Source organism: Paenibacillus faecalis (assembly GCF_900289175.1).
GTDB classification, from domain to species: Bacteria; Bacillota; Bacilli; order Paenibacillales; family Paenibacillaceae; genus Paenibacillus_AQ; species Paenibacillus_AQ faecalis.
Genome location: NZ_LT985747.1, coordinates 2,570,624 through 2,801,309, shown reverse-complemented (window position 1 = coordinate 2,801,309; position 230,686 = coordinate 2,570,624). Strand labels below are relative to the sequence as shown.

Genomic DNA, 230,686 nt, shown 5'->3' with positions numbered 1-230,686 from the left:
AAGCAGAGAGCGGAATTTTTCAGAAATGGATCAAGAGCCCGAAGGGTTGGAAATGTATTGGGTGTGAACGATATGTTCAATTTTCCGAAACACATATCCAGGCAGAGGAATCAACGGTTGCGATGGATGAGCGTCTAGCATTTCATGATAAGGGACTTCTAGGCAGAATACTGCAGATGATCATCTGGTCCAAATTCGAGAAAATACGCCTGTTTCATCCGTTCCTTGGCGATGATCCATTTTTTACTGAAGAAGAGATGGAGATTATTTCGTGTTATTTTGTTCCTACTTATCTAAGTCCTGTTCCTTTGAAAGAAAGAGGGAAAGATTTCAAAACACTTGAAATGGCTATTCCTCTTTATCAGGAGCGAATATCTGCACCTGCCCTGGTACTAAAGACAGAGGGCATCAACGTTGCGGGAAACTGGATGACGGGTGTTGATCTAAGCTGCCAAGGATTTTCGGGTCTTCGTCCCTATTTAAAAGTGCCCAAAGGTGGACGTACTTATATGAAAGCTTTAATCACTTAAAGACAAACAAGTCGGCTTTATAATTAACAGAAGCGCTTTTCATCCTTATTTAAGGGGGGAAGGCGTTTTTTAATATTGTTTTTCAAAAAAATTGATAAAATATACAAATTTGGTGTGAAATGAATCACAAAAACAATGTCATGATCCGTATATAATTACCTTGTAATAGTTTTAATGGAAATAAATGAAATGATTGGTTATTGCTTTAGTCAAATCACGGGCAGAGCTTGCTTACGGTGAAAATAAGCGGGTTGGATAGGCCTTAAGGAGGAAGCGATCATGACGGAAAATAAAAAAGAGAAGCTGGTCGTTATAGGCAATGGCATGGCAGGGATAAGTACAGTAGAGCAAATCATTAAACTAGGCGGCGCTTATGATATTACCGTATTTGGCAGTGAGCCGCATCCCAATTATAACCGGATTATGCTGTCATACGTTTTGGAAGGTAGTAAAACGCTTCATGATATCGTGCTGAATGACTTGGATTGGTATAAAGAAAATGACATTACACTATACACGGGAACAACAGTCACCAGAATCGATGGAGAAAACAAGCTGGTTATATCAGAGAACGGTCTTGCTGTTTCATATGATCGCGTTATTATCGCGACAGGATCGATTCCGTTTATGTTACCCATACCTGGAAGTGACCAAGAAGGAGTAGTAGGTTTTCGGGATATTGCAGATTGTTGTCAAATGCTTGAGGCTGCCCGGAAACACAAGAAAGCTGCAGTCATCGGTGGTGGACTGTTAGGGCTTGAAGCGGCCAAGGGACTTGTGAACCTGGGGATGGACGTTACGGTTGTTCATTTGATGAATGACTTGATGGAACGTCAGCTTGACAGCAGCGCCTCGGCTATGCTGAAAAGCGAGCTGGAGCGGCAAGGGATCAAGTTTGCTATGGGTAAACAGACGACAGAGATACTTGGTGGTGAACAGGTTACGGGGTTACGTTTTGATGATGGTACAGAACTGGAAGCTGGTTTTGTAGTAATGGCCGTTGGGATTAAACCGAACATAGCCGTAGCCAAAGCAAGCGGGATTCAAGTGAATCGAGGTATTATAGTCAACGATTATATGCAGACTTCGATGGAAAATGTGTATGCCGTTGGAGAATGCAATGAGCATCGGGGTGTATGCTATGGTCTTGTCGCTCCGTTGTTTGAGCAGGGGATGGTGCTTGCCAAACATCTATGCGGAGCAGCTACAGCGCCGTATGAAGGCTCTATCGTATCAACCAAGCTGAAAATCAGCGGTGTTGATGTTTTCTCTGCCGGTGAATTTATTGAATCTTCGGAACATACGGTGATTGCATCCAAGGATGAATGGAAAAAAACTTATAAAAAAATACTGCTGAAAAACAACGTTATTGTCGGTGCTGTTTTATTTGGTGATGTGACTGAATCGGCAGCTTTGCAAAAGCTCATCAAACAAGAAGCGCGTATGACAGATGAGATCTATCATACGATCATGGGAACAGGCTGCGGAGGGGAAGTCTCAAAAGGAATCGCTGTTGAAAAAATGGATGATGCAGAAATTGTGTGCGGCTGTAACGGGGTTACCAAGAAAAACATTGTGGATGCGATAACTGTTCAGGGTCTAAACACGGTAGACGACATTAAGGCATGTACAGGAGCGACCCGATCTTGCGGAGGATGCAAGCCTGCTGTTGAACAGATTTTGCAATATGTGCTTGGCGATGGCTTTCAAAGTGCAGCGAAGCTAGGAATATGCAGCTGTACTATTCTCACCCGGGATGAGATTGTAGCAGAAATTCGCAGCAAAGGTCTGAGAACAATCAGAGAAGTTATGAATGTTTTGGGGTGGAACCAGCCTGAAGGCTGCTCAAAATGCCGCCCTGCCATCAACTATTATCTCGGGATGATTTATCCGGAAACCTATAAGGATGAGAAGGAATCACGTTTCGTCAATGAGCGCATGAACGCCAATATCCAGAAAGACGGGACATATACAGTCGTTCCCCGGATGTACGGCGGAGTGACAACACCGGAAGATTTGAAGCGGATTGCAGATGTATCGCTTAAATATGATGTGAAGGTTGTTAAAGTGACCGGGGGACAGCGCTTGGATCTAATCGGTGTAAAGAAGGAAGATTTGCCGAAGGTTTGGGAAGAGCTTGATATGCCATCGGGTTATGCTTATGCCAAATCACTTCGTACGGTCAAAACATGTGTGGGCTCGACATTTTGCCGGTTTGGTACAAAGGATTCCATGGGGATCGGAGCGGAGCTTGAGAAAAAGTTTGAGCGACTGGACCTGCCAGCCAAATTTAAAATGGCCGTGAATGGATGCCCGCGAAACTGTGCCGAGTCGTGTACGAAGGATATCGGTATTGTCGGAAACGATGGAGGATGGGAAGTATTCATTGGCGGCAACGGCGGGATCAAGGCGCGGATTGCGGATTCCTTTTGCAAGGTGAAAACAGATAGTGAGCTGTTTGAGATATGCGGTGCGATAATTCAGCATTATCGGGAAACAGGAAATTACTTGGAAAGAACTTCGGAATGGGTGGAACGAATAGGACTTGAGAACATCAAGAAGACCATTCTGGAAGACCATGAAGAGCGGAAAGCGTTAGTCCAGAGAATAGAGGCAGCCTTACGGCAGGTGAAGGAGCCTTGGAAACAAGTACTGAACGATAAAAAAGTACTTGCAGCGATGTATCAAGAAAGTAGACCTACTTCTGTTTAAATAATGAGGATATAAGGAGAATCATAACATGACAATGATCGGTGAGTATGTTGATGTTGGTCATAGAGATGAATTTATGCTGAGAATCGGAAAAGTGATCGTTATCAAAAATGAAGAGATTGCTGTTTTTCGCACATCGGATGGCCGGTTATTTGCTCTGGAAAATAAAAGCCCTCATCCCAAAGGCGGACCTTTGGCTGAAGGGATTGTCTCCGGTCATTATATATATGATCCGCTATATGACTGGAGGATTGATCTGGAGAGCGGTGAAGTCCAGGCCCCGGATCACGGGCAGGTTCGAACCTATCCGGTACGGTTGAATGGAGAGAAGGTACAGATCGCTGTGTAGAGAATAGCAGCTATTTTAATTTCCATGGGAGGAAGCCTTATGTTCACACAGGGAGTGGAGAGCATCATTGAGGGCGCGGTGAAAAAGAAAGAGCAGATGAATGCAAGTGTGCTCCGATGCTTCATTTCAGCTATGCTGGCGGGTGCTTATGTCGGAATCGGGATTGTGCTCATCATAAAGTTGGGAGCTCCATTTGCGGCGGCATCTTCGCCATTTCAAACATTGGTGATGGGAGCTTCCTTCGGCATTGCGCTGACACTAGTTGTGTTTGCCGGAGCGGAGCTGTTCACAGGCAACAACATGTTTTTCACTATGAGTACTTTAGCTGGTCGAACATCGCTTGGAGATACACTGAAAAACTGGGTGATCGTGTTCTTTGGGAATCTGGCAGGAGCTGTGCTGCTCAGTCTGCTTGTTTGGGGTTCCGGCTTGTTTAAGGCCATTTCATCAGAGCATGTTCTCTTTTCAATAGCAACCAACAAAATGAACGCGCCTTTTATGGAATTGTTTTTCCGCGGAATTTTGTGTAATTGGCTCGTCTGCCTTGCCTTATGGATGGGGAACCGGGCGAAAGAGGAAACCGCAAAGCTGATTCTCATCTGGTGGTGTCTGTTTGCCTTTATTGCAACGGGCTACGAACATAGTGTGGCCAATATGACTCTATTATCTTTAGCTGCGATGCTGCCTGAACATCCGGAGACGGTTTCACTTGCCGGGTGGGTCAACAATATGATCCCGGTTACACTTGGCAACATCATTGGAGGAAGTTTGTTCGTAGGTATGGCCTACTGGTTTATATCCCCGGTTACAGGAAAAAAGACGACAAAGCGTGTGAAAAACAAGGATTTTTCCCATTAACGATTAAAGACGCCTGATTTTACGTCAGGCGTCTTACAAGTTTCTTGCGATATTTTGGCAAGAGATTAAATACGACAGATCTCAGCAGGACATAACTCGCAGTGGCAGATTTCCTGCAATGCAGTCAAGTCTTTGATGAGAATCATTCCACTTACATATTCCACAAATTTCTTTTTGCGAAGATCGCTTAACATTCGGTTTACGCTCTCGCGCGTTGCACCGATCATATTGGATAAGTCTGTATGCGTGATTTTCTTATTAATTAAGATCGAATTGTCCTGCTGAACTTCGCCATACGTATTGCTAAGGCGGATCAGCGTTGAGGTAAGTGCGCCTGGCTTGCCATACATCATCAGATCTCTGAACTTGGTTTGTGTAATTCGGTGGTGAATCCCCATCCATTTCATGAAATCGATGGCGAAATCACAGTGCTGGCAGATGAGAATTTCCAGATCCTTATACTCAATAACACCAACTTCGCTTTCTTCAAGCACTTCAGCGGAGAAGCTGTGCTTAGTGCTGAAGAATGGATCGGCCTGACCAACCATGTCACCAGCTTGGTACATATATAGAATAAGTTCTTTACCTTCATCCGTCGATTTGGTTAATTTAATGCGTCCGCGTTTAACATAGTAAAGTTTATCGGAAAAGTCGCCTTCCCAGAATAGATGGGAACCTTCTGGTATCACACGATCCTTCATACTAACGAGCAGACGGTTGAGGTTTTGCTCTGAAAAACAGCTGGTATTTCCTTGGGCCTCCATGACATCATCCATTGTTCTCATGTCGCTATCCCCTAACTCCCTAATATTTTCTGTTAAATTTAAATTAATTATAACGTGAATAGATTCACTTGTGGGGCGAAAAAGGGCGATAAAAGTGGCGAATTTTCAAACATTGTGATTATTTTCACTTTTAATAGGCAAAATGAAGTGTAAGATTGCACAGACATCTTGAAAAACTGGAAAAGAAAGCGCTTTGAATCACTTTCTGAAAAACTTTTTTAAGTTTGTGAAAAAATTCACTATCTTTTTAGGAAGGCCTGTGATATGATCGAGTTGTAGAGAGATATTAAACATTTTTTTACAGGAGGATGAGGGAGATGGCCACTAAAAATGAAGCCGCTCAGGTGAAACAGCAAACAGCAGGTGACTACATTCAAAGCTTAATCGACAAGGCGAACAAAGCAAGAGAACAATTTGTTGCAATGACTCAGGAACAAATCGACGAGATCGTTAAAGCTATGGCACTTGCTGGGATGGATAAACATATGCACCTGGCCAAGCTGGCTGTACAGGAAACAGGTCGTGGAGTATACGAGGACAAAATTATCAAGAACATGTTTGCTACCGAGTATATTCATAACAGCATCAAATACAATAAAACGGTTGGTGTTATTGAGGATAACCCTTATGACAGCTTCCAGAAGATTGCTGAACCTGTAGGCATCATCATGGGGATTACCCCGGTTACGAATCCGACATCAACGACGATTTTCAAGGCACTCATTGCCATCAAAACGAAAAACCCGATTATTTTTGGTTTCCATCCTTCTGCACAAGCTTGCAGCAGTGAAGCAGCGAAGATTTTGCTGGATGCTGCAGTTAAACTGGGTGCTCCAGAGAACTGTATTCAATGGATCGAAGAACCGTCCATGGAAAAAACAAATACATTGATGAACCATCCTGACGTAGCTTGCATCTTGGCAACAGGCGGATCAGCAATGGTAAAAGCGGCATATAGCTGCGGTAAGCCGGCTCTTGGAGTGGGACCTGGTAACGTACCTTGCTTTATTGAAAGATCGGCTGACCTTGATCAAGCGGTCAATGACCTTATTCTTTCCAAGACGTTTGACAACGGCATGATCTGTGCGTCAGAACAGGCTGTTATTATAGAAGAAGCTATTTTTGAACAAGTAAAGAAAAAAATGATCGCGAGCGGTTGCTATTTCGTCAACAAAGAGGAAGCAGCCAAACTTACAGCTGGGGCAATTGTTGCTGACAAATGTGCAGTAAATCCTGCAATCGTTGGTCAGTCTGCAGTGAAAATCGCTGAAACTTGCGGTATTAAAGTTCCGGAAGGAACCAAAATCCTGGTAGCTGAGCTTGAAGGCGTGGGGACAAAATTCCCGCTTTCTGCCGAGAAGCTAAGCCCGGTTCTGGCTTGCTACAAAGTGAAGACAGCTGAGCAGGGAATCGATCGTGCTGCTGAAGTCGTTGCTTTTGGCGGTATGGGACACTCGTCCGTCATTCATTCCCATAACGAAGAGATCATCAGAAAGTTCTCGGATCGTATGCAAACTTGCCGGATTCTGGTGAACCAGCCTTCCTCGCAGGGGGGGATCGGTGATATCTACAATACGAACTTGCCGTCCCTGACTTTGGGCTGTGGATCGTATGGCCGCAACTCGACATCTTCGAACGTGAGCGCCGTCAATCTCATCAACGTGAAAAGGGTGAACCGTCGTACCGTGAATATGCAGTGGTTCAAAGTACCGAGCAAGATTTATTTTGAAAAAGGATCAACTCAATACCTTGCGAAAATGCCGGATATTACGCGTGTAGCTATTATTACCGACCCCATGATGGTGAAACTCGGTTACGTGGAGCGGGTTGAGCATTATCTCCGCCAGCGTCAGGTTCCGGTTGCCATCGAAGTATTCTCTGAAGTTGAACCGGACCCATCGACAACTACAGTTCAGCGTGGTGCTGAGATGATGAAGAGATTCCAACCGGACTGCATCATTGCTCTGGGCGGTGGATCTCCAATGGACGCTGCAAAAGGAATGTGGCTGTTCTATGAGTATCCGGAAACCGACTTTAATAACCTGAAGCAAAAATTTATGGATATCCGCAAGCGGATTTTCAAATTCCCAAGATTGGGACAAAAAGCGAAGTTTGTTGCGATTCCGACAACATCGGGTACAGGTTCGGAAGTAACTTCCTTTACAGTAATCACGGATAAAGAACAAGGCAATACTAAATACCCTCTGGCTGATTATGAATTGACGCCTGATGTGGCAATCATCGATCCAGAGTATGTATACAGCTTGCCTAGAACAGCGGTTGCTGATACAGGTATGGACGTTCTTACTCACGCTATTGAGTCTTATGTATCCGTTATGGCGAACGACTTTACGGATGGTATTGCGATTAAAGCGATTCAGCTTGTATTCCAGTATCTTGAGAAATCCGCATTGACCGGCGATCCGTTGGCTCGCGAAAAAATGCATAATGCTTCGACTTTGGCAGGTATGGCTTTTGCTAACGCATTCCTTGGTATTAACCACAGCCTTGCTCATAAATGGGGCGGTCAATACCATACGGCACACGGACGTACGAATGCGATTCTGCTGCCGCACGTTATCCGTTACAATGCGAAGAAGCCGACAAAGTTTTCCTCGTGGCCTAAATACCGTCACTTCGTAGCAGATGAGAAATATGCGGAAATTGCCCGTATCCTTGGCCTGCCGGCTCGTACAACCGAAGAGGGTGTGAACAGCTTGATCAAAGCGATTCGTGACCTGAACAAAAAACTCGGTATTGAGGAGTCTTTCCAACAACTCGGGTTCGATCCAGCTGATTTCGAGAGCCGTGTGGATTACTTGGCAGACCGTGCATTTGAAGACCAATGTACAACGGCGAATCCAAAGCTGCCTCTTGTAACAGAGCTTGCAGAAGTGTATCGCAACGCGTTCTACGGACGTTTTGACAACTAGTACAAATAAGTAAAATATGGTGAATCAGCGTGACAAATATCACTTCGATTGTGATGTTTGTCACAGCTGTTTTCAGAAAACGGGACTAAAATTGTAATTGTAGAAACAATCTCAGATGCAAATAATTACAGTCTTTTCGGCAAGGAAAGAGGCCGGTATTTCACATCCTTGATTGTGAAATATGTCACATTAAAAATCTGGGATGAGGGACATGAGAAGATAGAATAATAAACTCATGCCTCGACAACAGAACATGGAGGGATTAAAAATGTCGGTGATTGAAAAAGAAGTTAAAGACATGCAGTCCGGTTGGAGAGGGTTCAAAACAGGTAAATGGACAAGAGCGGTAGATGTTAATGATTTTATTGCTTTAAACATTGATCCTTATTATGGTAAAGAAGATTTCCTGGTTGGCCCAACAGAGAATACGAAAGCACTATGGGATATCGTATCGGATTTGTCGAAAAAGGAACGAGATGCCGGCGGTGTGCTGGACGTGGACGTAAACACTCCTTCCACCATTGTTTCGCACAAGCCTGGTTACTTGGATAAAGATAAAGAGCAGGTTGTCGGGGTGCAAACCGATGAGCCATTCAAACGTTCCATTCAGCCGTTTGGCGGTATCCGGATGATGATTGATGCTTGTAACGCTTATGGCTTTGAGCTTCCGCAAGGCATCGTAGATATGTTCACAAACATTCGCAAAACCCATAACCAAGGGGTATTTGATGCTTACACTCCAGAGATGAGAGCTGCACGCAGAGCCGGTATTATTACAGGTCTGCCAGACGCTTACGGTCGTGGACGCATTATCGGCGACTATCGTCGGGTTGCTCTTTACGGTATTGATTTCCTCATTAAAGATAAAATGAACGAGCTTGCAAGCCTCGAAGTTGACGTGATTGATGAGGATGTTATTCGTCTTCGCGAGGAACTGTCTGAGCAAATCCGCGCATTGAAAGAATTAAAACAAATGGCGGAAATGCACGGCTTTGATATTTCCAAACCAGCAACAACTGCCAAGGAAGCATTCCAATGGGTGTATTTTGGTTACCTTGCAGCGATTAAAGAGCAAAACGGTGCCGCTATGTCTCTTGGACGTGTATCTTCCTTCTTGGATGTTTACATTCAGCGCGATCTGGAAGAAGGTACACTAACCGAAGAAACAGCACAGGAACTGGTTGACCATTTCGTTATGAAACTCCGTATCGTTAAGTTCCTGCGTACACCTGATTATAACGAGCTGTTCAGCGGTGACCCTACTTGGGTAACTGAGTCCATCGGTGGTATGTCTATGAATGGCGAAACACGTGTAACCAAGAACAGTTTCCGCTTCTTGCATACACTGTACAATCTTGGACCTGCCCCAGAACCAAACCTGACAGTATTGTGGTCTGAAAAGCTGCCTGAAGGCTTTAAGAAATATTGTGCAAAAGTATCTATCGAAACAAGCTCCATCCAGTATGAGAACGACGATTTGATGCGTCCGATCTACGGAGATGACTATGGTATTGCTTGCTGCGTATCCGCTATGCGTATCGGTAAACAAATGCAGTTCTTCGGAGCTCGTGCTAACCTGGCTAAAGCGCTGTTGTATGCAATCAACGGTGGCCGTGATGAAAAATCCGGTGTTCAAGTTGGACCTGAGTTCCCTGCGATCACTTCAGACGTTCTTGATTACGAAGAAGTAATGAAACGCTTCAAGCCGATGATGGAATGGCTTGCGAAGCTGTACATGAACACGCTGAACATCATTCACTATATGCATGACAAATACTCTTATGAGCGTATTGAGATGGCGCTGCATGACCGTGATATTCTGCGTACGATGGCATGCGGTATCGCAGGCTTGTCGGTAGCTGCGGACTCCTTGAGTGCTATCAAATATGCTAAAGTGAAGCCGATCCGCAATGAGGAAGGCATCGCAGTTGACTTTGAAATCGATGGCGAGTATCCATGCTACGGAAACAATGACGACCGTGTTGACAGCATTGCTGTTGATCTCGTTGAGACTTTCATGAGCATGATTCGCAAGCATAAAGCTTACCGTAACGCACTGCCAACTCAGTCCGTATTGACGATTACGTCAAACGTTGTTTATGGTAAGAAAACAGGTACGACTCCAGACGGACGTAAAGCAGGTGAGCCGTTTGCACCAGGTGCTAACCCAATGCATGGACGCGACAAAAAAGGTGCGCTCGCTTCCTTGAGCTCCGTTGCAAAACTGCCTTATGAGCACAGCCTGGATGGTATTTCGAATACCTTCTCCATCGTGCCAAAAGCACTGGGTAAAGATGCTGATACTCGTAAGAATAACCTTGTATCCATGATGGATGGTTATTTTGGCAGCAAAGCACATCACCTGAACGTAAACGTATTTGATCGCGAACAATTGATCGATGCAATGGAACACCCAGAAAACTATCCGCAATTGACCATTCGCGTATCGGGTTATGCTGTTAACTTCATTAAACTGACTCGTGAGCAACAATTGGATGTTATTAATCGTACTTTCCATGGCGCGATGTAAGACAGTCGGATTATAATAAGTCATGAATCAGGTTTTGTTTATGACAAGGCGGATACAGAAAGGGTGACATCAGTATGATTAAAGGCCATGTACACTCCGTAGAAACGTTCGGTACGGTGGACGGTCCGGGTATCCGCTTTATACTCTTCATGCAGGGATGCTTGCTAAAGTGCCAGTACTGTCATAATCCGGACACGTGGGCTTTGAATGAAGGGAAGACCATGTCGGTTGATGAGGTGCTCTCTGAAATTGAACCGTATCTTCATTATTATCGTTCTTCGGGCGGAGGACTCACCGTTTCAGGTGGAGAACCGACTTTGCAGTTCCCGTTCGTCACTCAGGTGTTCAAGGAGGCGAAGCGTCGCTGGAACCTTCATACGACACTGGACACGAACGGTTACAATGAACCGGAGAAGATTCGTGAACTGCTTGATCATACCGATCTGGTAATGCTCGATCTGAAGCACATTAATGATGAGAAGCATATCAAGCTCACGGGCAAATCCAATGAGCGCACGTTGAAGATGGCTCGCTGGCTTTCCGATAACGGTCGAAGCATGTGGATCAGACATGTATACGTACCGGGAATTCACGAGCAGGAGGAAGATTTGCTAGAGCTCGGACGATTTATCGGCACCTTAAATGGTGTAGAGAAGTTTGAAATCCTTCCGTATCACCAGATGGGTGTGTATAAATGGGAGGAGCTTGGTAAAGATTATCCCCTGGAAGGCGTTCCATCTCCGACAGAAGAGGAAGTAGCTCGGGCATACCGTTTGATTGAAGAAGGCAGAAAACAGACACAAACGGTCTAATATTTATACATGACATGTTTTTGATGTCACATATAGGGAACTGTCCTATAAGCAGAAGTTTTGCTTTAGGCCAGTTCCTTTTTCTTTGCCTTATACTTCCTGTAACTCAGTTAAAACGATATCATTTACAACCTTATACTGGATGGTCAAGGGTTTTATACATATTAGAGGATTTTATCCCTTCTTAATAACATTATCGGTCTTACTTAATATGAAATCGCTTTCTATAATAAGTATATAGCTACATAATATTTTATTATTTGGGAGGGTCAAGCAATCATGAAGAAAAAGAGCCTTGCATTGCTGATGTCACTGCTTCTCGTTTCTTCAGCAATCGTATCTGGTTGTGGGGGAGGCAAAGAGCCGGCTGAAGGCAACGAGGGGACGCCGGAAACAAGTAACGAACCGTTCGAAATTACGATTCGTCATACTCAAGTCGGTGATTCCAAAAAATTCAGATTGGCTTTGCTCGAAGATGTAGTAGAAAAGACGGAAGCAGCTGTGCCAGGGCTTAAAATTAACCTGGATGCTGTGGACTCCGAAGTTAACCGTAAGGAGAAGTTGAGAGGGGAGATGGCCTCCGGAAAACCGCCTGAAATTTTCGATGTATTTGGCAGTCCGGATGCAGGCGTGTATGCCAAAGAAGGTTTGATGCTGGATCTTACTCCAATTGTTGAAGAGCTAGGTATTAAAGATAAATTCAATACACTGGACCCGTTCACACATGATGGAAAAATTTACGGTCTGCCTATTGGCGTTTCCATTGAAGGGTTTTTCTACAATAAAGAATATTTTGAGCAAAAAGGCCTGAAGGTTCCAAATACGCTGGCTGAACTGGAACAGATCGCGGAAACCATCAAGGCTGATGGGAAAATACCGTTTGCCCAGGCTTCCAAAGACGCATGGATTCCTTTAATGACCACCAATAACCTGTGGAGTTATTATGCGGACCCGAAAATTACTTACGGATTTAAAACCGGCGAGACCAAATGGACGGACCCGAAAATGGTTGAAGCTGTAAAGAAACATCAGGAATGGGTTCAAAAAGAATACTACAAAAAAGGTGAACTCGGATTAGAATATGCGGATATGAGAAATCAGATTATTTCTGGTGAAGCGATCATGATGATGGACGGCTCCTGGGCGACAAGTGTGTTCAGGGACCCGGAACAAGCTGGTGATATGGTAGGCAAGATCGGATTCTTTAACTTTCCTCCGCTTAACGAAGGCGATCCAATCGTCGCCATGCAGGATGCCAACAACGGTTATGGGTTCTCTGCTTCCGTTCAGGACGATCCTCGTAAAATGCAGGCTGTTAAAGAGTTTATCAAGCACATGTGGACAGATGAAATGCAGCTTCGCGGGTTGAAGGAAGACGGAGTGCTTCCTGCCATGAAGATGGAGATTGAAACGATGAACTCCACTTCAGATGAAGAGATCATGCAGGATGTTTTCAAGTCTCTGAACGAAATCGATCAATCCTTCCCAGCCTATGATGCTTTAGTTCAAGCTAGTGTCAACACGGCACTTACCCTTGGAATTCAGCAGGTCATCGGTGGAGATATCGAACCGGAGAAGATGCTTGAGAACGTACAGGCTGCACAAGATGCAGCTAACGCTTCCGAAGCGCAATAAAAATACCACAGTTTAGACGATAAGGGCGCCATCCGCTAGAAATTTGGGGGTGCCCTTTCCTCTAAGCATAGTCACAAATACGGAGGTTACCATGAACAAAGCGCTGAGAAATCCTCTGATTTACATTCTGTTTGTTTTGCCAGCATTCATACTATTCCTAGCTTTTTTTATTTACCCGATCTACACGGCGATCGATAACAGCTTTACAGACTGGAACGGTATTTCTAAAACATCGAACTATATCGGTTTTGATAACTATACGAGAGCTTTTGAAGATTTAGCATTTTGGAAATCGGTTAGAAACAACGTGTACTTCATATTGTTTTCATGTTTTATCCAAGTTCCGATTATTATTATCTTTTCACTGCTTATTGCCAATGTAAAAAAGCTGAAGGGGTTATATAAAACAGCTGTGTTTGCTCCGTCCATCATGTCTACAGCTGTAATCGGTATTTTGTGGGGATTCATCTACAACCCGGATTTCGGTTTAATGAATGAGTTTCTAGGATTGTTTGGAGTGGACCCGATCTACTGGCTGTCTGACAAGAAATGGGCCATGATTGCCATTTTGATAACGAACGCTTGGCAATGGACCGGATTTTATATCGTGATGGTACTTGCCGCGATTATTTCGATACCTAAAGAATTGGATGAAGCAGCAGCCATAGACGGTGCGACCGGATTTCAGCGGGCCCGCAAAATTACGCTGCCGCTGATCATGCCGATTATTTCGGTCGTGATCATGCTGTCCATCGCAGGAGCGATGAAAGCAGCAGATATCGTGCTTGTTATGACCAAAGGCGGTCCTGCAGGTTCTACAGATGTAATGGCAACTTATATGATTCGATATGCGATTACAAGCTTCCAGCATGGCTTCGGCAATACGATTGCCGTATTGATCTTTGTATTTACTATAATCGTAACCGTCGCCTACCAGCTTCTGATTGCCAGACGGACGGAAAGGATTGAGTACTGATGAGAGCAGTTAAAAAACTAACACCACATATTTTTCTAATGGCTTACTTGCTTGTCATATTGTATCCTTTTCTGTTCGTTCTATTTTCTTCAGTGAAAACAGATAACCAGGCGATCGCATCAAATCCGTTCGGATTACCGGAAATGTTCACGCTGGATAACTATGTGAATGCTTGGGTCAATGCAAAAATCAGCACCTATTTCTTTAACAGTTTATATATAGGCGTGCTTGCGGCATGTTTATCGATTCTGTTTGCGGCGATGCTGGCTTTTGCCGTGACGCGCATGAGATATAAACGCATCAGCGCTATTATTTTTCAGCTCGTTTTGCTCGGCATGCTTATCCCAAACAACTCGCTTCTTCTTCCGATTTATGGAATTATGCAAAAGCTCGATATTTTAAACACACATATGGCACTTATTTTACCTTATGTGGCCAATGCCATACCGTTTTCCGTTATCATTCTTGCGGCTTTTATGCGCTCTATACCGGGAGAAATTGAAGAGGCAGCTGTTATGGATGGATTGAGATCAGGGGGGTTGTTTGCTAAGATTGTATTACCTCTAACAGTTCCTGCCATCGTTACTGTGTTCATTATTAATTTTCTCGGCAACTGGAACGAGTTCCTGTTGGCCAACTACTTTTTATCCAACGATGAGCTGAGAACATTGCCTGTAGGTATGGTCGGATTCCGGGATGCTTACAATACGAACTACGCTCAGATGTCAGCTGGAATTGTATTTAGTGTCCTGCCTGTCCTTATTATTTATGCTATTCTACAAGAGAAGATTATCGAGGGTGTTACCGCTGGCAGTGTTAAAGGATAACATTAAGATGAAATAGGGGATAGGGTATGAACCTGAGGAGCAAGTTGTTTACGGCATTTTTGGGACTCATCATCATTCCTTTGCTTGTACTGGGTTTATTTACCTTCTTCGTCACTTATAATTCTATCGAGAAAAAATACAGTCAACAAGCGGAGTATTCATTAAAAGCGATCAGCTATAGCATTCTGAATGTATTTGATGAGATAGAAAACGTAACCGATACGGGAATCGTATCGTCGGTTTTTATAACTGCTTTGAAATCCGATGATCCCGGTTCCCAGGATTACATTGCCAATTCAAATCAGCTCAATTTGAATGCGAGTCAGCGGAACTTTCGCAACATGCTGTATAATCACCCGGCGATCAGCTATGCGTTTTTGTACAATATGGACAAAAAATCAAGTCATGTTCCGATCTTTACCAAAGAAAATTTCGGCACACTTCCGTTTGAGGAATTTAAGAAAACTCCTTTGTATGAAGAAGTTATTGAGTTAAACGGCGTCCCGAAATGGATCGGTCCGAATGAATATCCTGAGTTTACAGGGACCGAACAAGTTTTCACTCAAATTCGTCTTGTAAAGAACATGGAGACATTTCGAAAAGAAGGGATTCTTGTCGTTCAAATTAAGCGGCTTGAATTTGATCGGATTTTTCGGAATTTAACACTGCCTAACAATTTGCAAGATACATCATTTTTGCTGGTCAACGATGAAGGGCTCATCCTGCTTGATCCCAAAGAACAAAGTGATGGGGACAATATAAGCGCTCTCATGGAAGATCAGATTGATTATAGTTTGGAATATCAGAGCTTTAAATCAGAATTTGATGGCGAAGAAAGCATCGTTTCCATTCATAAACTGGAAGGCCATCCTTGGAGTCTCGTTTCTGTGACGAATTGGGATACTCTTTCCAGGGAGATTACCTCATTTGCCAAATGGTTTATCGTCATTCTTGGTCTCTGTCTTGTTACTGCAATTGTATTCAATAAATTTTTTATGAACCGGATTACGGGCACGATTGCGATTATTGTTCGCTTTATGCGGCGTGTCGAGGACGGAGATTTTAGCGCAAGAGTGGAAGAGAAGGGCGAAGATGAGTTGCTTCTTCTATCAAGGGGTTTTAACGACCTTATGGACCGGATCAACATGCTGTTTGCTCAAATTCGTAACGAGCAGCGTTTGAAGACCGAAGCACATATGCGGGTGCTGCAGGCTCAGATTAAACCGCATTTCCTATTTAATACGCTGGAGTCGATCAATGTCCTTGCTGTACAAAATGAGGGCCGAAAGGTGAGCGAGATGGTTTATCGTTTGGCCAGTATTTTACGGATCAGCATTCAGGACAGGGAAGAAATCACATTGGAAGAAGAAATCAAGCATCTAAAGAGCTATTTGGAGATTCAAAAATTCCGTTTTGAAGATATATTTGATTATGAGATTGACATTCCTAAAGAGCTGTTATCCTGTCGAATCATCAAACTGACGCTTCAGCCTTTAGTAGAAAACAGCATCCAACATGGTTTTGAAGGTATTGATTATAAAGGTAAGATCACGATCAAAGCCTGGAGTGAGCGAGGTAACCTGATCATACATGTTGAGGATAACGGGCTGGGAATGACTTCCGAGCAGCTCTCGATGTTTGAGTATATGGTACCAGAGGAGGAAGAACTGTCGCAGTCATCAGCGGAAGACCTGAAAGTAAATCATGAACGTCGCGGACTTGGGCTTCGCAGTGTTGCCGATCGGATTCGAATCCAGTATGGAGAGGTTTACGGCCTGTTCATATGCTCAAGTCAGCCTGGAGGAACGATAATACATTGTGTCATACCTAATTACGGCGGGGGGGAAGGACATGATAAAGGTTCTACTAGTGGATGATGAAGCACCTATTTTGAACAATCTCAACAAGGTCATCCCATGGAAAGACATGGGGATGGAAGTAGTTGGACTGGCTCGAAGCGGCATGGATGCTCTGGAGATTGCGAAGGAGCACGATCCGGATCTTGTTCTATCTGATATCCGTATGCCGCTAATGGATGGTTTAACCTTTATTACAAAGCTGCGGGAAAATGGAAGCACGGCAGAAATCTTCTTGCTGACAGGCTATCAGGAGTTTGAGTATGCAAGGGAGGCCATTAAACTTCGGGTGAAGGATTACATAAGTAAACCGATACACTATTTTGAGCTGGAAGAGCGCATTCGTGAGATCGGAGAGGAAATCCGTAAAAAGCAGTTAAAAGAGAAATATTTAAAAACGGTTTCTCTGATCGAAAGTGAGCCAGACCCTGATACGGTTAAGAAAACTCCGGAACAGCTGATGACTTCCGCTTTGGATTATATCAATACCAATTTGGGAGCCGACTTAGGCATTGAGGAATTATCGGATTATCTTGGAATCAGCTCCAGTTATTTTTGCTTGTTGTTTAAAAATCATGTCGGCTTTACGTTTGTTGAGTATTTGACGAAGCAGCGGATGGAGGCTGCCAAGTTCCTTCTGACGAACAGTGATAAAAATATCGCCCAGATCGGAGCGTTTGTCGGTTATCATGAGCGGCGTTACTTCACGAAAGTATTCCAGAAATCGACGGGGATGACCCCATCGGAGTTCCGTGAAGTATGTGGAAGCACTTCAGTGATATAGATTGTTATTAGTATTATTTAAAATTATTTGGAAGGCAGGTTGTGTACTATGGATTGGAAGGTATCAAGTTTATCTTTGGAACAAAAAATCGGACAGATGTTTATATGCGGATTTGATTCACTTACACCTAATGACCACGCCAAAAAACTCATTCATGATTATCATGTCGGCGGTATTGTATATTTCCGAAGAAATGTGCAAACTCTGCCGCAGCTTTCCAAGCTTTCCTCATCACTGCAGGAATTAGCAGCATCCAGCGGTCAACCATCCCTGCTGGTGGCGATTGACCAGGAAGGTGGTATGGTAGCCAGAATCGACCATGAGGGGATCAGCCGAATTCCGGGTAATATGGCCCTTGGAGCAACCGGAAATCAGGACTATACCTATCAGGTTGAAAAAATTGGCGCCAAAGAGCTTCGGGCACTAGGAATCAATATGAACTTTGCTCCCTGTCTTGATATTAATAACAATCCGTTAAACCCTGTCATTGGAGTTCGTTCATTTGGAGAAGATCCAGAGGCCGTAGCTACTCATGGTTTAGCCGCTATTAAAGCTTATCAGGAAGAAGGGGTATCCGCGACAGCTAAACATTTTCCGGGTCATGGCGATACGAGTGTGGATTCTCATTTAGGATTGGCTGCTGTTCCGCATGACCGGGCTCGTTTGGAGCAGGTGGAGCTATACCCGTTCAAGAAAGCGATAGAAAATGAAGTTGACGCAATCATGACTGCACATGTGAGCTTCCCGGCCATTGAACCGGGCGGCATACCAGCAACGCTGTCGCATGCAGTGCTCACAGGCTTGCTTCGGGAAGAAATGCGTTTTCACGGTCTGATCATTACCGATTGCTTGGAGATGCATGCGATTTCAAAAGAATTCGGTATCCCAGAGGGGGCGGTCCGCTCCATCGAAGCTGGAGCAGACTGCGTATTGGTCAGTCATACGCTGAAGGATCAGGAAGCGGCTATCCGGGCTGTTATAGACGCGGTACGCAGCGGACGGATTTCGGAGGAACGAATCGATGCTTCGGTTGAACGCATATTGACGCTTAAGATGAGAAACGCTCATACAGCAATCAACCTGCCAGCAGCCGATATCGCTTCTATAAGCCAAGAGGCGAAAGGGTTGTTGTCTGAAATCGCAGGTAAGGGGATTACGCTCGTTCGTGAGAGCAATCAACTGCCGTTACAACAGGATGAATCCTTACTGGTGTTTTGGCCGGAGCTGCTGCGTGCCACTCAGGTAGATGAAGCCTGGAGCCGCTCATACACACTAGGTGATGCCGTTAAGGCCCGTGGTAAGCAAGTGGAGGAGATTCGGGTTGGCATGGAGCTGTCGGATGAAGAAGTGGAGCGTGCAGTTCAGGGGGCGAAAGGTTATCGGCAAATCGTGGTTGCAACCTATACATCGGAGAGCAAACTTCCGGAAGGGCAGCGAAAACTGGTTGAAAAGTTAGGGCAGCTGGAAGGAGTTAAATTGATTGTAGCTTCCACACGCAACCCTTACGATTTGAATGATCTTCCTGATATTTCAACCTATCTGTGCTGTTATGAAAATACGCCGCATTATATGGATGCTTTGGCAGGGGTGTTATATGGCGAAGTAGAGCCGGAAGGCCGTCTTCCAGTAAGCCTGAATGACAAGCACTTGTTAGGTACAAAGGCATAATTTATTTCTATAGACTTATATATTTAAGAGGCCTTGGTTTCCTGTTTATGCAGAAAAAATCCAAGGCTTTCTTTTTTTTGCCCCTAAAATAGAAACTTTTACCGAAGCGTGGCGTCTAATAGTATGTCTGTTTAGAAAGCAAGAATCAAAAATATCCAGGAGTAAAGGAGCAGAGAATGAATTTTAAGAGAATGTCGATCATCACAGCACTTGCAGTAGCGCAAGCGTCTACGGTCATGCCTGTAAGTGCGCAGTCTTCTGCTATCGTAGTGCCCGGACAAGTTGTGGTCCAACCCGAGGCAGAGAATAGCGGAAATGTAGAACAGCAGCAATCTCAAGAAATGGTACAACCAAGCGAATCCGCCTCTGAGCCTGCAGCAAACCAGTTGTTGACGCCAGGCAATACATCCTCAGAAGAAGAATCTTCATCAGAGAAGAACGCTGAACCAGACTTAGACCCGAGCCTTAAGGACCCTGCTTCATCTGAGAATCAAGCAAGCGGAAAGACCGATGAGATGAAGTCTCAATCGGACTCGACACGTGAGTCTGCAACTGAAGAGCAAGAAAAGGACAATGATGTCGAGCAGGAGAAGCCGGAGGATCAACAATCTGCTCCTACCCATCTACTTCAATCAAGCGCTGTATCAACTTCTTCCAGTAATGAACTTGTTCTGATGATGAACAGTGCTAATATGTACCATAATGGCAAGCATTATAAGGCTGCTCAGCCGATGGCTGTCAAGAAGGGCGTGTCTTATGTTTCGATCCGTGCGATGGTTGAACGTGTAGGTTTGGAATTTTCATATAATAATACGACCAAAGAGACCATTGTTATAAAAGACGGAAATGAACTGCGTTTTAAAGCGGACAGCAGCACCTATAAAGTAAACGGGGAGTCCCGGAAAATGAAGGGAGCTGCCTATAATTATAAAGGTACGTTCATGGTTCCTCTTACTGCAATTACACAAGCCCTGGATATTCCTTATAAAGTAAACCAGGCGGAGAAGAAAGTCATATTGGATCTGTCTGGAATAAGCAACAGCGATCATGGAAGTGATCCTGAGGAAGGAAGTACGGCTCCCCAACCGCCGATCAACCAAGAGCCTGGTCTTGTTTTAATGATGAACAGCGCTGATATGTATCATAATGGCAAATACTATAAGGCCGCTCAGCCGATGGCTGTGAAGAATGGCGTGTCCTATGTTGCCATCCGTTCTCTGGTCGATCGCATCGGTCTCCAGCTAACTTATAATAGCAAAACGAAAGAAACGATCATTATGCGCGGAGCTGATGAACTGAGGTTTAAGACAGACAGCAAGTATTATACGGTTAATGGAGTTAAGACTGCTATGAAGGGTGCTGCGTATCAGACCAACAATACGTTTATGGTTCCGCTGACATCCATTACACAAGCGCTGGGTATTCCATATAGAGTGGATAATAAGAACAAACGTATCATTTTAAATTTGGGAACCAAGCCGGTCGCTTCGTTTACGGTAACGAATGATAAAATTTTTGCAGGAGAGACAACGGTTAAATATAAGACGAATGCATATTCCCCAACTGGACTTCAAATTGTGAACGAGCGATGGGAAGGTCGGGAGGAAATCTTTTCAGAACCGGGTATTCATACAATTACTTATTATGTACAGGATTCAAGCGGAGAATGGAGTGATCCGTATTCCGTAACCATTGAGGTAATGGTCCCGAACGAGCCACCTGTCGCGATGTTTACAACGGATAAAGAAGAATACAAAATGGGTGAGAAAATCACTTATATCGATCAGAGCACCGATGATGAGAATGCGATTGTAAATCGGGACTGGGATAATAATGCATTGGCATTTTTTACACCTGGACCCGTAAAGGTCGGTTTAACGGTAACGGACAAGCATGGTGCGAAGAGCTATTATGAGAAAACGATCATCATTACGGGGGAAACCTTGTACAGCCGGGAGGAGTTTTACCAACTGTTCGCCCCGGTCGGTGAGGAATATTACTTTGACGGCTCTAAAGTACCTTCCATGAATCTGATTCCGATTAACAGAACCTCTGACTCGCGTACACTGATTCGTAGCAACAGCCCGGAAACAGTGTATACTGAAGGCGTTGTATATCGTGAGACGGTAGAGGGAGACGTAAGGTTTATGATCCATCATCTCAATGCGACAGGCAGAAAAGTGAAGATGCATGTTGTAGCTACGAACAAAAGTTCATCGACGGCAACGTTAACAACAGAGCATGTCGGATTCGGGGGTCCAAGCAACATTCCGACCGCTACCGGTAAAGCGGCCGTTCAGCGATACTTAGAATCCATCCAGAGCGGTGAGGATTATGAGCTGACAAGACTCAAGCCTGGTGAAAGTAAAGTGATATTGAAAGATCTGAGCGCCCAAGCGATTCAAAATGGACAGGTTGTTACTATGTTTGCCGATCTTTATTCCGATGCACCGATTCAATATGATATCGTATTGATTGAGCAAAGCAAAGATCCGATTCATAAGCTGCCTTATTTGAGACTTCATCCGACTGACGGAGTCCACAACCGAGGGACATATGAAGATTCAACCATCTATATAGAATCGAACGAGCTGATTGGCAGTACACCTGGTCGTTTGGCGATCGGAGACAAAACACATGATCCGAATTTGATAGGTTACGACGGGATTACCGGATACGAAACGACCAATGCAGGTAATTTCGGTGTCCTGTATCACATTAAGTTGAACCGTGTGGCTCCGAATACGTTGATCTCCTTAAATCCGCGCGGAGGTAAATATATGGGCGTTGTTATGGTTAACGGGCACATTATTGGTGCGCCAAGCATCGGCGCATCAACCGCACCTAATGAGGCAACGATCTTATATCGGACAGGAAAATATGAGCAGTCTATAGAGATTGTGTTTACAGCCGCACCAGGCAGCAGTTTGCCGATTAACTTTCTGTTCACACCGCTGCCGGAGCTAAAAACGAATTAAACGTCAATTCCAATTCCATAATACGATAGCAGTGTCCCCCGGGTTTCTTGCAACAGCAGAAGCCTGGGGGTTTTTTAGTTTAAAGTTCAAAAAGGTTCAGGTTCATATGATCTGGGGCTAGCTTTGTTTGACGAGGCGGTTTTTTTCATGCATTATTAGAAGAAGATAATAAGACATATCAGGAGGCTAACTGCGTATGCTGACGACGGAACAGATCATAGACGGTATGTCCGAGAACGGGCTGCGCATCACCGATCAGCGCAAGACGCTTGCCAAATTGTTTGGAGAGCATCAGGGGTATTTAACGGCCAAGGATGTATATGAATATATGGGCAAGAAATACAGCGGTCTCAGCTTTGATACGGTGTACCGCAATTTAAGGGTGTTGTACGAGCTTGGTGTGCTGGAGCAGGTTGTGTTTGAAGAGGGAATTAAATTTAGAGCGCGCTGCAGTGAAGATCATCATCACCATCATATGATCTGCTTGCAGTGTCAGATGACTTATCCGATCAAATTCTGTCCGATGCAGGTAACGGATGGACCGAAGGATTTTCAGGTGGTTCAGCATAAATTCGAGGTATTCGGATATTGTAAAGACTGTGCGAATGATGATTCGGTTATGAAGAAGTCCTCTTTGTTACAGAATCATGCATCATGCGGCGAAGGGAAGCTGGCCGGGCACGATGAGTAAGTTGACAGCAGGGCGTGTTGTTCAGGTTCCGATCCATTTCTATCGTAAATTTATATCGCCTTTAAAGCCTGCTACGTGCCGATTTTATCCGACCTGCTCTGCCTATGCTCTTGAAGCTATCGAAGTCCATGGAGCATTGAAGGGCTCGTGGCTGGCTGCCAAACGAATAGCCCGCTGCCATCCTTTCCATGCGGGTGGTATAGATCTGGTCCCCCCTCGGAAAGGTTCTTCAAAGACGATGGAGACTTTAGAGAAGGAATAGCGGCCTTGACACCTTAGAGTTCGTTGATTATATTGATGTTATATCATGATTTCCGAGGAAGAGATAAGTACGAGAGGCAAGCCTTGTACAGAGAGCCGGGGGAGCTGCAAACCGGTCTGGGCGAATTTCGGAAAATGGTCTTGGAGGAACTGCTTTTGAGCGATCCAGTAATTTTCTGGCGTAAGGAAGCGGCGTGATCCAGCGTTAATGGACGGTTATCTTTATTGAAAGATGACCGGGTGAGCCTGTGATCCGTAAGGATGCAGGGAAATTGGGTGGTAACACGTGAGAACAACTCTCGTCCCATAAGGGGCGAGGGTTTTTTTGTATTTTAAAAAAGGATGGGATGAACTATGGCAGAAAAGAAGACGTTTTACATTACGACCCCAATCTATTATCCGAGCGATAAGCTTCATATTGGTCATGCTTATACGACTGTAGCAGGCGATGCTCTTGCACGCTATAAACGGCTCCAAGGATATGACGTTCGTTATTTGACCGGTACCGATGAGCACGGTCAGAAGATTGAGCGTAAAGCGGCGGAGGCAGGCAAGACACCTCAACAGTTTGTGGATGACATTGTGGCGGGAATCAAGGATTTATGGAAGAAGCTCGACATTTCGAACGAGGATTTTATCCGGACGACGGAAGAGCGTCACACCCCTGTTGTTCAAGATGTTTTTGAGCGTTTGCTTGAGCAGGGTGATATTTATAAAGGCGATTACGAGGGATGGTACTGTACACCTTGTGAATCTTTTTTCCTGGAGCGTCAGCTTGTAAACGGAAATTGCCCGGACTGCGGCAGACCGGTAGAACTGGTCAAGGAGGAAAGCTACTTCCTCCGGATGAGCAAATACGTAGACCGCCTCATTCAGTACTATGAAGAAAACCCTGATTTCATTCAGCCGATTTCTCGTAAGAATGAAATGATTAACAACTTTATCAAACCGGGACTTGAGGATCTGGCCGTTTCACGTACTACTTATGAGTGGGGAGTTAAGGTGAAAAGCGATCCGAAGCATGTCATTTATGTATGGATCGATGCGCTTTTGAACTATATTACCGCGCTTGGATATGGGACGGAGGACAGCTCTCTGTATGACAAATATTGGCCGGCTGATGTGCATCTAATGAGTAAAGAGATCGTCCGTTTCCATACGATTTATTGGCCGATTATTCTGATGGCGCTGGATTTACCGTTGCCGAAAAAAGTGTTTGCCCACGGCTGGCTCTTGATGAAAGACGGCAAAATGTCGAAGTCCAAAGGGAATGTTGTAGACCCGGTTACGATGATCGATCGGTACGGGCTCGATGCGCTTCGTTACTACTTGCTGCGCGAGGTTCCATTTGGTGCGGACGGTACTTTTACTCCTGAGAGCTTTGTAGAGCGCGTGAACTCTGATTTGGCCAACGACCTCGGTAACTTGTTGAATCGTACCGTGGCGATGGTTTACAAATATTTTGACGGTGAAGTGCCTGCTTTTAAAGCTGGGGTAACTTCCTTTGACGCTGCGATCGAAGAAGCGGCAAAAGAAGTTTATGATAAGGTCGAGGAAGCTATGGAAAAGTTGGAATTATCCGTAGCGCTGACAGCAATTGGCCAGTTTGTGAGCCGCAGCAATAAGTATATCGATGAAACACAGCCTTGGGTATTGGCTAAGGATGATAGCAAGCGTAAGGAGCTTGCCTCAGTTATGAGTCATTTGGTGGAGTCTTTGCGAGTGATTTCAATTCTGTTGCAGCCGTTTCTTACTCGTACACCGCGCAAAATCTGGGAACAACTCGGAATTCAAGAAGGCGAGCTGACTGCTTGGGAAAGCGGACGAACGCTTGGAATGATTCCGGCGGGAACGAAGCTTGTAAAAGGGGAACCGATCTTCCCGCGTCTGGATGTCGAGCAGGAAGTTGCTTACATTGTAGAAGCGATGACTGGAGGGGCCAAAGCTTGCGAAGAGCCGGCAAAATCTCAACAGACCGCAGAGCCGGATGAGGTGCTTGAGCACAAAGAAGAGATCGGCATTGAAGACTTTTCTAAGGTGGAGCTGCGTGTTGCCCAGGTCATTTCGGCTGAGCCGGTAAAAAAGGCAGACAAGTTGCTTAAACTTCAACTTGATCTCGGTTATGAGCAGCGCCAGGTCGTATCCGGTATTGCGAAATTTTACAAGCCGGAAGAACTTGTTGGCCGCAAAGTCATCTGTGTCGTTAACCTGAAGCCGGTCAAGTTAAGAGGGGAGCTGTCACAGGGAATGGTTTTAGCGGCTTCGAAAGGAAACACTCTCACGCTGGCAACGGTACCGGATCATATGCCAAACGGAGCCGTGGTTAAATAAAATAAAAATTTATGGATGATCGTTAAAAAAGGTCGAGTTAGGGGATGCTTTTTCCACCCAATACTCGGCCTTTAGTTTTCTTTACTGCAAACCTTTTAATAGTAATTTTTACGATTAGGTTGACAGAATCTTTTAAATACTCTTATAATCTTAATAGTAATTTTTACGATTTAACATAGGATCGGGAGTGTACAAAAAAGATGAAACATAGGACAGCTACATGCTATGTTATTGTGATGCTGGTATTTTTATTCGTTCTTGTTGGCTGCGGGAGCAAATCAGAAGGGATCGTTGAAGGCAAAATCAATGTCGTTACGACGATTTATCCGATTTATGAATTTACGAAAGAGATCGGTGGGGATGAAGTTAATGTCATCAGCCTGCTTTCTGCCGGTGTAGAACCGCATGATTGGACTCCGAAGAGTCAAGATATCGTGAACACGTCGAAGGCGCAGTTGTTTTTGTATAACGGTGCTGGCCTAGAAAGCTGGGTTCCAGGCTTTTTAAAAGGGCTTGATCAGGATTCTCAGGTAAAGCCTGTGGAAGTTAGCAAGGGCATTCAGCTGATTGCTTCTGATGGCGATGATGGTCATCATCATGGAGATGGAGAAAATCATCATGTAGATCCGCATACGTGGGTCAGTCCGAAGTCGGCTTTAATTATGGCTAAGAACATTCGAGACAGCCTTGTAGAGATTGATCCGAATCATGCTGAAGGATATGAGCAGCGGTATGCTGGACTGAAGCAAAAGCTAGAGAAGCTGGACGAGACGTTTACGGAACAATTGTCTGGTCTGCCTAAACATGAAATTGTTGTGTCACATCAGGCGTTTGGCTATTTGACGAGAGACTACAATCTTGAACAGCACGCTATTATGGGGTTATCTCCAGATGCTGAACCGAGAGCTCAAGATCTGGTGAAACTAAAAAAATTAATTGAAGAAAAAGGAATTCGATATATTTTCTTTGAAGAGTTGGTTTCAGACAAGCTTGCGAAAACATTGGCCTCGGAAACCGGCGCAGAAACGCTCGTACTTAATCCTATAGAAGGGTTAACGAAGCAGCAGCAGGAAAATGGAGACAATTACTTTACCTTGATGGAGAAAAATTTGCAAAATTTAATCAAAGCTTTACAATAAAAGGGATGTACAAAACATACTGTAGTGCTAGACAAAATAAGATATGGAAAGGCGGCCAAGGTATGATGCTGGCAGCTCAGGATTGCCATCAAACGATTGTACAATTGAAAGATATATCATTTTCTTATCGGGAACAGCAGGTGATTAAAAACCTTGATTTTGCCGTCAAAGAACGTGACTTTGTTGGTATCGTAGGTTCTAACGGAGCGGGTAAAACGACTTTGCTACGAATGATCGTTGGGCTTTTGCCTGCCGCAGAAGGCAGTGTTGAGCTGTTCGGGCAACCGATACGTAAATTCCGGGATTGGGAGCGTATAGGGTATGTTCCGCAGAAGAACGCTTTTAATCCTTTGTTTCCTGCTACCGTTCGCGAGGTTATTATGTCGGGATTATATAACAGAAAAAATATGTTTCGCCGGATTGGACGAAAGCAGCAGCAAAAATGCGATGACGCGCTTGAAGTGATGCGGATTCAGGACATTGCTGACAAACGTATAGGCCAATTGTCCGGGGGTCAACAGCAGCGCGTATTTCTTGCCAGAGCGCTCATTAATCGTCCGGATCTTCTTATTTTGGATGAGCCCACTATCGGTATAGATGCTGAAACCCAGGCGAACTTTTTTGAATTGATTACGCATATGCACGCCCATCATAACATGACCTTTTTAATGGTTACGCACGATTTGGACATGGTCAAGGATTATTTAGGGGATTCACCTGTTCAGCGCAACGGTAAAATACAGTTTTTCGTTCGACATTCCCATGAAATCGAGAACTGTAAAGAGCAGGATTTACAGCATACACTTATCTAAATCTATTTATGTAAAGCACAAGAAGGAGACGTTAGTATTGCTTGACATCATACAAAGTGATTTTTTTCAGCGGGCGCTTCTAGGCGGCGTCTTGATTGGGCTAACAGCACCGCTTATCGGTATCTTTCTGGTGCTGAGAAGATTGTCCATGATTGGAGATACATTGTCCCATGTTACAATCGCGGGAGTGGCACTTGGCTTTTTGATCGAGGTATATCCGCTGGCTGTAGGACTCGTTTTTGCTGTTGTGGCTTCATTTGCAATCGAGAAACTCAGAAAGGCTTACAAAAGCTATGCGGAGTTGTCCATTGCTATTATCATGTCCGGAGGAATTGCGCTAGCCTCCCTCTTTTTCACACTGGGAATGGGGTATAATACCGATGTAATGAGCTATTTATTCGGCAGCATATATACACTCGATGCGATGGATCTTTTCATGGTTGGCGGGGTTACACTCATTGTGGTTGTAGTCGTAGGCTTGTTATTTAAGGAATTATTTCTGTTAAGCTTTGAAGAAGATGCTGCGAGCGTCAGCGGTCTTCCTGTCAGTTTGATGAATATGGTCATTACGATACTCACGGCACTGGTTGTAAGTACAGCGATTAAAATTGTAGGGGCACTGCTTGTATCTGCGCTTCTGACGATTCCGGTTGCGATCAGTCTTCTAGTTGCGAAAAGCTTTCGTACTTCCATTATATTGTCAGTCATTATATCGGAAATTGCGGTCATTGCGGGTCTTATATTAGCTGGAGTATTCAATTTGGCACCAGGGGCGACGATTGTTCTGCTTTTGATCGCACTACTTGCTTGTACCCTGGTCGGTAAAAAGGGGTTCGCAACCTGAAGGGGATGAAAATGAATGGATGATATTAGTATTTGGATAGCGTTCGCGGCAGGGTTTGCTTCGTTCATATCACCATGCTGCCTGCCTCTATACCCGTCCTATTTGTCAATTATTACGGGGATGTCCGTGAATGATCTGAAAACGGAACAGAACCGCAAGGAAGTTCGCAGGCGTACGATGACGCATACGTTAGCGTTCATTCTTGGGTTCTCCGCTGTTTATTATACACTCGGCTGGGGAGCTGGGAAATTCGGTGAAATTTTTGTAGAGTATCAGGACCTGATTCGGCAGCTTTCCGCACTTCTTATTATATTGATGGGTCTTATGCTGTTAGGCATTTTTCAACCGAAGTTTTTAATGAAGGATCGTAAGTTTGAATTTAAATCAAAGCCGACTGGTTACATAGGAACCTTTCTGTTTGGAATCGGTTTTGCCGCAGGGTGGTCTCCCTGCGTTGGGCCGATCTTGATGGCTATTATCGCGATGGCTGCAACAGACCCAAGTACATGGTTTCCGCTTATTACTTCATATTCGCTCGGTTTTGCTGTACCGTTTTTCATTCTTGCTTTTTTTATCGGATCGACAAAGTGGATTCTCAAATATTCTGGAATCTTGATGAAAGTCGGCGGTGTGTTGATGATTTTGATGGGGATTTTGCTGTTTACAAACCAGATGTTCAAAATAACGATTTGGCTGCAATCCATCACACCTGAATGGTTAAAATTTTAAGTAAAATAATCGATGTTCGCTTTAGGAAAATACTCGAAAATCCGCTCTGTAATAAATTCACGCAGGGCGGTTTGCTGTTCATTGGGATAAACGTATTTGAATTTGCCGTATTTTCCCCACTTTTGCTTTCGCTTTTCGATATCCATCTCCAGCTTGGTCTTTGGGTAGCGCTTCTCTATTATATTCTTGGCGGTTTTGGTAAAACGGTGCTGGATCATCTCAAATGTTAAACCGTCCGTTACATCTGATGGAAGTGTCTTGGCCAGACGTTCTAGAAGCTCGCCATAGCCCTTTTCCCAGCCGTCATACCAGATGATAGGAGCGATGATAAAACCGAGAGGATAGCCGGCTTGAGCGACTTTAGCAGCTGCTTCGATCCTTTCTTCGAACCTTGAGGTTGCAGGCTCGAATTGCTTAATAACATAGTCTGAGTTAATGCTGAAGCGAATGCGGGTATGGTTATTATGTTTTAAGTGAAGCAGAGGTTCGACATGATGAAATTTAGTTACAAATCTCAAGCGACCAAACTCCTCATTGGCCATAAACTGAATTAGTTCGGCAAGCGAACCTGTTATATGCTCAAGTCCAACGGGATCGGATGTACATGCTGCTTCAAAGGTTGTAATTTCAGGCGCTCTTTCTTCAATATATTCTTTGGCTTTACTTAGGATTTGTTCCGTATTTACATAAACTCGAACGTAGGGCTTTGCGCCCAAGGTCGTTTGCAAATAACAATAATGGCAATGTCCCATGCAGCCTGTTGAGATGGGAATAGCATAATCGGCGGATGGCTTCGACTGATCAAAGTCGAGAGTCTTTCGAACACCAACAACTAGCGTTTTTTTGGCAATTCGATATTTTTCTTGCTCGGTTTCACCGGGTAAATTCGTAATTCGGTTATGCGAAGTGGTCATTCGGTGCTCAATCCCTTTGGCAACAACATAGTCCATAATTTGCTTGCCTTTCGAAAATTCCAGTGCTTTGGGTTCAAAATAAACGAGGTTTGGGGTAAACGGGCGTGTGCTTTTTATAGTACGTTTGGGAGATGCTGTTTGTTCGGTCATGGCTTTCGCTTTCCTTTCGCTAAGGAGTACGTTTATTGTGCTCAGGTTCAGGTCGTTTCAACCTTGCCAATAATGAGTAGAGCACGGAGCAGGACTTGCCAAGAGCTCTCTGAAACATGTATCATTACATGTGCAGGTAAAAGGAAACTGAAGACACGTATTATTTAGAAAAGAGGGAAAGAGATGCCGACACCCAGCATGGAGGATTATTTGGAGCGCATCTACAAGCTTATTGATGAGAAAGGATATGCGCGCGTTTCGGATATTGCCGAAGGCTTGGAGGTTCACCCCTCATCCGTCACGAAAATGATTCAAAAGCTTGATAAGGATGAATATTTAATTTACGAAAAATATCGTGGTCTTGTACTCACGAGCAAAGGTAAGAAGATGGGGAAACGGCTAATGGCCCGACATCAGCTGCTTGAGGAGTTCCTCGGTATGATCGGTGTTCAGGAAGAGAACATTTACAGGGATGTTGAAGGGATCGAGCATCATCTAAGCTGGGATTCTATCACATGTATTGAAACGCTGGTTGAATTTTTTAAACGTGATGAAAGCCGTCTACAGGAGCTGCGTGACATCCACAACGAACTCGCCAGCGATTCGTAATAGGGCATCTGTCGCTGGTGACAGATGCTTTTTTTTTGGAATATAAGAAAGCATACACTTCATATTGTATACTAGTTTATATTTCTCAAAGAAATGCCGTCGCTATATGAAACAGGACAAAGCAAGTTTTTTCTTTTTTGATTTTGTTTTACCTGCAAATCTATCATTGCTGGAGGATTTATGGTATGAAATTTCGAAAATGGTTGTTGGTGCTGCTCTTGTCGTTATTATGTCTTCCGTCTATGGTTCCTGCTGCGCAGGCTAAAAGTTCAGGCATCAGCATCCTTTTGGATGGACAAAGGCTGCACAGCGATGTTTCTCCATACATATTGCCCAGGGTGAACGTCACCATGGTTCCGACCCGCGTGATTAGCGAAGGATTAGGCGCTAAGCTGTCCTGGGATCAGAAATCTAAAACAGTAACGGTGAGTAAAGGCGGCGTGGAGCTTGCTATGACTTCAGGACATACCTCTGCTCTTGTGAACGGTTCAACCGTTCCGCTCTCTGCTTCCGTTCAGATTAAAAATAACAGAGTGATGGTGCCGCTCCGTTTCATAAGTGAGCATTTGGGATTGACTGTGAAGTGGAATCAAGCGGCTCAGCAAATTTCATTAACCAGCACTCAAGTGATTTCACCGGTATATCCGGAAATGCCCGTACCGGGTGAGAAAGAAATACGCGGGGCTTGGATATCTACCGTTTACAATTTGGACTGGCCTACAACAAAAAATAATATGGCAAAGCAGCAGAGTGAATTTATAGCGCTTTTGGATACGCTCCAGGACGCAGGAATCAATGCGGTGTTCGTTCAGGTCCGGCCGGAAGGTGACGCGCTTTATCCATCCGAGCTTGTTCCCTGGTCGAAAGTGTTGACAGGCAAGCAGGGAACAGATCCCGGCTATGATCCTTTAGCATTTATGGTAGAAGAAACCCATCGCAGGGGAATGGAATTCCATGCCTGGTTTAACCCATTCAGAGCGAACTCAAGCACGTCAACAGCTGAACTGGCTCCTAACCATGTCGCATTGACTCATCCTGAATGGATGATCAAAGTAAACAATCAGCTGATGATTAATCCGGGCATACCGGAAGCACGTCAGCACATCATTGATACCATTATGGAAGTGGTTAACGGATATGATATTGACGGTATTCATTTGGATGATTACTTCTATCCTTCCAACACGACAATAAATGATACTGCAACATACAAAGCCTACAATGACGGGACCTACAAAAACATCCAAGACTGGCGCCGCGGCAACATTAATACATTTGTAGAGGCTCTTGGAAACAGTATCGACCGGGCCAAGCCTTCTGTAGATTTTGGTATCAGCCCATTCGGGGTATGGCGGAATAAAGCAGCTGATCCGACAGGTTCAGATACGAAAGCAGGTGTAACTGCCTATGACAGTATGTACGCAGATACACGTACCTGGATTCATGAAGGCTGGATAGATTATATCGCTCCGCAAATTTATTGGAGCATGAATTTTGCAGCTGCTGATTATGACAAGCTGGTCGATTGGTGGGTAAGTGAAGTGGAAGGTACAGATGTGGATCTTCTGATCGGCCATGCCGCGTATAAAGTTGGCGATCCGAATCAGGAGAAAAGCTGGCAAACGGCTTCGGAAATCATTAACCAGCTGAAATATAATGAACAATACAGTGAAATTGACGGAAGCATCTTTTTTAGAGCAGACCATCTTATAAGCAACCCATTAGGACTACTTGATCAATTGAAATTATATTATCAATCATAATGTGCAAGTCTTAGGAATGAAAAATCCCTCGCTCACATAAATAGTCAATAGACTATATGAGCGGGGGATTTGCTTATGCATATCAATGCCGTTTTTGAAGGCGGTGGGGTTAGAGGAATATCTTTGGCGGGAGCTGTTAAAGCGGCCGAACTTTCCGGAATCGAGTTCAGTAGGGTGGCAGGTACATCTTCCGGCTCTATTGTTGCAGCTCTTTTGGCGGCAGGTTATACAGCTGATGAAATGAAAGTCATTATCGAAGCTACATCGTTTCAATCCCTATTGAAACGAGCCTCTATTTTTAACACCAAAGTCATAGGTCCTGCACTTAGAGTACTTATCAAAAAAGGCTTGTATTCGGGTGAGGCGTTGGAAAACTGGATAAGGCGAATATTGCTGGACAAAGGAATATTTACGTTTTCCGATATTCCCGCTGGCAAGCTGTACATTGTAGCGTCGGATATTACTAACGGCAAACTTCTGGTGCTTCCGGATGATTTGCGGCATTACGGGATTAACCCGTCAACCTTTCCGGTAGCGAAGGCTGTTAGGATGAGCTGCAGCATCCCTTATTTTTTTGATCCAGTTATTCTAAGACTAATTGGAGCCCCTGCAAGGGGGAAGTCTTTCAGTGAGCAGTTTGTCTATGTTGTTGACGGCGGTTTGCTGAGCAACTTTCCGCTATGGTTATTTGATCGTCATTCCAAAGGAGGGCCGGAACCCCTTCCGGTCGTCGGCTTTCAAATGGTCGGCAAAAACCGATATGAACCTCATCGGATCAATGGCCCTTTCACCATGCTGACAGCTATGTTTGAGACGATGCTATCCGCTCATGATGAGCGTTATATCGAGCAACGTAATCGGGATCGCACCATTAAAATTCCAACGCTTGGCATCGGCACCACCCATTTCAATCTTTCAACAGAAGAGAGCATGAAGCTGTATGAATCGGGCTTGAAGGCGGGAACAGAATTTTTCTCTTCATGGCGGCCCAAGTACAAAAAAATTTGAGTTGACAGCGTTTAAAAAACACCGTCATCTATCCCTTCTCACTTAAAAACCGTCCGGTTTAGCGTGTTTACGCTGCCGGACGGTTTCTTCTAATGATATTTAGGCATGTCATCTGGCGGATCATTCTTTCCTTTCTGACCATCAATGACCTGAAAAGGATAGTTTTTTCGTTTCGATGAAGGGCTGCCTCTGCGTGTTGCGTTCTTTCTGCCGGCTAATTTGGCCGCTGTCTTCTTGGAAGGCTTGATTGTTGGCCCCCGATGCTTGTTAAAACGAGCAGGCGGGAACTTATAGAGCAGGTACACAATTCCTACAACAGCTAAGGGAATGAAAACCCATGGTGAGAACAGATTTAACACCAATCCGAATGCGGCGAGTGCAATCATTATCCAAAATACAATCAGCTGGATACTCAGCCTTTTCATGGATTACTCATCCTTTCGCGGGATCTAAAACACTTCCTGTCAACGGCTGCTGAACGGTTACTTTCTCATATTGGGCATCCAGCTCACGCATCCGGTTAAAGGAGGCTATGGATACTTCAACTTGATCGTCTGTCGGTTCTTTCGTTGTCAACAGTTGGAGCCAAAGTCCGGGGTATCCAAGATAACGGAGGACCGGAACGTCTCTTAAAGAATTTGTGAGCTTCAGAAATTCAAAGGATACCCCCAGTACAACGGGGAGTAAAACAATCCGCTGAATGACACGCTCTGTCATGGTATCCCAAGGAACTACAGAATAAACAACAACGCCGAGCACGATCGTCAGCATCATAAAGCTGCTGCCGCAGCGATAGTGAAGCCGGGAGTGCTTTTGAACATTCTCAACAGTTAAATCATCTCCAGACTCAAAGGCAGTTATCACTTTATGTTCGGCGCCATGGTACTGGAACAGCCGCTTGATAACAGGAGTCAATGTGATAGCCCAGAGATAGGCGAGTAACAGTATAAGTTTAATGACACCTTCCACCAGATTATGAAGGATATAATGATCAAATGAGTCACCAAACAAAAAATCTTCTACAAATACAGGTACAAGCGTAAACAACAGTTTACCAAAAATAAAGGAGAGCACGCTGACGGCAGCAACGCCGATGATCATGCTTAAACTCCAGCCTGAATCTTCTTTCTCCTTTTGTTGTTGACGTTCTTCCGGCTCAACAGTGTCATCAGCATAAGCATCGGCTGAAAAATTGAGATGTTTCGAGCCTTTGATGCTTGAATCTATAAGACTGACGATGCCGCGAAGCAAAGGAACTTTACGGAGCTTGATAATCCAGGACTTGTCTTCACGTGGCACCTCTAAATACTCAATTTCATTGTTTTTTCTCCGAACAGCTGTAACATTTACATGCTTGCCGCCGAACATAACGCCTTCGATAACGGCTTGACCACCATAGCTAACCGGAGTTGACTTTTGGGACAAACATTTCACCTTCCTGTCTGATATCAAAAACTTTAACACTATTGTAACGAATTTTTGAAGTAATTTCTAGTTGGATTAGCTGTCCGTGAACAGAGCATAATAAATATGTAAAAAATGAAGTTTCAGGCTTACAGAGGAGATGTTACTGTTGAAAGGAGCTTTTGCCTAAAATGAATAAGCCGCACAACATCTTAGAGCGGGATCGTACCAATCGTTTTGTCTTTGCGCTGGAGCTTGGCTTTTATGCAGGTTTTATATGGGGGGCTGTTCGCTGGTTATTTTACAGCTTTCACTTTAGTTCTGTCGTTCCAGGATTTTTGCTCGAGCCGTTTTTCAAACATTCTTTTTTGAAAAGCGCAGCTGGTCAGGTGGCTGGATGGCTTTCATTTATTGCCCTCTCTATTATCGCATCACTCATTTATGTGTATCTTCTTCGGAAAGCGAAAGGGCCTTGGCCTGGCATCGTTTATGGTGTTGTATGGTGGGTTGTGCTGTTCATTGTACTTGAACCGATTCTCCACCTGGCTTTGCCGATTAAACGCCTAACGTGGGATACGAACATATCCGAGATTTGCCTATTTTTACTATGGGGACTGTTTATAGGATATACAATCGCACAAGAGTTTACAGACGAAAGGCACCGCGAGCCGCAGAAGGTTGGTAACTGAACCAAAAAACCTTCTCAAGAAGATGCAGCCTATGGTAAAATAGCATTTGGCTATTTGACGCGAAAAGGTGGGAAACCCTTTGAAATCCGTATGGGTGATTAACGGTCCGAACTTGAACCTGCTGGGAGTTCGTGAACCCGGAGTCTATGGTTCGCAAGGCCTTCAGAATATTGAGGATGCTTTACGCAAGCAGGCGGAGTCCGCCGGAATTGAAATCACCTTCTTTCAATCGAATCATGAAGGTGCAATTATCGATCGGATTCACGAGGCGATGGGGCAGGCTGACGGGATTTTGTTGAATCCGGGAGCGCTGACACATTACAGCTATGCGGTTCGTGATGCAATCAGCTCTGTGAACATACCTACTGTGGAAGTGCATTTATCGAACATTCACGCCAGAGAGTCTTTCCGCCATATTTCGGTTATTGCTCCGGTATGCGTAGGACAGATTTCTGGTTTTGGAGCCAACAGCTATGCGCTTGGCTTCATGGCATTGATGAACGTCCTGGAACGCCCTCATTCGTAAAACGAAGGAGCGGTCTTGAACAGGGATGGCTTGGGGTGTTTTTGTTTTTTCTTAGGAGAGGAGACGAAAAGTAATGGCTAACAAACGGGTTGAACGGTTGCGTGAGAGGCTGCATGATTTAGGTTTGTCAGCAATGCTGGTTGCAAGTCCAATCAACCGGCGCTATTTAACTGGCTTTACCGGTTCAGCGGGGTATGTGCTTATTACCAGCGAACAATCTTTTTTACTGACAGATTTTCGTTACATGACGCAGGCTCCTGAGCAGGCTACTGGCTTTCAAGTTGTAGAGCATGGAGCCAATGTGATGGATACTGTGAAAGAACTGCTTGCTAACGAAGGGATTGCATCGCTCGGCTTTGAACAGGAGCATGTTACATACGCAGCTTTTTCCACTTATACTAAAAAGTTAGAGCCTGTTCATCTGGTGCCGGTATCTGGTCTTGTAGAGCAGCTGCGCATCATAAAGGACGATGAGGAAATAAAGGTGATGCAACGTGCTGCAGATCTTGCAGATGCAACCTTTAGCCACATTTTAAGTATTGTGGAGACAGGAAAGACCGAGCGGGAAATCGATCTTCAGATGGAAATGTTTATGCGTAGCCATGGCGCGACCTCTTCATCGTTCGATACGATTGTTGCTTCTGGTCCGCGATCAGCTTTGCCTCATGGCGTTGCCAGCGATCGTGTCATTGAAGGCAATGAATTCATCACGTTTGATTTCGGAGCGCTTCTGGATGGATATTGTTCCGATCTGACGAGAACGATCGCATTAGGATCACCAGACCCTAAACTGAAAGAGATTTATAACATCGTTCTGGAAGCTCAGCTTCACACACTGGATCATATTAAGCCAGGTATGACAGGACGGGAGGCAGATGCTTTGGCCCGTGACGTAATAACTAAATACGGTTATGGCGAATATTTTGGTCACAGTACGGGTCATGGACTTGGGATGGAGGTTCATGAATCTCCGCGTCTGTCCAAATTGAGCGATGATGTGTTAGAGCCGGGAATGGTTGTAACGGTAGAGCCGGGAATTTATTTGCCGGGTCTGGGCGGTGTTCGCATTGAGGATGATATTGTGATCACCGAAACGGGTATTCATATCTTGACAAGCTCAAGTAAAGAATACACCGTGCTATAAAGAGAACATAACGATTTTTAAATGAATGTAACTTACTTTAGGAGGGAATCACATGATTTCAGTCAACGATTTTAAAACAGGATTAACGGTAGAAGTAGATAATGAAATCTTTACCGTTTTGGATTTCCAACACGTTAAACCAGGGAAAGGAGCAGCTTTTGTTCGCTCCAAGCTGAAAAATCTTCGAAATGGAAATATCGTTGAGAAAACGTTCCGTGCAGGTGAGACGGTTTCCCGAGCTCTGATTGAGAACCGCGGTGTGCAATATTTGTATGCAAGCGGCCAGGAACATGTGTTTATGGACAATGAAACATATGATCAGTTCAGCTTGACCAGCGAGCAGCTGGAATGGGAACTGAAATTTCTTAAAGAGAACATGAACGTTCATATCATCAGTTACCAAGGTGAAATTTTGGGTATTAACCTGCCGAACAGCGTTGAGCTGCAGGTTGTTGAAACCGAACCGGGTATTAAAGGTAACACGGCTACAGGTGCTACGAAAAATGCCAAATTGGAAACTGGACTGAATGTACAAGTCCCTCTCTTTATTAACGAAGGAGATATGCTGCTTATCGATACTCGTGAAGGAAAATATCAATCACGCGCCTAATTGAATCAGTATGTGACTTTGGCGATTGAGGCTGTCCTGACAGTTGAGTTTTTCACTGTTGGGACAGCCTTTTAAACATATTAGGAAAGATAAGAACATAGGTTTACAAAAAAAATGTCGGATTTTCTGAAATCTTCACTGAAAATTGTTGACGTAACCAAGCACTTTCGTATTATACTGATTTAAAGCGAGAAACCAACAGATACATATTGAAGAGAGTGGGGAGTGAAGGTAGCGTTGTCACTGTATGTAATGAAATTCGGAGGTAGTTCTGTCGGGGATACGGAACGGATGCAGCGCGTCGCCCGAAGAATCGTAGAGAAGCAAGATGAAGGTCATCAGTGTGTCGTTGTCGTCTCGGCAATGGGAGATACGACAGATGAACTGATTGACCAGTCCAAATTGTTAAATCCTAATCCTCCTGCACGTGAGATGGATATGCTAATGACGACAGGGGAGCAAATATCAATGTCCCTGTTGTCGATGGCCATTCACAGTCTGGGACGTGAGGCGGTATCCTATACGGGATGGCAGGCCGGTTTTCAAACCGATCCGGTGCATGGGAAAGCTAGAATAGCAAATATTGCGCCAGATCGGGTTAAGGAAGCTTTGAAGAATGGGAAGATTGTTATTGTGGCAGGCTTTCAGGGCATGTCGGAAGATGGAGAGATCACGACACTTGGACGTGGGGGTTCAGATACAACCGCCGTCGCACTTGCTGCGGCTATTCAAGCAGATGTATGTGAGATTTATACTGACGTTGACGGTATTTATTCCACCGATCCTCGTGTTGTAAAATGTGCACGCAAGCTAAATGAAATTTCCTATGATGAAATGCTGGAGCTCGCAAATCTGGGAGCTGCTGTACTGCACCCGCGCGCTGTAGAGTATGCGAAGCATAACCGGGTTCAGCTTGTTGTCAGATCCAGCTTTAATTATAACGAGGGAACGGTTGTTAAGGAGGAAGCTAGCATGGAGCAAGGAGTAGTGGTCAGCGGTATCGCATATGATAAAAACGTTGCGAGAATCAGTGTTTTGGGAGTAGGCGATTTTCCGGGCGTTCTGGCGAAGATGTTCGGAGAACTTGCCAAGCAGGGAATCGACGTTGATATTATCGTACAAAGTGGCGTGTTGAACGGAACAGCCGATTTCTCCTTTACGGTAGCTCTCGGGGATCGCGAACGTGCCCTTTCGGTTATCGAAGGAATTCGGGATGATCTCCCGTATCGTGAAGTTACATTTGAAGATCATTTGGTCAAAGTGTCCATTGTGGGAGCGGGTATGGTCAGTCATCCCGGTGTTGCGGCCAAAATGTTTGACGTGATTTCCCAAGAAGGCATCAGCATCAAGATGGTCAGCACATCTGAAATCAAGGTGTCATGTGTCATTGACGGCTCCAATCTGCACAACGTCATTCGTGCTCTTCACACGGCTTACGGTCTGGATACGGAGGAGCAAGCATCGGTTGGCGGTCCTCAGGAGCGCAGATAAACAGCATAAACTAGCATTATTTAGTCCCGGTCTTTCATAGGTCGGGATTTTTGCTGTTTCTTTCTTTTTCTATCGAATGTGAAAAAAGTAGAGATAAATCAAGAGAACAGAGCATACTTTTATCACATAACATCATCACGCTAAAAGGAGGTTTCAACATGTTGGACAAGTTTGTTGCCGGTATGGCATCCTTGCGGATATTCTCCGGCAGTCTGGAGATTATAGCGGCGCTCATTATGCTTCGATTAAACCAGGTTGATAAGGCGCTCGCAGTCAATTCGGCATTGGCCCTTACCGGACCGCTTATTCTAATCTTGACGACCACCATCGGTCTTGTTGGTATGGCCGACAGATTGTCCTGGGACAAGATCGGATGGATTTCGTGCGGCGTGGCTCTTCTTTTATTCGGGATATTAAAAAAATGATAGATTCGCTGCATAAATACGGAGTACAAGCATACACATGATGTAAGAAGTGCTTCAAGAAAAGGACTACTTGGGGGAAGGCAAAATGTCAATAAATTGGTTAGAACTGTTTCCCGAGAACGTAAAGCAGCTTCTGCTAAGACTGCCTAAAAACATGATGGAAGGCTTGGAAGAAGTCCGAATTCGGGAAGGCCGTCCATTGGAAATTAACATGGGTGGCAAGTTCCACTTCGTAAGTCGAAGCGGCGATCTTGTTATGAGATCCGAAAAAGCGTACAAGCCGACCCGGGAGGACGGACACAGACTTTTGGATCTGATAAGCAACCATTCCCTGTACACGATGGAAGAAGAGCTCAGAAAAGGATTTATTACCATCCCCGGTGGTCATCGAATTGGTCTTACCGGGCGAACGGTGCTTAGCGGTGGAAAAGTTGAACATATCCGGGATATTAGCGGATTTAACGTCCGAATCGCCAAAGAAATAAAGGGAGCCGCTGATGAAATCTTACCTTACTTGCTGGACACCAAGAAAAAGAAAGTGCTGCACACGCTCATTCTATCTCCTCCGCAACATGGAAAAACGACGCTAATTCGGGATATTGCAAGACAGATCAGTTCCGGCACTTGGGGGAAATCGAATATTCGCTGGCCCGGTATGAAAGTAGGCATTGTGGACGAACGTTCTGAAATCGCTGGTTGTCAGCGCGGTGTGCCGGGGTTTGATGTCGGTCCGAGAACAGACGTAATGGACGCTTGTCCAAAGGCTGAGGGGATGATGATGCTGCTTCGCTCCATGTCACCGGACGTATTGATTGTGGACGAGATCGGGCGGCCTGAAGATGCGGAGGCGCTCACCGAGGCACTCCACGCCGGGGTTAGTGTCATTGCTACGGCGCATGGATCATCGGTTCAGGATATGAGAGGCCGGCCTGCACTGGCTGGACTTGTCAATCACCGAATGTTTGAGATGTACGTTATGTTAGCACGTAACGGTGATACAAGATCGTTCCGAATTCAGGACGGTGGACAGCGGACGCTCCAGACTGCGGGAGGTAGCTGTCAGGGCGGTGATGACATTGCTTAAAATGCTTGGGGCGGTCATCATACTGGTGGCCGGAACGTTAGCCGGTTTTTATCAAGCTCAGCAGTTTGCAGCCAGACCGAGACAAATCCGTGAACTGATCTTGGCCCTGCAGCGTCTTGAGACGGAGATCAGCTATGGTTTTACCCCGCTCCCAGAAGCTCTTCACCGGATCGGCAGCGGTCTGCGTGAGCCGCTGAAATCACTGTTTACGGCCGGGGCGCAGTACATGAGTCCGCAGTATGGTTTATCTGCTGAAGACAGCATACGAAAAGCATTGAACACGTATTGGAAACGAACCAGCATGAAATCCGCCGAAAGAGAAGCGTTGGAGCAGCTAAGCAGTGTGCTTGGCACCAGCGACAGGCAGGACCAGATGAAGCATATTGCACTTGCCGCAAGCCAGCTCAAACATGAGGAAGCAGCGGCTAGAGAGGACCAGGCCAAGTATGAAAAAATGAGCAAAAGCTTGGGACTGCTTGTTGGAGCATTGGTCGTCATTTTGATCTTTTAGCGAGGTGCCAGGGAATGAACATTGAAGTGAATGCCATTTTCCAAATTGCCGGAATCGGCATTATCATAGCCATGATTCATACCGTGCTGAAACAGATGGGAAAAGAGGATATGGCTCACTGGGTTACGCTCATCGGGTTTGTTGTTGTCCTGTTCATGGTCGTCCGGCTGCTGGATGATCTGCTTCAGGAAATTAAAACGATATTTCTCTTCCAGTAGGTGGGGCTATGGAAATCATACAGGTGGTGGGACTCGGCTTAATAGCCACTATACTCATTCTTGTCATCAAGGAACAGAAGCCGATCTTTGCCTTTTTGTTAGCCGTTACCGCCAGTGTCATGATTTTTCTCTTCCTTATCGGCAAAATTGGAGTTGTCATTCGGATGCTGGAAGATCTCGCTGAGAGCTCAGGGGTTCAAGTAATCTATCTGAAAACAGTTCTGAAAATTATTGGAATAGCTTATATAGCCGAAATGGGTGCACAGGTCGTAAGGGATGCTGGTCAAGAATCGATTGCTTCCAAAATAGAAATGGCAGGAAAAGTGCTTATTCTTGTGCTCGCCGTGCCGATCATCAGCATCATCATCGAGACGGTTCTGAAGCTCCTCCCGGCGTAAGAAAGCAGGGGTATTATGGAACAACGCAGACATCATCATATGAAGTCCCTGATTCGCCTGCTGCTGCTTCTGCTCCTATTGTTCATCGGTACGTATTCGTCAGTAAGTGCCGATTCGCCTGCTGATCAATGGGTGGAGCAGCAAACGAAAGAGCTTCCCACTGATCAGGTTGAGGAGTATTGGGACCAACTGATGAAGGATTACGGCGGTTTTTTTCCGGAAAGTCAGACCCCGTCTTTTATGGATATGCTGTTGCCCGGAGGCGAGGGATTAAGTATGAAGGGTGTATTTTCTGGAATCATCAGCTTTATGTGGCATGAAGTGCTGTACAATGGCAAGCTGCTGGCTACCATCGTCATGCTGAGCATTTTAAGTATGATCCTGGAAAATCTGCAAACCGCTTTTGAAAAAAGTACGATTTCCCGGGTTGCATATACGATCTGTTATATGGTTGTCCTTGTTATTGCCGTCAACAGTTTCAATGTTGCAATCGGTTATGCCAAGGAGGCAATCGATCGAATGATTGAATTTATGATGGCGATGCTGCCGCTTTTGTTTGCACTGCTTGCTTCGATGGGGAACATCGTTACTGTTTCGATAGCGCACCCCCTTGTTATTTTCATGGTACATACCGTTGGAACGCTAATTAGCACGGTTGTTTTTCCACTATTGTTCTTCTCTGCCATATTGTATCTGGTCAGTTCTCTATCCGATAAGTACAAGCTGACCCAGCTCGGCAACCTGCTTCGGGGAATTGGAATGGGGGTTCTTGGAGTTCTGTTGACCGTATTCCTCGGGGTGATTTCGGTGCAGGGAATTACAAGCTCTGTTACTGACGGTGTAGCGGTCCGTACCGCCAAGTATGTGACCGGAAACTTTGTGCCGGTGGTCGGAAAAATGTTTGCAGATGCTACCGACACCGTGATCTCGGCTTCGCTTCTTGTGAAAAATTCAATTGGACTTGCGGGCGTTATCATTATTTTGTTTCTTTGTGCATTTCCAGCGATCAAAATTTTGGTCCTGGCGCTTATATATAACATCGCTGCCGCTGTAATGCAGCCGCTTGGGGATACTCCGATTGCCACCTGCCTGCAGACGATCGGCAAAACGATGCTGTATGTGTTTGCTGCTTTGGCAGCGGTTAGCATCATGTTTTTTCTGGCAATTACGATCATTCTCACAACCGCTAACATCACGGTCATGATGAGGTAGGGCGAGGAAAGGGGAGAGGCGGATGGAATGGCTGAGCGGCTGGCTGAAAAGCGTAATTATGGTCGTCATGTTTGCCGCCTTCATCGATCTGATTCTGCCCAGCAAGACGATGCAGCGGTATGTCAGGCTGGTGCTGAGCATGTTGATTATGCTGGCATTGCTTTCCCCGATCATCAGCCTTCTGACAGAATCACCGGAAAAACAGCTGGCCCTTGAACTGGAACAAATCGAGAGCAGCAAGGATATCCCAAAGGAGGCGGAGCTCGAGCATATTTTGGCACAGGCTGAACAATTGAAGAACGTTCAACAGCAGCAAAGTCTGCAGTGGGCGGGAGAAGAGATAGCACGGCAAATGAAGGATCAAATTATGACCGAGACCGGGGAAGCGGTTGAGGAAGTCGAGGTGGTTCTAACAGCTTCAAGGGAAGGTTCTGCAAATAGTGCGGTTATCACCTCGGTCGAAGTTCGTTTAAAGGGAGCGGATCACGGTGAAGCTGAGGAGAAGATTGCGGAAGAAGAACCAGGGGGTGTAGAGCCGGTGGATGCAGTTCGAATCGATGTAAAGCTGGACTATAACGGTTCTGATCAACATAAAACGAGGGACGAAGCTCTAGAGGTTGACGCCGAAATGGAGGCTAGAACAGCTTCTGTAAGGGAGCTCTTACAGAAACGCTGGGATTTGAAGACCGACCAGATATCCATATATTCAAGCGAAAGTGAAGCGGAGTCCAAATTGTAACGGAGGTGAGCCTGTTGGGGAGATGGTTGAAAAAGGTGGAGCAATGGCTAGGTGGGGGCCTTGAAGGAACCAAAAAAATGCAAACCTTTCGTTGGCTGATCATACTTGGACTGGTCGGAGTCGCCATCATGCTTTTCAACTCTTTTGTACATGTGAAAAAGCTTGATAATGAGAACATCGGCAGGGAACCGCCGCCGGATCAGGCGGCAGCAACCTCTGTTCATCCTCCAACTGGAAGTGGAAGCAGTGAATTTGGAAGCATCGAGAAAGAGTTTGAGGACAGGACGAAAGAGATTCTTGAGCAGGTTGTTGGCGTTGGCTCTGTAGATGTAATGGTAACCGTAGAATCGACAGAAGAAATTATCGTACAGCGGAATGTTAAGGACACCCAGGAGCTTACAGAAGAAGATGATGGCAATGGCGGCAAAAGACATGTAACAAGTTATACCCGTGACGGTCAAATCGTCACCTACGATTCTTCCGGTGATCAGACCCCCATCGTGACGAAAAAAGTAAAGCCTCAAGTTCGAGGTGTACTCGTCGTTGCAAAAGGTGCGGAAAATGAAACCGTGCGAAATTTGATTGTGGATGCCGTTCAAAGAGGACTTAATGTACCGAGCTACAAAATATCGGTTGTTCCCCGAAAGCAGGAATAGAAAAAAGTAGCGAGCCGATCGTTATTCAAGCAGTTATCCAAAGGAGGAAATATTGTAAATGAATAACAAACGACAAACAATCTGGTTAGTTTCCATGCTGAGTCTTATGGTCATTCTTTCAGCCTACTATCTATTTACGGAGGAATCCGGTCCATCAGCTCCTCCGGTAGCTGAGAGCACACAAGTTAACAATGAAAATACGCCAGAAGGTACACCTGAAAAAATAGATGAACTCGTACTGAACGAAAATACTCCCGAAGGCAGCGTAGATGACTCGGGAGCTAGCGAAGAAACCGGTATAGACGCCAGCGAAAGCAATAGTGAAGCGGATAAACAAGGTGAAGCTGCCGATAACAAGGAACAGGATAAAGCACCGGATGCTAAAGTGGAGGAGTCCACTACAGAAGAAGGAAAAGAGAATGAGGCTAAATCTGAGGAATCGGCAAAAGCGAAGGATACTGCCAAAACCGAGGAAGAGGTGCTTGAGGAGGTTGCAGCTCAGGCCAATTCAGCAGCCAGTAAGCTGGAGTCTTATCAGCTTGAGCGTTCTAACAAAAATATGAAGCTGCACGAAGAGTTAATGGCGAAGCTCGGCAATCAGAGCAATTCGGCAGAAGAGACTGCAAAGCTTGCGGATCAATTGAATAAGTTGGAAGACAAAGAAACCATTATTCAGAGCATAGAGGAGGAGCTGCAGCAGCACTTCGAGAATGCGATTGTCAAAGAGGAGAAGGACCGATATAATGTTGTAGTTTTAAGTGATCAGCTGAATGCCAAACAGGCTGCAGGAATCGTTGACACGGTGATGAAGGAATTAAAAGTGGGTCAAGACAAAGTGAGCGTTCAATACGTTACTCCATAATTCGATGCATAATAACGCGAAAGTTGTCCCTTTAAATCGAAAAAAATGAAAGAGTCCGGGGATTCTCTTGGGCTCTTTCCATTTCTTTGGATTGTGATATAATACTCTAAGCTATTAACTGACTGTCCGAAATAGGGCTTCCAAGAAAGTGAAGGAGTGAGAGTCGAATATGTTTAAATTAAGCGAGATTAAGGAATTGATCAAGCTTGTGGATCAAACCTCTGTACAGGAGCTGGAAATCGAGAATGAAGGCGCGCGTTTATCCATCAAGAAGCCTGGTGTTGCCGAGGCTGTAAATCTTCAACCCGGACCTCAGGCATTTATACCTGCGCCTCAAGTGATGCATCAGCATATTCAGCCGACTGCAGCGGTAAGCCAGCCAGCCCCGGCAAGCGGAGAATCTTCCGCTCAGGATGCAGAGACCAGTGGGCTGCATACAATTACATCACCGATGGTAGGAACCTTTTACCGTGCTCCTTCCCCTGAAGCTCCGCCGTTTGTAAGCCCTGGTGATCAAGTGAACGAGAAAACAACGGTTTGTATTATCGAGGCTATGAAGCTTATGAATGAGCTTGAAGCCGAGATCAAAGGGGAAATTGTAAAAGTTATTGCTGAAAACGGGCAGCTGGTGGAATTCGGACAGCCTTTATTTCTGGTGAGACCGGAGTGAATTCCATACTCGCCGAAAATATAAGCTATTTGAGTCCGAAGGAGGTTACTTGCATGACATTTCAGAAAGTGCTGATCGCGAACCGAGGAGAAATCGCCGTTCGTATTATAAGGGCCTGCCATGAGCTGGGGATATCTACGGTGGCTGTTTATTCAGAGCCTGACCGTGATTCTCTGCATGTTCGTCTTGCCGATGAAGCTTATTGTATTGGTCCAACCCTTTCCAAAGACAGCTATTTGAACTTTACCAATATTATGAGCGTTGCTACGTTAGCTGAATGTGATGCAATTCACCCAGGATACGGATTTCTTGCAGAAAATCCTGATTTTGCCGAGATTTGTGAATCATGCAGTATTACTTTCATCGGACCATCTGCAGATGCAATTACCAAAATGGGAGACAAGGCCATTGCCAAGCAGACGATGAAAGACGCCGGGGTACCTGTCATACCGGGCTCAGACGGTCTTATTGAAGATCTGAATGACGCTGTTATGCTTGCGAGAGATATCGGTTACCCTATTATTATTAAAGCAACTGCTGGCGGCGGCGGTAAAGGAATCCGGATCGCTGAAGATGAGGAATCGCTGATCAAGCAGATTACGACAGCACAGCAGGAAGCACAGAAAGCTTTTGGTAACGCCGGTGTATATCTTGAGAAGTTTTTGACCGGAATGAAACATGTTGAAATTCAAGTTATTGCCGACAAATATGGCAATGCGGTTCACTTGGGAGAGCGCGATTGCTCTGTACAGCGTCGACGCCAAAAGCTGGTGGAAGAAGCGCCGTGTCCAATACTGACCGAAGATGTGCGTACACGTATGGGAGAAGCAGCGGTTCGTGCAGCCAAAGCGGTTAACTATTCAGGAGCTGGTACGCTTGAATTTTTACTTGGGCCGGATGGACAGTTTTATTTCATGGAGATGAATACACGAATCCAGGTTGAGCATCCGGTTACCGAAATGGTTACCGGAGTTGATTTGATCAAGGAAATGATATCTGTGGCCGAAGGTCTTCCGTTATCTTTTACACAGGAAGAGATTATGATCAACGGTTGGTCGATTGAATGTCGTATTAATGCGGAGAATCCGGACAAGGATTTCATGCCTGCGCCCGGAACGATCCAGTTCTACCTGCCACCGGGGGGACCCGGAGTTCGTGTTGACAGTGCAGCATATCCCGGCTATACGATCTCACCTTATTATGATTCCATGATTGCGAAGCTTATCGTTTGGGCGCCAACCCGTGAGGAAGCGATCGCTAAAATGAAGCGTGCCTTAACGGAATTTGAGATTGAAGGAATTCATACGACGATTCCGTTTCATCAGAAACTACTCAGTCATCCCGTCTTTTTGAAGGGAGACTTTGATATTAAATTTTTGGAAGAACATAAACTTTAATGTGTTTTATGTTGTTTGTCATCGGCATGGTCAGATGATATAGTATGTGTAATAAGATGCGCATGCCTTGATTTTAACCATGCATCCGCGAACTTATCTTGAAAGGTGTGTTGAGACATGGTAGATTCATTGCCGACGGAATTTGAGCGTACAGAGATTGGACAGATTCAAATTGCCCCGGAAGTTATTGAAGTCATTGCTGGACTTGCAACCGTTGAGGTGAAAGGTGTTGCAGGAATGAGCGGCGGATTCGCAAACGGAATCGTCGAACTGCTCGGAGGCAAAAATTTGTCCAAAGGAGTAACCGTCGAAGTAGGTCAGCGTGAAGCAGCGGTTGATGTCTCGGTTATCGTAGAATACGGTCATCGCCTTCCGGAAGTAGCTGGAGAAATCCAGCGTAATGTGAAGCGTTCGATTGAGAATATGACCGGTTTGACAGTCGTAGAAGTCAACGTACATATTCATGATGTTCACTTCGCGAAGACTTCCGAAAAGATCGAAGAGATTGATGTCGTTCAGCGAGTGAAATAACGAAACCCCCTAACCCCCGACAGACATGTCGAGGGTTTCATCTAATTCTAAGGAGGCTGTTTTCGTTCGTGGCTAAAATTGTGGACAGACTCTTGCTGTTTTTGTACAGCTTGAGTATTGGAGTGATCACTGTAGTTGCCATCCTCCTCTTGAGTGGTGCTATACCCTACGATCTAACATATGATCAGGAACAGCAGCTCTTTTTGGCAGGGATTATTGTGGCATCGGTTTTATTCCTGATAAGCATTCGTTTTTTCTATATCTCGATTCGCCGCGACCGTACGGAGACGAATTCGATAGACCAGCGAACCGAATTTGGAGATATTCAGATCTCGATCGAGACCATTGAAAATTTATGTCTGAAAGCGGCCTCTAGAGTGCGTGGCGTGAAAGACTTAAAATCTCGTATCAAGGTGTCCCAGGCTGGATTAGAGATTGCTATTCGTGCAGTTGTAGATGGCGAGGAGTCCATTCCTGCGCTAACGACAGATGTTCAGAAGCAGGTACATGATTTTGTAGAAGATACCACGGGGATTCCCGTTTCAAGCGTATCAGTCTATATAGCAAACGTGGTTCAGGCACCGAGCTTCAAGAGCCGCGTAGAATAGAGGTGAATTTCCCAAAATGCCATGGAAACAATTGTGGGAGAGTCACGGCGGGCGAATACTTGGTGTAATCAGCGGTATTATATGCGGCCTGATCTATTTATTATCCGGTTTTTGGGATATGCTGTTCTTTGCATTAGTGGTTTTTATCGGCTACACCTTCGGTAAACGAAGAGACTTGCGACAGGGCTCCTTGTTTCATTGGCAAGAGTGGGGGCGCTGGCTGTCTGAGCGTTGGCGGCCGTTTAAATGAAACCCTGTGATATGCTTTCTCCGGAAAAAATAGCCGAGACATACTGTATCTCGCCCGTTTTTGCGGAGAGAGCCGCTCACAGGTTTTTTTGTGCTGATTTGCTGAAAAAAATGAATCATTGTTTATACTATACCCAAATTAGAATTTCAGGCTAGGTCCACAGGAGGAACATAATGAAAAGACGTGTATTAAGAGAGATTGCCGTTCAGAGCCTTTATCAGATGGAAATGAACGAGGTGGACAGCGCAGAGGCCGTATCCATGATCCTTTCCGAAGCGGCAGAGGAGAACGAAACAGAGCGGGTAATTGGCGATGAGGTCAAAGTTAGAGAAACCGTTCTGCAGCTTGTTAACGGTTTATGGACAGCAAGAGAGAAAATCGATTCGGTATTGAGTCAGTACTTGAAAGGCTGGCAGATCAGTCGATTGTCACGTGTGGACCGTCAGGTTTTACGTTTGGCTGTGTATGAGCTGGCCTTCCGTGAAGATGTTCCCGGAAAAGTGGCGGTAAATGAAGCGATTGAACTTGCCAAACATTTCGGTACAGAGGAGTCGGGGAAATTCGTAAATGGCGTTCTTGGCCGCATGCTTCAGGATCTGGATGAAGTTAAAGCGAAGCTTCAGCAGTCTTGAGTTTAAGTCTAAATACTGAACATTTATATACAGAAATGAATTACGGAACAAATGGTCAGAGGGTGTACATCAGAGAGTTGTATATTTGAAAGGGTAATTATTTTCAGGCGTAGGGGAGAGGTTGAAATGACAGCAAACATCATTAATGGCAAATCGATATCCGAAGACATTCGAGGAAACATTGCAGAAGAAGTCCAAAGGCTAGCAAAGAAAGGATTCTGTCCCGGATTGGCAGTTGTGCTTGTCGGGGAGGACCCTGCTTCTCAAGTTTATGTTCGTAACAAAGAAAAAGCATGTCACGACCTGGGATTTTACTCCGAAGTACATCGAATTCCTGAGTCTTCCAGCGAGGAGGAGGTTTTGGCTTTAGTGGACAAGCTTAATCGCCAGGATAACATCCACGGTATACTTGTCCAGCTTCCTCTACCGAAGGATATTGATGAAAAAGCTGTGCTTAATGCCATAGCAGTTGAAAAAGACGTGGATGGTTTTCACCCGATCAATGTGGGCAATCTTGTCATTGGCGATGATAGTTTGCTACCTTGTACACCGGCGGGCGTTATTGAATTGATTCGACGAACCGGAATTGATATGGCCGGAAAGCATGCCGTTGTGATCGGACGATCCAACATTGTCGGCAAACCGGTATCTCTGCTTTTACAGCGAGAGAATGCTACGGTAACAATGTGTCATTCCCGTACGAGCAATATGAAAGAATTGACCCAAATGGCTGATATTCTCGTTGTTGCCATCGGCAGAGCCAAAATGATTGATGCAAGCTATATTAAACCGGGATCTGTCGTCATCGATGTAGGAATGAACCGGTTAGACAACGGAAAGCTGGCCGGGGATGTTGATTATGACAGCGCCAAAGAAGTTGCAGGCTATATAACGCCGGTACCGGGCGGGGTCGGACCTATGACAATTACGATGTTAATGAAAAATACGCTGCTCGCCTCCAAGCGGCTAGGTGGATTGGATTAAGATGAAGTCTGTAGATGAGCACCATATTTTATCCGTCAAGGATTTAAACCGATATATCCGGATGAAAATGGAGGGGGACTCCCGGTTGTCGGACGTATGGATACGGGGTGAAATATCAAACTTTACTCATCATTCAAGCGGACATATGTACTTTACGCTAAAAGATGACGGCAGCCGCATTCGCGCAATTATGTTTGCCGCTCATAATCGGAGACTGCCGTTTATCCCGAAAGAAGGGACACGTGTTATCGCGCGCGGGAATGTATCTGTATATGAACGTGATGGTCAGTATCAGTTTTACGCCGTGCAGATGCAGCCCGACGGTATTGGCAGTTTGTACCTTGCTTATGAGCAGCTGAAGCAAAAACTGGAGGGAGAAGGATTATTTGCAGCCGAGCGCAAGCGGCCGCTTCCTCTGTTTCCGCGTACGGTGGGCGTTATAACGTCACCGACGGGTGCTGCTGTTCGAGATATTATCATTACAATCCGTAGACGATATTCTCAGGCCCGTGTTGTTTTATACCCGGTATTAGTGCAAGGCAAGAGCGCTGCTCCTTCCATCGTTAAGGGAATTCGAGCGATGAATGCGATGAAAGAAGCGGATGTGCTGATCGTAGGACGCGGCGGAGGGTCGCTTGAGGAGTTGTGGGCTTTTAACGAAGAGATGGTGGCTCGGGCTGTATATGAATCTGAAATCCCGGTTATATCGGCTGTAGGGCATGAGACGGATTTTACGATTGTCGATTTTGTCTCCGACCTTCGTGCTGCAACTCCAACGGCAGCCGCCGAACTTGCCGTACCGAATGCCTTCGAAGTTAAAGCGCGTCTTCATCAGCTAGAGAGGCAGTTGCAGCAGGGATTACAGCAACGACTTACCCGAAGCAGGGAACGACTGGCAGCCTTGCAGCGCTCGCCTGTATTGGTCTATCCAAGAAGAAATTTGCTACAGCATGCAGAGCGGTTAGACATGCTGAAATTGCGAATTCAGGGAACCATTCAAACAAAGGTATCACAAAGTCGCCAGAGGCAGGCTGTGCTGAAGCAAGGCTTGATTCGCTTTAATCCACAGGTACAGGTGGAAGCAGCATCCCGCAGGTGGGATGGAAACCACCGTCAGTTGACGGCAGCAATTCAGTCGCTTATGCGGAAGAAAGTCCAACATCTCCAGTCCGAGATTAGACATTTGGATGCGCTTAGTCCGCTTAAGGTCATGTCGAGAGGGTACAGTCTAGTTTACGACGAGCAGGAGCGCAAACTGATCAAATCATTAAATGATGTGCAGCCAGGTGATTTGGTTAATGTAAAGGTAAGTGATGGTAGGTTGCAGTGTCAGGTATGGGGAATGAAGGAGGATAACGATCGTGACGAAAGAAACGGAAATGAGCTTTGAAGAAGCGATGACTCAGTTGGAAGCTATCGTCAGTCAATTGGAAGACGGCGACGTGCCATTGGAAAAGGCTATTGACTTATATCAGAAAGGGATGCGATTGTCCCAGATGTGCAGTCAGAAGCTTGAGCAGGTTGAGCAAAAAATTGAGATGATTGTAGAAGAGGCAGGGGAGCTGAAACGTCGCCCTTTCGGAAATATGCTTGATGAAACGGGGGAGAGTAGTGAATAACGATCGTCCTTTGGATTACTATATGAGAGAGATCAGCGATCTGGTCTCAACCGCATTGGCCTCAGTATTGCCAGAGCACTGGAATGTACCTTCAAGTTTAAAAGAAGCAATGAACTACTCGTTGATGGCCGGGGGAAAACGGCTGCGTCCGCTGCTTGTTATCGCCGCATGTGAAGCAGGCGGTGGAAGCCGGGAGGCAGCTCTTCCGGTGGCGTGCGCCGTTGAGATGGTACATACGTATTCTTTGGTGCATGATGATCTGCCTGCAATGGATAACGATGATTTTCGGCGCGGCAAACCGACTAGCCATAAGGTGTTTGGGGAAGCAGCAGCGATATTGGCCGGTGATGCATTGTTGACCCATGCATTTTACAGTATCATTCAAACGAGCCGCAAGCACGGGATTCCTGCTGAGAGAGTCTTATCGATCGTGGAGGATTTGGCTGAGTATGCAGGCCCTCGTGGTATGGTTGGAGGACAGGTCGCCGACATGGAAGGTGAGCAAGGTATAACAAGCCTTGAACAGCTGAAATATATTCATCATCACAAGACGAGCGATTTGATTATGTTTTCTCTGATTGCCGGTGGAAGAATAGCCGGAGTTACAGAGGAGCAGCTGAACGCGCTACGAACTTATGGATACAATATCGGTCTTGCTTTTCAGATTCAGGACGACATTCTTGATTTGACAGGCGATGAAGCCAAGCTGGGGAAAAAAACGCAGAGTGATGTAAAACAGCAAAAAGTAACATATCCTTATTTTATCGGCTTGGAGGCCTCTAAAGAGGAGATAGAGCGGTTGACATCGGAGGCCAAGACGGTAATTGCGGATGCCGGATTCGTAAATCCGCAACGGTTGTTCGAAATTGCAGATTTTCTCAAGTCTCGCGATCACTGATGTAGGCGATTTCGTGCAAGAGGTTTCTTTGTGATATAATGTCTCATGTATAAACTGACGATCCATTTTTTTGGGCATCTTAACGAATTGAAAAATAAACTTTAACAAGGAAAGCGGGGAGATTTTCGTGCTGCTTCCGAACATTAAACAACCAGAACAATTAAAAAATCTATCTGTTGACGAATTAGCTGATCTTGCAGGAGAAATCCGCCAGTTTTTAATTGAAAAGCTATCGGTAACCGGTGGACATCTCGCATCCAATTTGGGAGTGGTTGAGCTCACGCTGGCCTTGCATTATTGTTTCGAGAGTCCTCGGGACAAATTCATATTCGACGTGGGTCACCAAGCATATGTTCATAAAATTTTGACAGGTCGAATGGACAAATTTGATACCCTGCGAAAACATAAAGGACTATGCGGTTTTGTTAAACGTGCTGAAAGCGAACACGATGTTTGGGAAGCCGGACACAGCAGCACCTCCTTATCCGCAGCGATGGGAATGGCGATGGCTCGTGATTTGAAAGGTGACGATAACCGTGTTATCGCTATGATTGGAGACGGTGCGCTAACCGGCGGTATGGCTTTTGAAGCATTGAATCATATCGGTCACGAACAGAAGAAGCTGATGGTCGTGCTGAACGATAATGAGATGTCGATAGCACCTAACGTAGGCGCTATGCACAATTATTTGAGCAATATCCGTTCTGATCGTCATTATTTGCGAGCTAAAGATGAGGTCGAGAGCCTGTTAAAGAAAATTCCGGCTATCGGTGACAGGCTTGCCAAGACGGCTGAGAAGCTGAAGGACAGTCTGAAATATATGATGGTGCCAGGTGTTTTGTTTGAAGAGCTTGGCTTTACTTACCTAGGTCCCGTTGACGGGCATGATTTGGGTAAGCTTATTGAAACCTTGCGTCAAGCTGACAATGTTGATGGCCCTGTTCTGATTCATGCAGTAACAACGAAAGGGAAGGGTTACCGGCCTGCCGAATCCGACTCTCATAAGTGGCACGGGATTTCTCCTTACAAAATAGAATCGGGGCAAGTACTAAAGGCTGTTGGCAATCCAATGTATACGGAAGTGTTCGGCAAAACCTTGGTTGAGCTTGGAGAGCAAGACGAGCGGATTATAGCTGTCACCCCGGCGATGCCAGGTGGTTCAGGATTGATTCCGTTCAGCAAGCAGTTTCCAGACCGTATGATCGATGTGGGAATTGCTGAGCAACATGCTGCGACCATGTGTGCGGCACTTGCCATGGAAGGAATGAAGCCGATCTATGCGGTGTATTCCACTTTCATGCAGCGTGCCTATGATCAGATCGTCCATGACATATGCCGCCATAATGCCAATGTTATATTTGCCATTGACCGTGCCGGCTTTGTCGGACCGGATGGAGAAACCCATCAAGGTGTATATGATATTGCATTTATGCGACATATCCCTAACATTGTATTAATGATGCCGAAGGACGAGAACGAATTGCGTCATATGATGAAGACGGCGCTTGAATATAATGATGGCCCGATTGCATATCGTTATCCTCGAATTAATGGAAGAGGTGTGCCTTTGGATGCCGAGCTTGTCCCTATTCCAATCGGAAAATGGGAAATGGTTCGCTCCGGTGAAGGCTGTGCAATTCTGGCAATTGGTCCGATGGTTCAGGTGGCTGAAGAAGCAGCAGATATGCTGAAGCGTGAAGGAATTCAGGTTCAGGTTGTCAATGCTCGTTTCCTCAAGCCTCTGGATGAGGAGATGCTCAGTAAACTCGCTGCCTCAAAGACGGCGATGATTGTCTTGGAGGAAGCGTCTCAAGCTGGAAGTCTTGGTAGCGCCGTGCTCGAATATTTTGCTTCTGAGGGGATTCATGATGCGGTTGTATCTCTGATGGGCATTGAGGATCGTTTTATCGAGCATGGAAGCATTAAAGACCAGCGAACGGAGGTAGGTTTAACTACGGAAGCCGTATGTGCTGAAGTTCGAGGGTTAATCTCTGCCAGCTCAACGACGGCAGGCAGAAGAAGCTTTTCGTCCTAATGACAGGTCAGGAGACAAAGATGGATTCAACACAAAAAGAACGAATTGACGTCTTGCTGGTAGAGCAGGGCTATTATGAAAGTCGGGAGAAGGCAAAGGCAGCCATCATGGCGGGGCTTGTATATTCCGGGAGCGAACGTATTGAAAAAGCAGGTATGAAAATACCAAGATCATCCGACATTAAAGTAAAAGGTGCAGTTCATCCTTATGTTAGCCGTGGCGGCTTGAAGCTTGAAAAGGCACTGAATACGTTTGGTATTGATATGAAGGGACGAACCATGCTGGATATCGGCTCATCAACCGGTGGTTTTACGGATTGTGCGCTGCAGCATGGAGCAACATATGTATATGCTATAGATGTCGGTTATAATCAGCTGGATTGGTCGCTACGAAATGATGAGCGAGTCTGCGTAATGGAGCGGACCAACTTCAGGTATATGACATCAAATGATCTGAAGGGGCCGATTCCTGATTTTGCAAGCATAGATGTATCCTTTATTTCGCTGCGAATTATTTTACCAGCGCTTGTGCCGCTCTTGAGAAAGCCAGCAGACGTCGCTGCATTAATAAAGCCGCAGTTTGAGGCGGGGCGCGATAAGGTTGGTAAATCCGGGGTTGTAAGAGACCCTAAGGTGCATCGAGAAGTTCTGGTTCAAGTGCTTACCTTTGCTCATCAATTGGGATTTGAGTTAAAAGGACTTACCTTCTCCCCTATAACCGGAGGCGAAGGAAATATTGAATTTTTAGCTCACTGGCAGATCATGCCGGAGCGTGAAGCCCAAACGGAAGAACCGGGGGATGTTTCACAACCTATTCCGGAACAGTTGGGTCAATGGATCGACAGCGTTGTGCAGCAGGCGACTCATACATTTACGGGAAACTCATCTAAATGATGAGTTTCTTTTGCTGAAAAAAAGGAGTTGCTCCATTCTTCCGCGAATAAAGGTTCGAGGTGAGAATGGATGAATGAACGTTATGATGGGCTACTTATGGTATTGATCGGGATCATTGTAATCCTGTTGTTGGTATGGCGGCTCAACCGCTGGCTTACATCGCCGGCATCAAGTCAGCTTCCTGGCGTACCCATCAATGAGGTTATACCTGATCACCCTGCAATTGAGCTGATTGAACAGGAAGGGTATGAAGTTATCGGGGGAAAGGTAAAAGTCAACCTGACCTTTGATACGGATGAAATGCCGGTTTACAGTCGTTTGTTTATTGATTACGTGGTGACAGATGATAGCGGTGACTTATATCTTGTCAAGTTGTCCCGAGAACGTAAACCTTTGGATTGGACAGGGAGCGGGATCAGGGACGGGCTTATGCCATTTATGTTATTGTATCCGGAATGTGCTGGACTGCTGTACATCGACATGAACGAAAACACTATTCGGCGAATAACGATGGATTGGTCGGACGAAGAATGGATTGGAAGCGACTAGCTGAATGAAAATCGGGGGGCTTTACAAATGAAGGGACAAAGACATATTAAAATCAGGGATATTATTACGCATCAGGAAATCGAAACTCAAGATGAGTTGGTAGAGGCACTGAGATCTGAAGGATTTCAAGTGACGCAAGCGACTGTATCCAGAGATATCAAGGAATTGCTCCTTATTAAAGTGCCTATGGATGATGGCCGGTACAAATACTCCATGCCAACAGACCAGCGCTATAATCCGGTTCAAAAATTAAAGCGCGCGCTTGTTGACAATTTTGTGCATATCGATCGTACAGGTAATCTGGTTGTCATAAAGTGCTTGCCAGGTACGGCCAATTCCATTGCCGTTTTATTGGACAATATGGAATGGTCACATCTTTTAGGTACCATATGCGGAGATGATACGATGTTATTGATCTGTCGCACTGAGGAAGATAGCGAGATGGTCGTATCACAAATCAAAGGATATATTTCTTGAATAATGATCATGGATCAGATTCGGGTCGGAGGTGCAATATATGTTAGTGACCTTATCTATTCGAAACCTGGCGGTTGTGGAAGCGGTAGATGTTCAGTTCTTTCCGGGATTTCATGTTTTAACCGGTGAAACAGGAGCCGGTAAATCGATCATAATAGATGCACTGGGACTTATAGCAGGTGGGCGCGGCTCGGCGGATCTGGTTCGGTATGGCTGCGATAAATCTGAAATTGAAGCTCTGTTCGACCTTTCCGAAGCGCACCCTGTCTGGAGTGCTTTGAAAAAGCTTGGTATTAAGGGGAGCCCTGAAGAGCATTTGCTCATTCGAAGGGAATTGACTTCACAAGGAAAAAGTACATCGCGTATAAACGGGCAGCTGGTAAACCTTAGTATGCTGCGTGAAATTGGTGAACAGCTGATTAATATACATGGTCAGCATGAGCATCAGAGTTTGTTGCGTTCTGATAAGCATCTTAGTCTGCTCGATACTTATGGGGAAAGTTTGATTCATCCGATTAAACAGAAATATCAGGAAAAATACAGCCAGTTCATCAAAGTTGAAAAGGAACTGAATGATTTGCAAGAATCCAGTCAAAAAGCGTATCAAATGCTGGATATGTATCGCTTTCAGCTGGAGGAGATCGCTGCTGCTGAACTTCAGCCGGGGGAAGATGAGTCATTATCTGAAGAGCGAATCAAGCTGGCACACAGCGAGAAGATGATGGATTCTGTAGGCAGCGCATATGAGCTTCTGTACGGAGCGCAAGGCCTTGAAGCGATTAACCGTGCATTAACACGTATAGATGATGTGTCCCGTTTTGATGAGAAAGGGCTAAAGCCTTTGACTGAACAACTTCAGTCCGCATATTACCAGCTGGAGGATGTCGTATTTCAATTACGTGACTATAGGGATCAGATCGAATTCAATCCGGAGCGGCTGAATGAGATTGAACAACGTTTAAATATGATTTCCGGTTTGCGTAGAAAATATGGGGATAATGTAGAGCAAATACTGGCATACTACAAACGCATTGAGCAGGAAGTGGACTTGCTTGAAAATAAAGAAGAGCATATTGAAACTTTAACCAGCCGTAGAGATGAGCTGCTTAAGGAATTGTTGGAGTTAGGAAAAGAACTTAGCGAAGCGAGAAAACAATGTGCTTCTGATCTAGCCAGACAAGTTGAGCAGGAACTTAAAGATCTGCAGATGGGACGAACGACGCTTGAAGTGCGAATGGACTTGCAGGATGATTCGAACGGTTATGAATATGAGGGAAGGCGTATTCGTTTAGGTAAACAGGGAATCGATACGGCAGAATTTCTTATTTCTCCAAATCCCGGTGAACCGCTAAGACCTTTAGCCAAAATTGCTTCTGGCGGTGAGCTTTCAAGAATTATGCTCGCGATGAAAAGCATTTTTGCAAGACATGATAAAATTCCTGTCCTTATATTTGACGAAGTGGATACCGGTGTCAGCGGTCGTGCGGCACAATCGATTGCTGAGAAGCTGTACATACTGGCTAAAACATGTCAGGTATTCTCGATTACCCATCTTCCGCAGGTCGCTTGCATGGCAGATCATCAATACTTAATTGAGAAGAAGTTGGATGAAGGAAGGACGATGACACAGGTTGAGTCATTGAACGAAGAAGGCCGTGTCATGGAGCTTGCCCGTATGCTTGGCGGCGTTGAAATTACGGAAAAAACGCTTCATCATGCCCAAGAGATGCTCAATTTGGCGAAAGCGCAAAAAGCGTCCAAAAGCGCATCGGGTCAATGATTGACAGTTATAAAAGACTGAAGGCAGGGTTAACTTAAAGGTACGCAATTGGCGACCAACCTTTTCGTCAAGCGAAAGAAGAAAAAGGGAGCGTGACAGCCATTGAACCCTAACCTCAGGAGAAAATTTCTCGGTTTTATTCTTGCTTTCTTTCTTTGTTTCGTTGGAACTGAACCTGTTCAGTCTTTAGCGGTATTGCCAGATGAAATTCGTTTGATTACAGGGCAGCAAGGAAAGCTGAACCTTGCTATGCCGGTACAGGCTCAGGCTTCTGTTGATCGTCCGGATGTATTGCAAATCAACGGATCAAACCGGTCATCGCTTAATGTTTCGCTTAATCAGCCATTAAAGCTGAACCCTCTGCAAAGCGGCAAGGCAGAAATCACATTGAAATTATTCGGGAAAATTCCTCTTAAGACAGTACATGTTAATGTGATGCCTGAAATTAAAGTGTATCCAGGTGGGCAAACGATTGGGGTTAAAGTGAAATCTGCCGGTATTTTGGTTGTAGGTCATCACCTTGTGCATTCCAACGGAATAAAATCATCACCTGGAGAAATGGCAGGACTTAAATTGGGCGATTTGTTAACTGAGATGGATGGAATTGCATTGGATGATGTAACAAAAGTTGCAAAAATCGTTGAAAAAGCCGGTGTTTCGAAAAAACCATTGGACATTACGTTTAAACGTAATAACAAGGAAATGAAGACAAAACTCACTCCTGCTTATGATGATGAAGATCAATCCTGGCGCCTTGGTCTATATATTCGTGATTCTGCTGCAGGTGTAGGAACATTGACATTTTATGCACCTCACCAAAAGATTTATGGAGCTTTAGGACATGTCATCACAGATATGAATACCCAAACTCCGATTGAAGTCGGAAGCGGGCAAATCATGCAGTCCAATGTTACTTCAATTTCACGCAGTGAAGAAGGGGAGCCTGGTGAGAAGCGTGCTCATTTTTTGAAAGATGGACGAGTACTGGGTAATGTGGAGCGAAATACTCACTTTGGGATTTTTGGGAAAATGGACAAAATGCCAAGTCAAAGTCTATATCCAGAGCCGATTCCTGTGGCCTTAGCGAATGAAGTAAAGGCTGGTCCTGCTGAAATTTTGACCGTTGTAGAAGGACAGCAAATCGAGCGGTTTAAAATCGAGATCATTCATGTTTCACGACAGGATTCTCCCGCGACTAAGGGAATGGTGCTGCGAATAACCGATCCAAGACTCCTTAAGAAAACAGGCGGAATCGTACAAGGGATGAGCGGAAGCCCGATTGTACAAGACGGAAAACTAATCGGAGCGGTTACGCACGTCTTCGTGAATGATCCCAAATCAGGTTATGGGTGTTTTATTGAATGGATGCTTCAGGACTCAGGAGTTCTTCCTTCAACTCAAGACAAAGCTAAAAATCTTAAGGCAGGCTGATGCCTTAAGATTTTTTGTCGTATTAAGACGAAATAAGAAATAATTTGAAACAAAACATTCATTATAAAACAACTTGGAAAAAAAATAAAGAAAAATAATTTTCGACAGAAGGAATTTTAATGACTATGTCGAAAACTTTACTTACGAGAAATCAAAATAAAGTAACTGATATGATAAAGGAGGAGCACGAATTGCAAAAAATCGAGGTACTATTGGCAGACGACAACCGTGAGTTTACAAACCTGCTTGGAGAATACATTTCAGATCAGCAAGATATGATCGTAACCGGCGTTGCTTACAATGGTGAGGAAGTTCTCAGTATGATCGAGGAAACCGGCAAAGTTCCTGATGTTTTAATTCTTGATATTATTATGCCTCATTTGGATGGCCTCGGCGTTCTTGAACGGCTGCGCGATATGAATTTATCACCACAACCGAAGGTCATTATGCTCACAGCATTCGGTCAAGAAAACATCACTCAGCGTGCCGTGCAGTTAGGTGCTTCTTACTATATTTTAAAACCATTTGATATGGAAGTGCTGGCCAGCCGAATTCGTCAGCTGGTAGGAGTACCTAACAGTATGTCCGCGAGTTCGTCGTTTAGCAGCCTGAAATCCAATGTTGTTCCTATGGGTAAAGGCAAGAATCTGGATGCAAATATTACATCCATCATTCATGAAATTGGCGTTCCTGCTCATATTAAAGGTTACCAATATTTACGGGAAGCCATTACGATGGTATATAACAACATTGAGATTTTGGGTTCTATTACAAAAACGTTGTATCCGGCTATTGCTGAGAAATTCAAGACAACGCCTTCACGTGTGGAACGTGCGATCCGACATGCGATCGAAGTCGCCTGGACGCGCGGTAATATCGACTCGATCAGTCATCTGTTTGGTTATACGATCAATATTAGTAAATCTAAACCAACGAACTCTGAATTCATAGCTATGGTAGCTGACAAGCTGAGGATTGAACATAAGGTGTCTTGAAATGCTGGTGCTACGCGGAAAGATAACGGTGAGTAAAGCAGGCCGTTCCTGAAGGTTAATTGGACTCATCGCAGATTCCTTTGAACTATTGCGCATGAATGTTCATCAACTTTCCGCAAGCGCCAACATTTTCGGCAGAAATTGATCAGACGTTACATTTTACAGACATAATCATTCAAATACGTCACTTTGCAAATTCATTTTTGCAGGAGTGGCGTTTTTCGTTGTATCAATTTTTTATTTGACGTCGAAAATAAAAGGAATTCAAGCTGAGGGTGAAGAAAAGGTTATATGGGCATCTGAGCCAGAGAATTCTTTAACATGATGAACATGAATCAGGGGGGATAATTCTATGAAAAAAGTTTTAGTGCTGGGAGGCACTCGTTTCTTCGGAAAAAGATTGGTTGCGAACCTGATCGACAGCGGAGCTGAGGTGACCTTATTAACAAGAGGAAACAATAAGGATGATTTCGGTGATAATGTCAAACGACTTGTAGCCGACCGAAAGGACCCTGAAAGTTTAAGCCGGGCCATTGGGAATGCTGAGTTTGATGTAGTTTATGATAACATTTGTTACACCCCGGAAGAAGCAGATCACGCGGCACAGCTTTTTGCTGGTCGAATCGATCATTATGTTCTGACCTCAACACTTTCGGTTTATGATTTTGCAGATCATCCACTTAAGGAAGAAGATTTTGACCCATACCTTTATCAAGCTGTTCCAAGCGAAAGCGGGGAATATAATTATAAAGAAGGAAAGCGTCAAGCCGAAGCGGTTCTCTTTAGCCGCCATGATCTAAACGTCACAGCTGTACGCTTCCCAATCGTTCTGGGGATAGATGATTACACCAAGAGGCTTCTATTCCATATTGAGCATGCTTTGAGAGGGGAAGCTATCGGACTGCCTGCGCCGGAAGCTCTCATCTCCTTTATCCATGCGGAAGAAGCAGCTCAATTTCTGCAATGGGCAGGGGAAGTTAAATTTGAGGGGCCTGTTAATGCTTGTTCCAACGGGGCCATATCTGTGCCGGAGATTATGGACATGATCAAGGCTGAGACAGGCAAGACAGCGCCATTACAGCTCTCTGCTGAGGCAGAGCATATGTCGCCGTTCGGAATACCGGGAGATTGGACCATGGATAACAGCTTGGCTGCGGAGGCCGGATTTACGTTTTGGAATTTAAAAGAATGGATGCCTGAATTGATCGCAGAGTACGTCAAAGGCTTGCATATAGAGTAATATAGATAGAGGCTATAAGTTTGTTCTGGAAAGGAAGTTCACAGCATGAATGATACCGTCTTAAATCTGGCGAACCAAGCTAAACGTTTGGAGGAAAAAGGTCAATTAAGCAGTGAAGCTGCGCTGCTTGTAAAGCAGCTGTTGGAGGAGTTGGAATCTGTCAATCGCCAAAACTTGAATCTCCGTAAAGCCGCATTGAAACAATCCAAACAGGCAAGAATGTCCAGTAAATTAAGGGATGCTTTAATGGAATAATTTATGAAGCTACATAAAAATAAACACCGGGTATGGACCAATATCCCCGGTGTTTATTATTCTCCCCATATAAAGCCGTTTTACGGGCGGATTGTAGCTTTTAACGGGAGCGTGTAGCAGCATCGGGCCGAGGCCGTTTTTGCTTGAATCGTGGACCTACGTAGTTGCGCTTGCGATCCCGGTACAATATCCATCCTCCCAAAAAACTGATGCCTAGGACAAACAGGAGCAGACCACCGCCAAAATGAAGCCACTGGAACGAAGGATTTATGATCTGATCGTTGCCATGTGCGGATATATAGTCGAAGACGGTGTCTTTCATCATTAAAAAGCCCTTCATCGCCATAAAGCCTGGTATGACTAAAATAATGATTGCGATGAATCGGGAAATCATTAGTTTCATAGGCGATTCCTTCCCTCGACAGGATATGTAAAATTATACTTCTTATCTTACCTTTTTCCATCGTTTATGTCTATTTCGTAAATTGGGCCAAATTTGTAATACGAAAAAAAGAGAGTACAATAAAAAAAGAAATGAAGTACATATACGGAGGTGCGTCAGTGGCAATTACATGTGATGTAGCGATTCTCGGTGGAGGCACCGGTGGTTATGTGGCAGCTATTCGGGCTGCACAGCTTGGGAAGGACGTAGTGATCATTGAGCAAGACAAGCTTGGAGGAACATGTCTGCATCGGGGCTGTATTCCGAGCAAAGCTTTGCTGCGTAGTGCAGAAGTGTTTGCGGAAATGAAGGAAAGCGAAAACTATGGAATTGAAGTAGATGGGGTAAGACTGTCCTTTGCGAAAGTTCAAAAGAGAAAAGAAGACATCGTGGAGAAGCTTCATCAAGGAGTACAGTATTTAATGCGAAAAAATAAAATTCGTGTTATTTACGGTAAGGGTCGGGTAATCGGTCCTTCAATATTTTCTCCCCGTAGCGGCGCGGTAGCTGTTGAATTCAAGGATGGAGAGATGGAGACGATCGTCCCTACTCACCTCATGATTGCAACAGGCTCTCGTCCCCGTCAAATCAAAGGGCTGGAGCCAGATGGAAAATTTGTGATGACTAGCGACCATGCATTGCAGATGGAAGAGCTCCCTAGTTCCATCATAATTGTTGGCGGTGGAGTAATCGGTATGGAGTGGGCATCCATGCTAAATGATTTTGGCGTAGAGGTTACGGTCGTAGAGTCATCTAATCAACTGCTGCCTGCCGAAGATGAGGAGATCGGCAAGGAAATGTATAAGCTTTTATCGGCGAGAGGCATTAAGATCATGACGGGAGCTGAGCTTCTAATCGATACGTGTGAAATAAAAGAAAACCAGATCATGATCGGTGTTCGCCATCGTGATAAAGAGCATCTGCTAACAGCAGACAAGCTGCTGGTGTCCGTAGGCCGTGAAGGGAATGTAGAAAACATCGGTCTTGAGAATACGGATGTGCGAATCGATAAGGGTCTTATTATAGTCAATGAATTTATGCAAACTACCGAGCCGCATATTTACGCAATTGGAGATATTATCGGGGGAATGCAGCTAGCTCATGCGGCAAGCCATGAAGGGATGACGGCTGTTCATCATTTAGCGGGTGAGAAGCATCTATCCTATCGTCAAGAGTGGATTCCTCGCTGTATCTATACAAGACCAGAAGCGGCCAGCGTCGGATTAACCGAGAAACAGGCGCTGAAACGCGGGCATGAAATTAAGGTCGGCAAATTTCCTTTTCAGGCTAATGGAAAAGCGCTCGTGCACGGAATGAAAGACGGATTTGTGAAAGTTATTGCTGATAAAGCGACGAATGATCTGTTGGGAGTACATATGATCGGTCCGCATGTGACGGAGCTTATTGGTGAGGCGGCGCTTGCTCAGGTATTGGATGCGACGCCATGGGAAATCGGTTCTTCGGTTCATGCACATCCAACATTGTCTGAAATCATCGGTGAAGCTATGCTTGCTGTTGACGGGAGATCTACCGGCATATGAAGAGGAGATTTTCTCGATAAGCAATCCCGCATTTCCTTTTACGGAAAAAGGGATTATAATAGCATTAAGCCAAGTCTTAGTACCAGGTTTTAATACTAGATCTGAGAAGTGGATAATACACTGTTATAACGATAAATGGACTTGTGTATTAGATGGCTGGTGTGATGACTAAGGAGGGATCTCCATGAAAGAACAGAAAAGGATGACTGCAAACAGCAGGCATGAACAGCTTGGATTGACAGATGGACAAGTACTGGACATGTACAAATATATGATGCTGGCCCGTAAGTTTGATGAGCGGAATTTGCTTCTTCAGCGGGCGGGGAAAATCAATTTTCACGTTTCTGGGGTTGGACAGGAAGCTTGTCAGGTGGCCGCTGCTTTCGCTCTGGATCGTGAAAAGGATTATTTTCTTCCCTATTACCGTGACTATGGATTTGTGCTTGCGGTTGGGATGACAGCGCGGGACCTGATGCTTTCCGCTTTCGCCAAGGCGGAAGACCCTAACAGCGGGGGCCGTCAAATGCCAGGGCATTTCGGCAGCAAAAGGCTTCGAATCGTAACAGGATCGAGCCCGGTCACTACTCAGGTTCCTCATGCTGTCGGTTTTGCTTTAGCTGCAAAAATGCAGAAAAAAGACTTTGTATCTTTTGTTACGTTTGGGGAAGGTTCTAGCAATCAGGGAGATTTTCATGAAGGGTGTAACTTTGCCGGGGTCAATAAGCTTCCGGTCATTATCATGTGTGAAAATAATCAGTATGCAATCTCAATCCCCGCACACAAGCAGCTTGGCGGGAAGGTTAGCGACCGTGCGCTTGGCTATGGCTTTCCAGGTGTTCGTGTAGACGGTAACGATGCGCTTGAAGTGTATGCGGCTGTTAAGGAAGCGCGGGATAGAGCTATACGCGGTGAAGGACCAACCTTGATTGAGGCGATGATGTACCGCTTGTCACCTCACTCTACATCGGATAACGATTTGGCGTATCGGACGAAAGAAGAGGTTGAAGAGAACTGGAAGAACGAAGGGGTAGCCCGTTTTAAAGCATATTTAATCGAAGCCGGATTGTGGGATGAAAATAAAGAGCAGGACTTGATCGCGCAGGTAAACCTGGAAATTAAAGAAGCGACAGAATATGCGGACCAGGCTCCTTTTCCGAAGCCGGAAGATACGCTGCGTTATGTATACGCCGAGAATGAAGGAGGACGATAGAAATGGCCGTTATGGAATATATCGATGCTATTCGCCTCGCCATGAAGGAAGAAATGGAGCGGGATGAGAACGTATTCGTTCTTGGTGAGGATGTCGGCGTAAAAGGCGGCGTGTTTACGACAACGAAGGGGCTAATGGAGCAGTTCGGAGAAATGCGGGTGATGGATACACCGCTTTCTGAATCGGCTATAGCCGGTGTAGCCATCGGCGCAGCTATGTATGGCATGAAGCCGATCGCTGAAATGCAGTATTCCGATTTTATGCTGCCTGCAACCAATCAGATCATTAGTGAGGCGGCAAAAATCCGCTATCGCTCCAACAATGACTGGAGTTGTCCTGTCGTTATCCGTGCTCCGATCGGCGGGGGCATCTTTGGTGGTCTTTATCATTCCCAATGTCCCGAGTCTGTATTCTTTGGGACACCTGGTCTTAAGATCGTAGCTCCATTTACAGCTTACGATGCGAAAGGGCTGCTGAAGGCGGCTGTACGTGATCCGGACCCGGTGCTTTTTTTCGAGAACAAAAAATGTTACAAGCTCATTAAAGGTGACGTTCCTGAAGAGGATTACACGGTTCCGATCGGCAAAGCGAATCTGTTGAGAACAGGTACCGACATTACGGTTATCGGCTACAGCCAGCCGTTGCATTTTGTCATGCAGGCTGCAGAGGAACTTGAACGGGAAGAGGGAATCACCACACACGTTCTGGACCTTAGAACACTACAGCCGCTTGACCAGGAGGCTATTATAGAGGCCGCCCGTACGACCGGAAAAGTGTTGATTGTACATGAGGATAACAAAACCGGAGGCGTTGGGGCTGAAGTTGCTGCCATTGTTGCAGAGCACTGCTTGTATGAGCTGGACGCTCCGATTATGCGATTGTGCGCACCGGATGTACCTGCGATGCCGATCAGTCCTCCAATGGAGAAATTTTATATGCTGAACAAGGACAAAGTGAAAGAATCCATGCGTCAACTGGCGCTCTATTAAGATACAAGGAGTTGTGAGCATGTCGGAAAACGGGAAAATGATGGATGTGGCGATGCCGCAGCTGGCGGAGTCGCTCGTTTCCGCTACGATTGGAAAGTGGTTGAAAAAGCCGGGAGACCGCATTGAACAATATGAACCAATCTGTGAAGTGATGACTGATAAGGTAAATGCAGAAATACCGTCAACGATGGACGGAATCATGGGTGAAATTTTGGCAGAGGAAGGTCAGACCGTTAGTGTTGGTGAAATGATCTGCCGTATTTTAACCGCTGAAAGCGACACAGTCGAAATAACATCACCAGCGCAGTCCCGGCCAGCATCCAGACAAAGCGCTGCTGAGGTCGATCATTCGATGCGTGCGCGTTATTCTCCGGCTGTACAAAGTTTGGCAGCAGAACATCACATTGACCTTAACCAAGTTAAAGGAACCGGTATGGGAGGCCGAATTACGCGGAAAGATGTCTTGTTGTTCATTGAACAAGGAAAAAATGAAAGGACTGCCCGCAGCAAACCGGAGGAAGCACCAGTTCAACATCAGACACCTGTTCAGGCACCGGATCATCATTCGACCGTTTCTCCTTCACAATTCACAGGGATGTTTCAATCTCAAGGGGAGTCCAGTCCACCGCTTGGAACAGCTATCCCTAATGTACGGCATTCGGGTCTTCACTTGACCGAGTCCCCAAAAATTCCAACGATCGAAGTCGAAGGAGTAGGGCACGGAAGAAACGATTATTTTATTGACGTAACGCCAATTCGCAACACGATCGCCAGAAATATGCGTCAAAGTGTTTCTGAAATTCCTCATGCCTGGACGATGATTGAGGTTGATGTGACCAATCTTGTTTTGCTTCGAAACAAGCTCAAGGATGAGTTTAAGCGGAATGAGGGCGTAAATTTGACCTATCTGGCCTTTTTGCTGAAAGCTGTTGTCAACGCGATTAAGGATTATCCCATCATGAATTCGTTCTGGGCAGTCGATAAAATCGTTGTTAAACGGGATATTAACCTTTCTCTTGCCGTTGGAACCGAGGATTCAGTGATGACACCTGTCATCAAGAGAGCGGACCAGAAAAACATTGCCGGATTAGCACGTGAAATTGATGAACTAGCCCGGAAAACCCGTGAGGGCAAGCTTACATTAGACGATATGCAAGGCGGTACTTTTACGGTGAACAACACAGGCTCCTTCGGTTCTATTTTGTCTTATCCGATCATCAACTATCCGCAAGCGGCCATTCTAACGTTTGAATCCATCGTAAAAAAACCGGTCGTCATCAATGATATGATTGCGGTTCGCTCGATGGCCAATATATGTCTCTCTTTGGACCACAGAATATTGGATGGTGTTATTTGCGGTAGATTTTTGCAGCGTGTGAAAGATAATCTGGAAGGATTTACGATGGATACCAAGTTGTATTAAGTGTCGTATATCTTGCCAATATCATACTGTAATTCTAAGAAAGAAGGCGCACCAGGATGAAGAAAACACTGGAAGTATCGTATACACCGATGATGGACTATGGAGCAGCCTGGGACCTGCAAAAGAAGCGAGTAAAAGAAATCGATCAGGGGGAAGCAAGCGAGTGTTTGATGCTCCTGCAGCATCCCCCTACCTATACGATGGGCTCACAGCGGCATCCGGAGCATTTGCTTCTCAGTAAAGACGAACTGAAAGACAAGGGAATCAGTCTGTTTGAGATCGATCGCGGAGGCGATATTACATATCATGGACCCGGTCAATTGGTCGGATATCCGCTGTTGTTTCTAGAGGGTGGGCCGAACCTGGATCTTCACAAATACTTGCGAGACGTAGAGCAGGTGATCATCAATTATCTGGCCGATTTTGGAATTAAGTCCGGGCGAAAACCGAAATATACCGGGGTGTGGGTCGGGGACCGCAAAATTTGTGCCATTGGGGTCAAATTTAACAAATGCCGAAATTATCGAGGGTTCGTAACAAGTCACGGCTTTGCTCTTAATGTGAAGTCAGGCATTGAGAAGGATGGTTTTTCAGGCATTATCCCTTGCGGAATACAGGAGTTTGGCGTGACCTCCCTGGAAGAATGTACAGGAAAGCATTTGGAGGTAGAGGAAGTCGCCCGGGAGATCATTCCTTATTTCACCCGGGTGTTTCCTTATGAGATTCAATGTCAAGGTTGATTGTAGGCAGTCAAAACCTTATCGCAGAAGAAATGGTTCAATAACAATAAAAATCGTAGAGCCGATCATGGCAGCTAGCATGATATAGATGGCGAGACGAAACAATTTTTTACGTTGCATGGTGTGACTCCTTTGGATTAAGTTTAAATGATGAACATATAGACCAATGATTGCTTTCATAACTTATAAGTCATATTGTAACTCATCCAGGAAAGAGAGGAAAGTCTAATGATTTCACAAGAACGCATTGTCAATGAATTTATGGAATTGGTACGTGTAGACAGCGAGACGAAGCATGAAGAACAGATATCGGTTGTGCTTAAAGAGAAGTTTGGAAGTTTGGGGCTTCAAGTCGTCGAGGATGACTCCAAGGATAAAACGGGACATGGCTCTGGAAATCTGATCATCACCTGGGAGGCAGAGCAGGTGGATAAAGCTCCTAAACTGCTCTTTACTTGCCATATGGATACGGTAACTCCAGGAAAGGGCATTAAGCCTATACTCGGAGAAGACGGTTGGATTCGCAGTGACGGCACGACCATTCTTGGTTCGGATGATAAAGCTGGTATCGCTGCCCTTCTCGAAGCTATCCGCGTAATCAAGGAACATAAAATCCCGCATGGTCAAATTCAATTTATTATTACCGCTGGTGAAGAATCTGGGCTTATGGGGGCACGAGCTTTGGACCCTAAACATTTGGATGCCGATCTCGGCTATGCGCTCGATTCGAATGGAGAAGTAGGGGCGATTGCAGTCGCAGCGCCCACTCAGGCGAAGATAACGATGACGATCACCGGAAAATCAGCTCATGCAGGAGTGAATCCGGAGGATGGCATCAGTGCCATTCAGGTGGCTGCCAAATCCATCGCCAAAATGAAGCTTGGTCGAATTGATAAAGAAACGACTGCTAATATTGGAAAATTCCATGGCGGCGGTCCGACCAACATCGTGTGCGATTATGTACAGATTGATGCAGAAGCCAGAAGCATTGTGCAGGAAAAAGTGGAAAAACAAGTTGATCAAATGCGTGAAGCACTGGAAATGACAGTACGTGAAAACCATGCAACAAGTGAATTCCGCAGTGAAATAGTATACCCAGCATTCAGCTTCAACGAGAACGATCCTGTTGTTCAGCTCGCCAAGCGTGCGATTGAAGGACTGGGCATGTCAGGCCGTACGTTCCATTCTGGTGGGGGCAGCGATGCCAATGTATTTAATGGTTTAGGCGTTCCAACTGTAAACCTCGCAGTTGGATATGAGGAAATCCATACGACCAATGAACGCATCAAGGCTGCTGATCTGGTAAAGGCGGCGCAGATTGTTGTTGCGATTGTACAAGAAGCAGCGAAGGGCTGAAGCTATAACTAAAAAAATTAGCAAGGAGCTGTCCCAAAAGGTCCATTGACCCGGGCGGCTCCTTTGTCTGTTCTAAGGACGCTATCGGAACGAAGCATTCCTCCAATCGCTCTTGCCCCCGAATATCCTGAATTCATTTTACAAGGAAGATATATTGGGGACAAAGGCGACCGCTACCGCTTTTCCAGAATTGCTTCGTTCTCTTTTGGGGATAGTCTTTTTTTATATGTTTAATTCAGCATTTTTGAACGGTCAGCCGGATTTTCGCGGCGGAGTTGAGCCGGTGTCCAATAGGTATGCCAATTGGTATTCTCCACGATGTGGAGTGCTGCGTTAATGCTGTGCATATATTTGAAAATTTTTCTCTCTGTTCCATCAGAACTGCTTTTTTTGGAAAAACGAGAAGAAAGGGAAAGTAGAGCAGATTGTAAGTAACAGGCCGCTTCTCCAAATTTGGCACTTGTATGCTCAGGGCAAGATAACCGCAGGTTTTTAAATAGAACAGAGGCTTTTTCAAAATCACCCAGGTCATACAGTCGTTCTGCGGTAACAAATTGAAGTAGACTCTGATAGGGGTGTGACTGAATAAACGTTTGATCTGGCAAACGGCTGATTCGGGTTCCAGCCAATGTTGTATACCCTTCGATATAAAGCATACAAATGAGGGCACATTCTCCAATAGCTCCTTCAGTCGATACCAGGAAATCGGCTTCAGTGATCATGCCGAGTGAAGCGGCAGCTTTAGCAAGCTTGTATCGATCATCATCGGAAGCAGGAAGATAGGGAAGGGAGCCGTTCAGGCGCCATTTGCACAAGAACATGGTGAGGCTGATCCAATCAGAGTGGCTGTCTTGTATCCAATCTGCGGAGATAGATTTATGATTCAAGCGGACAAGCAAGTTCATGGCTTCTTCTAACCGACCATCGTTGATTAGACAATGAGCATGAGCGATTCCAGTCGGTGTATCCGTATATGGAGTCATTTGAAAACAAAGTGAGGCTTCGGTATAAGCTCCGATTACTTTCAGTGCATGTCCGAGTATGGAGAGGTTAATGGAAGGTGAAGGCATCTCGGATAAAAGACGACTATATATTTCCTGGTCACTACTACCTGCTTGATACATTAACAAAGCCCATTCTTTCAAGGCTTCTGCAGCGTAAGGCATTCCACAGACCAGAGCTTGCTTGAATGCTTCAGCCGCTTCTGTATTTTTGTTTAATTTGGCACTCAAACGTCCGTATTCGATTAAGCTTAAAGCTAAACGCTCCATGTCGGTCGGTGCTTTATAACTTGCCGCCATTGCAGCCTGTTTAAAGCACGACAAAGCTTCTTCATAATGTCCGCGGTTTTTATGCCACTTGCCAAGCTCATAAGCTTGTTTTGGCGGCTCAGCGTTACTTTCGGGTTCTCTATTTATAAGATATCGCACATCGAAACCTCCCATTTAATAGAACACATGCAAAAGGGGATTGGTCATGGTATTTTTACGAAAAAAACAGAACAAAGTCGATTTTTAAGTCGAAAGGCCTATGTTTTTGTTATTTGCTGCATCGATTTGTTTTGTTTTGGAGCAAAAGTTCTGTAATTGTAACTTCGGGGCCCCACTGTTTTTGCCACTGCTTCAGCATCGTTCTAATTTGCCAGGCTTGTCCAACCATATGTATCGATTTCGTACCTTGATAGCTCTTCATGGTCCTGATCCTTCTTTCTCGAAAAATTTGATATAATACAGCTTATGCATTAGTTTTGGCAGTCATGCCGTTTTTAATCAAAGGAGGCTACAGGATGAGCGATCTTGGCAATAAGGACCGCCATTTTAACAAATCATTGGAAGAAACGACGATTTCAACGAAACAGATATTCGAAGGAAAAATAATATCTCTGCAGGTGGATACGGTTGAACTGCCTGACGGTCAGCAGGCTACCCGTGAGGTTGTACGGCATCCGGGGGCCGTTGCGGTGCTGGCACTGCGTGATGACAAAATGCTCGTAGTCGATCAATTCAGACAACCACTGGGCCGCTGTGAAGTGGAAATCCCTGCAGGAAAACTGGAGCGCGGCGAAGATCCTTTAGAAGCGGCGAAACGTGAGCTGCAAGAAGAGACCGGATATACATGCGGTTCGATCCGCAAGCTTCAATCTTTCTATACTTCACCCGGCTTTGCGGATGAATTGATTCATTTGTATCTTGCCGAAGATCTGACAAGCGGGGATATGGCGCCGGATGAGGATGAATTTCTGGAAATGTCCGAGATTACCTTAGATGAGGCATACCGACTGATTCAGGAGGAGCGCATCAGTGATGCTAAGACGATCCTGGCTGTGTATGCATGGAATATGTATAAACTGACGGGGAGAATTTAAAATGTGTCATTCGGAGCAACTGAATAAGACTGCCGAATTACATGAATTTTACAGTGATCTGCATATTCATATTGGACGCACGAAAAACGGACAGGCCGTAAAAATCAGCGGAAGCCGAAACCTTACGTTTGAGAACATTGCGAAAGAGGCCGCCTTGCGTAAAGGGATTGAAATGATCGGTATTATCGATTGCCACTCTCCCTTCGTTCAAGATGATATTATGACTTGCCTGGACAGCGGCATCATGAAAGAAATAGAGGGTGGAGGAATTGCTTATCAGGATACCGTCATTCTTCTAGGTAGTGAAATCGAGATCAGAAATACCGGCGCCAAAGGGGCTGCCCATGTACTGACTTATTTTCGCGATTTGGATACAATGCAGGATTTCACGCGGTGGATGACAAGGTATATGAAAAATGTTGGACTGAGCTCTCAGCGTATTTATGTTCAACCAAGAGAATTGCAGCAAGAAATTATCGATCGGGGCGGAATACTCATACCGGCGCATGTATTTACTCCGCATAAAGGTCTATATGGGAGCATGTCCCGCAAAATGTCCGATGTATTTGACTTACGGGGAATAGCGGGGATAGAGCTCGGTTTAAGTGCAGATTCGTCCATGGCAGGCTATCTGTCAGAGCTGGACGGCTATTCGTTTTTAACGAACTCCGATGCGCATTCACTTGGAAAGATCGGCCGGGAATACAATAAGATCCGTATGCTGAATCCGTCTTTTGATGAGTTTCGCCTTGCTTTGGAACGGAAAGCGGGGAGACAGGTGACTGCAAACTACGGTCTTGATCCACGTCTCGGCAAATATCACCGAACATTTTGCTCTGGCTGCAACAGTATTTTGGACGACGAAGCGGTTGTTTCCTTAGCGGATCGATGTCCGTATTGTGGAAGTATAAAGATGGTTCAAGGGGTGTTTGACCGGATTATGTCTATCGCTGACAGAGAAGAGCCTTTTCTTCCGATCCACCGCCCCCCATATTGCTATCAGGTTCCGCTGGAGTTTATTCCGGGGCTCGGAAAGGCATCCATCCTGAAGTTGCTTGAAGCATTTGGTACTGAAATGGCGATCCTTCATCGTGCTTCCGAACAAGATATTGCATCTGTTGTTGGAGAAGTTCTTGCCCATCGTATTGTTATGGCCAGAAACGGCACTTTGGAGCTGTCCTCGGGCGGAGGCGGAGTGTACGGGAAGGTCGTTCGGAAATGAAAAACTATTAAACTTAGAAAGTCATAGACGGCATTAAACACACATAGAGTAGAGATAGAGACAAGAAAGGGGACTCTATTTCATGCAATTATTCCGCCAGAGTTTTAAGGATCAGGCGCCTCTATATGTGTTTGTTGCCGTTTTATTTTTAGTAGGAGTGTTGTTTGGGGCATTGATGGTAAACGCGCTGTCTTTGGAGCAGCAGCAAGATTTAGCGGGTTATCTGGACCATTTTTTTCTGACCTTGCACGAAGGCGCTGGACAAATGCAGACTTCATTCGGCAGTATTGCGGCGCTTCATTTGAAATGGATCGGCTTGATCTGGATTTTGGGATTGTCGGTTATTGGTCTTCCGGGCATTCTAATTCTTGATTTTTTTAAAGGAGTTCTTATTGGTTTTACGGTCGGTTATTTGGTCGGTCAATATTCCTGGCAAGGTCTCTTGTTCGCCCTCGTATCCATCGCACCACAAAATCTGCTAGTGATTCCGGTGTTAATCATGTGCAGCGTAGCAGCCATATCTTTTTCGCTTTTTATTATAAAAAACCGCCTGATCATGCAGCGCAGCAGAAGTGTCACCAAACCATTCACTTCATATATAGGCCTTACTTTCATCATGGTTCTGCTTATACTTGGTGTATCTATGTTTGAAACATGGGTTACGCCGGGTATGATGCAGTGGGTAGCCCCGATGCTTCTCCCTAATCAGAGCCTTTAACAAGTAGCAAAATCGTTTGACTTTATTTGCAAAGTCCCCCTATAATGAAGGAAGTGAACAATTACGTGCAGTGATTTCCAAGGGGGAGGGAAACGATGGAAGCACGGATCGACAAAATCAAACAGCAGTTACAATCCCAAGGCTACAAATTAACGCCCCAAAGGGAAGCCACCGTCAGCGTATTGTTGGAGAATGAGGATGATCATCTCAGTGCAGAAGACGTCTTTATGCTCGTGAAAGAAAAAGCTCCCGAGATCGGTCTGGCAACCGTATACCGTACCCTCGAGCTGTTAAGCGAGCTGCATGTGGTTGAGAAGATTAACTTTGGAGATGGTGTAGCCCGCTATGACCTGCGGACTGATACATCGAAGCATCATCATCATCATCTGATTTGTACCCAGTGCGGAAGCATGGATGAAATACGCGAGGATTGGCTCGGACCATTGGAAGAGCGGCTGGAGAGAGAATTTAATTTTACTGTACACGATCATCGTCTTGATTTTCAGGGCATCTGTTATCGATGCAAGGAAAAAGGAAAACAGGATGACAATGAATCCTAGTGCAATAGCAGCAACTGGTGTGAGAAGTCACGCCAGTAGCCCTCTTACGGAGATGGACATCCCGGGAGGGCTTTTTTAAAATTTGTAAACATATATACATACATAACCGAATCGGCTTTCGTCATATTATATGGAAACAGCTCATAGACTTGGGTGAATGTTCAATCCATCTTGCTGCCCGAGAAGAAACTGTTGCTTTCGGAGCATTTGTTCATTCTTTGGATTGGACAGGATTTCCTTCTATGAAAAGGGGCGAAGCCAATTATGATTATTTCAATACGTAAAATGGTTTCTTTCATAAGATTTGCCGCTTTATTTGCCGTGCTTACTTTGTTTTTTTACTATGTTCTATCCTTGGCGAATCAGTGGATATCACCAACGGAACCCTATCGTGAGCCGGCCGGACATGCCGTTAAAGCATTTCAGTTTGAAAAATCGATGGATACATGGGTAACACCACGAGACAGACTTCGTTTATACTATTGGTATGGTGAGTAAATGTCTTTTGCTATCTTTTGCGTATGGAAGAGCAGTGATAAGGAGCAGAATAAATCATGAAGCAGTATTTAGACGACTACATATCCTTTTTAAAAGAGGAAAGAGGGTTGTCAGCCAGCACGACAGAATCATATCGCAAAGATATCACTGGGTTTATTGACTTTGCCAAGGAGCGCGAAGTGGATGAGCCTGTTGATGTGAATCGGACATTGCTTAGTCTTTATTTGGGAAGTTTGAAGCAAAAGGGCAGGGCTTCGTCCACGATGATGAGATGTATCGTCTCTCTTCGCTCCTTTTTTCAATATTTGGTACGTCGCTCTGTTATTACACTCGACCCGTCAGTGATGCTTGAGACCCCGAAGCTGGAGCGCAAAGCACCCAAGGCGCTTTCCGTAGAACAGGTGGACAAGCTGCTGAATGCGCCAGACGAGTCAACGCCTCAAGGTGCAAGGGATAAAGCGATGCTTGAATTATTGTATGCGGCAGGTATTCGCGTTTCAGAGCTCGTTGCTTTGAGTGTCCAAGATGTAAATCCAGAGCTTAGATTTGTTCGGTGTGCCAAAAGTTCAGGCAAGGAACGGATATTGCCGATCAGTCCGATCGCGGCACGCAGCGTAAAACAGTATTTGAATGGAATGAGAGAGCGGCTTCTCAAGGCTGACAGCAATGAGGAGGGACTGTTTTTAAATGCGCTGGGTACGAGGCTGACGCGTCAAGGTTTTTGGAAAATAATTAAGAAATACGGCAAAGAGGCAGGGATTGTGGAAGACATTACCCCCCATACACTTCGACATTCTTTTGCGATCCATATGCTGGATAATGGAGCGGACTTGCGCTCTGTACAAGAGCTGCTCGGTCATTCCAATCTGTCTACAACACAAATGTATCAAACACCCAAAAAGAATATGAAAGATGTTTATGAAGCGCACCACCCGAGGGCAGGCAATTAACGATTCATATCTTTTCGCTGATCGGACCAATCGCTAACATTCTTACCTTACATGTCGAACATGATTTCCGAGTGCTGCACCTAACCAATATACGAGGAGTGATTGAACTTGCCAGACATCACGAAACATCGTTTTAAGCGGATATGCTTGATTGTGCTTGACAGCGTGGGAATCGGGGAAGCGCCGGATGCAGTTAAATTCGGGGATGGTGGAGCTCATACTTTGGGACATGTCTTGGAACACAGCCCGAACTTGACACTGCCGAATTTGCAAAAGCTTGGATTAGGGAATATTGCTCCATTGCCCAACGTGCCGCCGTTAGATACACCGCAAGCCTATTATGGTAAAATGCGAGCGCAATCCGCGGGGAAGGATACGATGACCGGACATTGGGAACTCATGGGTTTGCGGGTGAAAACACCGTTTAATACATACTCTCAAGGCTTTCCTTCGGCGCTTATTGCCCGGTTTGAGCAGCAGACAGGGCGTAAGGTCCTCGGTAATAAACAGGCCTCAGATGAGGCCGTGGTGGAGGAATATGGCGAGGAACAGATGAAGTCTGGAGCATGGATTGTGTATACATCGGCTGACAGCGTGTTTCAGATTGCAGCACATGAGGAAGTCATTTCGCTTGAAGAACTTTATAAAGCTTGTGAAATCGCCCGACAGCTTACGCTGCAGCCTGAATTTTCAACAGGGAGAGTGATTGCCCGTCCGTTTATCGGCGAGCCTGGCAGTTATAATTTTACATCTAACAGGCGTGATTTTGCTGTGAAACCTCCGGAACCAACCGTCTTGAACTCACTACAACATCATGCACTTGATATCATTGCTGTCGGCAAGGTTGATGATATATTTTCCGGTAAAGGCATCACCCGGGCACTGCCAACAAGAAATAATCGGCACGGAATGGAAGTCATTATGGAACAATTGAATGCAAAGTTCAATGGTTTGCTGTTTGCCAACCTGGGCGATTTCGATTCACTATATGGACATCGCCGTGATCCTGACGGCTTTGGACAAGCCCTGCTTGATTTTGACCGCTCGCTTCCTGAATTGATGAAAATGCTGAAGGAGGATGACCTGCTCATTCTTTCAGCAGACCATGGCAACGATCCACTTCATACGGGAACGAACCATACTCGTGAATATGTTCCACTTCTTGTATATAGTCCGGGTTTTACACATGGTGGCAGTCTGGGGATTAGAGACACCTTTTCGGATATAGGTGCAACGATTGCTGATAATTTTGGAGCCAAGCTGTCGGAGCATGGAAGAAGTTTTTTATCACAATTAATATAAATGGTGAATGGGAGAGTGCTGAAATGAGTCATGTAAATTTAGGAATGATTGAAGAAGCAGCTGCGTTTATCCAAAGCAAAGGCGGGGTGAAACCGGAGGTTGGTCTGATTCTTGGCTCCGGACTTGGGGTGCTTGCTGATTTGTTGGTGGATACGCTGTCCATCCCCTATAGCGATATCCCGCATTTTCCTGTATCGACAGTAGAAGGACATGAAGGCGAGCTTTTGCTGGGGAAAATTCAGGGTCGTCCTGTCGTGATGATGAAGGGCCGGTTTCATATGTATGAAGGTTATGGTCCGGAGGTTACGGCTTTTCCGGTACGTGTGATGAAGCAGCTCGGGGTAAAAAGCTTGCTCGTTACGAATGCGGCAGGCGGAATCGATACTTCATTTGAGCCGGGGGATCTGATGCTGATTACAGATCATCTCAATATGACAGGGCGCAATCCGCTGATCGGACCGAATGATCCGGCACTTGGCGTACGTTTCCCGGATATGTCTGAGGCTTACAGCCGCCGATTGCGTAAACTGGCTTTGGAGACGGCAGAAAACCACGGTGTTATGCTTAAGCAGGGTATATATGCAGGTCTTTTGGGGCCAACCTATGAGACCCCTGCCGAAATCGTGATGCTGCGTACTTTGGGTGCGCATGCGGTTGGGATGTCCACGGTATCGGAAGTGATCGTTGCCCGCCATGCCGGCCTTGAAGTGCTTGGTATTTCTTGCATCAGCAACATGGCTGCAGGTATTCTGGATCAGCCATTATCACATGAAGAGGTTATGGAAACGGCTGAAAAGGTACGTGATCAATTCCTTAAACTGGTTATGGCTGTTATTCCGGCTATGTAACGCCGAATATTAAAATTTTACTGCTAAACAGATATTGATATATAGCGTTTGAGCAGCGACTGCTTTCTGTATCGTACAGAAAGTAGTCGTTTTTTTGTAAAAAAAACAAGTTTTATACCTGAACCCTCAATTATCTGGAATAATTTACTTCCAACCTGCCGACAATGGGAAACAGACCCGTTGTAACAATGGGATAAGCATGAAGATTTGTCAGGAGGGGATGGATATGAAAAAAGCGTTAATTGCCGGCATACTTTCACTTTGTGTTGCTATTTCACCGGCTGCTGCAAGCTATGCAGATGAGAAAAAAGGTGGCGGATCATCTGACAGTGAGCTTGCGCCGACGTCGCGCTCAGCCATTTTGCTGGATGCGGATACTGGAACGATCATTTACGAAAAAAACAGCCATGATAAGCTGCCTCCAGCCAGTATTACGAAAATTATGACGATGCTGTTAACGATGGAAGCTGTAGAGGACGGCAGGCTAAAAATGACCGACATGGTGCGGACAAGCGATTTTGCGGCTTCGATGGGAGGCTCACAAATTTTTTTGGAGCCGGGTGAAGAAATGACTGTCGAAGAGATGCTGAAGGGGATCGCGATGGCATCCGGCAACGATGCATCTGTAGCGATCGCTGAAAAAATCGCAGGCTCTGAAGAAGAATTTGTCAAGATGATGAATGAAAAGGCAGCGGAACTTGGAATGAAGAATACAAACTTTGCAAACTCCAATGGGCTTCCGGCCGAGAATCATTACAGTACGGCTCACGATATTGCTTTAATGAGCCGAGAGTTGCTCAAATATGAGCAGGTTACAAAATTTACAGGAGCTTACCAGGATTATCTGCGTAAGGATACTCAAAAGCCATTCTGGTTAGTGAATACGAATAAGCTGGTTCGTTTCTATACAGGAGCTGACGGCCTTAAAACCGGCTATACCTCGGAAGCGAAGTTTTGTCTTTCGGCAACAGCAAAGCGGGATGGGCTTCGTACCGTAGCCGTTGTACTTGGGGCGCCGGATACGAAAACCCGAAACAATGAAATTTCTCGTATGTTCGATTATGCATTTTCCCAATACAGCAAGCACTCACTTTATAAAAAAGGGGATGCGCTAGGCAATATTCAAATTTCCAAAGGCGCTGTACCTCAGTTGGAGCTTACGGCAGATCAGAATTACAGCGTGTTGGTTAAAAAAGGCGGAAAATCAGCTACTCTTCGGCATGAAGTTCTTCTTCCAAAGAGCATAAAGGCACCGATCTCCGCAGGGCAAGTCGTTGGCAAGCTGTCGGTATACCAAGGAGATACGCTTGTAAAGGAGTTTGATCTCAAAGCACCTGAAGATGTGAAGAAAGCAGGATGGTGGAAGCTGTTCAAGCGTACGACAGGAAAGTTGTTTCATGTAGACTAATAGGAGTTTTCTTCTAGTTTTGTCGGGGGGCAGGAAACTCTTTTGCAGGCGTAGAAATCTTTGTTCATGTAAGGGAGGAGAGTGAGCAAACATGAATCTGAAAGTTAATATGGAGCACCAGCGGCATGTGCTGATCGTCAGGCTTTCAGGGGAACTGGATCATCATACGGCCGATCATGTTCGATTGCAGCTGGATGACGCTATCCAGCGACGTCAGACAGAGCATTTGGTTCTTTGTCTAAAGGATCTTGAGTTTATGGACAGTTCGGGACTCGGTGTTATTCTCGGGCGGTACAAGCTCATTAAACAAAAGGGCGGTAAAATGGCGCTCTGTGACGTAACCACACCGGTGTATCGTCTGCTTGAAATGTCAGGGTTGTTTAAGATCATGCCTATTTATGAAAATGAGAGTACTGCACTCTCGGGTTTGGAGGTAGTGTCATGAGTGAAGGAAAAACGCAGCATAATTTCATGACTCTGGAGTTTGCCGCAAAATCGGAAAATGAATCCTTTGCCCGAGTGGCTGTGGCTGCGTTTATATCTCAGCTTGATCCGACCATGGATGAGCTTAGTGATTTAAAAACAGTCGTGTCTGAAGCGGTAACCAACTGCATTATTCATGGTTATGACAGCAATCCTGAAGGTGTAGTGAAAATTGAGGTCGCGATCGATGGTGATATGATCACGCTTGTCATTGAGGATAACGGGCATGGAATTGAAGATCTTGAAATGGCCAAGCAGCCGCTCTATACTTCTAAACCAGAACTTGAGCGATCAGGCATGGGCTTTACCATCATGGAGAATTTTATGGACGAATTTGATGTTACCAGCGAGCCGGGGAACGGCACATCGATCAAAATGAAAAAAAGGATCGAATCCAAGAAAGCTTTATATAATTAGGGGTTGGACAAATGGATGCCGATGTGAAGAAGACTTCGCAGACATTTTTGGATGATGCGGAGGTCAAACGTCTGATTGCACTTAGCCAAAGTGGGGATACAGTTGCCCGGGATACGCTCGTGAACTGTAATATTCGTCTTGTCTGGTCTGTTGTGCAGCGGTTCATGAATCGAGGCTACGAACCAGAGGATTTATTTCAGATCGGTTGCATCGGTCTTCTGAAATCCGTTGACAAATTCGATCTCAGTTATGACGTAAAGTTCTCGACGTATGCCGTGCCTATGATTATCGGAGAGATTCAGCGTTTTTTACGCGATGATGGTACGCTGAAGGTAAGCCGCTCTTTAAAAGAGATGGCCAATAAAGTCAGGAAAAAGAGGGACGAGCTCTCGAAGCAGCTGGATCGGCTGCCTACAATTAAGGAGGTCGCGGAAGAACTCGGTGTAACACCGGAGGAAGTGGTGTTTGCCCAGGAAGCTAACAAGCCGCCAACCTCGATTCATGAAACGGTATTTGAGAATGATGGAGATCCTATTACATTGATGGATCAGATTGCGGATGAGTCCCAAGAGCGATGGTTTGACAAGCTTGCACTGAATGAAGCGATCGGCGGCTTGACTGAACGTGAACGGCTTATTGTTTATTTGCGTTACTACCGTGATCAGACACAGTCGGAAGTAGCCAGTCGCCTTGGCATATCGCAGGTGCAGGTTTCAAGACTTGAGAAAAAAATATTGCAAAATATCCGCAGTCAAATTGCACAATAGTGTTAATAATGAAGAACAAGCAGGCTATGCAAGGGAGGCAACCCCTTTGATGGCCTGCTTTTTTTTTGCTCTGGATCTGTAAGTTTTTTTAGTATCTGGCTGCATATGGCAAGGTAAAAAAGAGTAGGATGAGCATTCATTTCCCATACTAATGATAATTTAGCAGCAAAGGAGTGTTCCGGATGAAGGCCAATCCCACTCCGACGGTGTTTCTGCAATTACGGAGCCGAATCCGTCTGCCCAGAGATCAAACCGTCAAACTCGGAGATGTTGCTTTTATTATTTGTGACCCGGAATGGGAAGAGAAGCTGAGAAGCTTGCCTTTGGTTCATCCCATGAAACAAGACGGAAATCGGCTTCTGATGGATTTAATTCTAATCATCCCAAAGATTCGGCAGCTCATTCCGGAAGCGCATATTGAACAGATAGGTAACCACTATACTTTGATAGAGCTTATCGGTCCCACAATGAAGTCATCCCGATTTTGGTTTCCGGTCATATGGCTTCTTCTGTTTTTTGGTTCCGCTCTAACCATTATGAACTTTCATGCCGACGTGAACATGCAGGAGGTGCATATTCGAATCGTCGAGATGGTGACAGGAAAACGGGATGAACATCCTTATTTGTTCCAGATTGCTTATTCACTTGGGATCGGCTTCGGGATGACGGTGTTCTTCAATCATTTATTTAAAAAGAAATGGAATGAGGAACCTACTCCGCTTGAGGTCGAGATGTATTTATACCAGGAAAATCTTGATCAATTTGTAGTCGCTGAAGAATACAAGAAGATAAGAACGATGGAGAAGGACAAGGAGCACCAGAGAGGATCTGTGTGGAAATGATGATGACCCTGGTACAGCAGTTGACTTCTATCCTTCTTGGAATAGCCGGGGGAATTGCCGTTGGCGGTGGCGTCATTGCACTTATTATTGTGCTTGATATTGTACCGAGACTATCACAATTAACATGGACCTATGACCGTGTCCACTGGTATGAGGGAGCATTGATTACCGGATCGCTCGTCGGAACAATGGCTGACTTCTGGATGTGGAAAATCTCTTTGGGTTCTGTGGTCAGTACGATTATCGGTCTGTTTTGCGGCGTATTTATCGGTCTGTTGGCAGCAGCTTTGACTGAAGTATTAAATGTTCTTCCGATATTGGCCAAACGGTTAAGGCTGACGGATTATTTATTTGGATTGTTAATGGCGATGGTTGCCGGAAAAGTTGCAGGGTCTTTGTTCGATTGGTTTGTTTACCGGCAATAAGGCGGATGGCAGCACAGCAATAGGAGGGAAGGTACATGGATAATGAGAAGAGCTCGATCGCTAATGGGGAGAAGAATGATGCTCCTGAAGTTTCTCCTTCTGATATCAAGTCACGGGAAGATGAGGAGATCATAAAAAAGAGAAATGCGGAAACCTCAAACAATACGAAGGAATCTGTAGAGTACTGGCAAGGTTCCGATAATGTCCCGACTGATTTCGAACAACTGAAGAAGACGTTAAAAGAGGTTGTGGGACTTGATATTTCATTCGATGTTATCCTGCGTGAAATGACGGTTGCTGAAAAAAGAATCGGCCTGCTGTTTTTGAATGGCTTTGTTGTAGATGCAGTAGTAGTAAAAATTTTAGAGCGTCTAAGCTATTTAACTCCGGATGATATAGGCAATGATCCAATATCCTCGATCAAAAATCATTACATTCCGTATTCCCAGGTAGACGAGACGACGAAACTTAGCGAAGCGATTGATAAAGTGCTTTGGGGTTTGTGTGTCATTTTTGTTGAAGGTGAAGACAAAGCTATTGTACTGGATCTTAGGAAATATCCTATACGTTCTCCCGAAGAGCCAGCGGTTGAAAAGGTCATAAGAGGAGCCAGAGACGGTTTTACGGAAACGCTCGTTATGAACATTAATATGATCCGGCGCCGTATACGGGACCCAGGGCTCCACTGTGAAATTATGCAGGTAGGGCGGCGTACACAAACGGATGTGTGTTTACTGTTCATCGATGATATTGTCGATAGGTCGCAGGTGGAAGCGATCCGTCACAAAATTAACGGGCTTGATCTGGAAGGTCTGCCACTCGGAGACAAGCAGCTGGAAGAAGCCATCGTTAATAAAGGATGGCATCCTTATCCGCTGGTTCGATATTCAGAGCGGCCTGACGTAGTTTCCTCCCATTTGCTCGAAGGCAGAGTCGTTGTGATGGTGGATACCTCCCCAAGCGTCATGATTGTGCCGACAACGTTTTTCGATTTGTGTCAGCACGCTGAAGAAAACAGGCAGACGCCATTTATGGGTACTTACCTGCGGTGGGTTCGTTTTGGTGGAATATTTGCATCGATGTTTCTTTTACCGCTCTGGATGTTGTTTGTTATACATCCGGAGTTAAAGCCTCCGTATCTTGATATATTGGGACCGCAGCAAAATGCTAAAATCCCGATTATTATGCAGTTTTTAATCGTCGAATTCGGAGTGGACCTGCTGCGTCTGGCTGCTGTTCATACACCAACACCATTGGCATCAGCCATGGGCTTGATCGCAGCAATATTGATCGGAGATATGGCTGTTAAAACCGGCTTTTTTGTGAATGAAGTGGTGCTTTATATGTCCATTGCTACGATTGGAATGTTTGCGACACCAAGTTATGAACTGGGATTAGCTAACCGGATTGTACGCCTTGCACTTCTGATTGCAGTGGCGTTATTCGGAGTAAAAGGGATCGTTATCGGAACGACCTTGTTTGTTTTAATGCTGACGACCCATCGTTCATACAACTCTTCCTATCTATGGCCGTTCATTCCATTTAGTGCAAAAGCAATGGGTGAGGTGCTGTTTCGTAAGCCGCTCCTTTATTCCAGAACACGTCCGACTTTGAATAAAGCGAGAGATAGCAGCAAGATGGGTTCTGAGATGAGTCCAAGAAGGAAGCAATAACAAATAACACAAAGGTTATGTTGAAAAATCTATTTTATTTACGATTCGTTGTCTGCTATACTGTGAACAATTATTCGATTTAGCTTATAATTATCGATCGGAGGAATTGTGGATGTTTTTACACGGGACTAGCAGAATCAATGATCGCGGCCATTTGGAAATTGGCGGTTGTGATACAGTGGATTTACAAGCACAATTTGGAACCCCACTTTATGTTGTAGATGAGCAGCTTGTTCGTCAACGCTGCAGAGAATATACAGAAGCTTTCAAGGCTTCAGGCTTGAAATTTCAAGTTGCTTATGCAAGCAAGGCATTTTGTGTGATGGCGATGTGCCGTCTGGCGGAAGAAGAAGGATTGTCTCTGGATGTCGTATCTGACGGTGAGCTTTACACGGCGCTCCAAGCGGGATTTCCCGCGGATCGTATTCATTTTCACGGGAATAACAAGACTCCGGATGAAATTGAAATGGCTTTGGATGCACGTATCGGCTGTTTTGTCGTAGACAATGAAATCGAGCTTCGGATGCTGCAGGCTATTGCCGCTAGGAAGGAGCAACGGGTCAAAATACTTCTTCGAGTGACCCCTGGGGTAGAAGCACACACCCATGAGTATATTTCGACAGGGCAAACCGATTCCAAGTTTGGATTTGATATCGGCAATGGCTCGGCGTATGAAGCGGTCAAGCTTGCAGCTTCTCAGCCAAACCTTGAACTTTTGGGGCTGCATTCTCATATTGGATCACAGATTTTTGAAGTCGAGGGCTTTCAGATGGCAATCCAGCGTGTAGCCGAGTTTTCACGGACGGTTAAAGAAGGTTTAAGTGTGACTTTCAGCGTTATTAACCTAGGGGGCGGATTTGGCATCCGTTACGTAGAAGGCGAAACACCGCTGCATGTGTCCCAATATGTTCAGGCAATTACGGATGCGGTGAAGCTGCATTTTGAAGGTATCGCTCCTGAGCTTCCAGAGATTTGGGTGGAGCCAGGCCGTAGTATTGTAGGGGATGCAGGGACAACTCTCTACACAGTAGGGACGAGCAAGGATATTCCGGATGTGCGCAAATATGTTGCCGTTGACGGAGGGATGACTGACAATCCTCGTCCTGCACTGTATGAATCCAAGTATGAGGCGCTTCTGGCAAACCGGGCAAATGAGCCTGTGGAAGAAACCGTTTCGATCGCAGGAAAATGCTGTGAGAGCGGTGATATGCTGATCTGGGATGTTGAGCTTCCTAAAGTCGATTCCGGCGATTTGCTTGCGGTTTCTTGTACAGGAGCTTACAACTATTCGATGGCAAGCAATTACAATCGCATTCGCAAACCGGCGGTTGTGTTCGTTAAAGACGGCGTTGGTCAGCTTGTCGTTCGCCGCGAGAGTCTTGAGGATATTGTCAGACATGACGTGGTGCCTGAACGCATAAATAAACAAACCGTGTTAAGCTAATTGAATTTGTCTGAAAGGGGTCACTCCTGTGTATCTATGCTTGGGAGCGATCTCTTTTTTTCATTTCCCGAGATGGCTTGATTGCAACGGATGCTGCAAATAAGATACAATGGGAACGTAATGAACACTTGAAAATAATTAGAGACACTCTAATTGAACATTTAATTAAGGGAAGTGAAAAGAAATGAAAAAAGGTACCATTGAGTTAGAAAACGGCGGAGTTGTTCAAATTGATTTTTTCCCGGAAGAAGCACCGAATACTGTAGCCAACTTTGAAAAATTGGCGAATAGTGGCTTTTATAACGGACTCAGCTTTCATCGCGTGATCCCGGGTTTTGTAGCGCAAGGCGGTTGCCCGAAAGGAAATGGGACAGGCGGGCCAGGCTACACGATCAACTGTGAGACGGCAACCAATACAACCAAACATGACACAGGCGTGTTGTCCATGGCGCATGCCGGTCCTAACACGGGCGGGAGCCAATTCTTCATTTGTTATGGCCCACAGCCTCATCTGGACGGAGTTCATACCGTGTTTGGAAAGGTAACCAGCGGTATGGAACTGGTGGATTCCATCAAGCCAGGCGATAAGATGAAAGAAGTTAAAGTTTGGGAAGAATAGAAAAAACGAGGTTATCCAAAAAGCAGATTTTTTATTGGCTGTGGGATGACCGTTAAAAAAAGATCGAGTTAGGGGATAGATTTTACATTTACTCCCGTACTCGATCTTTTTATTTAGGCTTTAGCCAGTTGAGTACGTGAAACCTGCGAAGTAAATGTTTTCTCCCGATAAAACGAGAATGCCCCAGCAGCGTGTACAGAGGTTCGTCCGATTCCTATTGTATTTTTTTCTGGTAAAATAGAATTCAAACTACAAGATAGGTAGAAGGAAGTGCGGCAATGATTTATTTAAGAAGCTTTAAGCTTTCTGATTATACAAGTCCAAACCCCAACATATACCCTGATTATGTATTTAAGCATGTGGCTGGAGAGGTGCTGTTGTTTGATAAAATTACGGTGTTGTATGGCAATAACGGTAGCGGAAAATCCACTTTACTCAATATAATTTCCAACAAGCTAGGAATCTCGGGGGCTGAAAAAATGACAAGCTATGAGCATAGTATTTATGCTCAGCGATTCCTTGATTTGAGTAGCTATCAGCTTGGGTATGATGAGCAAGAGCGCGAAATCAGGAGGCTTCCGGAAGGAAGCCGATATATGAAATCAGAGGATATTTTATATGAGATCAAGAAGATCCAGCAATCTTCCGTGCTGCGTGAGGGAATACTGTATGAGCAAATTAACAAAGGGATGAGCAAGGCTGAGGCAGAACAATATGAAGCTACGTATGCGTTTAAGAAGAAGATGGAGAACATTCAATTTTCACAAGAAAAATACTCCAATGGAGAAACGTCCATGCAGTTTTTTGAGGAATATTTGCGACCAGGACAATTGTATTTATTGGACGAGCCGGAAACGTCACTTTCGCCTGCTAATCAAATAAGAGTGGCAGAGCAAATCAATGAGTTGGCACGATATTTTGATAGTCAATTTGTTATTGCTACTCATTCGCCCTTTGTTTTAGGTACGCTACATGCAAAAATTTATAATCTGAATGCCAAGCCTCTTCAAACAGCAGAATGGTTTGAACTGGATAATGTACAATTTTTTTATCGGTTTTTCAATAAGCATAAGCAATTGTTTGAATAAGATATAGAACAGACACAGTGATGACAAGATGAATGACATCTCCTGTGTCTTTTTATTTTTAGTGAATTGGTTGAACCTCTCTTCGAATAGCTTGGTTATGCCATTTGATTATTGATTTCCCATAATTTATACTTAAATAGTAGAATATCCTATAATATGAATAATGTTGGAGGTGTATGTGTGGCACGAGTGCTATTTGTAAACATTCCTGCGGAAGGTCACGTGAATCCTTCATTAGGATTAGTGAAACAACTGGTAGATAGCGGAGATGAAGTCGTCTACCTGTGTACGGAAGAGTATCGAACAAAGCTGAGACACACCGGGGCGCAATTTCGAGCCTACCCTTTTGATGAAAACATATTTGCTGAATTCGATTTCAATTTGTTAGAAGTGAAGCACCCACTCCAATTCACCGATTTTTTGCTGCGTGGCACTATTGCAACTCATCTTCCTGCTATTTTGAAGTTAGTAGAAAAGGATTCGTTTGACTACATGATTGTAGACTCTTCATTTGGATGGGGCGTACATATTTTATCAGAAGTCCTCAAAATTCCCACTGTATGCTCTGTTACCCACTTTGTTTTCCAAGAACCTATCAATCTTCTTCATCTTAACCCTCTAGATGATCAAGCTGGAGTGGATATGGAAGGGATTGACCTCGAAGCGTTAAATGAGCGTATTAAAGCTAATTCACAAGCAATCGCCGCTAAATATAACGTTGCCGTTCCTGCCATTGAAGATCTTTATCGCCAGTATGGTCAATTAAAACTCGTATTCACGAGCCGCTATTTCCAGCCGGATTCCGAACAATTTGATGATAGCTTTAAATTTATAGGTCCTTCGATTGTACAGCGCCTAGATGCTCCTTCTTTTCCGCTCGATCTGCTTCGGGCACAGCATCAGAACGTTGTCTACATTTCCATGGGAACTGTATTAAATAAAGACTTGGATTTATATGAATTATTGTTTGCTGCTTATCAAGATATACCCGCTCAATTCGTATTATCTTGTGGAAAAGAGACGGACATGGGGCAGCTATCGGATCGTATTCCTGACAATTTCATCGTAAAGCCTTATGTACCACAGCTTGAAATACTGCAACATGCCGATGTTTTTATCACACACGCAGGCATGAACAGTACAAGTGAAGCTTTGTACTATAATGTTCCGCTAGTTATGATTCCCCTAAGTTCGGATCAGCCGATTGTAGCTGCGCGTGTAGAGGAATTAGGAGCAGGCATTATGCTGAACAAGAACAACCTGACAGCGGATGATTTGAAATCCGCTTTATTGAAGGTTTTAAATGATTCCAGCTATAAAGAAAGAGCCAGACTTATCGGAGATTCTTTACGTTCATCCGATGGTTCTAAACAAGCTGCGCAAGAGATTAGAGCTATGTTTACTACCGTTCGGTAGCTATTGTTTATAAACTTTGGAGGTGGAGTAAATGGCACGCGTGTTATTTGTTACAATTCCAGCAGAAGGACATGTCAATCCAACATTAGGATTGGTAAAGCAGTTGATTGAGAACGGTGAAGAAGTTGTTTATATGTGCACAGAAGAATACCGCGAAAGACTTGCTCAGACAGGTGCAGAATACAGAGCGTATCATTTGGATGAACACTTGTTCAGAGAACTAGGCCTTAACCCAACCGAATTCAAACACCCGCTGAACTTTACTGAATTTATCTTACGGGGTATTATTGAACCGCATATCCCAGAAATATTAAAGTTGACTGAGAACGATTCGTTTGATTACGTGATTTTTGACTCTTTATTTTGTTGGGGAGGGGATATTTTAGGAAAGAGATTCGGGGTTCCTACGTTCTGTTCGGTTACAAATTTAGCTTTTACAGAGCCGTTAAGCAACATTGTCGAGGTGTTTGATACCGGAGAGCTGGATATAGAAGCACTTCGTGACAGAGTAACAAAGGCAGCTCAGAACGTTGCTAATATATGCAATGTTGATATGCCTGTCATTGAAGATATTACCCGCCAATATGGTCAGTATAAGATAGTGTTTACAAGCCGAGAGTTTCAACCAGATGTCGAAAAGCTTGATGATAGCTATATTTTTATTGGTCCTTCTATTACGCCGCGTCCAGATGCTCCATCATTTCCATTTGAACAACTGAGAAGCCAGTATGATAAGGTCGTATATATCTCAATGGGCAGCATCTTGAACAAGGATGTAGAATTCTACAAATTTTGCTTCCAAGCTTTTCAAGATGTTCCCGCTCAATTCGTGTTATCCTGTGGCAAAGACACCGATCTGGAACCGATAGCCGATTATATTCCTCCACATTTCATCATTGAGCCGTATGTTCCTCAGTTGGAAGTGTTACAGCAATCCAATGCTTTTGTCACCCATGCAGGCATGAACAGCACTAGTGAAGGATTGTATTATGGTGTTCCTCTTGTCATGATCCCATTAAGTTCCGATCAACCCATAGTGGCGAAGCAGGTAGAGAAGTTGGGCGCAGGGATTTTACTAGACAAGAACGAGCTGACTCCAGAATTACTAAAATCTGCCTTGCTTCAAGTGCTTAATGATACATCTTTCAGAGAACATGCAGAGCAAATCGGTGATTCCTTCCGCAACGCTGGCGGATATAAAGAAGCTGCCAATCGAATCATGTCATTATTCTCAAAAGTATAAATTAAACTCTCATAAACAAAATGCTCTCCTATTGGTGGAGAGCATTTTAATTGTTTATTTACCCTATCCAATGCGCTCCATCATATGCGAAACTAATAACTTCGTACCTACGTATAAATACAGATTAGGAAGTGAATGGAAGAGGAGGCAGGAGCGCAGCTTGTGAATGAGAAATCAAGAAAGAAGTTGAAGCGGTCGGAAACGTATACATATCAGCGTAAACATCCGAAGCGACCTAAGAAGAAACAGTCAATCAGTTGGGGGCTGTTGCTGTTCGAAGCGATCGGTTGGATCGTTCTGGCCGGCGCAGCAGTCATGGTGTGGTATACTAGCAGTTTGATTTCCATCATTACGGACTCCACCCCCGTCACTCAACTGACCAAGGACATGACAGGTATCGTGAGATTGGAGGGCGAGGTCGTTACTGAAGGGGCATACACAGAGGAAGGTGTCCTGCAAGAGACCTATGCGCTTTTACAAAAGGAACCGTTCCGCTGGGAATGCAGCCGTAGCGGCTGTGATTTTAAGCTGAATGATAAAGAAGCGCCTGCGGTGTGGGGTTCGTTAAGCGTGAATGGTCAGGAGATTCAGGCAGATCGGTATCAGTTCTACAGTAGCTGGCTGCCGCTTGATTACAGGACTGTTGAGCCGGATCAAGTCTTTCGTGTGGATGAGATCGGTTCTTCTCGTCCGCTTTTGGTTAAAAATCCGAAAAGCACGGCATACGGCTATCATGCGGTCTCATCGGGGGATTGGATTACCGTGATCGGACAGGCGAGGAATGGTCGATTGCAGCCGTTCACTCTTCCGGGAAGCGATCATTCCGAGCCCGTCATTCTAGTCGGGGACCATGTAGATCAAATGATCTCCAAAGAAAAGGGAATACGAACCCTCTATATGATTATAGGTACTCTCGTGATGCTCCTGTTGTTTCCGGTGACAATTCGAAGGCTGCGGAATTTGCATCAAAGAATCAGCATAAGGTTGAAACAAAGAGCTGGAAAGATGTAATCTACTAAAGGATACGGCAATGTTTAAGCAAAAAGAAAAGGGCTGCACCCAAAGTCATGTTCGACTTAGTCAGCCCTTCTTGAAATAAATCTATTGATTATCGTTTTCCATAGCCCTAATGGACTCGGCGACTTTTGCCATCATGGCACATTCAACCCGCTTGCGGAACACATCGCAACTGAATTCATAGATCCCGTTGATGGAACCCGTCGCGTGTAGGGCGTTGGCAGGACAGCCGCCGCTACAGTAGAGCTTGGCCCAGCAATCCTTACATTCCGGCTTCGAGTAGCAGTTGCTCTCTTTAAATTGGCACTGTAACTCAGGTTTGGTGATTCCATCCCAGATGTTCCCCATGCTGTACTCTTCATCCCCAACAAACTGGTGGCAAGGGAATAGCTCACCCCAAGGCGTAACCGCGAGATACTCTGTACCTGAACCACAGCCGCTAATTCTTTTCTGAACGCAAGGGCCTTCTGAAAGGTCAAGCATGTAATGATAAAAAGTAAATCCTCTGCCTTGTTCATCACGCTCAATCATTTCCTTGGCGAGAATTTCATACTGGTTGTAAATCTCCGGGAGATCCTCCTCGGTCAGTACATACGGTTCCCGTGGATCACAGATGACCGGTTCCATTGAAAGCTTGTCAAATCCAAGGTCTGCGATATGAAAAATATCGTTGGTGAAGTCGACATTGTTGCGGGTGTAGGTTCCTCGTACATAGTACTCCTGATCTCCACGCTTCCGAACGAATTCTTGGAATTTGGGTACGATATGATCGTAGCTGCCTTTTCCGTTAACGGTAGTGCGAAGCCGGTCATGAACCTCTTTTCGTCCATCCAGGCTTAAGACGACATTGTACATTTCCTCATTTAAAAACTCGGTGACTTCATCGTTCAACAGCATACCATTGGTCGTGAAGGTGAACCGGAATTTCTTTTTGTATTCTTTTTCTTTGCTTCTTGCATAAGCGACAATTTGTTTAACCACTTTCCAAGCCATAAGCGGTTCTCCGCCGAAGAAGTCGACGTCAAGGTTTCGGTGATGACCCGAATTCTCCAACAGGTAGTCGATGGCTCTTTGCCCAACCTCATAGCTCATGATGGCTCGATCCCCGTTGTATTTTCCCTGACTGGCAAAACAATAGTCGCAGGATAGATTGCAGGTATGCGCGACATTGAGGCAGAGTGCTTTTACATTCGTTTTTCGATTTTTTAAATCCAGGGAGAGACCTTCATACTCATCCTCGGTAAAGAGCTGCCCCGTATTTTTTAGCTCCTCGATATCCGCGATCGTTTCCCGAATATCCTTTTCGGAAATAGCTGAGTCATGCTGATGTTTTTCCAGCATCATAGTCACAATTTCTTTCGGGGATGTATGCTCATAAAGCGCGATGATTTCATACGCCAGATCATCCACAACATGCACAGAGCCGCTGTAGGTGTCGAGCACGATATTATATCCGTTAAGTTGATATTGATGGATCATTCTTGCTAATCAAGCTCCTTTTTAAGTACAAGTAAAAAAACGTCTTAAAAAATAGACGCCCATCTACAGAGCAGTGGGCGAATATTAGATCTTATTTGTTCATTGTGTTTTCACAACGCTGGTTGGCAACACCGCAGGAAGTTTTACAAGCGGATTGGCAAGAAGTTTGGCATGCGCCGCATCCACCATGTTTTACGGTATCCATTAGTTTGCGAGTGTTTAGTGTGATGATTCTTTTCATTGTTAAATGACTCCTCTACAATTCATTTCGTTCAAAAATAAGAAGATAATATTGTGAATAGCTTCACCTTATTTCTTTGAGCTATGGTAGCAACAACTTCAAATGAACGTCAATCAAAAAGATCACACTTGCCGAGGTCGCTTTATTTGAAGCGATTCTGAATCCCGAGTGATTGTTTTTTACTAGAATATTTTATGCTAGTTAATGGTAGGTGAAAGTACATAATTTGAATCATGTAAGAGACTCTACCCAGGTAGAATAATTTCCTCTTTGATGCATAACTCGAATATTGTATGAATATAGACTTTATGGAAAACTATAGAGTATATAACTAAAATATAATATAGTTTAGAGGTTACATAGTGTCCGCTTACATTGTTTTTTGACATAAGTGAATGAACAAAATCTAGTACAGTCTATTTGATAGCTATAATTGTTTGATAGAAATGAGACTAGTTTTTTTAATTGGATACATATGAAAGGGAGATTGCAATGATTATTGAAATAAACAATATGTGCAAATCCTATGGCGAACATCTTGTACTAGATCAAATCTGCCTAAAAGTTAAGACAGGGTCGGTGTTCGGCATTCTTGGAAGAAATGGTGCGGGAAAAACGTCACTGATCGAAACGATGATTGGTCTTAGGAAGAAAGATAGCGGCCAAGTAACTATCCTAGGTAAAAATATTGAGCGAGTTAACGACACGATTAAGTATCATGTTGGATTGCAACCGCAGACTTCGGCATTATTGCCTCGGCAGACTATATTTGAAACACTAACGTTGTTTGCTAGCTTTTATCCTAATCCATTGCCTGTTGAGCAAGTGATGGGTCAATTAGGTTTGGAACAAATAAGTAACAAGCGAATTGATCATTTATCAGGTGGACAGAAACAGAGGGTATTGTTAGCAGTGACAATGATAGGTAATCCGAAGTTATTAATTTTAGATGAGCCGACAGCCGGTCTCGATCCCCAAATACGCAGATCATTATGGTCAATTATTCGTGGGTTGCGTGATCAAGGCAAAACAATTCTCTTAACTACTCACTATATAGAAGAGGCAGAACAGTTATGCGATGAAGTAGCTATACTACATGACAAGCATATTATTGTGCAAAATAGCCCTCAACAGATTATAAATGCACAGCAAACTCAGACATTAGAAGATGCTTTTGTTTCATTAACAGGTGACTTAGTAAGGGAGGGATGGGATTGATGAGTGAGTCTTTCAAAAATGTGTTTAAAGCAGGGCTTAGGGAGACAGTTAGGGACACGAGAACAATGTTTTTTATAATCTTTTTCCCAATATTTTTTATTGGATTATATGCATTAATAGGTGCACAGGTTGGAGAAATCAATGGTATATCTTCTTTTGAGTTCATGCTTCCTGGCTTACTTACATTCATATTGTTATCAAAATGCTGTATTTACAATAATGCAACCTCTTGTAGAAATTAAAAAAAATGGCACGATGGCGTTATTCGAGCTAACTCCATTGAAGAAAAGGGAATTTATTTTCTCTATGCTGTTGTTAAGAACGATATATACCTTAATATGGGTGATCATATTAATCGGAATACTTTTAATGTTAGGGACAATTCAAATTTCTCAATTATTTTTATTTTTTGTAGTGGTTTTGTTTGGAATGTTTATGGTCTTTACGTTTGGTATATTGCTTAGTACATTTTTCAACAGTGTAGAGGTAGCAGGCGCATGGGGTGGATTTATTATTGTCTTTATCTATATATTTAGTGGTCATGGCGGCATGTTGCCTAATGTCAAAGGGTTTATGAAGACAGTATCACAATTTAATCCATTTACCTATTTAAATCAAGCTTTACAGCAAGTGGTTTTTAAAGATATTACGATTGCGTTTCCGTTGTATGTAAATATGCTCATTGTTATAGGTGCAGGGCTGATATTCATAATAGTGAGTGTAAAAACATTTAAATGGAAATTGGAGGTGTAAGTAGCGAAAGAAGGCGTTAGAAGAGTTTTGTGGTATCAGGTAGATTTGTTCCTAAAAAGTGTCACATTCTTACGGAGGTCCTAAATTCCCGTAATGAAGGGATTGAGTTTACAAAACATTCCTATGTGCTGGGAATTAGAATTAAATCATCCGCATTGCTCTATAAGAAGACCGCCTTTACATAATGAAAAAATAAGATGAGTGCGTGGAATTTCATTAACTAACAAACGCTTGGTTTGGATTCCATTTGTCATGGTATACTAATTCATTCCATATCAAAGTGACGAAGAGCGTTTTTGGCTACCAATTTCAACAGGTTGTGTTATTCATGTATCCTAATGCATCTTAGAAGTTATTGGTGATGCTTTTGTGTTAACATGGTTACATTAGTTTCCTTTATTTAAGCTTCAGTTTAATGAAAATTTAACTGAAGATGTTCATCATTATAGTCAGGAATATGAGCAATTTTTTTATTCTAACAATTACTATTTTAATGCTGCTACGGATTTAGGTATACCGACTATTTTATCCAGCTCAGCACACCAAACATAACAAACAACTTGCTAATATGGTTATGTGTACAACCGAGCTTACTATGCTCCTATTAGACTTGGACAGTACACCCCTTACTTAGATACAAATGAAATTCAAAAAAATGGTTGTAGCCAACGGGAAAGAGATCAGCAATTATGACTGCGGTAGCACGTCAATATGAGCTTGATCCTAAGATGTTCTTAAATGGGCCAGAGAGCTAAAGCGTAACGATCTGGATCAATTGGACGGCACAGCATCAAGCAAGCTAAATTTGTTCTAATGGCAGAAGACTATGCACAGCTTGAAAAAGAGAATGAAAAAACTGAATAAGCTCTTTGCCGAGCAAGTTTTAAAGAGGGACATTCTCAAAGACCTACTAAAAAAATGAACCTGCACTTGCGGATAAATAGAGATTGCCCAGAAATATATAGGACCAAGGGCACAGTATCAATTTTGTGCTGCGTGTACTCGATGTCGAACGATCTACGTACTATGCACATGTGGCAGGATGCAGTAAGAAGCCACAACAATCCATAAAGCCGGTCGTCCCGCGCCTGATTACTCCTATAAACAAGAGGACGATCTCGTTAGCGATGAACAGATCTGTGAATAGATTACTTGATCAGCTACACTTAGTTGGACAGAAAAAATAAGGGCTAGTAGAATAAGCAGATAGGAAAAGGAACGGATTTACAATGCCAAGAGAACGACGAACATTTATAGCAGAATTCAAGAAACAAATGGTAGGGTTCTATGAGAACGGGAAGTCCTGAGCAGTAATTGTAAAGGAATATGTCCTCACAGCCTCATCTTTGGATCGTTGGATTAAGCAATTTCAAACATCAGGCTCGTTCTCGGAAAAGGACAATCGCTCTGCAGAAGAGAATAAACTCATTGCCTTACGAGAAACAGCCCTCAAAATGGAGAACGACTTTCTAAAGCAAGCCGCGCTGATCATGGGACAAAGTAGCTATCATCCAGAACAGCCGTGATAGATACTTGGTATCAGCAATGTGTGGCGTCCTGCAAATCGCAAGAAGTATATTCTACTATGAAGCCAAAGAACATCAATACAAGCCTCATAAAACGGCATGTAACGAAGCAACTACGGCGAATGTCCTGGATCGTGAGTTTGAGCATACGGAAGCCAAACGCTTCGTCGTTAGCGATTTGACTTATGTGAAAGTCCAGAACCGATGGCATTACATTGTGTGCTGGTGGACCTGTTTAATCGAGAAATTAATGGCCATAGTGCAGGTCCGAACAAGAACGCTGTTCTGATTATTCGTGCCTTTACCAGCGTAAACGGAGATTTGCGTCAAATTCAGTGGTTTCATACAGATCGGGGACGTGAGTTCAAAAATCAGAAAATGGATGAGCTACTGAAGACGTTTGAAATCAAACGTTCCCTGAGTATGAAAGGCTGTCCGTATGACAACGCCGTGACTGAAGCCACCTACAAAATCATGAAAATAGAGTTTGTGAACCAGATGAACTTCCAGAGTATTCCTCACCTGGAACTCGAATTGTACGATTACGTCAATTGGTTTAACGAGCACCGTATCCATGGAACATTAGGAGATTTGACGCCCGTACAGTATCGCCATGCAGCCCTTAAAAAAAGTTATTTGATTTACTGTCGACAATCCACTATTAAGAGAATGAATGAAGGAAGGAAAGAGCCCGAACGCTTACAACAAGAATCCACAACAAATGAAAAGAGTGTCTATCCTCCACGAAAGGACAAACACTCCAAGCGTAAGCAAACACGGGGAATCAGAAAGTTTGGTTCCCATATCCCTCACCCTCATTATACATTTATTATTGACTATAAGGCAATAAACAGCTGACAATTGCCTTATAACAGCAAGACCAAATACCTAACACAAAAACATGAAAGGAGCACGGCAAATGAACTTTTTTAAATGGGGATACATCATATTATTACCTATAACAGTTGTAGTCATGTTGTTCACTTTACCACTAACAACCTTTAACATCACAATGTATATCCTAACAATGATCGCTTATTACTTCTTCTTCATCTTGCCTATGCATAAAGAACGCAAGAACAAACCTTCATCATAACAATAAACATGTCGAACTCTATAACGATGTATGATACATTACTGTGGAAGATAACCGCCAGGTGCTATTCCTCAGCGGTTTTTTCGTCTTCTACATTTAGAGATCAGTACAACTGAAGAGTATGGTCCAATCAACAGTCCATCCAAAATCTACATAACGTAGATCAGCCGTAATAGGAAAAACTTCAACTATTTTCTTTGATCTGGTTGCAACTCTACTTCCGTATCTAAGCCAGGTCGAGTTTATCCCAAATCAATTTTCATACTACGCATTCCAAATGACTGCTGATATTTCCATCTTAACAGGATTCACCTCTAGGCTGTGGAACTTTATTTTCCAGTTTTGAAGATCAAATAGACCGAATATAATCCCCATTTAAGTCGTTCAATATTGTCTAATTTCCTTCAAAATTTGTATAAAAAATATAACAATTGTTTCCTACATAATTCTATAGTATAGTTAAATTACATCATTTTACAATACATACAAGAAACGAAAAAAAAGGAGGTAATCAGGATGAGCTCACTTTACAGAAAGGTAATATCGTCTTTTTTAGCTGCAGTTTTGTTATTAAACCTTTGGGGTATTGTTACAGTTCAAGCCGAGGAGCTGACAGGTCAATCATACGTGGAAATTATCGGTGAAGATCTTACGCTATCACCAGGTATTACTATAAATTCCGTGAAAGAGTTTGAGGCTGCGAGAAGTAGCGCTTATGCTCCAAGCTGCAATACCGGTTGGAGACCTGGAGCTTCTGGATATTCAAGAACTACGACAAATTATAATCCAATGACAAATTCCCTACAATGGGGTTTTGAACTCACACCGAAGGGCAAAGCTTTTTTTGGTCCATTTGTTACAGTTTCGGGAATTGGTGGATCTGTAAGTAATCCAAGTTTGGGTTATTTTAGAACACTTTTCGGCAATAGTATTTATGCTCCACACAATAGAGCTAATGACTACTTGTTTCATGGAAGCATTACTAGGTATAATTATATGGGAGGACAAGGGGCTAGGTTGAATTCTGGAGATATTGTAGAAATTAATTTAGGTGCTGTAGGTACTGCCGCTCACAGACCATCTGGTAATTTTAGTATTACTTGTCAAATAGATTAAATTGTAATAACAAAGGGGAGGACGGACTAAACGTCCTTTTCTTTTGTTTTAAAATGTACATAAGGGGAGAGTTACCCATGTCTAATGATGATAAAGATTTTCGAGCAGACAGTTACAGTGAATTTATATTTACAAATACAGAAGGGAATAAAATTTACGAGAAAAATAAATCTACCTTTGTAACTTGGTACGAAGAAAACAAAATATTCTCATCAATGTATGAAGTGCAAGAATATATATCTAGTGAAATTTATCCTGAAATTCTTCACAATTACAATGGGTATAAAACAACAGATCCTAAATTAGCTTATTCCCTTCTATTTGAATTAATAAAGATAAAAACCCATGGTTATTTAACAAGAGAGGTGTATGCAGATATTGATTTGATTGATGAAAAATTATACTATCTGGTTTGGATTTCATCAGAATAATGCCTTATAAAATTATGAGAAGCCTTGTCCATTAATCCTCTCTGGATGAATAAAGGGTTGATCAAGCAGACACCATTCACTCATTATATTTTTGGACCTCTTACAATTGAAACGCAAAAAACGGTGAGATAGAATATAAAAAAGGGACTTTACCCCAACTTGGCGAAGTTTTTCGGTGACCAAACCAAAAAAACCAAGAACGGAGGAAGTCCCTTTTTTATATCCTCCAAGAAAGTCTATTAAAAATGCATTAAAAGAACGATGCCTATCTTTTTTGGTGTTTTGGTCTTCGTATTTACGCTAAGCAATTGAGAAGAAATTCATCCTCAGGTGCTGGCGGTCACTGTAGAGAAGGAATTTTACAAGCCTCTTACTTACATCTCTCGTGCATGTGTCTAAATAATGTATTTTCCAAATCGTACAACAGAATGACTCATTCGATTAAGGTAAATATTCACAAATATAATAATTATCAACAAGTTTCGATGGGATTAATAAAATAAATATATACAAAAATAAAATTGTATAATATAATTATATTAATTTCCACAGAATGAGGTGGGACAATTGTTTAAAGTATCAGTTGTTGAAAGTAAGGAGGATCAATTGACACCAAGGCTTTTAAATCAAGAGAGGATGAATAAAAGAATGTATGAGTATCATGGATGGGCGACCTTTATAGAAAGTTCCTTTTATGAAGAAAATGAGGACAAATACTTATTGGTTGTAAATGAAATTCAAAAACACTTTAATCAGCTAAATTGGTCATCTGGTGTTTCGAGGAAAAATAATAGAGCACAATGATTCTTTTCTTTCCCTATTTATACTGAAAACAGAAGATTAAATGTAGATTTTTTAATATAACTATTATTTTGTAGTTATTTATTCGTTATAACAGGCTATTTTGTAGGTTGTTAGAATCACCGAATGTTTATCCCTGTTAATGTACAATGGAACTTAAGAGATAAATATAATGAAAATTAATTTATAAATGATATATAATGAGGAGAGTGTACATATGAGTGAAGTAAGTGTTAAGCAGTTTGATATTTGGTTGGCAAATTTAGGAGATTCTAAAGGTAGCGTGCAAAGAGGGGTGAGACCTGTTATAGTTATATCTAATGACAAAAGCAACAAGTATGCTCCTATAGCAATGGTTGCTCCAATTACAAGTAGTTTAACGAAAAGAAAGCTGCCAACACATGTCCATATATCCGCTAGAGAAATCGGGTGTCCCAAGGATAGTGTAGTTTTATTCGAACAGCATATTACAATCGATAAAAGTCAGTTAATTCATAAAATTATTGATATGCCAAAATTTTATGAGCATCAATTCGAAAGAGCTTTAAACGTTAGTACTTCAAGGTTTTTTTCGTAGATATGCTATATTAAACATAAAATATAAAAATATTTTATCTAGTTTGCTAATACCTATTGTATTAGTATATTAAGATAGATCATATCTTAACAGGAGAAATAAGTGTGAATATGAAAATTGATAAAGATCTTAAAAAGAATATAAAAGATGTTTCTGAGAAATGCGGAGGATATTTAACAACCAATCTATATGATGAAAACAGAGGAACTCTGCCTTCGTGGGACTCTATAAGATCAAAATATAATATTAACTTTTCAGAATTGCTAGCCGAGTTAAATATAAAAAGCAAAGATGAGTACTTAATGCAAAGAAACAAAGTAAAAGCTATTAGTAATTTCAAATTGTTGAATTTAGAATTCGGTTTTGTATCAAAGAAAATATATGATGATTCTAAATTGCAACCATCTTCAGAGTATATCTCAAAGCACTATGGTTGGAACGAAATTGCAAAAGAGGCTAATGTAAGATTAGCGCATGGACAATATATTGATCTTAATGACGTGATTGAGCAACTAAAAGAGACAATAAAGAAATTAGGATATATACCTACATCTACCGAATATAAAGAACTGCAACTCAAGCCATCCCAAGATAGCTTAGCTGCTAAAAATATTACATGGACAGATGCAATGAAAAAGGCGGGGTATAGACCATATGGCAAAGCTGTTATTGTGAAAGATAAAGTTTGTTTTAATGAAGATTGCTATCGTCAATTTACACCGATTGATGAAAGTGAAAAACATTGTGACCCTTGTTACAAGCATCTAAGATCTATATTAATAAAAGAATTGAAACAGATGAATAAAGCTAAATTAGAAGAAGTTTGCACTAAACTAATTTATTTGGGGAACTCTCAAAAAAATATACTGGATATTTTCAATTCCAATTGAAACACTACAGAAATAATAACTGTAGGAAGGTGGTAAAATAGTATGAAAAAAGATCGTGAAATACTTGAAGAAAACTTAAGAGAGGTTATTCAACAAGTTAAACATAGTAGAAAAAAAGTTGAAGAAATAGATAATGAATTAAATGAATTTAATGTTTTGCCAGGGGTTTTTAGCGAAATATCTCGTGGTATTAGAATATTGAGTTCCTTGGATATTCAATTGCTATGTCTTATCTCGTTGGCTATCTATAATGCTACTAAAAATGAAAATATTTCGCCGTATGATTTCTTCACTGAGAATGAGATTGAAAGCTCAAAAAAGTACTACGCTGAAAATCAAAATAATGAAATGTCCTTACCTTTAGATATAAATGATGTTATTATGATCGACTTTGAAAATTATGTAACAAAGATTAAGATGTCTTCTTTGGTGAAAATGTTCCATTCACAACTTATAATATATGATTATGAAACACAAAGAAGTGCAAAGTATAAAAGGGGAAAAGACGGTGTTGTTCCGGTTCCCGACGTTAACAGAAAAAGTGTAAAAGATATATCGGAACATATGCTGAATGAAACCTATTTAGCTGATATGATAACTCTCAATGTTTATTCAAATGAAGTTGAGCCTTTGAATTATAATGCAAAAAACAAAACATTGACTATAAACAAAGGTGCAACAATCTCAATATTGGATGGGTTTCACCGTTTACAGGCAGGTGTGAGAGCTGTTTCAGTTAATCCGAATTTAGATTTAGAGATGATATTGTCAATTCGGTCATATGATACTGATACTGCAAAGAAATACTTTGGTCAGATAAATACAATAAACTCAATAAAGCCAGAACGTTTAAAGGAACTGAAATCAGAAAAGCACTCTGATTTAGTTGTAAAAGATCTTCAGATTAAGTCAGACATGAAAGGAAAAATTGCTTCTGCATCACGTATCAGCACTATTGCAGGCCAGCTGACTACATTTGATGTGTTATCTTACGCAATAGATAAAACATTTAGTCCATCAACTACACTAGAAGCTAGAGAAGTTTCAAATTATCTTGTTGATTTTTTTAACTACTTAGTCGGATCTTTTGTAGATGAGTTCTTACTTAATCCAAATGATTATAGAGATACAAGTATAAACCATCCTTTGATGTTCGCCGGATATGTGCAAATCGCTTATAATTTCAAAGAGCAAGAGAGACCACTCCGAGAAATAAAGGATTTTGTGGAGAATATTGATTTTAGAGATGACAGACTTCAAGAAATACTTAAGAACAAAAGGGGGATTAATTTCAAAAGAAATAGGGATAATATCATAGAATATTTCAGAATTAGAGGGTGAAATCCAAAATGTCAAATCAAATATACGAGCAAAATTTATTTAATGCAGAACAAAAAAATATGTTTTTAAAAGATCTTAGTTCAAACACATATACTGCATATTTAAGGATTTTAACACGCGCTGCTAAGTTAGAAGAGCAGTTTGAAAAAGACTTATACGATTTCAATATTTATGAAATTGAAAGATTAATTTTCTATATTAACCCTAAAACACTAAGCTCTGTTACCTCAGCTGTTTCTATAATACAAAATTATATAAGGTGGGCAATTGCCCAAGATTTGCGTAAAGATAATTTAAATCCACTTGATGCAATAGCAGGATTAAAATTTTACAAGAAATTCATAGATACTTCAAATAAACTTCTATTCAGTTCCTCTGAAATAGAAGAGATTACTGGTGGGCTTGTGAATTATCAAGATTCTGCTATAGTTCAAGCAATATTTGAAGGAGTTAATGGAAAGAAATATTCTGAAATTTTAAATCTCACTATCCATGACATTGATGAGAAGAATAATGAACTATTATTAAAGAATGATATTAATGACTTTAAACAACAAGAACGAAAATTAAAAGTTTCTCCTGAATTAATAAAGATGCTTATTAAAGCATCACAGGAAACTGAGTATTACAAAAACAATGGTCATCCAAGCGAGAACATCTTATCTAAAATAGCACCTCTTTGTGAAAGTCACTTTGTGTTTCGTAATAGTAGACTAAATACTAAAGAAACTGACAGGGCAGATTATCACTTAATTTTCAGAAGGCTGAGTAAAATAGCTGAGTGGAATGGGCAACCCTATCTTAACGGAATGAATATTAGAAAGTCTGGAATGATATATATGGCAAATGTTTTATATAGGGAATCTGGAAAGTTGGAGAATGAAGAAATACATCGGATATGTGAGGCATTTAATTTCTCTAAAATTAAAGGTAGAGACGACTATAATACAACGAGGATACGGGCAGAGTTTCTAAATCTTGATAATATATTTGAGATATATGGAAAAAAAGAATGATTTGAATAACTTATTCTTTTTTTATTTAGGCTTTAGCCGGTTGGGTCCGTGAAACGCGCGAAACAAAAAAACACATGCTATGCAGGTGAAGGGATCAAGGGTTTGACCAGCTAGACCATCCCGATAAAATTGAGATGTTCAGGCGGGGTGAAAGGAATGGTCTTAGATGGAGAACAACGACTATAGTTTGTCTCACGAAGTGGATGTGTAAATACCAAATTTTGTTCACCCTGAAGTATAGACGTATAATCAAGTGAGGAAAGACTTAATCGAAATCTTCAACGTTTATGCAAATATAAGGGTGTGGAGATATTAGAAGGTCACATGATGCTAGATCATATACATATGTTAGTAGCGATTCCTCCAAAAATCTCAGTGTCATCATTTATAGGATGTTTCAAGGAAAAAAGCTCACTGATCATATTCGAGGAGCTGCCAGTTTGAAGTACAAGTATGGCAATTGAAAGTTTTGGGCGGAGGGATACTACGTTAGCACAGTGGCTTAAGTGAAGCAACTGTAGCTAAATATTTCGTGAACAAGAAGCACATGACCAGAACAATTTTTTCAGGCTAGCATCTTTAGGCCCAATTTGGAAGTGGGGGATATACCCCAAGAGCAAACCACCCGTTGGATGGGTGATCATGATTGACATATCTATGTCTTGCACTGTATGACGAGTATTTTATAGAAAGTAATGCTGATATTCTAAATCATTTTAATTTTATTTGTCATTATTTAATAATAAATTATAAATATACTGAAATTATTAATATTAAATATAATTTTGTAAGGAATGTATAGAAAATATAATAAAACTAAATGCATTTATTGCCTTGCTATTGCTACAGACTGGTTGTAATATTAACTTGTTAAAAAGGAGAATTTGTGTTCGTGTTTTGGATTTAAAAAATGGATTTTTAAACATTATATAACGAGATTGGGAAGGCTATTTCAAGTATCTTTAATAGAAGCGAAGTTGTCCAAGGTCCAATATCAAATGATGATCCAATACTTATTTATAAGATTCATAGTAGACGACTATACATTAGGCTTATGAAATTTTGTTGTATGCCTAGCTGGCGATGGCCAAGCTTGATAGTTTTGGCTGTTAAATAAATAAAAATCATTTAATTAGACAGATAGAATCTTAAATTATACATTTGCACGATACATAGATAAGTCCTCTATTTAAGGTGATGATAGAGAATCTGCCAATAAGAAGATATTGGAAGGCCGCTTTATAATCTGTTTAGTAATTTTAACAAGCCAGGATTTTTTGAATGTGCGACTGCAAATTCTTTGAAGATAGTGAAGATGAATCCAAATGAAATAGCATTTCAAAAGAAAGAAGGTCAATTGACCTTCTCTGCAATAGGTTTGTACTTTTCAAGAGCTAAGTTTAACTCATTTTTGCCAGGGCGGATTAATTTAAACATACTAATATTTTTAGGACCAAGGAAGAATATTTTTTGATTTTCTAGGATCGAGACATCTTCGTAAATAATATATCCTTCATTAAATTTCCCAAGCTCTGGTATTGATGACATCAACAGTTTGTTGGCAAAAGTGATTTTATGTATGAATAGAGGTTCAAACTGGTATTTCTCAAGATAAATCCAATAGTATGTCTTATTCTTACCTTCAAAATATGAAAGGAGAATGGTCATACATATAAAATATATAAAAAAAATAAAAACTACATGAGGTATCGTGAATTCAAAGGGTTTATTGTTTATCACGGAAGTTAAGAAAATTGATAATAGAATTGCTATCATAGTTGCAACAATTGATAGTGACACAATTCTTGTTAACGAATAATATAGTCTCTTCTTTGGTGAAAATAAGAGTCTATCATACTTGTCAGATAATAATAGCAAAGCAATAAATTACACCTACGATTTTTACTAACATAAGAAATACCATAAGATTAAAGGCTTTAGATTAGTTAAGAGAGTTCTTTCCGATGATGTAATGCTATACAAGATATAATAAAACAAATATTTCATCTAAATAAAGAGAAGAATTCATGAAGAAAGGGTACAAACTCAAGCCCTGATGGATAAATGGATAAACAGCAATCCAGGTAAATACTACACTATTAATATCTTCATTCAAACCATAGATCCTCAAGAGATAGTCGCATTATCCAGGGAATTGGACGATAGTAAATTGACGCTTCCTCGTGAAAGTATTGATGAAAAAGGCTGGCTAGAAGATTTACAACCACAAACTATAGATCTAATAAAGTTTCCTGATGGTGCATATGCAGTTAGTTCAGGAGGCAATCATAGAGTTTTTTAAGTCATGAATACAAAAGTCATGAATACAAAAAAACTCCCTTAAGGCTCAAATTACAGTAGTAGTTGAGAAAGCTTTGCTTACTAAGGAGCATTTGAAACAAATTAGTATTCTAGACGATAAAATTGTTCTGCTTTCTGAAATAGTAGAAAAGAATGATTTTAAAAGACAACTTTTTGAATGAAGTTGAAAAAAGTACTGTTGAATGATCTTCCCGAATTTCATTTAAAACGTATTGATAAACTGATGAAAATTCCTAAAGAACCATTGTTTTAGAGGGAAAATGAATAAAGCCCTTTGAGGAGGCAAGCCTTGTTTATGCTTGCTTTTTTTATTGCTGAGTGATAATTTATTAGACAAGAGGGCAGGTTCAACAGCAATTCCTTAGATAATCAAGGAAAAACATTAGCCCTAAAATGCTCGTTATAAAATAGCTTAAAAGTTTGACGTATCGGTGTTATTGTTAATAATGAGCATTAAGACAACAAAGAAGTACAATACAACTAAATAGGATTTTCAGCATTATCCTTCGGGGCAGGGTGAAATTCCCTACCGGCGGTGATGAACACAGTGACAAGTGCTGTTGTTAAAGCAACTGCATTTCGCTGTGGGCTTAGTCCGTGACCCGGATATACGTAATAGTATAGACGGTGGACCTGGTGCAAATCCGGGACCGACAGTATAGTCTGGATGGGAGAAGGAGAAAAGGCGAGCTATCGCTTATTTAGGAGCGATAAGTGGTGTAGTGTGACAGAAATGTGCAACTCAATTGTGCGGATTTTCACAAAGTTTGCGCAGCCTATTGTATTTTATTTGTGTGTACAGAGGCTGTTCTCTTTAGTGTATCTGCCGTATGTTGCTTGATTCTGTCTGATTCATGCTATATCAATCTTTTAATCTCCCAACATAATCAAGCCCTGTTTGGACATTGCGATCCGGACAGGGCTTTTTTGCTTGACTGTTAAGCAGAAATTTCGAAGGGAGGGGAAGCGGCTACAGATGGATGTGATGAACGATGAGTTTTATATGTCACTGGCACTGGACATGGCTGAGCGAGCTCAGGGACAAACGGGAATCAATCCGGTTGTTGGGTGTGTCGTCGTAAAGGATGGCAGGCTTGTTGGAATCGGGACACATCTCGAAAGGGGAACACCTCATGCCGAAGTACACGCACTTCAAATGGCAGGAGACAAAGCGAGCGGCAGTACAGTATATGTAACGCTGGAGCCTTGCAGTCATTTTGGCAAGACACCTCCATGTAGCGAAAGGCTGATATCAGCAGGCGTTGAGCGGGTTGTTATTGCAACTGAAGATCCCAACCCTCTCGTTGCTGGCAAAGGAATTGAACTGTTGCAAAACGCTGGCATTCAGGTGGAGGCAGGTGTGTTGCGCGATCGTGCTTTCAGGTTGAATGCCCCGTTTATGAAGTACATCGCGACAGGAAAGCCTTATGTCACGTTAAAAACGGCCAGCACATTGGATGGGAAAATTGCGTCCAAAACGGGCGACAGTAAATGGATTTCTAATGAAGAAGCCAGAAAAAGAGTTCACACCCTCCGTCATCGACATCAAGCGATTATGGTTGGTGTTTCTACGGTGATCGCAGATGATCCACAGCTGACGACTCGCTTGCCGGTTAAGGGAATCAACCCGATTCGAATTGTTGTAGATTCCAGACTCACAATACCTCTTGAGAGCCGGATGCTTCATGACAGTGCGGCTCCAACAATAATTTTAACTACGGAGCTGGGAGACCCGCTTAAAAAGACGGAACTTCAGCGATTAGGGACCGAAGTTATTGTTTGCGGCGACGGGCCTCGAGTAGACCTTAGGCTTGCGATGGATACATTAGGCCAAAGAGAGATTGGTTCGATCCTTTTGGAGGGTGGGGGTACTTTGAATGGAGCGATGCTTGAAGAAGGGCTTGTAGACCGGGTAGTCCTTTTCATAGCTCCCAAAATTGTTGGAGGGTTGGCCGCACCTTCCAGCTTTAATTTCAGCGGGGTGGAGCGCATGAGTGATGCTGTCACGTTAAGCGACGTTCAATTTGAACAGCTGGGTGATAATGTGTGCATCACAGGAACCCCGGTCTTACCGTAGTTTATATGCTGTGCAGCACTAACAATCATGTACTTCCAAGAAGGAGGAAGGTCATGTTTACAGGATTAGTTGAAGAGATCGGTGATATACGAAAGGTCGGTCGCAAAGGGGAAGCGATGGTGCTTGGGATATCGGCTTTTCGCATCATGGATGATTTAAAGCTTGGCGACAGTGTCGCGGTGAACGGTGTTTGCTTAACGGCAACGAGTATCGGCAAGGGCTTGTTTACAGTGGACGTTATGCCAGAAACCTATCGAAGTACAAACCTCAAAGAACTACAGATTGGAAGCAAGGTGAATCTGGAGCGGGCGATGGCTGCTGAAGCCAGATTTGGGGGGCATATCGTGCAGGGACATGTTGATGGTGTCGGCAGCATTCGAAGCGTTCATAACGACCAAAATGCGGTTGTTTATGAGATTGCACCTTTGGATTCGAATTTGTTTAAATACATCATCCCTAAAGGCTCTATCACATTGGACGGGATCAGCCTGACGGTCGTTCAAGTGATGGAAACTTCGTTCACCGTCTCGATCATTCCTCATACGCTTGCTGAAACAATACTTTCACATAAAAAATCTGGCGATACCGTGAATATCGAAAACGACATTATCGGCAAATATGTTGACCACTTGCTTCATTATGGCTCACAGGAGAAGGCTGAAGGTAAAACGCCGTCAAACAAGGGGATCAGTCGCGAATACTTATCAGAGCATGGTTTTGTATAGTCACGATATCCATATTCGCATGAAAGTGGAGGAGGAGCATTAATGGATGACCGATTTGAATTTAGTCCGATAGAAGATGCCATTAACGACCTTATGAAAGGCAACGTTGTAATTGTCGTTGATGATGAAGATCGGGAAAATGAGGGAGATTTTATTGCTCTTGCAGAAAAAGCAACGCCGGAAGTGATCAATTTTATGATCACGGAAGGCCGCGGACTCGTGTGTATGCCAATTACACAAGCAAGGGCACAGGAACTACAACTGGATCAGATGGTTTCACAAAATACCGATTATCACGGAACAGCTTTTACCGTTTCCATTGACCATAAAGATACGACTACAGGTATTTCCGCTATTGAGCGTTCTATGACGGTTGCAGGTATGATGAATCCTGAGGCGAAGCCGACGGATTTTCGAAGACCAGGTCATATGTTTCCTCTTGTTGCGAAAGACGGCGGTGTGCTGCGCCGCGCAGGCCATACGGAAGCAGCCGTTGATCTGGCTCGGTTATGCGGTTCTTACCCGGCGGGTGTTATTTGCGAAATCATTAAGGAGGACGGCACAATGGCACGTCTGCCTGATCTGATCCAGATCGCCCGCAAGAATGACCTGAAGTTGATCAGCATTCAAGATCTGATTCATTATCGGAATAAAAAGGATAAGCTCATCCAGCGTGAGGTATCCGTACGAATGCCGACTGATTTCGGTGAATTTCAGGCTATAGCATATACAAATCAAGTGGATACAAAAGAGCATTTGGCACTTGTAAAGGGTAATATTAGCGGGGATAAGCCAGTGCTTGTACGAGTGCACTCCGAATGCTTGACCGGTGATGTATTTCATTCCCATCGCTGTGATTGCGGTCCGCAGTTTGAAGCGGCTTTGCGGCAGATTAACGAAGCAGGTGAAGGTGTTCTGCTGTATATGCGGCAGGAAGGTCGCGGCATCGGTCTTATTAACAAGCTGAAGGCGTATAAGCTTCAGGAAGAGGGGCTGGATACAGTCGATGCGAACCTGAAGCTGGGATTTCCGGCAGATCTGCGTGATTACGGGATCGGAGCACAAATATTAAAGGATCTTGGCGTTCGCCAAATCCGGCTGTTAACAAATAATCCACGAAAAATAAAAGGGCTTGAGGGTTATGGGCTTGAAGTTGTGGAGCGCGTTCCGATTCAAATACCGGAAAATGATGATAATGTCGCATATCTGCATACGAAGCGTACGAAGCTGGGGCACATGCTTCAGTTTGATCACATGGAACAAAATGAACAAACCAGTAATGGATGATTTTGATTCATAAATAACGAATCTATTTTGAAAGGTTGATGACAAGTATGGTACATTATTATGAAGGCAATCTCGTATCTAAGGGATTAAAGTATGGCATTGTTGCAGGACGATTTAATGAATTTATTACAAGCAAGTTGCTAAGCGGGGCGCTGGATGCATTAAAGCGACACGGTGTACAGGAGAGTGAAGTGGATGTCGCATGGGTTCCCGGTGCATTTGAAATTCCATTGATCGCTCAGAAGATGGCGGAAAGCGGCAAGTACGATGCAGTGATCACGCTGGGAACGGTCATCCGTGGCTCAACTACACATTATGATTATGTGTGCAATGAAGTAGCCAAAGGTGTGGCTGCGATCAGTTTGAAGACAGGCATTCCTACTATTTTTGGCGTCGTTACCACAGAGAATATCGAGCAGGCGATTGAACGTGCGGGAACGAAAGCTGGCAACAAGGGCTGGGATTCCGCTATGGCGGCAATTGAAATGGCAAACTTGACGAAACAGTTAAAATAGTGCTTATTTAATGTAGTGCTCTTTTTTCAGAGCACTGCATTTTATTTTTTGGCGGGAGGATTTAGTGTGACCGTAGTAATGTACAAGCTGGAGACGTTTGAAGGACCGCTTGATCTGTTGCTTCATCTTATAGATAAAGCGGAAATTGACATCCAGGATATCCCCGTCAGTGAGATTACCGAACAATATATGGCTTATCTACAGAACATGCAGGAGCTGGAGCTGGAGATTACAAGCGAGTTTCTGGTAATGGCTGCCACGCTGCTTTCGATTAAAAGTAAGCTTTTGCTTCCAAAACCTCCGGTTATTGAAATGGACGAGTTTGATTTTTATGAGGAAGACGACATTGATCCAAGAGCAGAGCTCGTTCAGCGGCTGATTGAATACCGGAAGTATAAAGAAATCGCGCAGCATCTTCATGAACGTGAATGGGAGCGAAGCCTGATCTATTCCAAAGAACCGGAGGATCTGTCCCCTTTTATGCCTGAGGTGGAAGAGAATCCTGTGAAGGGATTACATACTTCGGATCTCATTGCCGCTTTCCAAAGGGCGCTTAGCAAAGCGGTTAAGCGTACATCTTATGCTCGTATTCAAAGAGATGAAATCTCCGTAAAAGACCGAATTCATGAGGTGGTTCAAACGCTGGAGAGCGTTGGTCCGGGAGGAAGGGTTCTATTCTCTAAGCTTTTGCATGATGAGATGGAAAGGCATGAGATTGTCGTTACCTTTTTGGCGATTTTGGAATTAATGAAAATGAAGCAAATATGGTGCTTTCAAGAGAATCTGTTTGATGACATCGTTATGGAGTGGAGAGGAGAAGTAAGGTTTGATGGATTTTCCGAAGTTGATATCGATTATTGAGGGACTGCTGTTTTTAGCCGGTGAGGAAGGGTTGTCCGTTAAACAAATGGTCGAAATTATCGAACAGCCGGCAGATATCATCAAGGATGCGCTGGAAGAGATGAAAAAGAAATGTGAAGAGGAACATAGAGGTATTCAGATTGTTCAAATAGCAGGCAATTATAAGCTGGCTACACTGCCGGAACACGCCCCTTATTTTGAAAGACTGGCCTATTCTCCTTCGCGATCTTCCTTATCGCAGGCGGCGCTTGAGACGTTGTCCATCATCGCTTATCGGCAGCCGATTACCCGTGTTGAAATCGAGGAAATACGCGGTGTAAAAGCTGAGCGGGCGATTCACACGCTGGTCAACAAAGGCCTGATCGAAGAGGTAGGCCGTGCAGAAGCGATCGGCAGGCCGATTTTATACGGAACGACCAAGTCATTTTTGGACTATTTCGGATTGGCTAATATTCAGGACTTGCCGGAGCCTTCGCAATTTGAGGCTGATGCAGACAGTTTGGAAGAAGAGACACAGCTTTTGTTTGATAAACTGGATGGCAAGCAGCTGACCATTGATGACGTAGATTGATATGGGAACGTACTAGCCTGGGGGTTTCCCCGGGCTTTTTTAGTTGGGGCGATTATCTTCATGCTTGTTTTTTATTCTTTTCGAATCATTTAACGGTTATTTTGCCATACTAAGCCAATAAGACGTTTAACAATGTTTTGGGGGTTACGATGTGGGGGTATGGACTTATTTACTAATAATGGTACTGCTTATCTTGGTTGTTTTGGTGATCTTCGTCGTGGCATCCACCATCACGGTTCAAGTACACCTGATACTTCGCAGTAAAGAATACAGAATGTTTGTCACGATACGAATGCTCTACGGATTGATAAATAAAAGGTATGAAGTACCTTTTCAGTTCAATGATAAAGATGGAGAGTCCGCATCCTCTGGCGGAGATGATGAGAATAATCAAGGGAAGGTAAAAGTAATTCATCTTCGAGGAGCTGGAACCTACCGTAAATTGATTCGGGCCACCGATGGTTTTAAAGAGTGGGTTCTTAAAAGTATGCAACATGTAAGCTTGTCTGATATTTGCTGGTCTAGCGCTATTGCCCTGGATAATGCGGCTGAAACTGCAGTAGCTGCAGGAACAGTATGGGGGATAAAGCATACGATCCTAGGTTGGCTTTCTTACCATCTTAAGATGATAAGCGCACCTAAGTTAAATGTACTGCCTGAATTTAATGGTCCCCCGCAGCTGTCCACTGATTTTAATTGTGTTGCTAGTATTTCATGTGGCAAAGCTATCGTTTGCGGACTATTGCTTTTCCTTCGAGTTTTGAAAGTAAAAGGTGGAATCAAGGTCTGGCAGAACACCTTGTTCAAAGCTTGAGATTGAATCGACTCCCTTTCTTAGCTCAAGGGCATAGGGGCAAAGGGAGCCTTTTCGGCCCCCTCCATAGAATCTATACGTCAATATTGAACTATACCGATTTGATAACCTTAATCTTGGCAATTCGTCTTTCATCAACCTCTTCCACCTGGAAGACGACTCCGTTGAATTCAACGACCGGACGCTCATCCTGCTCTGGAATTCTTCCCAGTTGGCCGATGACGAATCCGCTAAGCGTATCATAGTCTTCAATAGGTAGCTCGATATTGATAAGGTCCTTGACCAAGCGCAGGCTAATCAAGCCTTTCATCAGAAACGTATTCTCATCAAGCTTTTCAAGCTCTTTCTCCTCCACATCGTGCTCATCGAAAATATTACCGACGATCTCTTCCAGCGCGTCTTCAATCGTTACAATTCCAGCGGTACCGCCATACTCATCAATAACAATGGCAAGGTGCATCTTATGTTTTTGCAAATCCTTAAATAATTCATTGATTCGCTTGGATACCGGCACAAAGTACGGCGTGCGAATAATGGATGTAAGGTCGAACCCATCTGCATCACGCTCAATATAAGTGAGCAAGTCTTTGGCATGCAGAATACCTACAATGTTATCGATGTGCTGCTCAAACACCGGGAATCTCGTGTATTTCTCTGTATTGACGATCTGTGCCACTTCACTAAGTGACGCATCGACGGGAATACCTACCACATTACTGCGGTGCATCATAATATCGGATACTGTTTTGTTATCAAATTCGAAGATGTTGTTGATCATGATTTTCTCGGACTCACGAATAGTTCCGTTCTCATTACCTACATCAACCATCATTCGAATTTCCTCTTCCGTCACTTCCTCCTTGTTGTCATCGGGGTTAACCCCAAACATTCGCACCAGAATATTGGTAGAGAACGTTAGCAACTTAACAAACGGTGAGGTTGCTTTGGACAGCACCGTAAGCGGAGTCACAGCAAACATGGATATCGCCTCATACTTCTGCATCGCCAAGCGCTTCGGTACCAGTTCGCCAAATACAAGCGTAAAATACGATAATATAAGCGTAATCAAGACGACCGAGATCGTCTCCAGCGTACTTCGCGGAATGGGTACACCTGCATCATACAAAAATTGGGCCAATCTGCCGGCAAAACTTTCGGCGGCAAAAGCACTTGCCAAAAATCCGGCTAATGTGATGCCGATTTGAATAGTGGCCAAAAAACGGCTCGGTTCGCTCAGAAGGTTCTGTAACAGCTTTACTTTTTTATGCCCCGATTCTGCCATCACTCTGATTTTGTTGTCTTTCATCGAGATCATGGCAATTTCAGAAGCAGCAAAAAATGCATTCAGCAAAATGAGCAGCAATAGAATCAAAAATTCCGTAAACAAGATATTCGTCCTCCATCATAATTAGTGTGAGTTAGTGAATCTGTATGGTTTTGCAATGGAAAACCTAGTGTCTCAAATAGTAGCCTGGTCTACGGTAAATCATAATTGTTCTTTGCCCCCATTGTGCCTGAACCCTGTTGCTCGTTTCCCCTGGCTCATCGTCCATCTTCTTGCCACCTCCTCCATAGTTGAAAATGTATATTATGATAATAATAACGGTCAGATGATCAAATGGCAATCAGGGTGGCGTTAGACAAGATTTCTTTGAGCGAGTAGACAGCCTGCCTTCTATATACTGGAGCGATATAACCCCTAGGCACATTTCGCACAAGGAGGGGGCTATACTTGCTCGCTGCCTAAATCGTCTTATAGCAACAATTTATCAAAATTTATGAGTTTAATTGACAAGTGTTCGAATCCCGATATATTATAAGTAATGCCAAATTATGGGCGTTTGAAACAAAGATTGGAGGTTGTCTGAATTGAACCATACAACCACGATACAATCAGAATTGAACAAGTATCTAGAAACTAACGGGATATCCATTAATCAACTATCGAGATTATCTACTGTGAATTCGGGGACACTAAGCGCACTAATTAATGGAGAACGTCTTACTTCTATCACGCAGTTTGATCTCGTCATATCTGCGATGGGGCTTCCAGAAGGAAGCTTATATAAAGAATTTATGGATGCCTGCTTCACGCACACAGTCACCTGGCGACGGATAGGGCCTTTCCTGAGACGTTGTGCTGAACTACGCAAACTAGATATCGTTGAAGAAGTGGTTCAAACGCTGTTGGAGAATCTTGCGTACTCGCCGATGCTGTTTGAACTGGCTGAGGAATTGTTCGCTGAAGGGGATAGAGAAACAACAGCAATTATTTATAAAAATGTAGCGGAAGCTGAAAAATATCAGCATTCAGAGCGTTTAGCTCTTTGCCATTATCGCTTGTTTAAAATTGACCTTAGTCATGACCAGGAACAAAATCTAAGGGCAGCTACAAGATTAGAAGTCTTTATTGATGGTTTAGATCCAGCGGATCAGCTTGATGCGTTAAAAGATCTTGCGAATACTTATCTCTCACTTCAAAAATGGAGGAAAGTTGACGAAATTGCGAAGGAAATGCGGGAAAGAGCTTCTATCCAGTACGAGCTCGAATATAATAAAAATATCAGATCTAACAACAAGAAGCCTAAGAGTCCACTATTTTTATACATTACATATTCATACTTGCTACAATCCATTGTATATGAAGAAAGAGGTGATTATGAACAAGCATTAGAGTTTGTGGCTTTATCTTCTGAATTAAGTTGGGTAAAGGAGAACACTAAAGAAGCTGCTGAATTGAAGGAAAAATTTAAAATACTAGCTATTATGAATACATATTTATATAGACTATTAATGGGACAAACAGAGGTATTATCCGATTACGTTATAATGATTGAATCTAGAGAAGAGGAAGTTTTGACTGCTTTAGTTAAAATCGTCAAGGCTTCAAACATGTTTAAATTTAATATAGATCACATCTTAGAAAAATTTAAGAATATGACTTCTTTAGAGGGAATCAAAGAAACAAATCAACAGACACCTTACACCCATCAAGTAATTGAAGATCGTATGGTTCGTCTTTTAAATGAATTGTCTATTTATTATTTGCGTCAAGGAAGGTATGATATAGGTATTAATTATGTATTGGATTGTTTATCTGCTGCAAATGAAATTCGCAACGATAAAGCAATCTTAAAAAGTGTAAAAAACTTCGAGGCATTTAGACATGTTGCAACTACTGAAGCACAACATAGATATAATAATTTAATTAGTGAGGTGCGCTTATAGAATGAAAAGAGCCGGTACTTTATTAGTAAGTCTCATGCTTATGGCTTCATTTGCATCCCCCCCTTTGAAAGCTGTTCAACAACCTGAAACATCTAAACAATTTGAACCATCGGTTATATTTACAAAGTTTAATCATGGTGGAGGAGCATTCGACAAATAGAAGCACCAACAAAATTAGTTGCAAAGCGTTCCTATATTGGGAGAGCTCTGTAAAATGGAGCCCAGTACCTAGTCGGTGCTGGGTTTGTTGTATAATAGAAGAAAAGTAAAGTGTGATGAGCCTATTGTTACATGCCGGTAGACAATTATCTGCATCATTCCATGTAGAATTATATAATCTTGTTCCTGAAGATCACTTGCTACGAAAGATCCATCGTGTTGTAGACTTCAGCTTTATTCATAAGTTGGTTGAAAACAGCTATTGCAAATATTACGGCAGACCGGCTCATGAGCCTGAGCTGCTTTTTCGTCTGCTCTTTTTGCAGATCCTTTACAATCTTTCAGATGAACGAGTTGTTCAGGAAGAGCAGGTGAATCTAGAGTACAAATGGTTTCTTGGGGTTAATCCAGAAGATCCCTTGCCAGATGCCTCGCAATTAATCACGTTTTCGGAACCATCGACTGGGTGCAAGTCAAGTGGAAGACGTGTTTAAACATGTGGTGAGTCAATGTTTAGAGAAAGGACTCATAAAGAGTAAAACCATTATTTTGGATGCGACTCATACCCAAGCAAGCAGTCCAAAACAGCGACCTTTAGACGTGTTACGAGATGCAGCTAAATGTCTTATGCGAACGGTTGTCAAACGACATCCGAAGCTGGAGAAGAGACTGCCCACCATGCCTCATGTGAAAAGCGAACAAGAAGATGCAGAGAAGGTTATACTTCATTACTTCGCTAAGTTGGGTGAATCCGTGGAGGAACTGCTATCTGATCATGAAGGGGCCATGGTAATAGCTAAATACCGAGGTCTATTTCGCATGCGAATACAGGCGTTTGTTGTAAATGTGGAACGAATGGTGAAGCTGGTAGAACAGAAGCAGCCCGTCTTCAGATGAGGAACGAGCTGCTTTTTTTAGTCTTCACAAGTACATTTCCAATTTGAAGCTCACTTTTACTCAAAGGTAAATCTTTGCATGGCTCTCGGTACATAGGCGACTTTTTATTACTAATTCTCATTTCTAAATTCGAGTTTATCATGATAATCCCATAACCAGAACTCAACACCCTGACATATAATCAATCTTTCGAACCATGTTTTAAAATCACAATGGATCGGAATTGCTTCATTAACATCTTTCATTGCATCAAGAAAAAAAATGTGCGGAAAACGATTATTCTTGCATTGCTCAGAATCAATACAGATCGCACCAGCTACGTAATCAGTCCAAGCTATAGGATACCAATGAGGAGGAATTTGTTCTATTTCATTATGGATATTAACCATGCGTTGAAGATCGAGTAAGTCCACACCTCCTCCATAATGAGGGTGTTGAAACATCGAACAACCATTTGTTGTCCGAAGAAAATCTAGATAATCATTGGGAAAGTACCAATTCTTTTCTTTTTGGAGTTTCAAATACGCATCCTCGTTTACACCCTGATTCCAGACACATACTGCTTTTGGCTCATCATTGCCTGGAATTAGAAGATTAAAGACGCCTTCTTCAAAGTTATCTTGTTCCTTCTTTAACGATGCTATTAACTCAACAATATTTCCATTTTTCAATCGACCCAACTCCACCCAATAATTTACCCACCAAGAAGTAAATTCACTATGATTAATTATACCATTCTTTGCAGTGGCTCCTGGTTTCCATAATGGAATTAAATTATCAAAACTATCTGGGCCATTATATTCTAACGGTTTCATATGATGAATCTGTACATTATTCCAAGTATATTTTTTTGGGGTTCCCCACTTACTTTCAAGGTTTAGCGCTTACTGGATATCTACTTCTTAATTAAAGTCTTCTTTATGATCTTTAACATATCGTTCAAAGGTGATAGGGGGATGAGTTAAAATTTTTTCTAGGTCATGAGTTATCTTTTTTGCGGTACCGAACTTAGTCATCGTGTAGAGCACCGTCATCACATTTGCGAAACCCTTTGGCATACCTCGTTTAATACTTGTGTTTCGAAATGTAAAAACATTTGGGTTTTTATATATGATTTTCCGACCTAAAATTCTAGACATTATGCTAGCAACTTCATCATAGCTAAGGGCTTCGGGACCTGTTAATTCATATTTCTTATTCTCGTGTTCTGAACGGGTAAGGCAAACCGCTGCAGCTTCACCTATATCACGTGTATCAATGAAACTGGTTTTTGCCTTTCCTACAGGTATATATAATTCGTTGCGAATGGAAATATCTTCACGGTGTGTAGTATTCAAATTCTGCATAAAGAAGCTTGGACGTAAGAAAGTGTAAGTAAAGCCTAATTCAAGGATCAAGTTTTCAATTTTGTGATGTGGAACAATAGGATTTTTTTCCACGCCAATTAAGGATACAAATACAATGTGCTCAACTCCAGCCGATTTAGCAGCTTTCAGGAAGGGGAGCATATCCCTTTCTGGTTTTGCTAGTTGGGGCGGACGTATTAAGAAGATTTTTTTTATGTCCTTTAGTGCTGCTGGGAAAGTGGAAGGTTGAAGAAAATCAAATGCCGTAATTTCTAAATTAGGGTGCGGTTGAAAAATTGTTCTTGCCCTTCCTATGTTGGTCACTGCGGCTCGAACCTCTGCTTCTCGTTTAAGTAGCTCAGTTACAACGTAACTGCCAATATTCCCTGTAGACCCTGTTACCAATATGGTAGCCACATCGACTCCTCCTTAGAAGTAATTTCTATTAAATAATTAGTTAGTGTACTTACTACATAATTAGATTGAGTTACTTATATATTTGCATGATGTAATGTAGACTCCACCTTTTGAAGGTATCCAATAAATTGTGTATATTCCTCTGGGGAAAGATTAGACAGTGATCTTATCATAACGCGCTCGCTTGCTTCTTCTAGTAGAGGAATACGCTGCTTTGCTTCTTTTGTTAGTGATAAAATAAAGGATCGTTTATCTTGAGGATGAGGTTGCTTATAGACCATATTTTTTATTTCTAAACGATTAATGATACCTGAAACAGTTGGTTTATCAAATTGAAGCTCATGTGCAATGGATTTAGAAGTTCTATCATTTAAGGAGCTATTCATTTCTTCTTTCATATCAATATTTTTTAAAATGGCCCATTGTGCGGGTGTTAGATCCAAAGATTCAAGCTCCTTTGCAAGTTCATACCGAAGATCCTTGGCGATTTTCATAATTAAAAAACCAGCTAGTTTCATTTTAACCTCCATATGTTAAGTTATATGAGTCACCCATATGGTTAGTGTACTAACTATGTTGAGGGGAGTCAATACTAACTTTATTCCTTTTGCCATTCCTAATTTGGCAGGTAAGGATATCCCAAAAATTTAAAATGTAGGGATACATTCAGTTTGCGTCTTCTCTCCTCACTGCTGGTTTACCAGCTCCTCAACCATTTAATGGGTATCATTGGGATTTATCATTACATATTTTGATTAAGCCTGCATAAAGACTCATACATATTACAGCGATCATCCGTGCAAACTGATAAAAGTACAGGAAAGCCCTTATTTTTGCAAAGTACAGCAAAGGAGGAATCATCATGTCCAATCACCCTATTCAAGGGTTAATGCAAACGGCCATGGAAAACATTAAAGCTATGGTCGATGTCAACACCATCGTTGGCGATCCTGTTAATACCCCGGATGGATCTGTAATCCTTCCGATAAGTAAGGTGGCATTTGGTTTTGCAGCAGGGGGAAGTGACTATAATACCCAAAATAAAGCTGGGCGTAGCAGTGGAGAAAACCACCAGCATGATAAAGGTCCGCTCCCTTTCGGCGGCGGTAGCGGTGGCGGTGTATCCATAAGACCTATCGCATTTCTTGTCGTCGGATCAGAAGGTGTGCATATTGTTCCATTGGATAATCAAACACATCTGTTTGAACGCATGATTGATGCCACACCATATCTGCTTGAGCAGATTCAAACCATGATTCAGAATGGAATGAACGGTTCCAAAGCATCGAACGCTTCAAACGCTTCAAGCTCATCCAGTTCAGCTCAAAGCCAAAACCAGTCTTCTAACTGATTTCGCCCGCCAATCCCTTCCGATTCGAACGGGAGGGATATTTCTTTAAGAAACGCTCTTCATCCTTCTATTTAGGATACAGGAGACGTTTCTTCTTGTTTACGGAACTTGGACATACCCTTAGCAAATACTGCATATACTTGTACAAGATATCGGATTACCGGAGGCTAAAATTGATGAATCGGTATAACTTTGTTTCAGTTCAATCCATGTTTATATGTTTAATTTCTATCGTTATTTTGATTAGTACAGCCGGGGCGTATGCGGAACCGCAAAACGAACAGCCTGTTCCTCCTTCTAACAATGCCCAGGCAGCAGCTTTAATCGATGTGACGTCAGGGAGAATGCTGTACAGCAAAAACGGGGACGATCGAATGAGAATTGCCAGTTTGACCAAAATCATGACAGCGATCGTTGCAATTGAGCAGGGAAATTTGAAAGATTCGGTTAAAGTAACCAAAAATGCGTTCGCTAAAGAAGGATCATCCTTGTTTTTGAAACTTGGAGAAGAGATGACGCTGGAAAATTTAGTATATGGTTTGATGCTTCGCTCCGGAAATGATGCGGCTTCGGCTATCGCTGAGCATGTAGGAGGCTCCGAGGAAGGCTTCGTACTGATGATGAATAAGAAGGCGATGGAACTTGGTCTTGAGAACACTCATTTTATGAACCCGCATGGGCTTGATCATGATGAGCATTATTCAACAGCAAATGATGTGGCCAAGCTTACGGCTTATGCCCTTAAAAATCCGATATTCCGTGAAATTGTAAAAACACCTGTTAAGCGTGCTCCCAACCCGAATGAGAATTGGGATTATAAGTGGAGTAACAAAAATAAAATGCTTCATCTCTATGAAGGGGCGGATGGTGTTAAAACGGGATACACGAAAAAGGCTTTCCGTTGTCTTGTCAGCTCAGCCACACGTAACGGGCAACAGATTGCAGCGGTTACATTAAACGATGGAAGCGACTGGAAGGATCATTCCGATTTACTGGACTACGGGTTTGCTCATTATCCATTAAAACAGTTGGCTGTAAAAGGACAAAAGCTGCAAGGTCATTCGCTTGTGACCGGAACAGGCTTTGATTATGCATTGGCTCAGGGAGAAGAGGAACGCATTGTAAAAAAACTTGTATTGGATCAACCCAGAAATCCAGATTTAAGCTTCGGGCATCGGGGTTTTGTGGAATTTTCATTAGATGGAAGTGTCATTGGCAAAGTGCCTGTATTTGTTGAAGGAAGCCGATTGCCGGATAAAGTCATCCATCATTCAAGCGAAACAAGCGCTATGGGACGACATCATGCAGATACGCTGTGGGGGGCAGCCACTCAAGTGCTGAGATTGATGTTTGGGGGACAGAAGTAGCAGCTTTAAGCTCAGGTGGGGGCTTGATAACGGAAAGAACGGGGGAGAGAGAAATGATCAACGTGATTTGGATGGGGATGATTCTCATCGGATTTATTTTTGCCGCAGCGAACGGAAATATCGATAGCGTTACAAAGGCCGCCTTTGACGGTGCACAAACTGGAGTTACGGTTTCATTCGGTTTGATCAGCGTACTTGTCTTTTGGCTTGGTATGATGCGACTGGCCGAAGACTCTGGTTTGCTGACCAAGGTTGCTAAGCTGATGGGTCCTCTGGTTCGCTTTTTATTTCCTGACGTTCCGAAGAATCACCCCGCTATGGGGTACATACTGTCTAACATGAGCGCTAATCTGTTTGGGCTTGGCAATGCGGCTACACCGATGGGGATCAAAGCGATGCAGGAGCTGCAGAAGCTGAATCCCGAGAAAGATACGGCCACCCCGGCCATGTGCACCTTGCTCGCCCTAAACACGGCGAGTATTACGATTATTCCAACGACATTGATTGCGATAAGGATGAACTATCAATCAGCCAATCCCGCAGAGATTGTCGGTTCAACCCTTCTTGCTACAGCGATTGCAACCTTGGCTGCCATTATCGCTGACCGCTGGTTCAGAGCGATCACTATTCGGCGTACAAAGCCGCCAGGTGCCGGCAGTGGCCTTGCTGTGAATGCTGGTGGGAAAGGGTGAGGACGGTTGCTGACATGGATCAATGCAATATCCGCATGGGCCATACCGGTCATTATCGCGTTCATTCCATTATATGCTTTTACCAAAAAAGTCCCGGTATATGAGTCATTCGTTGACGGAGCAAAGGACGGGTTCTCCACAGCAATATCGATCATTCCGCATTTGGTCGGCATGATGGTTGCCATCAGTGTTTTTCGCTCCTCGGGGGCATTGGAATTTATGGTGGGATGGACGGCCCCTTTTTTGCAATGGCTCGGTGTTCCGACGGAAGTATTGCCTTTAGGAATTTTACGTCCGCTTACAGGGACGGGCTCTCTGGCTTACACAACAGAGCTGATTCGTGCGTATGGTCCCGACTCCATGATTGGCCGGATTGCTTCCACCATTCAGGGAAGTACAGATACAACGCTTTATGTGCTGACCGTATATTTTGGTGCGGTGGGGATTCGAAATGGCCGCTATGCATTGAAGGTTGGTTTGTTCTCTGATGTCGTTGGATTTATTGCAGCCATTGCTGTATGCCTGTTTGTCTTCGGATAAATGGGTTTTTTTATTTTTATGAAAAAAGGGTGAATGTCCATGTTCACGACTCCGGCATCATCATATACTGGTACATTCCATGCACAAAACGAGGTGATGAGATGGGGTTTGATGGCTTTGTCATACACCACTCTGTCTGTGAACAGAAACCAAAAACTGAGAGCTGGGATTTTATTATCAAGCAAGACAGCTCTGTAATTGCTTCACCCGTGCTCAAAGACTCTGAACTGATTCATATCTGTCTTGAAGGTGATTTTAACAAGGATTATGATGCTATGAATTTGGAACAAAAAATGCAGCTGTTTACTGCCAGCAAGATCATTTCAGAGTTGTCCCGACTGTACTCCATTTCCCCGTTGTTTTTGTTTCCCCATTCCGAAACTTGTCCTGGGGCATATTTTCCGTGGAACGTGCTTGTGATTTATCCTGTCGATGGGTATCATTAGGATGAGGTGACCTAACGAAGATGGAGCGACTACAAAAAATTATGGCACAGGCAGGGATTGCATCCCGCCGCAAGTGCGAGGAAATGATCTTACAAGGAAAGGTGCAGGTAAATGGGCAAACTGTGACCGAGCTCGGTATGAAAGCGGACCCTGATCAAGATGTGATCACGGTATCAGGTAAACCGATCAAGTTTGAGAAAAAGGTTTATATCATGCTGAACAAGCCAAAAGGCGTTATTACGAGCGCTTCCGATCCGGAAGGCCGCAAAATCGTTTCGGACTATCTTAAAGGCGTGAAAGAACGCGTATATCCGATCGGGCGGCTCGACTATGATACGGAAGGCCTTTTGCTGCTGACAAACGATGGGGAATTTGCAAATTTGCTTAGCCATCCAAAGTATCATGTTCCTAAAACCTATCTGGCGACCGTTAAAGGGGTGCCGCATGGAACCGATCTGGACAAGCTTCGTCAGGGCGTGATGTTGGAAGACGGGATGACGTCGCCGGCAGAAGTTGAATATCGTGATGTTGATCCGGATTCCAAAGAGTCAGTGATCTCAATCACGATACATGAAGGCCGGAATCGTCAGGTGCGCCGCATGTTTGAGGCGATATCACATCCGGTCACTCGGCTCAAGCGGATCACTTATGGCGATTTACATCTGCAAAATTTGAAGCGGGGATTATACCGTCATTTGACCGCAGATGAAATCAATTCGCTCAAACAGATGGCGAAATCCGCCAAGCCGGAAGGAAGTCATCGAAAAAAAAGTTAAAACCTGACACATAATATTCAAATTGGATAGCAGCATTTGTGACAAAAATCATTATAATTGTTCATAGGAAGTTCATGAGTTGTTCACACTTGCCGATAACAATATGATGAACGTCATAGAAAGGGTGCTGCTATCCAAATGGTAAAATATAGGAAAACTATTCAAATCACCATTCTGTTAGCTATTGTTGTTCTTGGTGCTTATGCTATTACAACCGTTGTTATGGGAAATGACTCCGTTCCAAAGGTTGGGGACAAGGCTCCTGACTTTCAACTGCTGGGGCTCGACGGAGAAGTACATACCTTGAAGAACTATGACGGTAAATCCAAGGTCATTAACTTCTGGGGAACGTATTGTCCTCCTTGTGTTAGAGAAATGCCGGCTCTTCAGGCTCAATGGGAGAAATGGCGAAGCAAGGGAGTCGAGGTCATCGGTGTAAATGTCGGTGAAGACAAAATGATAGTTGAAGATTTCGTCAAGCAGACCGGCGTGGAGTTTCCGATATTGATGGACCCCGAGCGGGATGCTGTTAGCGACTACAAAGTTTCCGCCATGCCGGCAACTTATTTTGTGTCGGCCAAAGGCGAAATCGTTAACATTACGATCGGAGAACTGGACTTAAGCACCCTGGATAAACAAATCGAACAGTTGGTGAATATGAAATGAGCCAGGGAATAAAGTCTTTCATTACGGATACCAAGTGCGAATGCGGACATCAAAATCCGACGGGTACCGTTTTGTGTGAAGCTTGCGGAAAGCCGTTAACCGAGGAAGCGAAAGCCCAGCCGATTCTGGAAATGCGTTATGATGGTGTGGCACGCCGTTCACAGAGGACTAACCGCGGAATCATCGATCAGATCTGGAGATTTTTTTCGTCTGTAAAAGTTGCTGTTTACCTGATCATATTAACACTCATTGGCTCCATGCTAGGAACGATTTTTCCTCAGGAGAGTTCGTTTCTGAACATCGATCCGTCTGTTTATTACAAACAGGAGTATGGAAAACTGGGACATATTTATTACTTGCTTGGCCTCTCACATACATATACGTCTTGGTGGTTTGTGCTGCTGCTTGTGATGATCGGCGCTTCTCTTGTCATTTGCAGCCTGGATCGGGTTTTGCCCCTGTATAAAGCACTGAGCCGACAGAAGATACCGAAACATATGTCATTTCTCACCCGCCAGAAAGTAACTTATCAGGCAAAAGTGTCCGAAGACGGAGCTGAGTGGGTAAATCGCGTTGTGCCTCTGATTCGAAATAAAAGATATCGTGTTCGTACAGATGGAGCAGCTTTGCTGGCTGAGAAACAGCGCTTCAGTCGCTGGGGGCCGTATGTTCTCCATATCGGACTTATTGTTTTTCTACTGGCCGTACTTGCCAGAGGACTGCCAGGAATGCATATGGACGTACACATTGGTTTTCCTGAAGGTGAAGCCAAAAGAATACCAGATACACACTTTTATTTGAAAAATGACGGTTTCACCGTGGAGTTTTACGACCAAGAAGATATGCCTAGCAAGTTCAAGGACCGTGTACTGCCTAAAGAATTTGAAACCAAGGCTATTCTTTATAAGTGTGAGGCGGACTGTGACGATCCGTCGAAAGAACCGCAGCTTAAGGAAGTTGCTCGTCACGATATTCAAGTGAACCATCCATTGAAGTATAAAGGACTCATGGCATACCAGTTTGATTATGATTTGACCCCGGCGCTTCTTTCCGTGTCCCCGGTGCTTGTCAATTCAAAGACTGGTGAAGAGTATGGACAATTCCAACTGAACATCAAGGACCCGAAGCGGGAATACAAGGTTGGTCCGTATACGCTTAAACTACAGCAAAAATATTCCGATTTTGGTTTGAACGATAAAGGGAATCCTGCCAACTTGTCATCCGAACCGAATGCGCCGGCATTTTTATTTCTCGTTCTCGGTCCTGATTTGCCGGAGGATGGAATTCAGTATTTTTACTTCCCTAAAGAAATAGACAAACAACGATTCCAACAAGATGCACTTAATATTCAATTAGCTGGAGGGAACAAGCCTTTAGATCTGGATGTAAAGAGTATGGACGATGTCGAGTTATCCGAATCTACTACGTATTTGAACATTCGTGTGGATCGAGTGATGCCCTTTATTTGGATAGGGGCTGCCATCGGCATGATAGGTCTGATCATGGGCTTTTATTTTCAACATCGCCGGATTTGGCTGCGTATCGATGACGGAGTACTGACATTGGGAGCGCATACGAACAAGAACTGGTTCGCACTGCGCCGGGAAATAGCGGCCATCCTCAAGCAAATGGACATCGAAGTGGATGAAAAGTCATTGGAAAATAACAGGGGGAGTAAGCCATGAGTTTAGTCGATTTTAGCAGTGACGCATTTATTGTATCTTTTTTACTATATTGCTTGTCGTTTACTTTTTACGGGGTAGCAGTCTTAGGAAAGCGTTTTAGAAAAAGAGACCCGGAAACTCATATACAAAAGTGGGGCAAAATTGCTTTTCGTACGGCAACCGTCGGCCTTATAGCTCACCTGCTTTATTTCGCTACTCGCTGGATCGGATCAGGTCATATTCCGGTAAGCAATATGTATGAGTTTATGACGTTCCTGTCAATGGCGATTATGGTCGCATTTCTGGTCTTGTATTTTCTATATAAAAAGACGATGCTCGGGTTGTTTGCGCTGCCGCTTGTTATCCTGATTATGGCTTATGCCGCCGTATTTCCGCAGGAAGTACAACCACTCATCCCTTCACTGCAAACATACTGGCTCGGCATTCATGTTACACTCGCAGCGCTGGGGGATGCTTTTTTTGCGGTAGGTTTTGTGGCCGGTTTGATGTATTTGCTTAGAACGGTCAATTTTAACGAAAAGGACAAGTACTCTCGCAGAGAGCAGGTTTGGCTTGAACTGTGCATGTTCACGATTGTCATCCTGATTGGCTTTATCGTGTCGGTGTTCAGCTTCCGGGCCGCAGGCTATCATGCCGAGTTTAATCAGACAAATATTGACCCTGAGACAGAAACTAGTACAATAGTAAGGGTGGATTATGAAATGCCGCCACTGGTCGCGCCTCATAATAGCGAGACGATCAGCATGCAACCGTTTTTAGGATTAAAGTCCCCTTTGGTTGAGGCGCCATCCTGGATGAACGGTGTTAATGCGGGGCGTAAGCTGAATACTGTAGTGTGGTCGGTCATTAGTGGTGCTATTCTGTACGGATTACTAAGGCTTCTCATTCGCAAGCCTGTGGCACAAGTGATTCAGCCGGTATTGTCCAGGCTCGATCCTGATGACTTGGACGAAATCAGCTATCGTTCTATCGCTATCGGTTTTCCGATCTTTACCCTTGGGGCTCTTATATTTGCAATGATTTGGGCACATATCGCCTGGGGACGTTTCTGGGGGTGGGACCCGAAAGAAGTCTGGGCTTTGATTACCTGGCTCTTTTACAGTGCATATTTGCACCTGCGTCTCTCAAGAGGTTGGCATGGCAAGAAATCTTCATGGCTTACCGTTATCGGCTTTATTATTGTTATGTTTACGCTGGTTGGCGTCAATTTAATTATTGCAGGACTCCATTCCTATGCCGGAACGGATTAATATGTTAATGTAATACAGATTGTTATAAAAATTCAGGAGGGTCCTCGGTTTAAGAGCAGGAGGACCGTTCTGAATTTTCCCTAAGATGATGAAGGAGTTGTTACTGATGACAGAGCATGGAAATCGTATCTTGGTGGTAGATGATGAAGAACGCATTAGGCGATTGCTTAAAATGTATCTTGAGAAGGAAGGCTATGAAATCGATGAAGCTGAGGACGGTGAAACAGCTTTACGGAAGGCGACCAATCAAGATTACGGTCTTATTTTACTCGATGTCATGCTGCCCGGCATAGACGGCGTTGAGGTATGTTCTCGTCTACGACAAGTTAAATCCACCCCGATTTTGATGCTGACGGCAAAAGGTGAAGAAATTAACCGTGTGCAAGGTTTTGAAGTGGGAGCTGACGATTATGTTGTCAAGCCATTCAGCCCGCGCGAGGTTATTTACCGGGTGAAAGCGATTTTGCGCCGCTCTTCCGCGACAGCTTATTTGTCAAAAGAAACAAACCCAAGCAACAGCATCGTGTTCCCACATCTTGTTATTGAGCATGACGCTCATCGGGTGACTGCCGGTGGACAGGAAATCAGTCTCACGCCGAAAGAATATGAGTTATTACATTACTTGGCGTCATCACCAGACAAGGTGTTCTCCCGCGAAGAGCTGCTGAAGGATGTTTGGAACTATGAATTTTTCGGAGATCTCCGTACCGTGGATACTCACGTTAAGCGTCTGCGCGAGAAGCTTAATAAAGTATCGGCTGAAGCAGCAGCCATGATTACGACAGTATGGGGTGTAGGCTATAAATTGGAGGTTCCTAAATAAGTGGTTTTCTGGAAATCGCTCGTCGGCAAGCTGTGGATTACGATCACATGCTTAGTTGCCTTTGTAATGCTGACACTTGGGTTGTTTCTGCTGCCTTATATTGATACTGTATTTTCGAATTCCGGAGATATTAAAAGATTGTTTACTTATGCGTCGATTATCGGTTTTTCGATGACGACCTTCTTTGGGTTGTTCCTTCTCACAAAAATCACACAGCCGATGCAGAAGCTGATTCAGGCAGCCAATGCGATTCGTAAAGGAAAGTATGATACTCGGCTGAACCTTGTCACCAGTGATGAGATTGGCGAATTGGCCAACACTTTTAATCACATGGCCGCTGAACTGGAAACAACGATTCGGAGTTTGAACCATGAAAAGGAGCATTTGGCCAGTGTGTTGCGCAGTATGAGCGATGCGGTGATTACGTTTGATCATAACGGGGATGTTGTTTTGGTCAATCCGCCGGGTCAGGAAATTATGAGAAACTGGCAGGGGCTTCAGTGGGATGAAGATCTGGAAGGAGGCGGTTGGGCAGCCGAAGTTATGCCGGAACCGCTTATTGCCTTGTTTCATAAAACGATGCAAGAAGGAAAGGATCAGAGTACTCACCTGCATGTAAAGCAGGGGGTTTGGGAAGCGCACATGGCTCCGCTTTGTACGGATGATATGATTCGCGGGACCGTTGTCGTTCTGCGTAATATTACGGAGCAGGTGAAGCTGGAGAAGATGAGAACCGACTTTATCGCGAATGTTTCTCATGAGATTCGTACTCCGTTGTCTATGATGCAGGGATACAGTGAAGCGCTGCTTGACGGGATGGCTGCCTCTCCAGAGGAAAGTGAAGAATTGATTCGGGTTATCCATGAAGAGTCACTTCGAATGGGAAGGCTGGTTAAAGACCTGCTGGATTTGACGAGGATGGAGGCGGGACATTCAGAACTGGTGTGCCGGCCAATGGATGCTGGTGAGCTGGTTGAACGAGTATACCGAAAGTTCTCGGTGCGCGCCAAGGAGCAAAATATCGATTTGCGTTTGGATAAATTAAGCAACAATTTATTGCTGGAGTCTGCGGACGAAGACAAGCTGGAGCAAGTATTGACCAATCTGCTGGATAATGCGTTCCGTCACACGCCTGAAGGAAAAATGATCGTTATTACAACAGACCGGGTTCATCTGCAGTCTGGTACAGCACTTAAAATTGTCGTTACTGATCAGGGAGCAGGAATTCCTCCGGAAGATGTTCCATTTGTGTTTGACCGATTCTACAAGGCGGATAAAGCCCGCGTACGGGGAGAATCGATCGGTACCGGGATTGGGCTAGCCATCGTCAAGAATATTGTGGAATCACATAAAGGCTCGATCTCTGTGAACAGCGTCGTTGGAGAGGGGACGGAATTTACGATCCTAATTCCGGCGGAATCGGTAAAATAACAGCATATAGTTACAAAAAGCAAAAAAACACGCTCGATTACGAGGGTGTTTTTTGTTGAACGATAAACATTAATCTTGTTCTTCGTGGAACAAAGATAAAGCCCCTGCAGCAGGAAGCAAGATGGTTGATACCTGCGGCGGGGGCTTGGTATTTTATTAAGGAAGAATAATTTCTTGTGCAGTATTCAGATCGTTAAGTCCTGTCAATTTAACAAGAACATCTTTCGGCACATCTTTATCAACTGTAAGGATCATAATTGCTTCTCCGCCGATGACTTTACGGCCAACCTGCATGGAGGCGATGTTGATATTGTTTTCACCAAGTATCGTACCCACTCGTCCGATCATCCCAGGTGTATCATTGTGGGAGATCAAAATTTGATGACCTTCTGGGGCTATGTCAATTGGGAATTTATCAAGACGAACGATACGCTCCCCATAGCCGTGCAGCAGCGTGCCGGCAACCAGACGCTCGCCCCCATTTTGCGTTTTCAACGTAACGGTCACCAGGTTAGTGAAGCCTTTGGTTTTTGGTGTCTGAGACACCACTACATGCAGATCACGGCTTTTGGCAAGGTGCATGGCGTTTACGATGTTCACTTCATTCCCGAGATGGCGCTCAAGTATGCCTTTTACGATATAACGGGTTAAGGCCTGATTATCCACCTCAGCAAGATCGCCGGCATAATCGATATGAATTTCACTAACTGCATGTGCAGTCGTCTGGGCAGCAAAACTACCAAGTTTTTCGCCAAGAGGAAAGTAAGGTTGCAGCTTGTTCATCACACTTGGCGCTACAAGAGGGAAGTTCACCGCATTTTTAAACGGTTCGTTCCGCAAAATATGGAGCACCTGCTCGGATACGTCAATAGCTACGTTTTCTTGAGCTTCAACAGTAGAAGCGCCCAAATGAGGCGTAACGATCACTTTAGGATGCTTCAGGAACGGATGATCCGCTTGTGGCGGCTCTTGTTCGAACACATCAAAGGCCGCGCCGGCTACGATGCCTTCATCAATCGCTTCGATAAGCGCCAGTTCATCAATGATACCTCCGCGAGCACAGTTGACGATACGCATGCCCGGCTTCATGACTTCAAACTGTGGTCTTGCAATCAAATGTCTGGTTTCAGGAGTAAGCGGGGTATGAACCGTAATGAAATCCGCATTGCGAATGATGGTGTCAACAGACGCCAGCTTTACCTCCAATTTGTCAGCGCGCTCCTCCGTTAAAAACGGATCAAAAGCCAGAATTTTCATACCGAAAGCTTTAGCACGCTTGGCAACCTCACTGCCGATCCGTCCCATACCCATGACACCGAGGGTCTTGTTGCGCAGCTCTACTCCCAGGAAGGATTTGCGATCCCATGTACCGGTTACTGTTTTGGCGTAGGCTTGAGGGATGTGACGTGCCAATGCAATCATCATCGCGAAAGTGTGCTCTGCCGTAGTGATCGTGTTGCCGTCGGGGGCGTTGATGACTACAATCCCTCGTTTGGTAGCAGCCTTCAAATCGATATTATCGACACCCACACCGGCACGGCCGACTACTTTAAGATTAGAGGCTGCATTCATAATACGTTCGGTAACCCGGGTCTGGCTTCTGACAAGAAGTGCATCATACTCACCAATGATGGCAGTAAGCTCGTCTTCGGTGAGCCCTGTCTTTTTGTCTACCTGCACATCTGGCGCATCCATTAGCTGCTGAATTCCCAAGTCGCTAATCGGATCGGATACTAATACCTTAAACATTGTTTCTCTTCCTCCTCGGTACTTACTTATATTTGTGATGTTCTGATAAATATGATAAGGAGTACGTTAAGTACGCATTCCCTTATACCTAGGTTTGTCAACGCGGTAATGTAACAAAGAAAAAAGTATATAAAAAAACTCCCAATCCGCATACTACTTCCCGTAGTAAGGGACGAGAGTTATTCGTGGTACCACCCTTATTCACTGCCAATCAGTGGCAGCCTCAAACGGTCTTAACAAGACCATGATTGTTAACGGAGATCATCCGATTACGCCTACTGAAATTCAGCGAAATATCTCAGGAGCGCTCAAGATCACTACACGCTACCGATTTGCACCGACCATCGGCTCTCTGAATACGTATAAAGTGTCTTTTTTCCATCATCGTTTTTAACATGATTAATTTTTTCATAATGTATCATGCGTCTTGAAATGTGTCAATAGGCATTTGGAGGTGTGGCGAAAGGTAGGATAAGTGCATGTGAAACGCTTAAGCCTTGTAATACGGGCGTTTTATTTGCTATGATGCTTATGCCAACTTATTTTATTATAGTCTTGTAAAAAGTATTTTTTCGACATTGGAATGCACGGATTTACCAATTTCATACAACAATTAATATAGGCAGGCTATCATGAAAAAATTTAAAATTAAAATTAAAAAAATTGAACCACATCAGTTAACCGAGCGTCTTTTACTTATTAATCTATATTTAACACAGGGGTTAACTTTGTTCGTCGGGTTGATCTGGATCTTGTTTCAGCATCGGAATCCATTTAAACTGCTGGTGTTGCCTTCAAACGGTCAGTTTGCTTTATGGGGAATAGGGCTGGCATCGATCATGCTAGTCATTAACTTGATCCTGTCCAGAGTTGTTCCGGAAGGGAACATGGACGACGGCGGCATTAACGAAATGTTGTTTCGCAAAAGACCCGTGTGGCATATCGTAATCATTGCTCTTGTTGCTTCTGTCTGTGAAGAACTTCTGTTCCGCGGAGCGATCCAGCACGCCTTGGGCCCTTATTGGACCAGTATTTTGTTTGCACTTATTCATGTGCGTTATTTGAACCATTGGATTCCGACGGGATGGGTGTTTTTAAGCAGTTATGGACTGGGGTACATTTATATGGAGTCAGGCACGCTTTGGGCCCCGATTCTTTGTCATTTTGTCATTGATTTGATTTCAGGAATGGTGATTCGTTTTCGGAGGAAGGAAGATCATGAACGAGCTTAGCAGAATGGAACGACATCAGAGCCGACATAAAGGCCGGAAAAAAAATAAAAAAGCTGCTTCTGGACACACAGCAAAACGTTCACAGAATCAAAAAGAATTTAAAAGGAAGCCGGAGTCATCCAGTCATGATGAAGTTATCATTTCAAGGTCACGGCGTAGATCGAAATCGGATGGAACACAAACTTCCTATGCTGCGACCAGAAGTGGGAAAACGGGTGAGCTTAGCAGAACAAAGTCAGCCAGGATGACAAATCATGAAGTTCTTGAGGAAGAATCTGCACCTTCGAGAACGAAGACATACCCTTCACATCGGGTTAGAATGAGCAAATGGTTTGTCAATACCTTAATCGTACTTTTTATCCTGTTGATGGCCGGTCTGCTCTTCTGGGGACTTATCGGTGCACCGCCGCTGGAGGAAATATTTTGATTGGTTGGTTAAGTATAATTGCCGGAGCTGCGGCCCTTGGTATGCTGGGCTGGATGACAATGGAAGCAGTTGGTTACAGGGTTTGTGAGGATTCCATCGAATCAGATAAACTGCCCGCTTCATTTCAAAACTATCGTATATTGTTTATGTCTGATATTCACCGCCGCAAGCTTTCCGAGCGGAAGCTTCAGAAACTGAATCTAATGCCTGACTGTATATTATTGGGCGGGGATATAACAGAGAGGGGAGTGCCGTGGAGCAGGGTCCGTCATAATCTGGAATTGCTGCGCCGGATTGCTCCCGTATATGGAGTTCTTGGCAATCATGATTTAGCAGCTGGGAAACAGCACCTTGAAGAGTTGTTCAAGACTGCCGGAGCAAGCTTATTAAAAGACAAGACCCTTATGCTCGAAAAAGATGGTGATTGTATTGCGTTAAGCGGCATGATGCAACCTGCTACACGTAAACACTTTTACAGCCGGTTTAAAGGCCAACTTCAACAAGGTCAGTATCATATCATACTGGTCCATGATCCGATTTGGATTGAGGAACATGACGATATTGCCGCGGATTTGATCTTAACGGGACATACTCACGGCGGGCAAATTATTCTTCCGCTGTTGGGAGCTGTGCGTTTGGAAGGTTTTTATAAAGAATATGGTGCGGGCTGGTTCAGTCTTGCTCATAAAGCTTCTCGATATTATTCGGATATGCGGCTTTTGATTAGCCGCGGATTTGGCACTTCTCACATTCCTTTACGTTTAGGCTGCCCATCTGAGTTTCATCTTATTTCACTGAAAAAAAAGCTTTGATCCTGCCTTTGTTTCCAAAGTTGAGGCTGGAGCAAAGCTTTTTTGTTATCTCATTTTTAGTTCAATATTGCGCGGATCAACGAAGCTGTAGCCCTTGTTCTTCAGCTTGGTTAGAAGAGTGTCCAGCGCTTCTACCGTCCAAGGAAGCTCATGCATAAGAATGTTGCTTCCGGGATGAAGCTGATCCATCACATTTTTAATGATAGCATCAGGGTTGTTTTTGCTTTTGGCATCCCAATCCAAAGAGCCGTTGGACCAGGTCATGAAGAGCATATTGTTGTCTTTGGCTATTTGCTTTACATCATCATCACCGGAGCCGAATGGCGGACGGAAAAATTTAGGTTTTTCCCCGATTGTTTTCATAACGATCTGCTGCACATCTTCGATCTGCTTCTTTGCTTCCTGATAGCTTTGATTGCTTAGATCAATATGGTCCCAGCTATGATTGCCAATAATTTGGCCGCGGTCATGAATAAGTTGTAACAATTCCGGATTTTGCTTTACACGGTATCCATTTACGAAAAAAATAGCTTTTGCATGATGTTTATCCAGCGTATCAATGAGATCGTTGATCATCTCTTTATCTTTAGGTCCGTCATCGAATGTTAACAGAACGACTTTTTCCTCGGTTTTTTCATCATTTGGTACGATGTCATACACTTTGTTCATGTGATATTCCGGTTTTTTTGCGGATTGATCTTCGGTTTTAGTCTGATGCTTATCGTCTTGTATATCATTCTTGCTTGTTGTATCTTTTGACAGCCTGTCTTGCTCAGGCTCTTGAGTTTGCATCTGTTTCTCTTCTTCCCTCTGAACAGTAATACCTTGGTTTTGTCCTGTCTCGTTATTCGCCGTCGAGCCTGAATGTTGAGTCTGTTCTGGTTGTCCGCATGCGCCAAGAAAAAAGCTGGCTGTAAGAAGCAGTACTGCTATTTTTTTAACCATCATTCCATCTCACTTTCCTGTATTTATGCCGCATGAGTTTTTATGAATTCGTGAACACTAGTTATGAGTTTATCATAGAAGGAGGTAATATTTGTGAGAGCTAGGTCGTTTTTTTACGGTGCCATCGTCGGTGCCGCTGTGTATGGTATGATATCCCGTCAACAGGGAATGTCTATTGCTTCACTAATGAAGGGAATGAATCTTGGCAATTTGGCTGGAAACTCTAAAGATAAATTGAAAAATATTTCTAACTCAATCCAAGGCAATGGAAGCCAAGAAAGCGTGCGTCCCAGTTCAAGCGGACATGATTCATCCAGTCATTCCTCGACAAATCAGCATGGGGTACAGGCATCGACTAATTCGAAGGCAGCCAATCTGAAGCAAATAAAAGACTTCATTCGCAGTAATCCTGACATTAAACAGGAAGTCGAACAGATCTTAAAAGATACTCATACGGCTATACCGGGTTTGTAAACATCATGAATGAATTCGAATCATTTCGTGGAGTGAGTATATCCTCTGAAATGATTCTTTTTTTTAAGTACATATTTGCGTGCATTTGTGGGTATTAAATGATAAAATCATTGTATAAAACCATTTTTAGCACGTCATCATCCAAAAATCATAAGAATGTTATAACTTTTGTTTCACTAGAGGAGGATCCTGTCATGAAAATAGAACGCTTAAGTCAAGATAAGATACGGATTTTCCTCACGTTTGATGATCTGAGCGAACGTGGGATCCAGAAGGAAGAATTGTGGCAGGAAATACCGAAAGTATATGACCTGTTTACAGAAATGATGGAGCAGGCCTACAGTGAGCTCGGATTCGATGCCACAGGTCCATTAGCCGTTGAAGTATTTGCTTTACCGGCACAGGGCATGGTGGTAATTGTAACGAGAGGAAAGTACGATCAACATTTCAGTGGTTTGTCAGAAGATGAGATGCCTGATGAAATTTACGAAATGGAAGTTACTTTGGAACAAAACGGCAGTATTGTGTATGTTTTCAACGATTTCGAAGTGCTTATAGAAGCTGCTCATATGTTGAACCATTTGGTCAACGGGGCTGGTACGCTATATCACTATTTGGATAAATGGTTTTTGTCGATAGATCCTCAGCAGCAGCATCATGAGAAACTGGATGCCATTATTGCTTTGCTGGCGGAATTCGGAGATTCATCCCAGGTAACAGATGCTTTGTTGGAGGAATACGGCAAGAAAGTTATGCCGCAGCAAGCGGTAGAAACGATCTGCAGTCATTTTTCACGCAGCAAATTATGAAATTGTGGGCATGCGAGGGCGGCCGAATCTACAGGCCCGCAACTAACTAAGGGGGATTTCGTTGCTGGTATTCTCGATCATAGCGTCTGCTTTGGCGCCGGGTCTCGCTCTGCTCACCTTTTTTTATTTAAAAGACAGGTATGATCAGGAACCGCTGCATATCGTCATTAAGATGTTTATGCTTGGCGTCCTAATCGTCGTTCCCGTGATGATTTTGCAGCGGGGAATAATAATATGGTTTGGCGATCACCCGATTGTAAACTCGCTGATCACTTCAGCGGGTGTGGAAGAGTTGTTTAAATGGTTTGTTTTGTATCATCTTATTTTGAACCATACCGAATTTGACGAACCGTATGATGGCATTCTTTATGCAGTAGCTATCGCTTTAGGTTTTGCTACAGTGGAAAATATCATGTATGCGTGGTATAGCCAGGCTGCATTCGGACCGATGATGATCCGTGCGCTGCTTCCTGTTTCAGGACATGCCATGTTCGGCGTCATTATGGGATACTATATAGGAAAAGCTAAGTTTTCGGGTGGAAAATCAAACCGTTTTTTCCTGCTCCTATCCTTCTTGCTGCCTTGGGTGTATCATGGAATTTATGATTTAATCCTTAGCATGCTAACTCATACTTGGTTATGGTTCATCATTCCATTGATGTTTTTCTTATGGTGTGGAGGCATGGGGAAAATATCACGGGCCAACAACCGATCACCTTTCCGCATCATGAAGCGGGATGAAGAGGTTAAAACGTGACAATAAAGGGCACACTTTGTCGTATGACCTTTTGGCTGCTTGCCGAAGGAAATGTACGATGGAGGTGCTTTTTTTGTGCGTGTTAAAGTGAAAATCCATTGCAAAGAATGTGGTGAGAGATTTGTGCTGCGGGGCAGAAAAGAACATGGACGGATCGAAACAGGATTTAAACAGTGTTTGTGCAACAATCGGAACCGGTTTGATATTGAGGAAGAGGAAATTTTCTAAATTCGAATCACACGGGTTTCATAAATAATGCATAAGACTTCTTTCTTCTAGTCAAACTAACGGCAGTGAATAGAAGAAAGGAGACTTTAGCCAATATGTACAAAAATATAAGTGCCGTACTGTTCCCTGTGGTTACGATCCTGCTGATCGGCTCACTGGTGTGGGGAAATCAGGTTAAGGAGGAACGTGACGCTATTGCAGTCAATGCGGAGAACCAATATCAGCGGGCTTTCCATGACCTTTCCTTTCATGTGGATCGCATTCATACAGAGCTTGGTAACACACTGGCGGTTAACTCTACGTCCCAGGGAATGCAGCGCAAGGGACTGATGAACGTATGGCGCCTGACCAGTGAGGCTCAGAGCGATGTTAACCAGCTTCCTCTTGCGATGCTTCCATTCGACAAGACAGAGGAGTTTCTTACCCGGATTTCCAATTTTTCTTTCAAAGCAGGCGTTCGTGATTTGACAAAAGAACCGCTTAGTGAGAAAGAGCTGCAGACATTAAAGACGCTTTATAAAAACTCCGGTGAAATTGCAAAGGATCTTCAAACCGTACAAAATTCGGTCATTGCAAATAATTTGCGATGGTTGGACGTGGATACGGCTTTGGCTAAACAAAATGCACAAGCAGATAGTACGATTGTTGATGGCTTTAAAACAGTTAACAAAAAGGTAGAGGAATACCCTGAACTGGACTGGGGGCCTTCTGTCTCCAGCATGTATCAGCAGCGTTCGGTGAATATGCTTTCTGGAGTACCAATGACCAAAGAAGATATTACCCGTAAAGCGCTTAAATTCGCGGATGCAGGCAACAATGCGAACTGTCAGATCACAGAAAACGGAAAGGGAACAGATTGGGAGTCATATACCGCTAAGGTACAAGCTCCTGAGGGCAAGACCATAAGTATGGATTTCACACGTAAAGGTGGTCTGCTTACTTCCTATTCCGACGAACGTCAGGTCGGAGCTAAAAAAGTTCCAGTCGATGAAGCCTTGAATAAAGCGGGACAATTTCTTGAGAATAAAGGGTATCGCAATATGAAAGCAGTCTCTGCTGACCCTTTCGATAACCTCGTTAACTTTTCTTTTGTCCGTGAACAGGATGGAGTGCTTATATATCCGGAAAAAATAACGGTCAGATCTGCATTGGATAACGGTGAGGTAATCGGTTTTCAGGCGAGTGATTTTGTATACGAGCATAAAGATAATCGAGAAATACCGAAGCCCAAAATCAGCCTAGATGAAGCAAGAAAGCAGTTGAATAAGGATTTTGAAGAAGTTTATAACCGCAAAGCAATTATTAAGAACGATCAGGCTGAAGATGTTCTTTGTTATGAGATCGGCGGGAAAATAAACGGATCACAGTATCGATTGTATATCAACGCGGATACCGGTTTGGAAGAAAGTGTTGAAGTTCTGAAGGATGCTCAGGCGGGCATTAGTTAATATCTGAAACCGTTCCTTTTCATATGGTGGCTTTTTAATCCTCCATATTTACAAAAGGACGGTTTCTTTTATATACAAAATAATTCCACTTCACCTACTATTGTACATGTTATAATACATTTGTTGATATTATCCAGGTAGAAGGTGAAAGGTTTGTATCCAAAAGTGAATGAAGTGTTGTACATTCAGATTGATACCGGGGACGAAAAAGAAGCGAATCATGTTTATAAATCAAGAATATGTGAAATTCATGATGACTTTTTTTATATAGAAGTCCCAATTCAGGAGGGAACGGGCCGATTAAAAAAGTTGTATATGGGCGATGAGTTGTCCGCCTATTTCCTTACTGAAGGCGGAGTGAAAAACTTTTTTAATTCCTATGTTTTAGGCTTTCATGAAGATGTTATACGCATGGTGCGAATCCGCAAACCTGATCTGGAAGAGATTACAAAAGTACAAAGAAGAAACTTCCTCCGGGTTCAAACAGAGCTTGAGATCGCAGTGAAGCATACGAACGGCAGTCGTTTTGTGTCTAAAACAGAGGACGTAAGCGGTGGGGGTGTTTCTTTCTATGCCGAATCCGATCAAAAGCCGGAAGAGGGCGATATCCTATCATGCTGGCTGCTTCTCCCTTATAAAAACGGTACGCTGGAACATGTTCCTTTTGAAAGCGAAGTGATCCGAGTAAAGGATCTTTCAAATAACAAAAGTCTGGTTATGCTCAAGTTTATCAGCATTTTGGATATGGAACGGCAGAAAGTGATACGATATTGTTTTGAGAGGCAGATTGAATCTAGAAATCGTTAGAATAAAATACCTTCACCAGCGGCACGCTAACAAAAAAGTGTAGGTGGTGCCGTATATGACGATTCCTGACGATAAGCACTCCAGGGCTCACCAGCGTTGGTTTGATTATGCCGAAATTTTGGGCAATCTGTTGCTTAAAAGCATCCCTTGGGTGGCGATGATGCTCCTGATCTTCCAGCTGCTTCTGCGGATTGACTCGGTTAGACCTTTTCTATCACCTGTATATCGCATGGAAGGAGTTCCGATTGAAGCTCCGAATGTAAAGGATTGGATGGACGAAAAAAAGCCTTCTTTTTTGCATCACTCTAGTTAGTGTGGTATAATTTTCACGTCGCAGGCAATGCCTGCTTTTTTCTTGAGGCTCATGTTTGAGGAGGAATGCCCCATTGAACAAGCAGGGTACTACAGGTCGAATTGACAGAATTAATATTGCCATTGATGGACCTGCAGGGGCAGGCAAAAGCACAATTGCTCGAATGGTGGCAAACAAGCTTCAGTATATATACGTTGACACTGGAGCGATGTACCGGGCAGTAACGTGGTTGATGCTGAAAGAAGGAATTTCAGCAGATAATGACGAAAAAGTGCTTCAAATGTCACAACAAATGGTAATTGAATTAAAACCGCATGAAAACGGACAAATGGTCTTGCTGAACGGTGAGGATATAACCCCATATATCCGATCTCACGAGGTCAGTTCGGCAGTGTCCCGATATGCACAAATCGAAGGCTTGCGGACTTACTTGGTAAACCTTCAAAGACAGATGGCCATGCATAAAGGCGTTGTCATGGATGGTCGGGATATCGGAACGACGGTTTTACCAGATGCCGAGGTTAAAATTTTCTTGACGGCAAGTGTCAAGGAGCGTGCTCTCCGCCGGTATAAACAATTGGGTGAAGCGGAAGGAGTATCTCTTGAACAGCTTGAAATGGATATCGCTAGGCGCGATAGCCTTGACGAGAAGCGCGAGGTGTCGCCGCTGCGTCGTGCAGAGGATGCTATTGAACTGGACACGACACAAATGACCATTCAACAGGTTGTTGATACGATACTTTCTTACTGTATATCTCGAATGGATGGAGAGTAATATGATATGATCTATAAGTTTTGTAGAGCGGTGCTTCGCGGCTTGTTCGCTGTTTTATACCGGTTTGAATCGGTTGGTGTACATAACATACCTGCCGAGGGCGGAGTGCTGATATGTGCGAATCATACCAGCTATATGGACCCGATATCGGTAGGTATTCATGTAAAGAGGCAGGTCAAATTTATGGCCAAGGCGGAGCTGTTTCAAGTTCCGGTGCTTGGCTCGTTAATTAGACAGCTTGGAGCCTATCCGGTGAAACGGGGCGGTGTGAGCAAAGACTCGATCAAGACATCACTCAAGATTCTTCGCGGCGGTGAAGTAATGGGGATATTTCCAGAAGGTACGCGCAATTCCGATTCGGAAGCAGCTAAACGTGGTGCTGCAAGCTTTGCATTACGCAGCGGCGCTACAGTGATACCCGCAGCCATTGTAGGGGATTACAAACTTTTTGGAAAGACAAAGATCATTTACGGGGCACCTTTAGATCTTTCTGCTTTCAAGGATGACAAGTCGCCCGAGGCTTTGGACAAAGTCACTTCCCTTATTATGCAGCGTATTCATGAAATGCGAACAACGGGGAAGCCCACCGTGAATTGATGTTTTTTACAGCTATGTATAAAATGCATGAGCAAGATGGAAAGCTATTACAGCAATTATGTTTTGAACTTCGCTTTTATGCGGGTTTAAATAAATGGGGTTTGAATTGAGGAGGTAATTGACATGTCGGAAGAAACAAAAAATCAAGAGGCTGTTGAAACGCAAAGCCAGGATCAGCTGGATCAAATCGTATCCTTAAAAAAAGGGGACACCGTGAAAGGAACGATCGTCAAACTGGAAGACAACCAAGCTTATGTAAGCATTGGATATAAATATGACGGCGTAATTCCTGTTCGTGAGCTGTCTGCTGTTCAGTTGGACAACGCATCTGATGCAGTTCAGGTAGGTCAGGAAGTGGAGTGCAAGGTTGTTAGCATCAATGATGACAAGGAAACTCTTGTTCTTTCCAAACGCGCTGTTGATACGGAATTAGCTTGGGATGAACTTGAAAAGCATTTTGCTGATCAGGATATTATGGAAGTTGTCGTAGCTGACGTTGTTAAGGGTGGACTTGTTGTTGATGTGGGCACCCGCGGCTTTATTCCAGCTTCTATGGTTGAGCGTCATTTTGTTGAGGATTTCAGCGACTATAAAGGTCGTACGCTTCGCGTAAAAGTGAAGGAACTGGATCAAGAAAACAACAAGGTGATTCTTTCCCAGAAGGATGTTCTGGAAGAAGAGTTTGAAGCTAACAAGCAGAAAGTGATGGCTGAGCTTCAAGAAGGCCAAGAGCTGGAAGGAACCGTTCAGCGTTTGACTCAATTTGGCGCATTTGTTGACGTAGGCGGCGTGGACGGTCTCGTTCATGTATCCGAAATTGCTTGGAACCATGTTGAGAAGCCATCCGATGTTTTGAGCGAAGGTGACAAAGTAAAAGTTAAAGTGTTGAAAGTTGATCCTGAAAAAGGGAAAATCAGCCTCAGCATTAAAGCTACACAGCCGGGTCCTTGGGAAACAGCTGCGGACAAATTCCATACAGGTGACATCGTGACTGGTGAGGTAAAACGCCTCGTTAGCTTTGGTGCATTTGTAGAATTGGCTCCAGGTGTTGAAGGGCTGGTTCATATTTCTCAAATTTCCCACAAACATATCGGAACTCCACATGAAGTTCTTAAGGAAGGTCAAGAGGTTCAGGTTAAAATTCTGGACATCAACGTTGACGAAAAGCGTGTTAGCTTAAGTATCAAGGAGACGGAGGAGGCACCTGAGCCATCTCCAAGATCTGAAAAGCAGTCCAAAGGACCTAAAGTTGATCTGAAAGACAATCCGAATGTATCCATGAATAATCAAGGTATGAGTGTTACACTCGGAGAGCGTTTCGGGGACAAGTTGAGCAAATTCAAGTAAGTTCTAGTGTCAACAGACCAATCATAATTTAGTCGGCGGACCCAGCAAGGGTTCGCCGTTTGTTTTTCAGTTTTCAAATATGATATGGATGCTGGAAATGGGGAATGATCATAATAGAAATCAGATGATGAAAGGTTAGCCAATTGTAACGTTTTTTGCTATTATGATAATCGTAAGCATTGACAGGAGGAGTGAATATGGCTAGACCCGTAGTGGCTATTGTCGGGAGGCCGAATGTCGGTAAATCGACAATATTTAATCGATTAATCGGTGATCGGCTGGCCATCGTTGAAGATAAACCGGGGATTACACGGGACCGGATATATGGTATTGCCGAATGGAACGGCAAACCGTTTAGTGTGATCGATACCGGCGGAATCGAGATTGATGGCGATGATATGATCGTAAGATCCATCCGCATGCAGGCTGAATTGGCGATTGAAGAAGCGGATGTAATTGTATTTATGTGTGATGCGAAGACAGGTGTTACCCATTCTGATGAGGAAGTAGCTCAGATTTTGTTCCGCTCAGGTAAGCCGGTCGTACTGGCTATAAACAAAGTGGACAATATGAAGAGAGCAGAAGATATTTATGAGTTTTACAGTCTCGGTTTCGGCGATCCTGTCGGCATATCGGGAAGCCATGGAACGGGTATTGGTGATCTACTCGATGTGGTTGTAGAGAAGCTTCCTGATCTAACAGATGATGAATATGATGAAGATGTGATCAAGGTAGCTTTAATCGGAAGACCCAACGTGGGTAAATCTTCGCTTGTGAACGCGATTTTAGGTGAAGAGCGCGTTATTGTAAGTGACATTGCGGGCACGACCCGAGATGCGATTGATACCCCTTTTGAAAAGGACGGCCAACGTTATGTTCTCATTGACACAGCCGGAATGCGCAAGCGCGGCAAAGTTTACGAGACAACGGAGAAGTACAGCGTTATGCGTGCGATGCGCGCAATTGAACGTGCTGACGTCGTTCTAGTGCTAATTAACGGTGAAGAGGGAATTATCGAACAGGACAAGCACATTGCAGGATACGCTTATGAAGCAGGGAAAGCGTCCATATTCGTTGTAAACAAGTGGGATCTTGTTGAGAAAGACGCCAAAACCATGCAGCAATTTGAGAATAAAATACGCGACCATTTCCTGTTTATGACTTATGCGCCAATTGTATTTTTGTCAGCGAAAACAAAACAACGTTTGCAAAAGCTGCTCCCCGTCGTTCAGCATGTAGCAGAGCAGCATAATCGACGAGTGCAGACTCATTTGCTCAACGACGTCATTTCGGACGCAGTGGCTATTAACCCTCCACCTACCGATAAGGGAAGAAGGTTACGCATCAACTATGCAACTCAGGTTGCTGTGAAGCCGCCGACCATGGTTATATTTGTAAATGATCCTGAAATGATGCACTTTTCATATGAACGGTATTTGGAAAATAAAATTAGAGCAGCATTTGATTTCGAAGGGACACCTATACGAATTTATACACGGCGAAAGTCTGATGAAAGTTAGGGGAGAGTAGCTTGTTTTTAAATGTCGTTGCGCTTATTTTTTGTTACCTGCTAGGCTCCGTGAGCTTTAGTGTTTGGCTGGCGAAGCTTTTAAGAGGGATCGATATTCGCCAACATGGTAGTGGAAATGCGGGAGCAACCAATACGCTCCGGGTGCTTGGTAAAGGTCCTGCGATTCTCGTGCTCGCACTGGATGTACTCAAGGGGATCGTAGCCGTATGGATCGGAAAATGGCTTGGAGACGACAGTGGATGGCTGCCGGGATTATGCGGGATCGCTGCCATTGTAGGACATAACTGGCCTTTGTATTTCCGCTTCCGCGGCGGTAAAGGCATAGCAACTGCAATCGGTGTGTTAGCTTCATTATGCTTCCTGCCAGCTCTCTATGCAGGAATTATCGCGATTCTCTCGATCGTATGGACTCGCTATGTTTCGCTGGGCTCACTCATTTTTGTCGTGCTGACCCCTGTTTTTCTAATCATTATGAAGTTTCCTTGGCCGATATTTTGGACGAGTCTGGTGATCTGTATTTTTGCATTTTGGAGACACCGTACGAATATCGCCAAAATTGTTCAAGGTAAGGAAAACAAGCTGGGTTCCGGGGGTAAAGGAAAAGGAGGGAAACGTGTTGTCTGACAAGGTGGCTGTATTGGTTGCTGGCAGTTGGGGAACGGCTCTAGCCAGTGTGCTGGCTTCTAATGAATTAGAAGTCGTTGCATGGACAAGGAATGCTGAACAGGCCAGAGAAATCAATGAGGAGCACAGTAACCATCGTTATTTGCCGGATATGAAGCTACCTCCCCGTTTGCGTGCTACAACGGATATGGGCGAAGCGGTTTCAGGAGCGGCAGCGGTGTTGATTGTAGCCCCATCTTCAGCGATGCGTGAAGTGGCTCATCAGCTTAAGTCATATTGGACGAAGGACATGCTCATCATTCATGCGACCAAAGGTTTTGAAACGGAATCGTTAAAACGCATGTCAACGGTGATCTCCGAAGAGCTTGGCTGTGATGAGGGTAACATCGTTGTCCTCTCCGGTCCGAGCCACGCAGAAGAAGTGATTCGAAAGTGCCCGACAACGGTCGTTGTGGCATCGTCAGACAGTAAGGCAGCAGAAGCAGTGCAAGATTTGTTCATGAACGCTTATTTTCGTGTCTACACCAATCGAGACATGATCGGTGTTGAACTTGCGGGCGCTTTGAAAAACATTATTGCTCTGGGTGCTGGAATGTCAGATGGCTTGGGTTTTGGTGATAATGCCAAAGCTGCACTGTTAACTCGTGGATTGGCGGAAATATCACGCATCGGTGTTGAGATGGGGGCGAATCCGCTTACCTTTGCCGGTCTTGCCGGAATTGGCGACCTGGTTGTTACCGCGACAAGCCGTCATAGCCGAAACTGGCGGGCAGGCTCTCTCTTAGGTCAAGGTAAAGGGCTTGAAGAAGTGCTATCGTCGATGGGGATGGTTGTTGAGGGGATTCGCACGACAAAAGCGGCCTATGCGATTTCCGAGAACTATGGGGTCCAGATGCCGATCGTTGATCAACTCTATCATGTACTGTTTAAAAATCGAGATCCACGAAGCGCGGTAGAAGCGCTTATGGGACGTGATCCGAAAACGGAAATGGAAATGATGCCAGAGGAAATTTGGAAGCAGTGGCATACCTAGCTTATTCACCTTTCGCTCTCCTGCCTCATATATTAATTTGAGGATTTGCCGGAGGAGGGGTGGAAATGAGCAAAAACTTTCCAAAAGAAGTATTGAACGCGATCAACAAAAAAAGCGGCAAACAAATTTCACAAGGGGCTATCAAGAAGCTGGCTGGAACGGTAAAACCGTCTACGATGCAGAATGAAGCCCAGCTCCGTCAACTGATCAAGCAGGTATCACAAATGGCGAATGTTCCAGTGAGCGAAGAGACGACGAAAGAAATTGTTTCTGCTGTGAAGAAAAGCGGAATGAATCCAAGCAATATGGAAGCATTAATGAAAATGATGCTCAACAAATAGGGCGGTCTCGTCCGTAAACAAGGCTAAGGGAGCTGTCCCGAAAGTAGATTTTTCTACTTCCGGGACTGTTCCTTTTTGTTTGTTCACGTACCTTCTTCTTGTTGATTTCTTGTTGCAACTATGAAGTCAATTCGTGATATAATAGGTTGAATTATTTTGTCAAATAGATTGGAGCGGGTGGCGGCATGGATCCAATGCAAAAAATGTGGCTTTCCTTGATAGCGCTGTTCATTATGGGACTGTCAGTATTTCTGGTTACCTTTGCCCGGAGCAAGACGAAAGGTATTATACGGATGGGCTTGTCTGCTGTTGCGTTTATTATGATGCTTGTCGGATTTATAACCGGATTGGCTTCGATCATCTAGTCGACTGTATGCTTCAATTTGTTGTGATTGAAAGATGGGGTGTAACATGAGACGGAAACGTTTACTATCCGGTCTAGAAAAACCGCTGTTTATGACAGCACAATCTTTAAACCGGGCTAAGGTGGCCTGGCTCTTGGGAGGCAGCTGCTCCTTGCTGTTGCAAGGGGTTAAGCTGGACAAGGCACCGCAAGACATCGATATTTATGCGGATGGAAGCGGAATATCCAAGCTTCACAAGGAGTTGGATATATGGGCTACAGATCAGCCCCATTTGGATGAAGAGGGAATGTACAAGTCAGTATTAAGCCATTATGAAATTGAAGCGAATGCCGTAGAATTGGTGGGGAACTTTGCTGTAAACTCGCATGATTCCATCTACCATGTAGAGGTTGAGCACCTGCTTTACGACCGGGCTTCCCGATATGAGCTTCATTATGAGCTCCAGCATGCGTCACTTCGGCTGATGCCGCTTTCCCACGAGCTGGTATTTAACGTGCTGCGGGGGCGGAAAGATCGGTATGAAGCGATTGCAGAGGTGATCAAGCATGAGCTTGAACATCATGTAGAGCCCCTTGAGCTAATTCTTTCTCGTAATGTTTGGAGCCAGGACCATTTGGCCAAGATACATAGTTTGACAGGGATAAACTTGTAAATCATTTACTTACATGTTTTTCGTATTGGAGGGATAAGGTGGACTTTGAGGTTACTTTTCTACCCGAAGGCAAGAAGATAAAGGTCCGCCGAAATACCCATGTTTTAGAGGCGGCGAGGCAAGCCGGGGTTACAATTTCAACGCGTTGCGGCGGGAGAATGGGATGTCTGATGTGTAAGGTCCATATTCAGGATCAGAACAATTGTCTGCCGCCCAAAGATGCGGAACGAAGAAAGCTCGGAACTCTGGTGGAAGAAGGAACGAGGCTTTCCTGCCAGACTGTAATTACAGGCGATCTGATAGTTACCGTTCCCGAGGACCGACTGAAAGCGGCGGTTCGCAGACAACTCGAGGCTGCCAGGAGAGGAGAAACAGACGACTTTATTTAAAGCAGGTAAAGGATGATGCAGATTTGATACGGATACGTTCAAAAAGCGAGGAAAGATCCGCTATGAGTACAAGAATTGTTATAGCAACTGTTTTGGTGCTAATGACCGTACTGTTGACAGGATGTTTGTACCCTGATGAGAACAGGCAGGAGAGACAGGTTTCTTATCTTGAAAGTGTAAAGCGGGTTCAGTCCGCAGTCGATGACTTTTACAAAGATCAGTCTGTTCTTCCGATTATAACTGCTGGAGATGAAGTGCCTCGTTACGAGAAATACAGAGTGGATTTTGAAAAGCTTAAAAATATGGGGTACATCGACGAGATTCCGAGTACGGCGTTTGAGAAAGGCGGAAGCGGATATTTTCTGATTATTAATGAAGAAACAGAGCCGCTAGTGAAAGTGATGGATATTAATACGGTTCAACAAGTGAATGATGTTCAAATGTCGGTAAACCGCTACAAAACAGCCAACAACGGTAGTCTTCCGGCAGGAGAGGAGCTGTATCCTGGCTTTTTAACCATTGATCTTTCGAAGATCGATGCCAAAAATGTGAACCTGACTAGCGTATACTCCGGTCAGGAGGTTACATTTATGATGGGGGCCGACGGGACCGTCTATGTTGATTACGCTTTTGATATTATGCAAGCGATCCAGAAGGAGGAGGCTGATCCCAAGGGTGAGGAGGATTTAAGAATCTATCTTGAAAAGGCCTCCTATTATGTCCCTATCAAGTCTGTGCCTTATGTCTGGAAGGATGAGCAGCCTGTCGCAAAACTATAAATCTACTCTTAATCCCGCTGTAATGGCGGGATTTTTCTATTTTTTCACTCTTTCGAAGCATAATAGACCTTTTGAAAGCATATGTATACTTGGAAAGTGAGTTCGGGTTCTTCTTCGGTGCCCGGCAAGTTTTACAAAAAAACAGGACGGCATATCCGGGCAACCGTCATATTTTGATTCCCGGTACATATGATGATACTAGTCCAAATGCATGTACGAGTTACGCCGCTTTGCCGTTTCCATTTCGTTCTCGGATACCGGCGGCGGACTGCTGGCGGCGTGGTAATGGCTGCTCAAATGTTGCAATGACTTTGGCTGTGAGATGGAACACGAAGCGGATGCTCTTAAAGCATTTTTCCTTCGGAGTAATTTGAGGAGGGGATCTCTTTTGGAAAAAGTGGACATTTTTAAGGACATAGCCGAACGAACTGGAGGGGACATATACCTGGGGGTCGTCGGCGCCGTCCGGACGGGAAAATCAACCTTCATCAAGCGGTTCATGGAAACGGTCGTGCTTCCGAACATAACGAATGAAGCGGACCGTGTAAGAGCTGTCGATGAGCTGCCGCAGAGTGCTGCCGGCAAAACCATTATGACAACAGAACCGAAATTTGTACCGAACAATGCGGTGCAGATCAAAGTGACCGAAGGTCTTGAGGTCAATGTGCGCCTGGTTGACTGCGTAGGCTATGCAGTAGAAGGTGCCAAAGGCTATGAGGATGAAAATGGACCTCGGATGATTTCTACACCTTGGTTCGAAGAGCCGATCCCGTTCCAGGAAGCGGCGGAAATCGGTACACGCAAGGTGATACAGGAGCATTCAACGCTGGGCGTAGTTGTGACAACGGACGGTACGATTGCTGAAATTCCTCGCAGCTCTTATGTAGAGGCGGAAGAACGCGTCATTAACGAATTAAAAGAGGTAGGCAAGCCATTTGTCGTCGTGATTAACTCTACCCGTCCAAAAAGCGAGGAAGCTCTTCAGCTTCGTAACGAGTTGTCTGAAAAATATGATATTCCGGTAATGACGCTTAGTGCAGCTTCTATGAGTGAAGATGATGTGACCGGTGTCCTTCGTGAAGTATTATACGAATTCCCGGTTCATGAAGTTAACGTGAATCTGCCAAGCTGGGTCATGGTATTGAATGAAAATCATTGGCTTCGCAGTAACTATGAAAATTCCGTTCGTGACACGGTAAAAGATATTCGCCGTTTGCGTGATGTGGATCGCGTAGTAACCCAATTTATGGAATACGAATTTATTGATCGTGCCGGACTTAGCGGCATGAACATGGGGCAGGGCGTAGCGGAGATCGATCTTTTTGCACCGGATGAGTTGTATGACCGCATCCTCATGGAAGTGGTCGGTGTAGAAATCCGTGGGAAGGATCATTTGCTGCAACTCATGCAAGAGTTCTCTCATGCGAAACGCGAGTATGATCGTTTTGCAGAGGCACTCGAGATGGTGAAGACGACCGGTTACGGTATCGCTGCTCCGTCACTAGCCGAAATGGCACTTGATGAACCTGAGCTGATTCGTCAAGGAACAAGGTTCGGCGTTCGGTTGAAAGCAACGGCGCCATCGATTCATATGATTCGAGTGGACGTGGAATCGGAATTTTCTCCGATCATCGGTACGGAGAAGCAAAGTGAAGAGCTGGTTCGTTATTTAATGCAAGATTTTGAGAATGATCCGATCAAGATCTGGGAATCTGATATTTTCGGACGCTCGCTGCATTCGATCGTTCGAGAGGGAATCCAGGGCAAGATTGCTATGATGCCGGACAATGCCCGCTATAAACTGCAGGAAACGCTGGGCCGCATTATTAACGAAGGCTCTGGCGGTTTGATTGCTATTATTCTATAGTGAAGCCCAAGTATTTATGAAAAACAACCGCAGGGCGGCTGTTCAAGCCGTTTTTCGGTTGTTTTTCCTGTTTTGGTGGTGCAAACCATGTAAAACGCTTGAAATTATGATTTGGCTGTTTTATTATAAGTTTGTTCCGCGACATGCCTCTGAATGCAGCAAAGGGTGAAAACTGCCCGGTGTACGTATATTTTGCGGTAAAACGGAAACAGTGAATATCAAATGAAAGAACATCCTTTTTAGGGAGGTGAAAGAAGAATGAATAAATCTGATCTTATTGCACAAGTGGCTGAATCGACAGAGCTTTCTAAGAAGGACGCAACTAAAGCAGTTGATGCTGTATTTGATGCTATCGCACAAGCATTGCAAAATGGAGATAAAGTCCAATTGGTAGGTTTCGGAAATTTCGAGGTACGTGAACGTGCTGCTCGTAAAGGTCGTAACCCGCAAACAGGTGAAGAAATCGAAATTCCTTCGAGCAAAATTCCTGCATTTAAACCTGGCAAAGCGCTCAAAGACGGAATCAAATAAAGATTTCTACATATTACCTATGACAAGATGAAACGCTTTGGTCGTCTTTTTTTGAAAGGACGGCAGCATTTCTTGAGAAGTATAAGCTAAGTATAAATCATACTTTCTTATATTTGTATAAGGGCCCGTGAATTCGTTCACGGCCTTTTCTTTTAAAGGGGAGGCACGGTTATGGAAGATGTAAGAAACGGTGATTATTTTGTCGTGAAAGCTCTTGAAAATGGGGTGCAGGTGATCGGGTTAACCCGGGGACAGGATACTCGTTTTCATCATACTGAAAAACTCGATAAAGGCGAAATTATTATTGCTCAGTTCACTGACCATACCTCTGCTGTTAAAATTCGTGGCAAAGCCGAGGTTCTGACGAAGCATGGCAGAACAGAATCAGGCGTGTAAAAATTGCATACGAGACATGTAAGGAAATTCAAGAAACCCTGAGCCTTTCATAGAAGGTCAGGGTTTCTTTGTGTTGTGTAGTTATGTCTATATAGGTTGACAGCGATCGGAAGAATAATCCGAATTCGTTGTGATGCTTTGACTATAAATGTTAGTTCAACTTATATAGCTCATGGCTAGAAAGGTGCATCCATTTAGAGCAATTTCAAATAGTTGACGATCGTCAGCAAGCCAAGATCGAAGTTTTCCAGGTTGAAATGTTCATTTGGCGCATGAAGATTTTCGTCCGGCAGGCCAAAGCCCATCATGACTGCAGGCGCATCTAGTGTGCTGGACAATTTTTCAACAATCGGGATCGAACCGCCATCTTTCGTGAACAGCGCGCGTGTGCCATACACATTCTCAAATGCATCGGCTGCTTTTTGCAGCATCGGATGAGATGGATCAATGTTAAAAGCAAATGCTTTTTCCTTCGGCATCACCTTTAACTTCGCACCGACTGGTGTATGTGCATGCAGATGGGCTTCAATAGCGTCGAGCACCGCCTGCGGGTCCTGATCAGCGACCAAACGGCATGTGATTTTAGCATGAGCTTCCCTTGGAATGACCGTTTTGCTGCCTTCTCCCTGGAAACCACCATATACACCGTTAAGCTCCAGCGTTGGACGAGCGCCAACACGTTCCACGAAGGAGTAACCTTCCTCACCAAACAGGGCATCGAGATCAAGCTCTTTTTTGAGCTTTTCCTCGTCAAACTGCTGCTTGGCGAATTCCTCGCGCATTTCAGGTGACAATTCTTGCACACCGTCATAGAAGCCTTTGACGCTCACTCGCCCGTTTTCATCGTGAAGAGACGATAGCAAGGAGACGATCGCGTGCAGCGCGTTCGGCACACCTCCGCCGTATGTACCCGAGTGCAGGTCGGTATTTGCCGTTTCGACCGTCAGCTCCAGTGAGCATAAACCGCGAAGCCCGGTAGATATAGCAGGCTTGCCTGGAGCAAGCAGTGAAGTATCGGAGATCAAGATTGCGTCCGCTGCCAGTTTGTCTTTATTTTTCTCCAAATAAAGCGGCAAATTTGGGCTGGAAACTTCCTCTTCACCTTCGATACAGAATTTGATGTTAACAGGAAGATTCTGTTCCTGTTTGAGAATCGCCTCAACGGCCTTTACATGCAGGAACAGCTGCCCTTTATCGTCAGTTGCGCCGCGGGCGTACAGTTTTCCGTTTCGGATAGATGGCTCAAACGGCGGGGTTTCCCAAAGATGAAGCGGGTCCACAGGTTGAACATCATAATGACCGTATACGAGGACGGTCGGTTTACCTTCCGCGTGCAAATAATCGGCGGTGATGATTGGGTGTCCCGCCGTTTCATGGATTTCAACATGCTCCAGACCTGCTTCTGTCAGCTTGTCAGCGAGCCATTTCGCTGCATTGGCAACGTCATCCTTATGTTCTGATAATGCAGAGATACTTGGAATCGATAACCATTCTTTCAGTTCGTTTAAGTGGGTTTCGCGGTGTTCAGCAAAGTATGCTTTATAATCAACGCTCATAGTTTCATGAATCCTCCTTCAATTTTACAGATGGCATCAAAAATGTGCCGTCCTTATTATTCTATCTTTTTTTAAGAAAATACGAAACAGAGTAATATTATTTATCAGATGCATAGCTTGCTTTCTTTATTTGTACAATGGGGTATGGACCTTTTAAATCTGGATGAAAATAAAGATAAAGGAGGTTTTATGCGATGAGACGATTTAGATTCACTCCAGCGCTGGGGATATGGATTCCGGCTTTGATTACAGCGATATGCTTCTTGGTTTTGGCAGCAGTGCATTCTGTCAGTGGAGCTGTTGAAGGGAGAAGTATAGCTGCTTTTCATCCTGCGGTCGCTCCAAGCGGCTTGTCAGATGCCAATTTGGTGGATCGTCTCAGTTCATTGCCTCTGGATCTGAACATAGGTAAAGCCGACTGGGAAGACGGGACTCTGCTCGTCGATCTGAAAATAACGGATGGACAGGACCCGGTCAGGATGGTGCTTGGCGATCTGACAAAAATGCTTGCATTCAGTTTTGAAGACAAGCAAAATGTTAGCCAGCTCTATCTTCGGTTTGTAGCTGTAGATCCGTGGACCGGCGCACATTATTTAATGCTGGCCGCCAACGTTAAACGAAATGAATGGGATCATGCGCTTCTTAAGGAGCTGAAACAGATGGAAAATGAGCCGTTTTCGGATAGGTTGGTTCAAGGATTGCATCTTACAATAACGAATATGTGGATAAAGCAGTTCAACGCTGAAGAAAATGGGTAAAATAGTGTTGGGCGGGCATGTACGTGAAGAAATGATGTGTTATAATAGATTAGATTGTGAACAAATTAAATTTAAAGAACATCAAGTGCACGGAGGCTGAGGATGAAACCGTATCGCGTTCCCGAGTTGGCAAAAAAGTATCTATATTACGACATGATTGAAACACACACGGAGCTCCCGGCTTTTCCGGATGCTCGCGTTTACCTGTTATACATATTTTTACAGAAATCCAAGCGTTATGTAGCGGAACGTGGTGAGTTGTACGCGCTGGTTACTTCATTGATTCAGATGGGATTGGATACGCATGAGACCATTGATACAGCAAAAAGCAATCAGGGAGAGAAGATGATGCGCTCTCGTCAATTGAAGGTGCTGGCTGGGGATTACTACAGCAGTCGCTTTTATCAATTGCTGGCTAAAAAGGGAGACATTGAAGCCATTGCTTCTTTAAGTAAAGCTGTCAGTGAAGTGAATGTGTTGAAGATGAACCTGTACGAAAAGATGAAAGGTATGCTTCTGTCGGCAGAAGAATATTTGCGCCAGATGGTACAGCTGAACATGCAGCTGTTTCTTTCTTTTACACCATTGATTGACTCATCATTCCATGGAGATTGGAACACGCTGTTGAAAGAGCTTACCCAGTGTGAGACGATTTCGAATGAAATGGATCGCTGCGCTTCTTCAGAAGAGGGTAGAAATGGGTATGGCTATTGGTACGTATTGGAGCGTGTCAATGATGCAGATAAGAAACTTCTCCTTTCGAAAAAGATGGAGCAAAAAGATTGGAAAAAACTTATGATAAAACATAATACGGCTGATCATTTGCTGGACAAGCTCCGTCAGTCTGTCAGCACAGTGCAATCGCTGAAGCCGGTCATCAATGGAGAGGGGGCTTTCGCACAGATCGGTCAAATCCTTGAGCCGTTTGTTCAAACCCTTAACAGGTACCGGTCTGCCGTAAGGGAAGGATAGGTGACTTGGATGAAAAATAACTCAGTGGAAACAGAAATAAAACTTGACAAAGGTAATAAACCGAAAGAACAATACGTTCATTCGGTATTCGAAAGTATTGCCGGCAAGTACGACATCATGAATGATATCCTCAGTTTTCGCCAACACAAACGCTGGCGGAAATTTACGATGAAGAGAATGAACATCCAGCATGGGGACACAGCCGTGGATTTGTGCTGTGGTACTTGTGATTGGACCATCAGCATGGCAAATGCGAGTGGATCAGGCCAGATTGTCGGGCTTGATTTTAGTGAAGGAATGTTGAATGTTGGCAGACGGAAAGTGAACAATGAAGGTTTGGATGATCAAATCGCTCTTGTTCAGGGGAATGCGATGGCTCTGCCCTTTGAAGACAACCGTTTCGACTATGCTACCATCGGTTTTGGACTGAGAAACGTTCCTGATTACGTAAAGGTTTTGGAAGAAATGAAGCGTGTTGTCAAGCCTGGCGGAATGGTAGTTTGTCTGGAGCTGTCCAAGCCGACCTGGCAGCCTTTCAAAGGTTTGTATTTTTTCTATTTCAGGAAATTGCTGCCGCTTATGGCCAAGCTCTTTGCCAAACGGTACGAGCAATATAAATGGCTTCCCGAGTCGGTTGAACTTTTTCCGGGGCGAGAGGAGCTGTCAGAGGTTTTCCGCAAGATCGGACTTACCCGTGTAGAAGCTTATCCCTTGACCTTCGGAATTGCTGCCTTACATATTGGGATCAAGGAGAAGACGGATGTTTAAGAAAATCGGAACTTATTTGGAAATGATCAAAGTAGAGCATACGTTATTTGCTCTGCCTTTCGCATTTATGGGTGCCATTTTAGGTTCAGCTGTCGTGTTTAACCATTTACCCTCCTGGGGGGATATCGGATGGATTTTCCTGGCTATGTTCGGAGCACGAAGCGCTGCTTTTGGTCTGAATCGTCTGTCAGATCAGTACATAGATGCGAAAAACCCGCGCACAGCCGGGAGGGCCATACCAGCAGGACTATTAAAGCCGTTTGAAGTTATCCTTTTTATTATCGTATCTTTTGCTGTTTTCTTTTGGGCGACAGCTGAGCTGGACCCGTTTGCTTTTCGTTTGCTGCCTATTGCTATTTTTATGCTTATTTTTTATTCCTATACCAAACGTTTCACATGGTTATGTCATGTAGTGCTTGGTCTTACGACGGCTCTGGCTCCGCTTGGGGGCTGGGTAGCTGTAACCGGGCAGGTGGATTACAAAGCGATTATATTTTACATTGCCTTGTCGTTTTGGACCGCCGGATTCGATGTAGTTTATGCTTGTCAGGATATGGAGTTTGACAGTAAAGAAGGTTTGTATTCGATTCCCGCGCGATTTGGTCTGCGAAAGTCACTTTGGTTTGCAAGAGGTTTTCATATTGTTACGGCGATTGGCTTTATCGTATTGTTTTTTGTAACCCCGGTTGGCTGGTGGTATTTAGCTGGGACGATTATCGCTTGCGGAATTTTGTTCTATCAGCACTATATATTGTCTCCTGATGATATGAGCCGGCTGCAAACTTCTTTTTTTACAATGAACAGCACGCTTAGTATTGTTTTGTTTGTATTCACCTTGATCGATCTGGTGGTGAAATATTTGTAATGGATACAAGCAGTAAGAAAAAATGGATTGTTGGCATTACCGGTGCGAGCGGATCTATCTATGGTGTTCGTTTGACAGAATGTTTATTGCAATCGGGCTATGACGTACATCTGGTGATTTCAAACGCAGGCTGGCGCGTGCTGAAAGAGGAGCTAGACTGGCCTGCCGGGAACAGAGAGGCTGTTATTGAGGAGAAGTTTGGCGGTATAGGTGGAAAGGTATATTATCATCCGATTGCAGATATCGGGGCCAGTATCGCCAGCGGTTCATACCTGGTGGAGGGCATGATCATTATGCCTTGCTCAATGGGTACGCTGTCCTCCGTCGCTCACGGAACCTCTGATAATTTGATGGCTCGGGCTGCAGACGTTATGCTTAAAGAGGGAAGAACATTGGTACTTGTCCCTAGAGAAACGCCGCTGCATGCCATACATTTGGAAAATATGCTCAAGCTTTCAAATCTGGGAGTTAAAATCATTCCCGCAATGCCTGCTTTTTATTACCAACCTCAGAGTTTAGATGATATTGTGAATTTTTTGGTCGGGAAAGTGTTGGACAGTCTTCGGATCGAGCATCAATTGTATAAAAGATGGGGTGACTAAGATGCCGGGAGTATACAAGAAAACCGTAATTGGCAGAATCAGTTATACCAACGCGTGGCCATTGTATTATTACGTGAATCCACAGCTTCTCGATACTCCTGCTGAAATGTTGGCAGCAGTGCCCTCTGTTTTAAACGAGGGGATGAAGAACGGGGATATCCATATCGGTGCATTATCCTCTTTTGCCTATGCCGAAGCGGCAGATAAGCTGCAGTTAATACCGGATTTATCCGTAAGTGCGAATGGGGCTGTAAAATCGATTCTACTGTTCTCCCGAGTTCCTGTGAAAGAGCTCAAGAATGCTACCATCGCCATGACCAATACGTCAGCGACCTCGGTGAATTTACTGAGGATATTGATGGAGAAAGCGATGGGCGTTAAGCCTGAGTACAAGTCGATGGAGCCGGATCTTGATACGATGATGGAACAAGCAGATGCAGCTCTTCTCATCGGGGATAACGCGATCAAAGCCTCATGGTACAACCGCGAATATGTTGTGACCGATCTCGGTGAATGGTGGAAGGAGTGGACAGGCTGCAGCATGACGTTTGCTGTCTGCGCGGTAAACCGCAATGCTGCGTCCGATCATCCTGAAGCGATGTCCGAAATCGCTTCGATGTTTCGGGATAGCAAGCAGCGAAGCTTAAGGGATCTTCGGCCAATCGTCAATGAAGCGGTCAGTCTGATCGGAGGCACCGAATTATACTGGCGAGGATATTTCAATAACTTATGTTATGATTTTAATGAAGAACAGCAGAAAGGGCTGCGCTTATATTATAAATATGCATATGAACTTGGACTGCTGAAAAAAGATGTCACACCGGAATTATGGAGAGAAAATATTGTGATGCGGGTGAAAGAATGAAACGACTGGACATTTTCGGAGCACTGAAAAAAGATATGGATGTTATTGAAAAAGAGCTGTACCGCAGTATAGAAGGCGATGATTCACAGCTGGCAAAGACCTCAATGCACCTTCTTAAGGCAGGTGGCAAGCGGCTGCGTCCGATCTTTGTGCTTATGGGCGGCAAATTCGGAAATTACGACATTGAGAAACTTAAATTTATTGCCGTTCCGCTGGAATTGATTCACAGCGCTTCTCTTGTGCACGACGATGTGATTGATGATGCGGATATGAGAAGAGGTAAGCCGACAGTCAAATCCAAATGGGACAATCGTATTGCAATGTACACAGGAGACTACATTTATGGTAAAGCACTGACGTTGACCACAAATTTGAAAGATCCTGAAATCCACCGTATTTTATCTAAAGCGATGGTGGAAATGTCCGTTGGAGAAATGGAACAAATCCGGGATTTTTTCAATTGTGATCAGAGCGTAAGACGTTATCTTCTGCGCATCCGCCGCAAAACCTCGATCCTGATTGCCGTAAGCTGTCAGCTCGGTGCCATGGCTGCTGGAGCGCCGCGTGTCGTATCCAACAATTTGTATCGATTCGGGTACAATGTCGGCATGGCATTTCAAATTCAGGATGATCTTCTTGATTTATGCGGTACCGAGAAACAGATTGGCAAGCCGCCAGGCAGTGATATACGGCAAGGGAATATAACGCTGCCTGTCATTTACGCACTTCAAGAGTCAGAAATAAGACAACCGCTGCTAAAAGAAATCGATCGCATTCATACTTTAAATGGTCAATGTGATGTTAGCGAAGCGGTAGGGATGATCAAATCCAGTTCAGGAATCGCTCGTGCTGAAGAGCTGGCAGACCGTTATATCCATAAAGCGCTGAATGCGTTGGACGCTCTGCCGGATATCAAGGTCAAGAAGCAATTGAAGGATATTGCCAAGTTTGTTACAAAGCGTTCATACTAGACTTTAATCTGTACCTATCTTTCTGTTAAACTACGTTTGAAGAATGAAGCATCACATGATCAAAAATTTTGGAGAGTGATGAGCCAATGGAACGTACTTTTTTAATGGTTAAACCGGATGGTGTTCAGCGAGGATTGATCGGAAGGATCGTAAGCCGGCTGGAGGATAAAGGGTTTAAGTTGGTTGCAGGCAAATTTCTTCAAGTGTCCGATGAGCAGGCAAAGTATCATTATGCGGAACACGCAGAAAAAGATTTTTTTGACGAATTAGTAGGGTTTATTACTTCCGGCCCTGTGTTTGCCATGGTGTGGGAGGGGGACGACATCATTGCCCTGTCCCGTCTCCTTATCGGCAAGACGAAAGTTCAGGAAGCGCTACCAGGCACAATACGCGGTGATTTTGCAGCACACACTTCGCATAATCTTATTCACGGTTCGGATTCGCCGGAGAGCGCGAAGCGCGAAATTGCTAACTTCTTTCGTGAAGATGAGCTGGTGCAGTATGAAAAGAGCATTTCTTCTTGGGTATAATGACTACATAATTTCAGGACGGTAACATGAAAGCAAAAGAACTAGAAGTACAGGATAAAGATTATATTGGCTTTATTCGCAACATCGAGTTAACCACAGGGATTAATCTTGCGGATTATAAAGAAACACAGATGAAACGAAGACTGACGACTCTTAGACTGAAGCATGGCTATTCAACATTTTCTGCATTTTACGAAGCGATGATGAAGGACAGGTCGTTGTTTCATGAGTTTTTGGACCGTATGACCATTAACGTCTCTGAATTTTGGAGAAATCCCAATCGTTGGGAAGTTTTACGGGACAAGATTTTAACGGAGTTAAGCGGTTCTGGTAGTACCAGATTGAAAATATGGAGCGCTGCCTGCTCCACTGGTGAAGAACCATACACAATAGCGATGATCCTTGCAGAAAAAAAACTGCTCGGCATGAGCAGCATTTTGGCAACGGATATTGATGAAGGAGCACTGGCAAAAGCGAAACAAGGCTTATATTTGGACCGATCGCTTAAGGATGTTCCCAAAGACATCGCTGCAAAGTATTTTACCGAAGAGGGGCCGATGTATCGCTTCGATGAAAGATTGAAGAAAGAAATCCGCTTTGAGAAGCAGAATCTTCTGACAGATCGTTTCGATACCGCCTTCGACTTGATCGTATGCCGGAATGTAATGATTTATTTTACCGAAGAGGCGAAGCATAAGCTTTATCAAAAGTTTGCAGCCAGTTTAAGACCTGGCGGAGTTTTGTTTGTAGGCAGCACAGAGCAAATATTCAATCCAGCTCAATACGGTCTTGAAACGTCTGAAACCTTTTTTTATCAAAAGATCCAGTCCTGACTCATTTGAATAATTGAATGCTGAAAATCCGATAATAGGAATGATAATTCCAGTAATCAAGCGGAGGTTAGGGAATGGATAAACGAAAGGTCATTGCCGCATATCGCCGCGGATTGTTCAGTGTACAAGAGTGCGGTCAAATTTTGGGACTGGAAACCTTTCAGTTTAATGCACTGCTGAATCCGCAACAGCCTGCCGGAGACGAACAATGGAAAAGATCGACACGTGGTCAATTAAAATAAGCTTTGCCATTTACGCTTCCTATCTAAAGATAGGGAGCGCTTTTTTGATGCGCTGGTCTTTCTTGTCAAAGCGGAACACCTATACTATAATGGTCAGAAGAAATTATCGGATTTTAGCGGTTCACAGTTTAAAAGTATAAAAGGGGGAGAGCGTACGATGAGTATCAGATTTTTAACTGCCGGGGAGACCCACGGTCCTCAGCTGACAGCGATTATAGAAGGAATGCCAAGCAATATGAAGCTTGACTTCGATGCTCTGAATTATCAATTGCAGCGGAGACAGAAAGGTTATGGCCGCGGACGGCGCATGCAGATTGAGAAGGACACCGCGCAGATTGTCGGTGGTGTGCGCCATGGATATACGACGGGTGCACCTATCGCACTGGTGGTAGCCAATAACGACTGGAAGCACTGGCAAAAAATTATGAACATCGAGCCGATCGAAGGAACGGATGAAGTGAAAAGACGGGTGCACCGTCCTCGTCCGGGTCATGCGGATTTAAACGGCGGCTTGAAGTACAATTTAAAAGATTTACGCAATGTTTTGGAACGCTCCAGTGCCCGTGAAACGACGGTAAGGGTGGCGTGCGGTGCGGTGGCGCGTCAGTTTCTTGAACAATTTGGGATAAAGGTGGCAGGTCAGGTCATTCGTATCGGTGAAATTGAAGCACCACCTCACAATTTACCTATTGATGAGCTGATTGAGGTTACAGAAGCTTCTTCTGTTCGTGTCGCGGATAAAGAGACCGAGAAAAAGATGGAGGAATATATAGACCTGATCAAGAAGGAGGGAGACTCTACGGGCGGTATTGTAGAGTGTATTGTAGAAGGAGTACCCGTCGGTCTGGGGAGCCATGTTCAATATGATCGGAAGCTCGATGGCAGAATTGCACAGGGTGTCATGTCCATCAATGCGTTCAAAGGTGTTGAGGTTGGCATCGGGTTCGAAGCAGCAGAGCTTAGAGGCTCTAAAGTTCATGATGAGATTATGTACAGTCAGGAGCGTGGATACTACCGTGCAACGAATCGCCTCGGCGGGTTTGAGGGTGGTATGACCAACGGCATGCCTATTGTAGTCCGTGGTGTCATGAAGCCGATTCCGACATTGTATAAACCGCTTCAAAGCGTAGATATAGATACGAAGGAGGCCTTTACGGCACAGGTGGAGCGTTCGGATGCGTGCGCAGTACCAGCTGCCAGCGTCGTTATGGAGCATGTGGTGGCATGGGAAGTGGCTAAAGCCTTCCTGGAGAAATTCGGCGGTGATTCGATGGAAGAAATCCAGGCGAACTATAACAACTATCTTGCTCAATTGGAGAGATACTAAGCATGAGAACTCTTCAAGTTGAACTAGGTGAGCGCTCTTACCCTATTTATATCGGTTCAAGTCTGCTTCAGAAGATCGGCGAGTTAACCTTGCAGCATGGAGTCAGTACTCAAAGCCCCCATTTGATCGTAACGGATGATCGGGTCGCTCCCCATTATTTACATTTGGTGGAAAAGAAGATGGCGGAAGCGGGTTTCAAGACGGTTTCCCATATCGTTCCGGCAGGGGAGTCATCTAAATCACTGGCTATGTTTGAGCAGGTGATGACAACGGCGATCCAGGCCAAGCTGGACCGAAGCTCTGCAGTTTTTGCACTGGGCGGAGGGGTTGTAGGAGATCTGGCCGGATTCGTAGCTGCTTCATATATGAGAGGTGTTACGTTTGTACAGATTCCGACAACGATTCTCGCACATGATAGCAGTGTAGGCGGTAAAGTTGCTGTGAACCATCCTTTGGCGAAAAATATGATCGGTGCGTTTCATCAACCGGTTATGGTGCTGTACGATGTGGATACCTTGACTTCTTTACCTGCAAGGGAAGTGTCATCGGGTTTGTCTGAAATGTTGAAGCATGGACTTATTCTTGATGAAGCATTTGCCTATTGGTGCCGGGATCATGCCTCAGACCTGCTTGCTCTTGATTCGGAGGCACTTGCTTACGGGCTGGAGCGAGGCTGTGCGATCAAGGCAAAGGTGGTTTCACAGGATGAACGAGAGGGTGGACTTCGGGCTATTTTGAACTTGGGCCATACAATAGGACATGCGATCGAAGCGGTAGGAGGCTATGGTCGCTTTTTACACGGCGAAGCCATCTCGATCGGAATGGCTGGATCGGCGCTGCTCGCTGAAGCTTTGGGTAGGGGAACGAATCTGTTCAGCACAACGAGGGAAATGTTGAGCGCATTTCAATTGCCTGTTGTCCTTCCATCCGATATATCGGTTGATGAATTGATGGACGCTATGCAGCATGACAAGAAGTTTACAAAAGGGCGTATGGTGTTTATTGTGCCCGAACAAATCGGCAAAGTCAGCATCGTTCATGATGTACCGGTAGAAACGGTCCGTTCGGTTGTTGAACAGCTGAAGAAGGAGGGATAACGGATGATGAATCGCGGTATTCGCGGAGCGACCACCGTTACGAAAAATGATGAACAGGAAATATTAAATGAAACCGTGCTCCTTCTTGAGGAGATCGTAAACCGAAATGATGTGAAGCCGGAGGATATTTGCAGCGTCTGGATTACGATGACCCATGACCTGGATGCGACTTTCCCGGCAAGAGCCATCAGGGCATTGAAGGGCTGGGACCTGGTACCGCTTATGTGCTCTGTAGAAATTCCGGTGCAGGGAAGCTTGCCGCGCTGTATCCGTCTTATGGTTCAGGTGAATACGGAGAAGAGTCAGAAGGAAATCAAGCATGTATATTTAAACGAGGCCCAGCGCCTGCGTCCTGATTTATCATCATAATCTTCCTGATCGCGAAAAATTTAGGGTTGCCATGAACAGGAAAAATCCTGTATAGTGGTATCAGAATAGCTGAGTAGAGTTTAGATGAGTATAGTTTAGAAGAGAAGAGCAGAGTAGCTAATGATTCAACATGAAAGCAGATAAGAGAGTATATCCGAGGATGGATACATGCATCATTTTATGATGGCGGTTGTCATTTGTCGTACATACCGCATTTTATCTATTTTGAGGCATTGTTCATGTCCATATGGTTATATCATCTCTTGATCGCACTCTTTTTTTATATACTTATCGACCCAGACCTCTACTTTGGTAGAGGTCTTTTTTTGCATTCCAAATACATGAGGAAAGGGAGGGATTGGTTATGATAGCAAACCCATCAATGGAACAGGTTATCTCCATGGCCGGCCAGTATAATCTTATACCAGTCGCTGTGCGTCTGCTGGCGGATATGGAGACGCCGATCCGTATTTTTCAGCGGTATGCGCAGCGTGAACGGGCTTTTTTATTGGAAAGTGTAGAGGGTGGAGTAAAGTGGGCTCGTTATTCGTTCATCGGGACCGATCCTTTCCTTGTCATCTCCGGCAAGCAGGGTCATATTCAAGTGGAGATGAATGGTGAAACAACACGGCTTAAGGGAAAGCCTGTAGAAGAACTGAAAGCTTTGATGCGTTTGTACAAAAGTCCGCAGATTGGTGACATGCCTCCGTTTACAGGCGGAGCGATCGGATTTTTCGGCTATGATCTTCTTCAGTATTATGAAAAGCTGCCTGCCCACGCATTGGATGATCTGGGTATGGATGATATTCGGTTTATGTTTTGTGATCAAATCATCGTTTTTGACCATGTGAAGCAGCAGATTCTGTTGATTGGCAATGTGCATGTCAAGCCGGGCGATACCGATGCGGATATCCGGCAAACGTACAAAGATATGTGTAGAAAGCTGGAAGTTACAGCCGGACAGCTGAAGGAACAAGGGCCTCGCGAGAATGTAAATTCCCACGGAATTCCTGCTGATGTCGACCTTGGTGATATTCAGTCCAATATGACTAAAGAAAAATATATGGACAATGTAGAACAGGCGAAAGAATATATTCGGTCCGGTGATATTTTTCAGGTTGTTCTATCTCAGCGATTCCATATCAATACAGACGTTTCTCCGCTCCATGTATACCGGGTGCTTCGGACGATGAATCCATCTCCCTATATGTATTATTTGAAGATGGATGAAGAGATTATCGTGGGCACATCGCCTGAAGCTCTTGTCAAAGTGGACGGCAAACGGGTGGAGACGAGGCCGATTGCGGGAACACGTCCCCGCGGCACGGATGAAGCTTCTGATAGAGCGCTAGCTGAAGAGTTGCTGCAGGACGAGAAGGAACGGGCCGAACATTTAATGTTGGTTGACCTCGGTAGAAATGATCTGGGACGAGTGTCTGAGTTCGGAACCGTCAAATGCGATTCTTTTATGGAGATCGAGCGATACTCTCATGTCATGCACATCGTGTCAGCTGTATCAGGCAAAATGAGGGAGGATCAGGACTTTTTCGATGCGTTTCTCTCTTGTCTTCCTGCGGGAACGGTGTCAGGTGCGCCAAAGCTTCGCGCTATGGAAATCATCGCCGAGCTTGAACGGGAAGCAAGAGGGGCCTATGCCGGGGCAATAGGTTATCTCGGTTTCGGGGGGAATATGGATTCCTGCATTACGATTCGCACGATTATTTTCCGTAAGGGAAAAGCGTATGTTCAGGCTGGAGCGGGAATTGTGTGGGACTCTGTTCCGGAGAAAGAGTATGAGGAGACCGTCAATAAGGCAAAAGGGATGCTGAAAGCCATCCGGGCAGCTGAAATGATGTTCCCGCCGGATATTCAACAGGAGAGTGTCATTAACCAAGATTACCTGTACGAATATACACCTTGAAAATGAACTGGAGGAGGAGAGAGCTATGAACATATTGGAACCTGTACAATCCAGCATATCAAAATTGATTGAAGGCCGTGATTTGGAGCGCAGCGAAGCTAGGCAAGTAATGCAGACGATCATGGAAGGAGTAGCGACTCCTTCCCAGATCGGGGCCTTGCTGACCGCTCTTCGCATTAAAGGAGAGACTGTGGATGAAATCACAGGCTTTGCTGAAGCGATGCGAAGTTCGGGCGGACGTGTGATTACAGAACGCAGCCGGCTGCTGGACACATGTGGAACGGGAGGATCGGGCATCCATAAATTCAACATCTCCACCGCCTCCGCGATCATCTCATCCTCTGTGTCCGTTCGCGTGGCGAAGCATGGCAATCGCTCCGCTTCTGGACGTGCCGGCAGCGCCGATGTGCTGGAAGCACTCGGTGTAAATATTCATTTGTCAGCTGAACAGGCCAAGCGATGCCTGGATCAGATCGGGATCTGCTTCTTGTTTGCTCAAATCTATCATCCGTCTATGAAACATGCAGCGGCCCCGCGAAAAGAGCTTGGGGTGAGAACCGTGTTCAATATGCTGGGCCCGTTAACCAATCCGGCTGGAGCAGACCGTCAGCTTCTGGGTATCTATGACCTGAGCAAAACGGAAACAATCGCTCAGGTTTTGAAAGAATTAGGGCTGAAGCGGGCGCTGGTCGTTACGAGTCATGATGGATTGGATGAAATCAGCATTTCTGCACCGACCCGTGTATCCGAACTTCGCGGAGGCAGCATCCGTACGTATGACATTCATCCGCATGATCTGGGTTTACAGGTTCACCCGATGGAGTCCATTCTTGGCGGAGATGCTGCAGAAAACGCGTCGATTATCGGGAGCGTGCTGCAAGGTGAACGAAGTCCCTACAGAGATGTTGTTCTTGCAAACGCCGGAGCCTGCATCTATGTGTCGGGATTGGCGGACAGTTTGAAAGAAGGCGTAAGTAAAGCGGCCGAAGCGATTGACTTGGGGCTGGCGCAGGCCAAGTTGGAACAGCTCATTACCATGACGGAGGAATTAAGCTATGTATCTTGACCGAATTGTTGCGACTAAAAGAGTAGAAGTAGCTCAGCTTGAACGGTCTTTATCAGTGGAAGAAGCCTTGGACAACATATTCGCACTACCTACTACTCGCGGATTTATTGAGGCGCTGTCTACGCGGCGTAAAAGAGGGATGGGATTAATCGCTGAGGTGAAGAAAGCCTCGCCTTCCAAAGGATTGATCCGGCCGGATTTTGATCCGGTTGCTATTGCCAAGGCGTACGAAGCAGCTGGAGCAGACTGCTTGTCCGTGTTAACGGACGAATCGTATTTTCAAGGCAGCGGCAAGTATTTGTCGGCGGTTCGCGATGCAGTTAGTTTGCCGCTGCTTCGTAAGGATTTTATTATCGATGCCATGCAAATTTATGAAGCGCGACTGTTAGGCGCGGATGCCGTTCTTCTAATCGCCAGCATACTCGAACCGGATACAATTGCTGAATTTATATCCATTGCCTCTTCTGTAGGGCTTGACTGTCTTGTTGAAGTGCATAACTACAGCGAGCTGGACTCAGTCCTTCAATTAAAGTCGGCTCAGCTTATCGGCATCAACAACCGTAATCTTCACACATTTGAAACGTCATTAGGGACAACGGCAGAGTTGAGCAAAGAAATTCCGGGGGACGTTATTCTGATTAGCGAGAGCGGAATTTCGACCAGTGATGATATTTCTTATCTGTCCTCGCTCGGTGCTCAAGGCGTTTTGATCGGTGAGCATTTCATGCGTAAAGAAAATGTAGAGCAAGCAGTGATTGACCTGATGGGGCCGCTGCCGAAAAATTAAGCAAAGATTTAAGGAGTACACCAAATGTCAAAAACAGCCGTAAAAATATGTGGACTTCAAAGCGTTGAAGTGCTAAAATCGATGATAAACTTACCTGTGGATTATATCGGATTCGTATTTGCCAAGAGCCGTCGTCAAGTTACATCGAAGCAGGCTGCTGAGCTATCCGGCGTGCTAAAGCAGTGGAAAAGTGAAGAAATCCCCCGTTCCGTTGGTGTATTTGTTAACCCATCTTTAAAGGAGCTAGGGGAGGTTCTTCAATCGGTTGAACTGGATGTCGTGCAGCTGCACGGTCAAGAATCACCGCAATTTTGCCGGGAAGTGAAAGAAAGCTTCCCGGTTTCCATATTTAAGGCCGTGTCTATTCAAGCCGGACGTCCCCCAGAGGAACATGTAAACGAGCTTATGTTATATAGTGGATGTATTGACGGGCTTCTGCTGGATACGTATGACCCGGTTTACGGGGGCGGGTCTGGCAAGACTTTTGCCTGGGACATTATACCGATCTATCGGGATTGGGCAAGAGCTCAAGGTTTTCCTCTATTTGTGGCGGGCGGTTTGGAACCATCGAACTTGGATCGATTATTAGCATTATACGACCCGGATGGCGTAGACGTATCCAGCGGGGTGGAAAGCGCTCCGGGTGTGAAAGATATAGAAAAAGTGATAGCATTCGTGGAAAGGGTGAAGCTCTAATGACATTGTTACCTGATATAAACGGTCGTTTTGGCTCCTTTGGAGGAAGATTCGTACCGGAGACGCTGATGAACGCGCTGATCGAGCTGGAGGAACAATATAAGCGATATGCGGATGATCCCTCGTTTAAAGAAGAGATCGAATATCTTCTCAAGCAATACTCCGGGAGGGAAACTCCGCTTTATTATGCCGAGCGTCTGAGCAAGCATCTTGGTAAAGCGAAGATTTACTTGAAGAGAGAGGATTTGAATCATACAGGAGCCCATAAGATTAACAATGCTATTGCTCAGGGTGTTCTTGCAAAGAGAATGGGAAAAAAGAAAGTCATTGCGGAGACGGGTGCAGGACAGCACGGAGTTGCGGCCGCAACGGTTGCAGCATTGCTCGGTCTGGAATGTAAAGTGTTTATGGGTGAGGAGGACACCAGACGTCAGCAGCTGAATGTCTTTAGGATGAAAATGCTGGGGGCGGAAGTGGTACCTGTTACATCCGGCAGCAAAACGCTGAAGGATGCTTGTAACGAGGCCCTTCGATATTGGGTCAGCAACGTGGAAGATACATTTTATGTGCTCGGTTCGGCGGTTGGTCCCCATCCTTATCCGATGATGGTTCGTAATTTCCAGCGGGTCATAGGCGATGAGACGCGCCGTCAGATGATGGAAAGCGAGGGCCGGCTTCCAAATATGATTTTTGCGCCGATTGGTGGGGGAAGCAACGCAATCGGGATGTTCTATCCTTTTTTGGAAGATAAGGAAGTCGCTCTTGTCGGCGTTGAAGCGGCGGGCAAGGGAGTAGATACGGAACATCATGCGGCAACGATGACCAAGGGAACCAAGGGCGTATTTCAGGGATCTATGAGTTATTTGCTGCAGGATGAATACGGGCAGGTAAAGGAAGCCCACTCTATTTCAGCTGGACTGGATTATCCGGGTGTTGGTCCGGAGCATTCTTATTTGAAGGATATCGAACGAGTTCAATATGTTCCCATAACGGATCAGGAAGCACTTGAGGCGCTTCAGCTGCTCTGCAGAACTGAAGGTATTATTCCTGCGCTGGAGTCAGCTCACGCCGTAGCTCAGGTGGTCAAAATGGCATCCAGGTGGAGTGAAGATGATATTATTGTAATTTGTCTTTCAGGACGCGGTGATAAAGATGTGGAGTCGATTATGGCCAATATGGGAGGTGAAGCGTTATGAACCGGATAGATGCTGCGTTTGAACGGTTAAAGAAACACAATGAAACAGCACTGATTCCTTTTCTGACTGTTGGTGATCCGAGTGTTGAACTAACGCTTGATATCATTGCCGAGCTCGAAGCGGCGGGGGCGGACATGATTGAGCTTGGAGTCCCCTATTCTGATCCACTTGCAGACGGACCGGTTATACAGCGAGCATCCCAGCGGGCGTTGACAGGGCATGTTACTCTGCGAACGTGTATGGAGACGGCTTTACGGGCGCGGGAAGCTGGCAGTAAACTTCCGTTTATTTTGTTCACTTATGTTAACCCTGTTCTTCAGATGGGGGTGGATGCATTCTTTGACGAGGTTGTAAGACATGATATCAGCGGTCTGATTATACCGGATTTGCCCATAGAAGAGGCAGATGAAATCAAACTGCGGGCAAAGGCGACCGGAGTACACCTGATTCCGCTCGTTGCACCGACTTCTCATGAACGGATTGCCAGCATTGTAAGCGACGCGGGCGGGTTTATATACTGTGTATCTTCACTGGGGGTAACAGGAGAGCGTTCGGATTTCTATGGCCAATTAAATGATTTTATAGAGACGGTGAAAAAGTACAGCAAAGCGCCTGCGGCGATCGGCTTTGGAATATCAAACAGGGAACAGGTGGCCAGATTGTCAGAGATTTGTGACGGTGTAGTTGTGGGAAGTGCCATTGTGCGCACAATTGAAGAGAAAATTCCGTTGCTTGAGCAGGAAAGCACAAGAGAAGAGGGACTTTTGCACATCCGTCAGTTTGTGTCACAATTGAAAGGAACTGAAGTATACGAAAGGTGAGTTGTAAACATGAAGCCGAAAGCGAATATTGTAGATCTTCCGGTATATCAGCCCGGAAAACCGATTGAACAAGTAAAGCGTGAATTTGGACTGAGTGAAGTCATCAAGTTAGCCTCTAACGAGAATCCTTACGGTTGTTCCCCTCATGCGAAGGAGGCGATCGTTGCTGAACTTAGCAATTTGAGCATGTACCCAGATGGGAGTGCGTCTGAACTGTCAGAGGAGCTTGCTTCCTTTATGGGGGTAAAGAAGGAGCAGATTATATTCGGATGCGGCTCGGATGAGATTATTGCACTTATTACGCGGGCCTATCTTGAGCCTGGCGACGAAACGATCATGGCTGACCAGACCTTTTCTGTATACAAAAGCAATGCCGACATTGAGAAGGCTGTAAGCATTGAAGTGCCTCTGGCCGACGGAACCCATGACCTTGATGCGATGCTGAACGCTGTTACCGATCGAACTAAAATCGTATGGATCTGCAACCCAAACAACCCGACCGGAACAATTATTTCAGAAAATGAGCTTCTAAGGTTTATGGAATCTGTACCTAAGCATGTGATGGTTGTGTTGGATGAGGCTTATTCAGAGTTTGTATTGGACCCAACGTATCCAAAAAGTTTGAAACTGCTTGATCAATATCATAATCTCGTTATTCTAAGAACTTTTTCCAAAATCTATGGTTTGGCTGCGCTTAGAATCGGATATGGCATCGGCCAGGCAGATGTCATTCAAATGATAAATCAGGTCCGTGAGCCGTTTAATACAGGACGCCCGGCTCAGGCGGCTGCAAAGGCAGCGCTTCGGGATCAGAAGTTTGTCGATGACTGCCGGCAAAGAAATGCGAAAGGAATTATGTATTTGCAAAAAGAATTCGACCGAATGGGGCTCCGTTATTTTCCGGCACATGGGAACTTTATTATGGTGGATGTCCTTACTTCGGGTCAGGATGTGTTTCAATCGCTGTTAAGCAAAGGAATTATTGTTCGTCCGGGCTTTGCTCGTTATCCTAGCTATATTCGGGTCAGTGTCGGAACACCGGAACAGAATAAAATGTTAATCCATGTACTGGAACAGGTTCTTCGTGATGTGAAATCAACGGTCTAACAAAAAAATTACGTATATTTTGAAATGAGTGAGAGAGAGAATAATGGCAGATAATACGACAACAAACATTGCAATTTTTGGGGTTGGACTCATCGGAGGGTCCTTGGCACTTTGTTTTAAGGGGAAACCAGGCATAACCGTTACCGGTTATGCCCATACCCGCGAGTATGCGGATCAGGTGATCGCCCGGGGTGTTGTCGATCAGGTGACATTATCGCCGGAGACAGCGGCCCGGGATGCTGACTTTATATTTTTGTGCGTTCCGGTCGGCAGCCTGGAATATTATATATCTCTTCTTAGTGAGATGGAGCTGAAACCAGGCTGCATTATAACCGACGTAGGCAGCACTAAGGCAAGCATTGTCGACTGTGCTGAAAGACTCGCTTTAAAGAATGCCTACTTTATCGGTGGGCATCCGATGGCAGGCTCCGAGAGATCAGGTGTTAATGCGGCTTCAACGCTGTTGTTTGAGAATGCATACTATGTGTTGACCCCGGCAAAAGATGTGCCTGCGGACAAAATTGAGGCTCTCAAAAACATACTTGCTTATACCCGCGCACATGTTGTCACGCTGGAGCCGCGGCTGCATGATCAAATCGTCGGAGCGATCAGCCATCTTCCGCATATTATTGCTGTAGCCCTCGTGAATCAAATATGCGCATACAACGAAGAGAATTCGTTGTATCAAACTTTGGCCGCTGGAGGCTTCCGTGATATAACACGAATTGCATCCAGCGATCCTGTCGTATGGCGAGATATTCTTCTGAACAATCGGAATGTCATCATGCAGCTGCTGGTTGATTGGAATAACGGGATCAAGCAGTTTATAACGATGTTGGATGGTCACGATGGCACCGCTCTCGAAGAGGCTTTTCGCCGTGCAGGAGAATTCCGGAGCGAGCTGCCTGAAAGACGTAAGGGTATCATTGTTTCGCAGTATGATTTGTATATAGATGTACCCGATCACCCTGGAATCATCGGCCGGATTACGACCGAGATTGGACAGAAAGGGATCAACTTGAGCAACATTCATATCATCGAGAGCAGAGAGGATGTTCCCGGTGTGATGAGACTATCCTTTCGTCATGAAGACGATCAGGAGCGGGCTAAAGATCTGCTTCAGTCACTCGGATATACGGTATATCACTAATAAAAATTTTAATTTTTAAAATCCAGAAAAAATTACTTTATTTGTGTTGACAAAATGAAAACGGATACATATAATGAAATTACAGTATGGTTTCTCTCCACTCCTATCCAATAATTGCACATGTGTGCGACCGCCTTCTCTTTTGAAGGCGTTTTTTTTTGCAAATTTTTTTTGTAATGTCATATTTAGCTTGAATTTTTTGAAAAAAACGTTTCTTTATCGTTTTAAAAGGATACTGAAGGCGTTTTTTTGTATCGATATTTAAAGATGCTGCATGAAGTGGGAGTGTCATGAAAATCTATCAAACTGGTCTTTTCCCCAAAATATGCTACAATGATAGAGTAGAATTGTAGAAGATTTGGGGAATATGCCAATTACATAGAATAGTCTGACGTCATACGGCGTAATATATATGGTTTACGGCAGCTTTGTGAATCCCTGATCAAGAAATAATTAGAGATCTACGGGGGGAGACGCACAGATGGCGAGGGAGGACAACAATCCTATGACGGATTCCCAGTTGATATTCGAGATCAAACAGGGAAACATTGATTTGTACTCAGAATTAATGCGAAGGTATCAACGAAAGATATTAGCGTTTGTATATCATATGTTAAAGAGTTCCAATATGGAGTCGTTGGCAGAAGATTTATGCTCAGAGACATTTTATAAAGCGTTTCGCAGTTTGCACTCATTTCGCGAGGTAGATGCTTCGTTCTCGACCTGGCTTTATACGATTGCACGCAACACGGTTCTTAGTGAACTTCGAAAGCAGCGCGGCGGCACTTTACCTTTGGAAGAAAGCGGAATTGTACCCGTTGCTCCTATGGAAATTGCTCCTGAACAAGCGATTCTTCGCAGTGAGCGGGTGAGCTTAGTCCGAGAAGCGATTAACCGATTGCCGGAGAAACAGCGCTCAGCACTTATTTTGCGTGAATATGATCAATTGGAATATCAAGAAATTGCAGACATTTTGGGACAAACCGTCAGTTCGGTTAAATCCTTATTATTTAGAGCGCGAGGAAGTGTAAGAATACAGCTTGAACCTTATTTTTCAGAGCCGATTTATGCGGAACTCGAAGGGATGAGCAGCAGATGAATTGCGATGAGGCCCAGAAGCTGATGGAGTATGTCTGGGATTTGCCTGAACATGATCTGCGGCGAAGCAGGCTGAAGCAGCATATCCAGACATGCGGTTCATGTGCGATGGAATACGAAATGTGGGAAGAGAGTCTAAGTATTGTTCAGGGATTCAAATATGACGTCTCGGAAATCAGAGCCGAAAATATAAACCGAAATGTGATGGATCGTATTTATCGGGATTTTCCTCGGCTTGTTGAAGAGAATGAGAAGAAGAGAGCGGTAGGGCGTTCATTCCGTAAACGATCCAAACTTTTGATTTCCGGTTTTGCTGCTTTGTTTACCAGCAGCTTTTTATATTTTGCGATGAGGGGCAATACGAAACCACAACCTGAAGAGCCGGTAACGGGAATTTTGCCAACCGGCGTGGCCGGAAGCGATTCGATCGTCACAGATGTTCAGCAGTATAATATTCCGGGAACGAACAGCGGCATTATTGATCCATTGGTAGTTGGGATGGACCCAAGCCAGCCGCAGTACTGGATGATTTTATCCATTTTGGGCATTGGCGCTGCCTTGTTTTTCTTAATGAGACTAAATCGGGCTGTAAGGCGATAATGTTATAATGCTTAGTAATAAATAGCAGGAAGGAGCTCTAGGATGCTGATCGGCTTTATACGTCATGGTCTGACCGATTGGAATGCACTTGGTAAAATTCAGGGACAGACCGACATTCCGCTGAATGAAGAAGGCAGGCGGCAAGCTCGTTTGCTGGCCGAACGATTGCTGCAGGAACCGTATACATGGGATTTTATCGTTACCAGCGGTTTATCACGTGCGGAAGAGACGGGCTCGATTATAGCCTCCACGCTCCAGATTCCCATGCTTGAGCCTGATGCTCGTCTGCGGGAGCGGGCGTACGGTCAATTGGAGGGGCTAACAGCTTCCGAACGCGAAACAAGGTATGGAAAGGAATGGAGGCTGCAGGATTTGGGTCAGGAGAAAGACCCAGAGCTTCTGGCAAGAGGGCTGGAGTTTCTGGAGGACATGTCGAACAGATATCCCGAAAGCAACATGCTCGTTGTCAGTCATGGAGGTTTTCTAGCCCAATTGTATGGATCGCTGTATAAGGACCGATTGATCGAAAGGATCGGGAATCTGTCGATAACTATACTGGAGAAAAAAGATGTGGATTGGGTCCCACGCTTGTTTAACTGCACGAAACATTTAATGGAGAAACAAACGGATTAGACAACTCATCCTGCTTTAGTCTGACTTGTGAAAGAGGCTCTTATTGCGAGAGGCTCTTTTTTTGATGTCCCAATTATTTATGTAAAAAAGAAAAAAAGTTGTGATTCAGATGTTTACAATGGACACAATCCGTTAAAAATGTGGACAACAGCACGTTGGAACATGTATCAATTGGGCTGAACATCCCCATAATGGTAGTAAAACGATGAGGGCGATGAAGATGAATCTAGCGGATATGCTCACGTATGCCGACATTGGCCAATTAAGCAACATAGCGAACTACTATGATTGTGATTGCAAGCGGAACTCTAAGCATGATCTGATTCAGGGCATCTTGATCAAGCTTGGCCGGAGGGACTTTCTTGAGGAACAGGTTGCAACGCTTTCCGAATCTGATCTCCGGTTTTTGAACAATATCGTTTTTGATGCCCGCAGCGGTTACAGTCTGGAAGAGTTAACGGCTATGATCCGTCATGCTTCTGAGGAAGCGGCGGAACAAAAGGAAGCGAAGCTGGCAAAGGCGGAAAGCCCTAGAGAAGCTGTAGCGAGATACCGACGAAGCGGCTGGTTATTTAACGGTTTTACTCACTCGACGAAATATACTTTTCAGGTACCGTCTGATCTAAAACATCGTTTTCGGGATGTGCTCGGAGCAAAACTGCAGGACAGAATAGAGCATGTTTCAGATCCAAATGTTTATAGAGATGAGCAAGGTCTGGTTTCAGCAGATATGCTTCTGTTCTTGAAATATGTCGAGGGGCATGAAATCGAGCTTAATGCAGAAGGTTTCATGTACCGGCGGTATCAGCAGCAAATGATGAGTTCGCTTCACATTACAGAGCAGCTGATTTCCAAAGGGACGTGGAGATTTGGTTATGGAAGGTCCTGTAAGGAATATCCAGACCGATTAGCGCTGCTTTATGATTACGCCTATGCGCGCCAATGGATTAGGGAAACGGGCAACCGACTGGTTCTATCCGAGCGGGGAAAACAATTCCTTGATGAAGGAATTGAAGTTAGCGTGATACATATATTCCGCTTTTGGTTAAGACTTTATAAAGGTGCCGTTCCTAACTTGTCCTCCCTCGTATATTGGATAGGTCGATGTGCGCAGGATTGGGTTACGATGGCCTCTCTTTACGAATCGCTTGGATGGCTGATCCGTCCCTTTTATTACGATACACCGCAAACGATCTTGGATCAGCGAGTGATCCGGATGCTCATGCATTTGGGAATGCTTCGTATCGGGGAAAGCGAGCAATATGGTATGGTCATCCGAATGACGGCATTGGGTTTAAAAGCGGCTGAAATGTGTCTACATATCAGCGATTCCGAGGATTTACTCCATTGACAAAACAAGGTTCAATTGCTACAATCACTCCCACAACTCAAAGGGGTGATTCCGTGATGAATTTTGAGTACAAAGGGATTTGGCCGACAATACATTCTTCTGTTTATGTTGCGGAAGGTGCAAAAAATATCGGAGATGTCACGATTGGAGCGAATTCAACGGTTTGGTTTAACGCTGTGCTCAGAGGTGATCTGGCTCCCATTATAATCGGTGAAAGATGTAATATTCAGGATGGAGTGGTTGGGCATGTTAATACAGAACAGCCACTGATGGTTGCTGATGAAGTGTCAGTTGGTCACTCGGCTATTATTCATGGGTGTACGATCGGTAAAGGATCGCTCATCGGGATGGGGGCCATTGTGTTAAACGGTGCTGATATTGGAGAGTTTGCTTTAATTGGTGCAGGATCTGTTGTCACAGAAAATAAAATTATCCCGCCTTACACGCTTTCACTTGGCACACCTGCTAAAGTTATTCGCGAGTTAACAGAAGAGGACTTGCTTCGAATGAAGCGGACCATGGAAAGCTATGTGCTGAAGGGGAGAGAATATAGGCAAATTTAAATTTATGGTTGGAGGTGCATCCTAATGGATAAAATGAAGGTTACTTACGAAGTCATGTTAAGTCTGGCTGCGGAGATGGTATGGGACGAAGCATTGCGTAAACATCGAAGTGAAGAGCTTTACAGAGAAATTGACGAAGCGTTGGCTTCAGGTGATGAGTTGGCTTTCCGAAACCTGACGGATGAACTGAGGACTTTAAATTAATTGGAAGAAATGCTTATGCATTTCTTCTTTTTTTTGCCAAAACAAGTTATAATGGAGAAATAAAGCAAAGTAAAGGAAAGGAAAGTATATACAGGATGAAATTCAGTGAAATGGATGAACAGACATGGTCCGAGCTTCAAACGTATTTTGATACATGCCTGATACCGTATACCGGTTTGACAGGAAGGGAAACACCTTGGGAAGTTACCGCCTCATTGGAGCGGCTGCGGGACTTTATGGATTTGGTTGAAATACCCTTTAAAGGCAGAGTTATTACATATCCGGCATTGCAGTACGGAGGACCTTCAGTCACACAATTTCTTAACGACATCTGTCAAAAAGTCAAATCTATTGGATTTATTTATGCGGTTGTGATCACAGCTGACCATGAGCTCGAGATCAAGGATATTCCTGAAAGCGCATTAGTTCTTTCCCGGCCTAGGCTGATGGCAGATGATGATCTGCAAATTTCCACAGCTGTAACGACGCTCATTCGTGAGATGTGGGAGAAAGAAGACAAACTGTAATTGTGACAAAATATCGACAATTTTATAGGAAGTAGCTGGAAGTGGAGGGTATTTCACCATCCAAATTCTTGACGGTCTGAATCGCCTAATATATTATAAATTGTGATATTTATCATTGAAAACACTTTATATGGTAGACAAAGGGGGTTGAACACAGAATGAGCCATAACCATAACGAGGAGCATGAAGAGCTGCATAAACCACCCCGACGGAAAGAAATGTCCCGCAGACAGTTTCTGACTTATACGTTGGGCGGCGCCTCTGCTTACATGGCTGGTGGAGTCATATTACCAATGCTCCGGTTTGCCGTGGACCCAATCCTTCAGGATAGAGCAGAAGGGGCGTTCGTTAAGGTAGTTGAAGTAAGCAAAATTACCAATGAACCGCAGGAGTTCAATTTTGAGCTGAAGCAGCAGGATGGCTGGTATTCCAGCAAAGCTTTATTAACTGCCTGGATTCGAAAGACCGACAGTGGAGAAATACTTGCGCTTTCTCCAATCTGCAAACACTTGGGCTGCTTGGTCGGATGGAACAATAACAAAAACTATCCGAACGAATATCACTGTCCATGTCACGGCGCTCGTTATACATCTGATGGAAAAAACCTCACTGTTGCACCTAAGCCGTTGGATATGTACACCGTTAAAGAGGAGAATGGCTGGATTTATCTTGGTGAAATCGTAGCAAATACCGTTGTGAAATAGGAGGCGTAGATTCGGATGTTGAAAAATGTCTACAGTTGGATTGACGAACGTCTTGATATCACGCCGATTTGGAGAGACGTTGCGGACCATGAGGTTCCCGAGCACGTTAACCCCGCACATCATTTCTCCGCATTTGTTTATTGTTTCGGCGGCTTGACGTTTTTTATTACGATCATTCAGATTTTGTCAGGGATGTTCCTGACCATGTATTACGTACCGGACATTATAAATGCTTATAACAGCGTAGAATATTTGCAGACACAGGTAGCATTCGGTCAGATTGTCCGCGGAATGCACCACTGGGGAGCAAGTTTGGTCATTGTCATGATGTTCTTACATACACTACGTGTATTCTTTACCGGTTCATATAAAGCACCTCGTGAAATGAACTGGGTTGTGGGAATGCTCATTTTCTTTGTTATGCTGGGACTCGGTTTAACCGGCTACCTCCTTCCTTGGGATAACAAATCTTATTTTGCAACCAAGGTTACGTTGGAGATCGCCAATTCCGTCCCTTGGATTGGGCCGATTATCAAAGAGCTGCTGCAGGGTGGTTCGATCGTAGGTGCTGAAACGTTAACTCGTTTCTTCGCTATTCACGTGTTCTTCCTTCCCGCAATCCTGCTCATCTTGCTGGTAGGGCATTTTATTATGATCCGTAAACAGGGGATTTCCGGACCACTATAAGAGAAGGGAGGATAATTATGGCACACGATCAAAAATCTGAAGAAAAGGTAGTATACGTAGGCGATTCCCGCATACGCAAAAATACCGGGTTTGTCACACCTGCCGACTATACGTCGTATCCCGGAAAGTCGGAAGCGTTTATACCGAACTTCTTGTTGAAGGAATGGATGGTAGGGGTTGTCGTACTGGTAGGATTTCTGGTGTTGACGATTGCAGAGCCTCCGCCGCTTGGTTATCCGGCCGATCCGGGTGCCACGGTTATCCCGATGCCGGACTGGTACTTTCTGTTTTTATATGAATATTTGAAGCTTCCATATGCATCCGGTGATTATATCGTGCTAGGTACGATCGGTGTTACAGGGGTCGCCTTTGGAGCTCTTCTGTTGGCCCCTTTCCTCGATACCGGCAAAGAACGGCGCTTTTACAGGCGGCCGATCGCTTCATCTTTAATGTTGCTCTCGATTGTCGCTATCGTGTATTTGACCAATTCAGCATGGACTTCTTACCAGAAAGAGCTGGCGGCGACAGGGCAAAAGCCGGAGCATATACAGCGCGAAGAGGAAGCGCTTGAAAAACGTGCCCAGGGACTTCCTACATCCAACGCAAAGCAGCCTGAATCCGAGACGGTTGCGATCGTAGATAAGGATAATCCGGCGATGGAAGTATATAAAAAAGCAACATGTATCACATGTCACGCCGCTGATTTAAACGGTCAAGGCACTAATCCTTCCCTGCTCGGTGTTGGAGACAAATATGATAAAACGGCCATCGCTGATATTATCAAGAACGGTAAAGGGGGAATGCCCCCAATGTATGAAAACGCAACTGCCGCTGGTGTGACCGATGAAGAACTGGACCAACTTGCCGAATGGCTTGCCAGTCAGAAAACTGCAGAGTAAAATAATGAAGAACCTGATCGTATCCTACGGTCAGGTTTTTAAAATGTAAGAAAACATATTTTTTTACTCGGCTGTGCTCAGGCTGAGGGTTTTCGGCCAACTTTATGTAGGAAGAGTGGAACAGGAGGTCGCAGATTGTCTATTACATATTTATGGAGCCGGGAATTTTTATCGAAAAGATCGATCATATGGCTTTTATTCATTAGCAACGCACTTGGTACGGTTTATGGCTATATCTGGTATGGTGGGCAGCTGTACACAACCATGATGGAGCAGCCCTTTTGGCTGCTTGTATTTGTGCCAGATAGCCCGACAGCGAGTTTGTTTTTCAGCTTGGCACTGCTTATGCTGTTATACCCTCCCAAACAATTAGCGGGAGAACTGTTCCAACAGTTGATTGAAGCCTTGGCTGTTGTTACATCCGTAAAATACGGAATATGGGCTGTCGCTATTATTTTTGCAGGGGTTTCACAGGGCAGTGAGATGGTGTGGCAGGATTGGATGCTCATTGCATCGCATACGGCCATGGCTGTTGAAGCTCTAATCTTTGTGAAGCTGTTCCATATCCGCTCGTCAGCTCTTGGGGTAGCCATAGCCTGGACGCTTCTTAACGATACGATCGATTATACATTCGGTGTATTTCCGTACTTGCCGTTACCACTGTATGATCATCTGGGGAAAGTTGAGATTTTCACGTTTGGACTTACCTTTTTTAGCGGGTTCATGGCCTGGATCGCTGTTAAACGGTCTTATTTCAGATCTTAAGCGTAGACGAGTTGTTCTAGCGTCTTCCCTTCTGCCATACATTATGGATAGGAGGGATGTCCTATGTTACGGATTCTAGTTCAATGGTCAGCGGGAATATCCGCTTTTTTCTTACTGTTCGGACTCGGTTATGGAAGCATAGTTTGGGGAAGCTCGGAGCGAGCGGAAGATCAGACTTCTCCGGCTGCCTCCATTCAAGCGAAGGCATTAAATCGTGAGGTAGAAACCTTGTACAGGTTAGTTGAAGAAGGTAACTTGCAGGGCGCGTATGAGTCATTAAGACGGGTTGAGAGTTTGTTCGAGTCCTCTTCTTTTCAGGGATTGGTCAGTGTGGAAGGCATTCACGTGTTGGCTGAAACGATATTAGAGATGAAAGAAAGATCCGCTGTAGCGAAGCTGGAGCCGAAGCAATGGATGATGTCAGCCGGGAAACTACGGCTTGCCGTTGACAGTCTTACCCATCCGGAAGATGGCATTTGGCTTCAATATTATAAAGTGATTCGCGAAGACCTCCAGATGATGGGACAAAGTGCAGCCAAGAATGATCATGCAGGGGTTAAGAAGGCATATGCTAGTCTTCAAGATCATTACGAACTGATCCGTCCGTCCCTGATCATACAGCGTAAGCCCGAAGACGTATCTATGATTGAATCCTGGCTAACCTATGCTGAAGGGGTAGTATCCAAGCCTGATCTGGCAAAGGTAAGAGAGATTGTGCCACAAGGTGAAGAGATGATCAATATGCTGTTTGGCAAGAAAAAAGATGAGCCGGCCTTGGCCTCATTGGATGAGTTAGAGGGGCCATGGTTTGGTCAACTGCTAATTCCAGCTTTTATCCTAGCAGCACTAACCTTTGCTGCCTATCGCAAGTACAAGGGACACAAAAATAAATTTCATCCGCTATTTCCTAAAAAATTATAAAATTAGCAGGCTGCTAAAAGTGAAAGTAAACTTTCGATTGAGTTATATTAACCATTCGGGTTCTTTCACGAGCAGTCTGCTTATTTTTATTGTTCAACTTTAAGACGATATATTTTTATGCCTGTTCCTTTTGGAATCCTTCCCCATGAACATCGCTAACATCGTTAATAATAATGAAGGCACTCGGGTCCACAGATTTTGCAATTTCAATCAGCTGACGGATTTCTTGCCTTGAAACGACGCAGTAGATCATTTGTTTAGCCTGTTTGGAATAAACTCCAATCGCTGGAATCAGCGTGACTCCGCGTTCAAGCTCATGCGTGATGCGATCGGCCATTTGCGGAGCTCTGTCACTAATGATTGTGAATGCTTTGGCGGCATAAGCGCCTTCTTGAATGAAATCAATTATTTTGGAAGTAATAAATACAGCAACAAGCGTATATAGGATTTTATCTAGTGGAATAAACAACAAGGATAAACCAAGAATGATAATATCGAGCGCTAAAATAACCTGCCCCATGCTGTACCCGAATTTACGGTTGAATATCCGTGCGATAATATCGGAGCCTCCGGTCGTGCCTCCGAATCGGAAAACGATCCCTAAACCGGTTCCCAAGGTTACCCCTGCATACAATGCGACGAGAATATAATCCTGCTCGGTCTGAAACGGAACAATCCAGCCCTGATTGATTAATTTTTCAATAAGCCATAGAAAAAATGTTAACGATACGATTCCAAGTCCGGTATAGAACGATTGGCGAACGCCTAAAATTTTCACCCCAAGCAAGAACAGTGGAATATTGATCAATAAAGTAGACAGGGATGGAGGAATTTGAAATGCATAATTCAAAAGCACGGTAATTCCTGTAACGCCGCCTTCCATCAGATGGTTGGGGATAATGAAAAAGAGCAGGCCAAACGCATAAATGGCCGTACCTAAAACAATTGGAATTACCTTTTTTATAAACTGGTTCATCAATCTGGATGTTTTCATAAAATCGAATCCCTCGCTAGTATATTCAAATGATTCATTGACTTAACTTTAAGATTCGGTTCTTTCGCAAAGGATATACCTTTTTTCAAAACAAAAGTTGAATGAAAGAGGATGAATGATCTGTTGTTGCACATCTAAAAAAGATTTGTTTTCAATTCGGCTTTGCGATAACATAGTTGTAAAACGTTGCCGGTTATTTTTTTATGAATAATCGAGACATACTCAATTAGGAAAGGGGTGCCAAATATGGAGAAATCAATGGCGGAAATGCAGCGTGAAGTTGACCGTTATATATCACAATATAAAGAAGGCTATTTCAGTCCGTTGTCCATGATGGCGCGAATGTCGGAGGAAGTCGGAGAGCTCGCTCGAGAGGTAAATCACCAGTTTGGAGAAAAGCCTAAACGGTCGGATGAAGCTGAAAATTCGATTGAGATGGAGCTTGGAGATATATTGTTTATTACGATATGTTTCGCAAATTCGCTCGGGATTGATTTGGCGGAAGCTCATGCCAAGGTCATGCATAAATTCAACACGAGAGATGCTGACCGCTGGACCAAATTAAACACGGATTAGGCTTTCAATACATATGCTGTACCAAAACCCGCTGCGGGGAGGGACAGCCAGTGAAACCGGACGATTATATCCAAAAGGCTTACCGCTTTATTTTACAGAATGATTTTGAAGAAGCACTTCGTTGGTTTGAAGCAGCGATCGCTGCGAATCCAGGGGATGCAGAGGTTCATTATCGCTGCTCTATCACATATGGCCGCAGCGGCAAGCTGGAACAGGCCATTCAGCACGCCGAGAAGGCAGTGTATCTTCTTCCTGAGAAACCGGAATATCATCTGCATCTGCAGCATGTAAAAGCTTTAAGGCTTGTACAGCAGGCGAGAAAGATGGTTGAAGGAAAGAGCAAGCCTGTGCCTTCTGAGCTGTACCAAGCCGTATCGCTTTTAAAGTCTGCGATATCCATGGACCCGCTATATTCAGAAGCTTACGTTTGGCTTGCTTTAGTATACAGTGAACTAAACGAACATCCGCTGGCGATCGCCACTTTAAAAGAGGTTATCGGCTTGTATCCACAGGAAAGCGGACTCCAACATATAATGGAAGAATTGAAAAAACGATTGAAATCATACTTGCTCGATGATCCTACAACTGACTGAGTGGAGGAATGTAAAAATGTCAAAATCTATCCGCGTTGCGGTCGTCGGAGCTGGCGGCCGCATGGGCAAGGAAGTCGTAAAGATGGTACTGCAGGACCCTGAACTGGAGTTGGTGGCTGCTGTGAGTCTGAATGATAGCGGTACGGATGCGGGCACGTTAGTCTCCCTTCCGGCTTGTGGATTAACGGTGACCTCTGATTTGGAAATGGCTCTCGTTGAGCATAAGCCTGACGTCATGGTTGATTTTACAACGCCACAATCGGCTTACACGAACACTTCATTAGCTATTAAACACGGGGTACGTCCGGTTATTGGAACGACGGGTTTTACGCCCGAACAAATCGAAGAGTTGGACAAGCAATGTCAGTCTCGGGATATCGGCGGCTTGATTGCTCCCAACTTTTCTATTGGCGCTATTTTGATGATGAAATTTGCTGCTCAGGCGGCTAAATACTTACCTCATGTAGAAATTATTGAGACACATGGAGATCAGAAGCTGGATGCTCCATCAGGAACATCGATCAAGACGGCGGAAATGATTGCAGCCAACCGTGAAGAGATACGGCAAGGAAACCCGAAGGAAGAAGAGATGATTGAAGGAGCCAGAGGCAGTTATTACAATGGATTTCGGATTCATAGCGTGCGTCTTCCGGGTGTTTTTGCTCAGCAGGAAGTTATCTTTGGTGGTTATGGACAGAGTCTGAAGATTAGACACGACTCTTATGAACGCGCTGCTTATATGCCTGGTGTCAAGATGGCTGTTGAAAAAGTAATGGGCTACACAGGTTTGATTTATGGCTTCGAACACTTCATCGATTAGAGAGAAAGAGGAGACGACATGAAAATTGCATTTATTGCACATGACCGCAAAAAAGAGGAAATGGTAAACTTTGTCATCGCTTATGAACAAGTTTTCAAGGAGCATGAACTGTATTCGACTGGTACGACCGGAACCCGAATTATGGAGCAGACGGATTTACATATTCATCGTTTTTGTTCTGGACCGCTTGGCGGAGATCAACAGATCGGAGCGCTCGTTGCTCAAAACGAAATGGATCTCATCGTCTTTCTTCGCGACCCGCTGATGGCTCAGCCTCACGAGCCGGACATTAGTGCGCTTCTTCGTCTTTGTGATGTTCAAGGAATACCGCTGGCAACCAATATCGCCACGGCCGAAATTCTGGTTAAAGCCCTCAAGAGAGGTGATCTGGCCTGGAGAGAGCTGGTGCATAAATATAAGCCAGGCACAGAACTATGAGCAAGAAGCTGGATATCCTTATTTTCGGTGCCCATGCGGATGATGCCGAGATCGGTATGGCAGGCACGATATACAAGCACACTTCAGCTGGCGTTTCGGTTGGCATCTGTGACCTAACCAAAGCGGAGCTGTCGTCTAACGGTACGGTTGAAGAGAGACAGCGGGAAGCGGACAAAGCCGCTAAGGTATTAGGCTTATCGGTTCGAACCAATCTGGGCTTGTCTGATCGCGGGTTATTTATAACGAAGGAAAATATCGAGAAAATTACAGCCGAGATCAGAAAATATTCCCCTTCGATCGTGTTTGCTCCATATTGGGAGGATCGTCACCCCGATCATATAGCTTGCAGCAAACTGGTTGAAGAAGCGGTATTTAATGCAAAGCTTCGTCACTATATGCCAGAGCATCCTCCAGTAAAGGTGGACGAGCTGTTCTATTATTTCATTAATGATCTGGGCAAGGTCGATCTGATTGTGGATGTCTCAGCTGATTATGATAAGAAGGAAGAGGCACTTCTGTGCTATTCGTCTCAATTTACAAAAACAGATGATCATTCTGTCTCAACGCCGTTAACAGAAGGGTATATTGAACGGGTGCGTGCTAGGGACGCTCTGCTGGGGCAACGGAAGCTTATCTCTTATGCGGAGGGATTTGCGACCAAAAGTCCGCATATTGTTCAACTATTTATCTCTTAGGAGGCATAATATTAGACATAAGCGATCGGAAGGAGGCCATATATGACTACACAGCAGCCGTTAAAAATAGGCATTACCTGCTATCCATCTCTGGGCGGCTCGGGCGTAGTCGCTACCGAACTCGGCAAGCTGCTCGCAGAACAAGGCCACCAGGTGCATTTTATAGCGCACAGTATTCCATTTCGCTTGGGAAGCTTCCATAAAAATATTTTTTATCATGAAGTTCAAGTAAGCGATTATTATGTGTTTAGATATCCACCATATGATCTATCCCTTGCTGCCAAAATGGCTCAAGTCGTCAAGATGCAGCAGCTGGACGTATTGCACGTTCATTATGCGGTTCCTCATGCCGTATGTGCTTTCTTGGCCAAGCAAATGGTAGGGGATCAATTAAAGGTGGTCACTACGCTGCATGGTACAGATATTACCGTACTGGCACAGGATGAATCTTTGAAAGATCTGATTAGACTTGCCATTAACGAAAGTGACGCTGTGACCGCTGTATCTATGGATCTTATCCGTGAAACGAAGGAAGCGCTGGATATTAGTCGTGAGATCGACTTAACATATAATTTTGTAGATCACCGGGTTTATTATCCGAGGGATTCAGCATCACTCCGTCGCGATTTTGCAGACCCTGACGAACGGATCATCATGCATATATCCAATTTTCGGCCGGTCAAGCGAGTAGGGGATGTTGTAGATGTGTTTGATCGGGTTAACCGTCAGATCCCATCCAAGCTGCTCCTTGTAGGCGAAGGGCCCGATTTACCCAAGACTCAGTGTCGTATCGATGAACTGGGGCTTAGCGACCGGGTTCATTTCCTCGGAAAGCAGGATGAAATTGCACATGTGATCTCCATGGCGGATGTTCTGCTGCTTCCTTCGGAGAAGGAAAGCTTCGGGCTTGTTGCTCTGGAGGCAATGGCTTGCGGCGTTCCTACCGTTGGTTCTGTTGCTGGCGGTATCCCTGAGCTTGTTACTCACGGGGAGACGGGATTTCTTGCTCCTATAGGCGACAGTGGGGCAATGGCTGAATATGTCCTTAACATATTTAAGGACGATAAGCTAAACGCTAACTTGAGGGAAGCATGCCTTCATCGATCTAGGACACTTTTTTGCAACGAACGGATACGCAGTAAGTATGAACAAATTTATTACCGAGTTTTAGGGCGGGAGGCAAGTAAGCTGAATCCGGTTTGCGGATAAGGCTTCCTCTCGTCTATTTTTCGGATAGAAGGAACGGGAGATTGATGGCAGAACAGCATCAAGGTTTTGTATGGCAGTACGCAGACCCCGACATGGCAGCCGGCAGTGCTACTGTGATTCGTACGCTGCTTGATCACGGGTATGAGGCTTATTGGGTCGGGGGCTGCGTCCGGGATGAATATATGGGGCGGAAGGTAAGTGATATGGATATTACGACCTCTGCTCTTCCTGAAATGACAAGTAATCTCTTCCCCCATGTGGTTCCTACTGGAATTAAGCATGGGACCGTGACCATCATTGAAAATGGACAGGCCTTTGAGGTAACCACCTACCGTGTTGAAAGCGGTTATGAAGACCATCGAAGACCTAAAGAGGTCGTTTTTGTTAGCAACATTGAAGAGGATTTAAAGCGAAGGGACTTCACCATGAATGCCATGGCACTTGGAATGGATGGAGCATGGGTCGATCCGTTTGGTGGAAGAAGAGACATTGACTTGCGGATGATTCGATGTGTTGGTGATGCCGAGGTTCGCTTTCGTGAAGATGCACTGCGGATGATCCGCTGTATTCGTTTCGCATCGGTGTTTGGGTTCTCCATCGCAAAGGGTACATGGAAGGGCATCTTGACCGTTCGCAGTACACTGTCATGGATCGCCATGGAGCGTATTCGAAGTGAGCTTGATAAAATGATGTCGGGTCCTGACCCGTTAAGGGGACTTGAACTGCTGAAACGAAGCGGTTTGTATGCTTTAATGAAGGTTCCGTTTCCTTATAAACAACATAACTCGAAGATTATTGCTGCCATCTCTATCGTTCAATCTTCATGTCTGGATCTTCGCTGGGTACTGCTTTTTATCGGATGCGGCATCTCATCCGTTCAGCTGGACCATCTGCTGCGAGATTGGACATTTTCGAATAAGCGGCGGGAGAGCATTGTCGGATTGATTAAATTACAGGAACGCTGGGATCATGATTCCACAGGTGAACCGGATTCAGACCGTCAGTTATGGATCAATCTGGTTCTTGAGCATGGTCCGGAAATTGCGAATCAATGGCTCTCCATGCAAGAGGCTTTACAGACTGCTGAGCAGCAGATGATAGAAAGCACCGAGCAGGAAAAGAGTATAACGAAAAGTGTTCATGTTCAACATGCACGCACCTGGTTAGATGAAATGCAGGTTAAAAGCCTAAAGGATCTAAAGGTGACGGGGAATGAGCTGCTGCAGGCATTAAATCGTAAGGGCGGTCCGTGGCTCGGAGAGGTGCTGCGGCATTTGCTTGTGCGTACGGCAGCAGGCGTTCTTCTTAACAACAAGGATCATTTGATTGAAGAAGCAAGGCAGGTAATGAATGATGAAAAAGAATGAGAAGTCATCGCTGCTGGACATTTTTCTTGATCATCCTGGACAATTCGTTTCCGGTGAGGAAATAAGCAGACGTTTGAACATCAGCCGAACGGCAGTGTGGAAACAGATTAATAAGCTCCGAAATGCCGGGTATGAGTTTGAAGCGCTGCCTCGCCTTGGATATCGTATGACAGAGAGGCCAGAGCCGCTTGATCCGAAATGGTTAGCTGAACACGCAGCTAGCCTAAATGGTTCTTTTGGCTGTCAGGTCGAGGTTCTTTCTTCCACGGTGTCTACTCAGGAGGATGCTCGCCAGTTAGCAGAGCAGGGAGCGCCTGAGGGAACATTGGTTATTGCAGAAGAGCAGACCGATGGCAGAGGACGGATGGGCAAAAAGTTTTATTCTCCGTACGGTAAAGGAATATGGATGAGCCTCGTCTTGCGACCTTCGCAGCCGCTGCATCTGACACAGCAATTGACGCTCCTTACGGGTGTTGCTGTCCGCAGGGCGATTCAGAAGATTGCAGGTATAGATGCTGGAATCAAGTGGCCCAACGATCTGCTTGTTGACGGCAAAAAAATATGCGGGATTTTGCTGGAATCAGCGACCGAAGATCAGTTGGTCAAATATTGTATCGCAGGCATCGGCATCAGCGTAAACCTCAAGGAGGAAGATTATCCAGAAGAGCTCAAATCGGTTGCGACGTCGCTGCGTATGATCTGCGGACATCATATTAATCGAAACGAATTGATTCTCTCCATTCTGAATGAAATGGAGTCATTGTACAGACTATATAACGAGCAGGGGTTTCAGCCAATTGCATCGCTGTGGGAAGCCGCTTCGGTTACGATGAATCGTGAAGTTAGCGTTCATTCCTCCAGGGGAGTTATGACAGGAACAGCTGCCGGACTTCACCCCTCCGGGGCGCTGCTTATCCGAAATGAAGAGGGTGAAGTGACCCCTGTTTTTTCGGGTGACATTGTTCTGAAGCGGTAGAAACGAAACATGGTGAAAAAAATAAAAAGTTTTGTTATACTGTTTCCAGAGGCGGTATCTTTTCGAATAGAACTGCACTCTGGAGACAGAATTAGATTAGTAGGAACACCTTCATAACTGCTTTGCCGGTTACGTTGGATTCTGCTCTGAGCCGAAAGGACCGAGACAGAAGGGACGATCGCAAGTGACTCTTTTTTGCCTTTCGGACTTTTTAGCGCAACGATGCTAAAAGGTTTTTTTGTTGTGCTTAATTTATGAAAATGAAAGGAGCTTGTGTCACATGGCAGGCAAACGAGCTTTAAACATTGTTAAGATGAAAAAAATGAAAAGCGAAGGTGTACCGCTTAGTATGCTGACCGCGTATGATTACCCTTCTGCCCAGCTTGCAGAAGAAGCTGGCGTTGATATGATTTTGGTAGGTGATTCCCTCGGTAATGTTGTTCTGGGGTATGACTCCACCATTCCCGTGACGATTGATGATATGGTGTATCACACCCGTGCGGTTGCACGCGGTGCTGAGCATACATTTATTGTGGCGGATTTACCGTTTATGACTTATCATGGCAGCTTGGACGAGACACTTCGAAATGTTCGCCGGTTGATGCAGGAAGGTCATGCCCATGCGGTAAAAATGGAGGGCGGAGCCGAGATCGCAGGTACGGTCAAGCGGATCGTAGAGGCCGGAGTACCCGTTCTGGGGCATATCGGGCTTACCCCGCAGTCTGTTAATCAAATCGGGGGTTATCGGGTTCAAGGGAAAGACGAAGCTGACGCGAAGCGGCTGATGAATGATGCCAAGGCCCTGGAAGAGGCGGGGGCGTTTGCTGTCGTGCTTGAGCTGGTAACAGAAGAAGCTGCAGCCGAGATCAGCAAAGCTCTGTCCATTCCGACGATCGGTATCGGTGCAGGCCGACATTGTGATGGTCAAGTGCTTGTATACCATGATGTGCTTAAATATACATCATCTTATAGAGATAAGAGATTTGTAAAAACTTATGCCGATGTCGGTTCGCTTGCTCGTGAAGGCATCGCTCAATATGTAAAGGAAGTCAAGGAGCGTTCATTCCCTGCCGAAGAGCATGTGTTCTCGGTCCAGGGTACGCATAAGCCTTCAACCTCCCTTTACGGAAACGAAAAGGAAAAGGTGAACTCTAGATGAAAGTAATTCGGAACATCAAGGAGCTGCGCGCAGAAATTGGACAACACCGCAGTATGGCTTCAGGTCCGGTAGGACTTGTTCCGACGATGGGCTTTCTGCATGAAGGGCATGAAAGTCTGATAAAGCGTGCCCGTGAAATGACGGGCACTGTTGTGCTGAGTATTTTCGTAAATCCAATTCAGTTCGGTCCAGGAGAAGACTTTGAAACTTACCCTAGAGACGAAGGAAGAGACCTGTCTGTCGCTGAAGCAAACGGGGTAGACATCGTCTTTATCCCGGGGGTACAAGAAATGTACCCCCAGCCGACAAAAACGAAAGTAACGGTATCTGAGCTGACTTCTCTGCTGTGCGGAGCTTCCCGTCCAGGTCATTTTGACGGAGTGACGACCGTAGTAAATAAGCTGTTTAATATCGTAAACCCGGATTATGCTTTTTTCGGAATGAAGGATGCGCAGCAGGTAGCTGTCATTGAGCAGATGGTACAAGACTTAAATATGGATGTTACCATCGTGCCGTGTCCGATTGTTCGGGAAACGGACGGTCTTGCTTTAAGTTCCCGCAACGTATATCTGAGTGCAGAAGAAAGAAAGCAGGCATTGGTATTATCAAAATCACTGAAAGAAGCAACGAGGCAGCTGGCTCAGGAAGAAGTGGCTACTGCAGGCGAAGTGCGAAACTTGCTTGTAAAGATCATTTCCGATGCGCCGCTGGCCAGAATCGATTATGCCGAAGTGCTGACATTTCCGCAGTTGCAGCCGATTGAACCGGATACAAGGTTAGCCGATACGGGGAAAGATTGTATACTGGCACTGGCGGTTTATTTTGGCAGAACACGTTTGATTGATAATACTTTATTCCAAATGAAAGAGGGAATTCCTCATGTATAGAACGATGATGAAATCCAAGATCCACCGTGCGACGGTAACGGAGGCCAATCTGAACTATGTTGGCAGTATTACCATTGACGAGGATTTGATGGAAGCTGCTGATCTGCTTGAGAATGAAAAAGTGCAGATTGTAAACAATAATAACGGTGCTCGGCTTGAAACGTATGTCATTACCGGTGAGCGTGGAAGCGGCGTGATCTGTCTGAACGGTGCAGCTGCCCGTTTGGTCCAGCCAGGTGACAATGTTATTATTATTTCTTATACGATGATGTTAAATGAAGAATGCAAAAATCATAAACCGACAGTTGTATTTGTTGATGGAAACAACAAGCCAATCACAACCGAACATCGTGAAATTCATGCAACGGTTCGGTAAACTCGTTCCCTCCAAAATGTAACGCTTGTACTCGGGAATGAAATCATCTGCTTTAACAAAAAATGAACTCAGGTCGACGCACTGATCTCATTTTTTCATTAAGGGTGGGATGCACTCCATGTTTCAGCATGTATTCGATGAAATGAACAACATGTTAGATGAAATTGTGAAGCATTACCCTTCCGCACACGGTCCCAAGAAGCAGGCACTGGTTCATAATTGGAACATGTTAAAAAGCATGAGCGAAGGTATTATTGATGAATGGCTTCGTTTTGAAGAGAAAATGGCTATTTTCCGTGAAGGAGCAGCTGCTTCACCGGTGTTCCCTCCAACCGAATTTCCGGAAATGCAGCTGGATGCTTTTATTCGCGGCCAAGGCTACTACAAACTCCTTATGTTCAGTCCTGCTTTGACCCACTTTCAAGCTGCAGCTGCCATATACCCCGAAAGCTTGTTAATTCGGCTCTATACGGCAATGACTCATTTGCATTTAGGTGAGACGGTGGAGGCTTCGGGCTATCTGCTGTCGATTCTCCCACTGGCGGACGATGCCCGATTGCAGGCTATGATCTTTAATGCTTTAGGCTGCATACAGTTTATTAATGGACGGGCTGATCAAGCTCGGGAGTATTTTACACGGGCGATTCAAACGGACCCAACGCTCCCGGACCCGCTTATTAACCTGGAAGTTTGTCACAAAAATTGCGGGGAGCTGCAGTATGGAAGTCCACTGATTTCATTGTTATGAATACCTGTTTGCAAAAAGCGATGCCGCTCGATTTTCTGAGCTTTTTCGGCATCGCCTTTTTTATGTCATAATGTTCAAAAGTCGTGACATCTGTTATGCTGTTAGTTAGACTGGATGGAAAGGGATTTATAGAATCATGAAATTTGCCGTGTTGGATTTTGAAACTACAGGCAATCAGTCAGCTGACAAAATCATTCAAGTTGGGCTGGCCATCATCGATGAAAACCGCAGCATACCCCAAGTGTTCGGCTCTTATGTCAACCCGGGGATTCCGATTCCGCCGTTTATTACAAGCTTGACAGGTATTTCCGATCAAGATGTAGCGGAAGCTCCCTCCCTTGAGGAGATGATGATGGAGCTGGTACCTATGCTCGATGATGTAGTGCTTGTGGGGCATAATGTAACGTTTGATTTTAACTTTTTGCAAAGTGCACTGGATGAATGCGGTTATTTACCGTTCAGTGGGCGAATACTGGATACGATACATTTTTTGAAAATATGTTTTCCATCACTGACATCGTATCAGCTCGGAATGGTGTCATCCTATTTCGGTCTGAAGCATGAACGGCCGCACCAAGCCGACAGTGATGCTCTTGCTACCGCTCAGGTGTTTTTGAAATGTCTTGAGGAACTGGATCAGCTTCCACTGATTACCATTCAACGTTTGAGCGATCTTTTCGCAGATGAGGATAGTGATTTAAGCTGGTTTTTTGATGGATTACGAACCATGAAGGAAAGTCAGGCTATCCCCGATTCGGACCATTATACGTATTTTCGTCAATTTGCATTGGCGGTTGAGGACTGGACCGAAATGGAGCCTGTACGGAACGAGGGGGAGCATAATCCGTTAGCTGATGTAACCTTTGAGGACTTTATGGGCCAAGTACGTGAAAATTTACGCTTGACCCTTCCACAATATGAAAGCCGGAATGCCCAAGATATGATGTTTGAGGAAGTGATGAAAGCTCTTGAAGAGGACAAGCATCTTCTGATTGAGGCTGGAACCGGGACGGGAAAATCACTCGGATATTTGCTTCCGTCCATCTATCAAAGTGTGAAGCAGGAAGAGAAGGTTATGGTCAGCACACATACGATCAACCTTCAGGAACAGCTTCGTGAACGGGATATTCCTCTTTTGACCAAGGTCGTTCCGTTTCCGTTCAAAGCTGCCGTTTTTAAAGGAAGACAGCATTATTTGTGTTTGAGAAAATTTGAACATAAAATAAATAGAAGAGATTTCAATACACCCAAAGAAGATATCATCATAGCGGCTCAAATGATTGTGTGGCTGACACAGACAGAGACGGGGGATGACGAGGAGTTAAACCTTGGCGGACGCGGTGGCGACTTTTGGGAAACGGTATCCAGCGATTCGGATTCTTGCTTGGGAAGGGCGTGTCCCTGGTTCCGAAAATGCTTCTATCATCGTGCAAGACATGAAGCGGGGATTGCAGATGTCGTCATTACGAATCATTCCAAGCTGTTTACCGATGTAAAAGCGAATCATCAGCTTTTGCCTTCATATGAGAGGCTTGTTATCGATGAGGCTCATCATCTGGAAGAGGTTGCAGGTAAGCACCTTGGGTTGCATATGAAATATTTTTCGGTAGTACACACGCTTACAAGGTTGTACAAAGATAGCCGCAGCGGCCAGCTGCCTGCACTTCGTCAATTGCTTCAAGCATCAGCGGACGAAAAGGCCGGAGAGTGGATGTCCATTATCGATCGGTTGTACCCTGATCTGATTACCGTTAAGGAGTGCTGGGACCGGCTGAGCGACCTGTTGTTTAGACTTATTCCGGAACGAGGGGACGCTTCTGCGGGGGATGCCATGCAATTGTCGCTTCGTTTGGCGCCAGCCAAAAAACCAAAGGATTGGGCTAGCTTGACGGAATTAGAGAATCAGATTCATGTCACCTTGGGCGACATCGTTCGCAAAGGGGAAAAGCTGACAACCGAGATTCGGGAAGAGCTTGATGATTATGGGGCTGAAAGTCTGATTACGGATATCAATGGCCTCCTTAAAGACTTGGCAACCCATCGTGAAGACCTGAGATTTTTTATGAATCTAAACGATGAAAGCGTGGTTTACTGGATGGAGGCAAGCGGGAATTTTCGAAGTAAATCACTGCAATTGTTTGCCGTCCCTGTTGATGTAAGCAAGCAGCTAAAGGAGCTGTTCTTCGATAAGAAAAGAAGTGTTGTCCTCACATCTGCAACGCTTTCCGTAGAAAAATCATTTCAGTATATGATTGATAATCTCGGGCTGCAGGATGCTGCAGATCAGGGTCAGCTAAATACGGTACAGCTGCCGTCTCCATTTAATTATCGCGAACAGGCGTTGCTCGTCATTCCAAGAGATTTTCCAAGCGTTAAAGGCTCGGTAGGAGATCAAAATTTTGTAAGCACCCTCGTTCAATCACTTGCAGACGCAGCCCAGGCAACTTATGGCCGAATGCTGGTGTTATTTACCTCGTACCGTATGCTTCGTCAGGTTTATGAACCGCTGAAGGAAGTTTTATCATCAAGTGATATTTCCGTGCTTGGGCAAGGGATGGATGGATTAAGCCGGACCAAGCTGATCCGCAGGTTTCAGGATAGCAGCGCTTCGGTATTGCTGGGAACAAGCTCATTCTGGGAAGGGGTAGATATTCCTGGAGATGCACTTACATGTCTTGCTATCGTACGACTGCCTTTTCAACCGCCTAACCATCCTCTTGTTGAAGCAAAAAGCGAGCTTTTACAGCAGCAGAAGAAAAATCCTTTTATGAAGTTATCGGTACCTCAAGCGGTTATTCGCTTTAAACAAGGCTTTGGACGTCTCGTTCGAACCGCTCAGGACAAAGGGATTGTTATCGTATATGATACTCGTGTAATCGAATCCTATTATGGAAAGTATTTCTTATATTCATTGCCTGGACCTAAAATGGAACATATGCGGACAGAGCAAATGGTTCCCCGTATTGCCGAGTGGCTTCAGGTGGAAGAACAAGAATAATATAATCTAAAATCTATTTCATTTGAGTCTATTGTTTAGGGGGAGAATGCATGAAATCGGATAAAATTTCAGAGGCCGTGGTTCGCAGACTGCCCGTATACTTGCGCTACTTGAACGAACTTCATCTTCGTGAGGTCGCAACGGTGTCCTCTCAGGAGCTTGGGCAAAAGCTGGCTCTGAACCCGGCTCAAATCCGCAAGGACCTAGCTTATTTCGGTGATTTCGGTAGAAAAGGAATCGGTTATGATGTTTCTTATCTTATCGAGAAAATCCGTCATATACTTAAACTGGATCAGGAAATAAACGTCGTACTTGTCGGTGCAGGTAATCTTGGACATGCCTTGTCCAATTATAAGTCTTTCTTGAAAGACAATATGAAAATTGTAGCCGTATTTGATGAATCGGCTTACAAAGTGGGGACTAAAATTAACAATTTAGTCGTTCAGCCAATGGAAGAATTAACGTCCACGATTAAAAAGCTAGGCATCCGGATTGGGATTATTACTGTACCTGATGTTCATGCCCAGGAAGTGGCAGATAAGCTCATTTCGGCGGGGATCGAAGCGATTTTGAACTTTGCGCCAACGATTCTGAAAGCACCGCCACATATTCGGATTCACACCGCTGATTTTACGACAGATTTGCAGAGCTTGGCTTATTATTTGGATAATGGAAAGGGAGGTGCCGAACATGACGAAGCGTAAATGGATGATTCAAAACGGTTCCTATGCCACATTACAGAATGAAAAGCCGGTTCTGCACGGGTATATGGTTATCGAAGACGATCTTATTACCTATATCGGAGAAGAAAAGCCGATAATTGAGGAGGAAATAGAGGTCGTTGACGGTACACATCTGTTTTTTATGCCAGGGCTAATCAATTCACATGGTCATGCGGCTATGTCCCTTCTTCGCGGATATGGAGACGATCTGGCTCTTCAGGTATGGCTTCAGGAGAAAATGTGGCCGATGGAAGAGAAATTTACAGCGGAGGATGTATATTGGGGAACTTCCTTGTCTGTGCTTGAAATGTTAAAAGGCGGCACAACGACTTTCCTTGATATGTATGATCATATGGATCAGGTAGCGTCCGTGACGGAGCGCTCGGGTATCCGGGGAGTGCTAACTCGTGGCGTGATCGGATTATGTCCGCCTGATGTTCAGGATAACAAACTGAAAGAGGCGGCTGCTTTTGCTAAAGACTGGCATGGTAAAGCTGACGGACGAATCACGACCATGATTTCCCCTCATGCTCCTTACACATGTCCACCGGATTATATCGAAAAGTTTGTGCAGCTTTCTCATGATCTGGACTTGCCTATTCATACCCATATGTCAGAGACCGCAACTGAAGTTGAACAGAATGTTAAGGACTATGGTTTACGGCCTGTAGCCCATCTTGAGAAGCTCGGTGTCTTCTCACGTCCGACTTTGGTTGCACATGCGGTACATTTGACAGATGAAGAGATTGAGATTTTGGCAGCTCATAAGGTTACGGTGTCTCACAATCCAGGAAGCAATCTGAAGCTGGCTAGCGGAGTTGCTCGGGTTCCTCAGCTGCTTGAAGCGGGGGTTGTCGTATCATTGGGTACAGACGGAGCGGCGAGCAACAACAACTTGGATATGTTCGAAGAGATGAGATTAGCCGCTTTGATTCACAAGGGAGTCAGCGGTGATCCAACGGCAATACCTGCTGCGAAAGCGCTGCGTATGGGAACAGAATACGGTGCGAAATCTTTATTTTTGGATAATATCGGGACACTTTCTCCCGGCATGAAAGCGGACTTTATTGCATTAAATACCGATCAGGCTCATTTTTTACCGCACACTGATTTTATTTCTCACACGGTGTATTCAGCGAGTGCTAAGGATGTAGAGCATGTTTGGGTGGACGGCAAGCAGGTTGTTAAAAATGGAGCTTGTCTAACCCTGGATGAGGAAAAGATTCGTCGTGAAGCTCAAAGTGCGTTCGAGCGCCTTCTGACTCTTTAAGGCACAAAGAAGGGAGCGAGGGACGCAGATTGAAGAAAAAAACGAAATGGACCCTTCTTGGTATTTCCGGTTTTTTGTTAATATTACTCGGCATACAGATTTATTATTCGTCTGTTATGTCTGATATATGGTCGGAAGAAAAAGCCGCCGTCATCGCTGCTCAGCAGCATGGCGGCTTGATAAAGGCTGAGAAAACATATAAATCAGTTTGGGATAAAGATAGCATTTATTGGGTTATTGCGGGTAAAGATGCTGAAAACCAGGACATTATGGTTTGGGTGAAATTCACAGAAAATAAAAAACCGGTGGAAGGACCTAAGGCAGTGCACACTGAACTGGTGAGCAACGGGTTATCAGAGACGCAGATGCGTAATCAGATTAAGAATGACCTTCCGGGAGCGGAAATCGAAAGGCTTATTCCAGGAATGTATGAAGGAGAATATGTCTGGCAGTTGTTGTACAACTTGAACAATGAGACGAAATACCGTTTTTATCGGTTTCAGGACGGCAAGCAGATCGGCGAAGATATTCCTTTACCTAACCAATAGCAAATTTTAACACTCCACTTAGCTGGAGTGTTATTGCAATCGTGATTGTAAGCGCTTACGTAAAATTGAAACTGTATTATTTTTAATATTTTCGAAGACGTAAATGAAAAATTATATAAAATATGATATACTTTTTCTTGTATTATTTCTGAGTGATTTTAAGCTTATTTTGATACATTTTATTGATGTATTTATTAGATATACGAAAGTATATATTCTATAAAACAAGGAGGAACTTCATGAAACTACGTATTGTTCCTATCGTTCTGACAGTCGTCATATCGGCATCGGTACTTTTTGGCGGGTGGTTTCTGTATCAGCAAATGGCACTTCAACAACCGCTGGCCGATACCATATCACAGTATGATGGAGTGAAAAGCTCTCATATAGATATTAAACAGGATACAGTCACTGTGAAACTTGATCTAGAGCCAGAAACAAATTTGCGTGGTCTTGTTGAACATATTAACAAAGAAGGAAAATCTGTAATCGGTAAGCGTGAACTGAAAATTGAGGTGGAAGATCATTCGTCTGATCAGCTGAATCAATGGTGGGAAAAAGCGATGCTGCCGGTTGCAGAAGCGATGGACAACAAGCAATACACTGATATACAGACGTCTTTGGATACATTGGCTAAAAACGATCCGAATTTGAAAGCCAACGCTCAAATCGATGCTGACAATGTATATGTAAGTCTATCAGATGGAAAATCAGGAAAATTTATTATTCTACCACGTCAGCCTGGAGAAATGGAGGTGTGGAGTCATGCCTAAGTGGTCCAAGGAAATAGCTATTGGTTTTTTTCCAGTCATGTTTGTATTTCTTGCTTTCATTGGCGTGGACGTGCTCCCCATCCTCATTGCAGCCATCATCGTAGGGGGACTTCTCTTTTTTGCCAAAAACAAGGGGGGAATCGCTGTAGGCAGTGGACGTACACCCAAGCGAAAAAAAACCGCTCCTTCGAAACTGACTTTTGAGGAGATCGGTGGACAGGACAATGCGAAGCAGGAGCTGCGAGAGGCGCTGGATTTTCTGATCCGTCATGAAGAGATTAAAAAATTCGGGATTCGCCCGCTGAAAGGGATCTTGCTAACTGGACCTCCCGGTACAGGCAAAACACTGATGGCCAAAGCTGCCGCCCATTATACGAACTCGGTATTTGTCGGGGCTTCGGGCAGTGAATTTGTTGAAATGTATGTTGGTGTTGGCGCTGGGCGTATTCGAAATCTGTTTAAAGATGCCCGCGCACGGGCAGCGAAAGAAAATAAGCAAAGTGCCATTATTTTTATTGATGAAATTGATGTGATCGGCGGGAAGCGCGAAGGTGGACAGCAGCGGGAGTATGATCAGACGCTGAACCAGCTGCTGACAGAAATGGATGGTATCTTTACGACAGATACTCCTCGAATTCTTGTGATCGCTGCGACAAATCGCAAAGAGATGCTTGACAGCGCGTTGCTTCGTCCAGGACGCTTTGACCGTCATATTCAAGTGGATCTCCCGGATAAAAAAGGACGGACTCACATCTTGAGGCTGCATGCGGCCAATAAACCCCTTTCCGAGGATGTAGATCTGGAGAAAATCGCAGAGGAAGCCTATGGTTTTTCAGGTGCTCAGCTTGAAAGTGTGATGAATGAAGCGGCGATCTATACGATGCGTGAAAATGAAGGACGGATTCAGCAAAGGCATCTATCCATGGCCATTGATAAAGTCATGATGGGTGAGCGCTCTGACCGTGAGTCGAATTTCGAGGAGAAAAAGAGAGTGGCGATTCACGAATTGGGACATGCCATCATTGCTGAGCTTGTTCGTCCGGGAAGCGTAAAGCAGGTTGCTCTCAGCCCCCGCGGAAAAGCGCTCGGTTATGTACGCCATAACCCGCAGCAGGAGCAATATTTGTACACAAAATCCTTTCTTGAAGAGCAGATTATGATTACTCTCGGAGGAGCGGCTGCTGAAGAAATTTATTATGGTGGTCGCAGCACAGGCTCCAGTAACGACTTCGAGCAGTCTCTTCATATCGTTGAGACGATGATGAAGTCCGGACTGACATCATTGGGTATTATTAACATGAATATGGTCACTACCGAGGAACTGATGAGAGAGAATAATTTGATTTTGGAAGATTTGATGAACCGAACGAAACATCTATTAGAACAAAATCATGCAATTTTCGACAATTCTCTGGATATCTTGATGAGAGAGGAAATATTATCAGGTGAGCAATTCAGATGTCAATTTCGTGAAAATGCTCTTTTACCAGCATAAAATGTTATGCTGGTTATTTTTTTTACTTTTTTGTCATGCTAGGATATTATTATATTCTGTGCCTTTATTATTATGTATTTTTCGACAAAGAAGGGTACAATAGAGTTTAGAGATAAGGAAAGGGTGTAGTAAAAACCATGTACTTCAAAAAAATCGGCGTCATTGGCGGCGGGACGATGGGACAGGGCATTGCCGAAATGCTGGCAGCCAAAGGTCTTGACGTCATGCTGGTAGAGAAAACACCAGAGAAACTGGAATATTCATATGAGATGATTGAGACAAGTCTCGACAAACAGCTCGAAAAATGGGGAATTACAAAAGCGGAGAAAAAGCTGATCCTTGGCCGCATTCAAAAAGTAACTCATTTTGCTGAATTGAGTGCTTGTGATATGGTGATAGAGACAATTACAGAGGACCTGGAAGCGAAGAAGCAGGTGTTCGCACAGCTTGATCAAGTATGTCCTAGCAGTATTATATTAGCAAGCAACACATCCTCGCTCAGCTTGACGGAACTTGCAAGTTCCACCATGTATCCTGAGCGGGTTATTGGTATGCACTTTATTCATCCAGTATCTAAAGTGGATTTGGTAGAAATCATTCGCGGTTTGAAAACTTCTGAAAACACGTTTAACGAAACCAAGCGCTTTGTTGAGGAAGTTACAGATAAAAAAGGTATTATGGTTTACGAATCACCAGGCTTTGTATCCAGCCGTATGATTTGTCTGATGATCAACGAAGCGCTGCATCTTCTTCAGGAAGGCGTTGCTTCTGCAGAGGACATTGATGATGCTATGCGTATCGGCTACAGTTTTCAGTATGGTCCGCTTGAAATGGCAGACCGTTTCGGGCTTGATTCCGTATTGGCGGCTTTGGAGCGCATGTTCCGTGAATACGGCGAGCTGAAATACCGTCCATCGATCATTTTGAAAAAGATGGTTCGTGCCGGCCATCTTGGTGTGAAGACGGAAGAAGGCTTTTTCAAGTACGACAAGGATGGTGACCGGATATGAATATTCTCGTAATCAACGCAGGAAGTTCCTCGCTTAAATATCAGTTGTATAATATGACTGATGAATCTGTTTTGGCAAAAGGTCTGGTGGAGAGAATCGGAATGGACTCTTCCATTCTCACTCATAAGCCGACAGGGAAGCAGGAAGTAACGGAAGTAAGTGAGATTTTGGAGCATACAACGGCAATCCGGAAAGTACTAGGTATGCTGACACATGAAGAACATGGTGTTGTTTCTTCAATTGATGAAATTCAGGCTGTTGGCCACCGCGTTGTGCATGGCGGTGAGTTCTTTAAGGAGTCGGCGCTTGTTGATGGTCCGGTTAAAGCGGAGATTCGCCGTTTATTCGACCTAGCACCACTTCATAATCCTGCATCTATGCTAGGTATTAAGGCAACTGAAGTGAACATGCCGGGGGTTCCGCAGGTCGTTGTATTTGATACAGCGTTCCATCAAACGATGCCGGAAAAATCTTATCTGTACCCGATTCCGAGAGTTCTTTATAATAAATATAAAGTTCGCCGTTACGGTGCTCATGGTACGTCCCATGATTACGTGAGCCAAACAGCTGCTGAATTTCTGAATCGTCCGATTGAAGAACTGAAGATGATTACATGTCATATCGGAAACGGTGCTTCAATCACTGCAGTTCAGGACGGAAAATCCATGGATACGTCAATGGGGATGACGCCTCTTGAAGGTCTTATGATGGGAACGCGCAGCGGGGATTTGGACCCGGCGATCGTGCCTTACGTGATGAATAAGGAAGAGCTGACCGTCAATGAAGTGAATTCAATGCTGAACAAGCATAGTGGATTGCTTGCCATTTCCGGCATCAGCAGTGATATGCGTGAAATTACAGAAGGCATGGAAAAGGGCGAGCCGAATTCTACACTTGCATTTGAGATGTATGAATACCGTGTGCGTAAATACATCGGTTCTTATGCTGCAGCCATGAATGGCGTGGACGTCATTGTATTTACCGCAGGTGTTGGTGAAAACTCCGTCGTATTGCGTCAAAGAGTATTGGAGCAGCTGACTTTCCTCGGTGTAGAATTGGATGAGGAATTAAACAAAGTACGCTCCGGAGAACCGCGCCGCATTTCCAGTAAAAATTCCAAAGTGGAAGTGCTCGTAATCCCAACCAACGAAGAATTGGTGATCGCACGGGATACGCACCGCATCGTGCAAGCGGCAAACAGTAAAGAGTAGTTAAGGGAGAGATTAATGCATGACCACGAAATGTGTGATTCGTCAAGTCAGCCAGCACGTTGGAGAGACGGTAACTATTGGCGGCTGGATTAACAACAAGCGTTCCAGCGGTAAAATTCAATTTCTGCAGCTTCGTGACGGGACAGGTTATATTCAAGGTGTCGTGGTAAAAAGCGAAGTGCCGGAACAGGTTTGGAATGATGCCAAGAGTTTGACGCAAGAAAGCTCTTTGTATGTTACAGGTGTTATTCGTGAAGAACCGCGAAGCAAATCCGGGTATGAGCTGACGGTTACGGGGATTGAAATCATCCATTTGACAGAAGATTATCCGATTACACCGAAGGAGCATGGTGTCGATTTTTTGATGGATCACCGCCATTTATGGCTGCGCACACCGAAACAGCGTGCTATTATGGTCATTCGTGCAGAAATTATCCGAGCGGTTCAGGATTTCTTCGACATAAACGGATTTACTCTTGTTGACCCACCGATTCTGACACCGACTTCTGCGGAAGGAACAACGAATTTGTTCCATACGAAATATTTCGACGAGGATGCGTTTTTGACGCAAAGCGGTCAGCTTTATATGGAAGCTGCTGCGATGGCGCTGGGTAAGGTTTATTCATTTGGTCCAACCTTCCGTGCAGAGAAATCCAAGACCCGCCGTCACCTGATCGAGTTTTGGATGATTGAGCCGGAGATGGCGTTTACGGATCATGAGGAAAGCCTTCGGATTCAAGAGCAGTTCATTACGCATGTTGTGCAATCTGTTTTGAAGAACTGTCGTCAGGAACTGGAGACCGTAGGACGTGATGTTTCCAAGCTGGAAGCTATTCAGGCTCCGTTCCCGCGCATTACGTATGATGAAGCCATTGAATTCCTGCAATCGGAGGGACATGATATTCCTTGGGGCGAGGACTTTGGTGCACCTCATGAAACGGCTATTGCAGAGAAGTACGATAAGCCTGTATTTATTACACATTACCCTGCCAGCATCAAGGCGTTTTATATGAAGCCAGACCCTAACCGTCCGGAAGTCGTATTATGTGCTGACATGATCGCACCGGAAGGCTATGGCGAAATTATCGGTGGATCACAGCGTATTGATGATCCGGAGCTTTTGGAAGAACGCTTTAAAGATCATAATTTATCCATGGACACCTATCAATGGTATATGGATCTGCGTAAATATGGAACGGTTCCACACTCCGGCTTCGGTCTTGGACTAGAGCGTACGGTAGCATGGATCTGCGGTCTGGATCATGTACGAGAAACCATTCCTTTCCCTCGTACACTGTACCGGTTGTATCCATAAGCGGTGACTTTGAATGAATCAAGCTAACGGTACCGGAGATTTGGTGTCCTGGGCTGCAGGGGCATCTGCTGGCATGAACCAAGGGATGGCAGTGATCCCATATGCATTGCTTCGCTATTACCGTAAGATCGGCTTGAACAGCAGTGAGTGTATGCTGCTTATCCATTTACTTGGATTTCAACAGGTGGAATACAAAGGGTTTCCTTCTCTTGAGGAGCTACAGCAGGTGACAGGGGCTACAACTGAAGTGCTGGCCATGATTCTGCAAAAGCTGATGAAAGAGGGTCTGCTTGGTATAGATGAGCATGTGGACGAAGAGCAGGGGATACAGTACGAACGTTATAATCTGAGCGGTCTGTACATAAAGCTCGGTGAATGCCTTGCGGAAGAGAATGCAGGAGTGTCTGGTGAAGGCAGTTCTGACAAGTCTCGTACAGGATATGGTTTGGGTTCCCTCAAACGTTTCAACACGCCTGCTCCTTCGGAGCTCGCTATAGCCGAGGAAGAACGAAATCTATTTATTATTTTTGAAAAAGAATTTGGAAGGCCCCTCACGCCTATGGAGCTAGAAATGATTTCTGGCTGGGTAGATGAGGATCGTTATCCTGACGAGCTTATCTTGTTGGCTTTAAAAGAGGCAGTGTTTGCGGGGAAGGTGCATTTTCGATACATCGATCGCATTTTGCTGGAATGGAGCAAAAACCGGGTACGTACTGTACAGGATGCCAAAACGTATATACAGAAGTTCAGAAATTTAGGCAGATGATTATAAGCACGTACTTAACAGATCATAATAAAAACTATTCAACCCGGTACCGTATTGGTACCGGGTTTATTGTATACTGAGAATTATAAGAAATACATAAAAGTTAGAATGTTAAATTTAAGCGGCAGAAATGCTTCGCTATTGTACAAAATATGAAAAAGGATGTATAAATAAGGAAGGATTTGTAGGGAGGAAAGAGAAGTGAGCGAATCGATACTGGTTATTGAAGATGAAGATAAAATTGCTCGATTGCTCGAAATTGAGCTTGAATATGAAGGATACAAGGTTGGAAAAGCTGGCAGTGGAACAGAAGGATTAGAAGCATATCGTTCCGGTCGTTGGGATTTGATTTTGCTGGATATCATGCTTCCGAATATGAGTGGAATTGAAGTGCTGCGGCGAGTACGTCAGCAAGATTCTAGGGTTCCCGTTATTTTGCTGACAGCGAAGGATTCCGTAGAAGATAAAGTATCGGGTCTTGACCTCGGAGCGAATGATTATGTGACCAAGCCGTTTCAGATTGAAGAGCTGCTTGCAAGAGTAAGGGCAGCACTGCGACTCAGTCGAGCGGCCGAAGTGATTCCGTCTATTTCTGTGCCAGAGATGGAATGGCTCAGTGTTGCGGACCTAAAGCTAAACGAGCAGACAAGGGAGGTTATTCGGGGTGGTGACATGATCGACCTAACACCTCGTGAATACGATTTGCTTACGTTTCTGCTCAAGCATCAGCGGCAGGTATTGAGCCGTGAGCAGATTTTGCAGGCAGTATGGGGCTATGATTATTACGGGGATACGAACGTTGTGGATGTGTATATTCGTTATGTCCGTAAAAAAATCGACCATGGCCGGTCGCCGGAGCTGATTCATACGGTACGTGGAGTTGGATATGTATTGAAGGAGCAAACATGAGACTGAGAAGCAAAATTTATTTGTATTCCTCTGTACTATTCTCTATATTGCTTATTGCGGTGAACCTATCCGTTTATCTTCTGTTTCAATACATGTCTGTCAGTAATGAGATGAAGCGAGTTGAACAGGAAGCGAAGTCAACGGTAGAGGGGATACAGCAGTTCGCAGACTCTATTCCCCCGGATGATCTGCTGCGGGCTTTTCCTCCGCTAAACGGCATGATAAGGATCGTACATTCGGATGGAACAAGCTTTTCATCTACGTCACCTACAGAAGATCAGTTGATCGAGCTAAAACGCGAATACGACCCGAAGCGAAAGACAGAGCGCATTACGATGGACGGAAACGGTTATGTGTGGGTGTCGGTTCCGGTGATTTGGCCTAGCGGTGAAGTCGTTAACATACAGCTGGTGGAGAGCATGGCCGAAACGGAGAGTCGTCTTAAAACACTTCGATCCGTCCTGATTGGAGTTACGTTGATTGCGCTAATTCCGGCAATCTTGTCTAGCGGCATATTGGCCGACCGGGTGATGAACCCGATAACTTCGATGATCCGAACGATGAAGGATATCCTTATGAGCGGCCGTTTCAAGCGGTTAAGTTTGAAAGGTCCTTCCAAAGACGAGTTAACGGAGATGGGAGAGACGTTCAATCAGATGATCGACATGCTGGAAGCCAGTTTTGAACGTCAGGAACGCTTTGTATCCGACGCTTCCCATGAACTCAAGACTCCGCTGACGATTATAGAGAGCTATGCCAGTCTGTTGAAGCGCAGGGGCAAGGAGCGGCCGGAGCTTTTTGATGAAGCCGTTGAAGCGATTTTGTCTGAATCTATCCGTATGCGCGAAATGACCGAGCAGTTGCTGATGCTGGCGAGAAAGCCAGAACAGTGGAATGTAACTGTTGAAGCGGTTGATTTGTCCAAATTGACGGAGGAAACGGTTCGTGCATTTCGCAATGCGTATCACCGGGATATCTCTTTGATTGTGGAAAAATCGATTTGGCACAATACAGATCAGAGCAAGCTGAAGCAGCTTTTATTTATACTGCTGGATAATGCCCGTAAATACAGTAAGGAATCCATAACGGTTCGTGTTTATGAAAGTGATACCGAAAAATGGATTTCCGTAACCGATCAGGGCATCGGGATTCCAAAGGAAGAACTGGACAAGGTGTTTGATCGATTTTACCGGATTGACCCAGCTCGAACGCGAAAATCAGGGGCAGGTGGTTCTGGATTGGGGCTATCCTTGGCCAAAGATATTGCCGGTGCGATCGGGGCGAGAATTACGCTGGACAGTGAGGAAGGGAAAGGGACGACTGCATCTGTTGTTTTTTCGCTCGTCAATGAATCCAAAGCTTCAGATGGAAACTCAGGCTCCCTCCCCTCAAAGCGAAGTTAAATGATTAGCTTCGTTTCTCATGAAATTCTCATTTTTCTTCGATATACTGAGTAAACAGTAGAAATGATAACGAGGTGATGTCGATGAAGTTACGACGGCGCTGGGTTTGGCTTATAGGAGTTATCGTAGCTGCATCCACTGCTGTGCTGATGGTATGGCTGCCTTTTCGAACAGGTGATTCAATGTTGACCGTGCAAGCTGCAGAACAAACGTTGCTTGACCAATACGAAGGGGAAATTGAGGAAACGAAACTGAATCATGATTTTTATGAGTTGAAGTTACGTGCCGAAACCGGGCTTTATCATGTTGTCCTTGACGCTCGAACGGGCACTGTGGATTCCATTGAGCTGGTTGAAGCGGCGGAAGATACAAAACAAAAAACACTTTTAAGCCGTGATTATGTGAAAAACGATTTACAGAAACGGACAAAAGGCAGTGTAGATAAGCTTGAACTGACAGAAAGTAAAGGCAGACAGGTGTATGAGGCGGAAATCAAGATGAAGGATGGTTCAATACAGCAAGTCACAGTCGATCCGTATACAGGCGAGACGCTTTCGACTCGCACCATTCAACCGAAACCAAAGCCGAAGCCCAAGCCTAAACCCAATCCCAATACGAAACCCCAACCACCTGCTAACAAAGGCGGTAACAAACAAGGTAATGATGACAAAGAGCCCAAGATGCTGACAGAAGCAGAAGCATCCAGGATCGCTCTTGCTAAATATCCCGGTGAGGTGGAAGATGCAGAGCTTCGCGGTGTTGAAAAGGGTCGGCCATATTATCTGATCGAGATCGAACTGAAAGACGGTCGGGAAGTGACAGTGGAGGTCAATGCCATTTCAGGCAAAGTTGGCACAGTGATATGGAATGATGATGAACCGGACGATGATCAAGATGATGATGATGACGACAACTAATTTTTTGTATTCTGTGAATACTGATCCTGTTTTCTCATCAAATTCTAATCTTTCTCTTTCCGGAATCTCATTCGTTAAATGTAATCTTGTAAGTGTAGACAACAATTAATAATGGAAAATGAAGGAGGAACAAAAAATGTTGAAGCGTAAAATTTGGATTGGTGCATTGGCGGTGACGCTGCTGGCGGGAGGTACAGCGGTTGCTGCAAGCGGAGTAAATGCAGATAGTAAAACTAAACAGGGGAAGAGTTCTTATATTTCTGAAGCGCAGGCCAAAAAAGCTGCCCTCAAGGTAGCGAAGGGACATGTCGACGATGTGGATCTGGAATATAAAAATGGTAAAGCGTATTATGAAGTAGAGATCGAGCGGTCAAAAGGTGATGTGGATGTCCATGTTGATGCGGTGACTGGAAAAGTGCTGTCTGTTATCGATAGAGACCATGACGACGATGATCGTGACAAGCGAAAGAATGTGAAATACATTTCTAAAGCGCAGGCCAAAAAAGCTGCCCTTAAGGTAGCTAATGGGCATGTCGATGATGTAGATCTGGAATATAAAAACGGAAAAGCATATTATGAAGTAGAGATCGAACGGTCAAAAGGTGATGTGGATGTCCATGTTGATGCGGTGACTGGAAAAGTGCTGTCTGTCATCGATAGAGACCATGACGACGACGATGATCGTGATGTTCGGAAAAGTGTCAAGTCTTCACACGCCAAGATTTCCTCTAAGCAAGCATCTGATATTGCAGTTAAGGCTTTAGGTGGAGGAAAAGTGATCAAGGTTGAATTGGATGAGGATGATGGTCGATATATTTATGAAGTTGAAGTGAGAACCTCTAAGGGTGAGGCTGATGTTGATGTCGACGCCAAGACCGGAAAAGTCCTGTCTATCGATCATGATGATCACGATGACGATGATGATGACTATGATGATGATCACGACGATGATGATGATGACGACGATCGAGACTAATCGATTCGTTTAATATAAGTGATACACAAGAAAACCTTAAGTGCTGATTTTTTGCCTTGAGGTTTTTTTAGTTGTTTTGATAGAAGCGCTGGATGTTCGTGAACAGGAAGTTTTATATGTTGGTGACTCATTGACGGATGATACATGGGTGCTGTGAATGCCGGAATCGATTTTTGTCTCTACAATAAACAGGGACTAGCACTCCAAGAGGCTCACAACCCTAAATACATCATTCAAAACCTTGCTGAAGTTATGAGCCTGCTGAAGTGTGATGTTTAAATATAAATAGTTTTTCAACTTGTATGGTTCTCTGAATAGGACTTGATAACGTCTTCACCAAATTTCAAACAATGACTGCATATGGACACGCCAGGTCCGATTGCTAACTCACCAACTTCTTCTTTATTTTTACGGCAAAAAGAACAGGTTTTAACGGGGTCTATCGGAACATTGTTCATCGTTCTGCTGTTTTCCACTGCCCCGTAAAGCTCGTCAATGACTTTAGTTTCGATATAATCAAACTCGCCTTTTAATTTCAGAGCTATCGTTGTATAAGCAATAGACATTCCTTCATAAAAGCGCTGCCTTTCTACTTGCTGACTGCTGTGTACTTTCTCTTCACATACTTGACTTAATTTCTCTAATTCTAAGATCGTGTCTTCGATTTTTGCACCGCGGAAGGTCTTCTTTCTAAATTCCTGATCCATGCCAACCACCAATCCTTTCTTTTGTTTGTATACATTTGTATACATCTTGATTGAATTATATTCTATATATGATCCAAAGTTCCTCTTTTTCGCAAAAAAATGATATGACGGTTCATAGCGGAGCTGTTCTTTTTTTGTTACATCATCTAATCCGTTGCATTCTTCATTATGTTATTCTTAATAGTGTATATAGTATTTTCACACCGAAAGGGGACTGCTGATGGAAACAATAATCAGGTCTATTACCCTTAAAGATGCCGATGAGTTTCTGAGACTTCAAATGCAACTGGATGAAGAAACTTCATTTATGTTATATGAGCCCGGTGAACGAAGCTTGACGAAGGAATCACAAGAGCAGCGCATTAAAACGATCATGGCTTCTGGTCATTCTATGATTTTTGTTGTGGAAGCAGGAGACAGGCTTGTCGGATATATCGGAGGGTTTGGGTCTGCTCTAAAGCGGGTACAGCATTCGCTATATATCGTTATTGGAATTTTGCAAGAATATAGCGGTCAGCGTATCGGGACACGGTTGTTCCAAAAGCTGGAGACTTGGGCATACGAGAGAGAAGTGCACCGATTGGAACTTACGGTTATGTCGCACAATGAAAGGGCGATCTCTTTGTATCGATCGGCTGGTTTCGAAGTGGAAGGAATCAAAAAGCATTCGCTTGTTATCGAAGGACAATATATCGATGAGTATTATATGTCCAAGCTTTTGTCGGATTAATGTTCCTTTCATCCCTCGCATGAACGTCGAAAGACGTTTTTTTTCTTTGAAAATATACGAAAGTAAAGTTTTTTTAGAAAAGTGCAGGGGCAGGGCATATGTCTTGCGTCTATTATTTATGGGAAGGAGGGGAGAGCTATTGAGACAGAACGATTAATTACACGCATACTGCAAGGCGAGCAGGAAGCCTTTCGGGAGCTGGTAAACCTGTACAGCCAGCACGTGTTCCATACGGCATACTCGGTCCTGCGGGATGCCAAGGAAGCAGAAGATGCGTCTCAGGAAGTGTTTATCCAGGTATTCAAAGCTCTCCCTCAATACCGCTCTGAAGGATTTAAGACGTGGATCACCCGTATAACGCTTAACAAATCGATTGATTTAAAACGAAAAGTGGCGCGCCGCTCACCTGAACAGCAGGGAGAAGACGGAGAAGCGCTTGAGCGAATTCCTTCCCGGGACCCTGATACACTTTCTTATTTGATAAGCAAGGAAAAGAAGCAAGAGCTAATAAAAGAAGTGGGCAATCTGCCGAAGAATCATCGTGAGGTTGTCACTGCTTTTTACCTAGAGGGAAAAAATTACGAACAAATTGCCTCTGAGTTCGGTGTTACCGTTAAAACTGTTGAGTCTAAACTTTACCGGGCTAGACAATGGATTCGAAAGGCATGGAAGGAGGATGATTGGAAATGAACACTGCACATTCCGATTGGAAACAGCAAGCAGGCCGATATATCAGAGGGGAATGCTCTTCTGAAGAAGCGTCTTCATGGGAAGCGTTGATGCTGTCCAATGACAATGCTTTGAATGTATATATGCAGGTTATGGCTGAAATGGATCAGGATCTTCCTATGTTGGAAAACCCGGAATCGTTTGCTGACCGTGTGCTGTCTGACAAGGAAATCGTTCCTTATCAGCGCCGCTCTGTTCCGACTTCATCTGATCGTCCACGCAGATGGTATGAACGGCCGTTGTTTCATTATACGGTGGCCGCTTCCCTCACCATAGTATTTATGTTTTCAGGAGCATTTGACCGGTTGTTTCCGGAAAGTAAAAACCATCAAGTTCCGAAATCGTCTCAATCGGTTTCCTACAGTGAACAGTTGATGGAAAAAACGACAAGCTGGCTTGACCGACTGAAGTCTTATTAATCGAAAAAGGAAAGGATGATGCAGTGTGCAACCGCAACGCAATAAAGGGCTGGCTTTTATTATAAATGTGATTCCCGGACTGGGGCATTACTACTGGGGGAGAAGAGGACGGGCGCTCTTATATCCGTTTATATTTTTCAGTTTATTAATCGGTGGAGTTGTTCTCTCTATTGCAACGGCGGATGATGCTCCTTTCATTCTTGGCGTTATGGGAGCGTTTTTCATATGGGGGATCAATATGCTAGACTTGGTGATCGCGCTAATAAGATACACTCCAACGGTCATTGTACATGATGAATATGGCCGTCCAATCAGCGTACCTCAAGATAAAAATGAAGAAACCGAACGGTTCTACACGATCATTTTATCGATTATTCCTGGCTTAGGGCATTTCCAAATCGGCCTTATGCAGCGGGGATTATCATTTCTCATCTCCTTTTTCGGCTTGGCTACGATCTTGATGTTTTTAACGGGGCTCACGAACGACTTTGTATTTTTGATGTTTTTCGGCATGCTGCCGATCATTTGGCTGTATTGCATGTTTGATGTTGTGCAGCTTGTCCACCGCAAACAGGCCGGCGAATTTATTGAGGATCGGACTTTGTTCAATGAATTGGAGGCTGGTCGTGACGGAGGCCGACGCAGTAAAGTTTTCGCTACATTGCTTTCTGCTTTTCCAGGAGCAGGGCAAATGTATCTCGGATTACAAAAACGCGGTTTACAGATGATGGTTCTGTTTCTGGGGAGCATCTATGTCATGGATGTGCTGCGCTTATCCTTGTTTATGTTTCTAATTCCACTGATTTGGTTCTATTGTTTCTTTGATGGATTGCAGCAGGTAAGCCGTTACGGCCGCGAACCTCTTCGGGATAAACCGTTAATTTACAACTTTTCCAATCAGCAGAGATGGCTTGGATTAGGGCTGCTTATGCTCGGTCTCTATTTTGTTTTCTCAAGCGTTGTTCTTCCTTACCTTGAAAGTATGTTCCCGGACTTGGAAATCAGCTATCAGATCCGTAATTTCTTAAAAACCGCGATTGTATCTCTTTTGCTCATTGGCGGTGGAATCAAGCTGATGGTTGGATCAAAGAAAGAAAAGCGGAATGAGGGGTTTCCTTTTGATGAGTCAGAATATTAATGCATCAGACAGGCGGCAACGGTATGCCAGTGGAGGGTAGGAACGCGGTCGATGGGACTCTCAGAAGAAAATGTCAATAAAAATGGCAGGAGAAAAAAATGAAAAAAATGGTGTTATATTTCACAATAATTGTATATCTTTATCTGCTCGTAGATGTGATTATATTTAAAACCTTATCATCGCCGCTTGAATTGTTTGATTTCAACCGACCTTGGTTAAGGTCAGTCCATATGATTCCATTTAAAGATATGTGGGATGTAAACGCCTCTGTTGGCTCGAATAGAATCAATATACTTGGAAATATCGCATTGTTCATACCACTTGGAATTTATTTATCCATGTTATTTTCCAAGAATCAAAGCTCACTGGTCAAAAATATAGCAATCATCGCTTTGCTTAGCTTGTTTTTTGAACTATTCCAATTTATATTTGCGATCGGTGTGACCGACATAAACGATGTGATCTTGAATGTTTCTGGAGGGCTGTTGGGCATTTTAATATATAAGCTTTTGATTGTAACACTGAAAGAAGAAAGAGCGAAAAAGCTAATTATATCTTTAGGTGGAGTAGTAGCTGTTCTAATGGTTTTATTAGAAATGATACTGACGATAGTTAACCGTACTTGATAAGGATAGGAGATAACATTAAAAAATGTAAAACGAGCTGTGAAGCCCGTTTTACATTTTTTTTAACTTTTTTTCGATTAAAATATTGATCAATAGGAAGGAAATAATCGTACTGACGGCTGTTGTGGCAAAATGACCGGTTGTTGCGGCGATGAACAACAGAATGCTGCCAAAAATCATCATCAGCTGACTGCCGTATCGGTTTGCCGTTTTCCAGGTCCATTCATTTTTCATGGAAGAGTAGGTGCGATAGCCGTAAAATGCATTGATCTTTTTAGGTGGAAATAAAAACAACACAGCGCCCGAAATGAATAAAATCGCGCCTAAGGAAAGATTTAAAAGCATCCTGTCATAACCCTTTCATGATCGTTTCTTAATGATGAAAAGACTTGGCTAGCTGGCTTGAGACCAGGCGTTTGGCATTTTTAAAGGGACCTGCCTGATCCATCATTGATCGCTAGGCCCCGCTAACGGCCCCTCTTCAGCTATGAAGTTTGTTCTTTCAGCACAGCACCCATTTCGCGGGACCGCTCGACACAACGATTAACAGCCGAGATGACCGTTTCGAAAAAGTCCCCTTGATCCAGTCTTTCAAGAGCAGCTTGTGTTGACCCGTTCGGAGAAGTGATCTTGGCCCGTAAGACGGAAGGATGTTCGCCTGTAACCTGCACCATGCGGGCAGCCCCCAAGATTGTCTGAAGCGTAAGCTCTCTGCTTTGATCAGCTGTAAGTCCGCCCCGGATACCGGCAGCAGTCATCGCTTCCATCAAATAGTAGAAGTAAGCCGGACCGCTTCCGGAAATGCCTGTCAGAATGTCCATTTTATCTTCTTCAATAACCATTACATTTCCGACCGCTTCAAACAGGGTTAGTACCAGTTGCCGCATCGCATTATCTATATTTTTCGAAAAGGAGATGCCGGTTGTTCCCATTCCAATGGAACTGGAGGTGTTCGGCATCGTGCGTGCAAGCGGTTGTTTTTTGCCAAGAAGATTATGGGCTGTCTCAATGGATAGCCCTGCAATGACAGAAACGAGCAGCTGATCATCGGACAGAAGCGGGCCGAGTTCTTTTAAAGCTTTAGCTGCCTCTTTAGGCTTCATGGCAAGCACGATAACCGGAGAATGACGAAGAATATCCATCTTCTCTTGGACATCATTGCTGACCTTTACATGATAGCGCTCTTTCAGTTCCTGTAAGCGTACAGAGTTGCTTCGATTCAGCATCGTAATATCTTCAGGTCGCATAACTGATCGGCTTACGAGACCTTGTACAATAGCTTCGGCCATAGAGCCGGCGCCGTAAAAGGTGATTGCCTTTTCAATCAAAGGCCGATTCTGGGGAGATGTACACATATGTAGTTCCTCCTTCTTGGATTAATCTCTTATTTGACCATTGCCATGAATGACATATTTGGTGGACGTAAGGGCTGGCAGCCCCATCGGCCCGCGGGCGTGAAGCTTTTGTGTGCTGATGCCGATTTCCGCTCCGAAACCGAATTCGAAACCATCGGTAAAGCGGGTGGAAGCATTGTGATATACGGCCGCAGCGTCAACACCTTGCAAAAATCGTTCTGCATTGTCTTTTGATTCTGTAACGATGCATTCGGAATGCTTCGTTCCATAGGCTGCGATATGCTCCAAGGCTTCGTCCACACTATGAACCACCTTGACGTTAAGAACAAAGTCATTGTATTCCGTTGCATAGTCTGCTGAGGAGGCCAAGGACGCCCAAGGAACGATTTTGACAGTTTCTTCGCAGCCTTTTATCTCCACATTGAATTCCCGGAGCTTATCTGCAAGTTTTTCCAAATTTGTCTTCGCAAAATCCTGATGAAGCAGCAGCGTTTCCATCGCATTGCATACGGACGGACGCTGTACTTTGGCATTGATGCTGATGGCTTCAGCCATATCAGGATCGGCAGACGCATCGATAAACGTATGACAGATGCCCGCACCTGTTTCAATGACTGGTACGGTTGCGTTCATTACGACATTCTGAATGAGCGAGCTGCCGCCGCGAGGGATGATGACATCGAGCAGACCGTTTAACTTCAGCATTTCGTCAACCGAAGATCGGTTAGGATCTTCAATAAGCTGCAGTGCATCTTTGGGAAGTGCGGTATGAGTCATGGCCTCGTGCAGCACTTTTACGATCTTGCGGTTGGAGGAGAGAGCGGAGGAACCACCGCGCAAAACAACCGCATTGCCGGATTTAAGACATAGGCCTGCCGCATCAACCGTTACGTTCGGACGCGCTTCATAGATAATACCGATCACCCCGAGCGGCACCCGAAGTTTGGTAATATGGAGTCCGTTCGGACGTTCAATGACTTCAAGGGTATCGCCGATCGGGTCAGGCAGTTGTACGATTTGACGCAGTCCCTCGGCAATCCCTTCGATTCTGGCTTCATTCAAAGCGAGACGGTCAAGCAAGGCAGAGGAAATTCCCTGCTCTTTACCGCGGCGAAGATCTTCGGCGTTAGCTTCCATAATGTCTGCAGAACGGTTGGAAAGCGCATCAGCCATCGCCAAGAGAGCCTCGTTTTTTTGAGTGGTGTTCAGTTTGTTTAATACAGAGGCCACACTTTTTGCAAGCCCTGCCTTACTTCTTACTTCACTCATGGTTTCTTCCTCCAATCAATGGTTTTTATTTTAACGTTATCCATTCATCACGGTGTATAACCTCGAGTCGGTGAACTTCACCGATTGCAGAAATGACATGACTGCTGGGCAGACCGCGAATGGTTTGTAGCTGTTCCATGTCATAATTGACGATACCTCGTCCAAGTTTTTCGTTGTTGCTGTTCATTACCTCGACAACGTCTCCGGCTTGAAAGCTTCCTTCCACATTTTTGACACCGACGGGCAGAAGGCTGTGACCGCCGTGCAGAAGCGCTTCTTCCGCGCCGTCATCCACGATAATTCGCCCGATCGGGGAAGACATAAATCCCAGCCATTGTTTCTTCACGGGAAGGGAGGAAAGCTGAGTGGCGAAATAGGTGCCTTTGCCGCTGTTGTTCATAATGGATATCAGGTCGCCGTCGTTGTCCGCTTTGCCAATAAAAACAGGAACTCCGCCGCGCATAGCGATTTTGGCAGCATCAAGCTTGGATCTCATCCCGCCGGTTCCTACACTTGATCCGGCGCCTCCTGCAAGCGCGTAGATCTCGTCAGTGATTTCTTCAATTTCTTCAAAACGAACTGCATGAGGAGTTGTTCGCGGATCGGCGGTATAAAGTCCGTCGGTGTCCGTCAAAATAATAAGCTGGCAGGCTCGAACCAGGTTGGCCACAAGTGCAGACAGCGTATCATTATCGCCAAACTTGAGCTCGTCGATGGATACAGTGTCGTTCTCATTAATGATGGGAATGACACCCTGCTTCAGCAGCTCATCGATCGTCATGTTGGCATTGTTCATTCGTTTTCGGCTGGCAAAGTCCGCTCGGGTCAACAAGATTTGCGCTGCGATGTAACCTCTGTCTTCAAAAGCATTCTGATATGATGTCATGAGCAAGGACTGTCCGACAGCGGCGGCCGCTTGCTTCTCATGCAGCAGACGGGGACGAAACGGATAGCCGATTTTGCGGAATCCCGCGGCAACAGCGCCTGAGGATACGAGCAGCACTTCGTGTCCTGCTTCCCGAAGGGCTGCCAGTTCTGCCGCATAAAAGTTAATGGCATCAATGTTCAAACCACCCTCGGCACTCGTTAACGAGCTGCTTCCGATTTTTACAACGATGCGTGATGCCATCGTTATCACTTCCTCTGTATGATGTTAATTCTTGTATTCTAAAACAAAAAAACTTTCATCCTTAGTGCAAAGGACGAAAGTTGACTTCCGCGGTACCACCTTTATTGATGAAAAACTCACCCGGCTTGAGCCTTGTAACAGAAGGCACTGTCCGGCCTGTTAGGGCCAGCCGTTCGGGGGTAGGATTCGGAAAGCTGGCATGGCAAATTCTTGCAGCCCGTGGAATTTGCTCTCTGATCATGTCAAGATCTTTCTTACTGGTCCCGTCATCACGTTTAGTCTATCGTATTCGAATACTACTTGAAAGAATACCACAAGCATACATTGATTTCAAAGAAAAACCTTAGATTCTCCATCATGATAAATGGCAGAAGTGACGGTTTCATCTTTGGCTGAGCGGGTATACTACTTTTAATCCCGATCAAGGAGGTTGATGTGATGGCTAATAAGGACAAAGAGAACTACAGCAATGCGGAAAGTTCAAAAGAACAAAAGGATCAGTTTCGGGACTTTGTAGAAGATGTCGTCGGGGAGAACAATGGATTTGATGCATCCGTTCAGGATACGTCCCGAAACGTGGATCAACAGAACCGACTGATCGATAAGCATAATTTACGCAAATAACAGTTATTGAAAAAAAGAGGCTGCCTTCGGTGGGCAAGATGTGTTCTTTGCCAAAGCAGGGATCGAATCCTTCCGAATGTCAGTCTCTTTTTCTTGTTTAAATGATCGTCATTTTGGCTAGTGACTACAATTTGTCCTTGCTTCCTTCCGTTGCGAGGTCGTTCATAACCTCTTTAAAGGTTTCGATGAACGCCTCAGCAGCTTTGGACAAATATCGCCCGTTGCGATAGGCAACAACCAATGTTCGGCTTGGAACTGGCTCTGCAAGGGGCAAGAAAACAGGTATAAATTCGCTTCGCTTGGCCCGTGCGATAAAGTGGGGGACAAGCGTAACACCCATTCCTGTTGCTACCAGAGACTGGATCGTCTCGATGTTGCTGCTTTCAAAAACAACTTGGGGCTCAAAGCCGGCATCCCGGCACAGGTCGAAGGTCAGTTTGCGAAACCCTTGTCCTTTTTTCAATACGATAAATGATTCATCTTTAAGCTCTTGCAGGGTAACAGGCTCACCAGGATGATTCTGTGCTCGAAGGGCAAGGCGGTGCTGTGGAGGCACAGCCAGATCGATTGTCTCTTCACCCAAGGGAATCCACGTAAGAGACGGTTCCACAAGCGGAAGGGACAGCAAGCTGAGGTCAGTTTTACCGCTGGCAGTCAGCTTCTCCAAATTCAAAGAGGTGTCTTCCAGCAACGTAATCTCGATGTCCGGATAGGATTGCTTAAACGCTGGCAGCACTCTTGGGAGCAAGTGAGAGCCGGTAATCGGCATGCTTCCGACAACGACCTTTCCTTTACGAAGCTGTGAAATGTCAGACATTTCTTGACGGAGTTGTTCAACGGCATCCATAATTTTTTGAGCGTGTTCCACAAAGCTTGCCCCTGCATGGGTCAGTTCAACCGTGCTTGTATTACGCTGGAACAGCAATACACCAAGCTCTTTTTCCAGTTTCGATAATTGCTGGCTGAGTGAAGGCTGGGCAATGTGCAGTTTCTCAGCAGCTCTTGAAAAGTTTTTGTCTGCGGCGATCTGTAAAGTATATTGAAGCTGTCTTAGTTCCATTTGAGTCACTCCATTTATAGGCGTTACCTATTAATATTCCTATATTATATAGGAAAGTACGAACAAAATCTTCATCACGCTGTAGATCCCAGGTAGAATTCTGTTGAATGAAGCATTTTAGCTTATAGTTTTTACCTATTGCTTTTATAGATTTTATATCTTGGAACAATGAGTCCGGAGATGATATATTACAATCAATCGAAACAGAAGGGGAATCTCCTTCTTTTCACATGGATCGAATGAATTAATGGGGTGAAGATGATGAGTAAAAAGACGATGTTCGAAAAAATTTGGGATAACCACGTCATTCATCAGGAAGAGGGGAAGCCCAGCATCTTGTATATCGACCTGCATTTAGTTCACGAAGTGACTTCACCGCAGGCATTTGAAGGACTTCGTCTCAGCGGCCGCAAGGTACGTCGTCCCGAATTGACTTTTGCTACAATGGATCATAACGTTCCGACGAAAGATCGATACAACATTACCGACCCGATCTCCAAACAGCAGATCGATACGCTGACCCAGAACTGCCGCGACTTCGGCGTGACGCTGTATGATCTTGATACCGTTGATCAGGGTGTGGTTCATGTTATGGGGCCAGAGCTTGGCTTAACGCATCCTGGCAAAACGATTGTGTGTGGAGACAGCCACACTTCTACGCACGGCGCATTCGGTGCCCTTGCTTTCGGTATTGGTACAAGTGAAGTAGAGCATGTCATGGCAACACAATGTTTACAGCAAGCGAAGGCCAAAACGATGGAGGTTCGTTTTGTAGGAAAACGAAATCCTGGCGTGACCGCGAAGGATATGATCCTCGGCGTGATTGCCAAGTACGGTACGGATTTTGCTACAGGATATGTCATTGAATATACAGGTGATGCCATTCGCGAATTGACGATGGAGGAGCGAATGACCGTATGCAATATGTCGATCGAGGCCGGGGCTCGTGCAGGTATGATTGCACCGGATGAAACGACTTTTAATTATCTTCGCGGGCGTCAGCATGTACCGCAGGGAGAGGATTTTGAGCGCAGGGTTGAAGCATGGAAAGAGCTCGTAACCGATGAGGGTGCTCAGTTTGATGCTGTTGTGGAATTTGATGTGGAAACGCTCATTCCGCAAGTGACGTGGGGAACGAGCCCGGGGATGGGGACCGACATTTCGGCGGCTGTACCAGACCCTGCTGATTTTGCGACAGAAAATGAACGCAAGGCTGCTGAGAAAGCATTGGAATATATGGCTCTTGTACCTGGAACGCCTATGTCTGAAATCCCGATTGACTATGTCTTTATCGGCTCCTGTACGAACGGGCGCATTGAAGATCTTCGTGCAGCGGCGGCTGTAGCGAAAGGATATAAAGTATCCGACAAGGTAACGGCGATCGTCGTTCCTGGTTCCGGACGTGTAAAACTTCAGGCCGAAAAGGAAGGGCTGGATAAAATTTTTATTGAGGCGGGCTTTGAATGGCGTGAAGCAGGATGCAGCATGTGTCTGGCGATGAATCCGGATGTGCTGAAGCCAGGTCAGCGCTGTGCATCTACATCCAATCGTAACTTTGAAGGTCGTCAGGGACGGGGCGGCAGAACGCATCTTGTATCGCCTGCAATGGCTGCCGCAGCTGCAGTCAAGGGTCGATTTGTCGATGTGCGTGACTGGAAATTTGTCAGCGAGGAAGCTGCAGTCTAAGAAAGGACGGGGAGAAACCTATGCAAGCATTTACGAAATTAACCGGGGTCGTTGGGCCTGTAGATCGGGTTAACGTTGATACGGATGCCATTATTCCTAAGCAGTTTCTTAAGCGCATTGAACGGACTGGTTTTGGACAATTTCTGTTTTATGAATGGCGTTTTGATGAAGAGGGAAAGGTCATTGACAGTTTTTCATTAAATCAGCCTCGGTATCAGGGGGCTTCCATACTGATCTCCAGAGCGAATTTCGGCTGTGGCTCTTCGCGTGAACATGCGCCTTGGGCGATTTTGGATTATGGCTTCAGGGTCGTTATTGCACCTTCATTTGCTGATATTTTCTATAATAACTGCTTTAAGAACGGCATTTTGCCAATTAAGCTTTCAGAAGAGCAGGTCGAAGACTTGTTTCAGCGCACCACAGCACAAGAAGGCTATCAGTTAACCGTGGATCTGGAAAACAAGAGCATTACCGATGCACAAGGTTTGCATATTGAATTTGACCTTGATGAGCATCGTCGTCAATTTTTGCTTCAAGGTTTGGATGACATTGGTTTGACGCTTCAGCATGAAGGCAAAATTGATGCTTACGAGAAGAGGCATCATGATCGTTTGTTCGCCTGATGCAGGCCAGCTGACTCTACAAAAGGTTACAAGATTATTAAACTTCCATTTCCGGTGTGGGAAATGGAAGTTTTTTCTGATATTATGGATGTAATAGACAGCTTCTTTGATAGGGCGAGAAACATTCGATATCGCGGTATGTCCGAGAGTGGCCTGTAGCGGAACGCTGAGTTTGCATTTGCAAAAACATAAGATGGTTGAGGTGGATTCATGAAGAAGTTTAGTTTGCTGGGGTTTTTCATTGTTTTTTTACTAGCGTTTCCAAATGTAGGGGAAGCTTCCTCGGGTGATGCCAAAATATTTTTGGACGGGGAACAGCTGAATTTGGCGTCCGGTGTCAAGGTTGCCAATGTAAACAACAACATTATGATCCCGATTCGTGTCGTATCTGAGAACCTTGGCTTTAAGGTTAAATGGGATAAAGCTAGCCAATCTGTAACGGTGAAAAACAGCGATACAACGGTTAAGATGTTTATTGGAAGCAAGAGCGCAGAAATTGACGGACAACAGGCAAGTATGAATATCGCACCTATGCTGAGTAAACATACTACGCTGGTGCCGCTTCGTTTCGTAAGCAGCGAGATGGGTATGAACGTGAGATGGGATAACGAGATGAAGGCTGTATTTCTGTCATCAGGAGAAAATGAGCCGCCTTCCCGCTCGGGACAGGATGGGGGAGCAACACCATCCAAGCCTGGAGACAAGGCGCCGGGTAAATCAACGGGTTCAGCTGTTTCTCCCAAGCCAGAAATATTGGCTACTGTAGATGGAATCAGCTTTAGCGAGAACCAGTTGATGATTTCAACGAGCAGCCGGGTCACACCTAAAGTTTTTCAGCTGAAAGGGCCTGATCGTATTGTCGTAGATTTGCCGAATACCGCATTTTCAAATATTTTCGGAACTGAACATATGATGAACGCTCAGAACAGTGGAGAGCTGGTAGTTACAGAGCATCCGGAAGTGTCCCAAATCCGGTATTCATTATTTAGTGATTCTCCTTCTACCGTACGTGTCGTAATACAATTGACAGCACCTGTGAATTATACTGTTTCTACGGACAACTCAGGTCTCATATTCATTGATCTCGGTGCTGCGGATTCAGTGCCTGTACCTCAGATCGATTCGGGCAATAAAGTTGTAGTGATTGATGCAGGCCATGGCGGCAGTGCTCCGGGTAAAGTTAGTGTTACAGGGAAATATGAGAAGGATTTTAATCTTTCGCTCGCCCAGAAAGTAGAAGCGCTGCTCCAAAAAGAGGAAGATATAGATGTCGTTATGACTCGAACGGATGATTCTACCATTAGTCTTAGCGAACGGTCAGAATTGGCAAACCGCCTGAATTCGAATATCTTTGTATCGATTCACGGCAACGGCCACGGTACTAGCAGCCCGAATGGAACAGAAACGTTATATACACGCGATGCCAGCCTCGAACTTGCAAATACTATACATAAACATTTGATCAAAGCGACCGGACTTAAAGATCGTCGTGTCAAAAAGCAAAATCTTCATGTGACAAGAGAGACAAATATGCCGGCGGTTTTATTGGAAATCGGATTTTTGAGCAACAAAGGTGATGAAGCACAAATGTTTGATGAAGAATTTCAAAATCGTGTTGCTGAGGCCATCGTAAATGGTATTAAAGAGTATCTCAAAGTATAATATGGTTATATGTTCTAACTACAGAGGGGGACAATCAATGAACAGGAAGTATTTGCTTACAGGCCTGTTGGCACTTGTTCTGGCCGTGAGTACCGGTTGCGGCGAGAAGCCAGCAGCAGCCCCTAGCGAGCCAGCTCAGCAGCCATCTGAAGAAGTTCAAGCACCGGAGACGGATCAAAATGACGCACCTGATGTTGATCATGATAATGAGCAGCCTAGCGAGAGCGTAGACAATGTTCAAGGCGGGCCGAAAGAAGTTCCAGCTGAGAACAGAAATTCTGGAACGCAGGAAAAACCAGCGGGCGATAAAGAGAACGCCTCTCAGGAAAAGAAAGCTACGATTGACCTTTATTATACGGACCCGGAATTATTGGATTTGAAAAAAGCCTCCGGTGAAATCACGTTCACTGATCAAGAAAACAAATATGCCAAGGCTTTTGAAGGTCTGCAAAAGAGCGCAGATGAGAAGCTCGTTCCACTGTGGCATGATTCCATTAAACTCATATCGATCAAATTCGATAAGGGAGCTTTGACGCTGGATATCGTTATGCCACCAGAGGCGAATCTCGGATCAGGCGGAGAATTGTTTGCTATTGAAGCTCTGAAAAATACATTTTTTCAGTTTGAAGAAGTAAAATCGATCCAGTTGTTGGTGGAAGGAAAGAAAGTCGAAAGTTTAATGGGTCATGTTGACTTGGAACATCCGATGACTCGCAAGTGAAACTGATTTTACTGAACTCTATCATTTTTGAATGATCATACTTTCATATTTACGCAAGACTAAACTCCTATTTCTATTAAAGAAATAGGAGTTTTTTTGGTAACAAGGGAATAATTTCGCAACTTTTAGGGCCTAAGTGCGTCTAGTATTTGTCGGGTAATGTCGGACAGGCCGGGTTGCAGTAAACGCCAATCTATGACAAAACAACAGGATGGTAGGGGTGAAGGATGAAGAAGTTCGGTTTTTTATTGTTTCTGTTTGTCTTCATGGTGGCTTTTCCTAAGGGGGCGGATGCGAGTTCATATAGTGCCAAAATTTATCTTGACGGTACCGAATTGAACTTGTCCTCTAAAGTTAAGGTGGAAAATATCAAAGGGACGGTTATGGTACCGATCCGTGTAATCTCTGAAAACTTGGGCTACTCTGTAGGCTGGAAAAAGTCGACTCAAACGGTTACTGTCAAAGGAAATGGAACGACCGTTGAGATGGTTATCGGCGACAAGACGGCAAAGGTTAACGGACAGCGGGCAGAGATGACAAGAGCTCCGATATTACGTGGCGGTACAACGATCGTTCCGATCCGTTTTGTCAGTGAACAGATGGGCCTTAACGTGAAATGGGATAATCAGAAAAAGGCTGTTTATCTTACTACCCCGACAACTGTTAACCCAAACCCTGGGGAGGGAAATGATAATTTGTCCACCGTGGACGGCATTAGCTTTAGCGAAAACCGTCTGACGGTAGCAGCGACAGGTACTGTTAAGCCTGAACTTATGAAGCTGAGCAGTCCACATCGAATTGTAGTTGATATTCCGAATGCGAAGTTTTCTGAATCGTTCCGCAAAAACAATGATCTTAATGCCAGTCTGAACGGTGAACTATCAGTTACGGGGCATCCGGATGTAAAGAAGGTTCGATATTCGATATTTAAAAACAATCCTTCAACTGTCCGAATTGTAATTGACCTGAGCAAAGCTAAAAATTATACGCTTCACGGTCCGAAGAACGGTACCGGCTCGTTCAGTGTAGAATTAAACACTTCTACAGAGCCTGCACCAGCACCGGGTGCTGGAGGCAAGAAGCTGGTTGTCATCGATGCTGGTCATGGCGGCAGGGACCCAGGAACGATAGGTGCAACGAAGAAGAAAGAGAAAGACTTTACCCTGGCACTAGCTTTGAAAGTCGAAAAGCTGCTTAAAAAAGAAAAGAATATTGACGTTGTTATGACTCGCAGTGATGACACTTTCATTGAATTGAAGGATCGCGCTAAATTGGCAAATGATTTGAAAGCAGATGCTTTCGTATCGATTCATGCCAACAGCGGGCCTTCTTCGGCATCAGGCACGGAAACCTATTGGCAAAGAGAGTCGAGCGAAGAGCTGGCTAAAGTGTTACACAAGCATATGGTCGAAGCGATGGGAATTCGGGATCGTGGTGTAAAATACGGTAATTTCCATGTTATCCGTGAAACCAAAATGCCAGCGGTACTGCTTGAAGTTGGATTTATGAGCAACAAGAGTGATGAAAGCAAACTGTTTAACCCGACCGTTCAAAACAAGTTGGCCGAGGCAATCGTTGACGGCCTGAAAGAATATTTAAAAGTGAAGTAATCATGACCGATCAATTCAGGAGGTGGGCATATGAACAAAAAAATATGGACCGTTGGATTGCTGGCGGCGGTGATGGTGTTTGGAGCCGGTTGCGGAGAAAAGCCCGAAACTGCTCCCGGTAATGCACCAGAACAAAATACATCAACAGCGCCCTTGCCTGAAGCCGATCCTGCTCCTTCGCAGTCAGCTGAGGAAAATCCGGGATCGACGAGTGGAGCTGGCGGCAACCAAACGCCTGATCAGTCACAGCAAAAGGAAAAGAAGACGGAAACAATTACGGTATATTATACCGATCCGGACGTGATGGATTTGAAAAAAGGATCTTCAAAAATTACGTTTGGTCAAGAAAGCGAGAAGTATGAGGCTGCATTTGAAGCGCTGAAAAAAAGCGATAGTGCCGATCTGGTTCCATTATGGGAAAAGGTCACGCTGAATTCTTCCACATTTGAAGGCGGGAAATTGACGCTTGATCTTCATATTCCGGATGAAGCCCGATTTGGTGCTGGTGCGGAAGAACTCGCAGTGAATGCACTTAAAAACACGTTCTTTCAATTTGAAGAAGTAAAATCGCTTCAATTGCTTGTCGATGGCAAGCAGGTAGAAAGCCTGATGGGACATGTTGATTTAGAAAATCCTGAAACCCGGTAATGACGGTTGGAAGGAGATCACGATCTGCTGTCGAATAAAGTAATGTTAGAGGAAACAGCAGTAACGAGAGGGGAAGCAAAATGGTATCAAAACGAAGCAAACATTATCATTCCAAAAAAGTGGTCTCCGCCGTCATGGCCGGACTCATGGTATTAGGAGCAGGCGCTTCCGCAGTAGCCGTAGATATTGCACCTGCAGCTGCGAACGCCGCTGCTCCTGGAGTCAAACTCTTTAATGACGTGAAATCAGGTTATTGGGGAGAAAAGTACATTTACAAATTGGCTGCACAAGGGATCGTTACGGGAAATAACGGCAAGTTTCGCCCTAACGACCCGGTAACACAACAAGAAGCTGTTACGATGGCGATTCGTTTCTTGGATTTACAGGTGAATGACAGCACCGGCGCGTCCACGGCATTACCGACAAATATGAAAGTTAATAATTTCTTTATTCCGTACGTAGAATTGGCGCTTCAGGAAAACCTGCTTGACAAGAAAAAAGAATCCAAGTATTCAGACTCGAAAGTAACCTGGGGGGCTAAAAAAGCGACCCGGGAATGGGTAACGGAAGTGTTGGTGCGTTCGATCGGGCGTACATCGGATGCGCAAGCTGCAAAGAGCAAAGCAACAGGCTTTGCTGATCACGACAAAATTTCTCCGGATCGAGTCGGTTATGTCAGTGTCGCCGTTGATTTGGGCCTCGCACAAGGTGTATCCGGCAACAAATTCGACCCGCAGGGTGAAGTAACACGTGCGCAAATAGCGACTTTCTTTAGCCGCGCTCAAGCTTACATAGACGTCAATTATGATAATCAATACGAAGGCTATGTTACGAGCATTGGCGATGGTAAGCTCGAGATTTATGTTGACGGTAAGCCGCAAGTATTTACGCTGAGTGAAACAACGGCTTATTTTGAAAAAGATTCATCTAAAAGAAAATCCCTGTCTGATATCAAGCCGTATACCCAAATCATGGTGATCGGTAAAAACAACAAAGCGGATTATGTAGAAATTTTGGACCCAACTCCACAAGTTGAGTCGTTCGAACGGGTTTATGCCCGTCTATCGCCAAATCATGTGATCTGGTTTGATTCCAACAATACATTTGAGGAATTAACTTATGATGCTGACACAATGTTTTTAGATCAGAACGGCAACAAAATCGATCCGAAAACGATGGCACCTGGTAGTGTCGTAACGGTTGAACGAGAGACTTTCACTCCGCAAAAACGGATTGTAGCCATTCGGGTGAAAGACGGTCTTGTTAACAAAACGGCTTCCGGAACAGTACAAGCCGTAGACAGCGTGAACAAAACCATATCGATTAAAGACAGCACCAGCGGCGCTGTTGATACATTGAAATGGGATGACAGCACGTTGATCAAGTATCAGAACGAATTGCTGAGTCCAACAGAACTGAAAGCTGGTTCTGTCGTGAATTATACGGTAGAAAACAGCATTCTGCAGAAGGTGGAATTAAGCCAAAGCGTAGGTCGTAACGTAACGGCTATGCTTTATAACGTAGAGAGCAATGGCAAGACCATTACGTATAAACGGGATAACAGCACACAGCTGGAAACGAAGTTTCTTGTTGAAAAACCTGAGATTGTAATCAATGGAATGGTGAAGCCAACCCTTAATGATCTCATAGCGGATGCGGAAGCTGGCGACAAAGTTGAGCTTACCATTAACGGAGAAGAAAAAGTTACAAAAATCGAAGTGTTGGGACGACAAATAGAGCAAATGAACGCCGCAACGGTCGTTTCCTACGATGCGAAAAAGCGCTGGCTGGTGGTTAGCGATGAGAAGAGTGCACCGAAAGTTATCATCATTGGTGATAAAACGAAGCTGGACTCTCCGGCAGGAAACACCCTGTCGGCTATTGAAGCGCAGCTGGTACCTGGACGCAAGGTTGATGTAAGCTATATTGGTGATCGAGCTCTTTCGTTAGAGATCGTACACAAATATGAAGGTACGGTAACCGCAATTAACGCTTCAACTCGAACACTTACGATTCAGACAGCTGACGGGCAGAGCCTAAACATCCCTTACAGCCTGCCAAGAGTAGAACGTTATGAAAAACCGGTTGCTTCCATGTCTGATATTAAAATTGGTGATCAGGTGGTTGTACAGCTCTCGAACAACCAGGAAACGTTGTCCAGCCTGAAGACGAAAGATTCCATTCAGTTTGAGGTTGTTTCTACCGATCCGTCATATAACCGAATCCGGGTCAAACACAAAGGGATCACAAGTGAGTTTTATACGGATAAAGTTGTTATGACAGATGAGAGCGGGCAGACGATTCGTGTGAGTGATCTTCGTCCGGGGACGCTGATCAATGCCAGCTTTGTAGGAACAACGCCTGTAGCAGTTCAGGCCGTTAAATTGACGCTTGGCGAGGTTGTGCAGGTGGATGGAGCCGGGTCCAAGCTGACCGTTAAAGAATTCAATGGAACCAACCAAACCATTGATACAGCTGGAAAAGTCAAAGTTGTTCGCGGCGGTGCAGTTTCTACGAATTTAAACAGTGTCACTGTGAATGATCGAGTAGAGGTGCGTAAGGATGTTGACGGTACAACCGTAGTAAACGTTCTGGATTCGATGAGCCGTTCTTTCTGGAAATATAGCAACGGTGATGTATTTGTAAAACGCAAATATACTACCGATTCGTATCGTTTCCCGGCGGCTGAAAACATGTATGTTCACCAGGGAGATCAGAACTTATCCGTGCAATCCCTGAAAGAAAATGATAATATTGTACTGTATTTCAACAACGGAAACGTTGTGGAGATCGTGAAGCAATAGTTTTTCACGCTTGGAAATACACGAGAAACACCGTCTTGATGCGGGGCTTTGTCGCATCAAGACTTTTTTTTGCGGGAGGGATCTTGTTATGAACTCGGCCACGGTACGACATATACTTGATACGATGGAAGAGATGTTTCCGGATGCGCACTGCGAGCTGAATCATGAGAATGCATTTGAACTGACCATTGCTGTTTTGTTGTCGGCTCAATGTACGGATGCAACGGTGAACAAAGTGACGAAGGATCTGTTTCGGAAATATAAAACACCGCAGGATTATATTTCGGTACCGATTGAGGAACTGGAGCAGGATATCCGGCGAATCGGGTTGTATCGTAATAAGGCGAAACATATCCAAAACCTGTGCTGGATGTTGATTGAACAGTATGATGGTGAAGTGCCTCGATCCCATGAGGAGCTCGTAAAGCTTCCGGGTGTTGGACGAAAAACCGCGAATGTGGTCGTATCCAACGCTTTCGGCGTACCTGCGATTGCAGTGGACACGCATGTGGAGCGTGTTTCCAAACGGCTTGGTCTTGCAGGCTGGAATGATAGCGTGCTTGAAGTGGAGAAGAAGCTGATGAAAAAAGTACCGCGTGAGGAGTGGACGATTACGCATCACCGGATCATTTTTTTCGGCAGATATCACTGTAAAGCTCAAAGTCCCCAGTGCGAGATTTGTCCGCTGCTGGATGTATGTCGTGAAGGAAAAAAGCGTATGAAAACGTCCAAGGTCAGGAAGAATAAGGAACAGAACGCAAACAGTAAGAAATAGACAAGTAGGAAGAGGATGGGATCAAACATGAAATGCATCTCCGTATATACGGATAACTTTGAATTGTTCTCCGATATTTTTGAGCAAGTGATGGAGAACCCGCTGGAAGAAAATGAGGAAAAAGAATTGGAAGGCATAACATACAGCAATTCGGGAGAAGCTCCGGAAAATTATGTGGAGCGGATGGCCCAAAAAGCTGAGGTTGTTGTTATGCGAGATAAATCAAGAGGTTTGACCATCCTTCAGCATGGCAGTGTCTTTGAAATTCTGATTCCGGGTGCGGATAACGCAACCTTGTAAATCATACGCAGCATGACAAAAGATCGACCCCGACATGGGGTCGTTTTTTTGTGCAATTACAACTAAATGCCCCATTTCATTTCAAATAAAAGGCACATTTCAGCCTATGAAAAGGGCGAAAAGGCAGTTTCTTCTTATTTTTATCGAAGAAGGGTAATGTCTTTATGAGCGGGTAATGTTACAATAAAGTGACGCAGTTATTGTGACATTTATTATAGATATTTTGAACAGGAGCGAGGTTGACATTGAAGGTAATCACTGAACATGAAACCGGATACAGCACCGGCTGGCTTGAAATGGTTCGAGATCGTTTTGTGGAATGGAATGATGAGTCGTCTGCGGCTCTAATTGAAGATTTGACGCGCAAGCAAGCTGCCGCTGAGCTAACGATTGCATTTTGCGGGCATTTCTCGGCTGGGAAATCCAGCATGATCAACGCCCTTTGCGGTAAAAAGGTGCTGCCATCAGGACCTGTTCCGACAAGTGCCAATGTCGTGACGATCCGCAGAGGTGCTTCCAGAGCTGTTATTTATCGTCCGGATGGCGCTTTGATGGAAACGCTGAATGTAAGCACGGAGGAACTTGCGGCTTATTGCAAGGAAGGCGGAGAATATTCTGCGATTGAAGTATGGGATGACGTTCCGATTTTGGGCAGTCATGGTGTGCTGATGGATACACCGGGTGTCGATTCGACGGATGACGGACACCGCCAGGCGACACATTCGGCTCTTCATATGGCAGATGTTGTTTTTTATGTGATGGATTACAATCATGTGCAGTCTGAAAGCAATTTAATGTTTGCCAAAAGCTTGTCCGATTGGGGCAAACCGCTGTATTTGATCGTGAACCAGATTGATAAACACCGTGATGAGGAATTGTCATTATCCTCTTATCTGGATGATGTAAAGAAGGCGTTTGCCCAATGGAAGGTTCAATATCGTGGCTTGATGTGTGTTTCTTTAAAAGTATGGGACCATCCTTACAATCAATGGGAACAATTACAAACGGTGATCGGCAAGCTGTTAGAACAAAGAGAAGAGCTGCTGCAATATAGTGTGGCATGTTCTGTACGTCATGCTGCAGATCAACACGCAGAAGCTTATGTGCGCAGTCACCAGGAAGAAAAGGAACAGTTGCTGAGCGAGATGGGCGGAGAAGAAGCGGCTGCGGCCTTACAGGCTCGGGTGAAAGAGCTGGAGCAAGAACGCGATAAACTGAAGCAGCTGCCAGGCGAGGTTAGAACCGTGGTTCGCCGGGAAGGGGATCATCTACTAGGCAACGCGAATCTGATGCCGGCGGACATTCGGGATTTGGCCATGTCTTTTTTGGAGAGTCGCCGAAGCGGGTTCAAGAAAGGATTCTTGTTCACTTCTTCCAAAACGGAGGAAGAGCGAAGCAAACGGCTTGAAGTGTTCCATCAACGGTTGACAGAGCAAATGACGGCTCAAGTGGCTTGGCATATTCGAAGTTTGTTCAGATCGTACGTAGAGCGTTTTGAGCCTTGGAGCAAGCAATGGGATGAGATCATGGATAATCATCTTCCGACTCTTTCTGCAGAAATGATGACAACTACGGTTCATCCGGAAGCGACGCTATCCGGGGAGTATGTGCTCAATTACTGCAAGCTGCTGTCCGAGGAAATCAAGGGCAGCTATCGCCGCGCCGTGTCGGAGCTTTCTGACCGGCTGCGGGCTTTGGCAGCGGACGATACTGCCGTCCGCTTGCAGGAGCTGGAGCGCCAGCACGCGGAGCTGCTGGCGCAATCGTCGGCTTCCGCCCGCTACGCTGCATTGCAGCGCGCGGAAGC

Annotated in this window: 236 protein-coding genes, 3 pseudogenes, 1 riboswitch and 2 other annotated features (1 of these 242 only partly in view); of the genes and pseudogenes, 215 read left to right on the top strand and 24 right to left on the bottom strand. The window is 44.4% G+C overall.

Going from position 1 to position 230,686, the window contains the following annotated elements:
* From C8268_RS13320 to C8268_RS13305, 4 genes are all read left to right on the top strand, one after another.
* Window positions 1–530, top strand: partial view of a hypothetical protein gene (locus tag C8268_RS13320; protein ID WP_106768122.1) — the 3' portion only. The gene continues 196 nt to the left of window position 1, outside the view; 530 of the gene's 726 nt are visible here — the last part of the coding sequence; its start codon lies off the left edge, out of view; it ends in the stop codon at window positions 528–530.
* A gap of 279 nt (window positions 531–809) precedes the next feature.
* Window positions 810–3,242, top strand: coding sequence for a nitrite reductase large subunit NirB (nirB, locus tag C8268_RS13315; RefSeq protein ID WP_106768121.1), 2,433 nt, complete (start codon window positions 810–812; stop codon window positions 3,240–3,242).
* A 28-nt stretch (window positions 3,243–3,270) separates the two neighbouring features.
* On the top strand, window positions 3,271–3,591 hold the full coding sequence (nirD, locus tag C8268_RS13310; protein WP_199794849.1) for a nitrite reductase small subunit NirD: 321 nt from the start codon (window positions 3,271–3,273) through the stop codon (window positions 3,589–3,591).
* Between the two features lie 39 nt (window positions 3,592–3,630).
* Window positions 3,631–4,449 carry a formate/nitrite transporter family protein gene (locus tag C8268_RS13305; RefSeq protein WP_106768120.1) on the top strand — a complete coding sequence of 273 codons (819 nt, stop codon included), beginning with the start codon at window positions 3,631–3,633 and terminating at the stop codon, window positions 4,447–4,449.
* Between the two features lie 65 nt (window positions 4,450–4,514).
* Here the strand turns inward: C8268_RS13305 and C8268_RS13300 are convergent, their stop codons facing one another.
* Window positions 4,515–5,234 carry a Crp/Fnr family transcriptional regulator gene (locus C8268_RS13300; protein ID WP_106768119.1) on the bottom strand — a complete coding sequence of 240 codons (720 nt, stop codon included), beginning with the start codon at window positions 5,232–5,234 and terminating at the stop codon, window positions 4,515–4,517.
* Window positions 5,235–5,551: 317 nt separating this feature from the next.
* Between C8268_RS13300 and adhE the strand changes: the two genes are divergently transcribed.
* From adhE to C8268_RS13215, 17 genes are all read left to right on the top strand, one after another.
* On the top strand, window positions 5,552–8,167 hold the full coding sequence (gene adhE, locus C8268_RS13295) for a bifunctional acetaldehyde-CoA/alcohol dehydrogenase (RefSeq protein WP_106768118.1): 2,616 nt from the start codon (window positions 5,552–5,554) through the stop codon (window positions 8,165–8,167).
* Between the two features lie 268 nt (window positions 8,168–8,435).
* Window positions 8,436–10,697 carry a formate C-acetyltransferase gene (pflB, locus tag C8268_RS13290; protein ID WP_106768117.1) on the top strand — a complete coding sequence of 754 codons (2,262 nt, stop codon included), beginning with the start codon at window positions 8,436–8,438 and terminating at the stop codon, window positions 10,695–10,697.
* Window positions 10,698–10,771: 74 nt separating this feature from the next.
* Entirely contained in the window at window positions 10,772–11,509 is a 738-nt protein-coding gene (gene pflA / locus C8268_RS13285; RefSeq protein ID WP_106768116.1) for a pyruvate formate-lyase-activating protein, read from the top strand.
* Window positions 11,510–11,788: 279 nt separating this feature from the next.
* Window positions 11,789–13,144, top strand: a complete 1,356-nt coding sequence (locus C8268_RS13280; protein ID WP_106768115.1) for an ABC transporter substrate-binding protein — start codon at window positions 11,789–11,791, stop codon at window positions 13,142–13,144.
* Window positions 13,145–13,235: 91 nt separating this feature from the next.
* Complete coding sequence (locus C8268_RS13275; protein WP_106768114.1) at window positions 13,236–14,120, top strand: carbohydrate ABC transporter permease; 885 nt, start codon at window positions 13,236–13,238, stop codon at window positions 14,118–14,120.
* On the top strand, window positions 14,120–14,947 hold the full coding sequence (locus C8268_RS13270; RefSeq protein WP_106768113.1) for a carbohydrate ABC transporter permease: 828 nt from the start codon (window positions 14,120–14,122) through the stop codon (window positions 14,945–14,947). The genes C8268_RS13275 and C8268_RS13270 overlap by 1 nt, the downstream gene beginning before the upstream one ends.
* Before the next feature lie 26 nt (window positions 14,948–14,973).
* Window positions 14,974–16,824, top strand: coding sequence for a cache domain-containing sensor histidine kinase (locus tag C8268_RS13265; protein ID WP_106768112.1), 1,851 nt, complete (start codon window positions 14,974–14,976; stop codon window positions 16,822–16,824).
* Entirely contained in the window at window positions 16,799–17,587 is a 789-nt protein-coding gene (locus C8268_RS13260; protein WP_106768111.1) for a response regulator transcription factor, read from the top strand. The genes C8268_RS13265 and C8268_RS13260 overlap by 26 nt, the downstream gene beginning before the upstream one ends.
* 48 nt (window positions 17,588–17,635) lie before the next feature.
* Window positions 17,636–19,255 carry a beta-N-acetylhexosaminidase gene (gene nagZ, locus C8268_RS13255; RefSeq protein ID WP_106768110.1) on the top strand — a complete coding sequence of 540 codons (1,620 nt, stop codon included), beginning with the start codon at window positions 17,636–17,638 and terminating at the stop codon, window positions 19,253–19,255.
* 176 nt (window positions 19,256–19,431) lie between these two features.
* On the top strand, window positions 19,432–22,233 hold the full coding sequence (locus tag C8268_RS13250; RefSeq protein ID WP_106768109.1) for a copper amine oxidase N-terminal domain-containing protein: 2,802 nt from the start codon (window positions 19,432–19,434) through the stop codon (window positions 22,231–22,233).
* A gap of 196 nt (window positions 22,234–22,429) precedes the next feature.
* A complete protein-coding gene (locus tag C8268_RS13245; RefSeq protein WP_234032791.1) occupies window positions 22,430–22,924 on the top strand; it encodes a Fur family transcriptional regulator in 495 nt (164 codons plus the stop codon).
* Window positions 22,917–23,186: a membrane protein insertion efficiency factor YidD gene (gene yidD / locus C8268_RS13240; RefSeq protein WP_106768108.1), complete on the top strand. Its 270-nt coding sequence runs from the start codon at window positions 22,917–22,919 to the stop codon at window positions 23,184–23,186. The genes C8268_RS13245 and yidD overlap by 8 nt, the downstream gene beginning before the upstream one ends.
* A gap of 353 nt (window positions 23,187–23,539) precedes the next feature.
* Window positions 23,540–25,516: a methionine--tRNA ligase gene (metG, locus tag C8268_RS13235; RefSeq protein ID WP_106768107.1), complete on the top strand. Its 1,977-nt coding sequence runs from the start codon at window positions 23,540–23,542 to the stop codon at window positions 25,514–25,516.
* 200 nt (window positions 25,517–25,716) lie between these two features.
* On the top strand, window positions 25,717–26,655 hold the full coding sequence (locus C8268_RS13230; RefSeq protein ID WP_199794848.1) for a metal ABC transporter substrate-binding protein: 939 nt from the start codon (window positions 25,717–25,719) through the stop codon (window positions 26,653–26,655).
* 62 nt (window positions 26,656–26,717) lie between these two features.
* Window positions 26,718–27,467, top strand: coding sequence for a metal ABC transporter ATP-binding protein (locus C8268_RS13225; RefSeq protein WP_106768106.1), 750 nt, complete (start codon window positions 26,718–26,720; stop codon window positions 27,465–27,467).
* Between the two features lie 37 nt (window positions 27,468–27,504).
* Window positions 27,505–28,311: a metal ABC transporter permease gene (locus tag C8268_RS13220; RefSeq protein ID WP_106768105.1), complete on the top strand. Its 807-nt coding sequence runs from the start codon at window positions 27,505–27,507 to the stop codon at window positions 28,309–28,311.
* 15 nt (window positions 28,312–28,326) lie between these two features.
* Window positions 28,327–29,040, top strand: coding sequence for a cytochrome c biogenesis CcdA family protein (locus tag C8268_RS13215; protein ID WP_106768104.1), 714 nt, complete (start codon window positions 28,327–28,329; stop codon window positions 29,038–29,040).
* Here the strand turns inward: C8268_RS13215 and splB are convergent.
* A complete protein-coding gene (gene splB, locus C8268_RS13210) occupies window positions 29,037–30,104 on the bottom strand; it encodes a spore photoproduct lyase (RefSeq protein ID WP_106768103.1) in 1,068 nt (355 codons plus the stop codon). The two genes, C8268_RS13215 and splB, sit on opposite strands and share 4 nt — an antisense overlap.
* Before the next feature lie 183 nt (window positions 30,105–30,287).
* On the opposite strand from splB, the gene mntR reads away from it, so the two are divergent.
* From mntR to C8268_RS13195, 3 genes are all read left to right on the top strand, one after another.
* A complete protein-coding gene (gene mntR / locus C8268_RS13205; RefSeq protein ID WP_106768102.1) occupies window positions 30,288–30,713 on the top strand; it encodes a transcriptional regulator MntR in 426 nt (141 codons plus the stop codon).
* A 185-nt stretch (window positions 30,714–30,898) separates the two neighbouring features.
* A complete protein-coding gene (locus tag C8268_RS13200; RefSeq protein ID WP_106768101.1) occupies window positions 30,899–32,476 on the top strand; it encodes a family 10 glycosylhydrolase in 1,578 nt (525 codons plus the stop codon).
* A 75-nt stretch (window positions 32,477–32,551) separates the two neighbouring features.
* Entirely contained in the window at window positions 32,552–33,484 is a 933-nt protein-coding gene (locus C8268_RS13195; protein ID WP_106768100.1) for a patatin-like phospholipase family protein, read from the top strand.
* 89 nt (window positions 33,485–33,573) lie between these two features.
* Here C8268_RS13195 and C8268_RS13190 read toward each other — a convergent pair whose 3' ends face one another.
* A complete protein-coding gene (locus C8268_RS13190; RefSeq protein WP_106768099.1) occupies window positions 33,574–33,909 on the bottom strand; it encodes a hypothetical protein in 336 nt (111 codons plus the stop codon).
* Between the two features lie 7 nt (window positions 33,910–33,916).
* Entirely contained in the window at window positions 33,917–34,909 is a 993-nt protein-coding gene (locus C8268_RS13185) for a DUF1385 domain-containing protein (protein ID WP_106768098.1), read from the bottom strand.
* Between the two features lie 170 nt (window positions 34,910–35,079).
* Between C8268_RS13185 and C8268_RS13180 the strand changes: the two genes are divergently transcribed.
* From C8268_RS13180 to C8268_RS13020, 33 genes are all read left to right on the top strand, one after another.
* On the top strand, window positions 35,080–35,577 hold the full coding sequence (locus C8268_RS13180) for a YqhR family membrane protein (RefSeq protein ID WP_106768097.1): 498 nt from the start codon (window positions 35,080–35,082) through the stop codon (window positions 35,575–35,577).
* Between the two features lie 79 nt (window positions 35,578–35,656).
* Complete coding sequence (gene aroQ, locus C8268_RS13175; protein WP_106768096.1) at window positions 35,657–36,103, top strand: type II 3-dehydroquinate dehydratase; 447 nt, start codon at window positions 35,657–35,659, stop codon at window positions 36,101–36,103.
* A 73-nt stretch (window positions 36,104–36,176) separates the two neighbouring features.
* Entirely contained in the window at window positions 36,177–37,247 is a 1,071-nt protein-coding gene (locus C8268_RS13170; RefSeq protein ID WP_106768095.1) for a M24 family metallopeptidase, read from the top strand.
* A gap of 52 nt (window positions 37,248–37,299) precedes the next feature.
* On the top strand, window positions 37,300–37,857 hold the full coding sequence (efp, locus tag C8268_RS13165) for an elongation factor P (RefSeq protein WP_106768094.1): 558 nt from the start codon (window positions 37,300–37,302) through the stop codon (window positions 37,855–37,857).
* A gap of 237 nt (window positions 37,858–38,094) precedes the next feature.
* The gene (locus C8268_RS13160) at window positions 38,095–39,348 is read left to right on the top strand and encodes an aspartate kinase (protein ID WP_106769945.1); all 1,254 of its coding nucleotides are present in this window, start codon (window positions 38,095–38,097) and stop codon (window positions 39,346–39,348) included.
* Window positions 39,349–39,506: 158 nt separating this feature from the next.
* On the top strand, window positions 39,507–39,773 hold the full coding sequence (locus tag C8268_RS13155; RefSeq protein WP_106768093.1) for a YqhV family protein: 267 nt from the start codon (window positions 39,507–39,509) through the stop codon (window positions 39,771–39,773).
* A gap of 85 nt (window positions 39,774–39,858) precedes the next feature.
* Window positions 39,859–40,857: a stage III sporulation protein AA gene (gene spoIIIAA, locus C8268_RS13150; protein ID WP_106768092.1), complete on the top strand. Its 999-nt coding sequence runs from the start codon at window positions 39,859–39,861 to the stop codon at window positions 40,855–40,857.
* Window positions 40,850–41,368, top strand: coding sequence for a stage III sporulation protein SpoIIIAB (gene spoIIIAB / locus C8268_RS13145; RefSeq protein ID WP_106769944.1), 519 nt, complete (start codon window positions 40,850–40,852; stop codon window positions 41,366–41,368). Before spoIIIAA ends, spoIIIAB begins: the two co-directional genes overlap by 8 nt.
* Window positions 41,369–41,382: 14 nt before the next feature.
* Window positions 41,383–41,586 carry a stage III sporulation protein AC gene (spoIIIAC, locus tag C8268_RS13140; RefSeq protein WP_046680216.1) on the top strand — a complete coding sequence of 68 codons (204 nt, stop codon included), beginning with the start codon at window positions 41,383–41,385 and terminating at the stop codon, window positions 41,584–41,586.
* An 8-nt stretch (window positions 41,587–41,594) separates the two neighbouring features.
* Window positions 41,595–41,984, top strand: coding sequence for a stage III sporulation protein AD (spoIIIAD, locus tag C8268_RS13135; protein ID WP_106768091.1), 390 nt, complete (start codon window positions 41,595–41,597; stop codon window positions 41,982–41,984).
* A 15-nt stretch (window positions 41,985–41,999) separates the two neighbouring features.
* The gene (gene spoIIIAE, locus C8268_RS13130) at window positions 42,000–43,196 is read left to right on the top strand and encodes a stage III sporulation protein AE (RefSeq protein ID WP_106768090.1); all 1,197 of its coding nucleotides are present in this window, start codon (window positions 42,000–42,002) and stop codon (window positions 43,194–43,196) included.
* 22 nt (window positions 43,197–43,218) lie between these two features.
* Window positions 43,219–43,935 (top strand): stage III sporulation protein AF, encoded by a 717-nt coding sequence (gene spoIIIAF, locus C8268_RS13125; protein ID WP_106768089.1) that lies wholly within the window; start codon window positions 43,219–43,221, stop codon window positions 43,933–43,935.
* A 14-nt stretch (window positions 43,936–43,949) separates the two neighbouring features.
* Window positions 43,950–44,591, top strand: coding sequence for a stage III sporulation protein AG (spoIIIAG, locus tag C8268_RS13120; RefSeq protein ID WP_199794846.1), 642 nt, complete (start codon window positions 43,950–43,952; stop codon window positions 44,589–44,591).
* A 58-nt stretch (window positions 44,592–44,649) separates the two neighbouring features.
* Window positions 44,650–45,453 (top strand): SpoIIIAH-like family protein, encoded by an 804-nt coding sequence (locus C8268_RS13115; RefSeq protein ID WP_106768088.1) that lies wholly within the window; start codon window positions 44,650–44,652, stop codon window positions 45,451–45,453.
* Between the two features lie 169 nt (window positions 45,454–45,622).
* Window positions 45,623–46,123: an acetyl-CoA carboxylase biotin carboxyl carrier protein gene (gene accB, locus C8268_RS13110; protein ID WP_106768087.1), complete on the top strand. Its 501-nt coding sequence runs from the start codon at window positions 45,623–45,625 to the stop codon at window positions 46,121–46,123.
* Window positions 46,124–46,176: 53 nt separating this feature from the next.
* Window positions 46,177–47,520 (top strand): acetyl-CoA carboxylase biotin carboxylase subunit, encoded by a 1,344-nt coding sequence (gene accC, locus C8268_RS13105; protein WP_106768086.1) that lies wholly within the window; start codon window positions 46,177–46,179, stop codon window positions 47,518–47,520.
* Window positions 47,521–47,637: 117 nt separating this feature from the next.
* Complete coding sequence (locus C8268_RS13100) at window positions 47,638–48,051, top strand: Asp23/Gls24 family envelope stress response protein (protein ID WP_106768085.1); 414 nt, start codon at window positions 47,638–47,640, stop codon at window positions 48,049–48,051.
* 68 nt (window positions 48,052–48,119) lie between these two features.
* Entirely contained in the window at window positions 48,120–48,659 is a 540-nt protein-coding gene (gene amaP / locus C8268_RS13095) for an alkaline shock response membrane anchor protein AmaP (RefSeq protein WP_106768084.1), read from the top strand.
* A gap of 16 nt (window positions 48,660–48,675) precedes the next feature.
* A complete protein-coding gene (locus C8268_RS13090; RefSeq protein WP_106768083.1) occupies window positions 48,676–48,909 on the top strand; it encodes a DUF2273 domain-containing protein in 234 nt (77 codons plus the stop codon).
* Window positions 48,910–49,082: 173 nt separating this feature from the next.
* Window positions 49,083–49,541, top strand: coding sequence for a transcription antitermination factor NusB (gene nusB / locus C8268_RS13085; protein WP_106768082.1), 459 nt, complete (start codon window positions 49,083–49,085; stop codon window positions 49,539–49,541).
* A gap of 126 nt (window positions 49,542–49,667) precedes the next feature.
* On the top strand, window positions 49,668–50,525 hold the full coding sequence (gene folD / locus C8268_RS13080; protein ID WP_106768081.1) for a bifunctional methylenetetrahydrofolate dehydrogenase/methenyltetrahydrofolate cyclohydrolase FolD: 858 nt from the start codon (window positions 49,668–49,670) through the stop codon (window positions 50,523–50,525).
* Between the two features lies 1 nt (window position 50,526).
* Window positions 50,527–51,915 (top strand): exodeoxyribonuclease VII large subunit, encoded by a 1,389-nt coding sequence (xseA, locus tag C8268_RS13075; RefSeq protein ID WP_106768080.1) that lies wholly within the window; start codon window positions 50,527–50,529, stop codon window positions 51,913–51,915.
* Entirely contained in the window at window positions 51,905–52,144 is a 240-nt protein-coding gene (gene xseB, locus C8268_RS13070; RefSeq protein WP_106769942.1) for an exodeoxyribonuclease VII small subunit, read from the top strand. Before xseA ends, xseB begins: the two co-directional genes overlap by 11 nt.
* On the top strand, window positions 52,119–53,042 hold the full coding sequence (locus C8268_RS13065) for a polyprenyl synthetase family protein (protein ID WP_199794845.1): 924 nt from the start codon (window positions 52,119–52,121) through the stop codon (window positions 53,040–53,042). Before xseB ends, C8268_RS13065 begins: the two co-directional genes overlap by 26 nt.
* Window positions 53,043–53,169: 127 nt before the next feature.
* Entirely contained in the window at window positions 53,170–55,077 is a 1,908-nt protein-coding gene (gene dxs, locus C8268_RS13060) for a 1-deoxy-D-xylulose-5-phosphate synthase (protein WP_106768078.1), read from the top strand.
* A gap of 20 nt (window positions 55,078–55,097) precedes the next feature.
* Window positions 55,098–55,970, top strand: coding sequence for a TlyA family RNA methyltransferase (locus C8268_RS13055; RefSeq protein ID WP_106768077.1), 873 nt, complete (start codon window positions 55,098–55,100; stop codon window positions 55,968–55,970).
* A 69-nt stretch (window positions 55,971–56,039) separates the two neighbouring features.
* Window positions 56,040–56,519 (top strand): hypothetical protein, encoded by a 480-nt coding sequence (locus C8268_RS13050; RefSeq protein ID WP_106768076.1) that lies wholly within the window; start codon window positions 56,040–56,042, stop codon window positions 56,517–56,519.
* A 27-nt stretch (window positions 56,520–56,546) separates the two neighbouring features.
* Window positions 56,547–56,996, top strand: a complete 450-nt coding sequence (gene ahrC, locus C8268_RS13045; protein WP_106768075.1) for a transcriptional regulator AhrC/ArgR — start codon at window positions 56,547–56,549, stop codon at window positions 56,994–56,996.
* Between the two features lie 40 nt (window positions 56,997–57,036).
* Window positions 57,037–58,776 (top strand): DNA repair protein RecN, encoded by a 1,740-nt coding sequence (gene recN, locus C8268_RS13040; RefSeq protein WP_106768074.1) that lies wholly within the window; start codon window positions 57,037–57,039, stop codon window positions 58,774–58,776.
* A gap of 102 nt (window positions 58,777–58,878) precedes the next feature.
* Window positions 58,879–60,207 (top strand): SpoIVB peptidase, encoded by a 1,329-nt coding sequence (gene spoIVB / locus C8268_RS13035; protein ID WP_106768073.1) that lies wholly within the window; start codon window positions 58,879–58,881, stop codon window positions 60,205–60,207.
* A 191-nt stretch (window positions 60,208–60,398) separates the two neighbouring features.
* Window positions 60,399–61,202 (top strand): sporulation transcription factor Spo0A, encoded by an 804-nt coding sequence (gene spo0A, locus C8268_RS13030; RefSeq protein ID WP_106769941.1) that lies wholly within the window; start codon window positions 60,399–60,401, stop codon window positions 61,200–61,202.
* A 352-nt stretch (window positions 61,203–61,554) separates the two neighbouring features.
* Window positions 61,555–62,442: an NAD-dependent epimerase/dehydratase family protein gene (locus C8268_RS13025; protein ID WP_106768072.1), complete on the top strand. Its 888-nt coding sequence runs from the start codon at window positions 61,555–61,557 to the stop codon at window positions 62,440–62,442.
* Window positions 62,443–62,487: 45 nt separating this feature from the next.
* Window positions 62,488–62,697, top strand: coding sequence for a hypothetical protein (locus C8268_RS13020; RefSeq protein ID WP_106768071.1), 210 nt, complete (start codon window positions 62,488–62,490; stop codon window positions 62,695–62,697).
* Between the two features lie 100 nt (window positions 62,698–62,797).
* Here the strand turns inward: C8268_RS13020 and C8268_RS13015 are convergent, their stop codons facing one another.
* A complete protein-coding gene (locus tag C8268_RS13015; protein ID WP_106768070.1) occupies window positions 62,798–63,100 on the bottom strand; it encodes a DUF2627 domain-containing protein in 303 nt (100 codons plus the stop codon).
* Window positions 63,101–63,258: 158 nt separating this feature from the next.
* On the opposite strand from C8268_RS13015, the gene lpdA reads away from it, so the two are divergent.
* The 5 genes from lpdA (at window position 63,259) to lipB (ending at window position 69,042) form a co-directional block, all read left to right on the top strand.
* A complete protein-coding gene (lpdA, locus tag C8268_RS13010; protein WP_106768069.1) occupies window positions 63,259–64,680 on the top strand; it encodes a dihydrolipoyl dehydrogenase in 1,422 nt (473 codons plus the stop codon).
* 184 nt (window positions 64,681–64,864) lie between these two features.
* Complete coding sequence (locus tag C8268_RS13005) at window positions 64,865–65,890, top strand: thiamine pyrophosphate-dependent dehydrogenase E1 component subunit alpha (RefSeq protein ID WP_106768068.1); 1,026 nt, start codon at window positions 64,865–64,867, stop codon at window positions 65,888–65,890.
* Window positions 65,891–65,892: 2 nt separating this feature from the next.
* Window positions 65,893–66,879 carry an alpha-ketoacid dehydrogenase subunit beta gene (locus C8268_RS13000; RefSeq protein WP_106768067.1) on the top strand — a complete coding sequence of 329 codons (987 nt, stop codon included), beginning with the start codon at window positions 65,893–65,895 and terminating at the stop codon, window positions 66,877–66,879.
* A 19-nt stretch (window positions 66,880–66,898) separates the two neighbouring features.
* On the top strand, window positions 66,899–68,302 hold the full coding sequence (locus C8268_RS12995; protein WP_106768066.1) for a dihydrolipoamide acetyltransferase family protein: 1,404 nt from the start codon (window positions 66,899–66,901) through the stop codon (window positions 68,300–68,302).
* A gap of 56 nt (window positions 68,303–68,358) precedes the next feature.
* Window positions 68,359–69,042, top strand: coding sequence for a lipoyl(octanoyl) transferase LipB (gene lipB, locus C8268_RS12990; RefSeq protein WP_106768065.1), 684 nt, complete (start codon window positions 68,359–68,361; stop codon window positions 69,040–69,042).
* 18 nt (window positions 69,043–69,060) lie between these two features.
* On the opposite strand, the gene prli42 is transcribed toward lipB, so the two are convergent.
* On the bottom strand, window positions 69,061–69,162 hold the full coding sequence (prli42, locus tag C8268_RS12985; protein WP_106768064.1) for a stressosome-associated protein Prli42: 102 nt from the start codon (window positions 69,160–69,162) through the stop codon (window positions 69,061–69,063).
* Between the two features lie 108 nt (window positions 69,163–69,270).
* On the opposite strand from prli42, the gene C8268_RS12980 reads away from it, so the two are divergent.
* Window positions 69,271–70,398, top strand: a complete 1,128-nt coding sequence (locus C8268_RS12980; RefSeq protein ID WP_106768063.1) for a tripeptidase T — start codon at window positions 69,271–69,273, stop codon at window positions 70,396–70,398.
* A 230-nt stretch (window positions 70,399–70,628) separates the two neighbouring features.
* On the opposite strand, the gene C8268_RS12975 is transcribed toward C8268_RS12980, so the two are convergent.
* Both C8268_RS12975 and mciZ read right to left on the bottom strand, forming a co-directional pair.
* Window positions 70,629–71,828 (bottom strand): hypothetical protein, encoded by a 1,200-nt coding sequence (locus C8268_RS12975; protein WP_106768062.1) that lies wholly within the window; start codon window positions 71,826–71,828, stop codon window positions 70,629–70,631.
* 109 nt (window positions 71,829–71,937) lie between these two features.
* The gene (mciZ, locus tag C8268_RS12970; protein ID WP_106768061.1) at window positions 71,938–72,090 is read right to left on the bottom strand and encodes a Z-ring formation inhibitor MciZ; all 153 of its coding nucleotides are present in this window, start codon (window positions 72,088–72,090) and stop codon (window positions 71,938–71,940) included.
* A gap of 94 nt (window positions 72,091–72,184) precedes the next feature.
* On the opposite strand from mciZ, the gene C8268_RS12965 reads away from it, so the two are divergent.
* The 21 genes from C8268_RS12965 (at window position 72,185) to C8268_RS12865 (ending at window position 91,697) form a co-directional block, all read left to right on the top strand.
* Window positions 72,185–72,763: an NUDIX domain-containing protein gene (locus C8268_RS12965; RefSeq protein WP_106768060.1), complete on the top strand. Its 579-nt coding sequence runs from the start codon at window positions 72,185–72,187 to the stop codon at window positions 72,761–72,763.
* Window position 72,764: 1 nt separating this feature from the next.
* Complete coding sequence (locus tag C8268_RS12960; protein WP_106768059.1) at window positions 72,765–73,985, top strand: endonuclease Q family protein; 1,221 nt, start codon at window positions 72,765–72,767, stop codon at window positions 73,983–73,985.
* Between the two features lie 82 nt (window positions 73,986–74,067).
* Complete coding sequence (gene spoIIM / locus C8268_RS12955; RefSeq protein WP_106768058.1) at window positions 74,068–74,703, top strand: stage II sporulation protein M; 636 nt, start codon at window positions 74,068–74,070, stop codon at window positions 74,701–74,703.
* Between the two features lie 95 nt (window positions 74,704–74,798).
* Window positions 74,799–75,263 (top strand): ferric iron uptake transcriptional regulator, encoded by a 465-nt coding sequence (gene fur / locus C8268_RS12950; RefSeq protein ID WP_106768057.1) that lies wholly within the window; start codon window positions 74,799–74,801, stop codon window positions 75,261–75,263.
* A gap of 264 nt (window positions 75,264–75,527) precedes the next feature.
* A complete protein-coding gene (locus C8268_RS12945) occupies window positions 75,528–75,761 on the top strand; it encodes a DUF4227 family protein (RefSeq protein ID WP_106768056.1) in 234 nt (77 codons plus the stop codon).
* A 56-nt stretch (window positions 75,762–75,817) separates the two neighbouring features.
* Window positions 75,818–76,711, top strand: coding sequence for a site-specific tyrosine recombinase XerD (gene xerD / locus C8268_RS12940; RefSeq protein WP_106768055.1), 894 nt, complete (start codon window positions 75,818–75,820; stop codon window positions 76,709–76,711).
* 108 nt (window positions 76,712–76,819) lie between these two features.
* The gene (deoB, locus tag C8268_RS12935; RefSeq protein ID WP_106768054.1) at window positions 76,820–78,013 is read left to right on the top strand and encodes a phosphopentomutase; all 1,194 of its coding nucleotides are present in this window, start codon (window positions 76,820–76,822) and stop codon (window positions 78,011–78,013) included.
* A gap of 23 nt (window positions 78,014–78,036) precedes the next feature.
* Complete coding sequence (locus tag C8268_RS12930) at window positions 78,037–78,861, top strand: purine-nucleoside phosphorylase (protein WP_106768053.1); 825 nt, start codon at window positions 78,037–78,039, stop codon at window positions 78,859–78,861.
* Window positions 78,862–79,087: 226 nt separating this feature from the next.
* Entirely contained in the window at window positions 79,088–80,269 is a 1,182-nt protein-coding gene (locus C8268_RS12925; protein WP_106768052.1) for a D-alanyl-D-alanine carboxypeptidase family protein, read from the top strand.
* A gap of 91 nt (window positions 80,270–80,360) precedes the next feature.
* The gene (gene spoIIAA / locus C8268_RS12920) at window positions 80,361–80,714 is read left to right on the top strand and encodes an anti-sigma F factor antagonist (protein ID WP_106768051.1); all 354 of its coding nucleotides are present in this window, start codon (window positions 80,361–80,363) and stop codon (window positions 80,712–80,714) included.
* Window positions 80,711–81,169, top strand: coding sequence for an anti-sigma F factor (spoIIAB, locus tag C8268_RS12915; protein ID WP_106768050.1), 459 nt, complete (start codon window positions 80,711–80,713; stop codon window positions 81,167–81,169). The genes spoIIAA and spoIIAB overlap by 4 nt, the downstream gene beginning before the upstream one ends.
* Before the next feature lie 11 nt (window positions 81,170–81,180).
* The gene (sigF, locus tag C8268_RS12910) at window positions 81,181–81,936 is read left to right on the top strand and encodes an RNA polymerase sporulation sigma factor SigF (RefSeq protein ID WP_106768049.1); all 756 of its coding nucleotides are present in this window, start codon (window positions 81,181–81,183) and stop codon (window positions 81,934–81,936) included.
* 182 nt (window positions 81,937–82,118) lie between these two features.
* Window positions 82,119–82,778 (top strand): stage V sporulation protein AA, encoded by a 660-nt coding sequence (locus C8268_RS12905; RefSeq protein WP_106768048.1) that lies wholly within the window; start codon window positions 82,119–82,121, stop codon window positions 82,776–82,778.
* Window positions 82,775–83,203: a stage V sporulation protein AB gene (locus C8268_RS12900; RefSeq protein ID WP_106769940.1), complete on the top strand. Its 429-nt coding sequence runs from the start codon at window positions 82,775–82,777 to the stop codon at window positions 83,201–83,203. Before C8268_RS12905 ends, C8268_RS12900 begins: the two co-directional genes overlap by 4 nt.
* Before the next feature lie 35 nt (window positions 83,204–83,238).
* Window positions 83,239–84,876 (top strand): spore germination protein, encoded by a 1,638-nt coding sequence (locus C8268_RS12895; RefSeq protein ID WP_106768047.1) that lies wholly within the window; start codon window positions 83,239–83,241, stop codon window positions 84,874–84,876.
* 112 nt (window positions 84,877–84,988) lie between these two features.
* Entirely contained in the window at window positions 84,989–86,320 is a 1,332-nt protein-coding gene (gene lysA, locus C8268_RS12890) for a diaminopimelate decarboxylase (protein ID WP_106768046.1), read from the top strand.
* 184 nt (window positions 86,321–86,504) lie between these two features.
* Window positions 86,505–86,939 (top strand): peptidylprolyl isomerase, encoded by a 435-nt coding sequence (locus C8268_RS12885; protein WP_106768045.1) that lies wholly within the window; start codon window positions 86,505–86,507, stop codon window positions 86,937–86,939.
* 278 nt (window positions 86,940–87,217) lie between these two features.
* A complete protein-coding gene (locus C8268_RS12880; protein ID WP_106768044.1) occupies window positions 87,218–88,027 on the top strand; it encodes an AAA family ATPase in 810 nt (269 codons plus the stop codon).
* 180 nt (window positions 88,028–88,207) lie between these two features.
* Window positions 88,208–89,443, top strand: a complete 1,236-nt coding sequence (locus C8268_RS12875) for a macrolide family glycosyltransferase (RefSeq protein WP_106768043.1) — start codon at window positions 88,208–88,210, stop codon at window positions 89,441–89,443.
* Between the two features lie 31 nt (window positions 89,444–89,474).
* Window positions 89,475–90,686 (top strand): macrolide family glycosyltransferase, encoded by a 1,212-nt coding sequence (locus tag C8268_RS12870; protein WP_106768042.1) that lies wholly within the window; start codon window positions 89,475–89,477, stop codon window positions 90,684–90,686.
* 162 nt (window positions 90,687–90,848) lie between these two features.
* Window positions 90,849–91,697, top strand: coding sequence for a hypothetical protein (locus C8268_RS12865; protein ID WP_158702737.1), 849 nt, complete (start codon window positions 90,849–90,851; stop codon window positions 91,695–91,697).
* 90 nt (window positions 91,698–91,787) lie between these two features.
* On the opposite strand, the gene scfB is transcribed toward C8268_RS12865, so the two are convergent.
* Together scfB and scfA are read right to left on the bottom strand one after the other, a co-directional pair.
* Window positions 91,788–93,182 (bottom strand): thioether cross-link-forming SCIFF peptide maturase, encoded by a 1,395-nt coding sequence (scfB, locus tag C8268_RS12860; protein WP_106768040.1) that lies wholly within the window; start codon window positions 93,180–93,182, stop codon window positions 91,788–91,790.
* Window positions 93,183–93,273: 91 nt separating this feature from the next.
* The gene (gene scfA / locus C8268_RS12855; protein WP_106768039.1) at window positions 93,274–93,423 is read right to left on the bottom strand and encodes a six-cysteine ranthipeptide SCIFF; all 150 of its coding nucleotides are present in this window, start codon (window positions 93,421–93,423) and stop codon (window positions 93,274–93,276) included.
* A 492-nt stretch (window positions 93,424–93,915) separates the two neighbouring features.
* Between scfA and C8268_RS12850 the strand changes: the two genes are divergently transcribed.
* From C8268_RS12850 to C8268_RS12755, 19 genes and pseudogenes are all read left to right on the top strand, one after another.
* Window positions 93,916–94,641, top strand: a complete 726-nt coding sequence (locus C8268_RS12850; RefSeq protein WP_106768038.1) for an ABC transporter ATP-binding protein — start codon at window positions 93,916–93,918, stop codon at window positions 94,639–94,641.
* Between the two features lie 129 nt (window positions 94,642–94,770).
* Window positions 94,771–95,394, top strand: a complete 624-nt coding sequence (locus C8268_RS12845) for an ABC transporter permease (RefSeq protein ID WP_158702736.1) — start codon at window positions 94,771–94,773, stop codon at window positions 95,392–95,394.
* Between the two features lie 1,229 nt (window positions 95,395–96,623).
* Window positions 96,624–97,559, top strand: a pseudogene (locus tag C8268_RS12840) (IS3 family transposase); the annotation flags it as partial.
* Between the two features lie 973 nt (window positions 97,560–98,532).
* Window positions 98,533–99,132, top strand: coding sequence for a hypothetical protein (locus tag C8268_RS12835; RefSeq protein ID WP_106768036.1), 600 nt, complete (start codon window positions 98,533–98,535; stop codon window positions 99,130–99,132).
* Between the two features lie 77 nt (window positions 99,133–99,209).
* Complete coding sequence (locus C8268_RS12830; protein WP_106768035.1) at window positions 99,210–99,563, top strand: hypothetical protein; 354 nt, start codon at window positions 99,210–99,212, stop codon at window positions 99,561–99,563.
* 567 nt (window positions 99,564–100,130) lie between these two features.
* A complete protein-coding gene (locus C8268_RS12825) occupies window positions 100,131–100,367 on the top strand; it encodes an Imm7 family immunity protein (protein ID WP_106768034.1) in 237 nt (78 codons plus the stop codon).
* A 214-nt stretch (window positions 100,368–100,581) separates the two neighbouring features.
* Complete coding sequence (locus C8268_RS12820; protein ID WP_106768033.1) at window positions 100,582–100,941, top strand: type II toxin-antitoxin system PemK/MazF family toxin; 360 nt, start codon at window positions 100,582–100,584, stop codon at window positions 100,939–100,941.
* Between the two features lie 104 nt (window positions 100,942–101,045).
* Window positions 101,046–101,831: a hypothetical protein gene (locus tag C8268_RS12815; protein WP_106768032.1), complete on the top strand. Its 786-nt coding sequence runs from the start codon at window positions 101,046–101,048 to the stop codon at window positions 101,829–101,831.
* Window positions 101,832–101,873: 42 nt separating this feature from the next.
* Entirely contained in the window at window positions 101,874–103,172 is a 1,299-nt protein-coding gene (locus C8268_RS12810; protein ID WP_106768031.1) for a DNA sulfur modification protein DndB, read from the top strand.
* Between the two features lie 8 nt (window positions 103,173–103,180).
* On the top strand, window positions 103,181–104,188 hold the full coding sequence (locus tag C8268_RS12805) for a tyrosine-type recombinase/integrase (protein WP_106768030.1): 1,008 nt from the start codon (window positions 103,181–103,183) through the stop codon (window positions 104,186–104,188).
* Between the two features lie 134 nt (window positions 104,189–104,322).
* Window positions 104,323–104,863 (top strand): annotated as a pseudogene (gene tnpA, locus C8268_RS23545) (IS200/IS605 family transposase).
* Between the two features lie 1,381 nt (window positions 104,864–106,244).
* Window positions 106,245–106,490, top strand: a complete 246-nt coding sequence (locus C8268_RS12790; RefSeq protein ID WP_106768028.1) for a hypothetical protein — start codon at window positions 106,245–106,247, stop codon at window positions 106,488–106,490.
* A gap of 518 nt (window positions 106,491–107,008) precedes the next feature.
* Window positions 107,009–107,193, top strand: a riboswitch (FMN riboswitch).
* A 293-nt stretch (window positions 107,194–107,486) separates the two neighbouring features.
* The gene (gene ribD, locus C8268_RS12785; protein ID WP_106768027.1) at window positions 107,487–108,587 is read left to right on the top strand and encodes a bifunctional diaminohydroxyphosphoribosylaminopyrimidine deaminase/5-amino-6-(5-phosphoribosylamino)uracil reductase RibD; all 1,101 of its coding nucleotides are present in this window, start codon (window positions 107,487–107,489) and stop codon (window positions 108,585–108,587) included.
* Between the two features lie 53 nt (window positions 108,588–108,640).
* Complete coding sequence (gene ribE / locus C8268_RS12780) at window positions 108,641–109,312, top strand: riboflavin synthase (RefSeq protein WP_106768026.1); 672 nt, start codon at window positions 108,641–108,643, stop codon at window positions 109,310–109,312.
* Window positions 109,313–109,354: 42 nt separating this feature from the next.
* Window positions 109,355–110,599, top strand: a complete 1,245-nt coding sequence (locus C8268_RS12775; RefSeq protein WP_106768025.1) for a bifunctional 3,4-dihydroxy-2-butanone-4-phosphate synthase/GTP cyclohydrolase II — start codon at window positions 109,355–109,357, stop codon at window positions 110,597–110,599.
* Between the two features lie 47 nt (window positions 110,600–110,646).
* Window positions 110,647–111,114 carry a 6,7-dimethyl-8-ribityllumazine synthase gene (gene ribH, locus C8268_RS12770; RefSeq protein ID WP_106768024.1) on the top strand — a complete coding sequence of 156 codons (468 nt, stop codon included), beginning with the start codon at window positions 110,647–110,649 and terminating at the stop codon, window positions 111,112–111,114.
* Between the two features lie 78 nt (window positions 111,115–111,192).
* A complete protein-coding gene (locus C8268_RS12765) occupies window positions 111,193–111,975 on the top strand; it encodes a segregation and condensation protein A (RefSeq protein ID WP_106769939.1) in 783 nt (260 codons plus the stop codon).
* A complete protein-coding gene (gene scpB / locus C8268_RS12760) occupies window positions 111,944–112,546 on the top strand; it encodes an SMC-Scp complex subunit ScpB (RefSeq protein ID WP_106768023.1) in 603 nt (200 codons plus the stop codon). The genes C8268_RS12765 and scpB overlap by 32 nt, the downstream gene beginning before the upstream one ends.
* Before the next feature lie 151 nt (window positions 112,547–112,697).
* Window positions 112,698–113,360, top strand: a complete 663-nt coding sequence (locus tag C8268_RS12755; RefSeq protein WP_106768022.1) for a DUF2953 domain-containing protein — start codon at window positions 112,698–112,700, stop codon at window positions 113,358–113,360.
* A gap of 91 nt (window positions 113,361–113,451) precedes the next feature.
* On the opposite strand, the gene C8268_RS12750 is transcribed toward C8268_RS12755, so the two are convergent.
* The gene (locus C8268_RS12750) at window positions 113,452–114,747 is read right to left on the bottom strand and encodes a hemolysin family protein (RefSeq protein ID WP_106768021.1); all 1,296 of its coding nucleotides are present in this window, start codon (window positions 114,745–114,747) and stop codon (window positions 113,452–113,454) included.
* A gap of 482 nt (window positions 114,748–115,229) precedes the next feature.
* On the opposite strand from C8268_RS12750, the gene C8268_RS12745 reads away from it, so the two are divergent.
* The 3 genes and pseudogenes from C8268_RS12745 to C8268_RS12740 all read left to right on the top strand — a co-directional run.
* Window positions 115,230–116,588, top strand: coding sequence for a transcriptional regulator (locus C8268_RS12745; RefSeq protein WP_106768020.1), 1,359 nt, complete (start codon window positions 115,230–115,232; stop codon window positions 116,586–116,588).
* 1 nt (window position 116,589) lies between these two features.
* The gene (locus C8268_RS22720) at window positions 116,590–116,748 is read left to right on the top strand and encodes a hypothetical protein (RefSeq protein WP_158702735.1); all 159 of its coding nucleotides are present in this window, start codon (window positions 116,590–116,592) and stop codon (window positions 116,746–116,748) included.
* A 115-nt stretch (window positions 116,749–116,863) separates the two neighbouring features.
* A pseudogene (locus C8268_RS12740) lies at window positions 116,864–117,536 on the top strand (transposase); the annotation flags it as partial.
* Window positions 117,537–117,754: 218 nt separating this feature from the next.
* Here the strand turns inward: C8268_RS12740 and C8268_RS12735 are convergent.
* The 3 genes from C8268_RS12735 to C8268_RS12725 form a co-directional block, all read right to left on the bottom strand.
* A complete protein-coding gene (locus tag C8268_RS12735) occupies window positions 117,755–118,459 on the bottom strand; it encodes an SMI1/KNR4 family protein (RefSeq protein WP_106768019.1) in 705 nt (234 codons plus the stop codon).
* Window positions 118,460–118,546: 87 nt separating this feature from the next.
* A complete protein-coding gene (locus tag C8268_RS12730) occupies window positions 118,547–119,407 on the bottom strand; it encodes an SDR family oxidoreductase (RefSeq protein WP_106768018.1) in 861 nt (286 codons plus the stop codon).
* A gap of 74 nt (window positions 119,408–119,481) precedes the next feature.
* Complete coding sequence (locus C8268_RS12725) at window positions 119,482–119,925, bottom strand: MarR family winged helix-turn-helix transcriptional regulator (protein WP_158702734.1); 444 nt, start codon at window positions 119,923–119,925, stop codon at window positions 119,482–119,484.
* A 344-nt stretch (window positions 119,926–120,269) separates the two neighbouring features.
* Here C8268_RS12725 and ytfJ point away from each other — a divergent pair, with 344 nt between their 5' ends.
* From ytfJ to C8268_RS12670, 11 genes are all read left to right on the top strand, one after another.
* Window positions 120,270–120,758 carry a GerW family sporulation protein gene (gene ytfJ / locus C8268_RS12720; RefSeq protein WP_106768016.1) on the top strand — a complete coding sequence of 163 codons (489 nt, stop codon included), beginning with the start codon at window positions 120,270–120,272 and terminating at the stop codon, window positions 120,756–120,758.
* A 176-nt stretch (window positions 120,759–120,934) separates the two neighbouring features.
* Entirely contained in the window at window positions 120,935–122,125 is a 1,191-nt protein-coding gene (locus tag C8268_RS12715) for a D-alanyl-D-alanine carboxypeptidase family protein (protein ID WP_106768015.1), read from the top strand.
* A 53-nt stretch (window positions 122,126–122,178) separates the two neighbouring features.
* The gene (locus C8268_RS12710) at window positions 122,179–122,817 is read left to right on the top strand and encodes a nucleoside recognition domain-containing protein (protein WP_106768014.1); all 639 of its coding nucleotides are present in this window, start codon (window positions 122,179–122,181) and stop codon (window positions 122,815–122,817) included.
* Window positions 122,818–122,823: 6 nt separating this feature from the next.
* A complete protein-coding gene (locus C8268_RS12705; protein ID WP_106768013.1) occupies window positions 122,824–123,357 on the top strand; it encodes a spore maturation protein in 534 nt (177 codons plus the stop codon).
* A gap of 101 nt (window positions 123,358–123,458) precedes the next feature.
* Window positions 123,459–123,803 (top strand): N-acetylmuramoyl-L-alanine amidase, encoded by a 345-nt coding sequence (locus C8268_RS12700; protein WP_106768012.1) that lies wholly within the window; start codon window positions 123,459–123,461, stop codon window positions 123,801–123,803.
* Between the two features lie 20 nt (window positions 123,804–123,823).
* The gene (locus C8268_RS12695) at window positions 123,824–124,579 is read left to right on the top strand and encodes a pseudouridine synthase (protein ID WP_106768011.1); all 756 of its coding nucleotides are present in this window, start codon (window positions 123,824–123,826) and stop codon (window positions 124,577–124,579) included.
* Between the two features lie 138 nt (window positions 124,580–124,717).
* The gene (locus C8268_RS12690; protein ID WP_106768010.1) at window positions 124,718–125,245 is read left to right on the top strand and encodes a redoxin domain-containing protein; all 528 of its coding nucleotides are present in this window, start codon (window positions 124,718–124,720) and stop codon (window positions 125,243–125,245) included.
* Entirely contained in the window at window positions 125,242–126,930 is a 1,689-nt protein-coding gene (resB, locus tag C8268_RS12685) for a cytochrome c biogenesis protein ResB (protein ID WP_106768009.1), read from the top strand. The genes C8268_RS12690 and resB overlap by 4 nt, the downstream gene beginning before the upstream one ends.
* Entirely contained in the window at window positions 126,927–128,180 is a 1,254-nt protein-coding gene (gene ccsB / locus C8268_RS12680) for a c-type cytochrome biogenesis protein CcsB (RefSeq protein ID WP_106768008.1), read from the top strand. Before resB ends, ccsB begins: the two co-directional genes overlap by 4 nt.
* Window positions 128,181–128,286: 106 nt before the next feature.
* Window positions 128,287–129,003: a response regulator transcription factor gene (locus C8268_RS12675; RefSeq protein WP_106769938.1), complete on the top strand. Its 717-nt coding sequence runs from the start codon at window positions 128,287–128,289 to the stop codon at window positions 129,001–129,003.
* Entirely contained in the window at window positions 129,004–130,434 is a 1,431-nt protein-coding gene (locus C8268_RS12670) for an ATP-binding protein (protein ID WP_106768007.1), read from the top strand. It begins immediately after the preceding gene.
* 156 nt (window positions 130,435–130,590) lie between these two features.
* On the opposite strand, the gene serA is transcribed toward C8268_RS12670, so the two are convergent.
* Entirely contained in the window at window positions 130,591–132,183 is a 1,593-nt protein-coding gene (gene serA / locus C8268_RS12665) for a phosphoglycerate dehydrogenase (protein WP_106768006.1), read from the bottom strand.
* 165 nt (window positions 132,184–132,348) lie between these two features.
* Window positions 132,349–132,577, bottom strand: a binding site (T-box leader).
* A gap of 238 nt (window positions 132,578–132,815) precedes the next feature.
* Between serA and C8268_RS12660 the strand changes: the two genes are divergently transcribed.
* Genes C8268_RS12660 through C8268_RS12650 form a run of 3 tightly spaced genes read left to right on the top strand, consistent with a single transcriptional unit; the run spans window position 132,816 to window position 134,654 of the window.
* Complete coding sequence (locus C8268_RS12660) at window positions 132,816–133,415, top strand: CPBP family intramembrane glutamic endopeptidase (protein WP_106768005.1); 600 nt, start codon at window positions 132,816–132,818, stop codon at window positions 133,413–133,415.
* Window positions 133,402–133,842 carry a hypothetical protein gene (locus C8268_RS12655; protein ID WP_106768004.1) on the top strand — a complete coding sequence of 147 codons (441 nt, stop codon included), beginning with the start codon at window positions 133,402–133,404 and terminating at the stop codon, window positions 133,840–133,842. The genes C8268_RS12660 and C8268_RS12655 overlap by 14 nt, the downstream gene beginning before the upstream one ends.
* Entirely contained in the window at window positions 133,839–134,654 is an 816-nt protein-coding gene (locus C8268_RS12650; protein WP_234032788.1) for a metallophosphoesterase, read from the top strand. The genes C8268_RS12655 and C8268_RS12650 overlap by 4 nt, the downstream gene beginning before the upstream one ends.
* Before the next feature lie 45 nt (window positions 134,655–134,699).
* On the opposite strand, the gene C8268_RS12645 is transcribed toward C8268_RS12650, so the two are convergent.
* Window positions 134,700–135,599 carry a polysaccharide deacetylase family protein gene (locus tag C8268_RS12645; RefSeq protein WP_106769937.1) on the bottom strand — a complete coding sequence of 300 codons (900 nt, stop codon included), beginning with the start codon at window positions 135,597–135,599 and terminating at the stop codon, window positions 134,700–134,702.
* Window positions 135,600–135,692: 93 nt separating this feature from the next.
* On the opposite strand from C8268_RS12645, the gene C8268_RS12640 reads away from it, so the two are divergent.
* The 20 genes from C8268_RS12640 to mtrB all read left to right on the top strand — a co-directional run bounded on the left by C8268_RS12640 (window position 135,693) and on the right by mtrB (window position 151,662).
* A complete protein-coding gene (locus C8268_RS12640) occupies window positions 135,693–136,073 on the top strand; it encodes a hypothetical protein (protein WP_106768002.1) in 381 nt (126 codons plus the stop codon).
* Between the two features lie 194 nt (window positions 136,074–136,267).
* Complete coding sequence (locus C8268_RS12635; protein ID WP_106768001.1) at window positions 136,268–136,882, top strand: genetic competence negative regulator; 615 nt, start codon at window positions 136,268–136,270, stop codon at window positions 136,880–136,882.
* 61 nt (window positions 136,883–136,943) lie between these two features.
* Window positions 136,944–137,639 (top strand): glutamic-type intramembrane protease PrsW, encoded by a 696-nt coding sequence (gene prsW, locus C8268_RS12630; protein WP_106768000.1) that lies wholly within the window; start codon window positions 136,944–136,946, stop codon window positions 137,637–137,639.
* A 323-nt stretch (window positions 137,640–137,962) separates the two neighbouring features.
* Window positions 137,963–139,315, top strand: coding sequence for a germination protein YpeB (gene ypeB, locus C8268_RS12625; protein WP_106767999.1), 1,353 nt, complete (start codon window positions 137,963–137,965; stop codon window positions 139,313–139,315).
* Window positions 139,316–139,468: 153 nt separating this feature from the next.
* Complete coding sequence (locus C8268_RS12620) at window positions 139,469–140,122, top strand: flagellar brake protein (RefSeq protein ID WP_199794844.1); 654 nt, start codon at window positions 139,469–139,471, stop codon at window positions 140,120–140,122.
* Window positions 140,123–140,177: 55 nt separating this feature from the next.
* Entirely contained in the window at window positions 140,178–140,435 is a 258-nt protein-coding gene (locus tag C8268_RS12615; RefSeq protein WP_234032786.1) for a hypothetical protein, read from the top strand.
* A 73-nt stretch (window positions 140,436–140,508) separates the two neighbouring features.
* Window positions 140,509–141,210 carry a (d)CMP kinase gene (cmk, locus tag C8268_RS12610; RefSeq protein ID WP_106767997.1) on the top strand — a complete coding sequence of 234 codons (702 nt, stop codon included), beginning with the start codon at window positions 140,509–140,511 and terminating at the stop codon, window positions 141,208–141,210.
* Window positions 141,211–141,216: 6 nt separating this feature from the next.
* Window positions 141,217–141,807, top strand: a complete 591-nt coding sequence (locus tag C8268_RS12605) for a lysophospholipid acyltransferase family protein (RefSeq protein ID WP_106767996.1) — start codon at window positions 141,217–141,219, stop codon at window positions 141,805–141,807.
* A 123-nt stretch (window positions 141,808–141,930) separates the two neighbouring features.
* Window positions 141,931–143,154, top strand: coding sequence for a 30S ribosomal protein S1 (gene rpsA, locus C8268_RS12600; protein ID WP_106767995.1), 1,224 nt, complete (start codon window positions 141,931–141,933; stop codon window positions 143,152–143,154).
* Between the two features lie 197 nt (window positions 143,155–143,351).
* Window positions 143,352–144,674: a ribosome biogenesis GTPase Der gene (gene der / locus C8268_RS12595; RefSeq protein ID WP_106767994.1), complete on the top strand. Its 1,323-nt coding sequence runs from the start codon at window positions 143,352–143,354 to the stop codon at window positions 144,672–144,674.
* A gap of 11 nt (window positions 144,675–144,685) precedes the next feature.
* A complete protein-coding gene (gene plsY, locus C8268_RS12590; protein WP_106767993.1) occupies window positions 144,686–145,309 on the top strand; it encodes a glycerol-3-phosphate 1-O-acyltransferase PlsY in 624 nt (207 codons plus the stop codon).
* Window positions 145,302–146,342, top strand: a complete 1,041-nt coding sequence (locus C8268_RS12585) for an NAD(P)H-dependent glycerol-3-phosphate dehydrogenase (RefSeq protein ID WP_106767992.1) — start codon at window positions 145,302–145,304, stop codon at window positions 146,340–146,342. The genes plsY and C8268_RS12585 overlap by 8 nt, the downstream gene beginning before the upstream one ends.
* Before the next feature lie 65 nt (window positions 146,343–146,407).
* The gene (locus C8268_RS12580) at window positions 146,408–146,683 is read left to right on the top strand and encodes a stage VI sporulation protein F (protein ID WP_106767991.1); all 276 of its coding nucleotides are present in this window, start codon (window positions 146,408–146,410) and stop codon (window positions 146,681–146,683) included.
* Between the two features lie 185 nt (window positions 146,684–146,868).
* Window positions 146,869–147,048 (top strand): DUF2768 family protein, encoded by a 180-nt coding sequence (locus tag C8268_RS12575; RefSeq protein WP_106767990.1) that lies wholly within the window; start codon window positions 146,869–146,871, stop codon window positions 147,046–147,048.
* 46 nt (window positions 147,049–147,094) lie between these two features.
* The gene (locus tag C8268_RS12570; RefSeq protein ID WP_234032785.1) at window positions 147,095–147,700 is read left to right on the top strand and encodes a hypothetical protein; all 606 of its coding nucleotides are present in this window, start codon (window positions 147,095–147,097) and stop codon (window positions 147,698–147,700) included.
* Window positions 147,701–147,738: 38 nt separating this feature from the next.
* Complete coding sequence (locus C8268_RS12565; protein ID WP_106767989.1) at window positions 147,739–148,089, top strand: 2Fe-2S iron-sulfur cluster-binding protein; 351 nt, start codon at window positions 147,739–147,741, stop codon at window positions 148,087–148,089.
* Window positions 148,090–148,151: 62 nt separating this feature from the next.
* On the top strand, window positions 148,152–148,868 hold the full coding sequence (locus C8268_RS12560; protein ID WP_106767988.1) for a DUF3939 domain-containing protein: 717 nt from the start codon (window positions 148,152–148,154) through the stop codon (window positions 148,866–148,868).
* A gap of 388 nt (window positions 148,869–149,256) precedes the next feature.
* Window positions 149,257–150,735, top strand: coding sequence for a stage IV sporulation protein A (gene spoIVA, locus C8268_RS12555; RefSeq protein WP_106767987.1), 1,479 nt, complete (start codon window positions 149,257–149,259; stop codon window positions 150,733–150,735).
* Between the two features lie 258 nt (window positions 150,736–150,993).
* Window positions 150,994–151,266, top strand: coding sequence for an HU family DNA-binding protein (locus C8268_RS12550; protein WP_106767986.1), 273 nt, complete (start codon window positions 150,994–150,996; stop codon window positions 151,264–151,266).
* Window positions 151,267–151,437: 171 nt separating this feature from the next.
* A complete protein-coding gene (mtrB, locus tag C8268_RS12545; RefSeq protein ID WP_106767985.1) occupies window positions 151,438–151,662 on the top strand; it encodes a trp RNA-binding attenuation protein MtrB in 225 nt (74 codons plus the stop codon).
* A gap of 194 nt (window positions 151,663–151,856) precedes the next feature.
* On the opposite strand, the gene C8268_RS12540 is transcribed toward mtrB, so the two are convergent.
* A complete protein-coding gene (locus C8268_RS12540) occupies window positions 151,857–153,218 on the bottom strand; it encodes a dipeptidase (protein WP_106767984.1) in 1,362 nt (453 codons plus the stop codon).
* Between the two features lie 194 nt (window positions 153,219–153,412).
* On the opposite strand from C8268_RS12540, the gene C8268_RS12535 reads away from it, so the two are divergent.
* From C8268_RS12535 to C8268_RS12380, 33 genes are all read left to right on the top strand, one after another.
* Window positions 153,413–153,976, top strand: a complete 564-nt coding sequence (locus tag C8268_RS12535) for a hypothetical protein (protein WP_106767983.1) — start codon at window positions 153,413–153,415, stop codon at window positions 153,974–153,976.
* Between the two features lie 102 nt (window positions 153,977–154,078).
* Window positions 154,079–154,948, top strand: a complete 870-nt coding sequence (locus C8268_RS12530) for a heptaprenyl diphosphate synthase component 1 (protein ID WP_106767982.1) — start codon at window positions 154,079–154,081, stop codon at window positions 154,946–154,948.
* A 9-nt stretch (window positions 154,949–154,957) separates the two neighbouring features.
* A complete protein-coding gene (locus tag C8268_RS12525) occupies window positions 154,958–155,716 on the top strand; it encodes a demethylmenaquinone methyltransferase (protein ID WP_106767981.1) in 759 nt (252 codons plus the stop codon).
* Window positions 155,709–156,581, top strand: a complete 873-nt coding sequence (locus tag C8268_RS12520; RefSeq protein WP_106767980.1) for a UbiA-like polyprenyltransferase — start codon at window positions 155,709–155,711, stop codon at window positions 156,579–156,581. The genes C8268_RS12525 and C8268_RS12520 overlap by 8 nt, the downstream gene beginning before the upstream one ends.
* Before the next feature lie 56 nt (window positions 156,582–156,637).
* On the top strand, window positions 156,638–157,183 hold the full coding sequence (locus C8268_RS12515; RefSeq protein WP_420094279.1) for a UbiX family flavin prenyltransferase: 546 nt from the start codon (window positions 156,638–156,640) through the stop codon (window positions 157,181–157,183).
* Between the two features lies 1 nt (window position 157,184).
* A complete protein-coding gene (locus tag C8268_RS12510) occupies window positions 157,185–158,048 on the top strand; it encodes a menaquinone biosynthetic enzyme MqnA/MqnD family protein (protein WP_106767978.1) in 864 nt (287 codons plus the stop codon).
* Window positions 158,045–159,019 carry a polyprenyl synthetase family protein gene (locus C8268_RS12505; protein ID WP_106767977.1) on the top strand — a complete coding sequence of 325 codons (975 nt, stop codon included), beginning with the start codon at window positions 158,045–158,047 and terminating at the stop codon, window positions 159,017–159,019. The genes C8268_RS12510 and C8268_RS12505 overlap by 4 nt, the downstream gene beginning before the upstream one ends.
* Window positions 159,020–159,105: 86 nt before the next feature.
* A complete protein-coding gene (gene ndk / locus C8268_RS12500; protein WP_106767976.1) occupies window positions 159,106–159,549 on the top strand; it encodes a nucleoside-diphosphate kinase in 444 nt (147 codons plus the stop codon).
* Window positions 159,550–159,575: 26 nt separating this feature from the next.
* On the top strand, window positions 159,576–160,382 hold the full coding sequence (locus C8268_RS12495) for a CheR family methyltransferase (protein WP_106767975.1): 807 nt from the start codon (window positions 159,576–159,578) through the stop codon (window positions 160,380–160,382).
* Between the two features lie 74 nt (window positions 160,383–160,456).
* Window positions 160,457–160,624: a hypothetical protein gene (locus C8268_RS22950; RefSeq protein WP_199794843.1), complete on the top strand. Its 168-nt coding sequence runs from the start codon at window positions 160,457–160,459 to the stop codon at window positions 160,622–160,624.
* A 157-nt stretch (window positions 160,625–160,781) separates the two neighbouring features.
* Window positions 160,782–161,951: a chorismate synthase gene (aroC, locus tag C8268_RS12490; protein WP_106767974.1), complete on the top strand. Its 1,170-nt coding sequence runs from the start codon at window positions 160,782–160,784 to the stop codon at window positions 161,949–161,951.
* A 2-nt stretch (window positions 161,952–161,953) separates the two neighbouring features.
* Entirely contained in the window at window positions 161,954–163,048 is a 1,095-nt protein-coding gene (gene aroB / locus C8268_RS12485; protein ID WP_106767972.1) for a 3-dehydroquinate synthase, read from the top strand.
* 3 nt (window positions 163,049–163,051) lie between these two features.
* The gene (gene aroH / locus C8268_RS12480) at window positions 163,052–163,417 is read left to right on the top strand and encodes a chorismate mutase (RefSeq protein ID WP_106767971.1); all 366 of its coding nucleotides are present in this window, start codon (window positions 163,052–163,054) and stop codon (window positions 163,415–163,417) included.
* A gap of 364 nt (window positions 163,418–163,781) precedes the next feature.
* Window positions 163,782–165,338: an anthranilate synthase component I gene (gene trpE, locus C8268_RS12475; RefSeq protein ID WP_420094245.1), complete on the top strand. Its 1,557-nt coding sequence runs from the start codon at window positions 163,782–163,784 to the stop codon at window positions 165,336–165,338.
* Window positions 165,339–165,363: 25 nt separating this feature from the next.
* Window positions 165,364–166,404: an anthranilate phosphoribosyltransferase gene (trpD, locus tag C8268_RS12470; RefSeq protein WP_106767969.1), complete on the top strand. Its 1,041-nt coding sequence runs from the start codon at window positions 165,364–165,366 to the stop codon at window positions 166,402–166,404.
* On the top strand, window positions 166,394–167,191 hold the full coding sequence (gene trpC, locus C8268_RS12465; protein WP_106767968.1) for an indole-3-glycerol phosphate synthase TrpC: 798 nt from the start codon (window positions 166,394–166,396) through the stop codon (window positions 167,189–167,191). Before trpD ends, trpC begins: the two co-directional genes overlap by 11 nt.
* Before the next feature lie 24 nt (window positions 167,192–167,215).
* Window positions 167,216–167,887 (top strand): phosphoribosylanthranilate isomerase, encoded by a 672-nt coding sequence (locus tag C8268_RS12460; RefSeq protein ID WP_106767966.1) that lies wholly within the window; start codon window positions 167,216–167,218, stop codon window positions 167,885–167,887.
* Entirely contained in the window at window positions 167,887–169,083 is a 1,197-nt protein-coding gene (trpB, locus tag C8268_RS12455; protein ID WP_106767965.1) for a tryptophan synthase subunit beta, read from the top strand. The genes C8268_RS12460 and trpB overlap by 1 nt, the downstream gene beginning before the upstream one ends.
* Window positions 169,080–169,904 (top strand): tryptophan synthase subunit alpha, encoded by an 825-nt coding sequence (gene trpA, locus C8268_RS12450; protein ID WP_106767963.1) that lies wholly within the window; start codon window positions 169,080–169,082, stop codon window positions 169,902–169,904. Before trpB ends, trpA begins: the two co-directional genes overlap by 4 nt.
* Before the next feature lie 9 nt (window positions 169,905–169,913).
* Complete coding sequence (gene hisC, locus C8268_RS12445; RefSeq protein ID WP_106767962.1) at window positions 169,914–171,011, top strand: histidinol-phosphate transaminase; 1,098 nt, start codon at window positions 169,914–169,916, stop codon at window positions 171,009–171,011.
* Between the two features lie 43 nt (window positions 171,012–171,054).
* The gene (locus C8268_RS12440; RefSeq protein WP_106767960.1) at window positions 171,055–172,161 is read left to right on the top strand and encodes a prephenate dehydrogenase; all 1,107 of its coding nucleotides are present in this window, start codon (window positions 171,055–171,057) and stop codon (window positions 172,159–172,161) included.
* Between the two features lie 505 nt (window positions 172,162–172,666).
* Window positions 172,667–173,260 (top strand): RNA polymerase sigma factor, encoded by a 594-nt coding sequence (locus C8268_RS12435; protein WP_106769933.1) that lies wholly within the window; start codon window positions 172,667–172,669, stop codon window positions 173,258–173,260.
* Window positions 173,257–173,859, top strand: coding sequence for an anti-sigma factor (locus C8268_RS12430; protein WP_106767958.1), 603 nt, complete (start codon window positions 173,257–173,259; stop codon window positions 173,857–173,859). The genes C8268_RS12435 and C8268_RS12430 overlap by 4 nt, the downstream gene beginning before the upstream one ends.
* 42 nt (window positions 173,860–173,901) lie before the next feature.
* Complete coding sequence (locus tag C8268_RS12425; RefSeq protein ID WP_106767957.1) at window positions 173,902–174,492, top strand: histidine phosphatase family protein; 591 nt, start codon at window positions 173,902–173,904, stop codon at window positions 174,490–174,492.
* A 220-nt stretch (window positions 174,493–174,712) separates the two neighbouring features.
* Window positions 174,713–175,843 (top strand): hypothetical protein, encoded by a 1,131-nt coding sequence (locus C8268_RS12420; protein ID WP_106767956.1) that lies wholly within the window; start codon window positions 174,713–174,715, stop codon window positions 175,841–175,843.
* Between the two features lie 56 nt (window positions 175,844–175,899).
* Window positions 175,900–176,406, top strand: coding sequence for a gamma carbonic anhydrase family protein (locus tag C8268_RS12415; RefSeq protein ID WP_106767954.1), 507 nt, complete (start codon window positions 175,900–175,902; stop codon window positions 176,404–176,406).
* 24 nt (window positions 176,407–176,430) lie between these two features.
* Window positions 176,431–176,610 (top strand): IDEAL domain-containing protein, encoded by a 180-nt coding sequence (locus C8268_RS12410; protein ID WP_106767953.1) that lies wholly within the window; start codon window positions 176,431–176,433, stop codon window positions 176,608–176,610.
* Window positions 176,611–176,705: 95 nt separating this feature from the next.
* Entirely contained in the window at window positions 176,706–177,137 is a 432-nt protein-coding gene (locus C8268_RS12405; RefSeq protein WP_106767952.1) for a DUF2487 family protein, read from the top strand.
* 158 nt (window positions 177,138–177,295) lie between these two features.
* Window positions 177,296–177,841: a QcrA and Rieske domain-containing protein gene (locus C8268_RS12400; RefSeq protein ID WP_106767950.1), complete on the top strand. Its 546-nt coding sequence runs from the start codon at window positions 177,296–177,298 to the stop codon at window positions 177,839–177,841.
* A 15-nt stretch (window positions 177,842–177,856) separates the two neighbouring features.
* The gene (gene qcrB / locus C8268_RS12395; RefSeq protein WP_106767949.1) at window positions 177,857–178,528 is read left to right on the top strand and encodes a menaquinol-cytochrome c reductase cytochrome b subunit; all 672 of its coding nucleotides are present in this window, start codon (window positions 177,857–177,859) and stop codon (window positions 178,526–178,528) included.
* Between the two features lie 17 nt (window positions 178,529–178,545).
* A complete protein-coding gene (locus C8268_RS12390; RefSeq protein WP_106767948.1) occupies window positions 178,546–179,427 on the top strand; it encodes a menaquinol-cytochrome c reductase cytochrome b/c subunit in 882 nt (293 codons plus the stop codon).
* 135 nt (window positions 179,428–179,562) lie between these two features.
* A complete protein-coding gene (locus C8268_RS12385; protein WP_106767947.1) occupies window positions 179,563–180,192 on the top strand; it encodes a DUF1405 domain-containing protein in 630 nt (209 codons plus the stop codon).
* Between the two features lie 63 nt (window positions 180,193–180,255).
* Window positions 180,256–181,113 (top strand): sporulation protein YpjB, encoded by an 858-nt coding sequence (locus tag C8268_RS12380; RefSeq protein ID WP_106767946.1) that lies wholly within the window; start codon window positions 180,256–180,258, stop codon window positions 181,111–181,113.
* Window positions 181,114–181,228: 115 nt separating this feature from the next.
* Here the strand turns inward: C8268_RS12380 and C8268_RS12375 are convergent, their stop codons facing one another.
* Entirely contained in the window at window positions 181,229–182,107 is an 879-nt protein-coding gene (locus C8268_RS12375; protein WP_106767945.1) for a YitT family protein, read from the bottom strand.
* Window positions 182,108–182,353: 246 nt separating this feature from the next.
* Here C8268_RS12375 and C8268_RS12370 point away from each other — a divergent pair, with 246 nt between their 5' ends.
* The 26 genes from C8268_RS12370 (at window position 182,354) to C8268_RS12245 (ending at window position 208,264) form a co-directional block, all read left to right on the top strand.
* Window positions 182,354–182,683 carry a nucleotide pyrophosphohydrolase gene (locus tag C8268_RS12370; protein WP_106767944.1) on the top strand — a complete coding sequence of 110 codons (330 nt, stop codon included), beginning with the start codon at window positions 182,354–182,356 and terminating at the stop codon, window positions 182,681–182,683.
* Between the two features lie 50 nt (window positions 182,684–182,733).
* Window positions 182,734–183,276 carry a tetratricopeptide repeat protein gene (locus C8268_RS12365; protein ID WP_106767943.1) on the top strand — a complete coding sequence of 181 codons (543 nt, stop codon included), beginning with the start codon at window positions 182,734–182,736 and terminating at the stop codon, window positions 183,274–183,276.
* Between the two features lie 16 nt (window positions 183,277–183,292).
* Window positions 183,293–184,096: a 4-hydroxy-tetrahydrodipicolinate reductase gene (dapB, locus tag C8268_RS12360; RefSeq protein ID WP_106767942.1), complete on the top strand. Its 804-nt coding sequence runs from the start codon at window positions 183,293–183,295 to the stop codon at window positions 184,094–184,096.
* 18 nt (window positions 184,097–184,114) lie between these two features.
* Window positions 184,115–184,534 (top strand): methylglyoxal synthase, encoded by a 420-nt coding sequence (gene mgsA / locus C8268_RS12355; RefSeq protein WP_106767941.1) that lies wholly within the window; start codon window positions 184,115–184,117, stop codon window positions 184,532–184,534.
* Window positions 184,531–185,229, top strand: coding sequence for a bacillithiol biosynthesis deacetylase BshB1 (bshB1, locus tag C8268_RS12350; protein ID WP_106767940.1), 699 nt, complete (start codon window positions 184,531–184,533; stop codon window positions 185,227–185,229). The genes mgsA and bshB1 overlap by 4 nt, the downstream gene beginning before the upstream one ends.
* Before the next feature lie 42 nt (window positions 185,230–185,271).
* A complete protein-coding gene (gene bshA / locus C8268_RS12345; RefSeq protein WP_106767939.1) occupies window positions 185,272–186,438 on the top strand; it encodes an N-acetyl-alpha-D-glucosaminyl L-malate synthase BshA in 1,167 nt (388 codons plus the stop codon).
* Window positions 186,439–186,482: 44 nt separating this feature from the next.
* The gene (locus tag C8268_RS12340; RefSeq protein WP_106767938.1) at window positions 186,483–187,805 is read left to right on the top strand and encodes a CCA tRNA nucleotidyltransferase; all 1,323 of its coding nucleotides are present in this window, start codon (window positions 186,483–186,485) and stop codon (window positions 187,803–187,805) included.
* Window positions 187,792–188,781, top strand: coding sequence for a biotin--[acetyl-CoA-carboxylase] ligase (locus tag C8268_RS12335; protein ID WP_420094278.1), 990 nt, complete (start codon window positions 187,792–187,794; stop codon window positions 188,779–188,781). Before C8268_RS12340 ends, C8268_RS12335 begins: the two co-directional genes overlap by 14 nt.
* A gap of 280 nt (window positions 188,782–189,061) precedes the next feature.
* The gene (panB, locus tag C8268_RS12330; protein ID WP_106767936.1) at window positions 189,062–189,940 is read left to right on the top strand and encodes a 3-methyl-2-oxobutanoate hydroxymethyltransferase; all 879 of its coding nucleotides are present in this window, start codon (window positions 189,062–189,064) and stop codon (window positions 189,938–189,940) included.
* Window positions 189,937–190,827, top strand: coding sequence for a pantoate--beta-alanine ligase (panC, locus tag C8268_RS12325; RefSeq protein WP_106767935.1), 891 nt, complete (start codon window positions 189,937–189,939; stop codon window positions 190,825–190,827). The genes panB and panC overlap by 4 nt, the downstream gene beginning before the upstream one ends.
* Window positions 190,820–191,203, top strand: coding sequence for an aspartate 1-decarboxylase (gene panD, locus C8268_RS12320; protein ID WP_106767934.1), 384 nt, complete (start codon window positions 190,820–190,822; stop codon window positions 191,201–191,203). Before panC ends, panD begins: the two co-directional genes overlap by 8 nt.
* Before the next feature lie 118 nt (window positions 191,204–191,321).
* Window positions 191,322–191,951, top strand: a complete 630-nt coding sequence (locus C8268_RS12315; protein ID WP_106767933.1) for a tetratricopeptide repeat protein — start codon at window positions 191,322–191,324, stop codon at window positions 191,949–191,951.
* A gap of 136 nt (window positions 191,952–192,087) precedes the next feature.
* Window positions 192,088–194,949, top strand: coding sequence for an ATP-dependent DNA helicase DinG (gene dinG / locus C8268_RS12310; RefSeq protein ID WP_106767932.1), 2,862 nt, complete (start codon window positions 192,088–192,090; stop codon window positions 194,947–194,949).
* 50 nt (window positions 194,950–194,999) lie between these two features.
* A complete protein-coding gene (locus C8268_RS12305) occupies window positions 195,000–195,653 on the top strand; it encodes a redox-sensing transcriptional repressor Rex (RefSeq protein WP_106767931.1) in 654 nt (217 codons plus the stop codon).
* Entirely contained in the window at window positions 195,640–196,941 is a 1,302-nt protein-coding gene (locus C8268_RS12300; protein ID WP_106767930.1) for an amidohydrolase, read from the top strand. Before C8268_RS12305 ends, C8268_RS12300 begins: the two co-directional genes overlap by 14 nt.
* 29 nt (window positions 196,942–196,970) lie before the next feature.
* Window positions 196,971–197,489 carry a cell wall elongation regulator TseB-like domain-containing protein gene (locus tag C8268_RS12295; protein ID WP_106767929.1) on the top strand — a complete coding sequence of 173 codons (519 nt, stop codon included), beginning with the start codon at window positions 196,971–196,973 and terminating at the stop codon, window positions 197,487–197,489.
* Window positions 197,490–197,728: 239 nt separating this feature from the next.
* Window positions 197,729–198,262, top strand: a complete 534-nt coding sequence (locus C8268_RS12290) for a cation transporter (protein ID WP_106767928.1) — start codon at window positions 197,729–197,731, stop codon at window positions 198,260–198,262.
* On the top strand, window positions 198,255–199,757 hold the full coding sequence (locus C8268_RS12285) for an AAA family ATPase (protein ID WP_106767927.1): 1,503 nt from the start codon (window positions 198,255–198,257) through the stop codon (window positions 199,755–199,757). The genes C8268_RS12290 and C8268_RS12285 overlap by 8 nt, the downstream gene beginning before the upstream one ends.
* A gap of 137 nt (window positions 199,758–199,894) precedes the next feature.
* Window positions 199,895–200,767 (top strand): 3-hydroxyacyl-CoA dehydrogenase family protein, encoded by an 873-nt coding sequence (locus C8268_RS12280; protein WP_106767926.1) that lies wholly within the window; start codon window positions 199,895–199,897, stop codon window positions 200,765–200,767.
* Entirely contained in the window at window positions 200,764–201,978 is a 1,215-nt protein-coding gene (locus C8268_RS12275; protein ID WP_106767925.1) for an acetate/propionate family kinase, read from the top strand. The genes C8268_RS12280 and C8268_RS12275 overlap by 4 nt, the downstream gene beginning before the upstream one ends.
* 19 nt (window positions 201,979–201,997) lie before the next feature.
* On the top strand, window positions 201,998–203,293 hold the full coding sequence (gene asnS, locus C8268_RS12270; protein WP_106767924.1) for an asparagine--tRNA ligase: 1,296 nt from the start codon (window positions 201,998–202,000) through the stop codon (window positions 203,291–203,293).
* A 13-nt stretch (window positions 203,294–203,306) separates the two neighbouring features.
* Window positions 203,307–204,059, top strand: a complete 753-nt coding sequence (locus C8268_RS12265; protein WP_106767923.1) for a DnaD domain-containing protein — start codon at window positions 203,307–203,309, stop codon at window positions 204,057–204,059.
* Between the two features lie 201 nt (window positions 204,060–204,260).
* Window positions 204,261–204,968, top strand: a complete 708-nt coding sequence (locus tag C8268_RS12260; protein WP_106767922.1) for a response regulator transcription factor — start codon at window positions 204,261–204,263, stop codon at window positions 204,966–204,968.
* The gene (locus C8268_RS12255; RefSeq protein ID WP_106767921.1) at window positions 204,965–206,371 is read left to right on the top strand and encodes a sensor histidine kinase; all 1,407 of its coding nucleotides are present in this window, start codon (window positions 204,965–204,967) and stop codon (window positions 206,369–206,371) included. Before C8268_RS12260 ends, C8268_RS12255 begins: the two co-directional genes overlap by 4 nt.
* A gap of 83 nt (window positions 206,372–206,454) precedes the next feature.
* On the top strand, window positions 206,455–207,288 hold the full coding sequence (locus tag C8268_RS12250; protein WP_158702733.1) for a PepSY domain-containing protein: 834 nt from the start codon (window positions 206,455–206,457) through the stop codon (window positions 207,286–207,288).
* Between the two features lie 136 nt (window positions 207,289–207,424).
* Window positions 207,425–208,264 carry a PepSY domain-containing protein gene (locus tag C8268_RS12245; protein ID WP_158702732.1) on the top strand — a complete coding sequence of 280 codons (840 nt, stop codon included), beginning with the start codon at window positions 207,425–207,427 and terminating at the stop codon, window positions 208,262–208,264.
* A 293-nt stretch (window positions 208,265–208,557) separates the two neighbouring features.
* Here the strand turns inward: C8268_RS12245 and C8268_RS12240 are convergent, their stop codons facing one another.
* Window positions 208,558–208,971 carry a ClpX C4-type zinc finger protein gene (locus tag C8268_RS12240; protein WP_106767918.1) on the bottom strand — a complete coding sequence of 138 codons (414 nt, stop codon included), beginning with the start codon at window positions 208,969–208,971 and terminating at the stop codon, window positions 208,558–208,560.
* Window positions 208,972–209,200: 229 nt separating this feature from the next.
* Here C8268_RS12240 and C8268_RS12235 point away from each other — a divergent pair, with 229 nt between their 5' ends.
* The 5 genes from C8268_RS12235 to C8268_RS12215 all read left to right on the top strand — a co-directional run bounded on the left by C8268_RS12235 (window position 209,201) and on the right by C8268_RS12215 (window position 212,613).
* Window positions 209,201–209,701, top strand: a complete 501-nt coding sequence (locus C8268_RS12235; protein WP_158702811.1) for a GNAT family N-acetyltransferase — start codon at window positions 209,201–209,203, stop codon at window positions 209,699–209,701.
* Between the two features lie 81 nt (window positions 209,702–209,782).
* Window positions 209,783–210,391, top strand: coding sequence for an RNA polymerase sigma factor (locus tag C8268_RS12230; RefSeq protein ID WP_106767916.1), 609 nt, complete (start codon window positions 209,783–209,785; stop codon window positions 210,389–210,391).
* Complete coding sequence (locus C8268_RS12225) at window positions 210,388–210,849, top strand: hypothetical protein (protein WP_106767915.1); 462 nt, start codon at window positions 210,388–210,390, stop codon at window positions 210,847–210,849. The genes C8268_RS12230 and C8268_RS12225 overlap by 4 nt, the downstream gene beginning before the upstream one ends.
* Before the next feature lie 25 nt (window positions 210,850–210,874).
* Entirely contained in the window at window positions 210,875–211,987 is a 1,113-nt protein-coding gene (locus C8268_RS12220; protein ID WP_106767914.1) for a hypothetical protein, read from the top strand.
* A 98-nt stretch (window positions 211,988–212,085) separates the two neighbouring features.
* Complete coding sequence (locus C8268_RS12215) at window positions 212,086–212,613, top strand: VanZ family protein (RefSeq protein ID WP_106767913.1); 528 nt, start codon at window positions 212,086–212,088, stop codon at window positions 212,611–212,613.
* A 51-nt stretch (window positions 212,614–212,664) separates the two neighbouring features.
* On the opposite strand, the gene C8268_RS12210 is transcribed toward C8268_RS12215, so the two are convergent.
* The 4 genes from C8268_RS12210 to proB form a co-directional block, all read right to left on the bottom strand.
* Window positions 212,665–212,958: an SdpI family protein gene (locus tag C8268_RS12210; RefSeq protein WP_106767912.1), complete on the bottom strand. Its 294-nt coding sequence runs from the start codon at window positions 212,956–212,958 to the stop codon at window positions 212,665–212,667.
* Between the two features lie 140 nt (window positions 212,959–213,098).
* The gene (gene proC, locus C8268_RS12205; RefSeq protein ID WP_106767911.1) at window positions 213,099–213,968 is read right to left on the bottom strand and encodes a pyrroline-5-carboxylate reductase; all 870 of its coding nucleotides are present in this window, start codon (window positions 213,966–213,968) and stop codon (window positions 213,099–213,101) included.
* A gap of 21 nt (window positions 213,969–213,989) precedes the next feature.
* Window positions 213,990–215,237 carry a glutamate-5-semialdehyde dehydrogenase gene (locus C8268_RS12200; RefSeq protein WP_106767910.1) on the bottom strand — a complete coding sequence of 416 codons (1,248 nt, stop codon included), beginning with the start codon at window positions 215,235–215,237 and terminating at the stop codon, window positions 213,990–213,992.
* 25 nt (window positions 215,238–215,262) lie between these two features.
* Window positions 215,263–216,366, bottom strand: coding sequence for a glutamate 5-kinase (gene proB / locus C8268_RS12195; RefSeq protein ID WP_106767909.1), 1,104 nt, complete (start codon window positions 216,364–216,366; stop codon window positions 215,263–215,265).
* Between the two features lie 66 nt (window positions 216,367–216,432).
* Window positions 216,433–216,645, bottom strand: a binding site (T-box leader).
* 159 nt (window positions 216,646–216,804) lie between these two features.
* Here proB and C8268_RS12190 point away from each other — a divergent pair.
* Complete coding sequence (locus tag C8268_RS12190; protein WP_106767908.1) at window positions 216,805–216,990, top strand: hypothetical protein; 186 nt, start codon at window positions 216,805–216,807, stop codon at window positions 216,988–216,990.
* 124 nt (window positions 216,991–217,114) lie between these two features.
* Here C8268_RS12190 and C8268_RS12185 read toward each other — a convergent pair whose 3' ends face one another.
* Window positions 217,115–218,050, bottom strand: a complete 936-nt coding sequence (locus C8268_RS12185; RefSeq protein WP_106767907.1) for a LysR family transcriptional regulator — start codon at window positions 218,048–218,050, stop codon at window positions 217,115–217,117.
* 261 nt (window positions 218,051–218,311) lie between these two features.
* Between C8268_RS12185 and leuC the strand changes: the two genes are divergently transcribed.
* From leuC to C8268_RS12135, 10 genes are all read left to right on the top strand, one after another.
* Window positions 218,312–219,736, top strand: coding sequence for a 3-isopropylmalate dehydratase large subunit (leuC, locus tag C8268_RS12180; RefSeq protein WP_106767906.1), 1,425 nt, complete (start codon window positions 218,312–218,314; stop codon window positions 219,734–219,736).
* Between the two features lie 20 nt (window positions 219,737–219,756).
* Window positions 219,757–220,359, top strand: coding sequence for a 3-isopropylmalate dehydratase small subunit (leuD, locus tag C8268_RS12175; RefSeq protein ID WP_106767905.1), 603 nt, complete (start codon window positions 219,757–219,759; stop codon window positions 220,357–220,359).
* 210 nt (window positions 220,360–220,569) lie between these two features.
* Window positions 220,570–222,021 (top strand): N-acetylmuramoyl-L-alanine amidase family protein, encoded by a 1,452-nt coding sequence (locus C8268_RS12170; protein ID WP_106767904.1) that lies wholly within the window; start codon window positions 220,570–220,572, stop codon window positions 222,019–222,021.
* A 37-nt stretch (window positions 222,022–222,058) separates the two neighbouring features.
* Window positions 222,059–222,742 (top strand): GerMN domain-containing protein, encoded by a 684-nt coding sequence (locus tag C8268_RS12165; RefSeq protein ID WP_106767903.1) that lies wholly within the window; start codon window positions 222,059–222,061, stop codon window positions 222,740–222,742.
* Between the two features lie 227 nt (window positions 222,743–222,969).
* Window positions 222,970–224,352: an N-acetylmuramoyl-L-alanine amidase family protein gene (locus C8268_RS12160; protein ID WP_106767902.1), complete on the top strand. Its 1,383-nt coding sequence runs from the start codon at window positions 222,970–222,972 to the stop codon at window positions 224,350–224,352.
* A 30-nt stretch (window positions 224,353–224,382) separates the two neighbouring features.
* Window positions 224,383–225,000: a GerMN domain-containing protein gene (locus C8268_RS12155; protein WP_106767901.1), complete on the top strand. Its 618-nt coding sequence runs from the start codon at window positions 224,383–224,385 to the stop codon at window positions 224,998–225,000.
* Between the two features lie 80 nt (window positions 225,001–225,080).
* Window positions 225,081–227,804 carry an S-layer homology domain-containing protein gene (locus C8268_RS12150; protein WP_106767900.1) on the top strand — a complete coding sequence of 908 codons (2,724 nt, stop codon included), beginning with the start codon at window positions 225,081–225,083 and terminating at the stop codon, window positions 227,802–227,804.
* 88 nt (window positions 227,805–227,892) lie between these two features.
* Window positions 227,893–228,579 carry an endonuclease III gene (gene nth, locus C8268_RS12145; protein WP_106767899.1) on the top strand — a complete coding sequence of 229 codons (687 nt, stop codon included), beginning with the start codon at window positions 227,893–227,895 and terminating at the stop codon, window positions 228,577–228,579.
* 27 nt (window positions 228,580–228,606) lie between these two features.
* Window positions 228,607–228,879, top strand: a complete 273-nt coding sequence (locus tag C8268_RS12140) for an NAD/NADP transhydrogenase alpha subunit (protein WP_106767898.1) — start codon at window positions 228,607–228,609, stop codon at window positions 228,877–228,879.
* A 245-nt stretch (window positions 228,880–229,124) separates the two neighbouring features.
* Window positions 229,125–230,686 (top strand): dynamin family protein (locus C8268_RS12135; protein ID WP_234032783.1); only part of this gene is annotated, 1,562 nt, incomplete at its 3' end.

Coding starts and splice junctions, on each gene's coding strand:
- C8268_RS12215 (WP_106767913.1), top strand. CDS start 212,086: ATGAAAAAAATGGTGTTATATTTCACAATAATTGTATATCTTTATCTG.
- C8268_RS22950 (WP_199794843.1), top strand. CDS start 160,457: ATGGATAAACGAAAGGTCATTGCCGCATATCGCCGCGGATTGTTCAGT.
- proB (WP_106767909.1), bottom strand. CDS start 216,366: ATGGCATCACGCATCGTTGTAAAAATCGGAAGCAGCTCGTTAACGAGT.
- lysA (WP_106768046.1), top strand. CDS start 84,989: ATGTTTTTACACGGGACTAGCAGAATCAATGATCGCGGCCATTTGGAA.
- C8268_RS13055 (WP_106768077.1), top strand. CDS start 55,098: ATGGATTCAACACAAAAAGAACGAATTGACGTCTTGCTGGTAGAGCAG.
- C8268_RS12830 (WP_106768035.1), top strand. CDS start 99,210: ATGTCTAATGATGATAAAGATTTTCGAGCAGACAGTTACAGTGAATTT.
- accC (WP_106768086.1), top strand. CDS start 46,177: ATGACATTTCAGAAAGTGCTGATCGCGAACCGAGGAGAAATCGCCGTT.
- C8268_RS13100 (WP_106768085.1), top strand. CDS start 47,638: ATGGTAGATTCATTGCCGACGGAATTTGAGCGTACAGAGATTGGACAG.
- C8268_RS12880 (WP_106768044.1), top strand. CDS start 87,218: ATGATTTATTTAAGAAGCTTTAAGCTTTCTGATTATACAAGTCCAAAC.
- C8268_RS13275 (WP_106768114.1), top strand. CDS start 13,236: ATGAACAAAGCGCTGAGAAATCCTCTGATTTACATTCTGTTTGTTTTG.
- C8268_RS12540 (WP_106767984.1), bottom strand. CDS start 153,218: ATGAGCGTTGATTATAAAGCATACTTTGCTGAACACCGCGAAACCCAC.
- panD (WP_106767934.1), top strand. CDS start 190,820: ATGTATAGAACGATGATGAAATCCAAGATCCACCGTGCGACGGTAACG.
- C8268_RS13245 (WP_234032791.1), top strand. CDS start 22,430: ATGCTGACGACGGAACAGATCATAGACGGTATGTCCGAGAACGGGCTG.
- nirD (WP_199794849.1), top strand. CDS start 3,271: ATGACAATGATCGGTGAGTATGTTGATGTTGGTCATAGAGATGAATTT.
- C8268_RS12725 (WP_158702734.1), bottom strand. CDS start 119,925: ATGAAACTAGCTGGTTTTTTAATTATGAAAATCGCCAAGGATCTTCGG.
- panC (WP_106767935.1), top strand. CDS start 189,937: ATGAAAGTAATTCGGAACATCAAGGAGCTGCGCGCAGAAATTGGACAA.
- C8268_RS12635 (WP_106768001.1), top strand. CDS start 136,268: ATGAAAATAGAACGCTTAAGTCAAGATAAGATACGGATTTTCCTCACG.
- C8268_RS12580 (WP_106767991.1), top strand. CDS start 146,408: ATGAGCAAAAACTTTCCAAAAGAAGTATTGAACGCGATCAACAAAAAA.
- metG (WP_106768107.1), top strand. CDS start 23,540: ATGGCAGAAAAGAAGACGTTTTACATTACGACCCCAATCTATTATCCG.
- C8268_RS12440 (WP_106767960.1), top strand. CDS start 171,055: ATGGCAGATAATACGACAACAAACATTGCAATTTTTGGGGTTGGACTC.
- C8268_RS12245 (WP_158702732.1), top strand. CDS start 207,425: ATGTTGAAGCGTAAAATTTGGATTGGTGCATTGGCGGTGACGCTGCTG.
- C8268_RS13270 (WP_106768113.1), top strand. CDS start 14,120: ATGAGAGCAGTTAAAAAACTAACACCACATATTTTTCTAATGGCTTAC.
- xseA (WP_106768080.1), top strand. CDS start 50,527: ATGAAGTCTGTAGATGAGCACCATATTTTATCCGTCAAGGATTTAAAC.
- C8268_RS12280 (WP_106767926.1), top strand. CDS start 199,895: ATGTACTTCAAAAAAATCGGCGTCATTGGCGGCGGGACGATGGGACAG.
- C8268_RS12960 (WP_106768059.1), top strand. CDS start 72,765: ATGTGTCATTCGGAGCAACTGAATAAGACTGCCGAATTACATGAATTT.
- C8268_RS13190 (WP_106768099.1), bottom strand. CDS start 33,909: ATGAAAAGGCTGAGTATCCAGCTGATTGTATTTTGGATAATGATTGCA.
- C8268_RS12265 (WP_106767923.1), top strand. CDS start 203,307: ATGAATCAAGCTAACGGTACCGGAGATTTGGTGTCCTGGGCTGCAGGG.
- splB (WP_106768103.1), bottom strand. CDS start 30,104: ATGACCGAACAAACAGCATCTCCCAAACGTACTATAAAAAGCACACGC.
- C8268_RS12925 (WP_106768052.1), top strand. CDS start 79,088: ATGAAAAAAGCGTTAATTGCCGGCATACTTTCACTTTGTGTTGCTATT.
- C8268_RS12300 (WP_106767930.1), top strand. CDS start 195,640: ATGACGAAGCGTAAATGGATGATTCAAAACGGTTCCTATGCCACATTA.
- C8268_RS12495 (WP_106767975.1), top strand. CDS start 159,576: ATGAAAGCAAAAGAACTAGAAGTACAGGATAAAGATTATATTGGCTTT.
- C8268_RS13115 (WP_106768088.1), top strand. CDS start 44,650: ATGAATAACAAACGACAAACAATCTGGTTAGTTTCCATGCTGAGTCTT.
- C8268_RS12170 (WP_106767904.1), top strand. CDS start 220,570: ATGAAGAAGTTTAGTTTGCTGGGGTTTTTCATTGTTTTTTTACTAGCG.
- ndk (WP_106767976.1), top strand. CDS start 159,106: ATGGAACGTACTTTTTTAATGGTTAAACCGGATGGTGTTCAGCGAGGA.
- C8268_RS13065 (WP_199794845.1), top strand. CDS start 52,119: ATGAAACGGGGGAGAGTAGTGAATAACGATCGTCCTTTGGATTACTAT.
- xseB (WP_106769942.1), top strand. CDS start 51,905: ATGAGCTTTGAAGAAGCGATGACTCAGTTGGAAGCTATCGTCAGTCAA.
- C8268_RS12575 (WP_106767990.1), top strand. CDS start 146,869: ATGGATCCAATGCAAAAAATGTGGCTTTCCTTGATAGCGCTGTTCATT.
- rpsA (WP_106767995.1), top strand. CDS start 141,931: ATGTCGGAAGAAACAAAAAATCAAGAGGCTGTTGAAACGCAAAGCCAG.
- qcrB (WP_106767949.1), top strand. CDS start 177,857: ATGTTGAAAAATGTCTACAGTTGGATTGACGAACGTCTTGATATCACG.
- C8268_RS12700 (WP_106768012.1), top strand. CDS start 123,459: ATGGGGTTTGATGGCTTTGTCATACACCACTCTGTCTGTGAACAGAAA.
- C8268_RS12380 (WP_106767946.1), top strand. CDS start 180,256: ATGTTACGGATTCTAGTTCAATGGTCAGCGGGAATATCCGCTTTTTTC.
- spoIIAA (WP_106768051.1), top strand. CDS start 80,361: ATGAATCTGAAAGTTAATATGGAGCACCAGCGGCATGTGCTGATCGTC.
- C8268_RS12715 (WP_106768015.1), top strand. CDS start 120,935: ATGAATCGGTATAACTTTGTTTCAGTTCAATCCATGTTTATATGTTTA.
- spoIIIAC (WP_046680216.1), top strand. CDS start 41,383: ATGAACATTGAAGTGAATGCCATTTTCCAAATTGCCGGAATCGGCATT.
- dapB (WP_106767942.1), top strand. CDS start 183,293: ATGTCAAAATCTATCCGCGTTGCGGTCGTCGGAGCTGGCGGCCGCATG.
- C8268_RS13265 (WP_106768112.1), top strand. CDS start 14,974: ATGAACCTGAGGAGCAAGTTGTTTACGGCATTTTTGGGACTCATCATC.
- C8268_RS13155 (WP_106768093.1), top strand. CDS start 39,507: ATGTTGGACAAGTTTGTTGCCGGTATGGCATCCTTGCGGATATTCTCC.
- C8268_RS12995 (WP_106768066.1), top strand. CDS start 66,899: ATGTCGGAAAACGGGAAAATGATGGATGTGGCGATGCCGCAGCTGGCG.
- leuD (WP_106767905.1), top strand. CDS start 219,757: ATGCAAGCATTTACGAAATTAACCGGGGTCGTTGGGCCTGTAGATCGG.
- panB (WP_106767936.1), top strand. CDS start 189,062: ATGGCAGGCAAACGAGCTTTAAACATTGTTAAGATGAAAAAAATGAAA.
- C8268_RS12505 (WP_106767977.1), top strand. CDS start 158,045: ATGAAACGACTGGACATTTTCGGAGCACTGAAAAAAGATATGGATGTT.
- ahrC (WP_106768075.1), top strand. CDS start 56,547: ATGAAGGGACAAAGACATATTAAAATCAGGGATATTATTACGCATCAG.
- C8268_RS12305 (WP_106767931.1), top strand. CDS start 195,000: ATGAAATCGGATAAAATTTCAGAGGCCGTGGTTCGCAGACTGCCCGTA.
- spoIIM (WP_106768058.1), top strand. CDS start 74,068: ATGCAATTATTCCGCCAGAGTTTTAAGGATCAGGCGCCTCTATATGTG.
- C8268_RS13000 (WP_106768067.1), top strand. CDS start 65,893: ATGGCCGTTATGGAATATATCGATGCTATTCGCCTCGCCATGAAGGAA.
- C8268_RS12190 (WP_106767908.1), top strand. CDS start 216,805: ATGGCTAATAAGGACAAAGAGAACTACAGCAATGCGGAAAGTTCAAAA.
- spoIIIAF (WP_106768089.1), top strand. CDS start 43,219: ATGGAATGGCTGAGCGGCTGGCTGAAAAGCGTAATTATGGTCGTCATG.
- trpA (WP_106767963.1), top strand. CDS start 169,080: ATGAACCGGATAGATGCTGCGTTTGAACGGTTAAAGAAACACAATGAA.
- C8268_RS12805 (WP_106768030.1), top strand. CDS start 103,181: ATGTCAAATCAAATATACGAGCAAAATTTATTTAATGCAGAACAAAAA.
- adhE (WP_106768118.1), top strand. CDS start 5,552: ATGGCCACTAAAAATGAAGCCGCTCAGGTGAAACAGCAAACAGCAGGT.
- C8268_RS12885 (WP_106768045.1), top strand. CDS start 86,505: ATGAAAAAAGGTACCATTGAGTTAGAAAACGGCGGAGTTGTTCAAATT.
- spoIIAB (WP_106768050.1), top strand. CDS start 80,711: ATGAGTGAAGGAAAAACGCAGCATAATTTCATGACTCTGGAGTTTGCC.
- spoIIIAE (WP_106768090.1), top strand. CDS start 42,000: ATGGAACAACGCAGACATCATCATATGAAGTCCCTGATTCGCCTGCTG.
- C8268_RS12210 (WP_106767912.1), bottom strand. CDS start 212,958: ATGCTTTTAAATCTTTCCTTAGGCGCGATTTTATTCATTTCGGGCGCT.
- C8268_RS12285 (WP_106767927.1), top strand. CDS start 198,255: ATGCCTAAGTGGTCCAAGGAAATAGCTATTGGTTTTTTTCCAGTCATG.
- accB (WP_106768087.1), top strand. CDS start 45,623: ATGTTTAAATTAAGCGAGATTAAGGAATTGATCAAGCTTGTGGATCAA.
- C8268_RS13250 (WP_106768109.1), top strand. CDS start 19,432: ATGAATTTTAAGAGAATGTCGATCATCACAGCACTTGCAGTAGCGCAA.
- C8268_RS12905 (WP_106768048.1), top strand. CDS start 82,119: ATGAAGGCCAATCCCACTCCGACGGTGTTTCTGCAATTACGGAGCCGA.
- C8268_RS12315 (WP_106767933.1), top strand. CDS start 191,322: ATGTTTCAGCATGTATTCGATGAAATGAACAACATGTTAGATGAAATT.
- trpB (WP_106767965.1), top strand. CDS start 167,887: ATGACATTGTTACCTGATATAAACGGTCGTTTTGGCTCCTTTGGAGGA.
- C8268_RS13195 (WP_106768100.1), top strand. CDS start 32,552: ATGCATATCAATGCCGTTTTTGAAGGCGGTGGGGTTAGAGGAATATCT.
- C8268_RS13180 (WP_106768097.1), top strand. CDS start 35,080: ATGAATAAGCCGCACAACATCTTAGAGCGGGATCGTACCAATCGTTTT.
- C8268_RS12340 (WP_106767938.1), top strand. CDS start 186,483: ATGGCAGAACAGCATCAAGGTTTTGTATGGCAGTACGCAGACCCCGAC.
- xerD (WP_106768055.1), top strand. CDS start 75,818: ATGAAGCAGTATTTAGACGACTACATATCCTTTTTAAAAGAGGAAAGA.
- C8268_RS12225 (WP_106767915.1), top strand. CDS start 210,388: ATGAACACTGCACATTCCGATTGGAAACAGCAAGCAGGCCGATATATC.
- C8268_RS12155 (WP_106767901.1), top strand. CDS start 224,383: ATGAACAAAAAAATATGGACCGTTGGATTGCTGGCGGCGGTGATGGTG.
- C8268_RS13230 (WP_199794848.1), top strand. CDS start 25,717: ATGAAACATAGGACAGCTACATGCTATGTTATTGTGATGCTGGTATTT.
- C8268_RS12605 (WP_106767996.1), top strand. CDS start 141,217: ATGATCTATAAGTTTTGTAGAGCGGTGCTTCGCGGCTTGTTCGCTGTT.
- C8268_RS12165 (WP_106767903.1), top strand. CDS start 222,059: ATGAACAGGAAGTATTTGCTTACAGGCCTGTTGGCACTTGTTCTGGCC.
- C8268_RS12140 (WP_106767898.1), top strand. CDS start 228,607: ATGAAATGCATCTCCGTATATACGGATAACTTTGAATTGTTCTCCGAT.
- ribH (WP_106768024.1), top strand. CDS start 110,647: ATGGTACATTATTATGAAGGCAATCTCGTATCTAAGGGATTAAAGTAT.
- C8268_RS12410 (WP_106767953.1), top strand. CDS start 176,431: ATGGATAAAATGAAGGTTACTTACGAAGTCATGTTAAGTCTGGCTGCG.
- C8268_RS13305 (WP_106768120.1), top strand. CDS start 3,631: ATGTTCACACAGGGAGTGGAGAGCATCATTGAGGGCGCGGTGAAAAAG.
- C8268_RS12615 (WP_234032786.1), top strand. CDS start 140,178: ATGACGATTCCTGACGATAAGCACTCCAGGGCTCACCAGCGTTGGTTT.
- C8268_RS12710 (WP_106768014.1), top strand. CDS start 122,179: ATGATCAACGTGATTTGGATGGGGATGATTCTCATCGGATTTATTTTT.
- C8268_RS12965 (WP_106768060.1), top strand. CDS start 72,185: ATGAGCGATCTTGGCAATAAGGACCGCCATTTTAACAAATCATTGGAA.
- prli42 (WP_106768064.1), bottom strand. CDS start 69,162: ATGCAACGTAAAAAATTGTTTCGTCTCGCCATCTATATCATGCTAGCT.
- C8268_RS12290 (WP_106767928.1), top strand. CDS start 197,729: ATGAAACTACGTATTGTTCCTATCGTTCTGACAGTCGTCATATCGGCA.
- folD (WP_106768081.1), top strand. CDS start 49,668: ATGACAGCAAACATCATTAATGGCAAATCGATATCCGAAGACATTCGA.
- asnS (WP_106767924.1), top strand. CDS start 201,998: ATGACCACGAAATGTGTGATTCGTCAAGTCAGCCAGCACGTTGGAGAG.
- trpD (WP_106767969.1), top strand. CDS start 165,364: ATGAACATATTGGAACCTGTACAATCCAGCATATCAAAATTGATTGAA.
- C8268_RS13015 (WP_106768070.1), bottom strand. CDS start 63,100: ATGAAACTAATGATTTCCCGATTCATCGCAATCATTATTTTAGTCATA.
- C8268_RS12335 (WP_420094278.1), top strand. CDS start 187,792: ATGAAAAAGAATGAGAAGTCATCGCTGCTGGACATTTTTCTTGATCAT.
- ytfJ (WP_106768016.1), top strand. CDS start 120,270: ATGTCCAATCACCCTATTCAAGGGTTAATGCAAACGGCCATGGAAAAC.
- C8268_RS12690 (WP_106768010.1), top strand. CDS start 124,718: ATGGTAAAATATAGGAAAACTATTCAAATCACCATTCTGTTAGCTATT.
- ribE (WP_106768026.1), top strand. CDS start 108,641: ATGTTTACAGGATTAGTTGAAGAGATCGGTGATATACGAAAGGTCGGT.
- C8268_RS12835 (WP_106768036.1), top strand. CDS start 98,533: ATGAGCTCACTTTACAGAAAGGTAATATCGTCTTTTTTAGCTGCAGTT.
- mntR (WP_106768102.1), top strand. CDS start 30,288: ATGCCGACACCCAGCATGGAGGATTATTTGGAGCGCATCTACAAGCTT.
- C8268_RS12240 (WP_106767918.1), bottom strand. CDS start 208,971: ATGGATCAGGAATTTAGAAAGAAGACCTTCCGCGGTGCAAAAATCGAA.
- C8268_RS12255 (WP_106767921.1), top strand. CDS start 204,965: ATGAGACTGAGAAGCAAAATTTATTTGTATTCCTCTGTACTATTCTCT.
- C8268_RS12430 (WP_106767958.1), top strand. CDS start 173,257: ATGAATTGCGATGAGGCCCAGAAGCTGATGGAGTATGTCTGGGATTTG.
- leuC (WP_106767906.1), top strand. CDS start 218,312: ATGAGTAAAAAGACGATGTTCGAAAAAATTTGGGATAACCACGTCATT.
- scfA (WP_106768039.1), bottom strand. CDS start 93,423: ATGAAAAGAATCATCACACTAAACACTCGCAAACTAATGGATACCGTA.
- C8268_RS12185 (WP_106767907.1), bottom strand. CDS start 218,050: ATGGAACTAAGACAGCTTCAATATACTTTACAGATCGCCGCAGACAAA.
- C8268_RS12675 (WP_106769938.1), top strand. CDS start 128,287: ATGACAGAGCATGGAAATCGTATCTTGGTGGTAGATGATGAAGAACGC.
- scfB (WP_106768040.1), bottom strand. CDS start 93,182: ATGATCCATCAATATCAACTTAACGGATATAATATCGTGCTCGACACC.
- C8268_RS12375 (WP_106767945.1), bottom strand. CDS start 182,107: ATGAAAACATCCAGATTGATGAACCAGTTTATAAAAAAGGTAATTCCA.
- C8268_RS12200 (WP_106767910.1), bottom strand. CDS start 215,237: ATGAGTGAAGTAAGAAGTAAGGCAGGGCTTGCAAAAAGTGTGGCCTCT.
- scpB (WP_106768023.1), top strand. CDS start 111,944: ATGGATTTTCCGAAGTTGATATCGATTATTGAGGGACTGCTGTTTTTA.
- C8268_RS12370 (WP_106767944.1), top strand. CDS start 182,354: ATGGAGAAATCAATGGCGGAAATGCAGCGTGAAGTTGACCGTTATATA.
- ypeB (WP_106767999.1), top strand. CDS start 137,963: ATGTACAAAAATATAAGTGCCGTACTGTTCCCTGTGGTTACGATCCTG.
- C8268_RS12570 (WP_234032785.1), top strand. CDS start 147,095: ATGAGACGGAAACGTTTACTATCCGGTCTAGAAAAACCGCTGTTTATG.
- C8268_RS12405 (WP_106767952.1), top strand. CDS start 176,706: ATGAAATTCAGTGAAATGGATGAACAGACATGGTCCGAGCTTCAAACG.
- C8268_RS12980 (WP_106768063.1), top strand. CDS start 69,271: ATGATTTCACAAGAACGCATTGTCAATGAATTTATGGAATTGGTACGT.
- C8268_RS13020 (WP_106768071.1), top strand. CDS start 62,488: ATGAATGATACCGTCTTAAATCTGGCGAACCAAGCTAAACGTTTGGAG.
- C8268_RS12895 (WP_106768047.1), top strand. CDS start 83,239: ATGGATAATGAGAAGAGCTCGATCGCTAATGGGGAGAAGAATGATGCT.
- mtrB (WP_106767985.1), top strand. CDS start 151,438: ATGGAAGATGTAAGAAACGGTGATTATTTTGTCGTGAAAGCTCTTGAA.
- serA (WP_106768006.1), bottom strand. CDS start 132,183: ATGTTTAAGGTATTAGTATCCGATCCGATTAGCGACTTGGGAATTCAG.
- C8268_RS13170 (WP_106768095.1), top strand. CDS start 36,177: ATGGCTAACAAACGGGTTGAACGGTTGCGTGAGAGGCTGCATGATTTA.
- C8268_RS12425 (WP_106767957.1), top strand. CDS start 173,902: ATGCTGATCGGCTTTATACGTCATGGTCTGACCGATTGGAATGCACTT.
- C8268_RS12460 (WP_106767966.1), top strand. CDS start 167,216: ATGTCAAAAACAGCCGTAAAAATATGTGGACTTCAAAGCGTTGAAGTG.
- C8268_RS12525 (WP_106767981.1), top strand. CDS start 154,958: ATGAAAAATAACTCAGTGGAAACAGAAATAAAACTTGACAAAGGTAAT.
- pflA (WP_106768116.1), top strand. CDS start 10,772: ATGATTAAAGGCCATGTACACTCCGTAGAAACGTTCGGTACGGTGGAC.
- mciZ (WP_106768061.1), bottom strand. CDS start 72,090: ATGAAGAGCTATCAAGGTACGAAATCGATACATATGGTTGGACAAGCC.
- dinG (WP_106767932.1), top strand. CDS start 192,088: ATGAAATTTGCCGTGTTGGATTTTGAAACTACAGGCAATCAGTCAGCT.
- C8268_RS13090 (WP_106768083.1), top strand. CDS start 48,676: ATGCCATGGAAACAATTGTGGGAGAGTCACGGCGGGCGAATACTTGGT.
- C8268_RS12530 (WP_106767982.1), top strand. CDS start 154,079: ATGAAACCGTATCGCGTTCCCGAGTTGGCAAAAAAGTATCTATATTAC.
- C8268_RS12850 (WP_106768038.1), top strand. CDS start 93,916: ATGATTATTGAAATAAACAATATGTGCAAATCCTATGGCGAACATCTT.
- C8268_RS12930 (WP_106768053.1), top strand. CDS start 78,037: ATGAGTCATGTAAATTTAGGAATGATTGAAGAAGCAGCTGCGTTTATC.
- sigF (WP_106768049.1), top strand. CDS start 81,181: ATGGATGCCGATGTGAAGAAGACTTCGCAGACATTTTTGGATGATGCG.
- C8268_RS12645 (WP_106769937.1), bottom strand. CDS start 135,599: ATGGTTAAAAAAATAGCAGTACTGCTTCTTACAGCCAGCTTTTTTCTT.
- aroB (WP_106767972.1), top strand. CDS start 161,954: ATGAGAACTCTTCAAGTTGAACTAGGTGAGCGCTCTTACCCTATTTAT.
- C8268_RS12510 (WP_106767978.1), top strand. CDS start 157,185: ATGCCGGGAGTATACAAGAAAACCGTAATTGGCAGAATCAGTTATACC.
- C8268_RS12550 (WP_106767986.1), top strand. CDS start 150,994: ATGAATAAATCTGATCTTATTGCACAAGTGGCTGAATCGACAGAGCTT.
- fur (WP_106768057.1), top strand. CDS start 74,799: ATGGAAGCACGGATCGACAAAATCAAACAGCAGTTACAATCCCAAGGC.
- efp (WP_106768094.1), top strand. CDS start 37,300: ATGATTTCAGTCAACGATTTTAAAACAGGATTAACGGTAGAAGTAGAT.
- C8268_RS13025 (WP_106768072.1), top strand. CDS start 61,555: ATGAAAAAAGTTTTAGTGCTGGGAGGCACTCGTTTCTTCGGAAAAAGA.
- C8268_RS12775 (WP_106768025.1), top strand. CDS start 109,355: ATGGATGACCGATTTGAATTTAGTCCGATAGAAGATGCCATTAACGAC.
- ccsB (WP_106768008.1), top strand. CDS start 126,927: ATGAGTTTAGTCGATTTTAGCAGTGACGCATTTATTGTATCTTTTTTA.
- spoIIIAA (WP_106768092.1), top strand. CDS start 39,859: ATGTCAATAAATTGGTTAGAACTGTTTCCCGAGAACGTAAAGCAGCTT.
- proC (WP_106767911.1), bottom strand. CDS start 213,968: ATGTGTACATCTCCCCAGAATCGGCCTTTGATTGAAAAGGCAATCACC.
- nusB (WP_106768082.1), top strand. CDS start 49,083: ATGAAAAGACGTGTATTAAGAGAGATTGCCGTTCAGAGCCTTTATCAG.
- C8268_RS12420 (WP_106767956.1), top strand. CDS start 174,713: ATGAATCTAGCGGATATGCTCACGTATGCCGACATTGGCCAATTAAGC.
- C8268_RS12765 (WP_106769939.1), top strand. CDS start 111,193: ATGTACAAGCTGGAGACGTTTGAAGGACCGCTTGATCTGTTGCTTCAT.
- C8268_RS12735 (WP_106768019.1), bottom strand. CDS start 118,459: ATGAAACCGTTAGAATATAATGGCCCAGATAGTTTTGATAATTTAATT.
- C8268_RS12400 (WP_106767950.1), top strand. CDS start 177,296: ATGAGCCATAACCATAACGAGGAGCATGAAGAGCTGCATAAACCACCC.
- C8268_RS12820 (WP_106768033.1), top strand. CDS start 100,582: ATGAGTGAAGTAAGTGTTAAGCAGTTTGATATTTGGTTGGCAAATTTA.
- C8268_RS12655 (WP_106768004.1), top strand. CDS start 133,402: ATGAACGAGCTTAGCAGAATGGAACGACATCAGAGCCGACATAAAGGC.
- trpE (WP_420094245.1), top strand. CDS start 163,782: ATGATAGCAAACCCATCAATGGAACAGGTTATCTCCATGGCCGGCCAG.
- C8268_RS13215 (WP_106768104.1), top strand. CDS start 28,327: ATGGATGATATTAGTATTTGGATAGCGTTCGCGGCAGGGTTTGCTTCG.
- C8268_RS12435 (WP_106769933.1), top strand. CDS start 172,667: ATGACGGATTCCCAGTTGATATTCGAGATCAAACAGGGAAACATTGAT.
- yidD (WP_106768108.1), top strand. CDS start 22,917: ATGAGTAAGTTGACAGCAGGGCGTGTTGTTCAGGTTCCGATCCATTTC.
- C8268_RS12900 (WP_106769940.1), top strand. CDS start 82,775: ATGATGATGACCCTGGTACAGCAGTTGACTTCTATCCTTCTTGGAATA.
- der (WP_106767994.1), top strand. CDS start 143,352: ATGGCTAGACCCGTAGTGGCTATTGTCGGGAGGCCGAATGTCGGTAAA.
- C8268_RS12415 (WP_106767954.1), top strand. CDS start 175,900: ATGAATTTTGAGTACAAAGGGATTTGGCCGACAATACATTCTTCTGTT.
- C8268_RS13260 (WP_106768111.1), top strand. CDS start 16,799: ATGATAAAGGTTCTACTAGTGGATGATGAAGCACCTATTTTGAACAAT.
- C8268_RS13280 (WP_106768115.1), top strand. CDS start 11,789: ATGAAGAAAAAGAGCCTTGCATTGCTGATGTCACTGCTTCTCGTTTCT.
- C8268_RS13300 (WP_106768119.1), bottom strand. CDS start 5,234: ATGAGAACAATGGATGATGTCATGGAGGCCCAAGGAAATACCAGCTGT.
- C8268_RS13005 (WP_106768068.1), top strand. CDS start 64,865: ATGAAAGAACAGAAAAGGATGACTGCAAACAGCAGGCATGAACAGCTT.
- C8268_RS12160 (WP_106767902.1), top strand. CDS start 222,970: ATGAAGAAGTTCGGTTTTTTATTGTTTCTGTTTGTCTTCATGGTGGCT.
- C8268_RS13200 (WP_106768101.1), top strand. CDS start 30,899: ATGAAATTTCGAAAATGGTTGTTGGTGCTGCTCTTGTCGTTATTATGT.
- C8268_RS12150 (WP_106767900.1), top strand. CDS start 225,081: ATGGTATCAAAACGAAGCAAACATTATCATTCCAAAAAAGTGGTCTCC.
- bshB1 (WP_106767940.1), top strand. CDS start 184,531: ATGAGCAAGAAGCTGGATATCCTTATTTTCGGTGCCCATGCGGATGAT.
- pflB (WP_106768117.1), top strand. CDS start 8,436: ATGTCGGTGATTGAAAAAGAAGTTAAAGACATGCAGTCCGGTTGGAGA.
- aroC (WP_106767974.1), top strand. CDS start 160,782: ATGAGTATCAGATTTTTAACTGCCGGGGAGACCCACGGTCCTCAGCTG.
- C8268_RS12275 (WP_106767925.1), top strand. CDS start 200,764: ATGAATATTCTCGTAATCAACGCAGGAAGTTCCTCGCTTAAATATCAG.
- bshA (WP_106767939.1), top strand. CDS start 185,272: ATGACTACACAGCAGCCGTTAAAAATAGGCATTACCTGCTATCCATCT.
- C8268_RS12945 (WP_106768056.1), top strand. CDS start 75,528: ATGATTATTTCAATACGTAAAATGGTTTCTTTCATAAGATTTGCCGCT.
- C8268_RS13225 (WP_106768106.1), top strand. CDS start 26,718: ATGATGCTGGCAGCTCAGGATTGCCATCAAACGATTGTACAATTGAAA.
- resB (WP_106768009.1), top strand. CDS start 125,242: ATGAGCCAGGGAATAAAGTCTTTCATTACGGATACCAAGTGCGAATGC.
- C8268_RS12660 (WP_106768005.1), top strand. CDS start 132,816: ATGAAAAAATTTAAAATTAAAATTAAAAAAATTGAACCACATCAGTTA.
- trpC (WP_106767968.1), top strand. CDS start 166,394: ATGTATCTTGACCGAATTGTTGCGACTAAAAGAGTAGAAGTAGCTCAG.
- C8268_RS12870 (WP_106768042.1), top strand. CDS start 89,475: ATGGCACGCGTGTTATTTGTTACAATTCCAGCAGAAGGACATGTCAAT.
- nth (WP_106767899.1), top strand. CDS start 227,893: ATGAACTCGGCCACGGTACGACATATACTTGATACGATGGAAGAGATG.
- hisC (WP_106767962.1), top strand. CDS start 169,914: ATGAAGCCGAAAGCGAATATTGTAGATCTTCCGGTATATCAGCCCGGA.
- C8268_RS12250 (WP_158702733.1), top strand. CDS start 206,455: ATGAAGTTACGACGGCGCTGGGTTTGGCTTATAGGAGTTATCGTAGCT.
- spoIIIAD (WP_106768091.1), top strand. CDS start 41,595: ATGGAAATCATACAGGTGGTGGGACTCGGCTTAATAGCCACTATACTC.
- nirB (WP_106768121.1), top strand. CDS start 810: ATGACGGAAAATAAAAAAGAGAAGCTGGTCGTTATAGGCAATGGCATG.
- mgsA (WP_106767941.1), top strand. CDS start 184,115: ATGAAAATTGCATTTATTGCACATGACCGCAAAAAAGAGGAAATGGTA.
- lipB (WP_106768065.1), top strand. CDS start 68,359: ATGAAGAAAACACTGGAAGTATCGTATACACCGATGATGGACTATGGA.
- C8268_RS22720 (WP_158702735.1), top strand. CDS start 116,590: ATGAAAAGAGCCGGTACTTTATTAGTAAGTCTCATGCTTATGGCTTCA.
- C8268_RS12695 (WP_106768011.1), top strand. CDS start 123,824: ATGGAGCGACTACAAAAAATTATGGCACAGGCAGGGATTGCATCCCGC.
- aroH (WP_106767971.1), top strand. CDS start 163,052: ATGATGAATCGCGGTATTCGCGGAGCGACCACCGTTACGAAAAATGAT.
- C8268_RS12810 (WP_106768031.1), top strand. CDS start 101,874: ATGAAAAAAGATCGTGAAATACTTGAAGAAAACTTAAGAGAGGTTATT.
- C8268_RS12390 (WP_106767948.1), top strand. CDS start 178,546: ATGGCACACGATCAAAAATCTGAAGAAAAGGTAGTATACGTAGGCGAT.
- C8268_RS12790 (WP_106768028.1), top strand. CDS start 106,245: ATGGATAAATGGATAAACAGCAATCCAGGTAAATACTACACTATTAAT.
- C8268_RS13050 (WP_106768076.1), top strand. CDS start 56,040: ATGAATGAACGTTATGATGGGCTACTTATGGTATTGATCGGGATCATT.
- C8268_RS12535 (WP_106767983.1), top strand. CDS start 153,413: ATGAGACGATTTAGATTCACTCCAGCGCTGGGGATATGGATTCCGGCT.
- ribD (WP_106768027.1), top strand. CDS start 107,487: ATGGATGTGATGAACGATGAGTTTTATATGTCACTGGCACTGGACATG.
- C8268_RS12560 (WP_106767988.1), top strand. CDS start 148,152: ATGAGTACAAGAATTGTTATAGCAACTGTTTTGGTGCTAATGACCGTA.
- nagZ (WP_106768110.1), top strand. CDS start 17,636: ATGGATTGGAAGGTATCAAGTTTATCTTTGGAACAAAAAATCGGACAG.
- C8268_RS12520 (WP_106767980.1), top strand. CDS start 155,709: ATGTTTAAGAAAATCGGAACTTATTTGGAAATGATCAAAGTAGAGCAT.
- recN (WP_106768074.1), top strand. CDS start 57,037: ATGTTAGTGACCTTATCTATTCGAAACCTGGCGGTTGTGGAAGCGGTA.